The following is a 227468-nucleotide window of genomic DNA, read 5'->3' as shown; positions in this document are numbered from 1 at the left end:
GACCGCGACACCCAGGCTGCCTTGGTGGCGGCCCTGCACGGGCTTTCAGATGCAGGATTCGACGCGCCGGCGGCGCTCTTGGACCGCTACGCCGCGGCAATGCAGGACATCGCGGAGGCCGACGTCGAAAGTGTTCCCACGGATTCGGCCGAGGCCGCGATGCGGCACGTGGTCCTCGGGACACTCCTGATGGAACCCGTACTCCTGGCCATGCGCCGGCTGGCGCAGCAAAGCGCATCCTTCCAGCGGCTTGGCCGGGCGGGGTCCCCCGTGCCGCCCGGCGCGGAATAGCTTGCCGGGGCGAACCCCACTGGCAGGCAGGCTGGAGACGCCTAACTGCTCTGCGGGCGCATCACCGGCGTTCTAGATGATCGGGGAGCGCCGCTCGATCAGCACAGTATCCCGCCATTGACCCGCGCTGGGCCCGTAGCTCATGCGGGCGATGCGGCTACGTCTTCCGACGACGGCGAATCCGTTCGCGAGGTGGAGCTTAAGGCTTGCTGCGTTTTCGGGGAAGATGCTGGCCTGGATAGTCCAGATTCCGCACTGTTCGGTCGACGCTGCCAAGGCCTGAAGCAGTGCGGATCCGACTCCCCTGCCGCGGGCCTCCGCGGCGACATAGACAGAGTGTTCGACCACGCCGGCATACACGGGCCGCGCGGACACGGCAGAGACAGCCGCCCAGCCAAGAATCTCACCCTCGGGCGCCTCGGCGACCAGACGGTGGCCGGGCAGCCGGGAGTTGGTGAAGCGTTCCCAGTCCGGCACGTCTGCTTCAAAGGTGGCGTGTCCCGTGGCGATTCCTTCGCGGTAGATCCCCCGGACGGCCGGCCAGTCGTCCTCGCGCATGATGCGGACCGTGACCGCAGGCTGTTCTGGCGCGGTCACAGGGTTGCCAGGAGCCCGGCCGTCTCCTCGAGCGCCCCGGGCACCAGGGAGTAGTAGGCCCACGTGCCGCGCTTTTCACGGTGCAACAGCCCGGCTTCGACCAGGATCTTCAGGTGATGGGAGATCGTAGGCTGGCCCAGGTCCAGGGGCCCGGTGAGGTCACAGACGCATGCCTCCCCTGACTCGCCGGCTTTGACGATGGAGAGCAGCCGGAGCCGGTTCGGGTCGGCCAGCGCCTTGAAGACCAGCGCTTTCTGCTTGGCCTCCTCTGCGCCCAGGGCAGGCGTTCCTGACGGCGAGCAGCAGGTTCCGTCCATGGTCGGTTCGAGGATAGGCAGGGCGTTCATGTGTCTATTATGCCCTGATATTGATAATCATCAATATATGAGCCGCAGGCCTCGGGTCGGGAGCGTCCCCGGCGCAGACTCGGTTACGGCGGGCACTGGTCGGCCCGTCGCGTGCCGGCGCAGCTTATGAGCTGGCCGGTTCGGCACTGCGCGGGAGAACGACGTCGTCCGCGATGCGGGCCGCGGCCGGGAACAGCAGGAGGAGCAGGCCAAGTCCCACTGCGGCGCCGAACAGCTGAGCAATAATGAATGGTGGAACGGATCCCGGGGCGATGCCGGCGAAGGTGTCGCTGAAGATCCGCCCCACCGTCACTGCCGGGTTCGCGAACGACGTCGAGGACGTGAACCAGTACGCCGCGCCGATATACGCACCCACCGCAGGTGCAGCGAGGGCGCCGCGGGACGTGGCCGCAAGGGCGAAGATCAACAGGATGAGCCCAGCAGTGGCGACGACCTCACCGAGCAGATGCCCTGCGGTTGCGCGCTCCTTGGTGGAGACGGACGTGCCCATGTCAAACATGGCGTTCGCGAGAACGCTGCCACCGATAGCGCCGAGCGTCTGCGCCGCCGTGTAGACGCCCAGCTCCGGCAGGGTCAGGCCGGAGCCGCTGCGGCGGCCCAGGAGCCAGTCAACCAGGGACACCGCGGGGTTGAAGTGCGCGCCGCTTACCGGTCCGAACATCAGGATCAGCACCGTCAAACCCAGCACCGTGGCCGTGCTGTTCTGGAGCAGCTGCAGGCCGACGTCACCGGGGGAAAGCTGCTGGGCGGCGATTCCGGAGCCGACGACGATGGATACGAGCAGGCAGGTGCCGAGCAGTTCGGCCACGGCGCGGCGCCACAGCGGCGGCTGGTTTGAAGTCATGGCAACAGCTTGATCCAAAGAACTAACTCAGTCAAAATTGAATCAATGAATATTGAAGGAGTTGACTCGTTCCGAAGACGGGTAGCCAGGCACGCGGCCCTCGCTGATGCCGCGCGGCTGCGCATCGTCGACCTGCTCACCCTCGGGGATTTTTCCCCGACGGAACTGCAAGCAGAGCTGGGCATGCCGTCCAACCTCCTCTCCCACCACCTGCGGACACTCGAAGATGCCGGCCTGGCAACGCGCAGCCGCTCCGAAGCTGACCGGCGCCGCAGCTACATCCGCCTCGCCGCCGGCGCCCTGGACGGCCTCGTTCCCGGGGCGGAGCACGGTGCCCACCGCGTCCTGTTCGTCTGCACGCACAACAGCGCCCGGTCCCAACTGGCGGCCGCCCTCTGGCAGCAGGTCAGCAACATCCCGTCAACCTCTGCCGGAACCCACCCCGCGGACCGAATCGCCCGGGGAGCCATCGAGGTCGCCCGCCGTCATGGCCTGGACCTTGCGGACCTTCCCCCGCGCACCCTGAACCAGGTGGCAGGCGAGGGCGACTTCATCGTGACCGTCTGCGACAAGGCCCACGAGGAACTGCCCGGACTGGGTGGAATCCACTGGTCGGTGCCGGACCCGCTGCGCCCGGGCACCAAAGAAGCCTTCGACAAGGCGTTCAACGACATCTCCCGCCGCATCAATGACCTTGCACCCCGCGTAACCGCCGCCTAGGTCCGTCGCAGAAACCCGCCGAAAGCAAATATTGACATTCATCAATCTATAGCCCGATACTCTCTATATCGATCATCATCAATGTTCGGTTGAGAGCTTCAAACCGGGCGCAAGACTCCAGACTGTATCGCCCACTCACCTCATTGATTCCAGGAGAAACCCCGTGAGCACCGAAACCGCCAAGAAGCCGTCCGTCCTGTTCGTTTGCGTCCACAACGCCGGCCGTTCCCAGATGGCCGCAGCCTTCCTGACCACCCTCGGTGAGGGACGGATCGAGGTCCGTTCCGCCGGTTCGCAGCCCGCCGACAAGGTCAACCCGGCCGCGGTCGAGGCCATGGCCGAGCTCGGCATCGACATGTCCGCCGAGATCCCCAAGATCCTCACCACCGAGGCCGTGCAGGAATCCGACGTCGTGATCACGATGGGTTGCGGCGACGAGTGCCCCTACTTCCCGGGCAAGCGCTACGAGGACTGGGTCCTGGAGGATCCGGCAGGCCAGGGCGTGGAAGCCGTCCGCCCGATCCGCGACGAGATCAAGGGCCGCATCGAGGACCTGATCGAGTCCCTGGCCCCTGCCGCCAAGTAAGGGGCAGCACCACACGTCTGACAGATGACGGAAAGGGGGTGAGCTGAATGAACACCGGATGCTGCGGCGACGGATGCTGCGACGACGAGGATCAGGACTGCTGCTAACCCAACCCCGGCACCTGCCGGCCCACCCCGGCCGGCAGGGCCAACCGAAAACAACCGCAACACCACTACGGATGAAAGAGGACACCAATGGATTCAGCGAAGAACCTTCCAGTTGCCGTGATCGGCGCCGGTCCCGTGGGCCTGGCCGCCGCGGCCCACCTGATCGAACGCGGATTGGAGCCGCTGATCTTCGAAGCCGGCCCCTCCGCGGGTGCCGCCATCGAACAGTGGCGCCACATCCGGCTGTTTTCCCCGTGGCGGTTCAACATCGATGCCGCCGCCGTCCGCCTGCTCGAAGCCGCCGGCTGGGCGCCGCCGCGGCCCACGGCCCTGCCCTACGGCGGGGAACTCATCGACAACTACCTCGGCCCGCTGGCCGCGCTCCCGGCCATCAGCTCGCGGCTGCAGACCGGCGCCAGGGTCATCGCCGTGACCCGCGCCGGCATGGACAAGACCCACACCCGAAACCGCGAGGCCACCCCGTTCGTCGTCCGGGTCGAGCACGAGGACGGAGAAACCCGCGACCACACCATGGCCGGGGTCATAGACGCTTCTGGCACCTGGTCCACCCGCAACCCGCTGGGTACCTCCGGGCTCCCCGCCGTCGGCGAAGACACCGCCGCGGACCGGATTTCCTCTTCATTGCCGGACGTCACCGGCCGGGACCGCGCCTCGTTCGCCGGCCGCCGTGTCCTGGTCGTCGGTGCCGGCCACTCCGCCGCCAACACGCTGATCAGCCTCGCCGACCTGGCCAAGGACGAACCGAACACCCGGATCCTGTGGGCGGTCCGCGGCGCGTCCGCCGAGAAGGTCTACGGCGGTGGCGACGCCGACGGGCTGCCCGCCCGCGGCCAGCTCGGCGCCCGCCTGCGCCGCCTCGTCGAGGCAGGAACCATCGAACTGCACACCGGATTTGGCATTGGCTCGCTGAAATCCCTCGCCTCGGGAGTAAGCGTCGATTCCGTTGACGGCCGGACCCTGGAGGCCGACGTCGTGGTGCCCTGCACCGGCTTCCGCCCGGACCTGAACATCCTGCGCGAACTCCGGTTGAACCTTGACCCGGCCGTCGAAGCACCCGTGGAGCTCGGCCCGCTGATCGACCCGGAATTCCACTCCTGTGGCACTGTCCCCCCGCACGGCGCAGCACTGCTGGCACACCCGGACAAGGACTTCTACATCGTCGGCATGAAGTCCTACGGCCGGGCGCCGACCTTCCTGCTCGCCACCGGCTACGAACAGGTCCGCTCAGTCGTCGCCGCCCTGGCCGGTGACCGCGAGGCGGCCGACACAGTCCAGCTCGAACTCCCCGAAACCGGTGTCTGCTCCTCTGACGCCGGCACCAGCTGCGACGTCCCAGCACCCGCCACTGCGTCCGAATCCTCATGCTGCGCCGCTCCCGAGCCGGTGCTCGTGGGCTTCCCCACCGGGCTGTCCCACGGACGCTCCGGCGACAGCAACTGATCCGGATTTCCTTTCCGTGAATCACATCCTTGGAGCGCCGAGATGACTGAACCCCACGAAAACCGGTATAAAACCCGCCAGAGGCTGCAGGAGAACACCGAGCTGCTGCAGCGCATCAGCAACCGTCTGGCCGACAAGTTCGCGGGCATCTTCGCCGCCGAAACCGTCGAACGCTACGTCTTCGAGACGTACACGGCCATGGCCCGGACCGCGAAGATCACCACCCACCTTCCTGCCACCACCGAGCACTTCGCCAACGACCGGCTCACTGCGCTGGCCAAATCCAAGGGAGCCGTCGCCTCGGAGGTCCCCGAAGTCTTGTTTGTCTGCGTGCAGAACGCCGGCCGCTCCCAGATGGCCTCCGCGCTGTTGAACGTCGAGGCCAAGGGCCGGATCCGCGTCCGCTCCGCGGGCTCGATGCCGGCGGCGGAACTGGACCCCGGCGTCGTCGCGGCGATGTCCGAAATGGGCCTGGACCTGACCCGGGACTACCCCAAACCCCTCACCGATGATGTGGTCCGTGCCTCGGACGTCGTGATCACGATGGGCTGCGGCGACTCCTGCCCGATCTACCCCGGCAAACGCTACGAGGACTGGGAACTGGCAGACCCGGCCGGACTACCCGTTGCGGCAGTCCGGATCATCCGCGACGAAATTCACGAGCGGGTCAAGGCACTGGCCGCATCACTGCTCAGCAGCCCCAGCTCAGATAAGGAAGAATCCAACGCATGATCGATACCACGAAAACCCCCAGCGTCCTGTTCGTCTGCAGCAAGAACGGCGGAAAATCCCAGCTCGCCGCCGGACTCATGAACCAGCTTGCAGACGGGACCGTCACAGTGCACTCAGCCGGGACCAAGCCCGCCGAATCGCTGAACCCCCAGTCCGTGGAATCCCTGGCAGAACTCGGCATCGACATCACCGGCGAACACCCCAAACCCGTCACCGACGAAGTCCTGGACGGGGCCGACGTCGTTATCGTCCTGGGCAACGAAGCTAAGCTAGAGCCCCGCGAGGGCAAGCGGCTCGAGTTCTGGGATACGGACGAGCCCTCCGAACGCGGCATCGAAGGCATGGAACGCATGAACCTGGTCCGGGACGACATTAGGGCCCGCGTGCAGAAGCTGTATGCGGAGCTCACCGGGGACTAGGCATGCCCGCCCCGGCGTTATCCCGGACACTGGTCGCCGAGGGTGCACCGCGCGGCGGCCTTGCCGCGCTGTGCATCACCCAGACCACCGGATGGGGCGTGCTCTACTACGCGTTGATCGCGGCGGTCCGGCCCATCAGCCAGGACACCGGCTGGGACCCGGCCCAGGTGACGGGAGCCTTTTCCGCCGGCCTGCTGGTCTCCGCGGCGGCGGGGATCGCCGTCGGCAGGATCCTCGATCGGACCGGCCCGCGCATGCTGATGATCGGCGGATCCCTGCTCGGCATGCTTGCCCTGGTCGTGGCGGCGATGGCACCGAACCTGGCAGTGTTCATTGCGGCCTGGCTGCTGGCCGGTACCGCGCAGGCCGCCGTCCTGTACCAGCCAGCCTTCACAGTCATTAGCCGCTGGTACGGCCCGGCGAGGGTGCGGCCGTTGACGATCCTGACGCTTGTCGCCGGGTTCGCGTCCACCATCTTTGCCCCCGCCACCGCAGCCCTGACGTCCGCGTTCGGCTGGCGGGGCGCCTTCATCATCCTCGCCGGGATCATGGGACTCATCGCCGTGCCGCTGCACGCCCGCTACCTGAACCGGAACTGGGCCCCGGCCGCCCCCGGCACCCTTGCGACAGTCCACCGGGCCATGCCGCGTATCGTCCGGCGAAGCCCGGAATTCCTCGGGCTGCAGGCGCTGATGGTCCTGCTCTGCCTGGGGCTTTACACGGTGACGCTGAACATCATGCCGCTGCTCGCGGAGAAAGGCGCCGACTACGCCACGGCCGCGCTCGGTCTCGGTCTCGTGGGCGCCGGTCAGGTCGGTGGCCGGCTACTGTTCGCGGCCATCCCGGCCGGCGCCCGGCTGCAGGTCATCACCGGAACGGCGGCCTGCGCCGCCTTCCTGCTCGCTGCACTGCCGGGCCCGGTGCCGGCGCTGATCGCGGCGGGAATGCTCGCCGGCGCGGTCCGCGGTTGCCAGACCCTGCTGCAGGCCACCATCGTGGCTGACCGCTGGGGAACACAGAATCTTGGCACTTTGCAGGGACTGTTCGCGGCACCGCTCACAGCTGTTACGGCCGTCGCCCCGGCCGCGGGTCCGCTACTGGCGGCCTGGCTCGGCACCTACACGGGCATGGCGTACGCCATGGCCGCTGCAGCCGCCATGGCCGCCGTTCTCGCCGCCGCCGGAAGCGTTCGAAAGCTCAGGCCCTCCACGATCGGCTGAGAGATCCTCCGCCCCTGCGGCTGATCGACGCGGGACATAATGAAGGCACGTCGCCATGGATGCGGACCATTTGAGGGCCGCGGCCGGCTGAAGACCGAAGACTACGAAAGGCACATCGTGGACCCGACAAGGGAAGAGATCCTGGCCGGGTACAGCCGCGCCCGCCGCGACCTCGCCGCCTTGCTGCGGAGCGCAGCGCCCGCAGATCTCGACCGCAGGAGCGACGGCACACGCTGGACCAACGAGGAGCTGCTCTTCCACATGGTGTTCGGCTACATGGTGGTCCGCGCCCTGCTTCCCCTGGTCCACGTTGTCAGCCGGCTCCCCCGCCCGGTCGGCAGGGCTTTTGCTGGCGTCCTCAACTCGGCCACCGGCCCCTTTGATGTGGTGAATTACTGGGGTTCCCGGGCCGCCGCCCGCGTCTACAACCGGCGAAGGATGAGCCGGAAACTGGACAAGACCATCGCCGCGCTCTCCCGCCGGCTCGGTCGCGAAAGTTCCCGGTCCCTCGCCAGGTCGATGCCGTTCCCCGACAGGTGGGACCCTTTCTTCACTCCGCTAATGACACTCAACGATGTGTACGCCTATCCGACACTTCATTTCGACTTCCACGCCAAGCAGTTGAGTCTTCGGCACCCGGACGCACCGGTCGAGTCCTAACATTCAAGCCGAAATAGCATCGGGTTCAGCAGCGGCCGCCCTGTGCCAGCCAACTGCCCGACGTCGGACGGGCCGCCACCCGAAACACAGAGTGGCGGCCCCAGTTCCCTACACCGAGGCTGCCGCCGGGACCTTCAGGGGCTCGATCTTGCCAAGGACGAACAGATAGTTTGCGGCGCCGATCAGTGAAACGATTCCAATGACCGCGAGCGGCGCCACGAAGGACCCCGTCTGATCCACCAGGACGCCGATCAGGATCGGTGTGAAGATGCCGGCCAGGTTGGAGGCAAAGTTCTGGAGTCCGCCAATGGATCCCACGTGCCGGGAGCTCGGGGCAACATCGGCCGGCAGGGACCAGATGCCGGTGGCGGCGACGGTGAGGCTCGAATACGCCACTGAAAGAAGCGCCAGGGCCATCCACGCCTCCGGCACCACGGCAGCGAACATGATGACCGAACCGCCGATCAGGCCACCGGCGATGGCGGTCTTGCGGACCCGGGTCACCGAGACGCCGCGCTGTACCGCACGGTCGGCGACATAGCCGGCCAACCAGCCGAAAGCGACTGCACAGATGCCCGGAATGGCACCAAAGAACCCGAGCTTGAGCAGGTCGAACCCGCGCTCCTTCACGAGGTAGCTCGGAAAGAACGTGATGAAGAAGTAGATAGCGGCGTTCAGGCAAAAGAAGCCGAACATCATGCTGAGTATGGTGCGGTACTTGAAGAGTGACCGCCACGGCAGCTTCGCTGCGCCGGCGTCGTCGCTCGCCTCGCTTCGGGCACCACCCTCCTGGATGTAGGACACCTCGGCGGCGTTGGCAGCCGGGTGTTCCTCGGGGCTGCGGTACGTCTTCCACCACACGGCGGCCCAGACCAGACCGGCAATGCCGATGATGATGAAGACCGCGTGCCACGAGGTGAACGCCACGATCAAGGTAACGATGGGCAGGGCGATGACCGCACCCACACGGGAGCCCGAATCCCAGATGCTGGTAGCAAAGGCCCGCTCCCGGACCGGGAACCAAGTGGCCACAACTTTGGCCGCGGTGCTCGGCGCCGGGCTTTCACCGACACCCAACAGGAACCTGGCGGCGAAAAGCGACCAAAAGCTCGTCGACATGGCCGTGATCATGGTGAAGATGGACCACCAAACCGCCGCAAGCGAGAACGATTTCCGCGGCCCCACCTTGTCGACGTACCACCCGGCTGCCAGTTGGCAGAAGTCGTAGGCCCAGAAGAAGGCGGCGAAGATGAGTCCCTGCTGGGTTGCCGAGAGTTCGAAGTCCTTGCCCATGAACGGCAAGGCCACGCTGAGGCTGGACCGGTCCAGATAATTGATGCTCAGCCCAATGAACGCGAGCCAAATAATCATCCAGCGTTTGCGGGTCATGGTGCGGGGCATATTGGGGGATGACTTGGGGGCGAGCTTACTGCCGAGCGCAGTCATGCGGTCTCCTTTGACATAAACATGGCTTCGGGTGCCTGGGCACCGGGATGGTCAGGCGCCAAGAGTGCCAGCACCAGAATCATATAGGAATCGGCTTAATCATATAGAGGATGTGATCCACGACAAGTCCCTTTCCGGAAAATCTTTCAGACCGCCCCCTGACGCCCTGTGGCTTATGATTCCCACAGCGACTCCCACCACTCCACACAAAGAGGTAAACGCGTGCCCCCACGTCAATCGTCCGATGCATCCAGAGGCAAGGCGGCCGTGAGTGATGTCTACTCGGCCATGCGCGCCTCCATCCTCACGGGCGAAATTGAACCCGGCACGCGGATCAACATCGATGCCGTCGCCCGCAGCATGGGCGTCTCCCAGACTCCGGTCCGCGAAGTGCTTCAGCGACTGGAGGGCGACAACCTGGTGGTCTACACCCCAGGACGCGGCTACAGCACCACTCCCCTGCTGGACCTGGCCGAGTTGCGCTCCCTTTTTGAATTCCGACTCCTGGTCGAGCCATGGGCGGCGCGCTCTGCCGCCGTGGACCGCCTGGCCAACCCGGCCGGAGCCCTGGAAAAGGAGCTGTCGGCCTTCCGGGACCGGATGCAGAACAGCGGGGACCTTCGGCAGGACCTCGTGGCCCATGACACCCGCTTCCATGACACCATCCTCGCGGCGGCGGGGAACACGGTTGTGCGGCACGCCTTCGCGCAAACCCACTGCCACCTGCACACGTTCCGCCTCTACCCCGCAGACGTCGACGGCGCCATTACGGTAGCCGAGCACTCGGCCGTGCGGGAGGCCATCCGGACATGCCAGCCGGAACGTGCCGAGGAGGCCATGGCCGAGCACATCAGAAACTCCTTCACCCGGTTTGCCCAGGCTTTCAAGGACAACGCGGCCCTCTCTCCACTGGAGGACAGCGGACCCCCACGGCCGCACATCGTCGGCTGAAAAGAAGCCCCGGCCTGCTGGCCGGGGCTTCTTTACTCTCCGGAACACTTGATCTGGATCACCTTTCCTATATGATTACCGGAATTCATATAGGAATCGTGTCCACTCATTGAACTGATCAGAGAGAAGATATCCATGCCTTCCATCATCTCCATCCACACCCAGGACGTGCGCTTCCCCACGTCGCTGGAACTCGATGGCTCCGACGCGGTCAACGTTGACCCCGACTACTCCGCCGCCTATGTCGTCATCCGCACCGATGCGGGAGACGAAGGCCACGGCTTTGTGTTCAGCTGCGGACGCGGCAACGATATCCTCACGCATGCCATCGACGCCTACGCCCGCCTGCTCGTCGGCCGGGACATCGACGAACTCATCTACGACCTCGGCGGCGCCTCAAAGCGGCTCATCCACGATTCCCAGCTGCGCTGGCTCGGCCCGGAAAAGGGCGTCACGCAGATGGCCTGCGGTGCGCTCGTGAGTGCCCTCTGGGACATCCGCGCCCGGCGTGAAAACAAGCCGCTGTGGCTCCTCCTCAGCGAGATGCCTGCCGAGGAAATTGTCGACGTCGTCGATTTCACCCATATTCGCGACGCCCTGAGCCCGGAGCAGGCGCTGGACATCCTGCGGGCCGGCGAAGCCGGCAAGGCTGCCAGGATCGCGGCCCTCAAAGTGGAGGGATATCCCGCGTACACCACATCGCCCGGATGGCTCGGCTACAGCGACGAGAAACTGGTCAGGCTGAGCAAGAAGGCAGCCGCCGACGGCTTCTCCATGATCAAGCTGAAGGTGGGCGGTGACCTCAACGATGACCGCCGCCGCATGGCCCTGGCCCGGGCGGCCGTCGGCGACCTCCCGATCGCGATCGACGCCAACCAGCGGTGGGAAGTTTCCGAGGCCATCGAATGGGTCAACCAGCTGGCAGAGTTCAGCCCCTACTGGATCGAGGAGCCCACGAGCACGGACGACATCCTGGGCCATGCCGAGATCCGGAAGGGTGTTGCACCCGTGCGGGTCGCCACCGGCGAGGCGGTAGCGAGCCGCATCGTCTTCAAGCAGCTGCTGCAGGCCGGGGCCATCGACGTTCTCCAGCTGGATTCCACGCGGGTGGGTGGCGTGAACGAGAACATCGCCAACCTCCTGCTCGCCGCCCGCTTCGACGTGCCGGTCTGCCCGCACGCCGGCGGTGTCGGGCTGTGCGAGCTTGTCCAGCACTTCTCGTTCTTCGACTACGCGGCCATCAGCGGTACCCAGGACGGACGGATGATCGAGTACGTGGACCATCTTCACGAGCACTTCGCCGAGCCGGTCCGCATCATCAACGGCCGGTACGCCGCCCCGGAACTGCCGGGCACCGGCGCCGAAATGTTCAGCGCCTCCCGCTCCCGCTGGGAGTTCCCCGCCGGGGCAGGATGGGTGGAAGTGGGAAGCCGCGCCGCCGTCACGGGCGCGTCCCTGACCGAAGCCGGGGCGGTCCGATGACAACCACTCTTGAGGACCTCAATGCGCGTATCGATGCCGCCCAGGCCGCGTTCGAAAAGGGCCGCGCGGCCGATCCCCACACCCGGGCGTCTTGGCTGGAGGCAGCGGCCGCCGGCCTGGAGACTGACGCGGATTCGCTCGTGGAAATCGCCCACCAGGAAACGCATCTGGGCGACGCCCGGCTCCGGGGCGAATTGAAGCGCACCGTCTTCCAGCTCAGGCTCTTCGCGGCGGAAATCCGTCAGGGCGAGCACCTCGACGCCACCATCGACCACGCAGACCCGGACTGGGGCATGGGGCCGCGGCCTGACCTGCGCCGGCTCAACGTGCCGATCGGCGTCGTCGGGGTTTTCGGGGCGTCCAACTTCCCGTTCGCCTTCAGCGTGATGGGCGGCGACAGCGCCTCGGCCCTGGCCGCCGGCTGCGCCGTCGTGCACAAGGCACACGACGGACACCTGAACCTTGCGGTTCGCACGGCCGAGACCGTTATCGCCGCACTTGACGCCGCCGGGGCACCCTCCGGCCTGTTCTCGCTCGTCACCGGCCGGCCCGCGGCGGAGGCCCTGGTGGACCACCCCGCGGTCAAGGCGATCGGGTTTACGGGTTCGACGGCGGGCGGACGGGCCCTGTTCGACCGTGCCGCGGCCCGGCCCGAACCGATTCCGTTCTTCGGCGAACTGGGCGGCATCAATGCTGTTTTCGTGACCGAGGGCGCCTGGGCGGCCCGGCGAGAGGAAATCCTCAGCGGCTACGCCAGCTCCTTCACCATGGGAATGGGCCAGTTCTGCACCAAGCCGGGGCTGCTGTTTGTTCCCCGCGGACAGACCGACCTCGTCCGGCGGGTGCTCAGCGGCGCCCTGGCGGACTGCGCAGCAACCCAGTTGCTGAGCTCGCGGCTGCACGGCGGCTACAGGCAGTCTGTGGCCCACCTGCAGAGCAACGCAGGCGTCGAGGTCCTGGTGGAAGGAGACTTCGCCGAGACGCCGGCGCCGACCGTGCTTCACACGACGGCAGCTGCGGCGCGCAGCGATCCGTCGATCCTCCGGCAGGAAATGTTCGGACCGGCCAGCCTGGTGGTGGAGTACGGCGACGAGTCGGAACTCCCCGCCCTCGCGGAACTTCTTGAGGGACAGCTGACCACCACTGTCCAGGCGGAGCCCGGCGACGACGTCTCCGACCTCGCCGCGCGGTTGACGGACATCAGTGGCCGCGTGCTCTGGAACGGCTGGCCCACGGGGGTCACGGTCAGCTACGCCCAGCACCACGGCGGACCCTACCCCGCCACGACGTCCGCCACCACATCGGTGGGAACGGCCGCCATCCGCCGATTCCTCCGGCCCGTGGCTTACCAGTCGTTCCCGGAAGCGCGGCTGCCCGAACCGCTGCAGGACGCCAACGGCTGGAACGTGCCGCAGCGGGTGGATGGAGTGTGGCGGCGGCCCGTCATCACAGAGGGACTTCCCGGGAGCGAGGCTCAGCGATGAACGCACCCCTGAACATCGGCGGAGCATCTGTGCTCCCGGACGATGCAGCGCAAGCATTGCTGATCGGCCGTGTCTGGGACGTTGAAACCTCGGGACCCCGGGTGGTCGCGGTCCAGGAGGAGGGGGTGTTCGACCTTCACCAGCTGGCCGGTACGGTCTCTGAGCTCCTCGAACGTCCCGATCTTGTGGCGGACGTGCGTGCTGCGATGGATGCGGCGCGCTGGAAGACCGCCGACGTCGTCGAAGCATCCCTGGCGCAGGACCCAACGCGTCCGCACTTCCTGGCGCCAGTGGACCTCCAAGTCATTAAGGCCTGCGGCGTCACCTTCGTGGACAGCATGATCGAGCGCGTGATCGAGGAGCGTTGCGGCGGAGACGCCAGCAGGGCCACAGAGATGCGGGAACTGGTGGCCACCGCCCTCGGCGGCAGCATCGGCGCAATCCGCCCGGGCTCCCCGGCGGCGGCCGAGACCAAAAAAGTCCTGATCGCGGAGGGCCTCTGGTCGCAGTACCTGGAGGTGGGCATCGGACCGGACCCCGAGGTCTTCACGAAGGCCCCGGTCCTGTCCTCGGTGGGGCTCGGCGCGGGAGTCGGGATTCCGTCTTTTTCCGCATGGAACAACCCCGAGCCGGAACTGGTGCTCATCGTCACCTCGGCCGGTCAGGTTGTGGGCGCGACGCTTGGCAACGACGTGAACCTCCGGGATGTGGAGGGCAGGAGCGCCCTGTTGCTGGGAAAGGCGAAGGACAACAATGCATCCAGCGCTTTGGGCCCACTGATCCGGCTGTTCGATGACGGGTTCAGCCTGGAAACGCTGCGCCAGGAAGAGATCCTGCTGCGTGTCGAGGGCCAGGACGGCTATTCGCTGGAGGGCCGCAACTCGGTGGCCAGGATCAGCCGGCCGTTCGAAGAACTCGTGGCGGCGACTTTCGGGAAGCACCATCAGTACCCGGACGGGTTCGCGTTGTTCACAGGCACGCTGTTCGCCCCCAACCAGGACCGGGATGAGCCGGGGCAGGGGTTCACCCACCACATGGGAGACGTTGTGACGATCCGCAGCAGCCATCTCGGGGCCCTGATCAACCTCGTGGGCGCTGCGGAAGAGTTGCCGGAATGGTCCTTCGGGCTGCGGCAACTGTTCGGCTATCTGCAGTCCCAACAGCATGTTCAAGCCGTATCCCTCGGCGGCCGGTAGCACGTCCCGCCCGTCCGAAAGCCCAGGCTTGACCTGCTAGGAGGGGCCAGCGACGGCGGCCGCGCACCCGGCGCGCGGCCGCCGTCTTGAGAGAGGCGCAGTTATATGTAAGTATCTGCGTATGAATGCAGATAACAATGCCGGCAACCTTACCGCGGACAGCCAGTACGTTGAACTGGCTGTGGAGGTTTTCGCCATGCTGGCCGACGCCACCCGGGTCAGGCTGATCCTGGCCCTGCGCCACGGCGAGCTGCCCGTCAACGTGCTCGCCGAAAAGGCGGGGAAATCGGCGGCTGCGGTTTCCCAGCATCTGGCCAAGATGCGGCTGGCGCGCATGGTCGCCACCCGGCAGGAAGGCACCAAGGTCTACTACCGCCTGCAGGACGGGCACGCCTGGCAGCTTGTGGCCGACGCGATTCACCAGGCCGAACACACCCTCGGCACAGCTCCGCATCACACCATCGCTCCGCACAGCCTCAAGCGGGAGGCCGGCGCATGAACCAGCCGATGCATCCCCATCCCGGCCACGACGTCCACCGGCACACGCACGCTCACTCTGAACACGGCGCTGGCAAGGGCGACCTTCAAGCTCACGACGACGACCACCACCACGGCCCGCACGGGCATGTTCACGCGACCGGGTTCAAGGGGTGGCTGCAGGAGCTCTTCGTGCCGCACTCCCATGACTCGGCCGACTCGATCGACTCAGCCCTGGAAAGCAGCTCGCAGGGCATTTGCGCCGTCAAGGTATCCCTGCTCGGGCTGGGGGCCACGTCGCTGTTCCAGCTGGTCATCGTGCTCGTCAGCGGCTCCGTGGCATTGCTGGCGGACACGGTCCACAATTTTTCCGATGCCCTGACCGCCGTGCCGCTGTGGATCGCTTTTCTGCTCGGACGCCGCCGCGCGACCCGGACGTTTACCTACGGGTTCGGCCGTGCCGAGGACCTCGCAGGGCTGTTCATCGTGGCGATGATCGCACTCTCGGCCGTCGTGGCCGCCGTCGAATCCCTCCGCCGCTTCTTTGAACCCCAGCCGGTCCAGAACCTGGGCTGGGTGCTCGCCGCCGGGCTGGTGGGCTTTGCCGGCAACGAACTCGTCGCGATCTACAGGATCCGCGTGGGACGACGGATCGGCTCCGCCGCGCTCGTGGCCGATGGCATTCACGCCCGCACCGACGGGTTCACCTCACTGGCCGTCGTCGCCGGAGTCATCGGCATATGGCTCGGGTTCCCCCTCGCGGACCCGATCGTGGGCCTGCTCATCTCCGCAGCAATCGCCGTGCTGCTGTGGGGAACCATTCGGGACATCGGGCGCCGGCTCATGGACGGCGTCGACCCGAACCTGACGGACCGCCTGGCAGCAGTTGTCACCGCCCACGCCCCCGAGGGCGCAACGTCCCGGCTGCGCTGGTCCGGCCACCGGCTCCACGTCGAGGTCTCCATCCCCATGACCGCGATCACCGCTTTAGGGGAACTTGCCACTCTCCACGACGAAATCGACCACGCCACCCGCCACGCACTCCCGAACGTGGGATCCGTGACAATGGTGCCCACGTTCACCCAGTCAGGGCCGGTCTAAAGCCTGCACGTCCGGCCCTGCACCCCGGCCGCTCCGAATCACTTTCAGAGACCACGAACAGAAGTGACCGCGGCTTCCCGCGGCTTCGGCCCGTGATCGGGTGCTGATTGATCTGTCCGGCTGGGCGAATCCGCGAAGGGTGCCCGGCTGGAACATTTCAGCGTCGAGGCGATGGCACGGACTGTCGGCCCTGGGTCCGGCGGCGGCCGGCAACCTCCCCACTGTCAGCGAAATACCAGTCGGATGGACCGTTGACCGGCGACACTCACCGATATATCGTTAATTATCGCCGAAGGATCGGCGACCATCAGTGAGATTCAAGTGAAGTGGAAGGACGATGTTGTTATGAAAGGCAATCACGACGACAAATTAACGGACGGCGGACCCGCGCTGGGACGCTTCGGGCGCGGCAGGAGCTGTCGCGGACCCCACGGACACGGCGGATTCGGGCCGGGCCGCGGGTTTGGGCCGGGTTTCGGGCCAGGATTCGGACCGGGTTTCGGACCGGGATTCGGTCCCGGCGGTTCGCGGCGGGCCAACAGGGGCGATGTTCGCTCCGCGATTCTCTCCCTCTTGGCCGAATCACCGTCCAACGGCTACGGCCTGATCAAGACAATTGCCGACAAGACGTCGGGAGCCTGGCGTCCGAGCCCGGGCTCCGTCTACCCGACGCTCCAGCAGCTCGTTGATGAGGAGCTGATCGCGCCCGTGGGTGACGGACGGCGCACCGAGTTCACCCTCACCGACGCGGGCAAGGCTTACGTGGCCGATCACGCCGAGGAGCTGGGGAACGCGTGGAACACCGATCCCCAAGGATCCGGGCCGGCGTTTCACCAGAGCGTGGGAAAGCTCATGGGAGTCATCCACCAGTTCCGCTTCTCGGCGACCGAGGAACAACGCACTGCCGCCATGGAAGTAATCGATGACACCCGCCGCGCGCTCTACCGCATCCTCGCCGACTAACACCCCCGTTTACGGCCCCGAGTTCCATGCGTTGGCTTCGGGCGCGGCCCCCTGCCAATGGTGCCAATGGCCCCTCCCGCAAATGACCCGGCAACAATATAGTTAGAGCCACACCCCGCAGCGGGAAAAGAGCGATGATGCGCGGAATAGGCAGACGCCAATCTGGCGGGCGCGGAATAGGTCTGATCGGGACCGTGTATCTGGCCATCGGCGTCGTGGTCGCCGCCACCCACGGCTATCTAGTGGCCTGGAACATTCCCGGCAACATTGTGGAAGGCCTGGCGGCAATTATCCTCTGGCCCCTTGTAGCCATCTTCGGAGTGGATCTGCATACCCTGATCGCTTGATCCTGACAGGTTTCCCAGGGCCGCACGGTGGCCCCGGACCGCCGCAAATGGTGTCGGGTCATCGCCCCCACTTTCGGCACATCTGTCCCTACAATTAACTGTGGCCTCCATGGCATTCACGTCGCGGGGGCGACCAAATAAGGAGGATCATCATGGGCCTGGGTGACAAGATCCACAATGCCGCCGAGAAACTCCACGGCAAAGGCAAAGAGACGGCCGGCAAAGCCACCGGCGACGACAAGATGAAGGCAGAGGGCAAAAGCCATCACGTCAAAGCAGACCTGAAGCAGGCCGGCGAAAAAGTCAAGGACGCCTTCAAGAAACACTGAAAACAGGCCTCCGGAGGGCGGAGGTGCGATCCGTATCGCACCTCCGCCCCGGCCTTTTGACCACACAATCCAAGGACTTTCCCTAACGGAGCAGGTCGAGTGCCTCAAGGAGCCGCCCGACCGAGCCGCCGAGGTTCCACTCTTTGGCGAGACGCTCAAGATCGGCCCGGGAACCGCCGAGGACTGGGTGCAGTTGCGCGCCGGCCTCCTCGAGCGTCGGCAGTTCCAGGTCCCGCACGATCTTCACGACGGCGGGCGCGACCGCGAGGTAGTCCGCCGCCGCGGCGAGCTTCGACCGTACGGATGCGGAGAGCCCGCTTTCTGCGTCAGCGGCAGCCGCGAGCAGCCCGTCAAGCGTGCCGTACTCCCCGAGCAGCGACGCGGCGGTTTTCTCGCCGATGCCGGCGACGCCCGGCAACCCGTCGGAGCTGTCGCCGCGCAGGGTCGCGTAGTCGGCATACTGCCCGGGCAGCACGCGGTACTTGCCGACGACGACGGCGTCGGTCAGGACTTCGAGGTTCTTCATGCCGCGCGCGGTGTAGATCACCTGCACGTGGCGGGCGTCGTCGACGACCTGGAAGAGGTCGCGGTCGCCCGTCACCACGTCGACCGGAAGCTCGGCGTGGCTGGCGTAGGTGCCGATGACATCGTCGGCCTCATGCTCGACAGCCCCGACGACGGCGATGCCGGCGAGCCCGAGCACCCGGCGGATCATCGGAATCTGCGCCTCGAGCGCGTCCGGCACGATCTCCACATCGGGGGCGTCGGCCACCACCTCGGCAACTCGATGCGATTTGTAGCTCGGGATGAGGTCCACCCGCCACTGCGGACGCCAGTCGTCATCCCAGCACGCAATGAGGTGCGTCGCGCCGTAGTCGGTGGTCAGCCGCGCGATCATGTCGAGCAGCCCGCGGACGGCGTTCACCGGGGTGCCGTCGGCACGGCGGATGGTGTCGGGTACCCCGTAGAACGCGCGAAAGTACAGCGACGCGGTGTCGAGCAGCATCAGACGGTCGGTCATAACTGATCCTGACACGGAAACGTCGCGAATCAGGAACGGAGGCGCAGGCCGCGAAGCTTCTTCCCTGCCTTGCGGGCTTTCTTCTCCGTTTTCCGGGCAATGCGTTCTTCCATCTCCAGCAAACCCTGGAAGCCGAGGTCAGTGTCGGCGGTCAGGTCCGGGGTGGCCGCCAGTCTCCCCAGCAGGGCTGTTGCCATGACGCTGTCCTGATGGTCGCCGAGGACTGTCTGGAGCCGTCCAGCGGACTTCGTGAGTTTGACGGCGCGTTTGCCGTGGATTTCCGTGACCGATTCGCCCGCGTGGCGCAGGCGCTTGGCATCCTTTCGCACCTCGTGCAGCGCCGTGTCGCGGGAGGTCCGGCCGGCGGAGCGTTTGACGGCCCTCCGGGAACGCTCCACCCGCTCTGCTGCCCTGTTGACCAGCTTGGCCGTCACTTTGCGCGCCGGGCGGAAGGCGCGAGGCTTGGCAGGCGGGTGGTCCCGGAACTCCTCAAGGGAGCCAAGAAGACGGAAATAGCGAGCGGTCCCGAGGGTCTTCAGGACGTTTCTGTAACCTGCGTTGTGGGCTGCGACCAACTCCTGTTCGATCATCTGGTTCAAGGAGCCGGACCTCTGTTTTTCGGGGAGTTCCATGACGTGCCGGCGAAGCCGCTCCAGCATGACTTCGGCATCGCGCGCCGGACCCAGGATCTGGCCCAGCCACTTCAGTTCAGACTGGAGTTCCCGGACCGCTGAGCGGTTGAAGAGTTTGCGATAGGTGGCCAGGGCTGAGCGCGCCCGGCGGGTCGCGGACCGCATCTTGTGGACGGAATCCGGTGTCCCCAGCCGGACGCCGGGATCATTGGCGATGAAGTCTTCGATCCTTGCATCGAGATAGGCCGTCACGACGTCGACTGCCGGTCCTTTCTTCCGGGGTTTTCCGGCCCGGGGGCCGAGCCCGGCTGGCCACGCATCGCCAAAAGTGCGGGCAAGTTTGGAAGGAAAGACGGAGTGGCTCGCTCCCGTGGACGTCAGGGTTTCGGCGGCAGCGTCGAGGAACTCCCGGGGTCCGTGGACGAGTTCGAGCTCCCATTCACGCCAGTCCAGGGCCGGCCCTGGCGGCTGCAGGGCCTCGGCATGGACAACGTCGTCGGCGAAGTCGGCCAGGTGCTCACCGCCGGGTCCGTAGAGCCGGTAGGTGGTGCGTCGCGTACTCAGCCGGGCGACGGGCACCAGTTCATCGCCCCGGGTGAATACCTGCAGATGATCGGACAGTTCTTCCGGTACGGTCTCCGGCTGGCCCAAGGGTGCGTGGATTTCCTCCCGCTGGTCCGTGCCGGCGGGAAGCTTGAGGTGCCAGCCCTCATCCGTTCCCCCCGTGCGGCGCCGCAGGGTCAGGCGCCGTGCGGCGAGGGCCAGGGACCGGGTGTCGAAGTACACAGCCTCAAGATGATCCGTCGCCGGCTCCGCGACGTGGTCCACACCCTCGATTTCCCGCAGGTCTGGAAGCGCTGAGGAGGTTTCGGCGTCGTACTTTTGTTCCGTTTCAAGTTTTCCGGTGGTGTCCATGGCAGGCCCCCTCTACTGGCACCGCTGGAACATGGACTTGATCCTCGGGCGGGCGTGTCCGGCCGGTGCCTTGGCCTGTTGCGCCCAGCCCGATTCTAGGCCCGGGGGTTGCAGCCAGACCAGTCATCAGTGCAGGTCAGCTGAGCGGCCCCGTCCTGACAGGCGTAAGCTATCTATGCTTCCGCGCCCCACGCTTGGCCGCCCTCGGGCGTGATATCCGGGGCGGCCGGAGCCCCAGGACCGGACCGGTGAAGGAGCTGGCGTGGACACCCGGAAGCTGAAGTATTTTCTGGCCGTCGTTGACCACGACGGATTCAGCCGCGCCGCGGAGCACCTGCTCATCGCCCAGCCGTCACTCTCACAGACCATCGCGGGCCTGGAAAAGGACCTGGGGGTGCCGCTCTTTCACCGCATCGGCCGCCGTGCGGTGCTCAGCGAAGCGGGCAAGGAACTCGTCGGGCCGGCCCGGCTCGTCATGCGGGACCTCGATGCCGCGCAGTCCGCGGTGCAGGCGCTGCGGGGCGTGCGGAGCGGGCGGTTGGACATTGTCACCATGCCCTCCCCCGGCATCGAGCCGCTGACGTCGATGATCGCCGAGTACACCCGGGCGCATCCGTCGGTGCGGCTTAACGTCAGTGCCGCGTTCACGCCCGAGGAGGTCGTTGAGTCCGTCCGCAGCGGCAGCACCGAGATCGGCCTGGCCGGATCCCCAAACCCCGTCCGGGTCCCGGGCGTCCAGGTCCTGGAGCTGGAGCGCCAGCCGCTGATCCTCATCGTCAACCCGCAGGCGGACACGTTCGGCCCGGGGCCGGCGATTCAGAGTGAGGATCTGGGCGGGCACCGGCTGATCGCCAGCCAGCGCGGATCCCTGATGCGCTGGCTGGTCGATGATGCGCTGGCCCGCGGCGTCAACACTGAAATCGTGGTGGAGGTCGCGCACCGGACCTCGATCCTGCCGCTGGTCCTGGCCGGGGTGGGCCACGCCGTGATGCCCTCATCGTGGGCGCCGCTGGCGCACAAGTCAGGGTTGCGGACCCTGCTGATCGAACCGGTGTCCCATCTGGACGTCGCCATCCTGAGCCGGAAGGACGGCCTGACGCCCGCCGCCAAGGCCTTCCTGGCGGTCGCAGAGCTGCATGTGGCAGCGGCAGGAGGCCCGCAGGCCGTCGACCAATAGGTTGAGCCTATTTACCGTATCGAATCTTGGTCTTGGACGGCGGCTGGTGCCGGACCGTCTACTTGAAGAGGACAAGCAGTGTGACGCTGCTAACACACTCAACGAGGAGGTAGGCACATGAGCGCCACCCAGAAATTCAGCATCGCTTCTATCCCCGCCGACGGCGTGGGCAAGGAAGTCGTCTCCGCCGGCCGCCGCGTCCTGGATGCCCTTGCCGAGAATTCCGGCGGCAAGTTCGCCTTCGAGTGGACCGAGTTCCCGTGGGGCTGCGGCTACTACGAAAAGACCGGCCAGATGATGGACCCGAACGGCCTGGAAGTCCTCAAGGACTTTGACGCCATCTACTTCGGTGCCGTCGGCTGGGAGAACGTCCCGGACCACATCAGCCTCTGGGGCCTGCGCCTGAACATCACGCAGAACTTCGACCAGTGGGCCAACATCCGCCCGGTGAAGTTCCTGCCCGGCGTCCAGTCCCCGCTGCGCAAGGCCGATCACACCGAGCTCGACTGGATCGTGGTCCGCGAAAACAGCGAAGGCGAGTACGCCGGCCTGGGCGGACGGAACCTCAGCGGCCGCGGCCCCGGCAACGAGGTGGCCCTCCAGACCGCCCTCTTCACCGAAAAGGGCTGCGAGCGGATCATGCGCTTCGCCTTCGACCTCGCCCGGACCCGCACCGTGAAGAAGGTCTCCTCCGTCACCAAGTCCAACGCCCAGCAGTACGGCATGGTCCTCTGGGACGAAACCTTCCAGCGAGTGGCCCTGGACTACCCGGACGTGGCCACCGAAAGCGTCCTGGTCGACGCCATGAGCGCCAAGTTCATCCTGCACCCGGAAGAACTCTCCGTCGTCGTCGCCTCGAACCTGAACGCGGACATCCTCTCGGACCTCGGCTCGGCCCTGGCCGGGAGCCTCGGCCTGGCGGCCAGCGCTAACCTGAACCCGGAACGCCGCTTCCCGTCCATGTTCGAACCGGTCCACGGCTCCGCGCCGGATATCGCCGGCAAGGGTATCAGTAACCCGATCGGCGCGATCGCCAGCGCCGCCCTGATGCTGGACCACTTCGGCCTGCACGAGGAAGCCCGCCGCATCGAGGCCGCCATCGAACAGACCACGGCCGCCGGCCACCTGACACGCGACGTCGGCGGCGAAGCCAACACCGATGACGTCACCGACGCCATCATCAAGGCCCTCGCCCACACCCTGGCCGCCGTCTAGCCAGACCACGTTCGGGCGGGCGGCGCCGCGCACCGTCGCCGCCGCCCGCCCGGCCCAGCTCTTTCATTCTTCAAACACCACCGGCAATCACATTCCACAATGAGGTAGGAATCATGGGACCCATCACCACCCCGGGCGCGGCAACGCCGGCCCCCAAGACACGCTGGTACAGGCAGCTGTACTTCTGGGTATTGACCGGAATCGTCCTCGGCATTCTCGTGGGCTGGCTCGCGCCCGCCGCCGGCATCGCCCTGGAACCGATCGGCACCACGTTCGTCAACGCCATGAGGATGCTGATCGGTCCCATCGTGTTCCTGACCATCGTCGGCGGCATCGCCAGCGTCGCGGACCTGAAAAAGGTCGGCATGACCGGCCTGAAGGCCCTGACGTACTTTCAGATCGGCACCATCTTCGCCCTGCTCTTCGGCCTGGTCGCCATCAACATCTTCCGCCTCGGCGAGGGCGTCAACGCCGACGCCAGCGCCATCAAGACCACGGACTCCGCGGCCAAGCTCATCGAAACCGGCGCCCACCAGGAATGGTGGCAGTTCCTGACCCACATCATCCCGACCAGCATCGCCGCGCCCTTCGTGGAGGGCGACATCCTCCAGATCATCTTCATCGCCGTGATCTTCGGCATCGCCCTGAACGCCACGGGCAAAGTCGGGGCGCCCGTCCTGGACGGGGTCCAGCGCCTCACCGGGGTCATGTTCAAGATCCTGGGCTTCATCATGAAAGCCGCCCCGCTGGGCGCGTTCGGCGCGATGGCCTTCGCCGTCGGCAAGTACGGCGTCTCGTCCCTCTCCAGCATGGGCGGGCTGATCGCCCTGTTCTACGCCACGTCGATCCTGTTCGTCGTCGTGGTCCTCGGATCCGTCATGGCCTTCCTGAAGCTGAACATCTTCAAGATGATCCGCCACCTCAAGGAGGAGTACCTGCTCATCCTTGGCACCTCCACCGCCGAACCGGCGCTGCCGGGCCTGATGCGCAAGCTTGAGCACGCAGGGGTCAAGAAGGAAACCGTCGGGCTCGTCGTTCCCACCGGCTACAGCTTCAACCTCGACGGCGCCGCCATCTACCTTTCGCTGGCCGCCGTCTACATCGCCCAGGCCACCAACACCGAGCTGACCATCGGCCAGCAGCTGGGCCTGATCGCGGTCATGCTGCTCACCTCCAAGGGCGCGGCCGGCGTCGCCGGCGGCGGCTTCATCGCCCTGACCGCCACCCTGGCCACCATCGGCACCATCCCGGCCGCCGGCATCATGCTCATCTTCGGCATCGACAAGTTCATGTCCGAATGCCGGGCCCTGGTGAACTTCACCGGCAACGCCGTCGCCACACTGTTCATCGCCTGGTGGGACCGGACGCTGGACGCGGACCGTGTCCGCCGAGTCTTCAACGGCGAAGTGGTTGAGCCCCTGCCCAGCGAGGATCCGACACCCCTCGACGAGTTCACGGACATCGCTGCTGACCTGACCGCCCACGATCCCCGCACGGCCAGTCCCCAGCACGCAGAACCGGCCGATGACGCCCCCGCCTCCAGTGATGACCGGCGCCCTGCCTACTCGAAAAGCATCTGACATGTTCACCACAACCGCCCCGAAACGCGTGCGAGCCCTGATCGCACCCGACAAGTTCAAGGGCAGCCTCACGGCCGGTGAGGTGGCCGATGCCCTGGCAGCAGGACTCCGTTCCGCCTCTGGTTTCACCGGCGCGGCCGGGACGATCCACTGCGAACTGCTTCCACTGGCGGACGGAGGTGACGGCAGCGTCGACGCCGCCGTCGCCTCCGGCTTCACCCGGCGCAGCTACACCGTCTCAGGACCCACCGGCCAGCCCGTCCAGGCCAGCATCGCGTTCGACGGCGCCACCGCCGTCGTCGAGGTGGCCAACACCTGCGGCCTGGGACTCCTGCCCGGCGGAACACTGGATCCGCTGGGTGCCTCCAGCCGCGGCTTCGGCGAAGCTGTCCTGTTCGCCCTCAGCCTGAAACCGGCCAGGATCGTTCTGGCCCTGGGCGGCAGCGCCAGCACGGACGGCGGCATGGGAATGCTCACCGCCCTCGGGTACAGCTTCCGGGACGCCGACGGCCGCCAGCTCTACGGCAGCGGCGGGGCGCTGGCACAGATCCACAGCATCCAGCGGACCGCCCTCCCCGAACTTGCCGACACCGAGCTCGTCGTCGCCAGCGACGTCCACAACCCGCTGCTCGGCGCCCACGGCGCACCGGCGGTCTTCGGCCCCCAAAAAGGCGCCGGACCCGAGGAGATCGCCTCTCTCGACAAGGGCCTCGAACATTTCGTCACCGGGCTCACAGCGGCGGGAATCACCGAGGCGGACCGGCTCGCCCAGCACGACGGCGCCGGCAGCGCCGGAGGAATCGGCTACGCGTGCCTGCTGCTCGGGGCAAAGCAGGTCTCCGGCGCCGACTACTTCCTGGACCTGCTGGACTTCAATGCCCGCAAGGACACCTGTGACGTCGTCGTCACCGGCGAAGGCAGCCTCGACGAGCAGACCCTTGCCGGGAAGCTGCCGGCGGCCGTCGCCCGGCGGTCCGGATCCCGTCCGGTCATCGCCGTCGCCGGCCGCTCCCTCCTGCCCCAGGAACGGTGGTCCGAAATGGACCTGACCCGGGTCTACACTCTGGCCGACTACACGGACCAGGATTCCGCCAATGACCCCGGCCTTTCCGCCGCGCTGCTCCGCCGGATCGGAAAGGACATCGGCTCCAGCCTGCTCTAGGCCTGACACACTGCACCACGCAGAAACGCCCGCCCGGGGCTATCCCGGGCGGGCGTTTCTGGACTCTCCGAAGGGGCGGCAGCTAGCCGATCAGCGCCAGCACGGCCCCGGCCGCAACCACTCCGCCGGCTTCGGTGCGGACGTCAGTGACAGTGCCGTCCCGGTGCGCGGAGACCTGGGTTTCCATCTTCATCGCTTCAAGGACCACAACCGGGTCCCCGGCCGATACCTCGGCGCCCGGCTCGACGAGCCACTTCACCACGGTCCCGGCCATGTCGGCGCGCAGCTCGCCCGGGTCGGCAGCGGAAGCACCGCCGTCGGACGCCGCTTCCACGGACACACCTGCGGGCAGCGGACTGCCAGAGCGTGCCCAGCCGTCCAGCAAGTCGGCCGGAAGGCCGACGGCGAGGCGCCGTCCGTCCACGTCGACGGTGATAGTGCGGCGTTCGCCGTCGGGCGCTGTGGTGCTGTAGTCGGGATCGGCGGGGATGGAGGCACTGTCCGCGAAGTCGGTTTCGATCCAGCGGGTGTGGATGCCCAGCCCGTCCTCGGACGTGAAGTCCGGGGACTCCAGCACTGCCCGGTGGAACGGCAGCACGGTGGCCACCCCGGTGATGCGCATTTCGGCGAGGGCCCGGCGGGCCCGACGCAGGGCCTGCTGGCGGTCCGCGCCGGTGACAATCAGCTTCGCGAGCAGGGAATCGAACTGCGGCGGGACGAAGGAGCCGGAGCGGACGCCGGTGTCGAGCCGGATGCCAGGGCCGGTGGGGCCGGCGAACTCGCCGATGGTCCCGGGCGAGGGCAGGAAGCCGCGGCCCACGTCCTCGGCGTTGAGCCGGAATTCGAAGGCGTGCCCGCGCGGCGCCGGGTCCTCGGCCAGGCGCAGCGGCTCCCCCGCGGCGATCCGAAACTGTTCCTGGACGAGGTCGATCCCCGTGGTTTCCTCGGTGATGGGGTGCTCCACCTGGAGCCGGGTGTTGACCTCGAGGAATGCCACCGTGCCATCCGCCGCGACCAGGAATTCCACCGTGCCGGCGCCGGAGTAGCCGGCCTCCCGGCAGACGGCCTTGGCGGCGTCGTAAATCAGCTTGGTCTGCTCGTCGCTGAGGAACGGCGCGGGAGCCTCCTCCAGGAGCTTCTGGTGCCGGCGCTGCAGTGAGCAGTCGCGGGTTCCGACGACCACGACGTTGCCGTGTGTGTCCGCCAGGACCTGCGCCTCCACGTGGCGCGGACGGTCCAGGTAGCGCTCCACGAAGCACTCGCCCCGGCCGAAGGCGGCCACTGCTTCACGGACGGCGGAGTCGAAGGCTTCCTCGACCTCGTCGATGACCCTGACCACCTTCATGCCGCGGCCGCCACCGCCGAAAGCGGCCTTGATGGCGATCGGCAGGCCGTGCTGTTCGGCGAAGGCCCGGGCTTCGGCAGCCGTGTCGACAGGACCGTCGCTGCCGGCCACCAAGGGGGCGCCGGCCCGGACGGCCGCGTCGCGGGCCGTGATCTTGTTGCCGAGCAGCCGGATTGCGTCCGGCGTCGGACCGATCCAGGTCAGTCCGGCGTCGAGGACGGCCTGGGCAAAGTCGGCGTTCTCGGAGAGGAAGCCGTAGCCGGGGTGGACGGCGTCCGCTCCGGACTCGGCCGCCACGGCGAGGAGCTTGGGGATGTTCAGGTACGTGTCCGCGGGCGAGTTGCCGTCCAGGCTGAAGGCTTCATCGGCGGCGGAGACGTGCAGGGCGTCGGCGTCGATGTCGGCGTAGACGGCGACGGACGCCAACTGCGCGTCGTCGCAGGCCCGGGCTATGCGGACCGCGATTTCTCCACGGTTTGCGATCAGGACCTTGCGCATCAGTTACTCGCTTCTTCTTCGGTGGTGACGTGTTCAGTGGTGCCGTGTTCGGCGCTGCGCTCAGTGGCGCTGTGTTCGGCCCAGCGGAAGCGGATCTTGCCGCCGATGGGGACCTGCGCGGCGAGGTCCAGCTGGGAGTCGACCACCACGGCGATCACGGGGTAGCCGCCGGTGATGGGATGATCGGCCAGGAAGAGCACGGGCAGCCCCTCCGGCGGGACCTGCAGGGCGCCCGCCACGGTGCCTTCGCTGGGCAGTTCGCCCTGGCGGCTGCGCTGCAGCGGGGTCCCATCAAGGCGCATGCCGACCCGGTTGGACTGCGGCAGCACGGACCAGTCCTGGGCGGTGAACGAGTCCAGCGCCGCCTGATCGAACCAGTCGGCGCGGGGACCGGGGACGACGTCGAGGACGGTCACCCCAGTGCCCGGGTAGTCCGGCTGCAGTTCGGGAGCCCCGACGACGCCGGATTCGGCTTCCCCACCGGCGGCCAGCACCTGCCCGGCGGCCAGGGGCGCCGGACCGATCCCGGACATCGTGTCGGTCGAGCGGCTGCCCAGCACCAGGGCTGTGTCCACCCCACCGCGGACCGCGAGATAGCTGCGGAAGCCGCTCTGCGGCGCRCCAAGGCTGAGCGTTTCACCGTCGAGCAGCGCGAACGGGGCGGCCATCGGCACCGCGCGGTGCCACGTTTCACCATCGCTGTCCGGCGCCGACTCGATACTCAGTGCCGACGGTGCGCCAGTGACGGCGAGGACCTGGTCGGCCACGGCCTGGACCTTGAGCCCCCCGGCGACGGTCTCGATGCCGGCCGCGGCGGGGGCGTTGCCGACGAGGCGGTTGGCCCGGCGCAGCGAGGCCCGGTCCAGTGCACCGGCGGCGGAGACGCCCAGGGCAGAGTGGCCATGGCGGCCCAGATCCTGGATCAGGCTCTGCAGACCGGGCGAAACGATCCGGAGTCCGCGGGCGACGTCCCCGGCACCCGGTTCCGGCACGGTGCCGGCATGCTCAGCCGCAGGCGCCGCGGCTGACTCCGCGACTGGCTCCGCGACGAGCACCGCATCCCGGACCGGCCGGAACTGCACCCGGTGACCGGGGGCGGCCAGGGCGGGCTGGTCCCGGTCCAGGTCCCACATCCGGGCGTTGGTGCGCCCGATCAGCTGCCAGCCGCCCGGGGAACGGCGCGGGTACACGGCCGAATAGTTGCCGGCCAGCGCCACGGAACCTGCGGGCACGGCGGTGCGCGGCGAGCTGCGCCGGGGCACCTCCAGCTGCTGGTTCTCCCCCACCATGTATCCGAATCCGGGCGCAAAGCCGGCGAAGGCCACGGTCCAGATCTGGCCGGAGTGGGCGGCGATCACACCCTCCGTTCCGAGGCCGGTGAGCCGCCCGACCTCGGCGAGGTCCTCGCCGTCGTACACGGTGTCGATAACCACCAGTTCGCCGTCGAGCTGCACCGGTGCGGTGAGGTCGAGCTGCAGCAGCCGGGCGGCGATGCGCCGGGCCGAGGCCGGGGAATCGGCCCTGACCAGGACGGTCTCGGCCGCGGCCAGGACGTCCTGCTGGCCCGGCAACGGCTTCTCCAGCAGCAGCGCCTGCAGGGCAAGCACATCCTGCGTGCCGGAGAGCTCGGCCAGGACCGCGCGCGTTCCCACGGCCCGCACGGAGCGGACTCTGTGAACTGTTGCGTTCTCTACCTTCGGGGGTTCCCCTGCTGTCTCAATCACGAGTGCCTCACTCATTGTGCCGGTGCCGGTGGACAGATCCGCTGAATAGGATCCAAAGTGCTCAGGCGTGGGCATCCTGCAGGAGCCGCTCTTCTTCGTCGGTATGCGGGTTGCGCCCGATGGCCAGCCCGATCACCGTCACGATCGAGGCGACCGCGAGGTAGCCAGCGATCAGGAACCAGTTGCCGCTAGCGGCGAAGAGGGCGGTGAAGACCAACGGTGCGATGGCGCCGCCGACCACGCCGGCCAGGGTGTAAGCCAGCGAGCTGCCGGCGTAGCGCAGCCGGGCCGGGAACTGCTCGGTGATGTATGCGGCCTGCGGGCCGTACATGAAGGCGTGGAAGGCCAGCCCGATCACGATGCCGACGGTCAGCGTGACGACCGACTTGTCCTGGATCATGACGAAGAACAGCGGGATGTAAATGGCGGTTCCGACGGCGGCGATGCCGTATACGAGGCGGCGGTTGATGCGGTCCGTGAGGGCGCCCGCCGCGGGGATCAGGACCAGCTGGAAGGCGGAGCCGATCAGGATGGCGGTCAGTACGTTGCTGGTGCTCATGCCCAGTTGCTTGGTGGCGTAGACGGCCATGAAGACGGTAAGCAGGGAGTACAGCACGTCCGGGCTGATGCGGGACAGGGCGGCGGACACGAGGGCGCGCGGCTCCTTGGTGAAGACCTCCTTGATGGGGGCCTTGGGCTGTTCGCCGTGGGCCTGGATGGCCTTGAAGACGGGGGTTTCCTCAAGCTTCAGCCGGATCAGCAGGCCGAAGCCCACCAACAAGGCCGAGGCGAGGAAGGCCACACGCCAGCCCCAGGAGAGGAAGTCTTCGTTGCTGAGGGTCGCGGCGAGCACGGCCAGGACGCCGTTGGCCATCAGGTTGCCGGCGGGCGGGCCGATCTGCGCGGCGGAAGACCAGAAGCCGCGCCGCTTGGCGTCGCCGAATTCGCTCGAGAGCAGGACGGCACCGCCCCATTCGCCGCCGACGCCGATGCCCTGTGCCAGGCGCAGCAACACGAGGATGATGGGAGCGGCTATACCGATGGTGGCGTAGCCCGGGAGCACGCCGATCACCACCGTTGCGATGCCGATCAGCAGCAGGGTGGTCACGAGGACGTGCTTGCGGCCGATCTTGTCACCGAGCCGGCCGAAGATCACGCCGCCGATGGGACGGGCGAGGTAGCCTACCGCAAAGGTCGAGAAGGACAGCAGCAGCCCGACGTATTCGTCGTTGCCCGGGAAGAAGACCTTGGGGAACACCAAGGCCGAGGCCACGGAGTAGATCGCGAAGTCGTAGTACTCCAGCGAAGTGCCGGTGAGGCTCGCGACGTAGGCCTTGAGGGCGCCTGGCGGGATCCTCCTCTTGCCGGCGGCCGGGGTGGCCTGATGCGGTGCTGCAGTCATGGTTTTCCTCCAGGTGTGCGGGTGCTGCCTGTTGCTTGGGTGTGAGTGCGGGTGATCCCGGCGGAACCGGGGATGAAGCAGGTGTTGCTTCGGCTTAGACGAAGGCGGCGGTGGTGATGTCCGCGGCGTTGAGCGCTTCGCGGACAGCGGCGGCCATGGTGACGGCTCCCGGGGAGTCGCCGTGCACGCAGATGCTTTCGGCGCGGATTTTCAGGATGGAGCCGTCGATAGTGCGGACGGCGGAATCGGTGGCCATTCGGAGGACATGCTCAGTGACGAGAGCGGGGTCCTCCAGCACGGCTCCGGGGAGCGTACGGGATACCAGGGTGCCGTCCGGGTTGTAAGCGCGGTCGGCAAAGGCTTCGGTGACCGCGCGGAGGCCGGCGGCCTCGGCGAGGCGCAGCACTTCCGAGCCCGGCAGGCCCAGGATCGGCAGGTTAGGGTCAACGGACTTCACGGCGTCGACGACGGCCTGCGCCTGGGCGGTGTGCGAGACGATGGCGTTGTAGAGGCCGCCGTGCGGCTTCACGTACCTGACCGTGCCGCCCTCGACGGCGGCCAGCGCCTGCAGCGCACCGATCTGGTAGACGACGTCGTCCGCCAGTTCGATCGGGTCGATGTCGAGGAAACGGCGGCCAAACCCGGCGAGATCGCGGTAGCCGACGTGGGCGCCGATCACGACACCCGCAGCCACGGCCTCGCGGCAGGTCCGGCGGATGACGCTGGGATCCCCCGCGTGGAATCCGCAAGCCACGTTGGCGCTGGAGACCGAGCGGAACATCGCCGTGTCGTCGCCTAGGGTCCAGCGTCCGAAAGACTCGCCAACGTCGCTGTTCAGGTCGATGGTTGCCATTTGTGATCCTCGTCTCATGATAGCCCCCTACTAGGATGCATCAATTTCTCCGATTGTTCAACAATCCGACGATTTAAAGTAGGAACAATCGTGTAGATTCGGCACTATGACGACTTCCGAAGCAGCTGCCGGTCCCGCCCTGGCCGCGGCTGCGGCGCGGCTGCGGGTGGCCGTTCCTTCCGTGGCGGACCGGGTGGCAGCCGAACTGCGCCTGCAACTGGCGGAGGGCCTGCTCCTGCCGGGAGCCCGGCTCACGGAATCGACCATCGCCGAAGACCTGGGCGTTTCGCGCAACACGGTCCGCGAGGCGTTCGCCGAACTTGCGGCCGAGCGCCTGGTGGTCCGGCACCCGAACCGGGGTGTCTTTGTGGCCAGTCTGGAGGCGGGCGACATCCACGACGTCTACACGGTGCGCCGCGCTATTGAAGTCAGCGCGATCAGCGGCGGCGGCAGTCCGGAGCGGGTGGCCGCGGTCCGCGCGGCTGTGGAAGAGGGCAAAGCCGCGGCGGCCGCCAACGACGAGGAGGGCCTGGGCAACGCCAACCAGCATTTCCATGGCGCGATCGTTGCCCTGGCCGGAAGCCGGCGGCTGGACACGATCATGTCCCAGGTCCTGGCCGAGATGCGGCTGTTCTTCCACAAGGCCACCGTGGATGCGCATTTCTACCGGGGCTATCTGCCGGACAACGAGGAAATCTGCAGCGCCCTGGAGGCCGGGGACCTGGACCGCGCCGGGGAGCTGCTGCTGGCCTATTTGAACCGGTCAGAGGAGCGCCAGGCCGCCGTCCACGGCGAGTGAGCGCGCCGGACTTGGACGCTCGGCGACGCGCGTTCAGCCTGGCGACGCGCTAATTTCCTCGCGACGCCGGGATTCCCGTGTCGGGAGGAAATTTGCGCGTCGCAGGACATTCTGCGCGTCGAAAGATACCCGCGCAAAAACGAGCGACCCGGGTTGGCCTCCTGAAGGCCAACCCGGGTCGCAGCAGTCTGCGGTATCCCGCGCTAGTTTCCGGCCGGTACCGGGACCGGACGCTCCTCCGCCGGCCTCCCGGCGTCGGCATCCGCCGCGGGCGGGGTTTTCAGCTTGAGGCGCTGAATGATCGAGGCCCCGCCGCCCTTGCCGCTGCGGTTCTTGTTGAAGATGTCGAAGCCGACGGCGAGGAGCAGCACCAGGCCCTTGATGAGCTGCTGGTAGTCGGTGCCGAGGCCCAGGATCGACATGCCGTTGTTGAGGACACCCATGATGAGGCCACCGATCATGGCCCCTGCAACGGTTCCGATGCCGCCTGTGACTGCGGCGCCGCCGATGAACGCCGCCGCGATGGCGTCCAGTTCGAAGCCTGTGCCGCCGGCCGGCTGGGCGGAGTTGAGCCGGGCCGTGAACACGAGGCCGGCCAGTGCGGCAAGGACGCCCATGTTCACGAACAGCCGGAAGGTGACGGCCTTGGTCTTGATGCCGGACAGCTCAGCAGCGTGGAGATTGCCGCCGAGCGCGTAGGTGTGCCGGCCGAAGACGCTGTTGTTCATCAGGGCCGTGTAGACGATCACCAGGACCGCCAGCACGATCAGGACGATCGGGGTGCCCCGGTAGCTGGCGAGCAGGAAGGTGATGGTCAGCATGAGCAGGGCAATGAACGCGGTCTTGGTGGCGAACCAGGCCATTGGCTCGTTCTCGAGTTCGAACTTCTTGCGGATCCGGCGTTCCTTGACGGCCTGGATCACGAGCGCCAAGGTGGCGCCGACGCCAAGGATGACCGTCAGCCACTCCAGAACCGACGTGCCGCCGGAAATGTCCGGCAGGAAGCCGCCGCCCAGCGCCCGCAGTTCGCCCGGGAACGGCGTGATCTGCTGGTTCTTGAGAACGATCAGTGTCAGGCCGCGGAAAATCAGCATCCCGGCGAGGGTGACGATGAAGGCGGGAATGCCGACGTACGCGATCCAGTAGCCCTGCCAGGCACCCACCAGCGCGCCGACCAGCAGGCAGGCCGGGATGGCGAGCCACCAGTCCCATCCCCAGTGCACGATCATGACACCGGCGCAGGCGCCGATGAAGCCGGCGACCGAACCCACGGACAGGTCGATGTGGCCGGCGATGATCACCATCACCATGCCGATGGCCAGGATCAGGATGTAGCTGTTCTGGACCACCAGGTTGGTGACGTTCTGCGGCTGCAGCAGGATCCCGTCCGTCAGGATCTGGAACAGCAGGACGATCAGGATCAGGGCGACAAAGATGCCGACCTGGCGGAGGCGGCTTGCCAGGAAGCCCAGGGATTCTCGGAGGGCGGACATGTTCGCTATTCCTTCTCTTTGGTCATGTAGTGCATGAGGGTTTCCTGCGATGCTTCGGCGATCGGGACCTCGCCGGTGATGTGCCCGGCGGACAGGGCGTAGATCCTGTCGCAGATGCCCAGCAGTTCGGGAAGTTCGGAGGAGATCACAATGACCGCCTTTCCTTCCGCGGCCAGCTTCGCGATGATCGTGTAGATCTCAAACTTCGCGCCGACGTCGATCCCCCGGGTCGGTTCGTCGAGGATCAGCACGTCCGGGTCGGAGAACATCCACTTGCTCAACACGACCTTCTGCTGGTTGCCGCCGGACAACTTGCCCGTGATGGCGGCAACCGACGGAGCCTTGATATTCATGCTCTTCCGGTAGTCGTTGGCCACCACAGTTTCCTGGTTCTTGTCCACCCAGCCGCCCTTGACCAGCTTGCGCAGCGCGGCCATGGAAACGTTGCGTTTGATGTCCTCGATGAGGTTCAGGCCGTAGAGCTTGCGGTCCTCGGTGGCGTAGGCGATGCCGTGCTTGATTGCCTCCGAGACGGTGGAAGTGTTGATTTCCGTGCCGTGCTTGAACACTTTCCCCGACGTTGCGGTGCCGTAGCTGCGCCCGAAGACGCTCATGGCCAGCTCCGTCCTGCCGGCACCCATTAGTCCGGCAAGCCCCACGACTTCCCCCTTGCGGACGTTGAGGCTGGCGTTGTTGACCACCATCCGGCTGTAGTCCTGCGGGTGCCGGACGGACCAGTCCTCGATCCGCAGGACTTCCTCGCCAATCCGTGGTTCCCGGTCCGGATACAGGCTTTCCAGGTCCCGGCCCACCATTGCGCGGATAATGCGTTCCTGGGTGATCTCGCCGTCGCCCAGGCGGAGGGTTTCGATCGTCTTGCCGTCGCGGATGACTGTGACGGCGTCCGCAACTTTGCGGATTTCGTTGAGCTTGTGGCTGATGATGATGCTGGTGACACCCTGGCCCTTCAGGTGCAGGATCAGGTCCAGCAGGTGGCTCGAGTCCTCGTCGTTGAGGGCCGCCGTCGGTTCGTCGAGAATAAGGAGTTTGACCTCCTTCGAGAGTGCCTTTGCGATTTCCACGAGCTGCTGCTTGCCCACGCTGATGTGCTGGACGGGGGTGACCGGGTTTTCACTCAGGCCCACCCGGGCCAGGAGTTTCGCGGCTTCCAGGTTGGTCTTGCGCCAGTCCACCCAGCCGCGCTTGGCCTGTTCGTTGCCGAGGTAGATGTTCTCGGCGATCGACAGGTAAGGGCTCAGGGCCAGCTCCTGGTGAATGATCACGATTCCGCGCTTCTCGCTGTCGCTGATGCTGGAGAAGTTGCAGGGTTCGTTTTCGAAGAGAATGTCGCCGTCGAAGGAGCTGTGCGGGTAGACGCCGGACAGCACCTTCATCAGGGTGGATTTGCCGGCGCCGTTTTCACCGCAGATGGCATGGACTTCGCCGCGGTTCACCTGCAGGGTGACGTCCTGGAGGGCCTTCACGCCCGGGAAGGTCTTGGTGATTCCTCGCATTTGAAGAATGGGTGTGTTCATCGCCAATTCTCACTGACTGGTAGTACTTGGGACGTCCTGCGGCTGCAGGGGTCTACGGGAAGGGTGGCGGCCCGGACTCGACGCGGCCCGCCACCCTTCGAGGTGGCTACTTGACGTCGGCCGCGGTGTAGTAACCGGAGTCGATGAGTTCCTTCTTGTAGTTCTCATTCGTGATGATCACGGACTTGAGCAGGTACGCAGGGACTACCTTGACCTTGTTGTCATAGGTCTTGGTGTCGTTGACCTCGGGTTCCTGTCCCTTCAGGAGGGCGTCGACCATCTTCACGGCCTGGGCTCCGAGCTGGCGGGTGTCCTTGAAGATCGTGGAGTACTGCTCGCCGGCGGTGATGGACTTCACCGAACCCTTTTCGGCGTCCTGGCCGGTGACGATCGGCAGGCTTCCCTTGGCGTAGCCGCCGGTGCTGGTCAGGGCCGAGATGATGCCGATGGAGAGGCCGTCATACGGGGAGAGGACGCCGTCGAGCTTGGTGCCGGAGCTGTAGGCGGCCGTGAGGATGTCCTCCATGCGCTTCTGGGCCACGGGGGCCTGCCAGCGCAGGATGGCAGCCTGCTCAAACTTGGTCTGGCCGCTGGGCACCTTCAGGGTTCCGGCGTCCAGGTACGGCTTGAGGGTGTCCATGGCGCCGGTCCAGAAGAAGTTGGCGTTGTTGTCATCCGGGCTGCCGGCGAAGAGCTCCACATTGAACGGGCCCTTGCCTTCGACCTTGTTGCCGCTGGCGTCAACAAGGCCCAGGCCGGTCAGCAGCGAAGTGGCCTGCTGCACGCCCACCGTGTAGTTGTCGAAGGTGGTGTAGAAGTCGACGTTCGGAGTGCCGTTGATGAGCCGGTCGTAGGCGATGACCTTGACGTTCTGTTCTTTCGCCTTGGCGAGGACGTCGGTCAGCGTGGTGCCGTCGATGGCCGCGACGATCAGGGCTTTGGCGCCCTTGGTGAGCATGTTCTCGATCTGGGACACCTGCGTGGGGATGTCGTCATTGGCGTACTGCAGGTCAGCCTTGTACCCTAGCTTCGTCAAGGAGTCCGAGACGTTCTTGCCGTCGGCGATCCACCGTTCCGAAGTCTGCGTCGGCATCGAGATCCCGACGAGGGAACCGGCAGCATCGGCACTGGCGGCCGGGGCGGCCGTGCCGGGCCGGCTGCCGCACCCTGTGGCCCCTACGGTCACAGCGAGGACAACCGCAACGGCGCCCAGGAGTTTCCTGATCTTCACAATTTTCTCCTTCCGCGGACCCATAGTCCGCGAAGTTGCTCCTGATCGCAGTCCTGCACGTCATTGTGCCCCTGCGGGGCTTTAACATCGGGAGGATTGCGGAGGTCTGAATAGAACGGGGATTCAGCCGGTAAGGGAACCGCGGCCGATTGTTATCGCTAACAATATGATCAAAGATAGCTTCTCGAAACATGTGAGTCAACGCACATCCGACGATTTACCCCCTTCGACTGACGGCGTGAGATCTGGCCGTCAGTCGGCAAAGATGCGCCAGGTCGCGTCGTGTGAGGCTCCGGGTTCGAGCCGCACGAGGTCCGTGCCGGTGTTGAAGGCGTCCGGCGGGCAGGTCATGGGTTCCACGGCGAGCCCCAGCCGGTCGGGTATCGGCGGCTGCTTGTCGGCGGTGTGGACCTGCAGCCAGGCGCAGCTGCGATCCCAGGCCAGGCCGACGCCGGCCCCGCCCGGGTCCCGGAGCACAACGTGTGCCTGCCCACCGCCGTCGAACACAATGTCGGTGAAAGCGTGGTCGATCTGGGTCGCACCGATGACGCGGGCGGTGCGGAAGTCGTACTCGTGACCGTCAACGGGCCGGGTGGTGACCGGCAGCAACCGGTCGGGCGTCACCTCAAGGAACGTCCGCGCCGGGACCTCGAGGGTCCATTCGTCCAGCGGAGCCGGTCCTGCCAGCAGGTAGGGGTGCGGACAGACCCCGTAGGGCGCCGCGCGCTCCCCCACATTGGAAGCCGTGATTCTCGTGTGCAGGCCGCCGCCGTCAAGCCGGTAGCGCGCTGTGATCGACAGCGCGAAGGGGTAGCCGGGCACCGGCTCGATGGCGCAGGAGAGCTCCACGGCGGATTCCGTCCGGAACTCCATCTTCCAGTCAAGCTCCGGGGTAAAGCCGTGCAGGGCGCACTGCCGGCCGGGCTCATTGACGGGCACCAGGTAGTCCACGCCGTCGAAGGTGTACCTGCCGTCAGGAATCCGGTTCGGCCACGGCGCAACGACGACGCCGCGGAAGTCCGGGTTGGGCCCGCCCGCCGGGAACGGGACGATCAGGTCCCGTTCCCTGTGCCGCAGTTCCCGCACCGCCGCACCGCGGGCGGTGATGAGCGCGGAGTATTCCCCGTGCCGGAGCCCGAATTCGTCCCCGGTCACAGACCGCCGGCCAGTTTGTAGTAGGCGGCGTTCCAGGCCAGTTCCTTCTTGAATCCCCGGATGGTTGTGCCGTCGTCGATGGTCAGCAGTTCGGTTTGGGCGATCTCGGCGAAGTCCTCGAAGACGTCCATGCCGACGGCGGTGGAGAGGACGGTGTGGTGGGCGGCCCCGGCGGTCAGCCAGGCGGCCGCGGAGGTGGCGAAGTCCGGCTTGGGCGACCAGAGGGCGCGGGCCACCGGCAGGTTGGGCAGCGGCTCCTCGAGGTCCACGACGTCGACGGCGTTGGCCACGAGGCGGAAGCGGTCGCGCATATCGGACAGCGCCACCACGACGCCGGGGCCGGCGTCGGTGTCGAAGACCATGCGGACCGGGTCTTCCTTGCCGCCGATGCCGAGCGGGTGGATTTCCACGCGGGGCGTGGTGGCGGTCAGGGACGGGCAGACCTCGAGCATGTGGGCGCCCAGGATTTTCTCCTGGCCCGGGACCAGATGGTAGGTGTAGTCCTCCATGAGCGAGGCGCCGCCGGGGAGCCCGGCGCCCATGACCTTGGCGGCGCGGACCAGGATGGCGGTTTTCCAGTCGCCCTCGGCGCCGAAGCCGTAGCCGTCGGCCATGAGCCGCTGCACGGCCATGCCCGGCAGCTGGCGGAGTGCGCCGAGGTCTTCGAAAGAGGTGGTGAAGGCCGCGGAGCCGTTGGCCTCGAGGAAGCTGCGCAGGCCCAGTTCGATCCGGGCGCTGTAGCGCAGCGACTCGTGCCGGGCTCCGCCGGCCCGAAGTTCGGGGGCCACGTCGTAGAGCCGCTCGTATTCGGCGACGAGGGTGTCGACGTCGGATTCTTCCGCGCCGTGCACGGCGTCGGCGAGTTCGTTGACGGACCAGGTGTTGACCGAGACGCCGAAGCGCAGCTCGGCCTCGGTCTTGTCCCCTTCGGTGACGGCAACATTGCGCATGTTGTCGCCGAAGCGGGTCAGTTTGAGGGTCCGGACGGCGGCCCAGCCCGCCGAGGCGCGCTGCCAGGATCCGACCTGGCGGGAGACCTCGGGGTTGGACACGTGCCCCACCACGGTCTTGCGGGGAATGCCGAGGCGGGACTGGATGTAGCCGAACTCGCGGTCGCCGTGCGCGGCCTGGTTCAGGTTCATGAAGTCGAAGTCGATGTCCGCCCAGGGCAGTTCGGCGTTGGCCTGGGTGTGCAGGTGCAGCAGCGGTTTGCGGAGCAGGTCCAGGCCCTGGATCCACATCTTGGCCGGGCTGAAGGTGTGCATCCAGGCGGTCACGCCGATCACGGCGTCGTCGGAATTCGCTTCCAGGGCGGTGCGGCGGATGGCATCCGAGTCGGTGAGCACGGGCTTCCAGACGATTTTCACCGGGACATCGGCGGCGGCGTTCAGCGCGTCGGCGATCTCCTGCGACTGGGCGGCGACCTGCTTGAGGACGTCCTCGCCGTAGAGGTGCTGGCTGCCGGTGAGGAACCAGACCTCGTACTGCTCAAGGGACGTGTTGTTGGCGTTGGACATGTTTTCTCCTGACGAAGGCGAAGGGCGACCGCGGTTTCGCGGCCTGGCGGCTTGGGTTTTGGGCCTGGCGGCTTGGGTTTTGGGCCTAGCGGCCGTACACGTTCTGGTAGCGGGCGTAGAGCGAGTCGATCTGGGCCGGATCGATCGGCAGGGGCTCGCCGAGCTGGCGGGACACGTGGACCGTCTTGGCCACCTCCTCGCACATCACTGCGGCTTTCACGGCGGAGCGGGCATCCTTGCCCACCGTGAAGGGCCCGTGGTTCTGCATCAGCACGGCGGGAGAGGTGGACTGGACCAGAGTGTCCACGATGCCGCGGCCGATCGAGTCGTCCCCGATCAGCGCGAACGGGCCCACCGGGATCGTCCCGCCGAACTCATCCCCCATCATGGTCAGCACGCACGGGATCGCCTCGCCCCGCGCAGCCCAGGCCGTGGCGTAGGTCGAATGGGTGTGCACCACTCCCCCGACCTTCGGCATGTGCCGGTAAACGTAGGCGTGCGCCGCGGTGTCCGAGGACGGCGACAGGGCCGGGTTGCACCAGTCGACGGTCCCGCCGGCGGCGCCGTCTCCGGCGGGAACTGAGCTGACCGGGGTGCCGTGCAGGTCGGTAACCACCATGAGCTCAGGCGTCAGCTCGTCGTAGGAGACGCCCGAAGGCTTGATGACCATGAGCTCGTAACCGGGGATGCGGGCCGAGACGTTGCCGGCCGTCCACACCACCAGCCCGTAGCGGGTCAGCTCCGCGTGCAGTGTGCAGACTTCCTGCCGGATGCGGGCAATGGACTCCAGCAGCGCGCTCATGCCGGCACTCCTTCGGTGAGGAGGGTCTTGGCGACGAGGGGCCGGACGGCATTGCGCTGGATCGCCTTGAGCCGGTGCATGACCTCGTTCGCTCCCCTGCCAAAGTAGTCGTGCAGGGTCCGGTACTCCCGGAAGAGTTCCTCATAGGCCGCGACGTTCTCCGGGATCGGCGTGTAGACGGCGCCCGGCGCCGAGCCCATCGCGGCCGCAGCCACCCTGATGTTCGGGTACTTTCCGGCCGCGACGGCGGCGTGGATGGCCGAACCCAGGGCCGGCCCCTGCGCCGATCCGATGGTGGAGAGCTGCAGACCTGTGACATCGGCATAGATCTGCATGAGCAGCTCGTTCTTCAAGAGCCCGCCGGCGACGATGAACTCCTTCACCGGCACCCCTGAGTCACGGAAGGCGTCCACGATGGTCCGGGTGCCGAAAGCCGTGGCCTCCAGAAGCGCCCGGTAAACGTCCTCCGGGCGGGTGGCCAGCGTCTGGCCGACAACCAGGCCGGAGAGTTCGTGGTCCACCAGCACGGAACGGTTTCCCGAGTGCCAGTCGAGCGCGATCAGGCCGTGCTGCCCGATCGCCTGGCCGGACGCGAGTTCGGTGAGATATTCGTGGATACCCAGTCCGGCAGCTTCGGCGCCCTGATGGTATGCCGGCGGAACGCCGTTCCTGGTGAACCAGCCGAAGATGTCCCCCACCCCGCTCTGCCCGGCCTCGTAGCCCCAGAGGCCGTCCACGATCCCGCCGTCGACGACGCCGCACATGCCGGGCACTTCCCGCAGTTCATCGCCGTTCAGAACATGGCAGGTGGAGGTTCCCATGATGGCCACGAGCTGGCCCGGCTCCACCGCTTTGGCGGCCGGGGCGGTGACGTGCGCGTCCACATTGCCCACCGCGACGGCGATCCCCTCGGGCAGTCCGGTCCAGGCGGCGGCTTCGGCGGTCAGGCGGCCCGCGGCGTCGCCAAGGCGGCCGATGGTGTGCTGGAGTTTAGCGCTAACAAAATCGTTGAATTCCGGGTTCAGGGCGGCCAGGAACTCTTCGGACGGGTAGCGCCCGTCCTGGTAGATCCCCTTGTACCCGGCCGTGCAGGCGTTGCGGACATAGTTGCCGCAGAGCTGCCAGACGATCCAGTCGGCGGCTTCCACCCAGCGGTCCATCGCGGCGTAGCTCTCCGGGTCTTCCTCGAGCAGCTGCAGTCCTTTGGCGAATTCCCATTCGGAGGAGATCAGCCCGCCGTAGCGCGGCAGCCAGCTTTCGCCCCGTTCGGCGGCGAGGGCGTTGATGCGGTCCGCCTGCGGCTGCGCGGCGTGGTGCCGCCAGAGCTTCACATAGGCGTGCGGCCTGTCCGCAAAGCCCGGCAGTTCACTGAGCGGGGTGCCGTCGGCCTTGACCGGAACCATGGTGCAGGCCGTGAAGTCCGTCGCGATCCCCACGACGGCGGCCGGATCGATGCCGGCGTCGGCGATCGCCGCTGGCACAGCGTGGCGCAGGACCTCCCGGTAGTCATCGGGCACCTGGAGTGCCCATTCGCCCGGAAGCCGGATGCCGGCGACGCCCGCTGTGTCCTCCGGAAGCTCGCCGGTGACCACGGCATGCGGGTAGTCGAAAACTCCGCTGCCCAGTTCCTTGCCGTCCCGGACCCGGACGACGACGGCCCGCCCGGAAAGCGTGCCGTAGTCCACGCCAATGACAAATTTTTCGGTTCCGTCCACTGAGACGTCCATCAAATCCTCCAATAGGTTCCGCAACATTGCGACCCCCCTTATTGTTAGCGCTAACAAAGAAACTGTCAAGAAGTGCTGGCAGGCATTGCCGGAAACGGAGGGCTTCGGCCCTTAGGAGGGCAGGGGCCGCGGCGCGGTGCTGGCGCGCACCACGAGCTCAGGTTTGACCACCAGGGCGCCGCTGGCGGCATCGTCCTCGATCTGGGCGCGTATCAGGTCCATGCAGCGCTTTCCGAGTTCCTCGAAGTCCTGCCGCACGGTAGTCAGCGGCGGCATGAAGTAGGCGGATTCGGGCTGGTCGTCGAAGCCGACCAGGGAGACGTCTTCCGGCACGCGGATACCCTTTTCGCCGAACGCCCGCAGCAGTCCGAGCGCCATCTGGTCGTTGCTGACGAACACCGCGGTGGCGCTGCGCTGCTCTGCCAGCTGCTGCCCGATCCGGTACCCGCTGCCTGCACTCCAGTCCCCCTCGACCAGAAGTTCGTCGGAGAGGCCGGCTTCCGCCAGCTCCTCGCGCCACCCGTCAACCCGGGCTTTGCCGTCCACCCAGTCCAGCGGTCCGGAGACATGGCCGATCCGCTGGTGGCCCAGGCTGATCAGATGGGCGACGGCCAGCCGCGCCCCCAGCTTCTGGTCGACCATTGCGCCGCTCAGCCGCCCTTCCCCGGTTCCGCCGACGACGATCACCGGGAGATCCAGGTTCAGGTCCTCGAGCACCTGAAGTGTCCCGTCGTGCGGCACGATCACAATCATTCCGTCCGCGCCTTGGTCCGTCAGGTGGCGCACCGCATCGGAAATGGCCTTCGCCCCGGCCCCCTTGATCGCGGCAATGCTCACGAAATACCCTGCTTCCCGGGCGGCTTGCTGGACCCCTAGCAGGGTATTCGCAGGGCCGTATTGCCCGAGCTCGGAGGCGAGGACGCCGATGGTCTGGGTGCGCCGGGTCACCAGACTCCGGGCGGCCGTGTTGCGCCGGTAGCCGAGTTCGGCGATCGCTGCCTCGACCCGCGACCTTGTTGCCGTGCTGACGTTCGGGTGGTTGTTGATCACCCGCGACACAGTCTGATGGGAAACCTTGGCCAGCGCTGCGACGTCTTCGAGCCGCGGCTGCCGCCGGTCGTTGCTGTTCCCCATGCGAGGCCCCTTCCGCTCCGATGCGTCCACCGGCTTGAAATCAAACTATAGGAGGGCATTGGACGCCCGCTGGTGGCCCGCCCCCGGATCCTGTTAGCGCTAACGATAGACCATTTGGCCCCTGCCGGCCGCAGGGAAGGACGCCGGGAACAAGTATCGGCGCGGGGCGGAACCTTACCGGGCGGGCGCGGCGGGCACGGGCCCTGGCACGCAGCCGCACGACGCCCGGAGGACCAGGTCCACAGGGAAGGTCCTGTTCCGGGTGGGAGACACGCCGTCCGAGTCGATGAGCGCCTCGACGGCGGCCTCGGCCATCGCCTGCACGGGCTGTGCCACGGTGCTCAACGGTGGCCAGCTGTACTCCGCCTCGGCCGAGCCGTCGAAGGAGAAGACGGCCAGGTCCTCGGGAATCCGCAGGCCGGCCTCCTGCACTGCGCGCAGCAGGCCGACAGCCTGCAGGTCGGAGCTGACAAACACCGCGGTGGGCCGGTCCGCGGCGGCGAGCAGCCGCTGCCCGGCCCGGTAGCCGCCTTGGCGGTCGAAGTCGCAACGCACAATCGGCCCTTCCGGGAGCCCCGCCTCCGCGAGCCCCTGCTGCCAGCCGATCTCGCGCCCGTCCAGATCATTGCCGACGTTCATGCCCATGACCAGCGCGATCTTGCGGTGCCCGTGGCCCACAAGGTGTTCAACGGCGCGCCGGGAGCCTTCCTGCAGTTCCACGCCGACAGAGTTGAAGCCGGGCACCTCGCTGCTGTGGTTCAGCAGCACGGCAGGGATCTCCGAATGCTCAAGCTCTGTCAGGTCGGGTTCGAACAGCACGCTGGAGAGGAAGACGCCGTCCACGCGGCGGCTCGCGAGGTTCCGGACCTGGCGGCGTTCGTTGGCCGCTGATCCGCCCGAGTTGGCCAGCAGCAGCGCGTAGCCGCGCGCCGCTGCGGCTTCCTCCACGGCGTGGGCCAGGGCGGCGAAGAAGGGGTTGGTGGTATCCGCGACCACCATGCCGAGCATTTCACTCGAGCCCAGTTTCAGTGCCCTCGCCGCGGCGTTCGGCCGGTACCCGAGGGCGCTGATGGCCTCACGCACTTTCGCGGCCGTCGCCGGGGAGACCCGTTTGGGGCCATCGTTCACCACATAACTGACGACGGCGGTGCTGACACCTGCCAGCCGGGCCACGTCTTTGCGGGTGATCGTGGGCCTGGCGGGGGCTGGCGAATGTGGCACAGTGACCATGCTACCGCCGGAGTTCCCCGGCAAAGCCTTCCTCGTTGGGTCCCTGTGCGGGCAGCTTGGCCGGGGCGTCGCCGTGGTCCGGCACGGGCAACCGCTCACCGCCGCGGAGGGCGGATTCATGCGCCACGATGCCCGGGAGGGTGTAGCGGGCGGCTTCCCAGGCGTTGACGGGCGGGAGCGTTCCGGTGGCGACGGCTGTGGCGAAGTCGTCCACCAGGAAGTGGTGGCTTCCCTCGTGCCCGTTGTGAAGTCCGCGGAACTCGGCGGGGAGCCTGCCGGCGTCGTGCACGGGTGCCATGCCGGAGGTGAAGGCGTCCCGCAGGGCCGGGGCGACACCGGCCAGCGAAGGATCGTCGGCAGCGAGCGTGGCCCCGGTGGCCAGTTCCGCGCTGACGTCGGTCACGGACTCCTTGTCCTGCCACACACTGACCGTGGCCAGCTGTTCGAAGCTGGCGTCCGTGCCGAAGTACCGGAAGCGGCTTTCGCGCAGGTGGGAGGGGTAGCCGACGCGGCGCATCTCGTTGATGCGCATGGACCCGCCGGTTGAGAGTTCGAACAGCGCGGTGGCATTGGAGAAGTCGTTGCCGAACATGCTGACGTCCTTGTCGAACACGCCGTCGCCGCGCTCGTCGGAGACGCCAATGCAGCTGACGCTGACGGCATGGCCGCCGATTGCGCCCAGTACGCCGCCGGTGGAGTGGGTCGGATACAGCATGGGCGGGTAGCTGGCGGTGCGCTTCCAGTCCTCCCCGCCGCTGTACTGGTAGGCCTCGTAGAAGCCAAGGTCCATGTCATGGACGTAGTCGCCCTCGGCATAGAAAATGCGGCCAAATGCGCCTTCGGCCCTGCGCTTGCGGGCATACACCGTGGCGGGGTTGTAGTAGCTCGTCTCGCCCATCATGTAGGTCAGGCCCGTGTCGCGGACGGCGTCGATGATCTGGGCGATCTCGTCCTCACTGATGGCCATCGGTACTGCCGAGTAGACGTGCTTGCCCGCGCGGAGCGCCTGCAGCACCAGGGGCCCGTGCGTCCAGCGCTGGGTGAAGATCGCCACGGCGTCCAGGCCGCCGTCGAGCATGGCCTCGAAGCTGGGATAGGTCCCGGCCAGGCCCAGCCGCTCCCGGAGGGCCTCGGCCCGTTCCGGCAGGACGTCGGTGACGTGGACTTCTGAAATTGCGGGGTGGGCGTCGAAGAGTTTGGCGAAGGCGCCTGCGAATTGTCCGGCGCCAACGATGCCTAGTGAGAACGTCATGCACGCAAGTTTCACACCAGTTTCTACTCGAGTCAATAGCTGATGATGAGCGGAAGTTTCCAGCCCGGAAACATGGAAGAAACTGTTGCGCATTGGAAAGTTACTCGTGTAGATTTATCCCCAGTTGTAATCCACGTCACAGCATCCACGTAACTGCGGAGGAACCACCAATGACCACCACAACTGCCCGCGGAGCCGCCCCGGCCCGCAAGGCGACCGGCACGGGAACGGGCAACGCTGCCCCCCGCCGCCGGCGCCGACCCCGGAGCGACCTGAAGGTTGCCCTTCTCTTCATCGCCCCGGCCCTGCTCGGCTTCGTGGCGTTCTACCTTGTGCCGAGCATCCGCGGCGTCTACCTCAGCTTCACCGAGTACAGCGTCCTGGGGGATCCCACCTGGATCGGCACTAAAAACTACACCGCGATCTTCGCGGACGATCTGTTCTGGAACGCCATGGCCGTCACGGTCCAGTACGTGGCATTGAACATCGGCTTCCAGACGGTGATCGCGCTCGGACTGGCCCTGCTGATGCACAACGTCGCCAAGTCCACGCTTATCCGCGGCGCCCTGCTGCTGCCCTTCCTAGTGGCCAACGTGATCGTCGCGCTGCTGTGGTTCTGGATGCTCGACTACCAGCTGGGAATCGTCAACGAGGTCATCAACTGGCTGGGCCTGCCGCGCATCGCCTTCTTCGGCAGCGAGCAATGGGCCATCCCCACCATCRCCGGCGTCAACGTCTGGCGCCACATGGGATACACGGCCCTGCTGATCTTCGCCGGCCTGCAGTCCATCCCCAACCACGTGTACGAGGTCGCCTCGCTCGACGGCGCCTCCCCGACCCGGACCTTCTGGAGCATCACGATGCCGCTCCTGCGCCCCGTGCTGGTGCTGGTCCTGGTGGTCACCGTGATCGGCTCCTTCCAGGTCTTCGACACCGTGGCAGTGACCACGGGTGGCGGCCCGATCAATGCCTCCCGCGTCATCCAGATGTACATCTACCAGAAGGCCTTCGGTGAATCCGACTTCGGCTACGCCTCGGCCCTGTCCGTCATTCTCTTCGTCATTCTCGCTCTTGTGGCCTTCGTCCAGATGAAGTTCCTCAAGGGCAACGAATCGGATCTGGACTAAGGAACCCCAGCCATGACTACCTCCGCCCCTTCCCGCAAGAAACCCGCCGCCACCGTTCCCGCTCCCAGGAAGCCGGTTAACTGGCGCCGCGTCGGCGCCTGGACCCTCGTCGCCATCGCCGTCGTCGTGACGATCGCGCCGTTCCTCTGGATGCTCCGCACCGCACTGTCCAGCAACGCCTCCCTGGCCTCGAACGCCAGCAACCTGCTGCCGGCCGACTTCAGCCTCGGCGCCTTCAAGCGGGTCCTGGGGCTGCAGAGCCCCGAGGAAGCCATCGCCGAGGGCGGCTCCGGCGCCGCCATCAACTTCTGGCTGTACCTGCGGAACTCCGTCATCTTCGCCACCGTCACCACCGCCGGGCAGGTCTTCTTCAGCGCGATGGCCGCCTACGCCTTCTCCCGGCTCCGCTGGCCGGGCCGGAACGTGGTGTTCGGCCTGTTCCTGGCCACCATGATGGTCCCGCCGATCTTCACAGCCCTGCCCAACTTCCTGATGATCAAGAACCTCGGCCTGCTCAACACATTCGCCGGTCTGGCCCTGCCGTTCCTGTTCATGACCCCCTTCGCCATCTTCTTCCTGCGCCAGTTCTTCCTCTCCATGTCCCGCGAGGTGGAAGAGGCCGCCATGCTCGACGGCGCCAAGCACGTGCGGATCTTCTTCCAGATCGTGCTCCCGAACGCCGCGGCCCCGCTGGCCACCCTGGCGCTGCTAACCTTCATCGGCCAGTGGAACGAGTACTTCTGGCCGCTGCTGGTGGGCCAGGACGAAAGTGTCCGCGTCCTCACCGTGGGTCTGGGCGTCTTCAAGTCCCAGTCCCCGCAGGGCGCCCCCGACTGGTCCGGCCTGATGGCCGCAACACTGATCGCGGCCCTGCCCGTCCTCCTGCTCTTCATCGCCTTCGGCAAGCGGGTGGTCAACTCCATCGGCTTCTCCGGCATCAAGTAACCCCGACCCAACACGCACTGCCCCGTCAACAAGCGTTCCCCTCAAAGAAGCACTTCCATGAAAGGTCCACCATGAAGAAGACCCTCGGCGCCGTCGCTGCCGCCGCAGCCATCGCAATCTCCCTCTCCGCCTGCGGCGGGTCCGCCCCGGCCTCCACCGAGGCCAAGGGCGAAATCAACTACTGGCTGTGGGACGCCAACCAGCTCCCGGCCTACCAGCAGTGCGCGGACGATTTCACCAAGGCCAACCCGGACATCAAGGTCAAGATCACCCAGCGCGGCTGGGACGACTACTGGACCACGCTGACCAACGGCTTCGTCGCCGGCACTGCCCCCGACGTCTTCACCAACCACCTCTCGAAGTACCCCGAGTACGCCGCGAAGAAGCAGCTGCTCTCCCTTGACGACGCAGTGGCCAAGGACGGCATCAAGCTGGAGAGCTACACCAAGGGACTCCCCGAGCTCTGGGTGGGCCAGGACGGCAAGCGCTACGGACTGCCCAAGGACTGGGACACCGTGGGCCTCTTCTACAACACGGCCATGACGGACTCCGCGGGCCTGACCGCCGAGCAGATGGCCAACCTGGACTGGAACCCGCAGGACGGCGGCAGCTACGAGAAGGCAATCGCGCACCTGACCGTGGACAAGAACGGCGTGCGCGGCGACGCGGCAGGTTTCGACAAGAACAACGTGGCCGTCTACGGCCTCGGTCTCGCCGGCAGCGGCTCCGGGCAGGGCCAGACCGAGTGGAGCTTCCTCAGCGCCACCACCGGCTGGAGCGCCACGGACAAGAACCCCTGGGGCACCAAGTTCAACTACGACGACCCCAAGTTCCAGGAAACCATCGCCTGGTGGGCCGGACTCGTAGAAAAGGGCTACATGCCCAAGCTCGAAACCACCGTCGGCGCCAGCCTGGCGGACAACTTCGGCGCCGGCAAGGCTGCCATCAACACCACCGGTGACTGGCTGATCGGCCAGTACAAGAGCTACAAGGGCGTGAAGACCGCGTTCGCCCCCACCCCGAAGGGCCCCGAGGGCAAGCGCGCCAGCATGTTCAACGGCCTGGCCGACTCCGTCTGGGCCGGCAGCAAGAACCCGGCCGCCTCAGTCAAGTGGGTCGAATACCTCGCCTCCACCGCCTGCCAGGACGTCGTAGCCTCCAAGGGCGTCGTGTTCCCGGCTCTCACCAGCTCCTCCGAGAAGGCAGCCGAAGCATTCAAGGCCAAGGGCACCGACGTCTCCGCCTTCACCACCCACGTCAAGGAAGGAACCACGTTCCTGTTCCCGATCGCGGATAAGGCAGCCAAGGTGGACGGCATCATGAAGCCGGCCATGGACGCCGTCCTCTCCGGCAAGAAGCCTGCCAGCTCCCTCACCGAGGCCAACAACCAGGTCAACGCCCTCTTCAAGTAAGCCTCTGAAGCCATAGCCGCCAGTAACGGCGGCGCCCGGTGCGCGGGATCCCGAGCCGGATCCCGCGCACCAGCACCTGACTTCCGCACAACTGAAAGCGAATCCCATGCACCCCGTGCACCTGCGTTCTGCCGGCACCAGCCTCCTGCTGGCCTTCGACTCCGGCGAGGCCGAGATCGTCCACTGGGGCGCCGACCTCGGCGAACACCTCCCCGACCTGGCGGTCCTCCGCGGGCCCGTCCCCCACTCCGCCCTCGACATCCCCGTCACCGCCGGGCTGCTCCCGCAGGCCTCCTCCGGCTGGGCCGGACGGCCGGGCCTGCGCGGGCACCGGAACGCCGACGGCGGACCCGGCCAGGACTTCTCGCCGGCCCTGCGGGTGGTGTCCGCCCAGATGCAGGAGGGCGGGCACGGGGTACTGATCATCCACCGGGATTCCGAGGCCGGACTGGAAATCAGTTCCGAGCTCACCCTTCACCCCGGCGGCCTCCTGGAGCTGGCGCACACGCTGACCAACAGCGGCACGGCCGAGTACCAGCTCGAGGAACTGGCCGCGGTGCTGCCGGTGCCGCGGGACGCCACGGAACTGCTCGACCTCACCGGCCGCTGGTGCCGCGAAAACCACCCGCAGCGGCACGCCGTCCAGCAGGGAACCTGGGTCCGTACCGGCCGGCACGGCCGGACCGGCCACGATTCCTCGCTGCTGGTGGCTGCCGGGTCCGCCGGCTTCTCCAACCGCCGGGGCCAGGTCTGGGCCACGCATTTCGGCTGGAGCGGCAACCACGAGCAGTACCTCGACAGCCTCACCGACGGCCGGCGCATGCTCGGCGCCGCGGAGCTGCTCGGCTCCGGCGAAGTGGTGCTCCCCCCCGGCGGCAGCTACCGGACGCCGTCGCTCTTTGCCGCCTACTCCGGCCATGGCCTGGACGGCATCACCGAGGCCTTCTATGACTGGTTCCGTGCCCGGCCGCAGCACGTGGACACCACGTCCGGGCGGGTCCGCCCCGTGGTGCTCAACACGTGGGAGGCCGTGTACTTTGACCATCGCCTCGAACCCCTGCTGGAACTCGCCGAATCGGCCGCCGGGCTCGGCGTGGAACGCTTCGTCCTCGACGACGGCTGGTTCCGCGGCCGCCGCGACGACCACGCGGGCCTCGGCGACTGGTACGTAGACGAGGGCCTGTGGCCCAACGGCCTCACCCCGCTGATCGACGCCGTCACCGGCCACGGCATGGAATTCGGCCTGTGGGTGGAGCCGGAGATGGTCAACCTGGACTCCGACGTCGCCCGCGAACACCCGGACTGGATCGTGGGCCCGTCGGCGCTTTCGTACAAGGACGGCGGCCGGCTCGCGCACACCTGGCGCCACCAGCACGTCCTGGACCTCGCCAATCCGGAGGCCTGGCAGTACATCTACGACCGCCTCGACGCCCTGCTGCGCGAAAACACCATCGCCTACCTCAAGTGGGACCAGAACCGCGACCTCACCGAGCACGGCCGCGGCGGCCGCCCGTCCGTCCACGAACAGACGCTGGCCGCCTACCGCCTCTTCGACGCGCTCAAGGCAGCGCACCCGGACGTGGAGATCGAAAGCTGCTCCTCCGGCGGGGCCCGCGTGGACCTCGGCATCCTGCAGCGCACCGACCGCGTGTGGGCCTCGGACTGCAACGACGCCCTGGAACGCCAGACCATCCAGCGCTGGACCCAGGCGATTCTGCCTCCGGAACTCGTCGGAGCGCATATCGGCCCGACCACCTCGCACACCACGGCCCGCACCCACGACATCTCCTTCCGCGCCATCACCGCACTCTTTGGCCACTTCGGCATGGAGTGGGACATCCGCGCGGCCACGAGCGAGGAGCGCGCCACTCTGCGCCGCGTGATTGCGCTGTACAAGCGCCACCGCGCCCTGATCCACTCCGGCAAGCGGGTAAACGCGGACACCGCCGAGCCCACCCTGAGTGTCCACGGTGTGGTTGCCCACGACGCCGGCGAGGCCCTGTTCGCTGCCGTGTCCCTCGCATCCTCTCCGGCTGAGGTCCCCGGGCAGGCCTCGCTGCCGGGCCTTGACCCGAAGCGGACCTACCGTGTCCGGGCCGAACTGCCGACACCCCTCGACGGCGACTACGCGCACACCTTCTCTCAGATCCAGCCGCCGGCCTGGCTCGAAGACGGCGCCGTCGCGTCCGGCGCCTTCCTCCAGCACGTCGGCCTGCCCCTTCCGGTCCTGAACCCGGAGCACGCCCTGCTCCTGCACGTCCAGGCCCTCTGACCGCCCGGTCCCCACCCCTGAAGGAACCCCATGACCAGCATCATCAGCCGCAGCGACGCCCCGGCGTCGTTGTCCGCGGTCACCAGCACACGCCTCGCCGACGGGCGCGAGCTCCTGTATTTCGACGACACCACCCATCCCCGGCAGCGCCCCTCCAGGGACCGCCGCGAACTTCCCGAACGCGGCCCGTCCGGGGAAATCCGGTACGACGCGCTGACCGGGGACTGGGTGGCGGTCGCCGCGCACCGGCAACACCGGACGCACCTTCCGCCGGCGGACGAATGCCCGCTGTGCCCGAGCACAGACGCGCGGCCGTCGGAGATCCCGGCCGCGGATTACGACGTCGCCGTTTTTGAAAACCGCTTCCCGTCGCTCGGCCCGGATTTCGCCGCGGCCCCGGCAGCGCCGGGCTGGGGAAGCCGCGGGCTCGCCGGCGGCCGGTGCGAGGTCGTGGCCTTCACGCCCGAGCACACGGGAACGTTCGCCGCCCTCAGCACCCGGCGCGTGCGCACGGTGATCGACGCCTGGGCCCACCGGACCGAGGCACTGAGCGCCCTGCCCGGCGTGGCGCAGGTGTTCTGCTTCGAGAACCGCGGCCAGGACATCGGCGTGACACTGCACCACCCGCACGGCCAGATCTACGCCTACCCCTATGTCACGCCCCGGGCCGCCGTGATGGCCGCGGCCGCCGGCCGGTTCCATGAGGCAGCGGGCGGCACGGCCACCCTGACCGGAAGCATTGTGGCCAGCGAACGGACCGACGGCGCCCGGATGGTGGTGGAGGGCGAGTTCTTCAGCGCCTACGTGCCGTTCGCGGCGCGCTGGCCGCTGGAAATCCATCTCGTCCCGCACCGCCAGGTTCCTGACCTGGCGGCCTTGAACGGCGCCGAACGCGACGAGCTCGCCGTCCTGTACCCGGACCTGCTGGGCCGGCTGGACGCCCTGTACGGCAGCCCGACGCCGTATATCAGCGCCTGGCACCAGGCCCCCCTTGACCCGGTGCTGCGCCGGTCCGGCTACCTGCACCTGCAGCTCACCTCGCCCCGGCGGGCCGCGGACAAACTCAAGTTCCTCGCCGGCTCCGAGGCCGCCATGGGCGCCTTCATCAACGACACCACGCCCGAAGAGGTCGCCGCCCGGCTCCGGGACGCCAGGACGGGAGCGCGATGACCACCACCGACACCACAAGAACGGGCCCGGCGGACGCGCTGGCCGGCGCCTTCGCCGGCCTCTTCGGCCGGCACCCCGACGGCGTATGGCAGGCACCGGGACGGGTCAACCTGATCGGCGAGCACACGGACTACAACGAGGGACTCGTCCTGCCTTTCGCCATCAACCGCAGCACCACCGTGGCCGTGGCAGCCCGGGAGGACCGCGCCGTGCGCCTGGCTTCCGGGTTCCCGGGCGCTGAACCCGCAGAATTCGATCTCGACACGTTCACCCCGGACCAGGCTGCGGGCTGGTCCGCTTATCCGGCCGGCGTGGCCTGGGAGCTGGAACGCGCCGGGGTCACGGTGCCGGGCTTTGACCTGTTTGTGTCCTCCGATGTACCAGTTGGGGCCGGGCTGTCCTCCTCCGCAGCCCTGGAGTGCGCCGTCGCCCTGGCCCTGTCCGATCTCACCGGAGCCGGCCTGGGCCGCGCCGAATTGGCGGATATAGGGCGGCGTGCCGAGAACAACGTCGTCGGCGCACCCACCGGCATTATGGACCAGTCTGCCTCGATGCTCGGCACCAAGGATTGCGCCGTCTACCTGGACTGCCGTGACCTCAGCTCCCGCCCGGTACCGCTCGGCCTGGAGGAAGCCGGGCTTCTCTGCCTGGTCATCGACACCAAGGTCTCGCACGCCCACGCCAGCGGCGGGTATGCCGAGCGCCGGGCCTCCTGCGTCCGGGGCGCCCGGGCCATGGGCGTGGGCACCCTTCGCGACCTCGGCGCCGCCGATCTGCCCAGTGCCGAGCGGATCCTCGACGAGAAGACGTTCCGCCGGGTCCGGCACATCGTCACCGAGAACGCACGGGTCGCCCGGACCGCGGAACTGCTCGGGACCCTTGGGCCGCTGGCCATCGGGGAACTCCTGGACGCCAGCCACCGCTCCATGCGGGACGACTTCGAGATCTCCTGCCCGGAACTGAACCTGGCCGTTGACGCCGCCCGCACCAACGGGGCCATCGGGGCCCGGATGACCGGCGGCGGGTTCGGCGGCTCGGCCATCGCCCTGGTTCCGGTCAACGACGCCGATCGGGCCCGGTCCGCGGTCCTTGCCGGCTTCGCCGCCCGTGGGCTGCCGGCACCGGACGTCTTCGCCGTCCTGCCGGCAGAGGGGGCGCGGCGGCTGTGATCAGCCCGGCGGCCGGGTGGTCAACGTCCGTAGCCGGCGCGTGAGGATGTCCGCCCGTGCAGCGCGGCCGCGGCCCAGGCGGACATCAGCAGTGCCACCAACAGCAGCCCGGCGTCGCCCAGGTCCACGGACCCGAGCCAACTGGTCAGCGGGTCGCCAAGCCCGAACACCTGGTGAAGGGCACCGGCCAGGGTGATGACCGCAATGAAGAGGGCGGAAACAGCAGAAATGCCCGTAATAACGGCATTGAAGCCAAGTTTGCGCCGCGGATCCGTCAGGGCCGAACGGTACATCCGCATCATGGCCACGCCGTTGATGGTGTCGCACAGCGTCATGGCGGCCGCGAAGGCCAGCGGAAGGGCCAGCAGCGCGAGCGGGGAAACGCCGGCCAGGGAAGCCGCCGTCGCCATGACCAGCAGCCCGATGGTGGTGGCGGTATCGAAACCCAGCCCGAAGAGGAATCCGATCACGTAGATGTTCCTGGGATGTTGGACCCGGGCCAGCGGACGCGCGAGCAGCCGGGTCACGAAGCCCTTCGCGGCAAGGTCCTCGTGGGAGATCGCGGCACCATTGCGCGCACCGCGGTACACCTTGAGTGTCCGGAGGAAGGCGGAGCCGTTGAAGGCGCCCATGGCCAGCAGGAACAGCCCCGATATCCCGCTGCCGACCAGCCCCAGCAGCAGGTTCCCGGCAGTCCCCTCCACCATGAAATTCTCCACCAGCGAGGCTCCCGCCACCACGAGCACCCCGGCCAGGACCACCACGGAACTGTGGCCCAGGCTGAAGGCGAAGCCCACGCTGACTGGATCGCGGTGCTGGGCCGCGAACTTCCGGGTGGAGTTATCGATCGCGGCGAGGTGGTCCCAGTCGTAGCTGTGTTTCACCCCCGCCAGGTAGGCCGTCAGGACCAGTCCGATCCCCAGCGGCGGTCCGCCCCCGGCCGCACCGGCCACCAGGAGCACGACGGCGGCGGCGTGCAGTGCGGCCACCGCGCCGAAGGTCACCAGCAGCCGAGTCCTCAGCGGCAGGTGCGCCCGCCGGCGGTAGAGCCGGTACAGCGCCGTCATCTGCCCGATCGCGGCCATCAGTACTTCCTCAGATCCAGCGGATCCTGGCCGTACCAGCGTTTGCGTAGCAGGGCCGTGGCGGCTCCAGCAACGCGCTGGAGTTCCTCCGTGCTGTTGGAGAGCGATCTCAGCACCAGCCCGGCCGTTCCCAGCACGGCGGCCGTGAGCGAAATGCCGGTGTGGGCGCCGAACCCCGCCGTGATCTCGTGGAGTTCGTCGGCGAGGGCCTGGTCCACGCGCGGGTCCACCACGATCAGCGACCCCAGATGGCTGAAGCCCTCCATGAACGCCATACCGGTGACATCGCCCAGGGACGGGCGGAGGAGCACGTTGTCCAGGGCCAGCAGCCCGGCCGCGCCCCCGGACTCGACCCGTATCTCGGTCCGCAACCGCAGCTCCTCGTACCGGAACGAGTCGCCGTCCGGCGACCACCCCGGGGTGATAATTTCGGCCATGATCAGGCTCGACGACGGCCGCACCGTCACGCGGGTATTCTGTCGGTAGCTGGCCTCCCGGTAGGCGATCACCTGGTCCGGGGCGAACTCCAACCGCGCCCCCTCCCCAAGCCGCAGCCTCATCCGCTGCTCGGCGAAGGATCCAGGAGTCCGGTAGATCTTGGTGGCCGACTGCGTAGCGAGCAGCAACTCCGCCCCGTCCGCCACCTCCACATCAATCACATAAAGATCAGCCCCCAAATAGGCCCCACCCGGATTCACAATGACATAACAAACCTGCCCGGAGTCATCCAAGTAGTGCGGCCGCAAAACCCTCAAGGCCCCCCGATGGAACTGATGCGACGCCACAGACTTTCCCGCACGTTCAGTGACGACGAGTTCGAGCTCCCCCATCGGTTCCCGGACGCTCTGGTTGGCTCCGGCGGCTTCACCGGAGTTGGGGCCGTGCCCGTCTCCAACCGCTCCCAACTCTCGCAAGCTCGAGCCGGGGCCCTCGCGGTAGTGGGCCCCCCGCGGTGCCCACCACGCCGCGGCCCCAAAATCCGGCCTCGCCGCCTCAGCGATCAGCTCGCCAGGATTCAGCCCCAGTGCGCTCATGACGCCAGGTCGAGCATCAGGACGTCGCGCCGCACCCATTCGATGACGCGCTCCAGCCCTTCGTCGGTCTTGAGGTTCGTGAAGCAGAACGGCTTCTCGCCCCTGAATTCGCGCGAGTCCCGTTCCATGACGGAGAGGTCCGCGCCCACGTGCGGCGCGAGGTCGGTTTTGTTGATGATGAAGAGGTCGGACTTGATCATGCCCTGGCCGGCCTTGCGCGGGATTTTCTCGCCCTGGGCCACGTCGATGATGTAGATGGAGAAGTCCACCAGTTCGGGGCTGAAGGTGGCGGAGAGGTTGTCGCCGCCGGATTCCACAAAGATCACCTGCAGATCCGGGTGCCGCTTCTTCAGCTCCTCGATGGCCGCCGTGTTCATGGAGGTGTCCTCGCGGATGGCGGTGTGCGGGCAGCCGCCGGTTTCGACGCCGATGATCCGGTCCAGCGGGAGGATCCCGTTGGCGGCGAGGATCTTGGCGTCCTCGATCGTGTAGATGTCGTTGGTGATGGCCGCCATGGAGATGTCCCGGCTCATGTGGCGGGTGAGGCGCTCCACCAACTGGGTCTTGCCAGCACCCACCGGGCCGCCGATGCCGATCTTGATGGGCTCAGACATATTCTTCTCCAGACATATTTCTTGAAGCATTTTTCGTACAGGTCAGTTAGCTCATGAACATGCGGGCGCGCTGGCGTTCGTGCCGCATCTGCGAAATTTCGAGTCCGGGGCTGACGGCCCCAAAGTCGTCAGGCGTGAGGTGGCCCGCGCGCTCGGCCGCGGCCGCGACGTCGTCGGCCGCCTTCCGCAGGAGCCGCTGGCCGGCGTTCTGCCCCAGCGGAATTGCCCGCACCGCGTTCTGAGTCAACGACGTGACCGTGGCGAACAAGTACGCGCCCAAGGCCTCGCCCAGCGGGACAGCCAGGGATCGGGCGATCACAGCAAACGCCAACGGCTGGTGCCCGGCGGCACGGCCGGAAGTCACCAGTTCCCGGTACCCGGCCAGTGCAGGGGACGGAAAAATCTCGGCCCCGATCTCCAGCAACCGGTTCCCCATCTTGATGCTGGCCTCGCGCAGCTGCCGCGGCAGCAACTGGGCGGTCAGCAACGCATCCAGTTCACCAACAGCAACACCCTCATACAGGAACCGGATGGCCAGGGCGTCCGAGTAGGTGAGCTGCTGGGAAATGAACGCCGCTAGCCACACCCCAAAGCTCGCCTCACCCCGCACCAGCCCGCGCTCAATATAAGTCTCAAACCCGAGCGAGTGAGCAAACGCCCCGGTAGGCAGCGCCGAATCCGTCAGCTGCTGCAATGCCAACTGGTAGGACGCGGAGCTAGTGGCTGTGTTCGGCATGGCGGAAGGGGACGGGCATCACGCGCTCCTGGCGGTCGTAGGGCGCTCCGACGTGTTTGAGATAGTCCTCCACGGTGTGGTCGTACTGGCAGACCATCACCTCTGCCCCATAGTCCGAGGACGCGTCGAAGAACTGGGCCTGCAAGTGGCGGTTGCCCAGGGAATGCGCCACCACGCCCATCTCATGGATGGAGCGCGGGGCGATAACCAGGACATCTGTAGGCAGCACCGACACCACGATCATGTTGGTTCCGGCCACGTGCAGGATGTCGCCGTCGCGCAGGTCCCCGGAACCGGTGGGGAGGCGGATGCCGAGTTCCTTCCCGTGGTCGGTGGTGACGCGCTGGATGCGCTTGACCAGCTGGGCGCTGGGCAGCACCACTTTTTCCCGGTGAAGCCCTATATACGGGTCCGGGCCGGGAGGGAGGTCGTGGGTGTTGCCGAGGACCTTTTCAATGATCATGGTCGTCTCCTCTGGAAGCCTAGAAAAGGAAGTAGCGCTGCGCCATGGGCAGGACGTCCGACGGTTCGCACGTGACGTCCTCGCCGTCGACCGTCACCTGATACGTTTCCGGGTCCACCTCGATATCCGGGGTGGCGCCGTTGAACTTGAGGTCCGCCTTGGTGAGGCTGCGGATGCCGGACACCGGCCGGATGACTTTCTCCAGTCCGAGCTCCGCCGGAACCCCGGCGTCGATGGCGGCCTGGGAGAGGAAGGTGATAGAGGACTGCTGCAGCGCCTTGCCGTAGGCGGCGAACATCGGGCGCATGGTCCGCGGCTGCGGGGTGGGAATCGAGGCGTTGGCGTCCCCCATGAGGGCGTAGGCAATCTGGCCGCCCTTGAGCACCAGCTCCGGCTTCACCCCGAAGAATGCCGGGTCCCAGAGCACCAGGTCGGCAAACTTTCCGACCTCCACCGAACCGATCGAGTCGGCCATGCCCTGCGCGATGGCCGGGTTGATGGTGTACTTCGCCACGTAGCGCTTGATCCTGAAGTTGTCGCTCTCCGCCCCCAGACCCGCAGCGGCGCCGTGCACACCGGCTGCGGTGTCGCCTGAGCCGTCGGGGTCCTTGAGCACGCCGCGCTGTTTCTTCATCTTGTCGGCCACCTGCCAGGTGCGGATGATCACTTCGCCCACCCGGCCCATGGCCTGGGAGTCCGAGGACGTGATCGCGAAGATGCCCAGGTCCTGCAGGACGTCCTCGGCGGCGATAGTCTCGGCGCGGATGCGGGAGTCCGCGAACGCCACGTCCTCCGGGATGTCCGGGTTCAGGTGGTGGCAGACCAGGAGCATGTCCAGGTGCTCTTCGATCGTGTTCCGCGTGTACGGCAGGGTGGGATTGGTGGATGCCGGCAGGACGTTGGGCAGCCCCGCGATCTTGATGAGGTCCGGGGCGTGCCCGCCGCCGGCGCCCTCGGTGTGGAAGGTGTGGATCACGCGGCCGCCGATGGCCCGGATGGTGTCCTCCACGAAGCCGCACTCGTTCAGGGTGTCGGTGTGGAGGGCCACCTGGACGTCGTATTGATCTGCGACCTGTAGCGCGGTGTCGATGGAGGACGTGGTCGAACCCCAGTCCTCGTGGACTTTCAGCCCGATCGCGCCGGCGCGGATCTGCTCGGCCAGAGGCTCGACGGCGGACGCGTGCCCCTTGCCGAACAGGCCGATGTTGATCGGGAGCCCTTCGGCAGCCTGCAGCATCCGCTGGATGTGCCATTTTCCGGGCGTGACGGTGGTGGCCTTGGTGCCTTCGGCGGGACCGGTGCCACCGCCCACCATGGTGGTCACCCCGCTGCACAGGGCCGCGGGAACCTGGTCCGGGGAGATGAAATGGATGTGGGAGTCCACCCCGCCGGCCGTCAGGATTTTCCGCTCGCCGGCAATGATCTCGGTGCTCGCGCCAATCACGATGTCCACGCCGTCGGTGATCTGCGAGTTGCCGGCCTTGCCGATCCGGAAGATGTGGCCGTCCCGGATCGCGACGTCGGCCTTGTAGATGCCGGTGTAGTCCAGCACCACCACGTTGGTGATCACGGTGTCCGGGATGGTTCCCCCCTGGACGTCACCGTCCCGGGTCAACTGGCCGTTCTGGCCCATGCCGTCGCGGATCACCTTGCCGCCGCCGAACACCACTTCCTCGCCGTAGACGGTGAGGTCTTTCTCGATCTCAAGGAACAGATCGGTGTCGGCCAGGCGGATCGCGTCGCCGGTCGTCGGGCCGTAGAGGTCCGCGTATTGCCTGCGGGACAACTCGAAAGTCACGGTGCGTCACCTATCCGTTCGGAAACGTGGAGTTCGGAAACATGGAGTCCGGTCTTGTGGAGGGCGCCGTTGACAGCGTTGCTGAGGCCGTGCACTTCACGGCTGCCCGCGAGTTCAATCAGCCGGACAGTCCTGCTGTCCCCCGGTTCGAACCGTGCGGCGGTGCCGGCGGGAATGTCCAGGCGCCGGCCGTAGGCGGCTTGCCGGTCAAAATGCAGCGCCGGATTCGCTTCGGCAAAGTGATAGTGCGAGCCCACCTGGACGGGGCGGTCACCGGTGTTGGTCACGGCGACGGTCACCGCCTCGCGGCCGGCGTTGATCACCAGCGCCGTGGCGCTGAGAACGTATTCTCCCGGAATCATGAAAGCCCCCTAGCGGATGGGATCGTGGACGGTGACGAGCTTGGTGCCGTCCGGGAAGGTGGCCTCGACTTGGACGTCGTGGATCATTTCCGGTACGCCCTCCATCACGTCGTCGCGGCTAAGGAGGGTGGTTCCGTAACTCATGAGCTCCGCCACGGTCCGGCCGTCCCGGGCGCCCTCCATCAGTTCGTAGCTGATGACGGCGACGGCCTCGGGGAAGTTCAGTTTCAGTCCGCGGCCCTGGCGGCGGCGGGCGAGGTCCGCGGCGACCACGATCATGAGCTTTTCCTGTTCACGGGGCAAGAGGTGCATGACGGAATCCCTTCAAGAACCGGCCGGCTGGCGGACCGCAGATGCCGCGGTGTGACCAGACTAGGCCGGTGAGATTTCCTGCAGGTTTCCGGGGCTGCCGGCGCTCGAGCCCGCGCGCCCGCCTTCAGGGACCCGGAGCCTGCACTGCAAGGCCTATAACATGAACAAGCTTGGAGCGACTCTGAAGCAGCAGGTGCGAAGGACGCACTGTGAAAGACTTATGTCATGGCGGTGTCAGCAGCATTCGATAACGAGAGCCTCTCGGAAAAGGTCAGAAGGACCATCGTGGACCGCGTCGTCGACGGCACCTACCCTCCCGGCATGCGCCTCGTGGAACTCCAGCTCGCCAAGGAGTTCGGCGTCAGCCAGGCTCCAGTGCGCGAAGCCCTCCGGGAACTGTCCTCCACCAGGCTGGTCGAAAACATCCCCCGCCGCGGAACCTTCGTCAGGTCTGCTTCCCAGGATGACCTTGCGGAGGTTTATTTTGTCCGCCTGGCCTTGGAGGGAACGGCCGCCGCAGCTGCTTATCCGGCCCTGCACGCCGACCCGTCACCACTACGCCAAGCGCTGGCAGGCATGCGCGAAGCCGCTGCAGCGAACGATGCCCATGGCATCGCCAAATACAGCACAGCTTTTCACCGCGCCGTTGTTGTCGCCACCGGGAACCGGCTCATGGCGGAAATCTGGGATTCCCTGTACGTCGAGGCCCGGACCATGGCCACCGTCGTCCGTGGCCACGTGGACCTGCACGCCGCTGCCGAAGCCCATGTCCCGATCCTGGAAGCGTTCGAAAACGGTACGCCGGAACTCTGCACCAGGCTCGTCATCGAGCACCAGCACGAATACTCCGTCCTCCCCCAGGAGTAGACCCTCCCTAAGGGCTAACCCGGATCCAAAGACTGCCGGCGATGGATTCTTGAGCCTTCCCCTTGTGATGCCGATCACCCTCATGTATCGTCTTATTCATCAATTATCGATAATCGATCAAAGGAGATCACTTTGAAACTCGTAACTTTCCGCCACCAGGGCACCGAGCAGACCGGCGTCCTCAGCGACGACGCCTCGACCGTGACCGCCGTTCCCGGCTCGCAGGATCTGCTCGCACTCATCGACAACTGGGACGACGCCGCAGCGCAGATCGCCGCCGGCACCGGCCCGGCCGTCAACATCACCGACGTGGAACTGCTGGCCCCGATCCCGCTCCCCCGCCGCAACATCTTCTGCGTCGGACGCAACTACGTCGAACACGCCAAGGAATTCGCGAACTCCGGTTACGACGCCACGGCCAGCGCCAGCCACCAGCCGGAATACCCGGTCGTGTTCACCAAGGCCCCCTCCACCGTGATTGGCACCGGCGCCGACATCGACCCCCACACCGGTGTCACCTCCGAACTCGACTACGAAGCCGAGCTCGGGGTCATCATCTGCAAGGGCGGCCGCGGCATCAGCCAGGCCGATGCGCTGGACCACGTCTGGGGCTACACGATCATCAATGACGTCACCGCCCGCGACCTGCAGAAAGACCACAAGCAGTGGTTCCTCGGCAAAAGCCTGGATACCCACGCACCGATGGGCCCCTGGGCCGTCACCCGCGACGAGGTCGGCGACGGCCCGCTGGACCTGCTCTGCACCGTCAACGGCGAAACCCGGCAGAAGGCAACCACGGCCGACCTGATCTTCGACATCCCCACGATCATCGAAACCATCAGCGCCGGCATCACGCTCCAGCCCGGCGACATCATCGCCACCGGCACCCCGGTCGGCGTCGGCATCGGCTTCACCCCGCCGCGGTTCCTGACCACCGGAGACGTCGTCGAGATCAGCATCAGCAAGCTCGGCACCCTGAGCAACCGGGTCGGAGAAGGACGATGAGCACCGCAACCGTCGCCGCCGGCCTGACGGCCGTCGGCACGAAACAGCTCTTCGTCGAAACCACGGGCTCCGGCCCGGACATCGTCCTGGTCCACGGGCTCGGCGGCACCACCAGCTTCTACGAACCCCTTGTCGCCTCGCTGGCCGAACGGTTCCGGGTCACCCGCTATGACTTCAGCGGACACGGACGCTCACCCCGGGCCGGGGGACTCAACCTCGAATCCCTGACCGCCGAACTGGCCCTGGTCATCGAGTCCCAGACTGCCTCCGGACGGGCGCACCTCGTCGGGCACTCGATGGGGACCCTCATCGTCCAGCAGTTGGCATCGACGCGCCCGGACCTGGTCCGGGAAGTCGTCCTGCTCGGCCCGGTCCGCGAACAGGCCCAGGCCGCGAAGGACGCCACCCGTGCACGCGCCGTCCTCGTAAGGGAGAAGGGCATGGCTGCCGTAGCCGACACTGTCGCCAACGCCGCCACCGCCGACCACGCAGCGATCGGGAACCCGCTGGTCCGGCCCTTCGTCCGCGAGCTGCTCCTCGGCCAGGACCCGGAAGCGTACGCCCAGGCCTGCGAGGCCCTCGCCGCCGCGAGAAACCCGGACCTGACCACGATCCTGTCCAAGGTCCTGCTCCTCACCGGCAGCGAGGACAAAGTCAGCACCCCGGCCTCCAACGAGGCCATGGCAGCAGAGCTGGGCAGCGCCGAACTTCTGGTCGCCCCGGGAACCGGCCACTGGACAGTACCCGAGGCGCCGGACTTCGTCACCGCCGCCGTCCTCGACTTCCTCACCAGCACAACGCTCACGCCGTCGACAAAGAATACCTGCGCGTGCAGCAACGCCAGCCCCGGCTGCCAGTCCCGCCGCCAGCAGAACATCACCATGCAGATCCGCAAGGCCCCCTAACAACCGCGCCACCGCCTCCATCTCAAGATAAGGACAACGAAGTCATGTCGAAAACTCTCTTCACCAACGTCAACATCCTCGACAGCACCGGAGCCCAGCCCTTCCTGGGCGAAGTGCTGATCGTCGATGAGCGCATCACCGACGTCCGCGCCGGTTCAGGGAACCTGCCCCGCGAGGGCGTCAAGGTCATTGACGGCCGCGGCCAGACCCTGATGTCGGGCCTGTGCGACGCACACACCCACTTCACCTGGAACGACGGGGACCTCAACGGTCTGGAAACCATGCAGGTCGAAGAACACCTGCTCCACACCGTACAGTCCGCCAAAACCTACATCGACTACGGCTACACCATGTGCTTCGGCGCCGCCAGCGCCAAGAAGCGCCTCGACGTTGTCGTCCGCAACGCCATCAACGCCGGCGACATTCCCGGCCCCCGCTACCTGGCGAACGGCCAGGAAATCGCCACCACTGCCGGCGACCTCGTCCCCGGCATCACCCAGATCGCCGACGGCGTCGAGGAAATGCGCAAGGTCGTCCGCGAAACTATCGGCCTGGGCGTGGATCAGATCAAGCTCAGCATCTCCGGTGAGGAAATCACCGGCTCCAAGGCAGCCACTGACACCTACATCACCGAAGAGGAACTCCAGGTCGCGGTGGACGAGGCCCACCGCCGTCACGTCCGCGTCTGCACCCACGCCCGCAGCCGCGACTCGGTCATCATCTCCCTGAAGACCGGAGTGGACATGATCTACCATGCCTCATACATCGACGACGAAGGCATGGACATGCTCGAAGCCGCCAAGGACCGAGTCTTCGTCGCCCCGGCCATCAACTGGATCGTCGCCACCCTCAACGACGCCGCCGCGTTCGGCTACTCCCACGAAGCCGCCGAAAAAGCCGGCTACGCCCGCGAACTCGAAATCGCCTGCAAAGCCATCCAGGAAATGCGCCGCCGCGGCATCCGCGTCCTTCCCGGCGGAGACTACGGCTTCGCCTGGACACCCCGCGGCACCTACGCCCGCGACCTGGACCACTTCGTCAAGCTCTTCGGCTACACCGAAATGGAGGCCATCATCGCCGCCACCGCCCTCGGCGGGGAACTCTTCGAAAAGCCCAACGAGCTCGGCAAGGTCCTGCCCGGCTTCTACGCCGACCTCATCCTGGTCGACGGCAACCCGCTCGAGGACATCACGATTCTGCAGGACATCACCAAGATCACCGCCGTCATGAAAAACGGCGAATTCCACCGCGCACCGGCCGAACACAGCCCGGCAACCCCGGAAGCAGCACCAGACCTCGCACTGACCCACCTCTAACCCGCCACGGCCCCGGCTTCTGGCCGGGGCCGTGCTCAGTTCATTCCTTTCAAAAGACAATGACGCCATTTTGACCTGAAGGAACACCAAATGAAGCCCCTCGTCACCATCGGAATCACCGCCGGCATCCTCGCCGGACTCTGGACCCAGTTCAGCACCCTCTTCGGCCTCATCACCTGGGTCGGGTTCCTCTCCTGGGCATGCTTCTTCGCCGCCGGAGGCAAACCCGCCGGGCTCCTCAAGACCATCCCCGCCAACCTCTCCGGCATCCTGTGGGGCGCAGCCATCGTCTGGGGAGCGGCGAACCTCCCCATCCCGGGCGCGCTCGGCATCTCCGTCGCCATCGCCGCCTTCGGGATGTGCGTGCAGGCACGCTGGACCGTTCTGGGCTTCATCCCCGGAGCTTTCGCCGGATGTGCCGCGTACTTCGGCACAACCTTCGATGCGGCCGGGACCTGCATGGCCCTGATCGCCGGCGCCGGCCTCGGCTGGCTCTCCGAATACACCGCAAGCCTCCTCACCAACGCCGGCAAGAAGGCCCAGGCACCCGCGCCGCATACAGAAACCCAACCTGTCGGCTAAACGTCAAGAGCGGCCCTTCCATGGCATCCCTACATGTCAGGTGCCACCGGCCAGATTTACGACGCTGGTGGCACCCTGAGCCATCCATCAACTCCCGTAGGCCTCCACGAAAGAGGAACCGCGCCGTCCACAGCAGCACCGGTAGCCAAAGGAGGCACCATGACCATCGTCACCGAACAGCTCAGCACCATCGATCCCACTCATGTCCGGGACGTGATGTCCAAGGTGCCCACCAGCGTCACCGTCGTCGCCGGGCAGCCCGAACTCACCGGTGAACGAGCCGCCATGATCGTCGGATCATTCGTCTTCATTTCCCTGCACCCCTGTCTTGTCGGCTTCTTCGTCAGCCACGAATCCACGAGCTGGCCACAACTCAACAAAGCCACAGTGCTCGGCATCAGCATCCTGGCCTCAACCCAAAAACAGTTCTGCCGCAAACTCGGCAAAAAGGACGCAGACCGCTTCGACGACGAATTCTGGACCCGGGGCAATTTCGGCGCTCCGCTGGTCACAGGCGCTTTGGCATCCATGGAGTGCCAGCTCGAGAACGTCACGCCCGTCGGTGACCACGCCTTCGTCCTGGCACCCGTCCTCGGCCTCAGCGCGAGTAGCACGACAGACCCCCTTGTCTTCCAAAACCACGAATTCTCAGGCCTCCTCCCCCGCTGACGCCATCTGTGTGCGTATTGGTGTGGAGAACACGATGTCGCGCACGTGCCCCCTGATCTACGGGGCGGGACCGGCACCCGTCAACGGCTCCCGGTTGACCCCTACCCGGGCATCCGCCAGTGGGCCTGGAATTCCGGGTGGTCGGCGTACGGCAGGGCCAACGTATTCAGCGACAGTGTGGTCCATTCAATGACATCCGGAACCCATCCGGCGTCGGCGGAATCCTGGCTGACCAGCGCGGCCAGCACGGACTGGCGGGCGGATTCGATAATGCCGATGAGCAGGCGCTTGGCCTCGCACTCGCGAAGCAGGCGGCGTTCGTACCACTCGCCGGACACGGCCAGCGTGGGGTCGCCGAGCAGCTTCAGGGCGGCAGCTTCGTCTTCCTTTATCCGTGCGGTCAAAAACTCGACGATGTCCACTAACCGAGCCTATGCGCGGCGGCGCTCACGCGGCTACGCCTAGCGTTTCCCCATTTTCCGGGATCGCGGCACCGGGCGCGCTTGTTAGGGTGGATGAATGAAACGACGTCTCGCCGCCCTTGCCGCTGCCGCCTCGCTGGTCGCCCTGAGCGGCTGTGGCCAAGTGCAGGGCGCTGCCGAAAAAGCCGTCAACGACGGGGCATCCCAGGTTGCCGCGGCGGCCGGCACTGAAGTGAAGAAGCAGGCCTGCGCCCTGGTGGAGGACGGCCTGGTCAGCGTCAAGGACAAAGAACTGCTGGGCGGCCTTGTCGCCGGCGCGGAAACCGCGGGTGCACCCGCAGAGATCACCACCCTGCTGCGCCAGATCGCTGACTCCGGCGACCAGGTTCCGGCCGAACCCGTCAAGGCCCTTCAGGACGCCTGCGCCAAGTAACCCACGCTGGGAGCGGGCAGCGCCCTAGCGTTTCCCCTTTTTCCGGGATCCCTTGCCTCGGCCCTTGTCCGGGTTTGGTGCGTAACGCTGCGCCACCTTGGGCTTTTTGGCGGCTCCGGTGCCGCGCCGGTCCGGCTTGGGCTCCCGTTTGGGTTTCTCCTGCTGCGCCGAGGGCTGGCGGGAGCTCGCCGCGGTGCGTCCGCGGACAATCCCGATGAATTCCTCGATGACCTCGTCCGTGGTGTCGCTGGGCCAGGCCAGGGCGATCTCCGTTCCGGGCGCACCTGTGAGCTTCCGCGCCACGGTGTCCTTGACGTTGAAATGCCGGGCCACGGACATCGGCAGGATCACCAGCCCGGCACCGGATGCCACCACCTGCAGGGCCATCGCGGCGCCGCCGAGTTCCTGCGCGTCGAGGAAGGTCTCGGCAGACAAGTCCGCCAGGTCCACTTCCTCAAACAAAGAGATCTCATGCCCCTTGGGTGCCACCACCACTGGCTGTTCCTCGTAGAGCGGGATCACACTGAGGCCCTCGCGTTCCACCGGGAGCCGGACAAAGCTCAGATCCGCGGAACCGTCGCGGAGCACGGATAACTGCGCGCCGTCGTCGGACATAAAGGAGTGCAGCGGCACGTCCGGCATCCGCTCCTCCCAGCGCCGGATCCATTTTCCCGGTGTCACACCGGCGACGTACGCGAAGCGCAGCTCGCGCCCAACTGCAACGGCTGGGACGACGGCGGTTTCGTCGGGGGTCTGGGGTGCTTCTTCTGCTGCGGACACATGTTCACAGTACCGCCACCGCTGGCGCCGGGGTCCGCCCCGGTGTCGGCACCGTGCCGGAGTTGGTGCCGGATTGGTACTGGGTTTCGTGCTGAGCTGGTGCCCTGCGGGCATCCCGCCGGATACCCTTGAACTATGACCTCTGCAAACTCCCAGTCCATGAAGCCGGCCACCGTTGCCAAGAAGCTTGGCATCTACCTGCCGGCGACACCCCAGGAGTTCCAGGATTCGGCCATCACCCGCGCTGATTTCGTCGAGCTCCAGGCCAACCCGCCGGAGTGGCTGGCGGAACTGCGTCGTAACGGCCCGCACCCGCGGCCCGTTGTGGCGCAGAAGCTCAACGTCTCCATCAGCGGCCTGTCCCGCGGTGGTGTTGAGGAAGCGCTGACGACGGCGGAAATCACCGCACTGCTCCAGGCTCCCCCGGCATGGCTTGTCGCCGAACGCGCCACCCATGCCGCCGTCCGTGCCGAGGCCCAGCGGGTCAAGGACGAGTCCGCCAAGAAGGACGCCAAGAAAGCCCGCGCCAGGGCCGAATAGCCGCACGCACTTTCTTCCGGCCCCTATTTTCATCCCGCGGACCCAGGACTATGCTCGCGGAATGAGTCGGGACCGCCGGCCCGATCCCCCTCCGAGTCCCCATCCACCAGCCACCGGCGGATCATCGGGAAGGAAAAGGCCATGGCCTTCAAGATCGGATATTTTGTCGGGAGTCTCTCGAGCAGTTCCATCAACCGCACCTTGTCCAAGGCCCTGATCCGGCTTGCACCCGCGGAACTGGAGTTCACGGAGATCCCCATCAAAGACCTGCCGTTGTACAGCCCCGATTTTGATGCCGCTTTTCCGCCTGAGGGGCAGGCCCTCAAGGATGCCGTCGCAGCTTCCGACGGCATCCTGTTCGTCTCCCCTGAATACAACCGGTCCATCCCCGGAGCGCTAAAGAACGCCATCGACTGGGGATCCCGGCCCTGGGGCACCAACTCCTTCGCCCGCAAGCCCACCGGGATCATCGGCGCCTCCCCGGGCGGCATCGGGACCGCAGTGATGCAGTCCTCGTTCCGCAGCGTGCTGAGCTTCCTCGACGCGCCGCAGCTGAATGCGCCGGAGGCGTACATCCGCTTTGTTCCGGAGGTTTACGGCGAGGACGGCGAGGTCAAGGACGAAGCCACGGCCGGGCTGCTGCGGCACTACATGGAGGAATACGGCTCCTTTGTGGCGCGGGTCCTGGCCGCCAACGCGCCAGGCCATATCGGCGACGAGCACCCGGACAAGGACAAAGTGAGCCGTTAGGCCCCGCGCCTAACCCACGCGGACGTGGCTGGTCCGGTAACTAGTCCTGGTGCAGCTGCACGAAGTTCCCGCACCCGTCATCCATCACCACGCTGGTCCCGGCGGGGCCCTCGGATGGCTCCGCCTGGAACATCACGCCCTTGGCCGCCAGCCGGTCATATTCGGCGCGCACGTCCGGCACGCCAAAGACGATCGCTGGAATTCCGGCATCGTGCAGGCCGTTCATGTAGGCCGCGCCGATCGGGTTGTCACTGGGCTCCAGCAGCAGTCCGGCACCCCCGGCACCGTCCGGATCCTTGACGATGAACAGGTTGTGTTCCGGCATGGCCATCAGGGTCTCGAAGCCCAGCGTGCCGGTGTAGAACTCATGGGCCGAGGCTGGATCCTTGACGTGGATACTGCACATTTTCAGTCGCATGGCCCCTAGGCTACGCCGGGAGGATCCGTGACGGAACCGTGGCTGGGCCTTCGCGCCAGCCTTGGCGGCCTGTGCCGGCGGGCGGCATAGCCCCGGCCGGGCAGGGCATTGACGGCCCCGCCGCCAGGGATTCCAATGGAACTAGCGGAACAGCGCCCGCCCGGGACCGTTCCGGGGAGGTGTGCAATGACGCTTTCACTATCCGGTGCCCTCGCGGCCGGGCAGTTCCTCGCCCTCGCCATCCTGGTTGCCGGGGCGGCGTTCGCCGCGGTCTACTTCGCCCGCAAGCATCTGGCAGCCAAAGACGGACCCTCAGAAGGCGCAGACGGCGCGTTTTGGGACGTTTTCGCCGGACTCGCCGTCGTTGTGCCCGTCATAGTCCTTGCCTCCTCAACCTGGCCCTGGGCCGGTCTGGCGCTCGGGATGCTGGCCGCAGGGGCGGCCTGGGCGGCGCTGGCAGCGGCACCCCGGCTGCTGGCCCGGCAGGATGCCCGCCGGGCCAGCCGGGAGACCCAGCTCAAGAACGAGGCGGCGGCCGCACGGCACCGGAGCGCCCTCGCCCGGTGGCAGCGGTACGAACTGGATCCGGGGTTCTCGATTGACTACCCTGCGATGAGCGATCCCCGGCAGCCGGAAACGGCGGCCCTTATCCGGGCGATCAAGGCCGCCGAGCGCCTCGGCGGCCGCACGGATCGTGCATGCACGGATGCCGCCTACGCCCCGGCTGTGGAGCGCCTGGAAGATGCCCTGGCCGCCGCCGAACGCGCGGCCGGCGTGGGCACCGCCGGGTTCTCTGGTCCGGACCACGCGCACAGCTGATTCCCGGAATTGCCGATCCGGCAGTTCCCGGCAACCTCGGAAAGGTTCCATCATGACTGACATCACGATCATCGGCAGCGGCAACATGGCACGGGCAATCGGCACCCGGGCTGTCGCCGCCGGTCGTTCCGTCCAGGTTCTGGACCGGACTCCGGAGAATGCCGCCAAGCTCGCTGCTGAACTTGGCGGCAACACTAGCCCCGGCGCCCTGAGCGAGGTTCCCGAGGGCGACATCGTCATCCTGGCACTGTACTTCGGCCCGGCCAAGGAAGTTGCCACACACTTCGGCGATACGCTCAGCGGCAAGACCGTGGTGGACATCAGCAATCCCATCGACACCGAGACTTTCGATTCGCTCGTTGTCGCCCCGGGGACGTCGGCGGCCGAGGAAATCGCCGCACTGCTGCCGGGCGCACGGGTGGTGAAAGCCTTCAACACCACCTTCGCCGGCCCACTCGGCTCCGGTACGGCCGGAGGCCCACCGATGGATGTGTTCATCGCCTCGGACTCCGAACAGGCCCGCAACGAGGTCGCGGCCTTCGCCGAAGCCGCCGGGCTGCGTCCGCTCCAAGTGGGCGGACTACGCCACGCCCGTGAACTGGAGGGCTTCATGCTGCTGGTGATGGCGCTGCAGGCCAACCCCGCGTATCCAACCTTCAACTGGGGCACCGGCCTGAAAATCATCGACTAGCGGAAACTCAGCCGTTATGGAGTAGTCCGTTATGCCCGGTCAGGGGAACCCGTGCACCTCAGTGGTGGGGGAACTCTACAGACTCGTTCCCGGAGCTACCCGGGTTGCCGAACCAGGCTGGGGCGGTTCCGGCGAGACCCAGGACGCCAATAGCGATCGCCGCCACAACCGGGAGCGAGCGGATGTGGGCTGACACTAAGGGGCGTCTGGGGAGCCGGTCCCTGTCACGGAGCAGGGCGACGGCAACCAGCAGTGTGCCCAACTCCAGGACGCCGGCAGCAATGTCCGGCATACCGGCCGATTCAGGGGAGCCGGCGGCGGGTCCGAAAGGCAGTCCGACGGTCCGGGAGCACAACCACAGCGCCAGCGGAACAATCGAGACGGCCGCGACAGCCTTGAGCAGGGCACGGTGCCGCCTGCCTAGCGACAACAGGCCAAGGGCAAGCTGGGCTGCAGCGAGAATTGCGAAGAAGACACCGGCTGCGGCCCACTCGCCAAAATGCTCCGGTACGACTGCAGCGTGGATGGCGGCGCTGCCGACCAGCGCTGCAGCTAGAAACAGCCGTCGGTGGTCAATTCCCCTGCCGCGAGCAGTTCGCCGCCGGGTCCTGCTGACGTCCAATCGGCCGCCCCGAATCGCCACAACCCAGCCGACCAGGACGAGGTTGGTGACCAGGAGTATCCCGCTGCCGTAGCCCACAGCGCGCATCTGAAGCCCGAAAGACGCCTGCTGTTGCAGCGCGAGGCAGCTCCCCTCGGCGCAGGTATGGCTCATCGAATCAATCAGCTGCAGCTGATTTGACTGCAGCTGATAATCGTAGGCCGAGTTGAGCGTGATGAATGCGATGCCGGCGGCGGTTCCGGCCGCAACGATCAGCAGTGCCGTCAGAACCGTGCTCGACTTGCGCAGTTCCGGCCCGAATAGATGGAGCGCCAGCGTCATGGCGCCCAGCACTGCGAAGACGAAAACCGGCAGGACCAGGGTGGACTCACGCAGCCAGCTCGCGAATGGCTCCTCCGTGCGTTCAATGGCCCCTACGGCACCGCGCAGCGACATCATCCAGAAGCCGTCAGCGTAGGCCATCACAACAGACAGGGATACAACCGTCAGCCACGGAACAGCTGGCCGGCCCGGGATCGAGCCGCTGCGTTCGATCCCGGCGTTGGCGAGCTTTGTGTTCTCGATCATCTCCCGCAGCGTCATGGTCTGATCTCCCAGCCGAACATCATGGCGTGGTCCTCGTGCGCAAGGTTGTGGCAGTGCGCCACGTACGGCCCCACGAAGTCCCGGAATCCCCGGTAAAGGATCACCGACTCGTTCGGGTCGAGCGCCGCCAGGTCTTCTTTCGAGACGTCGTCGGGATGCCCGGTATCCGGCGTAACAGTCACGTCCTTGCCGTTGCGCATGACGGTTCGGTGTTCCTCCATGTGCAGGTGGAATGGATGCACCCAGCCGCCGCCGCCGTTGCGGACCTCCCAGAGGTTGAAGCTGTTCTTCTTTGGCGCGGCCAGCGGCGTCGCGCCGGCCTTGTTTCTCAGGCTCGTCGCCACCGTCGTCGGGTCGAAGGGTTTGCCGTTGATGAGCCACTCGGTCTCGCCGCCCAGGGCGCCCCGCTTCACCTCGAAGATCAGGCGGTTGTCCAACAGGTTCCGCCAGTTGCTCGGCAGCGGCGGAAGCGGACGCAGAGGAGTCAGAGCCGCCGGGATCCGGCTGTCGTCCGGCGCGCTGTCGCCGATCACGAACTTCAGCAGCGGCACTTTGTAGGCCGGATCGGGGAAGAAGCGGGAGGAGTTGGACCACATCCGCCCGTTGGGCATCTTCATGACGTTGGTGAGGTAGACGACGTCGCCCTTAGTGGTCGGCGTGCCGTCCTGGTACCTGGTGAAATCGACGATGACCTCGCGCCGCTTGGCCGGCCACAGTTCGAACGAGTCCCGCTTGATCGCGAACGGCAGGAGCCCACCGTCCGAGGCGATCTGGGTGAACTTCATGCACTGCTGGGCGTCGGGGATGCGGTACTGGCCCTGGAGCTCGTCGTCGACGTAGCCGAGCGACGCCGACGACTTGGGACCCTGCGTCGAGCTCATCAGCTTGAATTCGTAGATCCTCGAGACCGAGGCGTCCAGGAAGCGGAAGCGGTACTTGCGCCGCTTCACCTCCAGTACCGGGAAGGCCGTTCCGTTGACTGTGCAGATGTCGCCCACAAAACCGTGGTTGGGGAAGTGCTTGTAGAACGTCTTGCCCCACCACTCGGGGTGCTTGGCCGGGTTCTTGGCGTCCGGGAACTCACCCTGCACGTCATGGATGTCCTTGTGCACCGTGTCGCCGTCGTCAAGGCGGAAGTCGGAGAAGGCCAGCGGGATGTCGTACTTGACGTCGAAGGAACCGTCCGAGTTGTTTGTGCGGACGCCGGGAAGCCGGAGGCCCCGCCGCTCGTCCCCCATGTCCAGACCGTTCTTCGGGTCGTAGATGGGGTACAGGCCGACCAGGCCCTTGTAGACGTTCGAGCCGGTGTGATCCATCGTGTGATCGTGGAACCAGAAGAAGCTCTGCTTCTCCCGGTCGTCTCCACCGGCCGGCCAGTTCAGGTACAGGTTGTCGACGAACATCTGCGGCCTGAAGCCAGGGTGCTTCGGCCCGGACACCATCGAGTAGTGCGGGTTGCCGTCGCTCTCGGGCGCGGTGTGACCGTTGTGCAGGTGGGTCAGGAAGGACCAGTCCGGGGCGCCAAAATCCTGGCGGTCGAGGTTGAGCGGGTTCTCGTCCAGGTGGTTCTCGAAGCGGACGAGCGCCGGCCTGCCGTACTCGGCGTTGATCATCGGGCCGGGGAAGGTGCCGTTGAAGCCGTAGATCGTGCTCGGCGGCAATGTGCGTTTCGTGCCGGCCGCGTACGTCCTGCCGGATGAGTCGAACGACTCCGTCGGCTCTCCGTCCGAGTCGATCGGCAGCACTTGCGACGTGGTGAAGGAGTGGGTCCGAAGCTGCACGTCGATCTTGTAGACGATCGGGTCCGGATAGCCGATCTGGCTCGGCCAGATCTGATGCCGTTCGTTGCGCAGCGAGTTCTGCTGGCCCGGTCCGGGCCCCGGCGGCTTCGGCCAGGCGCTGTACACCGACTTCGGCACCGGGGCGAGCGCCTTCGGGATGGGCAGCCGGTCGCTGAACGGCGAGAGGATCAGCGGGCTCGTCGGGAACTTCTCAATGTAGAACAGGGTGTCACCGAGCGCTGCGGACGTGGCGGCGAACGCGCCGTCGGCCGTGAGCAGACCCCTCTGCGCGAGAAACGGCACCCCCAGGCCCTGCGCGGCAACCAGCGCGGCACCGGCACCCCCTGCCGCACCCAGCCTCAAAACGGTTCGACGGGACACCCGGCCTGCGTCGGCAGATTCCTCGCCCATCAGTCCGCGCCCCCTTCGCATGGGGCCGAAAGGCCGCCCTGCGCCCCGGGGCCGCCATCCCAGGCACGTCGTTCCCTAAGTTGAAGAGTGATCACGAGGAAACTCCCTACCCTGTGGGCTCAGCTTCGCTAGGCCCTCCGCCGCTGACCACATCACTATGCGTGGCAGACCTTTGGAAACACTGGGCTTTCCGGAGCGGGACTCCTCCCTTCAGCGGGCCTAAAGCTCGCTCCTTGCGCTTTCGCGGTTCCAACGCAGAAAGGTCCCCCTCCGGACAGCCCATCGGTAAGCGTGGTTGCTTTCCAATGGCTGCCGGACGGAGACCCTCCTGAAACCGTCGGCAGACTCAATGCCCGCGGGTCAGGACCTTACCCCTGAAGAACTCGGGGCGGATCTTGGCCATGACCAGCATGAGCACCACGCCCAGCAGGATGACGCCCATGCCGAGGATGAAGACCAGCCCCAGGCCGCCGATTGACGAACCTGATCCGTACGCGGGATCCATGGAGTCGTAGGCGGTCTTGAAGAACATGACCAGCAAGATGACGCCGCCCAGGAGAGGTGCGAGGAACTTGAAGAAGAACGCCCTCGCTCCGCTGAACGCCTCGGCGCGGAAGAACCAGACACAGGCCAACGCGGTGATGCCGTAGTAGAAGCAGATCATCATGCCCAGTGCCGTGATCGTGTCCCACAGCGCATTCTCCGACGTCGTCCGGGTAATGACATAGAACGCGGCGGCAGCCACTGCCGAGGCGATTGTGGCATAGCTCGGGGACTTGTACGTGGGGCTGATGTTGCCGAATTTCTGCGGCAGGGCCTTGTAGTGACCCATGGACAACAGTGTGCGCGCCGGGGAAACGAACGTGGACTGCAGGGACGCGGCGGAGCTGCTCAGGATGGCCAGGGACATCAGGATGGCGAAGGGGCCCATCACCGGCCCCGCAAGGACCGCGAAAATGCTGCCCTGGTTCTCCGGGTTGCCGGCACCGAGGCCGGTCTCGCCGACGCCGGCGAAGGACAGCGTGGCCAGGGCAACGGTCATGTAAATGATCACGATGACCAGCACCGTGAGTGTGGCGGCACGGCCCGGGGTCTTCTCCGGGTTCTTGGTCTCCTCGTTCATGGTCAGCGTGACGTCCCAGCCCCAGTAAATGAAGATGGACAGCGACACGCCGGCGGCGAAGGCGGAGAAGGATCCCACCGCGAAGGGGTTGAACCACTCCGGGGAGATGGCAGTGGCGTCGAAGGCGGTCCCGTTGGCGACGTGGCTGAACGCAGCCACGGAAAACCAACCGAGGACCAGCAACTGGAAGCCCACAAGCACGTACTGGACGGACTTGGTGGTTTCCATGCCGCGGTAGGAAATCCAGCACGCGAGGGCGATGAACACTAACGTGGTGGCGATGTTCAGCGGCAGGTTTGTGGTGAGGTCGGCGAGCTCGGGATTGCCTGTGAGCTGCGCCAGCATGAGGTAGAAGAAGTCCACTGCGACGGCGGCCAGGTTCGAGAGCACGATGATCGTCGCCGCAATGAGCCCCCACCCACCCATCCAGCCAATCCACGGGCCAAACGCCCGCGAGGCCCACGTGAACGAGGTGCCGGCGTCGGGCATGGCGTTGTTCAGTTCTCGGTAGCCGAACGCCACCAGCAGCATGGGGACAAAGCCCACCAGGAAGATCGCCGGCAGTTGCACGCCGACCTCGGCGACGGTGGGGCCCAGGGCCGCCGTGAGGGTGTATGCCGGGGCGATACAGGAAATGCCGATGACGACAGCGCCGATGAGCCCCACGGATCCGGCCTTCAGGCCCTTCTCGCTCAGTCCGTGTTGCTGTTCGCTGAGATGTCCTGTTTGCTGTCCTGTGTGCGATGGCTTGGACATCGCATGGTCTGCGCTCATTGTTGTGCCTCTCCTGGGGTGTCATTCGACGCTGAATGGTTGAGGTGCTTCAGTTCATAGTCACTGGGGACCACGATCATCGGCACCGGCAGGGCGCGCAGAATGCGGTTGGCCGTGCTGCCGAGGAAGATGGACCGGCCCTTGGCAAGCCGGCTGGATCCGATCAGCAGGACCTCGCCGTCTTCCCAGCCCAGGCGGTCCACCGCTTCTTCGATGCTGCGGCCCTGTGCGACGACGACTTCCGACTTCGCCTCTTCCCGGACCTCCTGCCCGCCGCCGGGCAGGGCGGCGGCCAGGTGCTTCGCCGCGTACTCCCGCGCCGCCTCCGCGGCGCCGGCCGCATCGCCGCCGTCGAGCGCCAGGAGCGACACCACCCGCAGCGGAACCTGCCGGTTCACGGCCATGCCGAGGGCAAAATCGAGCAGCTTCTCGGCGCCGGCCCGGGTTCCGAGCCCGCAGCTGATCCGGGTCAGGGCCTCCTGGCGGTGGTAGCCGTGCGGTGCCAGAGCCACCGGAACGGTCGAGGCGTGGAGCAGGGCGCTGGCCACCGACCCGATCGTGAACCGTTTGAAGATCCCGGTGCTGGTTGCGCCGATGATGAGCATGTCCGCGCCCAGTTCCTCGGCCGCCTCGATCAGCGCGTGCGCGTCCGAGTCGCCGGTGCGGATGTGGGCCTGCGCGGGGACACCGGATGGAACCAGCGCCAGGGCCTGGTCGAGCCACTCCTGGGCCCGCTCATTGAGCAGATTTTCGAAGCCAGCCTTCGGCGCGACGGCGTGCCCGGACTGCTGCACTTCGGGCACCACCAGCACAAGGTCCAGGCTCGCTCCACGCCCGAGCGCCAGGGAGACGGCCAGATTGACCGCATCATGGCCTCTGGCATTGGCTGAGTACCCCACTACGTAACGCATCTGGCCGCTCTCCTAACTAGATTGAACTGACTGTTGGGGTTTTCTACGATGCGACGGACGCGCGGTCCGCTGCTGCGACGATCCGGGCGGCCGTGATCTGCCCCATCCGTACGGCGCCGTCGACATGCTGGTAGCCCTCGGCCGCGAGATCGGAGCAAGACCAGTAGATGGGTCCGACCGGCTTCAGCTGGTCCTTCCCGTACCGGTGCAGCCCGCCGAGGTCGTAGCTGGCGGCGTAGGCTCCGCGGGTCCATTCCTCCGAGCCCCAGTCGGACTCGTAGTAGACCTCGGGATCCAGGGCCTTTTCGCCCAAGAAGGACGCAATCGATTCGAGGATGGCGCGGCGGCGGTCCGCGGCACTGAGCTCGAACATCGCGTCGGCCTTCTCGTCCGATACGAAGCCCACCAGCGTGCCGCGGGGGTCCTCGTGGTTCGTGTTGTCGTAAACCTCCTGCACAATGGCACCCGCGCCGAAGGCGGTCCCGGAGAGCCCGTCCTCGCGCCAGAACGGCGTGCTGTAGACGGCGTGGACCTTGATGACCAGGCCAAGGGACTGGTGCTGGTGCATCTGGTGCTGGCGGCGGGGCAGCGGCGGGTTGAAGGAAACCCGGGAGTAGAGGTTCGGCGGCACGGCCATGATGACGAAGCGGGCGTTCACGGTGGCGCGTTCGGAGACTGCGGTGACGCGGTATCCCCCGCTCGCGTCCTCGGCCCAGTTGATGGTGCGGACCGGGCTGTCGAGGACCACGTCCCCGCCCAGTTCGGCGGCCTGCAGCAGCGAAACCTGCTGCATCCCGCCGACAACCCGCTTGTCCAGGATGAAGTCCTCATCCGTGAGGTTGCTGAAGGACCCGGCGGAGGCAGCCATCAGGACGGCCTGCAGGGCGGAGAAGGCATGGGCAGGTTTGGTCAGCATGCCGCCGGCGATGAACAGGCCGATGTTGTTGCAGGCTTCCTCATCGGTTGAGTTCTGCCGCAGCCAGTGGTGGAAGGAAATGGTGTCCAGCTCGCGGGCCTTGGGATGTGCCCACGGCTCCTCGGCGCCGATCTCCGCGGCGAGGGAATCGAGCAGCGCCGTGAGCTTGTCCATTTCGGCGGCGGTGGTTTCGCCGACGGGGAACGTGTCACCGGTGTACAGGGTGCGCTTGCCGTCTCCGCCGATGTAAACGGACTCGCCGTCGCGGTAGCGGGAGTAGGTCTGCAATCCGAGCTCATCCAGGAGCCCCAGAAGTGCCGTCTGGTCCGGCGAGACCCACTGGCCGCCGATTTCGAGCATTGCCCCGTCAATCGTGTCGGTCCAGGTCCGGCCGCCCACGCGGTCCCGTGCCTCGAGCACTGCCACGCTCAGTCCGGCCTTCTTCAGTTCGCGGGCGGCGGTCAGCCCGGAGGGGCCGGCCCCTACGATGACGACGTCGCGGTCAAGATTCAGCATGATGTCCTCCCCGTGGCCGCTAGAGTGATGCCGACCACTAAATGAATGCCGTTCATTTAGAATGATAGACCTTTCCAACGCTTCAGGGAAGACCCACTGCCTGGTGAATTTCGCCCGTAAAGTTGGGGGCAGAATGGGCGAAGTCCCGGAACCGACAGCAGAGCTAGAAGAGAGGCCCGGAATGACGGCAGCAACCAGCGTCCCCGCCGATCCGCACAGCCCGGCAGACCAGCACGGCCCCGTCGCCAAGCCCCGCCGCCGCGTGGGCCGGCCCGCCGCAGCCGTGCTGGACCAGGACGGCATCACCGCGGCGGCCCTGCAGCTGATTGGCAAGAGCGGCTACGAAGGCTTCACTATGGCTGCCCTGGCCAGGACCCTCAACGTGGCCCCCTCGGCGCTGTACAACCACGTCTCCTCCAAACGGGACGTGCTGGTGCTCGTCCAGGACCACTTGACCTCTTTCGTGGACGTCGCCGCGTTCGAGGCCGGGCCCTGGGAGCAAGCGGTGAGGGACTGGGCCTGGAGCTACCGCGATGTCTTCTCCAAGCACACGCCGCTGATCCCGGTCATCGCCGTACTCCCCGTGACGGATGCACCCAAGACGCTGGCCATGTATGAGGCCGTCAGTGCCGGTTTTAGCCGCGCGGGTTTTCCCCAGGAGCGCATCATCCCGGCCATCGTGGCGTTCGAATCGTTTATCTTTGGCTCCGCCTACGACGTCACGGCACCGGGGGACATCTTCGATTCCGGGACCATGGCCGCCTCGACGCCGCATTTCACCTCTGCCGTCCAGCGTCTGGCCGAGGACAGCCATGACAAACCGGCCGACGTCGCCTTCAGCCTGGGACTTGAGGCACTTCTCGCCGGACTCGGGGCGCTGCGGGCGGCCTAGCGGTCCGTCGCCGGGCAGGCAGTTCGCCGGCAGGCAGATTTCCGCCGCGGGTTTCCCCACCTTCAACGGCACGACGCCGCCACATGCCTGCGGTTCGGTGCAACTCGCCGGCCCGAGCCTGCAAAGATGGGGATAGCCCGACGCCGGACTACAGCTGGACGCTAAACAAGGGAACCCCGGTCCGAAGACCGGGGTTCTTTCAATTGCGTGCGCGGGGGATTTGTACCCCTTCGCGGCGTGCCGTTGCAATGGCCGGGGAGGCCTGCGGTCAGCGGGCGAAGTACGCTCCGCTGGTCTGAGTGACGGTCGTATAGCCGAGCCGGGAGCCTGTGACACGGACGGTAATCCTTTTATCCCGGTCGGCCGTCCGGACCTTGTAGGTCGACTCTGTTGCGCCGTAGATCGGGACGCCGTTGCGCAGCCAGCGGTACTTGAAGGCAGTGCCCCAGGTCCAGGTGCCGGGCTTCGCGGTCACCACTGTCCCGGCCTTGACGGTGCCGGCGATCGTCGGCGTGGCCGAGCTCAGCGCCGCAGCAGCCACCTTCGCCGTAGTATCGGTCGTCTGGGTCTTCAGGATCCTGCCGCCCATCGTGGACGTGACCTTGACGGAGATTTTCTTGCCGAAGTCGCCGCCCACCAGTGTGTAGTCCCGGCCGGTGGCCCCGGCGATCGGGACGCCGTCGCGCACCCACTGGCGGGTCTCTGTCATTCCCGGGGCATAGCCGGACCAGGTGCCGGTGGAGACGGTGAGCTTCTCCCTCACTGTCGCGTTGCCCCGGATGGCCGGGGCTTTGGTCTGGGTCGGGTCCGGCGCGGTCACGGGCTTGGGCGCGGTGACCTTTGCCCAGGCGGTGGTGTATCCGGGAGCGGTGGCGGTCGCTATGAGCGTGACCGTCGTCCCAAGCTGGGTCATGTTGGGGGTGAACGTCGGGCCGGTGGCCGATACCTTCCCGTCCGGGGACTGCCAGTAGTAGATGACGGTCAGATTTTCGGCAGGTTCGGACCAGGTGCCGGCCGTCGCCGTCAACGCCGTGCCAATCACGGCGGTACCGGTCAGGACCGGCTTGGTGACGTTCGTCAGCGGCTTCAGCTCAACCTTCGGGGGCTCCGGGGGCGCCGGGATGACCGTGCCCGCGGCCGGGGGGACGGTCACTGAGTTGGAGCTGGCCTCGAGCCCGCCAGATTCGGTCACCAGCTCCAGGGTGTGGCCCTGGTCCTCGGCGGTGATCGTATAGGTCAGTCCGGTAGCGTCGGGAATCCAGATGCCGTCGCGCGTCCACTGGAAGCGGTGCTCATTCCAATCGCTGGTGTTCCGATCGGTGTGGTCAAACCAGCGAAGGTCGACAGCGGTGAGGACGTCCCCCACCTCGGTGCCGCCGGTGACCACAGCGCCGGGCCTCTCGGGGGTGAAGGTGCCGCGGCTGGCTGCGGAGGTCACGGTGACCGGATCGAGGCCGGCGGCGTAGCCGGTGACCCGGAGGCTGAGCAGCCCCGTCGGGCCCCACGTTGTCCTATCAAATCTTGGGGCGGTTGCACCAGGGATGGGCGAGCCGTCACGGAGCCACTGATACTGGAACTGGACGCCACTCGGGCCCCAGTCCCCCAGTTGGGCGACGACGACGGGCCAGTATTCACCCTCTTCTGCGCCCAGGGATTCGAAGCCAACATACCCCGCCCGGACCGTCGGAACGGCGCCGGCGGCGTCCGTGACCGGCGGCGTCTTGGTGGACTGGACGGTGGTTGCCTTGTACTCCGGAGCACGGCCCGTGGTCTTGACCCGGATGCCCTTTCCGAGGTCCGACCTGGTCAGCCGGTACGTGGTACCGGTGGCGCCCAGGATCGGTACGTCGTTGCGCAGCCACTGGTGCGTGAGCGTCGCATCGGAGGGGTCCCAGGCGCCGTCATAAACGGTGAGGGTGTTGCCGACCAGCAGGGCGCCCCCGATAATCGGCCGCGGGCCGGCAACCGGGCTGTTGACCATCACCGGCTCCTGGCTCCCGTCCGGCCCCGTGCAGAGCTTGACCGAATCAACGATCGGGCCGCAGGACGGCAGGAAGCCTGCGTGCGCCGGAACGGCGAAACCGGCCAGCGACAGGGCGGTAAGGGCCCCGGCGGCGCCGAGACGGATGGCCTTCTTGTTCAATTGTTCCCCCCAGGGTCAGCGGGCCGGTCCCCCCGGCCCTGTTGCTGATAGTAGTGCCCTGCCTGCTGTTTTCGGCGGTCACCGTGGGGGCGGACGACGTCGGCGGACAGATCAATGTCAGGACAAACCCTCACAGGGCGTCAGCCACACCCAGAGCCACGCCGCAACACAACCAATTCCATCATTACCGCCGCACCCCAGTGGTACCGCAACGGAACTCCGATCAAGGGTGCGACATCCCTGGGGTATCAGCCTGTCCCGGCCGATGCCGTGCTTAGCTTCAAGGCCGGCCCCGGCCTCATCCATCCGGCCGTACAGTCCGCGAAAATCGGCCCCGGCACGTTCCCCCTGGTGGCGACGCCCATCATCAAGGGCACACCCAAGCCCGGATCCACCCTGACCGTGCATGTCGGGGGCTGGCAGCCGACGCCCTCCGCCTTCGCCTACCAGTGGTACCGCTCCGGCGTCAGGATTCCGGGCGCTACTGCGAAGTCTTACAAGCTCACCGCCTCCGACGCAGGCAAGACCATCATGGGTAAGGCGACCGGTTCTAGGACCGGCTTCAAGACCACCGTCTTGGCTTCGGTGCGGGCACTCAGGTAACCGGACCGCGGCACGCAGACATGAAGAAGCCCTCCCGCGCAGGTGACAGCCGGTGCGGGAGGGCTTCGGTAGTGGGCGGCCTGTTCGACCGCGGCGCCGGCCAGGACAACCTCGGGGGCACATCGCGGCCCGTGACGGACTGGACCGGCTCGCCGTCAAGCCAGCGCTTGTGCGCAGTCATCGCACTTCTGGTCTTGAGCCAGCCCCGTAGTCGTGTCGCGTGGGCGAAACCTGACGTCGCGTGGGTTAGTCGCCTGGGGTTAAACGAAAGAACCCCGGTCCGAAGACCGGGGTTCTTTCGATTTGCGTGCGCGAGGGGGGATTTGAACCCCCACGCCCTTTCGGACACTGGCACCTGAAGCCAGCGCGTCTGCCGTTCCGCCACTCGCGCGCAACTTCTTCCACTCGGATAGGGCCGGTTTCCCGGACCGCCAACCTCGTAAAAGCAGCGAGATCAAGCATAACGGACAATTGCGCGAAAACACCAATCGAGCCGGACAGGTCCCGGATTGCGGTGTATTCCCGGCCAGTCATACCCGGTCGCCGGACGTCACGTCGGCGCCCGCCGGGCCAGCCGCGGAGGCGATGTCCGCGCACGTCAGGGCGCAGTCGGCGCATATTTCGACGTCGGCCCGGCGGCGTCCGTTGAGGCCATTCCCAGACACGCCCAGTAGTATCTGATGTAGGAGTGTCTGCTGAGCGCGGGCTCGCAAAAGTTGGAAACCGAGTTCCGGAACGAGCGCTGCTCTGCAGCCAACAGGAAAGGAGAAGGACCATGGGATTGCTGGACAAAGTCGAGCGCGGCATCGAAAAGGCCGTCCGCGGAGTCTTCTCCACCGGTTCTCGCGCCCAGGTTGAGCCTGTCGAGATCGCGAGCCGGCTCCGCACCGAGGTCGACAACAAGGCCATCACAATCGCCGCGGGACGCACCCTGGCCCCCAACGTTTTTGACGTCCTTCTTAGCAGCGACGACTTCCAGCGCGCCCAGGAATGGGGCACACCCCTCGCGGAAGAACTGTGCGACGTCGTCATTAACCATGTCCGCAGCCAGGGCTACACCCTTCAGGGGCCGGTCCGGATCAGTTTCCGCCGCGATGAAGAGCACCGCGCCGGGGATTTCGACATCTCCTCGCGGACCGAGAAATCCAACGCCCCTTCCGCCCCTGCGCAGCCGGGAGTTCACGGCAACTTACCGGCGGCCCCGACACGCCAGCCGGCACAGCTTCAACCCGTCCTGGACATCGACGGCCAGCGCTACTCGCTGAACGCGCCGTCGATCGTCCTCGGCCGGTCCTCGGAAGCAGACATCCTCATTGACGACACCGGTGTTTCGCGCCGCCATCTGGAAATCCGGACCGGGCCTGGTACGGCCCAGGCGATCGATCTCGGCTCCACGAACGGCAGCTACGTCGACGGCCAAAAGATCGTGGGCAGTTCGGAACTTGCTGACGGCGCCACGATCATGATGGGACGGACTAAAATCATCTTCCGCCTACTGCCCGCCAACACAGGCGGCCGCGCATGAGCGAACTGACCATCACGGCCCTGCGTTTCGGGTTCCTTATCCTCCTGTGGGTGCTGATCTTCAGCATTGTCTCTGCCATGCGCCGTGATCTGATGATCGGCCGCAAGGCGGCGGCCGGGGCCCCGACGGCACGCCAGGTACGCAAGAATCCGGCCCTCGCCGAGCCCCCGCCCGCCCCCGTCAAACAGCAGGCCCGCCAGCTGATCGTGACCGAGGGACCACTGAAGGGCACCACCATCCCCCTCGCGGCAAGCCCCATCCTCCTTGGCCGGGCACAGGAGGCCACCCTCGTCCTGGAGGACGACTACGCCTCGGGCCGCCACGCCCGCCTGTTCCCGCAGGGCAGCCGCTGGTTCATCGAGGACCTCGGCTCCACTAATGGCACCTATCTGGCAGACCAGCAGCTGACCCGGGCCCTCCCGGTGGAGCTGGGCGTCCCCGTGAGAATCGGCAAGACGGTCATTGAATTGAGGCCGTAGCCGTGGCTGCCCCGGATCGCCCCGCAGACAGGGCCGAAGGCAAAACAACGGCCCCGAAGCGGCCGCTCATCATGCGCTACGCCGCGCGTTCAGACGTCGGGCGCATACGCGCCAAGAATGACGACTCCGCCTACGTGGGCCGGCACCTCGCCGTCGTTGCCGACGGCATGGGTGGCCATGCCGGCGGCGACGTCGCCTCCGCCGCGACCGTCCTGGACATGATCCACCTGGACCATGATGACTACGACGGCGAGGCCGGCACCGTCCTCGCCGACGAAATCCAGACGGCAAACTCCCTGCTGTCCGAGCTGGTCCACATCAATCCCAAGCTCGCCGGGATGGGCACCACGGTCACAGCCCTGCTCCTGGCCGAAGGCAAGCTCCACTTCGCCCACATTGGCGACTCCCGGGCCTACCGGCTGCGCGACGGCGAGTTCGAACAGGTCAGCATCGACCACACCTTTGTCCAGCGGCTCATCGACGAGGGCCGCCTGCGCCCCGAAGAGGCCGAAACGCATCCACACAAAAACGTCCTCATGCGCGTGCTGGGGGACGTCGATGCCAGCCCGGAGTTGGATCTCGACACCCTGGCTGTCCAGGCCGGGGAACGCTGGTTGCTCTGCTCGGACGGCCTGAACTATGTAGCCGGCCACGTCGTTGAGCGCACGGTTCGGGAGACGAAGGATCTGAACGAATGCGCCGAACTGCTGATTGAACTGACGCTGGAGGCCGGCGCCCCGGACAACGTGACGGTGGTGGTGCTCGACATCGCCGAGCCGACTCGCGACGACGTCCGGACCGCCGCCGTCAACGTCGTACCCGCGTCGGCCGCAGGGACCTCGGCGACCGCCGCGGCAGCCGGACGGCTGACCGGCAGCACGATTGGTGCCACGACGTCCGCCGGTGAGTCCGCGAAGAAGGACCACTCCGGCAACGACGCCGGGGCCGCTGCCCGGGCTGTGGCCGGGGATGCGTCAGGCCCGCGGCCCGCCGACCCTGCCCCTGGAGCCCCGGCCGACGGCACGCCGGCCACTGCCGCGCAGAAGACTGCCGGGAGCAAGGAACCCGAGACCACCACCGACCCGCATCTGGGCGAACACCTCTCGGCCGAAGTCCTGCGTGAAGAACTCTCCATGCGCCCCCACGAACTCGTCGGGGCCGCCGCCGCAGCAGCGGAATCAGGGTCCATTCCGTCTATAGCCGGACGCACCGTGGCCCGGCGCGCGGCCACTGTACTCACGCACAAGTCGGAACAGGACCGCGAGGACACCGAGGACTTCAGGCCCACCGGACGGCCGCGCCGCTGGTTCACGGTGTCCATTGCCGCCGCGATCGTCGCGCTGCTCGCCGTGGGCCTGTGGCTTGGCTACGCCTGGACCCAGACGCGCTACTACATCGGCGAGCACGATCAGCATGTGGCCATCTTCAACGGCGTCTCCCAACGCCTCGGGCCCATCCAGCTTTCCACTCTCGAAGCGGTGACCGATATCAAGATGTCCGACCTTCCCGAATTTTCGCAGCAGCGGGTGCGTCAGACCGTGCCCGCCCGCGATCTCTACGACGCGCAGCGGATCGTCAAAAATCTGGAACGCACCGGCACCACCGCCCCGGCCGATGAATGCCTCACCCCGTCCCCCGCAGCGACGGCCGCCGGCGCCACCCCCGGCGCAACGGCCAAGCCAGGCTCCACGGCAACGCCAAATGCCACGGCCTCCCCTGGAACGGCCAAGCCGTCACCATCCGCCACCCCGACTACGAATTGCGAGGGGGCCAAATGACACCCATCGACCCCGTGCCCAGGCCACGACGCAACGTGGAGCTGGTCCTCCTGATCCTTGCCCTCGCCGTCGGGATTGGAGCCCAGGCCCTCGTGGGCGTGGACCGGCAAAAAGCGTTCGATACCGACTTCTGGTTCCAATCCAGCCTCCTGGCAGCCGCCGCCCTCGCCTTTCACGTGGTGTTGCGGATCCGCGCAAAATATGCCGACCCGGTAATACTTCCGCTCGTGGTGGCCCTCAACGGGCTGGGCCTTGCCATGATCCACCGGCTGGACAGGGTGGGCGAGGACACCGGCAACAACCAGCTGCGCTGGACGCTGGTGGCCATGGGGGTCGCGATCGCAGTCATTTGGTTCCTCAAGGACCACCGCATCCTGCGACGCTTCACCTACATTTCGCTGGCCATCAGCGCCGTGCTCCTCATCCTTCCGCTGGTTCCCGGCGTCTCGGCCGGAGAAATCCTGGGCGCGAGCGTCTGGATCAAGATCGGTTCCATGACGTTCCAGCCGGGTGAAATAGCCAAGATCACGCTGGCCATCTTCTTCGCTGGATATTTGTCGTCGAACCGGGACCTGATCCTGCTGGCTGGCCGCAAAATCGGCCCGGTGCAGTTCCCGCGGTTCAAGGACATGGGCCCTATGCTCACCGCCTGGCTCGTGAGCATCGGCGTGCTGATCTTCCAGCGCGACCTCGGCTCCTCGATCCTGTTCTTCGGCCTGTTCCTCGTCATGATCTACGTCGCCACGAGCCGCATCAGCTGGGTGATCATCGGCCTCGTGTTGATTATCGTGGGTGGCTTCATCGCAGCCCGCGTGTTCTCACACGTGGCCCTGCGGATTGACGGCTGGGTCAACGCCTTCACCGATGAGGTCTACGGCCGGCAGTTCGGCGGCAGCCTCCAAATTGTCGAGGGCCTGTTCGGCATGGCCAACGGCGGCCTGGTCGGCACCGGCCTCGGCCAGGGCCGACCCAACCTCGTCCCCTTCGCCAACAGCGACATGATCATCGCCTCATTCGGTGAGGAACTCGGGCTGATCGGCGTCTTCGCGATCGTCCTGATGTATCTGCTGCTGTTTACCCGCGGCTTCCGCGCCGCGCTGGGCACCCGCGACGCGTTCGGAAAGCTGCTCGCCACCGGGCTCTCCTTTGCGATCGCGCTGCAGTGCTTTGTGGTGATCGGCGGCGTCACGCGCCTGATCCCGCTGACCGGACTTACGACGCCGTTCCTCGCCGCTGGCGGGTCCTCCCTCCTGGCGAACTGGATCATTGTGGGCTTGCTGCTCATGATTTCCCACTCCGCCCGCGGTCCAGTGGACACGACGCCGCTGCCGCCCGGCCAGGAACCGGGCGTGAGCCGGAAACTGCCCGCAATGCCGTCCAAGCCGGCCCCGGACCACCCCCGAACCAGTCCCGACGCACCCACCGAGGCGGTGAAACAGCTATGAACCAGGCCATCCGCAATTCCTGGCTCGCCGCGATCGCAATGTTCGTGCTGGTCTTCGGTGCGCTCAGCTACGTGCAGGTGGTTGGCGCCGACGAGCTCAAAGCCAACGCCTGGAACAGGCGCGCCATCCTCCAGAACTACTGCAACGACCGCGGCGCGATCATTGTCGGCGGCAGCCCGGTGGCAGAGTCCGTTCCCGCCACCGAGAGCTGCAAGTTCCAGCGGACGTACTCCCAGCCCGAGCTCTACGCCGGCGTCACGGGGTACTTCTCCAAGAACTACGGGCTCACCGGACTGGAGAAGTCCATGAACGATGTGCTGGCCGGCAGCTCGGACCAGCAGTTCCTGGACCGGGTGGGCCAGTTGTTCCTCGGCAACCAGCCCAAGGGGGCGTCCGTGGAACTGACCCTGGACCCCAAGATCCAGAAGCTTGCCTATGACCTGATCCCGGACGGCCAGCGCGGGTCGATCGTGGTCACCAACCCGAAGACCGGCGCGATCCTGGCCATGGTTTCCAAACCGTCCTATGACCCCAACCTGATTGCCACCCAGGACGCGGCCGCCGAACAGGCCAATTACAACGAGCTGAACCAGATCCCCGGGATCAACCTCAACCAAAATGTCAGCGGACCCACGGGCGAGCTGCTGGCACCAGGTTCGGTGTTCAAGCTCATTGACACGGCGGCGGCGCTCAATTCGGGCAAGTACAACAAGGACAGCGTCCTGCCCAACCCGGCGGAAATGCCCTTCCCCGGCATCGACTACACGCTCCCCAACTACGCGGGAGGCAACTGCTATACCCGTAGCACGGCGTCGTTCGCGTTCGCACTGCAGCAGTCCTGCAACACGCCGTTCGCCAGCATCGCGCTGGATTTGAAGCAGCAGGCCATTGCGGACCAGGCGGAGAAGTTCGGCTTCGGACAGGACTTCGGTGACCAGCTAAAGCTGGACAGCGCCCCGAGCTTCTTCCCGACCGAGCCGCTGGACGACGCCGGCCTGGCGCAGTCCTCGATCGGCCAGCGGGACGTCCGGGCAACCCCGCTCCAGATCAACACGATGACAGCCGCGATCGCCAACGACGGGGTGCAGATGCAGCCGAACCTGATCAAGGCCGTGCGCGCCCCTGACCTGCGGGCGATCAACGAACCGAAACCCCAGGCCCTGCGCACCGCCACGACTCCGGAGATCGCACGGCAGATCAACGAGTGGATGGTCAGCGTCGTCGACGACGGCATCGCCAGCCGTGCGGCTGTGCCCGGTGTCCAGGTGGCCGGCAAGACCGGTACCGCCGAACTCGGCAACGGCCTGAACAACTCATGGTTTACCGGGTTTGCCCCGGCAAATGACCCGCAAGTGGCTGTCACCATCGTCATGGAAGGCGTAGACATCACCACAGGCGCAAACCTAACCAGTCCGAACGCGAAGAAGATTTTTGAGGCGGTGTTGAATAAGTGAGGCCTACTTCGGGAATCACCCTCGGCGGCAGATTCCAGCTGACCACGCGCATTGCGATCGGCGGCATGGGAGAAGTCTGGAAAGCCAAAGACCTGATCCTTGGCCGCATTGTCGCCATTAAGGTGCTCAAGGAGGAATACACCGGTGACCCCGGGTTCCTGCAGCGCTTCCGCGCCGAAGCACGCCATACCGCCCTGCTGAACCACGTGGGCATCGCCAACGTCTTCGATTACGGCGAGGAGGAGGGATCGGCCTACCTGGTCATGGAACTGGTTCCGGGCCAGCCGCTGAGCAGCATCATCGAGCACGAACAGGTGCTTTCCCCGGACCGCACCCTTTCGATGATCGCGCAGACAGCGCGTGCCCTGGCTGTTGCCCACGCGCAGGGCCTCGTGCACCGCGACGTCAAGCCGGGGAACCTGCTCATCACCCCGGACGGCCGCGTCAAGGTCACCGACTTCGGCATTGCGCGCCTGGCCGATCAGGTTCCGCTGACCCAGACCGGCCAGGTGATGGGCACGGCCCAGTACCTGGCACCGGAACAGGCCACGGGGCAGACTGCCACCGGGGCCTCGGACATCTACTCCCTTGGCGTGATCGGCTACGAGTGCCTCACGGGCCACCGGCCGTTCTCCGGGGAATCCCAGATCGCCATCGCGCTGGCCCAGGTCAACGACGCGCCGCCGCCGCTGCCTGACACGCTGCCCAGGCCGGTCCGCGCCCTGCTGATGTCCATGCTGGCCAAGGATCCGAAGAACCGCCCGGCGGACGCCATCAAGCTGTCCGAGGCAGCCGAGGCCATCCGCAACGGTGACATCTCCGCCGCACATGCAGCTGTGCCGGGCATGCTGCTTTTCGAGGCAGCCACCGGGCCCATCACGGCGCCCGTCGACGTCCCCACAGCGGCCACCAGCGTCATTGGCTCCAGCGCCGCGGAGGACAAGTCGACGTCCGCAACATCCGCGCTGCCCGTCGTTGGCGCTGCAGGTGCCGGCGCGGCGGCCGGCCTGGCAGCCGGTGCAGCCGCCGCCAGCGGCTACGGCGCCCGCAACGCGCTCAACCGCGCCGATGCCCTCGCGGCCGAGCGGAGCTGGGTGCAGGAAGAGGAAGCGGAAGATTACGACGAACCGGAGGAAGAGCCGAAGCGCCGCGGACGCAGCCCGTGGACCTGGCCGCTTATTGCGCTGATCCTGCTGGTGGTGTTCGCCCTGGTCGGTCTGGTCGTGAGCCAGGCCGGAAATCTGTTTCCCTCGCAGGCGCCGGCCAGCAACAATGTGACCTCCAGTTCTGCGAAGCCGAGCAGCGCCACCCCCTCGGCGTCGTCCGCGTCCGCGTCCGAGACCCCCACCCCCACGCCCAGCTCCGCGACACCGACCGAGTCCACCCCGGCAGCGGTCAACCTGATCCCGGATGCCTATTTGGGGAGGCCCTTCAACGATGTCCGCAACGAGCTGATCGGCCAGGGGCTGCAAGTCACCGGCGTCGAGGTGGTCAACGAGGCGACACCTGGCACCGTCACCAACATTGACCCTTCCGGTCCGGTCCAGCCCGGCACCACCATCACCGTCAGCTACTCCAAGGGACCGGAAATGGTTTCCGTCCCGTCCATCAAGGCAGGCTCAAGCGAGGCCAAGGTCCAGCAGGCCATCCAGGACGCCGGGCTGCGCTGGGCCAAGGGAGCCGACGTCAGTCCCACGAACAAGAACGAAGATCCCGGAACCTTCGTGAGCTCGGAGCCTCCTTCCGGGTCCAAGGTGCCCGCCGGCAGCGTTGTGACCTATCACCTCGCCGAAGCCACCGCCACAACACCTTCACCTACCAAGTCCGGACCCTAAAGAATCATGAGCAATACACCCCGCACTCCGTCGCACAGGGAGGAACGCCCGGCGAACACGCAGCGCGTCCTCAGCGGGCGCTATGAGCTGGGTGAGCTGATCGGCCGTGGCGGCATGGCGGATGTTTTCCGCGGCGTCGATACCCGGCTGGGACGTACAGTGGCCGTCAAGCTGCTTCGCCCTGACCTGGCCAGGGACCCCCAGTTCCAGGCCCGGTTCAAGCGCGAGGCCCAGGCTGTCGCGGCACTCAACCACCCTTCGATTGTGGCTGTCTTCGACACCGGGGACCACGCGGTCCCCGGTGACCACGACGACAGCGTCCGTGTGCCCTACATCGTGATGGAATTCGTTTCCGGCAAGACGATCCGCGATCTGGTGCGGGCCAAGGACGTCACCATCGATCAGGCGATCGACTTCACGCTGGGCGTGCTGTCCGCGCTCGATTACAGTCACAAGGCCGGAATCGTGCACCGCGACATCAAACCCGCCAACGTGATGTTTTGCCCGGATTCGAACAGCGTCAAGGTCATGGACTTCGGGATCGCCCGGGCCATGGCGGACTCCTCGGCCACCATGACGCAGACCCAGGCAGTCGTGGGGACCGCCCAGTACCTGTCCCCCGAACAGGCACGGGGCGAAACCGTCGATGCACGGAGCGATCTCTACTCCGCAGGATGCCTTCTCTATGAGATGCTGGCCGGCCGGCCGCCGTTCATCGGCGACAGCCCAGTCTCCGTGGCCTACCAGCACGTGCGTGAGATCCCGGAGCCCGCCAGCAGCCTCAACCCCGAGGTCTCCGCTGCGCTGGACAGCGTGTTGATGAAGGCCTTGCAAAAGAACCGCGCGGACCGGTTCCAGGACGCGGCCGCCTTCCGCCGTGCCCTGCGGGCCGCGCGCAGCGGCGTTCCGGTGGCAGCACCGGCCGCCAGTGAAGCCCCCACGGACCCCACCAACGCCGTTCCCCGGCATGACCCCCTGGCGCCTACGGCAGCGTTCACGCTGACCGGGGCCAAGTTCCTTGACGATTCCCCGGGCGGCCGGCTGCGGCCCGCTGAAGAAACGCCCGACGACGAGCAGTTGCTGCAGCCCGCAGACACCGAACTTTATGACACGGACGACACCGGCAGCCTGCCCCTGGTGCTGCCGGTCGAACGCGAGCACACGCCGCGCCAGAAGTCGCGCCGCCGCACGTGGATCGCGACCCTGGTGGTCCTCACGATGCTGGTATTGGCCGGGGGCGGTCTGTGGCTCTACAACCTCATGAACCAGGCCCCGCCGCAGGCAACCAAGGTTCTGGTTCCCACGGTGACGTCCCTGACGGAATCAGAGGCCCTGCAAAGGCTGTACAACGCCGGCTTCAAGCCACAGCTCCAACGGCTGCAGCACGAGAGCATCCCCAAGGGCGCAGCCATTGGCACGGTGCCGACGTCGGGAAGTTCCATGGACGCCAACTCGGACATCATCCTCAATATTTCCGAAGGCCCCAGCGCGGTCACCATCCCCACCGACCTCCCAGGCCGGACGGAGGCGGCGGCCCGCGATCTCCTGCACCAAAAGGGACTGACCGGGTCCCTCACCACCAAGATGTCCAACCACCCCACGGTCCCTGTCGGCATTGTCATCACCACCAACCCGGCCCCGGGACAAATTGTGGCCGTCGCGGACACCGTCGAAATCGTCGTCTCCACCGGGAAGGTTGCTGTGCCCCAGCTGATCGGGCTGCCGCTGGCGGAGGCGGAGGCGAAAATGACGGAGCAGGGTCTGAAGCTCAACGTCACCGAAGTGGAGAATTCCCAGGTGGCCCCGGGCAAGGTGACAGGCCAGGCCGATGCCGCGGATTCGCTCGTGGAACAGGGTAAGACCATCACCGTGACCGTGGCGAAGGCGCCAGCGCCGCCCCCCTCACCGACGCCCACGCCCACGCCAACGCCCACCAAAACCACGACAAAGGAGGGCGCGGTCCTGGACGGACTGTTCCCCTAGGCCGGGCGGGACAGCGGGTAAGGGCCAGCTACCGCCGAGCCGGCGCGTGCAGAGCTCGCGCATGCAGTGCGTGCAAGATCAGGGCAGGAGCATGCTGTACCTAAAGAGTCAGTGCTTGATAAGCGGGCTGAGTTCCGCTGCCCGCTCAGCGGCGCCGGCCATGCCCAGCGACTCGAGCCAGTTGCCCAGCATCTGGTAGCCGCCTTCGGTCAGGACAGATTCCGGGTGGAACTGGACACCGCACAGCGGGGCGGTGCGGTGCTGCAGGCCCATCACAACACCGGTGCCCGTTTCCGCGGTGATCTCCAGGACTTCCGGGATGCTCTCGCGGACGGCGGCCAGAGAGTGGTAGCGGGTGGCCGTGAGCGGGGAGGGCAGCCCGGCAAACACGCTGGTTCCGTGATGTTCGACGAGGGAAGTCTTGCCGTGCATCAGTTCGGGAGCGTGAGTTACGGTTCCGCCGTAGGCCTCCGCCAGCGCCTGGTGGCCCAGGCACACACCCAGCATGGGCTTGTCATGGCTGCCGCACCATTTGATCAGCTCAATGCAGACGCCGGCCCCGGCGGGATTCCCCGGTCCGGGAGAGATGAGGACACCGTCCCGTGCCTCGGCCATTTCGATCGCCTCGGCGAGCGTGACGTCGTCGTTGCGGACCACGGTGGTCTCGGCACCGAGTTCCTGGAGATAGCCGACCAGGGTGTAGACAAAGCTGTCGTAGTTGTCTACGACCAGGATCTTGGTTGTACTCATGGGTGCTTTGCTGAACCAATCGTTGAATCTGTTAACTGGGTGAATTGCGCCAGCCAAGGAAAAAGGAACTGAACCATCAATACCAGTGCTCCGGCCGCCAGCACCAGCGCAGTCGCAATCCTGAGCCACAAGGGACCGGGAAGGTGGCGGAAAAACCAGCCATAAATCCGTCAGCCTTCCCTGGCCKCGCGGGCCGCCTGGATAATTTCAGCCGGCGGCTCTGCGGAAACAGGTTGCCACCTTTCAAGCAGCGTGTAGGCCACAAAGCGTTCCTGGGAGCCAAACCGCGGATTGCAGCTCGTCGGGGTCAGATAGCTCTCCGTCGGCGCGGCGCCCGGCCGCGTCGGCACCGGCTCATCGGTCCGTGAGGGGAGGCCTGTCTGGCTGTTCCGGAACACGTAGACATAGTAGCCCTCGCGGGTCTGGACGTAGATCCAGTCCCCGGGCACTAAGGCGTCGACATGGTCCAGGACCGCGTCGTGAGCCTGCCGGTGTCCGGCCACGGCGAAGTTTCCCGCAGCCCCTGGCATGGCCGTGCCCTGATGGTGCCCGATGCCCATAGTGTCCAACACCGCCGTCGTGGTTGCCTGACCGATGGGGCGGTTGCGGGGTCCACGGTGTGGCCGGAACTACAGCTAGAATTGTGCGAGCAAAAAGAATTCAAACTTGACCAAGAGCGCGTTGGCCGGCGGGGGCTCCTGTCCTGCAGGATATAAAGCCACATTGCCGCTCTTGTTCCAGCCCGCCAAGGAGGATCAGTGCCCGAGTCGAAGCCGCGTAAAAGGACTGCCCGTGTGGCCCCGCAGACTTCTGCTGCGGAGGCCTACAAGCCCAATCCGGTCTGGTTCAAGCCGGTCATGTTTGGCCTGATGATCATTGGCCTGCTGTGGATCATCACGTTCTACATCACCGAGGGCGCCTTCCCGGTGCAGTCATGGGCGTCGTGGAACATTGTCGCCGGATTCGGAATCGCGATCATCGGCTTCCTAATGACCACGCGCTGGCGTTCCTGAACAGGCCCGCGCGGCGCACATCCCTGACGGGCCGGTACACACAGTGTGCCGGCCGTCGTCGTTAATCCCCGGCCCTAATTCCCGGCCCAGCGAAGGAACCCAGATGACTCCGGCAGTGAGCGGCTCAACCATAGGCGACGACGGACTGGCGCGGCCGGCGTGGGCATCCGTGGATCCCATGCTGCGCGAGTACTACGACAACGAGTGGGGCATGCCCGTCCGGGATGAGCAGGGCCTCTACGAACGAATCAGCCTCGAGGGGTTCCAGGCGGGGCTGTCCTGGGCCACGATTCTGCGCAAGCGGCCCGCCTTCCGCGCGGCATTCAAGGACTTCGACCCGGAACTGGTGGCCCTCTTCACGGACACCGATGTGGAGCGTCTCATGCTCGACGCCGGGATCGTCCGGAACCGGCTGAAGATCCAGGCAACCATCACCAATGCCCGGGCTACTCTGGCGTTGAGGGACGACGGCGGCCTGGTTGACTTCGTATGGGGGTTCCAGCCGGTGGCCACACCCCGGCCCAGCTCCCTCGACCAGGTCCCCACCACCTCGGCCGAGTCCATCGCGCTCTCGAAGGCGCTGCGCAAGAAGGGCTTCGCCTTCGTCGGGCCCACCACCATGTTCGCGCTCATGGAGGCTACCGGAATGGTGGACACCCATCTGCTGGACAGCCACCGGCGCGGAACTTCGGGCGTCTGGCCGCACTGACCAGTCGGGCGACACCCTGCCCCAACCTTATCCACAGCTGTGCACAAGTCTGGGGAAACTTATCCACACTGTTTATAAGTTCCCGGGCTAATGGCGCGTTTCGGCCCAGTTTAAAGGCCACTGCCGGGTCCAAGGCCGATGACGGGATCCCCGGGCGGACGCGAATTACAGCCTTGTAAGTTATTAACAGTGTGGATTGTCTGTGGACAAGTACGGCAGGCCCATCAGTCAGACCCCATCAGACCGTGGACGGCACTGCTGCACCCTTAGTGGGCATGGCCAGTCCCGAAATGAAGTCGCCTGGCCGGACAGGCAGGGCACCAGATGAGTTATCCACTTAATAACACCCCACTACCCACAAGTTATCCACAGCTGGGGATAACAGCCCGCGCCCCGGCCCCGCAACCCCTGCTGCGGGGCCATGAGCCGGGTTAGTTCCCACGGAAACTCAGACCATCAAGTTATTAACACTGTGAATAACCCTGTTGAAACACACCGCCGCTGTCCCCGGGTCCCTGCCTCCGCACCGGGCGGACTGTGGCGCTGTGTCGCTGTGTCGCGGCTCATCCGCCTGCGGCGGCGACACCTGGAGGCAGCGGACAGAGACAGCGCGGCAGTGGCCGCATCACAGAGAGCGCGATCGGCCCCGCGTCAGAGCTGGCGCGACCGGGAATGCCGCGTACAGATGCAGTGGAGAGCCGGTGACGGCGTGGCATGGCCTGGAGGGGGCCGGCGCCTGGAAACCGTCGCGGTGCAGGGAGGCACTGCAGGCAATGGTGCCGGCTGGCAGAAGCGTCGGGCCAGCGATCAAAGTTGTCCACTTACGCACAGGGCAACCCACAGAAGTTATCCACAGGTGTGGAGATCAGGCAGGACGCAGCGCCTCTGCGCCGGAAAATCGCCAGCTCAGGCGGTCAGATCCGGGTCGCCACGTTGAACTACACGCTTGTAAGTTATTAACAATGTGGATAACCCTTGTGGAAAACTTTCGAGGCCGCACCTCTGAATTCAGAGGTTGGGGCTCGGCCGGAGTTTGCGCACGGAAAGTCCCCACCTCTGGGCAGCGGGGAGGGGGACCGAAAGGACCGGAGGGCACTGCGGACAGCAAAACCGGGCCGCAACATGCGGCCGGGAACATGGGCTGGAGCGGGCTAGGCGCCGGCGCCGGCCATCCGGACGACGGACGCGACGATCACCAAGGCAAGGACCCCGCCAAGGCCGATGGCCTGCAGCAGGGTCTGCCGGGGGCCGCGCGGGGTATAGGCAATGACTGCGGCGCTCAGGGCGCCGGTGACGAGGCCGCCGAGATGGGCCTGCCACGCGATCTGGGGCACCATGAAACCGATGACCCCGTTGATGGCGATCAGGACCAAGAGTTGGCGGACTTCTCCGCCGCGTTGACGCTGGACCACCAGCAGCGCGCCGAACAGGCCGAAGATGGCGCCGGAGGCGCCCACGAGTCCCACGGGGCCGTTCACGGGATACACCGGGGTCAGCAGGAGAAAGCCGACGGATCCGCCGACGGCCGAGAGCAGGTAGATGGCCAGGAAGCGGGCGTGGCCCAGCAGCGGTTCAAGGATCTGGCCGAAAATCCACAGCGTATACATGTTCAGGACGATGTGGAGCAGGAATCCCTGCGAGTGCAGGAACGCCGAGGTGAGCAGCCGCCATGGTTCAACATCAGTCAGGGCGGGCGCGTAGGCAAGTTGCTGGTAGATCCCGTCGTTGGGAACCATCCACTGCAGGGCATAGACAAGGGCGCACAGCCCGATGATCACGAAAGTGACCACGGGTTTGCCGGCGGTCACGGCACCGCCGTAGACGGTCCTGACTGTCGGCGTCGTGCGTTTGGTTTCGTTGACACAGTCAACACATTGGAATCCGACGGCGGCCGCCCGCTGGCAGTCGGGGCACGCAGGGCGCCCGCACCGCTGGCAGCGCACATAGGCAGGCCTGACCGGGTGCCTGGGGCATACCGGGACCTCTGCGGACGGCTCTGCCGCCGGAACTCCGTAGCTCATGGTGTGGGGTTAGAGCTTTTCGATGTCAATGCTGTTGATGGTGACATCCTCGACGGGGCGGTCGCCCATGCCGGTGCGGACGCCTTCGATCGCGTCGACGACCTTCTTGGAATCCTCATCGGCGACTTCACCGAAGATGCTGTGCTTGCCCTGCAGCCAGCCGGTGGGGATGGTGGTGATGAAGAACTGCGAACCGTTGGTGCCGCGCCCCATCTGGACACCGGCGTTGGCCATGGCCAGCTTGTACGGCTCGTTGAAAGTCAGTTCCGGGTGGATTTCATCGTCGAACTTGTAGCCCGGTCCACCGGTGCCGCGGCCCAGGGGATCGCCGGCCTGGATCATGAAGTCCTTGATGATGCGGTGGAAGATGGTGCCGTTGTAGAGCGGCGTGCCGGTCTTGTCCTCGCCCGTTTCCGGGTGGGTCCAGGCCTTCTCACCGGTGGCCAGCCCGACGAAGTTGTCGACAGTCTTCGGCGCGTGGTTGCCATAGAGGTTGACGACGATGTCGCCGAGGCTCGTGTGGATAGTGGCTTTTGCGGTTGCGTTGGCAGTCATAGCGCCTATTCTTCCATGACGGCTCCGCCCCCATAGGGCCGCACAGTCAGTTCCGCGCTGGGTGAAATCCACTGGAAATCGGTCTGAAGAATAGCCGGTGCGTTCCTAGACACGTAGGCTAACAGCAGAACCGTCACATTAATCGGGAGGTAGTTGTGAAGAAAACGGATCGTATTGCCCGTGACCTGGAGCAGTCAGTCAGCACCGGAGTAGACAGCGCCAAGGATTGGGCGGCTCCGCGGGTTGAGGCTGCCGTGAACTGGGCTGTTCCCCGCCTGCAGTATGGGCTGGATACCGCCTCTCCCAAAATCCAGGAGGGGCTCAAGTCAGCGGCCCACAATCTGGCCGGTAGCGTTGCCACTGTCACCCCTCGCCTTCAGGATGGCCTGGCCCAGCTTGCACCGAAAATCCACGACGCCGCGGAAAGCGCGACCCCGCGCCTGCACGAGGCTGTGGACAAGGCCTCACCGGTGATCCTCAACGCACGCGACCGGGTGGTTGTCGAGTACCTTCCCAGGCTTTCGGACCAGATCGGACAGGCTTCCGTGGCCGTCCACCGCACGCTGGAAAACGCTCCGGCCCACGTGGACGCCGTCGCACAGAAGCTTGTTGATTCCGGCGTGGTCCACGGCGTCCAGGCACAGGCCCAGACTGCCAAGGGACATGCGAAGAATCACGCGAAGACTGCAGGAAAGAACATCAAGGCGGCCGCCACCGAAGTCAGCAAGACAGCCAATGCCAAGCTCGCCAAGCAGCAGAAGCCCAAGCACCGCGGCCTGCTGATTTTCGGCATCATCGCTGCCGCAGCTGCCGCCGGTGTCGCCGCCTGGAGGGCTTCCAGGCCGGTGGAGGACCCCTGGAAGGTGCCGACGCCGGTAACGCCTGCCCCGACGGCCGCTCCTGCCGGCGAAGCGCTGAAGGACACCGCCGACAAGGCCGGCTCCGCGGCTGTTGCGGCAGCGGACTCTGCGGCCGAGGCTTCCACCGAGGCATCCGGTTCCGTAGCTGCCGCGGCGGACAAAGCGACAGAAGCGGCCAAGGACGTTGCCGACGACACCGCGAAGACTGCCGCCAAGGTTGCCACCGATGCCAAGACGGCCGTCCGCAACATCGCGTCCAACCTGAACAACGGGGCAGACAAGCCGAATAAGTAGCTCCGGCTGTATTCTCCCAAGGAGGGATTCCGCTACGGCGGGATCCCTCCTTTTGTTTCACACGGCGTGTTTCCCGCGGCAGGGTTTGCTCGGACTGGGGAGGCGCGTCGCGGTCCGCCTTCAAACGGCAGGCTAGATGCTAAATTTGTGGTGATGTCACCCCATAGATCACCCCAGGATGCCTTGCTCATTGCTCCGCCACCGGCTGTATCTATTGTGATTCCGGCGTACAACGAGGAAAGCGTCATCCGGCAGTGTCTGATCGCCGCGGTATACCAGTCGGTGCCTGCCCACGAAATCATTGTGGTGGACAACCTGTCCAAGGACCGCACGGCAGAGATCGTGCGGCAGATGCAGCTGGAGTATCCGGAGAGTCCCATCATCCTGCTCAGCCAGGACCGCGATCAGGGGCTCATCCCCACACGCAATTTCGGTCTTGACCACGCCACCGGTGACATCCTGGGCCGGATCGACGCCGATTCCGTGCTGGAACCGGACTGGGTGGAGCAGGTGCAGAAAGCCTTCGCTGACGAGTCGGTGCACGCTGCGACCGGTCCGGTGGTCTATTACGACATGCCCATGCGCCGGTTTGGGCTCAAGGCAGACGACAAAATGCGTCAGCTAATGCTCAGGCTTGCTAAGCACCAGTATCACTTCCTCTTCGGCTCCAACATGGCACTGCGTCGCTCGGCTTGGGAAACCATCCGTGCAGAGGCGTGCCGCGACGAGCGGGACGAGATGCACGAGGACATCGATCTTTCGCTGCATCTGGCCGACCACGAACTCCGGATCCAGTACTGGCCGCAGATGATCTCGGGTATGTCGGCGCGGCGGCTGGAGGACTCGCCGCGGGATTACCGCTACTACGTGACGCGCTTTGACCGCACCTACAAGGCCCACAACGTCAAGAAGATGGCATTGAAGGCACCCATGGTGGTCTTCTTCTCGGTGTATTTCCCCGCGAAATTGCTCCGCGCCATTCACACGGTCAACGTGGCCCAGCCAGCCCGCCGCGGCGGCCAATAGGCCCGGCGAACAGGCGCGGCCGCTCAGAGCGGCCCCGCCGGCTCCTAGTCGGTGCCAAGCTCCGCCAGCCGCTCTGCGCCGGGGCCCTCCGCAGCGCGCCCCTCAGCAGCGCCCCGGGTGGAGCGTGAGCCGCGCTGCCCCAGGACCACGACGGCGAGCCCCACCAGGATCATCACCAGTCCGGCATAGGTCCCGGCCGGGAGCGTCTCGCCCAGGAACGCCGCAGCCAAAAGCGCCGCTCCCGGGATTTCCAGCAAAATGATCATGGACACCAGCAGCGGGCTCATGGTCGCCAGCAGATAGTTGAACGCGGTGTGCCCCACCAGCTGTGCGCACACGGTGATGGCGAGGATCCCCAGCCAGCCGGTGGCTTCGAACCCTGCCAGCGGCGCTCCGGCCACCAGCGCCATCCCCGCCACAATCGCGGCGCACATGCCGTAGCACAGGGTCGTGTAGACGCCGGTGCCCATGCTCTGCCGGGCCTTGCCTCCGGCGAGCGTGTAGACGCCCGCCAGGGCGCCGCCGGCCACGGCCAGGAGATCGCCCACGAGCGCCTCGGGCGAGGTGCCCATATCAAAGCCGGTAATCGTCACTACACCGCCGAAGGCGAGCCCCAGCCCTACCAGGACCGGCCAGCGGAACCGGACTCCCCGGAAGAGTTGGAAGATCGCGATCCAGCCTGACTGAAGGCACACCAGTGCCGTCGCCGCCGCGACCGACGTCAACTGCAGGGAGGTGATGAAGCATGCGAAGTGCAGGGCCAGGGCCACGGCAGCGGCGAGCGACCAGCGGAACTCGGCTCCGGTCACGTGGCTGAACTGACGGGGGTTGCGGACCACAACCGGACCGGCCATCACGACCGCTCCAATGGCGTTGCGCCAGAAAGCAATGGCGAGGGCACTAACCGACGTGGCGCCCAGTGTGGCTGCAATAAGCGGCCCGGACGACGCCACACCCAGCACCCCTACGGCTGCAAGTAAGAAGTTCACGCTCCAACACTAATGGGACGGACCGTGGTGGCCCTTTACAGCCGCTACTCCTTGACCGGTGCATACCGCGGTGCCAACCTTAAACCGCGGTCTCACATCTCGGTCTCGCCATCATCGAAGAAGGAGACCATCATGGCGTCAATGATCCGCAAGAGCCTGGACAATCCCGAAGAAACACGTCCTGTTGCCGAAGGCATGGGCAGGGTGGATCTCGTCAATCTGGACTCCGGCCCGGTTGGACGGGCCACTTTCCTCCCAGGCTGGAAATGGTCAGATCACGTCAAGCCGATCGCCAAAACGGACAGCTGCATGGCCAGCCATACCGGCTACACGATTTCCGGCCGCATCAAAGTCGTCATGGATGACGGCGAAGAACTCGAATTCGGGCCCGGCGACTTCGGCGTCATTCCGCCGGGTCACGACGCCTGGGTACTCGGCGACGAGCCCTACGTGTTTATCGACTGGCAGGGGATGGCGGACTACGCCAAGCCGAAGGAGTGAGTGAGGCACGGGCATGAAAAAAGCCCCGGGCCGCGTTTCCGCGGTCCGGGGCTCATTCTATGGTGGAGGCACGGGGACTCGAACCCCGAACCCCCTGCTTGCAAAGCAGGTGCGCTACCAATTGCGCCATGCCCCCATAAGAAGCAACCCGTCAATCATACCTTAGGTCCGGACAGCTGATTTCCAGCTTCCACTCCCAGGCTCCGGGCTAGTCAACCGTATCGGTTGAATTGCTCCAGATCACTTTCCGGGCTTCGGATTCCTGCACTTTCCTGTAGAGGAGGACGCCTGCGACCGTGGCTGCGATAACCAGCAACTTCTTCACATGCTCCCCGTTCCGGTTCAGTCATCGACGAACCTTCACTAACCTCTGCCAGAACCAGTACTGGTTCCGTGGGCGTACCAGGACTTGAACCTGGGACCTCTTCGTTATCAGCGAAGCGCTCTAACCGCCTGAGCTATACGCCCCGATGCCTCATCGGGCCGAGATATGACTGTACAGCACATCCCGGCCCGATCTCAAATCGAGGCCCTTTCCCGCGGGATTCCGCGGAAAAGTACGGGAATTAGTCGTCCGTGAGGGTCACGCCAATGCCGCCCACGAGCGTCGCCGCAATGTTGTACAGCACCGCCGAAAGCATCGACAGGGCTGTCAGCAGCACCACGTTGATCACGGCGATGATGGTCGCGAACGACGCCACCTGCCCCAGGGACGCCACCTTCTTCAATTCAAAGCCGCCACCCTCAGAACCGGCCAGGGTCCCGAGCAGGCTGTCCACCTGGTCAAAGATCCCGGTAAGGTCCAAAACGGTCCAGAGCACGATCGCCGCCACGACCGTGACGATTCCCAGCGCCACGGAGAGCAGGAAGGCCATTTTCAGCACGGACCAAGGGTCTACCTTGCTGACCAGCAGCCTGGCACGGCGCACCTTGGCCTTCGGAGCCGGCTTGATCAGCCCGGCGGTGCCCTGCCCGCCGGACTGGGCGGCCCGCTGGCCCGGGACTGCGGGGCGCTGGCCGGGGACCGTGGGGCGCTGGCCGGGTGCGGGGGGACGCTGTCCCGTTCCTGCGGCTGCGCCGGACACGCCCGGGCGCTGCTGCGGACGCGAGGGAGCGCCGCTTACGCGCGGCGCGGCGGTGGGCTGCCGCACTCCGCCAGGCACGCCGCTGCTCGGGTTGGGATATGAGTCCGAATTACTCACTCGTTACCTCCGGTGTTTTCTTCGTCCAGCTCGGCATTGCCTGATGACTCATCTGACTCCGGGGCCGGTACTGATTCTGCCGCTGCGGACTCCTCATGCAATCCGCCATCTTCAGCCAACGTTACGTCATCCGGCGTGGAAGCCCGATTTTCGGCGTCCCCGCCGGCATCCCCGCCTGCATATTCGCTGTCGTCTTGACCTTCGGTCGAATCGTCGCTTTCCAGCCCGCGTTCGGTGTTGCGTGCAACGGCGATGATGCGGTCGTTCTTGTCCGGCTTGGCAAAAATAACGCCCATGGTGTCGCGGCCCTTGGCGGGCACGCCGGTGACCGAGGAGCGGACCACCTTGCCGCCCTCCATGACCACCAGGACTTCATCCTCTTCCTGGACAATGAGGGCGCCGACAAGGTGCCCGCGCTCCTCCTGGTACTTGCCGACCTTGATGCCGAGCCCGCCGCGGCCCTGGAGCCGGTATTCCTCCACCGCGGTCCGCTTGGCGAAGCCGCCTTCGGTGACAATGAAGACGTACGATCCGTCCTGAACGACGTCGGCCGCCAGCAGTTCGTCGTCCTCCCGGAACTTCATGCCGGTCACGCCGGAGGTGGCGCGGCCCATCGGGCGCAGTGCATCGTCCGTCGCCGTGAACCGGACGGACTGGCCCTTGCGGGAGACCAACATGAGGTCATCGGTCTCGGAGACCAGCTGGGCCGAGACGAGCTCGTCGCCGTCGCGCAGGTTGATGGCGATCACGCCGGCGGACCGGTTGGTGTCGTAGTCCTCCAGCCGGGTTTTCTTGACCAGGCCGCGCTTGGTGGCGAGCACCAGGTACGGGGCGTGCTGGTAGTCCCGAAGGTCCAGCACCTGGGCGATGTGCTCATCCGGCTGGAAGGCCAGCAGGTTGGCCACGTGCTGGCCCTTGGCGTCACGTCCGGCTTCGGCGAGCTCGTAGGCCTTGGCCCGGTAGACGCGTCCGAGGTTGGTGAAGAAGAGCAGCCAGTGGTGCGTGGTGGTGACGAAGAAGTGCTCCACGACGTCGTCCCCGCGCAGCTGGGCGCCCTTGATGCCCTTGCCGCCGCGCTGCTGGGAGCGGTAGTTGTCGCTGCGGGTGCGCTTGACGTACCCGCCGCGGGTGATGGTGACCACCATCTCCTCTTCAGGGATCAGGTCCTCCATCGACATGTCGCCGTCGAAGCCCATCAGCACCTTGGTGCGGCGGTCATCGCCGTGCTTCGCCACGATTTCGGCCAGTTCCGTGCTGATGATCTCGCGCTGGCGCGCTTCAGAGGCCAGGATCGAGTTGTACTCGGCGATCAGGGCCTCAAGCTCGGCATGGCGGTCCTGGATCCTCTGGCGTTCCAGCGCCGCAAGCCGGCGCAGCTGCATGTCCAGGATGGCCCGGGCCTGCAGATCGTCGATGTCGAGCAGTTCCATCAGCCCGTCGCGTGCTGCCTCAGTGGTGTTGGAGGCGCGGATGAGGGCGATGACCTCGTCGAGCATGTCCAGCGCTTTGAGCAGGGCGCGGAGGATGTGCGCTTCTTCCTCGGCCTTGCGCAGGCGGTAGCGCGTGCGCCGGGCGATGACGTCCATCTGGTGGGTGACCCAGTGGCGGATGAACGCATCGAGGCTGAGCGTGCGCGGCACACCGTCAACGATGGCGAGCATGTTGGCGGCGAAGTTGTCCTGCAGCTGGGTGTGCTTGTAGAGGTTGTTCAGCACCACCTTGGCCACGGCGTCGCGCTTGAGCACAATCACCAGGCGCTGACCGGTGCGGCCCGAGGTCTCATCGCGGAGGTCGGCGATGCCGGAGATTTTGCCGTCCCTGACCAGTTCGGCGATCTTGATGGCCAGGTTGTCCGGGTTGGCCTGGTACGGCAGCTCGGTGACCACCAGGCACGTGCGGCCCTGGAGTTCCTCGACGCTGACCACCGCACGCATGGTGATGGAACCGCGGCCGGTGCGGTAGGCATCCTCGATGCCCTTGTGGCCGAGTATGGTGGCGCCGGTCGGGAAGTCCGGTCCCTTGATGCGCACCAGGAGCTCTTCGAGCAGTTCCTCCCGGCTGGCGGTCGGGTTCGCGAGGTACCACTGAACGCCGTCGGCGACTTCGCGGAGGTTGTGCGGCGGGATGTTGGTGGCCATGCCGACGGCGATGCCCGAGGAGCCATTGACCAACAGGTTCGGGAACCGGGCCGGCAGGATGGTCGGCTCCTGGTTCTTGCCGTCGTAGTTGTCCTGGAAGTCGACTGTTTCCTCGTCGATGTCCCGGACCATCTCCATGGCGAGCGGCGCCATCTTGGTTTCGGTGTACCGCGGGGCGGCCGCGCCGTCGTTGCCGGGCGAGCCGAAGTTACCCTGGCCGAGCGCCAGCGGGTATCGCATGGTCCAGTCCTGGATGAGGCGGACCAGGGCGTCGTAGATCGCGGTGTCGCCGTGCGGGTGGTACTGGCCCATGACCTCGCCCACCACGCGGGCGCACTTGTTGAAGGAGCGGTCCGGGCGGTAGCCGCCGTCGAACATCGCGTAGAGCACGCGGCGGTGGACGGGCTTGAGGCCGTCGCGGACGTCCGGCAGCGCGCGGCCCACGATCACGGCCATGGCGTAGTCGAGGTAGGAGCGCTGCATTTCGGTCTGCAGGTCCACCTGCTCGACCCGGTCAGTCAGTACGTCGCCGTCGAGGATGGCGCCTTCAAGGACGGGCTCGGAGCCGGCCGGCACCTCGGGTGTTTCGTCACTCATAGTCTATATTTTCCGTTTCAGGTATATATCAGTTCTGGAATATTAGGGGCCAGGAAGCCTCTAGATGTCCAGGAACCGAACGTCCTTGGCGTTCTGCTGAATGAAGTTTCGGCGGGATTCAACGTCCTCGCCCATGAGCGTGGAGAAGGTCTGGTCCGCCGCCAGGGCATCATCCATCGTCACCTGCAGCAGGGTCCGGTGGTCCGGGTCCATGGTGGTGTCCCACAGTTCCGTGTAGTCCATCTCGCCGAGGCCCTTGTAGCGCTGGATGCCGTTGTCCTTGGGAATGCGGCGGCCCGCGGCCTGGCCCGAGAGCAGCTTGGCGTCGCGTTCACGGTCGCTGTAGACGTAATCGTGCGGCGCATTGGACCACTTGATCCGGTACAGGGGCGGCTGCGCGAGGTAGACGTAGCCGTTTTCGATCAGCGGGCGCATGTATCGGAACAGCAGCGTCATCAGCAGCGTCGTGATGTGCTGGCCGTCGACGTCGGCATCGGCCATGAGCACGATCTTGTGGTATCGCAGCTTGGCGATGTCGAAGTCCTCGCCAATACCGGTGCCGAAGGCCGTGATCATGGACTGGACCTCGGCGTTGCCGAGCGCCTTGTCCAGCCGGGCCCGTTCGACGTTCAGGATCTTGCCGCGCAGCGGCAGGATGGCCTGGGTCTCCGGGTTGCGTCCGCGCTTGGCAGAACCGCCGGCCGAGTCACCCTCCACGATGTAGACCTCGCACCTCTCCGGGTTCTTCGAGGAGCAGTCGGACAGCTTACCGGGCATGCCGAAGGATTCCAGCGGGCTCTTGCGGCGGGCGTTGTCCCGGGCCTTCCGCGCGGCCATACGCGCCTGGGCTGCCGAGATGGCCTTGCGGATCACGTCCCGGGCGGGGCCGGGGTTGCGCTCGAGCCAGTCTCCCAGCCCGTCGGTGACCACGCGCTGGACGAAGCCCTTGACCTCGGAGTTGCCGAGCTTGGTTTTGGTCTGGCCCTCGAACTGCGGCTCGGCGAGCTTCACGGAAATGACTGCCGTCAGGCCCTCGCGGATGTCGTCCCCGGTGAGGTTGTCTTCCTTTTCCTTGATGATGTTCTTCTCCCGCGCATAGCGGTTGATGAGCGAGGTCATCGCGGCGCGGAAGCCCTCTTCGTGGGTGCCACCCTCGTGCGTGTTGATCGTGTTGGCGTAGGTGTGGACGCTCTCGGAGTACGCGTTGGTCCACTGCATCGCCATTTCCAGGGCGATGTGCCGTTCCGTGTCCTCGGTCTCGAAGGCGATGACGTCCTCGTGGACCACATCAACCTTCTTGCCGGAGTTCAGGTGCTTGACGTAGTCCAGCAGGCCGTCGTCGTACTGGTAGACCACGGTGTGGAATTCCGCCGGAACTTCGCCTTCGGTGGGGACGGTGTCCAGGTCCAGGTCGTCGTCCTCGGACGGTTCCTCCGGAGCGCGGCGCTCGTCGGTCAGCGTGATGCGCAGTCCCTTGTTGAGGAAAGCCATCTGCTGGAAGCGGGCACGCAGTGTTTCGAAGTCGAAGTAGGTGCTCTCGAAGATGGTGGCATCGGGGTAGAACGTCTGCGTGGTGCCGGTCTCGGCGGCCTCCTCGCCCTGGACCAGGCCGCCCTGCGGCTTGCCGCCGTCGGCGAAGGACATCCGCCAGACGTGTCCCTGGCGGCGGACCTCGGTGTCGACGCGGCTGGAGAGCGCGTTAACCACCGAAATGCCGACGCCGTGGAGGCCGCCGGAAACGGCGTAACCGCCGCCGCCGAACTTGCCGCCGGCGTGCAGGATCGTCATGACCACTTCCACGGTGGGCTTGTGCTCGGTGGGGTGCATGTCCACGGGGATGCCGCGGCCGTTGTCGACCACCCTGACCCCGCCGTCGGCCTGCAGCACGATTTCGATGTGCGTGCAGTAGCCGGCCAGGGCCTCGTCCACCGAGTTATCCACCACCTCGTAGACCAGGTGGTGCAAACCGCGGGGTCCGGTGGAGCCGATGTACATGCCGGGACGTTTCCGGACAGCTTCCAGGCCTTCAAGTACGGTGATGTCGCTGGCGCCGTATTCGCGCGATGTCGCGGTTCCCGACGCCGACGCCGCTGCCGCCGCCACTTGCACTACCGCTTCCGCTACGTCTTCCACTGCCGGGATCTCTGCATTGTCGTTAGCCACAGGCGCTTTCGACTCCTCTATGTTCGTTGAAGGCCGGCCGTTGCCTCTTCCGTGGAAAAGGCTCCTGCCAACAGGCACGTCACTGACGACGCCGGGTGTTCCGCTGACTTGCGATCCCGTCCGCCGCACGCTGAAATTGCGTCGGAAACGGACTCAGTCAACGCTTCACCGGCGCCCAGTTATCTCCACCGATTCTATCGTGTTATAGGAGCCAAACCCGCATTCCAGGGCGCCAAACGGTCGGGAAAGTGCCGCTGAGAGGCCGCTGGCTCCCCCTGCAAGGCTTTCGGGGTCTGGCCCTAGGGTGCCTATACGACTCCGGGTCGTTCGAGCGCCCTACACGCCGCTTGCGGATTTTTCAAGGGTTTTTGCAAGAAGTGCTTCACATCCGGAGGCGCGTGGGGTCCCGGGGCTATCCATATGTGTCGCGGGGTCCGCGGCCATTGACCGTCCGGAGGCCCTTGCGCCAGCTCGGGGCGGCGGGTCCAAGCACCTGGATGCTGGTGACGACGCCGTCGCCAAGCTCGGTGCGGAATTTTTCCAGCAGGCTGTTGCTCAGCAGCCGCAGCTGGGTCGCCCACGCCGTGGAATCGGTGCGCACATGCAAGGTGGTGTCGGTAAAACTCTCGGGGGTGCAGTGCGCTGAGATCTCCGGGCCCACCAGCACGGCCCACTGTGCCATGACAGAGCCGACCGCCACCGGCGAGCTCCAGCCGCGTTCGGCAACGAGGCGTCCCACAACCTTTCCCAGGCCCAGCGGATCCCGGCCGGTGCCATGGAACTGGGAGAACCCGCGGGTTCCCCGCGCGGCGCGGGCAGGTTTCTGGGCCCCGGCACCGGAGCGCGGGAGCGCCCGGCGGATTTCGCCCCGGGCCGCGGCGGCGTCGCGCATCCTGTTCAGTGCCGCCTGCGCGGCATCGATGTCGTCGGGATCCCGGCCCGGTTGCAGGCCGCCGTCGGTATCCTTATTCATCGATTTTCCTGCTCATCGATTCCTCCCGGGATGACCTTCACCCGCCGTCCGGTCAGTTCCGCCGGGATATCGTCCTCGACGGCGGCAGTGACCAGCACCTGCTCGGCGCCGGATACTATTGCCGCCAGTTTACGCCGCCGCTGGACGTCAAGTTCGGCAAAAACGTCGTCAAGGATCAGGATCGGGGGCGACCCGCCGGTGCGGGCATCGTCGAGCATGACGTAGTAGGAGGCCAGGCGCAGGGACAGGCACATGGACCAGGTTTCGCCGTGCGAGGCGTAGCCCTTGGCCGGAGCCGATCCAAGCACGAGCTCAAGCTCATCCCGGTGCGGTCCGACCAGCGAGATGCCCCGTTCCAGTTCTTTGCGGCGGGATGCGGCAAAGGCCTGGATGTAGCGGTCGGTGAGCTGCTCGACGGAGAGCAGGCGCAGATCCTCCGCCAGGAGGGAGGTGGCATCGGCGCCGGCCGCATCCGTTTCGGTTTCCGCGGCGGTGGCGCCGCCCGCAGGTCTGGTCCCAGAACTGGCCCCAGCGCCGTCGTCATCCAGGCTGTCCTGCAGCGTGGAACGGTACACCGCGGCGGCCTCCTTGGAGCCGTCGGTCAGTTGCGCATAGGCGTTTTTCAGGTGCGGTTGCAGGCGGTCCACCAGCTCGAGGCGCGCATGCAGCAGTTCGGCCCCGGCCCGGGCCATGTGCTGGTCCCAGACATCCAGCGTTGCCTCATGCCCGGAGCTGAACTTTCCGGTCCGGGCTGACTTGAGCAGTGCGTTGCGCTGCTTCAGGACCCGGTCGTAGTCACTCCTGGTCGCGGCGTGGCGCGGCATGAGGCTGACCAGAAGCTCGTCCAGGAACCGGCGGCGGCTGGAGGGATCGCCCTTGACCAGCGCCAGGTCTTCCGGAGCGAAGAGCACAGTCTGACAGATGCCAAGCAGGTCCCTGGCCCGGACCGGATTGCTCCGGTTGATCCGTCCGCGGTTGGCCCGCGCGGCGTTGATTTCCAGTTCCAGCACGGTCGACTGCTCACCGCGGACCAGCTTGGCCCGGATCATCGCCCGCTCGGCACCAAAGCGCAGCAGCGGTGCGTCCGTGCTGACCCGGTGCGAGTTGAGCGTGGCCAGATACCCGATAGCTTCCATCAGGTTGGTCTTGCCGATGCCGTTGGAGCCCACCAGGACGGTGACCCCCGGCTCAAGGCTTAGATCGACCTGGGCGTAGCTGCGGAAATCTGTGAGTGAGAGTTTTTCTAGGTACACGCGGGATTCAGGACTTCACAGGCTGGGTTGCTTGGCTGGGCAGGATTACTTGGCCGGCCGGGTCGCGTGGCCGCCGAACTGGTGGCGCAGGGCGGACACCATCTTCATGGCCGGCGAGTTGTCCTCGCGGGAGGAGAACCTGGCGAACAGCGCAGCCGTGATCGCCGGTGCCGGCACAGCGTTGGCAATTGCCTCCTCGACGGTCCAGCGGCCCTCGCCCGAATCCTCGACGTAGTCGGAGATCGATTCCAGTCCGGGGTCCTCGTCAAGGGCCTTGACCATGAGGTCCAGGAGCCAGGAGCGCACAACCGTCCCTTTTTGCCAGGCCCGGAAAGTCCCGGGGAGATCGGCGACGATCTCCTTGGCGGCCAGGAGTTCGTACCCCTCGGCGTAGGCCTGCATCAGGCCGTATTCGATCCCGTTGTGGACCATCTTGGCGTAGTGGCCGGCACCAACACCGCCGACGTGCACAAAGCTGTCGGCCCGCTCGCCTGCGGGACGGAGCGCGTCAAAGACGGGAAGGGCCCGTTCGATATCGGCGGCATCGCCGCCCGCCATGAGGCCGTAGCCGTTCTGGAGGCCCCAGACCCCGCCGGACACGCCGCAGTCCGCAAAGCGGATTCCCTTTTCGGCCAGCGTTGCACCGTGCTTCTGGTCTTCCGTGAACCGGGAGTTGCCGCCGTCGATCACGAGGTCACCGGCGTCGAGCTTGGTGCCCAGTTCGGTGATCACGGCGTCGGTGATCTCGCCCGAGGGGACCATGACCCAGATGAGGCGCGGCGCCGGGACGGCGGCGATGAGTTCGTCCAAGGTGGCGACGTCGGCAACGTCGGGGTTGCGGTCAAAACCGGTGACCTCGATCCCGCCGTTGCGCAGACGTTCGCGCATGTTGAAGCCCATTTTTCCAAGGCCGATTAGTCCGATGTGCACGGGATGAACTCTTTTCTGCGCTGGGGTGCTTCGTTGGGGAACGTCACCCAGGTCACTGGCAGTTGTGGCCGTTTTGTGGGGTCAAAACGGCGCACATCTGTCAGCTAGTTGGGCAGCCTCACGGGCATGACGAGGTAGCGGTAGTCACCCTGGTCCTCGCCCTCGGCGTCCTGCTGGGCTGTGATCATGGCCGGCTTGGGTGCGGTGGTGAAGGAGAACCGCACGAACTTGGTTTCGATGACGCTCAGGCCCTCGATCAGGTAGTGCGGGTTGAAGGCCACGGTGATGTCCTCGCCGGACAACTGGGCTTCGAGCTCTTCGGAGGCCTGGGCGTCCTCGCCGGTGCCGGCGTCCAGGTGCAGCTGGCCCTGGGTGAAGGCGAGCCGGACCGGGGTGTTGCGTTCGGCCACGAGCGAGACGCGGCGCACGGCTTCGACCAGTTCCTGGGTCTGCACGGTGGCGTGGATGGGTGTGGAGTCCGGGAACAACGAGCGGATTTTGGGGTAGTCGCCGTCCACCAGCAGCGAAGTGGTGGTCCTGCCGCCGCTTTCGAAACCGATCAGCCGGCTGTCGTCGTCGGCGAGGGCGATGTTGATGTCGCCGCTGCTGCCCAGCGTTTTTGCCACTTCGTTGAGGGTCTTGGCCTTGACCAGGGCGCTCGTGGAGATGCCGGGAGTCGCAGGCTTCCACGGAACTTCCCGCATGGCCAGGCGGTAACGGTCGGTGGCAAGGAGGGTGATGAGATCGTCCTCGATTTCCATCCGAACGCCGGTCAGGATCGGCAGGGTGTCGTCCTTGCTGGCCGCGATGATCACCTGGGACACCGCCTGGGCGAACGAATCGCCGGGAACGGTGCCGCTGATCGTGGGGAGGGCCGGCAGCGGCGGGTATTCGGCCTCGGGCATCGTGGCCAGGTGGAAGCTGCTTCGGCGACATGTGAGAGTCACCTTGTTGCCGTCGGTTTCGACCTCGACGGGGGCGGACGGCAGGCTGCGGCAGATGTCCGCGAGCAGGCGGCCCGATACCAGGATGGTGCCTTCGGTGCTGATGTCAGCAGGGATTTCGAGCCTCGCGGAGGTCTCGTAATCGAAGCTCGAGAGGCTGACGGTACCGGCTTCAGCCTTCAGGAGCAGGCCTGAAAGTACGGGAACGGGCGGCCGCGGAGACAACGACCGGGCGGTCCATGTCACGGCTTCTGCCAGGACGTCCCGTTCGACTCTGAACTTCACGGAAGGGTGCCGCCTTTCATTGCTGCTGTTGGTGCTGAATTCGCTACGACTGCTCAGGCTGCCGCGGACCTCGGCAGGGATGCCGAACTCCGTCAACAAGGGAATCGTCCGCCCTCCCCGGGCCTCATGGCCCGGTAGGGAACCACAAAAGATGTCCGGGACGGACGCACTGCTGACAGCTTAGCCCCAAGGTGAGCGTTTCTCCCATCCCTGGGTTACAAGAGTGTTGTTCGCGGGGCCGGTCTCCTGTGCCGGTCCGGAACGGGCCTGGGCACTGCTCGGGGGGCGGAAGGAGATTGTTGTTTGAGGGAAATTCATTTTCTTGGGATTAGCAGTGTTAATAACTGCTGTGGAAACTGTGGATAACTCGATCCTGCCGTGCGAATCCGCGGTTAAGCCCTGTTCATGGACTGTGGGCGGAGCAGGTTTTAAACAGGGTGTGGATGGGGACAAGTTTTTTGGCCGATTCGCCGATCCACAGGAGCCTTAAGGGTTTTAAGCCCATTAACCGCGGTTGTCCCCTTAAGTATCCACAGGGTTGTCCACAGGGCCCTGTTAATAAGGTAAGAGTGCGCCGGCCGAGGGCTCAGGAATTACGCTGCTGCTGCTTGATCCGGTTGGTCAGCTCGGTCACCTGGTTGTAGATGACCCGGCGCTCAGCCATGAGTTCGCGGATTTTGCGGTCGGCGTGGATCACGGTGGTGTGGTCGCGGCCGCCCAACTCCTGCCCGATCTTGGGCAGGGACATGTCCGTGAGCTCCCGGCACAGGTACATGGCAATCTGCCGTGCGGTCACCAGCGTGCGGGTGCGCGACTTGCTGCAGAGTTCCTCCATGCTGAGCTTGAAGTAGTCGGCCGTCTGCGTGAGGATCTGGGCCGAGGTGATTTCCTGGGCACCGTCGTCGGTGATGAGGTCCTTGAGCACCATTTCGGCCAGGGCCACATCCACCGGCTGCCGGTTCAGGCTGGCGAAGGCCGTGACGCGGATGAGGGCACCCTCAAGCTCGCGGATGTTGCTGGAAATCTTCGAGGCGATGTATTCGAGGGCATCATCCGGGGCGGAGAGGCCTTCGCTGAGCGCCTTCTTCCGGAGGATCGCGATGCGGGTCTCCAGTTCGGGCGGCTGGATGTCGGTCAGCAGGCCCCACTCGAAGCGCGACTTCATGCGGTCCTCGAAGCCGGCGAGCAGCTTCGGCGGCTGGTCCGAGGTGATGACCACCTGCTTGTTGTTGTTGTGCAGGGCGTTGAACGTGTGGAAGAACTCCTCCAGCGTCCTGTCCTTGCCGGCCAGGAACTGGATGTCGTCGATCAGCAGCACGTCCACGTTGCGGTACGTGGTCTTGAAGCTGGTGCCTTCGTCGTCGCGGATGGAGTTGATGAAGTCGTTGGTGAATTCCTCGGAATTGACGTAGCGGACCCGGATCCCGCTGTAGAGCCGGCGCGCATAGTGGCCGATCGCGTGAAGCAGGTGGGTTTTGCCGAGGCCGGAGTCGCCGTAGATGAACAGCGGGTTGTAGGCCTTCGCCGGCGCCTCCGCCACAGCCACGGCGGCTGCGTGGGCGAACCGGTTGGAGGAACCGATCACGAACGTGTCGAAGACGTACTTCGGGTTGAGGCGGCCGAATTCGTGCGAGGTGCTCGGCAGCATCGGCTGCGGCTTTAACTCCACGGTCGGGTCAGCGGCCAGGGAAAGTTCGACGGCGGGTTCGGGCTCTGTGTGCAGGGGCACCAGGTCAGTGTCGACGTCGATCGCGCAGCGGATTTCGTCGGAAAACACGCTGCGGAGGGCGTCGTCGAGGGCTTCCTTGACCTGGGTCTGCAGCACTTCGCGGGTGAGCTCGTTGGGGACGGCCACCAGAAGGGTGGAACCGATCAGGCCCTGGGCCTGGGCCAGGATGACGAAGCCGCGCTGCCGGGGAGAGACACGGTGGTCGTTCTCCAGGAGGCTCACAACCCGCCGCCAGGAACTTCCGACAGTGTTGGCTTGGTTGGCTTCGTCTACTGTCATCAATCAGTTCCTCAAACTTGCTGGCCTGCATTACGTGCATCCACGCGGTCCGGAGCTGTCCACCGGCCGGCTCAATCCACAGGGTTATGCACAGTCCGTGGATAAGGGGTTACTGAGACACTGTAGGGGATCAAAACGCTAGAAGATAGCTGGGTTCAGTCCTGTGGATAATTACACCGTTGTGGTTCTCAAAAGGGGCCTGTGACCGGGCTCATCCACAGGCTGACGGACGGGTTAGCCACAGCTGGGGAAAGGTTGAGAAGCAACCCCCGGTTTGACTCGGGAGGTCGGCAAGCCCTAACGTTGTGAAGTCCCATGTGTACGCTTTTCGCCTCATCTGAATCTTTCCCGACGCCCCGCGTCGTGCGAGTTACGAGGGAAGCGGCACATCCAAAACTTAGCGTCGGCCAGTTCTTCCCCTTGATCGGGTGGGCGCACCTTTGATCCACTGGAGTAACTAACGTGAGCAAGCGGACTTTTCAGCCGAATAACCGCCGTCGAGCCAAGAAGCACGGCTTCCGCCTTCGTATGCGTACCCGTGCCGGCCGTGCCATCCTGGCAGCCCGTCGTGGCAAGGGCCGCACCGAACTGTCGGCCTAAATAACTGACTCGTCGGTCTACATCCCTGTGCGAGTTGAACGGTGCTAGCCACCAGGAACCGTCTGCGGACATCAACCGATTTTTCAACAACTGTACGTTCCGGTGTCCGCAATGGACGCCGGAACGTAGTGTTATATACGGCAGCTCTCGCTGCCGATGAACCAAGCCGGATCGGATTCATCGTTTCCAAGAGTGTCGGGAACGCTGTTGTCAGGAACCTCGTTAAGAGGAGACTGAGAGAAGCCGGTGCATTGTCGTTGCAGAAATACGGCAGCGGGTTCGCCATCGTGGTCCGGGCACTGCCCGCTGCGGCGGGGGCCAGCTGGGACCAGCTGCTCGCCGACTATGACGCCGCTTTGGAGACGACCATGAAACGGCTGGGCAATCGCCTTCCAGAGGCTGCTTCACCAGGTTCTTACAAGACGACACAGGAAGGGACCCCGCGTGCGTAACTCAACTGCCGCCGTCGTCCCTCCTGCAAAATCCGCAGCAGCATGGTTGGGCCGGGCAGTCTGGAACTTGCCCCGCAATGTCCTCATTCTGTTGCTTCAGGCGTACCGCAAGGTGATCTCACCGCTGTACGGCCAGGTTTGCCGCTTCTTTCCCAGCTGCTCGGCCTATGCCCTTGAGGCGATTACGGTCCACGGCGCGGTGAAAGGAAGCTGGCTGGCGGCGAGGCGCCTGTCGCGCTGCCATCCCTGGAACGCCGGTGGCGTGGACCATGTCCCCGCCGGCAAATGCGAGTGGCCCGCAGACCGCACCCCCACAATTGTTGTGCTGAACAATCCGGACAAGTACCTGGCTGCTCAGACTGATGGAGAAGGCCGCTCTGCGGCCTAACGAATAGGGATATCGTATGGACTTCTTTGAAACAATCATGTTTCCGTTCAAGTGGCTGGTCTCAGCCATCATGGTGGTCTTCCACGATGGCCTGAGCGCCATCGGCATGCCCGCTGCCAGTGGCTGGACGTGGACCCTGTCCATCATCGGGCTGGTGCTGGTGATCCGTGCCGCCCTGATTCCCGTGTTCGTCAAGCAGATCAAGGCCCAGCGAGGCATGCAGCTGCTGCAGCCGGATCTGAAGAAGCTGCAGGACAAGTACAAGGGCAAGACCGACCAGCTGTCCCGCCAGGCCATGGCGCAGGAACAGATGGCCCTGTACAAGAAGCACGGCACCAACCCGTTCTCTGCCTGCTTGCCCATGCTGATCCAGATGCCCTTCTTCTTTGCCCTCTTCCAGGTCCTCTCCGGCATTACGGCCGCGGCCACCAGCGGGAAGAGCATCGGGGCGATGAGCCACGAACAGGTCGTGCAGTTCGATCAGTCGACCATTTTCGGTGCCCCGCTCTCCGCGACGCTGCTCCACGGCACCCCCGAGGGCGGCAACGTCGTTGCGGTGTGGGTCCTCTCCATCGTGATGATCCTGGCCATGACGGCCTCGCAGTTCATCACGCAGAAGCAGATCATGGCCAAGAACATGTCCGAAGAGGCCCTGGCGAGCCCGTTCATGCGCCAGCAGAAAATGATGCTCTACATCCTGCCGGTCGTCTTCGGTGTGGGTGGCATCAACTTCCCCATCGGCGTCCTGATCTACTGGACCACCACGAACCTTTGGACCATGGGGCAGCAGTTCTTCGTGATCCGCCGGATGCCTACGCCGGGTTCCCCCGCCGCCAAGGCTCTCGCCGAGCGCCGGGCAGCCAAGGGCCTGCCCGCACTGCCCCTCCTGGGCGGCAAGAAGGTCGACGCCGAGGCAGCCGAGGCCTCCGCCGCGGCCGCCGTGGAAGCCAAGACCCAGCGCGTCCAGCCGCAACGTAAGAACAGGAAGAGGAAGTAATGTCTGCCGAGAGCACCGAACACGCTATTTCCGCCGAGTTTGACGAGGACCGGGACGACGCCCAGGATGCGGCCCAGGACTCGTCGCAGGACGACGCCCAGGGAGCACAGGCCGGCACCGGCAAGAGTGTTTCCGCAAGCCGCCTCGAAGAAGAAGGCGACGTCGCTGCGGACTACCTTGAGGAGCTGCTGGACATCGCGGACATCGATGGCGACATCGACATCGAGGTCCGCAACGGTCGCACGTATATCTCGATCGTCGCCGAAGAAGAATCGGCCGGGCTGGAAAGCCTTGTGGGCCGTGACGGCGAAGTCCTTGAGGCGCTCCAGGAACTGACGCGGCTCGCCGTGCTCTCCGCGACGGAGAACCGGTCCCGCCTGGTCCTGGATATCAACGGGTACCGTGCGGAGCGTGCCGGCGACCTGCAGAAGATCGCTGAAGACGCCGTCGCCGCGGTCAAGGATTCCGGCGAGGCCGTTGCCCTGGCTCCGATGAGCGCCTACGAGCGCAAGATCGTGCACGACGCCGTCGCCGATTTGGGGCTCGTCAGCGAGTCCGAAGGCGAAGGCGCCGACCGGCACATCGTTGTCTCCGCAGACTGAACCGTTGACTAGCTTGATGGTTGAAATTACCGCCCATGAACTCAAGGCAGCAGAGTCCATCTTCGGTGACCGCCTGGAACTGGCGACGCGCTACGTCGAGCACCTGGCGACGTCCGGGACCGAACGGGGCCTGATCGGGCCCCGGGAAGTGCCCCGGCTGTGGAGCCGGCACGTGCTCAACTGCGCCGTCATCGAGAGCCAGATTGCCCACGGAAGCCATGTCGCCGACGTCGGCAGCGGCGCCGGCCTACCCGGCCTGTGCCTGGCCATCGCCCGGCCGGACCTGGAGCTGACGCTGATCGAACCGTTGGAGCGCCGCGTCATCTGGCTCCAGGAGGTGGTGGATGACCTTGGCCTCGAGAACGTCACGATCATGCGCACCCGCGCGGAACTCGCAGTGGGACTCGTGAACGCCGACGTCGTTACGGCCCGCGCGGTATCCGCGTTGTCCAATCTCGCCGGACTGACCATTCCGCTCCTGGCCGGCAAGGGCGAAGTCGTTGCCATTAAGGGACGCAGCGCCGGCGAAGAAATCGAAAAGGCGGCCAAGATTATTCGCAAGCTGGGCGGCACTAAGACGTCCGTGGTGGTGGTGGGCGAGGACCTGCTCGAGGAACCCACCACTGTTGTGCGAATCGTAGTGAACAAGCCTCAAAAGATTACCTAGCACCGGCCCCGGTGCCCGGGGAGTCTGAGGGGAAGAGGTTAGGCTAGTAACCGGCAGTAAAAGCCGAATGAGAGTGAGCGTGTCATAGTGAGCAGTAGCGAAGCTTCCACACAGCGGATCCCGCCGTTTGTGTCCCTGGGGTCCGCACGGGCGTTTACGGCTCCTGCAGTAGCTTTTGACTACTCCGGAAATCACACGGCTTCGGTTGCCAAGGCTGTCGGGATGGCCGGTGTTTCACGTGAAACCTCTCTTCCGCACACCGGGAACGTGCTGGACTCCATCGACGATTCCAGCCCCATCGCCCGGGAACTCGCGCATGAGAACAAGCGCCGCGAACGGCTGCTCGGCCGGCAACTGCCCAAACCGGAAAAAACCCGGGTCTTCACCGTTTCCAACCAGAAGGGCGGCGTCGGCAAAACGACGACGACCGTCAATATCGCCGCCGCGCTGGCGGCGGCAGGCCTGAAAGTGCTCGTGATCGACATCGATCCGCAGGGCAACGCCTCCACAGCCCTGGGAATCGAGCACCACGCCGACGTCGACAGCATCTACGATGTCCTGATTAACGATGTCCCGCTGAAGGACGTTGTGGCCCCGTGCCCCGACATCGATAACCTGATCTGTGCGCCCGCCACCATCCACCTTGCCGGCGCCGAGATTGAACTCGTCAGCCTGGTGGCCCGCGAGCAGCGGCTGCGCCGCGCCATCGATGTGTACTCCAAGGAGCGCGCCAAGAATGGCGAGGATCGGCTGGACTACATCTTCATTGACTGCCCGCCCAGCCTCGGACTGCTGACAGTCAATGCCTTCTGTGCGGCCAGCGAAGTCCTCATCCCGATCCAGTGCGAGTACTACGCCCTTGAAGGCCTCAGCCAGCTCCTGAAGAACATCGAGATGATTCAGAAGCACCTGAACGCCGATCTGGTTGTCTCCACAATTCTGCTGACCATGTATGACGGCCGCACCAATCTCGCTGCCCAAGTGGCAGCCGAGGTCCGGGAGCACTTCCCGAAGCAGGTGCTCGGTGCCGTGGTGCCGAGGTCGGTGCGTATTTCCGAAGCACCGAGCTACCAGCAAACTGTCATGACGTATGATCCCTCTTCCAGCGGCGCCCTGTCCTACCTGGAAGCCGCAGCGGAAATCGCGGAACGTTAGAATCTTTTCAAGAATTGCACTAGCCAGAGCCAGGTGAATCCCGGCTCTTCCACTGGAGGGATTTATCCATGAGCGATAAGCGACGCGGCCTCGGCCGTGGACTTGGCGCACTCATTCCAAGTTCCGCCGCGGCTAACGCCTCCGGAAACGGCGCTGCCCCATCCCGGCCCGTGGACCTCTTCTTTCCCGAAGCCCGAAAAAAGATTTCCGACGCCGACTCGGTCCCGGACGTCAACGCCGCCCAGGCCAAGGCGCCGGAGTCCGCCCCCGCCAAGACCGGGGATCCTGTTGATCTCACAGCTGCCGGCACTGATGCCAGCGCAGCTGCCGACGTCGACGCAGCTGCCGGCGCTGCCGGCTCTGGGTCCAAGAAAACTCCCGCCCGGAAGACGGCTCTGCCGAAGTCCTCGCCTGCTGCTGCCAAGCCGGCCGCGGCCGACGCCGGCGAGCAGTTGGCCTTCGAGTCCACCTCGGAGCAGGGCGATGAGCGATCGGTTGAGCTTGTAGAGGTGCCCGGTGTCAGGTTTGCCGAAATTCCGGTCACTGATATCCATCCCAACCGCAAACAGCCCCGCTCGGTCTTCGATGAGGACGACATGGCGGAGCTGGTGCACTCCGTACGGGAAATCGGCGTCCTCCAGCCAATTGTGGTCCGTACCTCAACCGAAGAGGGTGGCGAACCCTACGAGCTCGTCATGGGTGAACGGCGGTGGCGTGCAGTACAGGCCGCGGGCCTGGAAACTATCCCCGCGATTGTCCGTGACACCACCGATGACGACCTCCTTCGCGATGCGCTGCTGGAGAACCTGCACCGTAGCCAGCTGAATCCGCTTGAAGAGGCTGCGGCCTACCAGCAGCTCCTCGAGGACTTCGGAACTACCCACGAGCAGCTGGCGGACAGGATAGGCCGTTCGAGGCCCCAGGTGTCCAACACCCTGCGGCTGCTGAAGCTTCCCCCGCTGGTCCAGCGGCGGGTTGCCGCAAACGTTATCTCGGCAGGTCACGCCCGTGCGTTGCTGGCACTCCCGGACGCCGCGGCCATGGAACGACTGGCGCAGAAAATTGTGTCGGAGGGCATGTCGGTCCGGGCGACCGAAGAAGCCGTCACCTTGTACCAGAGCCCCGCCTCGCCGGCCAAGAACAACATCCCGCGCCCCGGAGCCCGCCACGAACGGCTGGACTACCTGGCGTCGTCGCTGTCTGACCGCCTTGATACCAACGTCAAGATTTCGCTCGGTGCCCGTAAGGGTCGCGTCAGCATTGAGTTCGCGAGCGTCGAGGACCTGAACCGCATCATGGACGTCCTGACGCCTGGAGCGTCCAGCTAGGTCGCCTCTCGCTGAGCGTTTCCCGGAGGGTCTGTTTCACGTGAAACAGACCCTCCTTTTTTGTCGATGCCGGTGCCCTTTGCAAATGCCGGCGCTGCTCGTGCCGGGGATTTCTGCCGGGTGGGATTCCACTATCCTTCGGCCGGGCCCGGGGCCGGGCCTGGCCCGGCCGCGGATTGAGGGCTCGGGTCGTGGGAGCGGTACGTCACCGTGTTTAGTGGCGGAGTCTTTGGGGCGGAGTCTTTGGGGCGCTTCACCGCGGGTAAGGCGGCATTCGCCCCTACCGCCGGAATAGTGAACTGGCCTGATGAATACTGTTGGTTCTCAGCGTAGGTGCACGCGGAATGCGCAGTGTACGGTCCAGACCTTGTGCCGGCGTCCGCGAAATGGGTAACACATCGCCGTACGGGGCGTGAGCGGGGAGGTATGCCGCGGGGCTCTTGGAGTCGCTGAACGGATCTCGTGCGTTCCTAATGACCCTGCAGAGTCCATGCCGCCGCGACCACGTCTCTCCGAAGCCGCCATTACCGTCCCTTTCTGTGCCCATAGGAGAACCTGTTCCGGAGCTGCGGATCAATGTTTCACGTGAAACAGGGCCAGCAAATCCATGCCACAGCACTCACCGAGCCCTCAGGCCTATCCCGTAGGCCAGGCAGTGGACGATGGACGATAGCCGATCAGAGCGGATGGGGCGTTAGTACCGGCTCGAAGACCGGACGTCCGTCGCCCCGGCGGTCAACATCGCCGGGGACTCGGCATTCCGACGGTGCGAGTTCAACGGGGCCGTGCGACTGCAATAGAGCTGGGAATCGGGGGTGGCCCTGGGCCGGGGGGTCGACCTCCTGGAGATGATCCACGAGATGTCCGCGGGCTGAATATCGAAGGTTGAGCCGCCCAAAGGAAGGTGTCCATCCCTGGTTGTTCAAACTCCCGGCCTCCGCGTCCGGCCCGGATGTTGGTGCGGGCAGTCGATCACATCGCTCCATCTTCGCCACCAGCAGCAGGCAGGAACAGCCTTCGAGGCATGGCCAGCTCCCGGGTCCGCCGTTAGCCCACGGTAAGAGCTGACGACTTTCGAGTTCGGCGGCAACGTACCTCGCTGCGCGAACTGTGGACGTGCAGCCTGTTGTGGCGGCCTTGAAAGCAGTGTCGGGTCCCGTTGCAGCGCTGCATGGGGGGCAATAGTCGAATGAATGCAGAGCGGGCTGGCGTGCCGCTGAAGTTCCGATCGGTCGGTTTATCGTGGGTTGGGGTCTTCCTGCTGTCGCGGGAATTCGAAAGAGTGCCTGTACCCTCTGATTCCGATGTCTAGTCGTTGAGGCGTCCTCTGGAAGGCAACCGCGGAGATTCGAATGTCACGCTTTGATCAGGCAATGTCGCTGCCACAAGTCCCTGAGCATGGGTTCCCCGGCGATGTGGCGTGGCCTATGTTTTCGACGCGCTCCGTCCACCGCCGACGGTCCCGGGACCCAGGGCCGAGCGGCACTGTTTCGTGAAGGCGGAGCGGCGGGATTGGCCTGTTGGGCTTGGGCTCCTTGGCGGCCTGTGGGCCGCAACGTGGGCCTCGATATGGAATTGATGTGGCGCCGACGCCGCAGGAGTACCCGACCTCGCAGCGATGCGACGGAGCACTCCTCTTGGGATGCTGGACAGAATTGCCTGGCATCACGGAGTTCCAAGCCCTCCGGGTCCCTACTCGCTGGCTTTACCGTATTCGACAGCATGCCCGTGATCCCATCCCCTCCTCCAGTAACCGTTCGGGCCGCGCATGTCAGCTTGCTGCGGCACCCCGGCACCCCGGCACGCCGGCACCCCGGGCGCCGTATTCCGGCACCGCGGCACCCCGGGACGCCGTATTCCGGCACCGCGGCACGCCGGCACCCCGGGACGCCGTATTCCGGCACCGCGGCACGCCGGCACCCCGGGACGCCGTATTCCGGCACCGCGGCACGCCGGCACCCCGGGACGCCGTATTCCGGCACCGCGGCACGCCGGCACCCCGGGCGCCGTACGCCGGCACCGCGGCACGCCGGCACCCCGGGACGCCGTATTCCGGCACCGCGGCACGCCGGCACCCCGGGCGCCGTACGCCGGCACCGTGGCACGCGGGTACCCGGCTCCCCCACCGAGTTCGCAGAGTATGCCGTGCCCGTCAGCCTGTCATTACGGACTATACGAGAGTGCAGCGACATTGATCCGTCACGGGACGCCAGCCACCCTCACTCCCGGCAGGCCTCGGGAGCCCCTGCTGCCAGGAGCCGCGGTGCGTGGGGCTCCCGATACGGAATGCCGGCGAATCGTATCCGGAGGATGCGTCAGTGTCCTGTCGATTCAGAATATTGGACGGTCTCGCCTGCAGCAGCGTCGGTCTGGGCGGGATCGCCCGAGGTGATGAGTCCGCCAGCTGCCACGGTCGGGGATGCGCCCCAGCGTCTTCACGTTCAGATGGACGAGTCCCCTGTGCTTGCGCGTTCGTAGCGGTTAGCCGTGAGCAGGGTAGACGAATCGGAACTTCAATCTGCGGATCACAATCCATGCGCCGTGGGACCCCGTACGCTGTAGGCTCCGGCCCACTCTTTGCGCCGGCACCCGACGAGGGTCGCGACCCGCCGGGGTTCCAGCGTAATGACCGTCGGCGTCCCGGATGGCCTGTTCACCTTCGGCACCTGAGCCAGTGAGTTGAGCGTTGGTCTGCGCCGGCTCATGCCGTTCGGAAGTCCGGCCACTCGCCCGTCCCAGGACTTCCCGACCCATGGACATGAGGCTCGGTCGGCCCGGGACTTTCCGACACATCGACGTGCGGCTCGGCCGGGACACGTTTGGCTCCGACGCAATACGAGCGGCCGGCCGCCACGCGGTCGACCATCAGGCAGCTTCCATGAGCCGTCCAAACGGCGGCGGGTGGGAGACGAGGACCTCCGAGTGACAAGTGCGTGAACGGATCGGCTCCACTAACCCCGGCGGTCCTCCTCGCTTTCAGGCCCCACGTGTCGACGACGTGCCGTCGCAGTAGACCCGGTCCGCGGCAGCCGGTCCGCGCAGGATGATAAGTCGACTTGGCCCCATGGCGAATTGCCGAAGCCTGGTGATCAGACGGGGAGCGGCGGCGCTCCCCTGGTGCTTCTCAACATTCGAGCACGCGCTGGACGCGCTGTCCTAAGTGGTGGGTGGTGCATGTGGGTGAATGGTCTGGTCGTTCGAAGTGACGTGGTTCGGCCAACAGCATTGGTTCCCTGCGAGGTGAGGGACACCCCTTTCAGGCGCTGCGGTGCGGCAGCTGAACGGTGTCAGGAGGAGCGCTCTCGGAGCCGTCCATGGCTACTGGTTCCGGCCAGTGCCCGGTGGATAGAACGGTGGATAGAGCAGTGGATATTGCTGTGGATAACTTTGTGGATTAGTTTCGGACTGAAGCTCCGTGGGAGCGGCTGAATGGGACACCAGCTGCGGTCGTACCGTATGCCGTGATGCTTTGATGGATGCTCGTGATCCGTTTCACGTGAAACATGATCACCCACGGCGGGAACGGGGCCGGAAGCATTGGTGAAGATGTATTAAATCTCCGCTCTAGGGTTAATTTTTCAGGGTACGTGGCTTCTTTTTCCGTCCGGGTCTCCAGGGCTTGAATGATTCTTCGCGGCAGAACCAGCGCACCGCGAGTAGCCGGTCAACAGGTCATGGCCTGAGAACCTAGCGACGCTTCTCGGAGCGTCAGTACGTGGGTGTGAATAATCTCTCAGGGCCTGTGGATAACTATGTGAATAACTTCTGTGGAGAACGCGGTGGATATCGCGGACGCGACGGTTCCTGCGGGCAAGTGCACGTGCTGGGCGCGCATGAATCGGGAGTGCTTTTGACCTCTATTTGTCGACACGGACAGCCGCTTAGATGGCGGATATTGTGACAGTGGGTCATCAAGGCGGTGTCGTCAGAGCAGTGTCGAAATGCTCAAGGACTCGGAGGGATCGAGGATCTCCTTCCGCGGGAGGCGGCAGTGACTACAGTCGGTAGCTCCAGGAGATCCGGAAGCGAAGGGGACGTTGGCTACCTGCCGACCGCCACAACAATACGACTAGTAGCGCACGGACACGAACCTGCGGTTCGGGAGAAAGCGCATTCCACCGGTCCCCCGCGTGAATAGTCTGCGGACAATCGGCGGGATCAGAACCACTGCATCACCGGTCCCTCTTCAGCAGACAAGGTGGTGCGGGTTGCCACTAGCCCGGGTAGTTGGAGCGTCGCCAAGGGCTTGAGGGGAGCTCTCGATGGAGCCTGACCGGAGATGGGCAGCCCGGTTCAGCAGGCGTTGGACGAGCTGCGACGAACGGACCGGAGACTGCAAAGTGACTTAGACGAGGCGGCGACGTACGGACCAATGTCTGAGCCTGCCCGTTGCTGGACCGCCGGGACGAATGGATCAGTGGCTGGGGCAAGACGGCGAATAAGCCGGAGTCTTCAAAGGCCGGCTCACGGGATCCGCCAAGAGCGGGAGCCGATTGCGGAGCCCGCACGGGGAGAAATATCGTCGCCGTACTCGGGGTGGCCAGCCACCGCCAGGGGCAGCGGGCCCCGTCCCTTGCCTCCGATAGGTCGTTAAGTTGTCCTCTAAGCGCCTGCCGTGGACTGAACGTGGAGACCTCTTGCCGTGGCCTACTGACGACCCAACCCGGAATTCGACCGCCGGGGTTCGGCGCGTGCCATAAATCAGACAACATGAGCCGTCGAGATATCAGTGTGCCTTGGAGATCCTGTTGGCCTTCTCCCCCGCCGGACCGCGTGCAGTCGAACCGCGATTGACCGTGTGGGCCGGCCCCAGCAGCACGCCCTCCGCCTGTCGAGCAGGCGCGGACACTCTCGGACAGTTGCCGTTCGGCTGCCATGCCGGGGAGTGATGGAGTCTATCCAACTCAGCCGATGACGGGAGCCTGCCCGGTTACGCTTTCCAAATCAGACCTGCCGATTGGCCGCGCGGCTGGTGGGAGCTGGAAGGGGCTCCATCCCCCGTCGGGAACCATATGGCCCTGGTGACGGCATCCCCTCGGATAGCGCGCAATCCGTTGCCATGTTTCACGTGAAACCTGGCGATGCTGGAGCTGGGCCAGGTCCCGTTGGGGCCTACGTGGGGATTGAGATGGAGCGTGGGACATGGACGGAATTGGGCCCGCAGTCAGCCGAACGATACTGCAGGGAGTGACAGGCTAGGCCCTATGCCGCGGCGCCCCTCCGCCTGTGTCGTTGCTGCCTCGCCGCGGTCGGTGCTCAAGGACGCTATGGATGACGACGCAGGCCGGGAGGGGCAACACTTATACGTCACTGTTGGGCCCCCTGGTGAACGGTAAAGGGGAAGTCAGCGTCGTATCCAAAGGAATATCCGAGAGTCCACTGTCGGATCGCCATTTTTCGGCCGTCGTCGATGCCCAGCGTAGGTTCGGTTTCACGTGAAACACCTTGACGGCGGCCTATTCGCCCGATTCCACGCTTGGGCAGCGCTCAGGTGGACGGGTCCGAGGCCTGCGTGTGATTGGCGGCCGCCAAGAATGACCGGGAACCAAACGTAGAGCTAGATGACGCCAGGGATTGGAACGGCTGCTCTCGTGAATTTCAGGGGTCGGCACGTCAGCGCCTACCAGACTGCTTTCGCCACTAGCTTGGCTCTCGGTTCTGTGGAGGAGCCGCGGGGGAAAATCACGTATCCTGGCAGTGGCGGAATAGCCTCCCCAGCGTCCAAACTTTGACCCGTTGCTGTGCAGGGCGGGATTCAGTCAAAATGCCCGCGCGGAATGCAGTCAGGACCCTTTGATGACGCCCCAACCTGCCACTCATAGGCCATTCAAGGCGCTGACTGTGTGAGTTGCGCAATAGGGCATCGCATCCCGCCAGCACCACTTCGCCTAAAGCCCGGCGATCTGGAACCCCCACCCGGATTCAATGTTTCACGTGAAACCGGCCGGGTGCGGCGCGCTAGCGACCCCTCGGGTCACCAAGTCACCATAAATGTCCGGCGACAGTGAAGGCTGCGGTTAGCCACGACTAGTACCATAGCCGCAGCGGCAAGAGGGAAGCCGGTTTCCCGGAAACTTCTCGTGGCCGCAGAACGGCTGGCATGGACCGCAGAAGCGCGCATGAGCGTTCTGATCCTCATGTTTCACGTGAAACATGGGCATTATGTGAACGCGACAACCGGTGCACCGGTAAACCGTCGCTACAGTACTTTTCGCGCATTGGAGCGCCCCCGACAGCAGGCGGAAGCGTCCCTTCCGGGGCGGGAATCGAGAAATACAGCGAGAGTGGCCAGCCGAGAGAAAATTGCATCAGCGGGCAACCCCTGAAACTTGCCTTATCAGTTCGAAAGACGTCGCCGTGACCCGGGCAGCCCCTACCACCCTCTGTCAGTCCCCCCTCCCCCTCTGTGAACCCTGGACCACAACAAAAAAAGTGGCCCCCGCCAGAAGGCGGGGGCCACTTTTAGTGTGCCTAGGACAGGACGTCCGCAAATTCCTTCTCAAAGAACTGCTTGGGCCGGGCACCGATAACGGTGCTCTTGACCTCGCCGCCCTGGAACAGGTAGACGGCCGGGATGGAGGTGATGCCGTACTCGGCTGCGATGGCCGGGTTGTCGTCAACATTCACCTTGACCACATCAACCTTCTCGCTGTATTCGACCGAAATCTCGTCAAGAATCGGTCCCAGCTTGCGGCAGGGGCCGCACCATTCGGCCCAGAAATCGACGATGACCGGCTTGTCGGAGGCCAGTACATCAGTGCTGAAGCTGGCGTCCGTTACGTCTTTTGCGTTGCTCATAACCTTTGTCTCTCTTCCGTTGGTTGCTGCGCGCCGTTTAGGCGTGGAAATCTGCGAGGTAGTGCTCTACGTCGAGGGCGGCCACACAACCGGAACCGGACGCGGTGATCGCCTGGCGGTATGTCGGATCGATCACGTCGCCGGCGGCGAAAACACCCTGGACGCTGGTCTTTGACGTGCGGCCGTCCACCGCGATGGTTCCCTCTGCGGTCAGTTCGAGCTTGCCCTTGACCAGATCGGTGCGAGGATCATTGCCGATTGCAACGAACACTCCGGTCACGGCCAGTTCGGATTCCGCGCCGTCAAGCAGGTTCTTCAACCGCAATCCGGTGACTTTGTCCTGACCCAAAACGTCCTCCACGCCGCTGTTCCACACGAAGTTGATCTTCTCGTGGGCCAAGGCGCGGTCGGCCATGATCTTTGAAGCGCGGAGAGTATCGCGGCGGTGCACAACGGTGACGGACTTGGCGAACTTGGTGAGGAACAGGGCCTCCTCCATGGCGGAGTCGCCGCCGCCGATTACTGCGATGTCCTGATCCTTGAAGAAGAAACCGTCGCAGGTTGCACACCAGCTGACACCGTGGCCTGAAAGCCGCTTCTCGTTCGGCAGGCCGAGCTCACGGTAGGCCGAGCCGGTGGAAAGAATGATGGACCGGGCCTTGAAGGTCTCCCCTGTGCCGATGGTGACGGTCTTGACGTCGCCGTCGAGGTCCATCTCGGTGACGTCTTCGAACTGGATCTCCGTGCCGAAGCGCGCGGCCTGCTTCTCGAAGTTCTCCATGAGGTCCGGGCCCATGATGCCGTCCGGGAACCCAGGGTAGTTCTCTACGTCCGTGGTGTTCATCAGTTCGCCGCCGGCCGTGACCGAGCCTGCCAGGAGCAGCGGCTTCAAGTTCGCGCGCGCCGTGTACACCGCTGCGGTGTAGCCCGCCGGGCCGGAGCCGACGATGATGACATCACGTACTTCGGAGGCAGTGTTTTCTGCGTTGCTCACTGAACGGTGAACCTCTTCCTTTGTCGAGCGCCCGCCTCGATGGCCGGCCACATGGCACAACTATTGCCGGGCATTGAATATTCCGGCCGAAATGGGCGTCACGAAGCAACACCATTACTCAGGGTACCGGTTTGCCGCGGCCGGGGCCGGAGGCGGCCCCGGATTACAGGGCCGCAACTACACAGGGCCCCTTACCGCCCAGGGCCCCTTATTGCCAAGGGTCGGCTACTGCCCAGGGTCCGCTACTGCCCAGGGTCCGCTACTGTACCTTGATCTCGGCAAGGCGCAGGCCGTACCCGTAGCGGGTCTTGGGAGCGGCCAGCTTGGGAAGCGTCTTGATGGACACGATCACGTATTGCGCCGTAACAGGTTCGGACAGAGGCATCGTGAGGTCCGGCGACGTAAAGCTGTTGCTGCCAATCTGCTTCGCGCCGTCCAGGGACGGGCTGTCATTGGTGAAGACGCTGATGCTGCCGCCCGAGGCGCCGAGCTGGCTCAGGGTGACGGAAGAGACTTTGGAGGGGTCCTTCAGCTTGACGACGAGCGGGACCTCGGAGGCAAGTCCGCCCCAGTCCTCCGTGGCGAATTCCATGTCGGACCAGAAGCTCGCGCCGTTCCCGTCAAACGTCTTGGCGAGGTCGGTGTCGTAATTTCCGGCGAAATCGAAGTTGCCGACTCGCGTCACGTCCTCGATGACGGGCGGCCCGGCGGCCGGTGCCTCGCTGGCGGTCGACGACGGTTGCCCCGTGGACTGTTCCGGCGTGCTGGACGACGCGGACGGTGCGGCGGTGGTCTGCGGGCTGCTCTTAAAGAGGCTGCCAAGGTTGGTGACCGCGAAGATGAGGCCCACCACCAATACGGCAGCCAGGAGCCCGCCCACCAGCCAGCGCATGGAGCGCGGTTCCCGGCTGGGCTCGTCTTCGTACTCGTACTCATCCTCGTCGATGGCGGCACGGGCGGAGGCGGGGAAGTTGCCCGGAGCCCGATCCGCAGTGTCGAAACCGGCTCCGGCCAGTCCGGCGGCCGCTGCGGCGCCGCCGTGGTGCTCGGCACCACGCTGGTCATCGCCGGTGTAGTCGTCGTCGGACCACAAGGAAACTTTAGGTGCAGCGGCGGTTGCCGGCTGCTGCGCTGCCGGGTCGGTCTGGCGGGACGCCGTGCCGCCCTGGGCGGGCTGCGGCGCCGTCGTATGTGCCGCGGTCTCTTGCGGTGCGGTTGTGGGGGCTTTGGGGGCCCTGGCGGCTGCTGCTGCAGCCCCGGCTGCCGCAGCAGCGCCAGTCGCGGCGGCGGGCGCCGACGTCGGCCGGGACGGTACTCCGGCGGGAGGTGCCGCGGGGGAAACCGGCGGGTGTCCGGCTGCGGCCTGGGTCTGCCCATAGTTGATGTACCCGGCGTCGACTTCCTCGTCGTCGTAGAGTCCGTCGTAGGTTTCGGGTTCGTGGGAGCGGGCCTGCCCAAAGATTTCGCTGCCCAGGGTGTCCGTGAAGAAAGGTTCCACGTACGGCGGGTGGGACGACACCACAAGATCCAGAAGGTCCGCGGCCGAGGTGTGGTTGGTGATCAGATACGTGGTGGAATCGCTGACGCCGAGGTCAAGGATCTGCACACTGCCGGGACGTTCGCCCGTGGCCACTTCACGGGCACTCTGGGCCACCTGATCGGCGTTGCCCGGGCCGGCGACAAGGATACTCACGGGACGGTTGAGCACCTGGTCCACACCGTCCAGCACCAGATCCTGGTCATGTGAGGTCAGTACGGTGGCAGTGACCTTGTAGCGGCCACCGAGTACTGATCCGACATCGATCGGGTGGGACACGGGCTCCTCCTAGACTGTCCGGGACCTGCCGACGTGGTCACTCTGAGAGCGACCGTGTGCCCTCCGGTAAGCCGGTTGACCGCTGGTCCGCAACTTCCCTTGTTAGTCTTCGATCCTAGCCGATGCTCTGTCCGGGCCGCGTGAGCACGGCGGTTCGAAACGGGGCCGGCTCATTTTTTCTTTTTCCGACTAAACGGGAAATAGGGGTTGTGACCGGCCGGGCCCTGGTAGGTCCGCCGGCCCGGCAAGGGAACATCGCCCCGGCCCAGACCGCCCTGCGCGGTGCTGGGGAGGTCCTCGGCCGGCAGATATCCGCCCTCCGGACCGGACGGACGCCCGTAAGGGAACGAGTCCTCTTCCCGGATGTCGGGGCCTGCTCGGAACGACTCGGCGTCGAACCCGCCGGAAATTCGCGGAATCAGGCCTGTATCCACCGAGGTGGTGGCCCGCTCCGGCGCCCTTCGCACCTCCGGTGCGCCACTTGCCTGCGGCTCGGGGGCGCGGCGCCGGAGCCGCCCCAGCAGCGGCTGCAGGAGATCCTGCAGCTCGGTCACCCGGAAGAGCTTCAGCAGCACGAAGTAGGCGGCCAGCATGACGGGACCGACGACGACGATCGTCACCAGAGCGGCGATCCGGTCGCTCCAGGCGTAGCCGTCCGGGTTGTAGCTGCCCAGCATCCACAGCGCCACGGCTCCGGCCAGAGCCGAACCCAGGGCCGCGTAGCCCATACGGATGTAGGAGCTTGCGATGCGGGGTCCGTCCAGGTGGCCCAGGAGCCGGCGCAGGAAGATCGCGCTGACGATCACGGAGAGGATATTGCCGCCGGTGTAGAGGATGGCGATGGCGAAGATGATCTGGTCGAACGGCAGGAACTGGATCGCGAACGCGGCCGCCACGTTGACCAGCGCCAGGACCAGCTGGATGAAGAACGGCGTCCGGGCGTCCTCGTTGGCGTAGAACACCCTCGACATCATGAAGTTGGCGCTCATGAACGGGGTGCTGAGGGCCAGGATGGTGAGGGTCTGGGCCAGCATGACGCCGTCCTGGCGCACGTTGCCGGAGAAGAACATGCCCAGCGGCCCGGCCAGCGCGAAGAGCGCCAGCGCGCCGAAGACGGTGGCCACGGCCATGGTCCGCAGCCCGTGGGAGAGCGCGCTGCGCAGCCCGGCCCGGTCGCCGTCCTGCGATGCCCGGGTCATCCGGTTGAACAGCACGGTGGCCAGGGACAGGGCAATGATGGAGTGCGGGAGCAGGTACAGCTGGCTGGCCACCTCCAGCACTGCGTTGCCCGGAATGGTGGCCGCCGCGGGGTCCCCCGCTTGTTGGAGGCGCGCCCGTTCCGCGCCCGGGATCGTGGCGATGCGCATGACGTAAAGGAATGCCAGCTGCCCCACGGCGGCCGTCGCCAGGGTCCAGACGCTCAGCTTTGCGGCATGGCCCAGCCCGACGCCGCGCCAGCCGAAGCGCGGCCGCAGCCCCAGCCGGAGCCTAAACACGGGAATGAGCAGGACGGCAGTCTGGGCGACGACGCCGATCGTGGAGAACCCGGCCACGAGAATGGTCTGGGCGGACCCCCAGTTGTCGATCGTGTGGGGATTGGCGGCATTGGCGCCCATGATGGCGATGAACATGCCCAGCCCGGCGATCGCCACGACGTTGTTGACGATCGGCGCCCACATCGCGGGCCCGAAGGCCCCGTGGGCGTTCAGGACCTGGGTCAGCAGGGCGTACAGGCCGTAGAAGAAAATCTGCGGAAGGCACCAGAACGCGAACGACACCGCGAGGGCCTTCTGTTGCGGCGAGTAGCCCTGGGTGGTCAGTTGAATGACCGTAGGCGCCAGCAGCGTGACCAGCAGTGTGAGCACCAGCAGTACCAGGACCGCCAGCGTCAGCAGCCGGCTGATGTAATCCGCACCCTTGTCCGGCGCCTTGCTGGCCTTGATGATCTGCGGTACCAGAACAGCATTGAACACCCCGCCCGCCACCAGCAGGAAGATCAGGTTGGGGAGGTTGTTGGCGTTGATGAACGTGTCATTGACGGAGGAGCCCAAGCCCAGGGCGGCCGCCAGCATCCAAGTCTTGGCGAAGCCCAGGAAACGCGAAACGAGGGTTCCGGCGGCCATGATGGCGCTGGAACGGGCTTCACCGGACTGGACAGCTTTGGAATCGGCGGGGCCGGAGGGTACGGGGGCGGGTTTGGCAGATGACATCGTCTTCATCGTCTCACCCGTGCGGGGCATTAGTCGCTATCGGTGGCCGGGACCGGCCGCTCCTGCGGCCCTTAGCGGTCTTCCGGGAGGACTTCCTTGGCCAGATCCGCGATGCGGCGCTCATTCGGGAAGGACAGCTTGCGGGCCAGCTCCTGGATAGGAACCCACGCGACGTCGACTGCTTCCTTGTCCGGATCGTTCTCGATGGTGAGTTCTCCGCCCGTGGCCCGCAACAAGTAGTGGTGCACGGTCTTATGGACGCGGTGCCCGCTAACGGTGAACCAGTAGTCGATGCTTCCCAGCGGTGCCAGGATCCGGCCTTCGATCCCGGTTTCCTCGGCGATCTCGCGGACGGCAGCTTCCTCGTTGCTTTCCTTGCCTTCCGGGTGCCCTTTCGGCAGGCACCACTCTAGACGGCCGCCGCGGTTGAGGCGCGCGATGATCGCTACCCGCAGGTCGGAGTCGGACATGTCCACCACGACGCCCCCGGCGGAGATTTCCTCCACGGTGGGCAGGGAAGCGTGGCCCGTGTGCTGGACAGGCGCGACATTGGCACCTATTGCCGACGGCAACGGTGCGTTTGTCCTCCTGCCGGGAGCGCTCGGTACGGGATGGGCCATGAGGTCCACTCTAACGACTCTTGCCCGCTGTTGATGACCTAAACATGGCCCTAAAGTGGACGGCCGGGAAAGTCGGCCCGCAGCAGTTCGTACGCAATCGTGACGAACCGGCCGGATCCTCGTGGGTTCCGGTGTGGTGCTGGCGCGGTTTTCTGACAAGCTTAAGTAACTATGGCGCACGCACATCACAAGACTGACTCCCACACCGTTTCTTTCCAGGTGGATCCGGTGGTTCTGGAGCTCGGGCAGCGCTTCGTCGACGCCGGCCACGAGCTGTCCCTCGTGGGCGGGCCCGTCCGTGACCTGTTTCTTGGCCGGATCTCGCCCGACCTCGACTTCACCACTGACGCCACGCCGGACCAGACCGTTGCCCTGATCAAGAAGTGGGCGGATAACTACTGGGAGATCGGGCGCGCCTTCGGCACCATCGGGATGCGCAAGGGCGAGTTCCAGATCGAAATCACCACGTACCGGGCCGACGCCTACGATCCGGAGTCCCGCAAGCCGATAGTGGCCTTCGGAACATCCCTCACGGATGACCTGCTGCGGCGGGACTTCACGATCAACGCCATGGCACTGCGGCTGCCCATGCTGGAGCTCGTCGATCCTTTCGGCGGCGTCCGCGACCTGCACGCCTCGATCCTCAACACGCCGGGACCGCCGGAAACGTCCTTCTCCGATGACCCCCTGCGCATGATGCGCGCGGCGAGGTTCGCGGCCCAACTGGGGGTGTCGGTGCACGCCGAAGTCCGCGAGGCGATGGTCCGGATGGCGGAACGGATCAGCATCATCTCGGCCGAACGTGTGCGCGATGAACTGATCAAGCTCATATGCGCCGCGCAGCCGCGGGCCGGCGTGGACCTGCTGGTCGATACCGGACTCGCGGACCTGGTGCTGCCTGAAGTCTCGGCCCTGCGACTCGAATCCGATGAACACCACCGCCACAAGGACGTATACCAGCACTCGCTCCAGGTCCTGGAACAGGCCGCCGCCCTGGAATCGAAGGCGGACGGCCCGGTTCCCGGCCCGGACTTTGTTTTGCGGTTCGCGGCGCTGATGCACGACGTCGGCAAGCCGGCCACGCGGCGCTTTGAACCGGGCGGTGCGGTGAGCTTCCGCCACCACGACATGGTGGGCGCCAAGCTGACCGCGAAACGCATGAAGGCGCTCCGCTTCGACAACGACACCATCAAGGCCGTGGCCAGGCTCGTGGAGCTGCACATGCGCTTCTACGGTTACGGTGAGGCCGGCTGGAGCGATTCCGCGGTCCGCCGCTACATCACCGACGCCGGGCCCCTCCTGGAGCGTCTGCACCGGCTCACCCGCTCCGACGTCACCACCCGGAACCAGCGCAAGGCGGACAGGCTGTCCTTCGCCTACGACGACCTCGAGGTCAGGATCGCGGCCCTGCGGGAGCAGGAATCCCTCGACGCCGTCCGCCCGGACCTTGACGGCGGCCAGATCATGGCCCTGCTCGGTCTCAAGCCCGGTCCCATGGTGGGCCGCGCCTACAAATTTCTGCTCGAAGAACGCATGGAGCACGGTCCGCTCGATCCCGCCGTCGCCGAATCCCGCTTGCGGGACTGGTGGGCGGCCCAGCCCGAGGCGGCGCCCGCCGGCGCCGAACTTTCCACCACTGAGGAGTCCTAAGTGACTGCACCATCCAACGGCCCCCGCCCCCAACTGTGGATCCTGCGGCACGGCGAAACAGAGTGGTCCAAGAGCGGGCAGTACACCGGGCTCACCGACATGCCCCTCACGGTCGAAGGCGAGCAGCAGGCCGTGGAGGCGCGCAGGGTGCTCGAGACTGTCGACTTCGACCTCGTGCTGACCTCGCCCCTGCGCCGCGCCCGCCGGACCGCCGAGCTCGCCGGCTACCCCGACGCCCAGCTGGAACCGCTGGCGGTGGAATGGGACTACGGCGACTATGAGGGCATCAGCTCAGACCTCATCCGCAAGGACAACCCGGAATACCTGATCTGGACGCACGGCGTGCCCAACGGTGAGGCGCTCGACGACGTCGCCGCCCGTGCGGACAAGATCGTGGCGCGGGTACTGGAATCGGGCCTGGACAATGTGCTGATCGTCGCGCACGGACATTTCTCCCGCATCCTGACCGCCCGGTGGCTTGGACTCGACCCCCGCGAGGGCCGGCATTTCGTGTTGGGGACGGCCAAAGTCTGCACGCTGGGATGGGATAAGAAGACACCGGCAATCGTGCGCTGGGGACTCTAAAACCGGTTTTTAAAACAAAGTCAAAGAAAGTTTATGAATTCGGTAGGCAACTGCCGCATTCATAGTGTATTTTTATTTCTGACCCCAGAGCGACTTGCCGGGGTCACGGCGCACGTCGCCCGGCCAGTCAGCCGGAGCCACGGCAGGACAGAAAAGGAGGTTGGGGAAATGATGATTACTTTGACTAGCGGATGGATGTACTGCACCACCGCCACCCCGGCCTCGTTCGCTGAGCCGCGCCCAAATGTCGGACTGACTGTTTCCTGACCGCTTTCCCGTCCCAGGTAATGCAAGCTGGGACGGGCGGCAGCCGGCTTCCTCAACGGAACGCCTGGTGACAGCAGCCTGAACACGCGGAACCACGCGGTTGCGCAGCCTCCCCATAGTTCGGAACCCAGCTTCTTGTTGGGGTTTCAGCGCTGCTGCGTCCTGGGGCCACTCTCCATCGAATAAATTCCCCGTATCCGGAATTCCGGCTTAATTTAGAGCCCTAGAATTTCGCGCCTAATTGTCGCGCCCGGAATCGGCTGTTCGAATTCATCGCACCTATGGCTTTATTTGCCGTGCCCAAAATATGCCGTCCGTTTCACCCGGCCATTCCCCACTAAGTCGCACCGAACCGGTCTGCAAATCCCCCACCAATGAAAGGGCCCCGTGGCTACCGCAACCACCGCTTCAACCCATCGCACCGCCGTACCCGCCGCCAAGACGCACCGATCCAGCCACCGAGGGGAGGTAAAAACCATGATGAACAAGCTCTATACGGTCCTGTTCAGGAAACTGGCGCACAGGGAGTCAACCCGCTTCAACGGCCAACTCCTGGACCAAAGACGAAACGAAACCTTCCTCGCCATGTATCAGGCCGGCCTGATTCGCTGAACCCCTGATCTGCTGACTGCCGGACACTTCCGCCACTGGTGCATGGACCAATCCCGTGCAGGCACGAAGCCCGTTACCGGCAGGACTGTTCGCAGCGAAGGAGAACCTGTGACTGACATCGGAACCGATCCCAGAGGAGCCCGTGCGGCGACGCGCGGGCTCCTTCTTTTAAGCCCCGTTCGTCTCCCCCGTTGCCGTGGGGCGGGCGATCCGACGTGCCAGGAACTCCGCAGCGCGGCGTGGGGCAACGGCCCCCGGTAAGCTCGAGGGCATGCAGGAGACAAAGCCGCCGGAGCGCAAACGGGTCCGATTGGTCATCCCGAGCCGCAGCGACCCTTTTCTCCGAAACTTCACGGAACTGGTAGGTGGTCCGTTGGGGCAGCGCTCGGCGCCCGGGATCGTTTCGCCAGGATTCTTCACGGTGGAGCGTGTTCTGGTGATCCTCACAGTCCTCGCCGCCCTGGCCGGGATTCTGCTCAAGAACTTCTGCCGCACCAACGGCTGGGAAACGCCCGGGCAGTTCTACGCCACGTGCTACTCGGACTTTCCGGAACTGTTCCGCAACCGCGGCCTCGGCGATGGCGCCTTCCCCTTCATCACCCAGGGAAGCCTCTTTGAGTACCCCGTGCTGATGGGGCTCATCGCGGGCGCCACGGCACTTCTGGTGCCCGGTGCCGGCACCGGAGACCCCCGTGTCCTTGGCTACTTCGACGTCAATGCCACCCTGATCGCCGCGGTCTGGATTATCACCGTGCTGGCCACGGCACGGACGGACCGGCGGCGGTCCTGGGACGCGGCGATGGTTGCCCTCGCCCCGGGCATCGTCCTCGCCGGCGTCATTAACTGGGACATGTGGGCCGTGTGCATGCTGGCTCTTGGGATGTACTTCTTTTCGCGAAACAAGCTGGTCCTCGCCGGAATCTTCATCGGCCTGGGCACGGCCACCAAGCTATACCCCCTGTTGATCCTCGGTGCCGTCCTGCTGCTGGCGCTCCGGAGCGGGCGCATCCGGGCGCTCCTGATCACCGCTGGTGCCGCAACCGCGGCCTGGCTGGCGGTCAATGTCCCGGCAGCCGCGGCAAATCCGGACGGCTGGAAGTACTTCTACCAGTTCACGCAGGAGCGGCCGGCGGGCTACAGCTCACCCTGGTTCGCCTACAACCTGGTGGCTGGCCGGCTGGGCTTGAACCCGCTTCAGGCCGAAGCCATCAACTCCCTCGCACTGGACCTGTTCCTCCTGGCCTGCATCCTGATTGCGGTCCTCGCACTGACAGCACCCCGGCGCCCGAGGATCGCGCAGTTGGTCTTCCTGATCGTGGCCGCATTCATCCTGACCAACAAGGTGTACTCGCCCCAGTTCGTGCTGTGGCTGATCCCCCTCATCGCCCTCGCCCGGCCCCGCTGGCGTGACTTCCTCATCTGGCAGGCCATCGAAGCACTGCACTGGGGCGCCGTCTGGATGTACCTCGGGCAGGCGACCAGCGGCGGTTCGACCCAGCACAACATCGATATGCCCTACTACGTCCTGGCAGTGGTGGCCCACATGCTCGCCACCGCCTACCTGATGGCGCGCGTCGCCTGGGACATCTGGGATCCGTCCCACGACGTGATCCGCGGGCACCGGATCGATGATCCGCATGGCGGCCCCTTCGACGGTGCCCCGGACTGGCTGCGGATTGATCTCCGCCGGCCTGCGGCGTCCGTAGTGCCGTGGCGGAAGAGTGCCGTGGCGGAAGGCCACCGCCCATGACTGACGTCGCCGTCGTCGGCTCCGGCCCCAACGGGCTGGCCGCGGCGGCGACCATGGCGCGGGCCGGACTCAAAGTCCACGTGTTCGAGGCGGCTGCCACCCCCGGCGGCGGACTCCGCACCGCCGAACTGATGGAACCGGGCCACTTCCACGACGTCTGTTCAGCCGTGCACCCCATGATTCTGGCCTCACCTTTCTTCCGCCGGTTCGAGCTGGCCCGGCGCGTGCCCCTGGAAGTGCCGGAGCTCTCGTACGGATCCCCGCTCGACGGCGGCCGTGCGGCGCTGGCCTACCGCTCCCTGGACCGCACTGTTGCGGAACTCGGGCGGGACGGCGCCGCCTACCGCCGGCTTATGGAGCCCCTGGTGCGGCGGGTGGAGGGAGTCGCAGACCTGACCCTGAACCAGCTGCTGCGGATTCCGGGAGATCCTCTGGCAGCCGCTGCATTCGGTCTCCGGGCGCTCGAACAGGGCTCGCCGCTGTGGAATGCGAGGTTCAGTCAGGACCTGGCTCCCGCACTGCTGAGCGGGGTCGCCGCGCATACCGTGGCGCCCCTGCCCTCGGTCACCTCGGCCGGCGCCGGCCTCATGCTGGGCGCCCTGGCGCATGCCGGCGGCTGGCCTGTTCCGCGCGGCGGATCGGCCGCGATTGCCCGGGCGCTGACCGCCGATATCGAAGCCCATGGCGGCGTGATCGAGACCGGGAGGCGGATCGCTTCACTCGCGGAGCTGCCGCCGGCCCGGGCCACCCTGCTGGATGTGGCGGCCCCCGCGCTGCTTCACCTGGCGGAGGGCAGGCTCCCGGCACGCTACCGGAGCGCCCTGGCGTCCTTCCGCTTCGGGAACGCGGTCTGCAAGGTCGACTTCATCCTCTCCGGACCGGTGCCGTGGGCGGCGGCCAGCCTCGCCGATGCCGGGACTGTGCACGTAGGCGGCACCAGGGCGGAAACCGCCGAAGCGGAGCGCCAGGTGGCATCGGGACGGCATCCGGACCGGCCCTACGTACTGGTCTCCCAGCCCTCGCGTTTCGATGCCGGCCGCGCCCCGGCCGGCCGGCACATCCTGTGGACCTATTGCCATGTTCCGGCCGGCTCTGCCGTGGATATGAGCGACGCGGTCATGGCGCAACTGGAGCGCTTCGCACCCGGCTTCCGGGACCTGGTGGTCCAGTTCAAGGTGACGACGGCCGCCGGGCTGGCGGCGTACGACGAGAACTACGTCGGCGGGGACTTCGGCGCCGGCCGCATGGACCTTTGGGGCATACTGCGGCGCCCGGTGCTGAGCCCCGTTCCATGGCGGACGCCGCTGCCCGGCGTGTACCTGTGTTCCTCGTCCACCCCGCCGGGTCCCGGCGTCACCGGGATGCCCGGCTTCCACGCCGCCAGGTATGCCCTCCAGGACATGTTCGGGCTCGGCGTACCTGACCTCGGGAACCGGGTCCCCTAACCCAACCGCGGGGCCCCGAAGCCCGTGTCCGCCGCCGCCGACGCGGCCGGCGTCGCCACCATGGAGGACAGCCGTCCGTCGCGCATGCTCGCCACGGCGTCAGTGATCGGGACGAAGTCGGTGTCGTGGGTGACCATGACGGTTGCCACGCTGAATTCGTCCGTGACCTGCCGCAGCAACCGGACGATCGCCTCGCTGCGGTGGTGGTCAAGAGCCGCCGTCGGCTCGTCCACGAGCAGCACGGCAGGATTTCCCATGAGTGCCCGGGCAATGTTGACACGCTGCCGCTGCCCGCCGGAGAGCTGGTGGGGCCGCTTGGCCAAGGCGTGGCCGAGACCCACGAGGTCCAGCAGACCGGCCGCGCGTTCCCCGGCCGCGCGGGCGGCCCCGCCGCGCAGACGCTGGGTGATCACCAGCTGCTCCATCGCCGTGAGGGAGGGCAGGAGGTTGGGCTGCTGGAAGATGATCCCGATCTTGTCCCGGCGCAGTGCGGTGCGCCCGGCGTCGGGGAGTCCGCCGGCGTCCTGGCCGTCGATCACCACCAGGCCGGCGGAGGGCCGGACGAGGGTGGCGGCGACGGCCAGCAGGGACGACTTTCCGGACCCCGACGGGCCGATGAGGGACACAAACTCCCCGGGGTGAACTTTGAGGCTCACGTCGTCCAGGGCTTTGAGGGTGCCGTCTCCGTCCGGGTACTCCAGGGTGACGTTGACAAGGTTCAGGGCAGCGTTGTTCAGGGCGGACTTGTTTACGATGGACTTGTTCAGTGCGGAATTCACGAGATATGCCTTTCGAAGAATATACGGGACCGGGCCAGGGGCCGGTCAGTTGCCGCCGAGGGCGATCAGCGGATCGACGCGCGCAACGCTGCGGACCGCGAGGGCTGCCCCGGCCAGGCCCAGGAGCACGATCCCGGCGATGGGCAGCAGCGTTGTCCAGGGCGTGATGAGGAACGGCGCCGCCTGGGACGCGAGGACCCCGCCGGCCACGCCGGCCAGCCCGCCTGCCGCGGCGCCGGCCAGCAGGACCACGGCTGCCTGCGCCATGGCGTCCCGGAGGATGTAGCGGGCGGACCCGCCGAGTGCCTTCAGAACGGCGATGTCCCGGGTGCGTTGGACCGTCCAGACCGTCAGGAAGGCGACAATCACGAGGGCCGAGATGCCATAGAGGAATGCCTGCATGAGCAGCAGCGAGCCGTTCTCGCTCTTGTAGGAGCCGAGGGCCTGGAAAGATCCGTCGACGGTGGTGCTGACGGTTCCCGCGGCTGCATTGGCGGCATCGGTATCCACCCCGGGTCCGGCCGTGGAGTCAAAGGTCACGGCCAGCACCGTCGCGGCGCCCGCGTCCGGCAGGTGTGCCAGCTTCTGCCAATCGGCCAACGTGGTCCACACGACTCCGGTGTGTGAATACCACTGCTCCGGAACCACGGCCGTCACAACGAGGCCGGTGCCGCCCACCGAGACGCGGCTGCCGGTGCTGAGCTCCAGGTCCTTCGCCAGTCCCGCTCCGACAGCGATGGTTCCCTCTGTCAGCGGGGCGGGGGCCAGTGGCGTGCCGGTCTCGGTGCCGAAGACCGCAACGCTTGCCGTGCGTGCCGGGACGCCTCCGTCGCCGAGGGCCTGGAAGCGGCTCTGGCTGATCCCTAAGGCATCGGCCCGGGCGACGCCGTCGCGTGCCGACCACTGCGACTGTTGGGCGCGCGAGACTTCGGATTCCGTGAACGAGGCCTTGGGCGTGCTCCCTGCCGGGGCGCCGAAGACCAGTTGGTCGGCCGGGAGGGCAGCAAGGGCCGACGTCGACTGGTTGCCGAGTCCGGCCGTCAGCCCGGAAAGCATGACGAGCAGGAGGGTGATGAGCGCGACGACCGCGCCCATCAGGGCGAACCGGCCCTTGGCAAAGCGGATATCGCGGATGGCGAGATACATGGTTGTCCTTTTTCGTGACGTTTGTGGCGTTGCTTCCAGCCTTCCCTCCGCCAGTCCCAGGGGCATCGGCCGCCCGGTTGGATCGCGGGCACCGCAAGGACTGCCCTGCGATCAACCAAAAGGTTGATTCCGCCGGTGGCGGGCCGATTTCCGCAGTTGCCCCTGCCCCGCCGGCACTACGCTGGAAGCATGGAGGGCAACGCCGGCAACACGGTCCACGAGGGCATTGGACACGAGGGCACACGACACGCCGGCACACCCCACGGGGCCACGGGGCACGCGGGCACGGAGCCCACCGGGGCGGCCGTCATTCTGCGCGTCCTTCGCGTGAGCCTTCACGTCGGCTTCGCGGTACTTCTCCTGGTGGCGCTGGTCCGGCTCGTGGCTGGCGGAATCACGGGTCAGGGCTGGGTCACCCTGCTGCTGGCCCTGCTGCTCGCCGCCTTCTACCTCGCTGGCACCGTTCTGGAGAAAAGGCATGCAGCCCACAGGACCCGGTTCGATCCGCGGCCCTACTCGGCCTGGTGGCTGGGCGGCGTCAGCGTCCTGTGGCTGCTGCTGATCTGGACCAGCGCCGACTTCGTCTGGCTGGCCTTCCCGCTGTTCTTCCTGGAGTTGCACGTGCTCCGGCGCCGGCTGGCGCTGCCCGCGATCGCACTCAGCACCCTTTTTGTCATTGGGGCGCTCTGGTTCCACAACGGCGGTATCGCACCGCCGGAGCTGCCCATGGTGCTCGGGCCCGCGTTCGGCGCAGCCTTCGCTGTGGTCACAGGGCTGGCCTACCGGGCGCTGTTCCTGGAGGCGGAAAACCAGCGGCTGGCGGCCGAAGAGCTCCGCCGCACCCGTGCCGAACTCGCCCGAACCCAGCACAATGCCGGCACCCTGGCCGAGCGCACCCGGCTGGCCCGCGAAATCCATGACACCCTCGCCCAGGGCCTGTCCAGCATTGTGCTGATGGGGCGCGCGGCCGAGAAAGCCCTGGACGACGGCGAACCCGCCGTGGCACGGGAAAGGCTCCGCATCGTCCGGGACACGGCCGCCGCGAATCTTGCAGAGGCCCGCAACTTCGTCCGGGCGCTCCAGTCCCCCGACCTCGAGGACGGCTCCCTCGTGGCCGGCCTCCTCCGGCTGTGTGAAAAGACCGAAGCGGAGACCGCCGCGCGCGGTACCGGGCTGCGCTGCCGCCTCGACGTCGAAGGCGTGCCCGTGGAACTCCCCGCGGCCCACCAGACCGCCCTGCTCCGGGCCGCACAGGCGAGCCTGGCCAACGTCCGGATTCACGCGCAGGCGAGCACCGCCGTCGTCACCCTTTCCTTCTTGGGCCCGGAAGTGGCCATGGACATCTACGACGACGGCACCGGGTTCGACCCCGCCGCCTTGCCGGCCCGTCCGGACGGTTCCGGTTATGGGCTGACGTCGCTGCGGGAACGTGTGGCCGCCCTCCACGGCCAGCTGGACATCGAGTCTGCCCCGGGTGAGGGGACCGTGGTGGCCATCCGGCTGCCACTGGGCGACGAGCCCGGCACCGCGCCCGGTTCCAATGCCGTGCCGGCGCAAGCCAGCGGGGACCGGCAATGAACAACATCCGGGTGTTCCTGGTGGACGACCACCCGGTGGTCCGGGCCGGGCTGCGGGCGATGCTGGGTGATCTGCAGGGCATCACAGTGGTGGCCGAGGCGGCCGACGGCGGCGCCGCCCTGGCCGGACTGGCCAAGCTCCATACCCTGGGCGAGCCTGCGGACGTGGTGCTCATGGACCTGCAGATGGGCGCGGGAATGGACGGCGTCACCGCGACCGGCCGGATCAAAGCGGGAGAGGCCGGGCAGCCGGCGCCTCCGGTGCTCATCCTCACCACCTTTGACTCCGACGCCGACATCCTCGCTGCCGTCGAGGCCGGCGCCAGCGGCTACATGCTCAAGGATGCCCCGCCGGAGCAGATCCGCCAGGCGGTGCTCTCCGCCGCGGCCGGCGGTACGGCGCTGGCACCCGAGGTCGCGGCCAGGCTGATGGGCCGGATCAGGAACCCGGAGCCGGCCCTGTCCGTCCGCGAGATCCAGTTGCTCGAACTGCTGGCCACCGGGATGGGAAACCGGGCGATCGCCAAGCAGCTGTTCATTTCCGAGGCCACGGTCAAGACCCATCTGGTGCATATCTACGGCAAGCTCGGCGTGGACAACCGCACTGCCGCGATCGCCGTTGCCGCACAGCGCAGGATCATCCGGCGGCCCTAGGCGTTCCGGGCACGGGAAGTCCGTGCCTGTGTCACGTGCCGCCGCTTTGTGACACGGGGGTTGTCACTGGTCCGGGGCATAATGTCGCAATGGGGAACTCATCAAAACTTGCACTGGCCCTTGTGGGTCTGGTTCTTGGCGCCTCGCTGGTCGCCTGCGGAGACGGCCGGGACGGCGCGGAAGGCGCCGCCCAGCAGCTCGCCAGCGCGGTGTCCGCGCTCGACGTCGGATCCGTCGCCTTCGAGGGGAAGGAGTCGGGCGCCGCCAACGACCAGCTCAAGGAAATTTTCCAGGGACTGGACCCGGACAAACCAGCCGTGCAGGCCGGCCAGCTGACCTTCGAGTCGGACACGGCCACGTTTCCGCTGAACTACACCTGGAAAGTCGGCGCGGAGGAATGGAAATACACCGTTTCCGCACAGCTGAAGAAATCCGGGGACAAGTGGCTCACGGTGTGGAAGCCGGCCATGCTGGTTCCCGACCTCGCTGACGGGGAGATCATCACCCGGGCCACCCAGACGCCGCAGAGGGCCTCCATCCTGGGCGCCGGCGGGGCCCCGCTGGTCACGTACCGGCCCGTTGTCAACGTTGGCATCGACAAGCCAGCGCTCGGCGGCGCGGACCCCTCCGACTCCGCCACCAAGCTTGCCCAACTGGTCGGCGTGGACCCGGCAGCCTACGCCCAGCAGGTCGCGGCGGCCGGTCCGGACGCCTTCGTCCCGGCCATCACCTTCCGCGAGGACGGTTCCCGGACCATCACCGACGAGCAGATCTCCGCCATCCCCGGCGGCCGCGCCGTCCCGGACAGCCTGCCGCTGGCACCCACCCGCACGTTTGCGCGGGCACTTCTGGGTACAGTCTCCGAGGCGAACGCGGAGCAAATCGAGAAGTCCGGCGGCGCGCTCAAGCCCGGGGACACCACCGGCGCCGGGGGCCTGCAGCAGCAGTACGACGCGCAGCTGCGCGGAACCGACGGGATCGTGATCCGGGCACAGAAAGCCGGACTCACCACCGCGGAAATCCAGGCGGCGTCTCCCGACCCGAGGCGGGTGCTGTTCGAGACCGGCATCAAACCCGGAACCCCGCTGAAAACCACCCTGGACCCGAAGCTGCAGCAACTCGCGGAAGACGTGCTCGGCAAGGTCGGCCCTGCGTCGGCCATCGTGGCGCTCCGGCCCTCCAGCGGCGCCGTCCTGGCCGCCGCGTCCGGGCCGGGCAGCAACGGCTACGACACCGCAATGCTGGGACAGTATGCCCCCGGATCGATCTTCAAGATGGTCGATTCCCTGGCCATGTTCCGCAACGGGATGACCCCCGATTCCAAGGTGGACTGCCCGGCGACCCTCACGGTGGACGGCCGCACCTTCAAGAACGCCGAGGGATACCCCGAGTCCTCCCTGGGCTCCGTGACGCTGCGCGACGCCTTTGCGCACTCCTGCAACACCGCCTTCATCAACGCCCGCGACACCGTCAGCCAGGCGCAACTCGAATCTGCCGCGACCTCGCTGGGCGTGGCAGTCGAAGCGCCCGCGCTCGGCGCCGCAGCGTTCCTCGGCTCCGTCCCCGGGGAAGCCGCAGGAACCGAACACGCCGCCTCCATGATCGGCCAAGGCAAAGTGCTCCTGTCCCCGCTGGCCGCCGCCATCATGGCCGGCTCGGTAGCCAAGGGAGCCCCGGTGGCCGCCCAGCTGGTCTTGAATCCGAATGAGGGCGTCACTTCACCGGGCGCCGAGAGCACGCCCACTGCCGGCACCGGAACAGGCACGGCGCCTGCCGCCCCGCCCTCCGGTGACGCGTCGGCGTCGGCGTCGGCCGCGGCACCGGCTACGGCGGCCGAAACGCCGGTAACGGCAGCGGAAGCCGCGGCGTTGGCTGACATGATGCGTGCCGTCGTGACCAGCGGGCATGCCGGGTTCCTGGCCGCCGTCCCGGGCGAGCCCGTCGGCGCGAAGACCGGAACGGCTGAGTTCGGCAACGACACCCCGCCCAAGACCCACGCCTGGATCGTGGCGGCGCACGGTGACCTCGCCGTCGCCGTCTTCGTGGAGGACGGCGGCCTTGGAGCCACCACGTCCGGACCGCTGCTCAAGGAGTTCCTCACCCGGGCCAGCTGAGACGCCGGACCGGAAAATGGCGGATGCTCCCCCGCGTTGTTGTGCGGGGGAGCATCCGTCGTTCGGGTGTCAATAGTGCGGGAGCGCCTCAGGCGGCGAAGCCGTCCGCAATGTCCAACACGGCGTCCAGTACGGCCAAGCCCTTTTGGGTGTCTTCCACGCTGGTGTTGCACGGCGGGACAACATGGATTCGGTTGAAGTTCGCGAACGGGAGCAGCCCGCGGGACTTGCAGGCCGCCACCAGCTGGTTCATTTCCGGGCTTGAGCCGCCGTACGGGGCCATGGGCTCGCGGGTCTTCCGGTCCTTGACGAGTTCGATCGCCCAGAAGACGCCCTTGCCGCGGACTTCACCAACGGAGCGGTGGCGCTCGGTGAATCCACGGAGGGCCGGTCCGATCACCGTCTCGCCGAGGGCTGCCGCGTGCTGGACGATCTGTTCGTTCTCCATCGCGTTGATGGTCGCCACGGCGGCAGCCGCCGCGAGCGGGTGGCCCGAATAGGTCAGGCCGCCGGGGTAGACACGCTTGCCGAACGTGGCTGCGATCTCCGGGCTGATTGCCACCCCGCCCATCGGAACATAGCCGGAATTCACGCCCTTGGCGAAGGTCAGCAGGTCCGGAACGACGTCGAAGTGCTCGACGGCGAACCAGGTTCCGGTGCGGCCGAAGCCGGACATGACTTCGTCGGCGATGAAGATGATGCCGTGCCGGGTGCAGAGCTCGCGGACGCCCTGCAAGTATCCCGGGGGCGGCACGTAGATCCCGGCCGTGCCCGGGATGCTTTCCAGGATGAGGGCGGCGATGGTGGAGGGGCCTTCGAAGCTGATCAGCTGTTCCAGGTGTTCGAGGGCGCGCTGGCTTTCCTCCTCCTCGGTGGTGGAGTGGAAGGCGGTGCGGTACAGGTACGGCGGGAAGAAGTGGACGGTGCCGGTGCTGGCGGTGTCGCTGGGCCAGCGCCGGGGGTCGCCGGTGACGTTGATGGCCAGCTGGGTGCCGCCGTGGTACGAACGGTAGGCGGAGAGCACCTTGTGGCGGCCCGTGTGCAGACGGGCCATGCGGATGGCGTGCTCGTTGGCGTCCGCCCCGCCGTTGGTGAAGAAGATCTTGTCCAGTCCGCCGGGCGTGCGCCCGGCAATCAGGCGTGCAGCTTCGGAGCGCGCGTCGTTGACGTAACTCGGGGCAATCGTGCACAGCTTGGTGGCCTGTGCTGCGATGGCGGATACGACGGCGGGGTGCTGGTGGCCGATATTGGTGTTGACCAGCTGCGAGGAGAAGTCCAGGTACTTGTTGCCGTCGCCGTCCCAGACGTGGGAGCCCTCGGCCGCGGAGATGACCATGGGGTCGATGAGGTCCTGGGCGGACCAGGAGTGGAAGACGTGCTTGCGGTCCAGTTCGTAGGCGCGGCGGGCGCCCTCGGCGGCCTCCTGCTGCGGGAGGGTTTCGTTTTCAAGGGTCGAGGTCATGACAGCTGCCTTTCGGATACGGGTGGCTTAGGCGTTCTGCGGGAAGCCGAGGTTGATGCCGCCGTGGCTTGGATCCAGCCAGCGGGAGGTGACGGCCTTGCCGCGGGTGAAGAAACCGACGCCCTCGGTGCCGTGGGCGTGGGTATCCCCGAACAGCGAGTTCTTCCAGCCGCCGAAGGAGTAGTAGGCCATGGGGACCGGAACGGGGACGTTGATGCCCACCATGCCCACCTCCACTTCGTTCTCGAAGCGCCGCGCCGCGCCGCCGTCGTTGGTGAAGATGGCGGTGCCGTTGCCGTATGGGTTGCCGTTGATCATCTCGAGCGCCTCGTCGTAGCTGTCAACGCGGAGCACGGACAGGACCGGTCCAAAGATCTCGTCCTGATAGATGGACATGTCCGGAGTCACCTTGTCGAAAAGCGTGGGTCCGACGAAGAAGCCGTCACCTTCCGCGTCGGCGGCGATGTTGCGGCCGTCGACGACGAGTTGGGCACCGGCAGCTTCGCCGGCATCAATGTAGCCGGCAACCTTGTCCCGGTGCTGGGCCGTCACCAGCGGGCCCATGTCGCAGCCGCGCAGCCCGTCGCCGGTGCGCAGGGAAGCCGCACGCTGGGCAATCTTGTCCACCAGTTCATCGGCGATTTCGCCCACCGCGAGCAGGGCAGAGATGGCCATGCAACGTTCGCCCGCCGATCCGAATCCGGCATTGATGGCGGCGTCGGCGGCCAGGTCCAGATCGGCGTCGGGCAGCACGATCATGTGGTTCTTGGCTCCGCCAAGGGCCTGGACGCGCTTTCCGTTGGCCGTCGCGGTCTGATAGACGTACTTGGCGATCGGGGTGGAGCCGACGAAGGAGACGGCTTTGATGTCCGGGTGGTTGAGCAAGGCGTCGACGGCCACCTTGTCGCCGTGCAGGACGTTGAACACGCCGTCCGGCAGGCCGGCTTCTTTCCAGAGTTCGGCCATCCAGTTCACCGCCGTGGGGTCCTTTTCGCTGGGCTTGACGACGACCGTGTTGCCGGCGGCGATGGCAAGCGGGAAGAACCACATCGGCACCATGGCCGGGAAGTTGAACGGGCTGATGACTGCGACCGGACCCAGGGCCTGGCGGATGGAGTGGACGTCCACGTTGGTGGACGCGTTCTCGGTGTAGCTGCCTTTGAGCAGATGGGGGATGCCGCAGGCGAACTCGACGACTTCCTGGCCCCGGGTGACTTCCCCGAGGGCATCGTCCAGGACTTTTCCGTGCTCGGAGGTGATGATGGCGGCGAGTTCGCCTTTGCGGGAGTTGAGCAGTTCGCGAAAGGCGAAGAGGATCTGGGTGCGGCGGGCAATCGAGGTGTCGCGCCATGCGGGGAATGCGGCCTTGGCCGCGGCAATGGCGGCGTGGCTCTCGTCCCGGCTCGCGAGCGAAACCTGGCCGGTGACCTTGCCCGTGGCCGGGTTGGTCACCGGGGCCGTGCGCGCGCCGGCGGGAACGTAGCTGCCGTTGATCCAGTGCTCGATGATGTTCAAGGTTTCTCCTCATGCGGTATTCGGGGTGCGTTGAGTCCAGTGTCCCTACCGGGAGACGGCACCATAAGTGCCAGTGTGTAAGGAGAATCACAGCTTGGTTTACACTGTGTAAATGTTGCCCACCGTCGGCTCGATCCTTGACCTTCCCGTTCTCCGCGAGGCCGCGCCGCTCCTGCTCGGCGGCGCCGGGGCCCTCGACAACCCCGTGCGCTGGGTCCACGTGAGCGAATTGCTCGACATTTCCGGGCTGCTGTCTGGCGGGGAGCTGGTGCTTACCACCGGACTGGAGCTGGAAAAGGAACCCGGGCTTACGGCGTCGTTCATCAGGTCCCTGGAGCAGGCGGCGGCGTCCGGCCTGATTGTTGAACTCGTCGGCGACAGGAAGCCCAGTTTGGATGCGCTGCGCGCGGCCGCGCTGGCCACGGCCATGCCCGTGATCGTGGTGGAGCGCCGCGTGCGGTTCGTGCAGGTCACCGAAATCGTGCACCGGATCATCGTCGCCGAACAGCTGGAGCGGGTGGAACGCGCCCGCGACGTCCACGAGGCCTTCACGGTGCTGAGCCTGGAAAGCGCAGGGACCGGGCAGGTGGTGGACCAGGCAGCCGCCATGATCGGCGCCCCGGTGGTCCTGGAGGACCTCTCGCACCTCGTCCTCGCGTACTCGGCCGGGCAGCTGCGGACCATCGAACTGCTGGAGGACTGGGAGCGGCGGTCCAGGACCACGCCGGCGCCGCCCGGGACGGGCCGCACCGGGCCCGAGGCCTGGCTGCAGACGCCGGTTGGCGTGCGCGGGAACGTCTGGGGGCGGCTGGTGGTGCCGGTCCCCCTCGACGACGACGACGCGGCGGCCATGGTGCTGGAACGCGCGGCCCAGACCCTGGCGATCAACCGGCTCGCCGAACGGGACCGGCGGGAGCTGAGCCACCAGGCGCAGGCGGGGCTTCTCAACGCCCTCCGTCAGCCCCGCGGGCTGGGCGAGGACGAGGCGCAGGCCCGCGCCGCGGCGCTGGGACTCAGGCGGTCGCCGCACTACCTGCCAATTGTGTTCCGGAGCGGCGGAGCAGCCTATGGTCCCTCAGCAGGGGCAGGGGCAGGGGCAGGGGCAGGGGCAGGGGCAGGGGCAGCGGGAGCCGGAATCGATCCACTCGCTGGGCAACAGGAGGAACGTGCCCTGCTGGAGCAGCTCGCCCGGGCCCTCAAAACCGTGTCAGGCAGCGCTTTGACCGCGAGCATCCGGTCCGGATCGGTCGGCATGATCCTGGCCGTTCCTGCGAAGCAATTGGAGGACCCGACCCTCCAGCGTCTCGCCGATGCCCTCGCGGGCAGCGACACGCCACCCGGCCCACCCGTCCGCGGAGCCCGGCCCGGCAGAGGTCTGCCCGGCGGAGGCTGGGCCGGCAATCCGGCGGAGGCGACATGGAGCATCGGCGTGGGGCACCTGAGGGGTTCCTTGCTCGAAGCGGCGGCGGGCATTGACGAAGCCGCCCACGTCGCCGAAACCGCGGCGACGCTGCGGGGTGATCGGAAGCCGTTCTACCGGGCGACGGACGTCCGGCTTCGGGGGCTGCTGGCCCTGCTGCGCAAGGATCCGCGGGTGCAGCAGTTCGCGGAGTCAGAACTGGAGGGTGTCCTGCAGGCCGACGCCCGGGACGGCGGCGGGCAGCTGGAACTGCTGGGCCGCTACCTCGAGTCCGGCGGCAACAAAGCGGCTCTGGCCCGCACCGGCTATCTCAGCCGCCCGACACTGTACGCGCGGCTGGCCCGCCTTGAAGAGCTCCTCGGCGTGGACCTCGACGACGCGGAGTCCCGGACGTCGCTGCACGTCGCCCTACTCCTGCACCGGCTCCGGGGCCTGTGACCGCGCGGATCCGCGCAGAATGCGAGCATTGACGAATGGCGAAGCCCTTTACCTTGACCCAGCTGCGGTATTTCGCGGTGGTGGCCGAGCTCGAAAACATGACTGCGTCGGCCGAAAGGCTGCTCGTGACCCAGTCCACCCTGTCCACCGCCATGGCCCAGCTTGAAGCAAGTTTGTCGACGCAGCTGTTTGTCCGGCTCAGGACGCGCGGCCTGCGCCTGACGCCGTCCGGCCGGCAGCTGGCCCAGGACATCAAGGTGCTGCTGGAGCATGCGGACTCGCTGTACGAGTCAGCCCGCGGGCTTGCGACAAGCCTGGTCGGAGAGCTCAAAGTGGGCGTGTTTTCGCCCCTGGCGCCCTTCAGGCTTCCCGCAATCCTGCAGACCTTCGAAGTTCAGCATCCGGGAGTCGAGGTCTCCTTCCTGGAAGCCGATCTGGCGAGCCTGCAGACGGCCCTCCTCGAAGGGCAGTGCGATGTCGCGCTGATGTACGGTCTCGGCCTGGGCCGGGGCTTCACACACACGGTGCTCGAGCGCGTGCCCCCTCATGTGCTGGTCCATGCTGAACACCCCGCGGCGTCCCGGCCCGAGCGAAGCATCGCACTGAAGGATCTCGACGGCGAACCCGCGGTGGTGCTGGATCTGCCGCACAGCCGGGAATACTACGAGCAGCTGTACGCGATCGCGGGGGTGCTTCCCAATGTCCGGCACCGCTTTGCCGGGTATGAGACGGTGCGCTCGTTTGTGGCGAAGGGCCACGGCTACGCCATGCTGAACCAGCGGCTCCACAGCGACATGACGTATTCCGGCGGCAGGGTGGTTGCCCTGACCCTGACGGATGACTTCCCGCCAATCGAGGTGATGCTGGTCCGGCCCGAGGGAGTGCAACCCACCCGCCGGGCACTGGCCTTTGAGGAGACCTGCATCCGGCTCTACGGTGCCGCCCGGCACTAGCCCGGCGGATTCCCCGTGCCCACCGACTGTGACTGCGAAAATCCGCAGCGATTGGCATCGATGAAATCGATTGATTTGGCCAAAACAATCAATTGGACAGATGTGAACCGGATCACACAAAGTTGGTCCAGTGCGGTGGTGCCGGCGGGAGTCCAACGGCAAATCCCGCGCAATGACGGCCCTTGGCCGAGTCCCGAAGCGCGACAACCATGTTGATCAAAGGAGATTCAATGGTTCCGATTCACGCCCCAGGTGTCCGACTTATGTCCGGACCGTGGCTTGCCGGCAACACAGCGGCAACATCAGCAGATTTCATTTCCCGGGCCCGTAACACGGCAGGGAACTTCGGAAACACGGCGCCTCTAGCGTGGCTGTCATGACGATCAACGACATCAAGGACCAGCCGGTGTCCGCTTCCCAGACCACACCGTCCGCCCCGGCCCTGGACAAGGACGCTCCGCGGTCCGGACCTCTCGGCATCACCAAGATGCAGAAGCGGGTCCTCGCAGGCGGCAGCATCGGGCAGTTCATCGAATTCTACGATTTCACGCTCTACGGCCTCACCGCCGTCATCTTCTCCCAACTGTTTTTCCCCGGCAGCAACCCGGTCACGGCCATGCTTGCCACGTTCGCCACCTTCGGCGTCGCCTTCGTGGTCCGTCCCATCGGCGGCCTGTTCTTCGGCGCGCTCGGCGACCGGATCGGCCGCCGCCGGGTCCTGACCATCACGCTCGTCGCCATCGGCGGGGCCACCGCCTTGATGGGGCTGCTGCCGACCTACGGCCAGATCGGCGCCTGGGCACCGGTGTTGCTGGTCCTCTGCCGGCTGATCCAGGGCTTCTCCGCCGGCGGCGAATCCGTGGGAGCACCCTCGTTTGTCTTCGAGCACGCCCCGGTCAGCCGCCGCGGGTTCTGGCTCAACATCACCATCGCCGCCACTGCGCTGCCCTCTGTCGTCGCCGGTTCGATGATCCTCATCCTGAGCCAGTCAATGCCCAACGAGGCCTTCATGGCGTGGGGCTGGCGCCTGCCGTTCCTGCTGGCACTGCCGCTCGCCCTGTTCGGCGTCTGGATCCGCAGCCGGACGGTGGAAAGCGATGCGTTCAATGAGGCCAAGGCTGCCCGGACCAAGGAATTCAGCCCGGTCCGCGAAGCCTTCCGCGAAAACCGGCTCCGTATGGTCCAGGTCATCTTCGTCATGGGCCTGACCGCAATGGGCTTCTACTTCCTCTCGGCCTATTTCGTCTCCTATGTCCAGACCACGGGCCACCTGAGCCGTGAACAGTCCCTCCTGGTCAACGCCGCCGCTCTCGCGCTCTACGCCGTCCTGCTTCCTTTCGGTGGCCGGCTGGGCGACCGCTTCGGCCGCAAACCGATGCTCATTGCCGGTTCAGCCGCGCTGGCCCTGCTTTCAGTGCCGAGCTTCATGCTGGTGACCAGCGGAAGCCTCCCTCTTGCCCTCCTGGGCCAGTCCCTCTTCGTGGTGGCGCTCTGCATCTACGGCGGAGGCTGCTACACCTTCTTCGTTGAAATCTTCACCACCCGCACCCGCTTCACGTCGGCGGCAATCAGCTACAACGGCGCCTACGCGCTCTTCGGCGGCACAGCACCGTTCATCGGGACCGCCCTGGTCGGCGGCACCGGAGTGCCTCACGCGCCCGGCTTCTACATGGCCGCGGCCGCCGCCGTCGTGCTCCTGCTGGTGCTCTTCACCAAGGTTCCCGAGACGCGCGGCCGCATGGGCTAAGCCCGCCGCCCCACCCTCTCCACCGCAACCTACAAAGGATTTCCCATGACTTCAGCAGCTTTCCTCGAAGACTTCCACCACGTGGCCACCATCGGCGCCACCCCCGACAACGGCGTCGACCGCCAGGCGGCAACCCCGGAGGATGCGCAGACACGCCACTGGTTCGCCGGGTGGGTGCGTGACGCCGGATGGGAACTCCGGGTGGACGGGATCGGCAACATGTTCGGGCTGCTGGAGTGGACGCCGGGGGCGCCCTATGTGCTGATCGGATCCCACCTGGACAGCCAGCCGCTCGGGGGCCGGTTCGACGGCGCGTACGGTGTCGTCGCCGCCCTGCACGCGGCCCGGCGTCTGGACGCCGAGGTTGCGGAGGGCGGGCCCGCGCCGCGGTTCAACCTGGCCGTAGTGAACTGGTTCAACGAGGAGGGCGGCCGGTTCGCGCCGAGCATCATGGGAAGTTCGGTGTTTGCGGGACTCCTGCAGCGGGAACAGATGCTGGATGTGGCGGACCTGCAAGGCGTCACAGTCCGTGAGGCGCTGGATGGCATCGGGTACCTCGGCACCTCTGACGGGCCCGAGGCCGCCGGCTACGCCGAGATCCACATCGAGCAGGGCAGGATCCTGGAACGCGAGGGCATCTCCATCGGCCTGGTGGACAGCAGCTGGTACACCCAGAAACTGGACATCGAAGTGCTCGGCGAACAGTCGCACACCGGAGCGACGGCCATGGCCGACCGGCACGACGCCCTGGTGGCAGCCTCCAAGATCATTCTTATGGTGCACGACGTCACGGCTGAGTTCGCCGAGGAGGCCCTCGTCTCATCCGTGGGCCAGCTGACCCTCGAACCGAACTCGCCCATTGTGGTGGCCCGTAGGGTCCACCTCGTCGCCGACCTCCGCTCCGGCGATCCGGACATCGTCAAGGCGGCCCGCGCCAAACTCATCGAGGACATCGATGCGCTGGCACGCGAGCACGACATCAAAGTCAATGTGAAGGACTTCGACATCCGGCCGATCCGCCGCTTCCCCGAAGGCGGGATCGAACTCGCGGACAAGGTGGCTGCAGACCTGGGCCTTTCCGCGCGGCGGATCCAGACCATGGCCGGCCACGATTCCGTTGCCATGAACACAGTGGCGCCGTCGGTCATGCTCTTCATCCCCAGCGTGGACGGCGTCTCGCACTGCGAACGGGAGTTCAGCACCGACGAGGACATGGTTGCCGGCGTGGACATGCTCACTGGGGTGGCCCGGGACCTGGTTGCCGGCGCCCTGGCCGAAGCCTCCTCCGAGCCGGCAGCGGCCTTGGCATGACCGAGCTGCACTACCTCGACGCCGGCACGGCCCTGCGGCTTTTCCGCTCCCGGGAGCTCTCGCCGGTGGAGCTCATGGAAGCGGTGATCACCAGGACCGAGGCCGTCAACGGCGGCATCAACGCCCTGACGGAGACCCTGTTCGAAGAGGCGCTCCCGGCAGCACGGCAGGCCGCTGCCCGGTATGCGCGGGGCAGGGACCTCACACCCCTGCTGGGGCTGCCGGTGGCCGCCAAGGAAAAGCACGGGCTCCGGGGACGCACCCTTTCGCAGGGGCTCGTAGCCCGCAAGGGGGAGCTCGCGCACGCGGACCATCCCGTCATCGACCGAATCCGGCGTGCCGGCGGCATCATCCATGCCCGCACCACCACGCCCGAATACAGCTGCGCCACCGTCACCCACAGTCCCCTGTGGGGAGTCACGCGCAATCCCTGGAACCGGCAGTATTCCCCGGGCGGCTCCTCCGGCGGTTCCGGGGCGGCACTGGCCGCCGGGCTGGCGCCGCTGGCCACCGCCTCCGACATCGCGGGTTCAACCCGCCTGCCGGCGTCGTTCACCGGGACCGTCGGCTACAAGGCGCCCTACGGAAGGATTCCCGGCCTGGCCCCGCTCTCCGCGGACCACTACCGCGGCGACGGCCCGATGGCACGGACCGTGGCGGACGCAGCCTTGCTGGCGAACGTCATGGCGGGCCGTCATCCGGGCGACCACACCTCCCTCGCCGGGAGTCCGGCGTTGTCCTGCCCGCCGGGTGCTGACACCGCCTCGGCAGTGGCCGGCATGCGCATCGCTCTCTGCATCCGGCTGGGGAACTATCCCGTCGCCGCGGATGTTGAGGCCAATACGCGCGGCGTGGCAACGGCCCTGCGTGATGCCGGCGCCGTGGTGGAAGAGATCGAGCTGCCCTGGACCACCGAGGACATCAGCCGGACAATGTTCACACATTTCGGCTACCTCCTCGGTCCGGCCATGGAGGACGAGACCTCGGAGTCTCCCGAGCTGCTGGCCCCGTACACACGGCGGTTCATGGCGGACGCCCGGAAAGCCGCCGCGGAAAACCGGTTCGTCGACGGCATCCGGGCGGAAACCAGAATCCAGGCCGAGCTTGCCGCGGCGATGTCCGGCTTCGACGCCCTTCTCTGCCCGGCCTCGGCCGTGGCCGCCCTGGACGCGGACGGCATGTACCTTGACGGGATCGACGCCGGGGGCGAGCGGCTCGGGCACTACTGGCAGGGGCACATGACGGCGCCCTTCAACATCAGCAACCGCTGCCCCGTCCTGGCCGTGCCGAGCGGCATGGCCGACTGCGGCATCCCCACGGGTGTGCAGATCGTGGGCCATCCATTCGAGGACGCCACAGTCTTCACGGTGGGTGCCGCCGTGGAGGCGGTGCGGCCCTGGGCAGGACGCCGTCCGGAGCTCCTGGTGAACAGCTAGGCGCCCGGGCCCCGGCCGGTCCGTCCGTCCATGGGAAGATTGAACGCGTGGCTCATATTGACGTTTCCGGCATCGACTACTTCCTCTCCGACGGCACCCAGCTGCTCAACGGCGTGACGTTCAAGGTCCCCGACGGCACCAAGACGGCGCTGATCGGGCCCAACGGAACCGGCAAGACCACGCTGTTCCGGATCATTTCCGGCGACCTCGTTGCGGATGAAGGCGTGATCGGCCGCTCCGGCAACATGGGGATCATGCGCCAGTTCGTGGGCCAGGTCCGGGATGAGTCCACCGTCCGCGACCTCCTGGTCTCCGCCGCCCCGCCCGCCCTGGCCGCCGCCGCGCGCACCGTCGACGAGGCAGAACTCGCCATGCTGGAGCACGACGACGAGCCCACCCAGATGGCCTATGCCCAGGCCATCGTGGACTGGGGAGACGCCGGCGGCTACGACGTCGAGACCGTCTGGGACGAGGTCTGCATGGCCGCCCTCGGCCTGCCGTTTGACCGGGCGCAGCACCGCCCGGCGTCGAGCCTCTCCGGCGGCGAGCAGAAGCGGCTGGTGCTCGAGGCTCTCTTCGCCGGCCCGGACGAACTGCTGCTCCTGGACGAGCCGGACAACTACCTCGACGTCCCGGGCAAGCGCTGGCTCGAGGCCAAGCTGAACGAGTCGAAGAAGACCGTGTTCTTCATCAGCCACGACCGTGAACTGCTCAACAACGCCGCCGGCCGCATCGTCACGCTGGAACCGGGCATCAACGGCGCCGGGGCCTGGATCCACGGCGGCGGTTTCGGTTCCTACGTGGATGCCCGGGCCGACCGGAACGCGCGCTTCGAGGAGCTGCGCAAGCGTTGGGACGAGGAGCACGTAAAGCTCAAGGAACTCGTCAACATGTACAAGAACAAGGCCGCTTTCCGTTCCGACATGGCCAACCGCTATCACGCGGCCCAGACCCGGCTCGCGAAGTTCCTCGAGGCCGGTCCGCCCGAGGCCCTGCCGATCGAGCAGAATGTGCAGATGCGGCTCAAGGGCGGGCGCACCGCCAAGCGCGCCGTCGTGGCGGAGAAACTGGAACTGACGGGCCTGATGAAGCCGTTCTCCACCGAGATCTGGTTCGGCGACCGGGTGGGCGTCCTTGGTTCCAACGGTTCGGGCAAGAGCCACTTCCTGCGCCTGCTCGCCACCGGCGGCACGGATCCGGAACGGGAGCACCTGCCGGTGTCCGACGTCGAGATCGCGGAGGTGCCGCATGAGGGCACCGTGAAACTCGGCGCCCGGATCCGGCCCGGCTTCTTCGCCCAGACCCACGTCCGGCCCGACCTGCTGGGCAAGACCCTGCTCGAAATCCTGCACCGGGGCGACGAGCACCGCTCCGGCATGGGCCGCGAAGCCGCCGCCGGGGCGCTGGACGGCTACGGGCTGGCAGCGCAGTCCGAGCAGAAGTACGAGTCCCTCTCCGGCGGCCAGCAGGCGCGGTTCCAGATCCTGTTGCTGCAGCTCTCCGGCGCCACGCTGCTGCTGCTTGACGAACCCACGGACAACCTCGACCTGCACTCGGCCGAGGCCCTGGAACGGGCGATCGACCACTTCGAAGGCACCGTCCTGGCAGTCACCCACGACCGCTGGTTCGCCCGCACTTTCGACCGCTTCCTGGTCTTCGGCTCCGACGGCAGGGTCTACGAGTCCGCCGAACCGGTCTGGGACGAAAAGCGCGTCGAGCGCGCCCGCTAAGCCAACAAGCAACGCGGCGTCACTTAACGCCCATCCCCGAGGGGTTTCTGGGGCGCCAAGTGACCCCGCGTTTGCTCTTTGGGTCGCGCAACAAATGATTAAATGATCACAAACCGTTAGCATTTGATCATGAACACTGATGAGCGGCACCGCCTGATCGGCGGACTGCTTCGCAACCGCGAGCAGGTGACGGTGGACGACCTGATGGCCGCCTGCGGCGCCTCCGGTGCCACCATCCGGCGCGACCTCGACATCCTGGCCCTGCACGGCGTGCTGCGGAGGGTCCACGGCGGAGCCAAGAGCCTGGTTTTCGGCGGTGAAAACCCCCAATACGGGCAGCGCGAGCTGGAGGACCACACCGCCAAGGTGAGGATCGCCGCCGGTGTGGCGGCCATGCTCCAGGACCGGAGTCACGTCTGGCTGGACAGCGGCACCACCGCTACGGAGATCGCCCGCCAGTTGCGCCAGCGCGAGATGACGATCATGCCGATGTCGTTGCGAGCCGTCACCGCGCTGTCCCTGGACGATGTGCCTGCCGGCCGCCGCCCCGAGCTCCTGATGCCGGGCGGCAGCCTCGTTCCCGGTGAACTGTCTTTCCGCGGGCCCATGACGGAATCCAACATCCGCTCGCTGCGCTTCGACGCCGCCGTGGTCACGCCCTGCGCCCTGAACCTCAAGGACGGGCTGTTGGCCCACGATCTCGACGACGCCGCCGTCAAGCGCGCTGGCCTGGAATCCGCGGCCCGGGTGATCGTCGCCTGCGCCGGATCCAAATGGAACGCCAGCGCCGTCGCCCTCGTCGCATCCCTGGACGCCGTCGATGCCGTCGTGACCGACCGGCAGCTCAGCCTGGAAGAACTTGACCAACTCTCACAACGCTCGGTGGAAGCAGTGATCGTATGACCAGTACCGCAACCGTCCCGCAACTGAAGGCTGCCACCGGGGCGACTTTCCTTGTCTTCGGGATCAACGGATTAGTCTTCGCCAGTTGGGCTGCCCGCATCCCCGCGGTGACAGAGATCCTGCACATCACCGCGGGCCAGATGGGAACGCTGCTGCTGTGCCTGGCGGTCGGCTCGCTGATCGCCCTGCCCACGGCCGGGTTTGTCGTCGGCCGGATCGGCACCGCCAACACCGTCCGGAGCGCCGGACTTGTGGCCGCGGCGGCCGGCGTCGGCGTCGCGCTGTCCCTGATGGCGGCCTCCGTCCCGGGGACGGCGATTGCCCTGTTCTTCTTCGGGATCGGCGTCGGGCTCTGGGATGTTTCGCAGAACATTGAAGGTGCCGACGTCGAGCACCGGCTCGGGCGCACCATCATGCCGCAGTTCCACGCGGCCTTCAGCGGCGGCGCATTCATCGGGGCCCTGATCGGCGCCGGCCTGTCCACCCTGGGGGTCGGGCTCCCGGAGCATCTGCTGGTCATAGCCGCCGTCGTCGCCGTCCTGACCACGGTGGCCCCGCGGTACTTCCTGCCCCATCTGCCCGCCGCGGCGCCCGCCGCGGGGGACCCGGACCACGGCAAGGGCGGGTCGGCCTGGCGGGACGGGCGCACGCTGCTGATCGGCGTCGTCGTTCTCGGCGCCACCCTGACTGAAGGCGCCGGCAATGACTGGATTGCCAAGGCCGCGGTTGACGGCCTGGGCGCTGAACAATCCACGGGGGCGCTGCTGTTCGCCGCCTTTGTGCTGGCAATGACCGCCATGCGCTTCTTCGGCGGCCGCGCGATCGACGTCTACGGCCGCGTGGCTGTGCTGCGCGCCAGCATGGCCGCGGCAGCCGCGGGCCTCTGCCTCTTCGTGTTCGCCGGCACCATCTGGCTGGCCGCTGCCGGCGCCGTGCTCTGGGGCGTGGGCGCCGCCCTCGCATTTCCGATCGGGATGTCCGCCGCGGCGGATGACCCCCGGAAGGCGGCCGCCCGGGTGTCCGTCGTGTCCACGCTGGGCTACATTGCCTTCCTCGCCGGGCCGCCGCTGCTGGGCTACCTGGGCGATGTCACCGGTATCAGGGCCGCCCTGCTGGCGATCGGGATTCCGATTCTGGTGGCCCTGGTGCTCGCCGGCGCCGCGAAGCCCTTGCGCGCGAGGTAGGTGCCCGCCGCGCCCTTGCCTCCGGCGGGCCGTCCGGCAGTATGGTGGTCAAATGCGAACCATGCTGAGGAAGGCCCCCGGCCGCCTGTCGAAATTCGACCTCAAACTGGTGCGCGCCGTCTCCAATCTGCCGGGCGGAGGCCATGACGAGTTCTTCCGCCGTCTCTCCGCCGCCGCCAACAAAGGCAAACTCTGGTTCGGCGTCGCCGGAGCCATGGCCCTGGTGCCCGGAAGGACGCGCCGGGCAGCCTTGCATGGGCTCTTGGCCCAAGGCGTGGCCTCGGCAGTCACGAACGTGGTGTTCAAGACCCTCCTGCCCCGGACGCGGCCCCTGCCCGAACACCTTCCGGTCTTCCGCTTCGTCAATCCGCAGCCGACGAGTTCGTCGATGCCCTCGGGCCATTCGGCCTCCGCGGTGGCCTTCGCGCTCGGAGTCGGCATGGTCCGGCCGGCACTCGGTGCGGCGCTGGCCCCCGTCGCGGCCGGGGTGGCCTACTCCCGGGTCCACACCGGGGCCCACTGGCCCTCGGATGTGCTGTTCGGTTCCGCGATCGGCGCCGGCGCGGCCATGGTGACGCGGAAGTGGTGGCCCGTCCGGCCGCCCTTCCCGGAAACCCGCCGTGGCGCCGTCCGGGCCGCGGAACTCCCGGACGGACAGGGTCTCTGCATCGCCGTCAACACCCTCGGCGGGTCCTATGCCGACGAGACCGTTGACGCCCTGCAAAAAACATTCCCCAAAGCGTATATAAAGAAAATTGGGCATGATGAGGCCGTTGACGCGGGCATCGCCGAGGTCGCGACGCGGCCGGGCATTGCGGCCCTGGGCGTCTGGGGCGGCGACGGAACCGTGGGCGCCGCGGCGGCCGCCGCCGTCGAACGCTCCCTCCCGCTGCTGGTGCTCCCCGGCGGAACGCTCAACCACTTTGCCCGCGACGCCGGGACGCCCACGCTGGGGGCGGCGGTGCAGGCGGCCTCGCACGGCGAGGCCGCAGTGGCCGACATCGGCCACGTGAGTGTCGAACGCGGGCTCCCCGACAGCCCGGAGCACCTCGAACTGATCATGCTCAACACGGCCAGCATCGGTCTCTACCCGAACCTGGTCCGCCGGCGCGAACAGCTCCAGCCGGCTCTGGGAAAACCCCTGGCCGGAGTGGTGGCCATGTTCCGGACCTTCGCGGCCGGTACCCCCACCACCCTGATCGTCAACGGGGTGCGGCACCGGCTGTGGATCCTGTATATCGGCCGCGGCCGCTACTACCCCAGCGACCACGCGCCGCTGGTGCGCCCCGTGCTGGCGGACGGGGTCCTGGACCTGCGGATGATTACTGCCGATGAGCCGTTTGCCCGGCTGCGGCTGCTCTGGGCCGTGCTCACGGGCACCGTGGCCACTTCCGGGATCACCCACCTCAGCGAAACGGACCGGATCACGGTGGAACCCGGGAACGGGCCCATGGTCCTCGCCGTCGACGGGGAGGTCATGCCAGGAGTGCGGAGCGTGGAGTTCACGGTCCGCCGCGACGCCCTGACCTACTACTCGCCCCTCGACTGAGCCTGTCATCCTCCCGGACTACCCTGATTGGCCCCTGAATCATCCCTGAGACCGGCGAAATACGCCGCCGGCCTCGGTAGCGTGGTGTGCAGACGGGCCCGTGACTGCGGAGCCCCGGATAATCTCCCGCTACGCAAAGGAAAGCTTCCATGATCGAAGCACGAGGCCTGACCAAGGTTTACGGCGACAAGACCGCCGTCGCCGGCGTCAACTTCACCGTCGAAGCCGGCCGGGTCACCGGCTTCCTGGGTCCGAACGGGGCCGGAAAATCCACCACCATGCGCATGATCATGGGACTGGACCGGCCGACGTCGGGCTCAGTGACCGTCAACGGGTCGCCGCTGACCGGGCACGCCGCGCCGCTGCGCGATGTCGGTGCGCTGCTCGACGCCAAGGCCGTCCACACGAGCCGCTCCGCCTACAACCACCTGCTGGCCATGGCCGCGACCCACAGCATCCCCAAGAAGCGGGTCCACGAAGTCATTGAGATGACCGGGCTGGCCGAGGTGGCCCGCAAGAAGGTCGGCGGCTTCTCACTGGGCATGGGCCAGCGGCTGGGCATCGCCGCCGCGCTCCTGGGCGACCCGCAGACCGTCATCCTGGACGAGCCCGTCAACGGTCTCGACCCGGAAGGGGTGGTGTGGGTCCGGAACCTGGTGAAGTATCTGGCCTCCGAGGGCCGCACGGTCTTCCTCTCCAGCCACCTCATGAGTGAAATGGCCGTCACGGCGGACCACCTGATCGTGATTGGCCGCGGGAGGATCATTGCGGACGCCCCGATCCAGGAAATCATCACCGGCAAGGGCCAGGGCCGCACGCGGGTCCGCACAGACCAGCCGGACCGGCTCATGCAGTTGCTGGCCGGAACCGGCGTCTCCGTGGAGGCCCAGGAGCGTGAGCTCCTCGAAGTCACAGGCCTGGACCCGCGGCAGATCGCCACCGCAGCGCTGGAGAACCACGTCATGATCTACGAACTCACCCCGCTGCAGGCCAGCCTCGAGGAGGCCTATATGGAGCTGACCAAGGATGAGGTCGAATACCACTCGCTGATCACCACGGGCGCTGTTCCCGTCGAAGCCGGAGGCAACTAAGCCATGAGCTCCACAACCGTTGAATCCACGCCATCGCCCCGCGGCGCCGAATCCCGCGCGCAGCGGTCCGGAAACGGCAGCAGTTCCGGCCCCGGCCCCAGCTTCCTGCGGGTCCTCAACTCCGAATTCATCAAGTTCCGCACCCTGCTCTCCACGCTGATCCTGCTCGGCTCCACAGTGGTCGTCATGGTCGGGTTCGGGGCGCTTTCGGCCTGGGGGACGGGCCAGTTCTCCGAGGCGGCGGCCCAGGACCCGGAGGTGGCGGCCAGGCTCGCGGCGCAGGGCGGCGACATCGCCGTCAGCGTGCCGACTTCCGGCATCGCGTTTGCCCAGCTGATCCTGGGCTCCCTCGGTGTGCTGCTGATGAGCTCCGAGTTCACCACGGGCATGGCCCGGTCCACGTTCGCGGCAGTGCCCAAACGGATTCCGGCGTTCGCGGCCAAGCTCGTGGTGGTAGTGCTGACCTCCTTCGTCATCACCGCCGCCTCCACCCTGGTGGCCGGGTTGGTGTCGGTGCCGATCCTGGATAACTACGGCCTCGGCCTGGACCTGGGCAGCTCGCAGTCGGTCAAGCTGCTCGTTGTCAACAGCATCTATGTGGCGGCGGTCGCGGCGATCGGCATGGCGCTGGGCACCCTGATCCGCAACTCGGCGGGCGGCATCATGAGCCTGGTCGGCCTGTTCTTCGTGGCGCCCATCGCCTTCCAGCTCATTCCGGGCGACTTCTTCGTGGAGGCCCGCAAGTACCTGCCCGGCAACACCGTGGATCCCCTGACCGCCGTGGAGCACGTCCCGGACACGCTCGAGGCCTGGCAGGCCGGCCTGGTGCTGGGCGCCTGGGTTGTGGTCCCGGTGCTCCTGGCCGCCATCCTGCTCAAGAAGCGGGACGTCTAAGCCGGGCGCACAGGCCCAGCGTCTAGGCTCAGAGCATGATCGATGCAGTACCTGTGAGGGACGCGTCGGCCGGACCGGCCGACGCGTCCCTCGCCGAACTCACCGCCCGCCGCCGCGGCCGGCTCCGGCGCTACTTGCTGGCCAATCCGCGAGTCATGGATGTCCTGGTGGTGCTCTGCTACCTGGTCCTGGTCACGCCGACGGCCATCGAGTCGATCCTGCATGGCGACTGGCCGGTGGCCGTCCTGCTCGCCGCGGCCGCGCCCGTCCTGCTGTTCCGGCGGGCCTATCCCGTGCGGGTGGCGGCCGCCGTGGCGGCACTGGAGCTGGCCGTCACCTTCCTGCATCCGTGGGGATCCAATGTCTCCGCCGGGCTCTGGTTTTCGCTGTACGCCGTCGCCGTCGTCCGCACGCGGCGGTTCGCCCTTGCAACACTTGCCCTGACCACCGCCCCGCTCCTGCTCCTGTACTTCCTGCTGGCCGTTGGTCCGCTGGACGGGCGGCTCCCGGACATGGCGGTCCGCACGCCGGAGAATTTCCAGCTGCTCACGGGCATCGCGGCGGGCATCGGCATCACGCTCTCCAACGTGATCGCCACGGGGATCGGGATCTCGGTGCGGCAGCGGCGCGAGCACGAGTACGAGATCGCCGCATGGGCCGCCCGCGCCCAGCAGCTCGGTTCGGTCACGGAACGGAACCGGATCGCGCGCGAAATGCACGACGTCGTGGCGCACTCGCTGACGGTCATGATCAGCCTTTCGGACGGCGCCGCCGTCGTGGTCAAGAAGGATCCGGCGCGCGCCGCCGGCGTCCTGGCCGAACTCTCCCGGACGGGACGCACCGCGCTGGCCGACATGCGCCGGGTGCTCGGCGTGCTGCGCGAGGACGCCGCCGCAGGGCACGCCCCGCGCGAGCCGCTGGTGGCCGGAGGCAGCCTGGCCACACTGCTTGAGGGTTTCCGCACCGCGGGACTGCCGCTGCACTACACGCACACCGGCCCGTCCCTGCCCTCCGATGCGGCGTTCCAGCTGACCGTGTACAGGATTGTGCAGGAGTCGCTGACCAATGTGCTGCGCTACGGCCGTGCGCTCAGCCGCGTGGACGTCAGCATTGTCCGCAACGGTTCACGCGTCACCATCGAAGTGGTCGACGACGGCAGGGGCACCGTTGACCCCGGCAGTGCCGGGGCCGCCGCGCAGGCGAAGCCCGACTCACTGGATACCTTCGGCACCGGGCATGGAATCGCCGGGATGCGGGAGCGGGCCAGGATTTACGCAGGCACTGTACACGCCGGGCGCACTGGTGAGCGCGGCTGGCGCGTGCACACGGAACTGAACTGCAATGGCGAGAATGCCACGGATACAGGGGGGAACAATGCTCGACAAAGGACCGGTACGCGTTCTGCTGGTGGATGACCAGCCGCTGCTTCGGATGGGCTTCCGGCTCATCCTGGAGGGCGAAGATGATTTGTGCATCGTGGGCGAGGCATCCAATGGTGCCGAAGCGGTCAGCCACGTCCGGGAGCTCGCGCCCGACGTCGTCCTGATGGACGTGCGGATGCCGGTGCTGGACGGGATCGAGGCCACCCGGGCCATCGCGGCCTCGGATTCGGACGCCAAGATCATCATCCTGACCACCTTTGACCTCGATGAATACGCCTTTGCCGGGCTGCGGGCCGGGGCCTCGGCCTTTCTGCTCAAGGACGTGGCGCCGGCGGAACTGATCAGCGCGGTGCGGGTGGTGGCCAGCGGCGACGCAGTGGTGGCCCCGCGCGTTACGCAGCGGCTGCTGGAGACCTACGTCCGCGGCGCCGGAGCCGGCATGGATCATGCCGGGGCGGACGGCGGCGGACAGCGCGCCGGGGCGGAGGACGGCGGCGGACAGCGCGCCGCCAGCCCGGCACGCCCGGCGAGGGATCCGTTGCTGGCGGACCTGACGCCCCGCGAAAACGAGATGCTCGGGGCGATGGCGGAGGGGCTCTCCAACGCCGAAATCGCGCACAGGTACTTCCTGTCCGAGGCCACCGTCAAGACGCACGTGCGCCGGATCCTGACCAAGCTCCACCTCCGCGACCGTGTCCAGGCCGTCGTGTACGCGTACGAGACCGGCCTCGTGGTGCCGAGCAACGCGGACTACTGACGGGAACGGCCCGCCGGCCGTGGGAGCCGGCTACCGGCGGGTAGGCCTGAAGCAGTGGTTTCAGGCACATTGCCGAGTTGTCTATGAGGCAACTTTAGTTGCGCTGAAGCCCTCCCTGTTGGGGGATGGCCCGGTCTCGCGGGCCGTCATTTGTGGGACTGCACAAGACGGGGCCTGTGCCGCGCGGTCTAGTGTGAAACGACATTGTGGTCCGCCGCACAGCAGGGATTCGATTCCGTGCCGGCAAAGAGCGGGCCTGAACCCCCACAAAGGACGGCGCTTCCATGCCCGCTGACCAGCAGCTCTCAAAATCCCTGAAACCCAGGCATCTGTCCATGATCGCCATCGCCGGCGTGATCGGCGCCGGACTGTTTGTCGGTTCCGGTGCGGCGATCCAGCAGGCCGGCCCGGGCATCCTGGTTGCCTACGCCGCGGCGGGACTCGTCGTCATCCTCGTCATGAGAATGCTGGGCGAGATGGCTGCGGCCAACCCGGAAACCGGCTCATTCTCCACCTACGCGGACAAGGCCCTGGGCCGCTGGGCCGGGTTCAGCATCGGCTGGCTCTACGCATGGTTCTGGATCATTGTCCTCGGCATCGAGGCCACGGCCGGGGCTGCGATCATGCACCGCTGGGTCCCCGGCATTGACCAGTGGGTGTGGGCGCTTGCCCTGATGATACTGCTGACGCTGACCAACCTCGGGTCCGTGAAGTCGTACGGCGAGTTCGAGTTCTGGTTCGCTTCCATCAAGGTGGCGGCAATCGTGCTCTTCCTGCTCTTTGGCGCCGCCGCGATCCTCGGCCTCATCCCCGGCGTTCCGGCACCCGGTCTGGACAACCTGATCGGCAACGGAGGGTTCATGCCCAACGGTCCCGGCGCCGTCCTGGCCGGCATCCTCGTTGTCGTGTTCTCCTTCTTCGGCGCGGAGATTGCCACCATCGCCGCCGGTGAATCCGAAAACCCTGTCGACGCCGTCAAGAAGGCCGTGAAGTCCACCGTCTGGCGCATCCTCGTCTTCTACATCGGCTCCATCGCCATTGTGGTCACCCTGCTGCCCTGGAACTCCGCCTCCGTCGCCAAGAGCCCCTACGTTGCGGTCATCGAGCTGTTCGGCATCCCCGGCGCCGGAACCATCATGGACATTGTGGTGCTGACCTCTGTGCTCTCCTGCCTGAACTCGGGCCTCTACACCGCCAGCCGCATGCTGTTCTCGCTCTCCCGCCGCGGCGATGCCCCCAAGTCATGGATGCGGATTTCCAAGCGCGGCGTGCCTTCTTCCGCGGTACTGGCCTCCACGGTGGTCGGCTTCATCACCGTCGGCCTGAACTACATCGCCCCGGACACCGTCTTCCTGTTCCTGGTCAACACTTCCGGCGCTATCGCCCTGTTCGTGTGGCTCGTGATCGCCGCCTCCCAGCTGATCCTGCGCCGCCGCATGGGCGCCGCCGCCAAGGATCTCCAGCTGAAAATGTGGCTCTTCCCGTACCTGACCTGGGTGTCGATCGTCAGCATCGTGGCCCTGCTGATCGGCATGGTGATCCTGGAATCCACGCGGGAATCACTCCTGCTCTCGCTGGCTCTCGCCGCCGTCGTGGTGGGGATCGGGGTCTTCCGCTACCGCAGGAACGGCTCCAAGGCCACCGTTCCCGCAGCAGGTGTCGCCGAGGCTCCTGCCGGGAGCGCCGAAGCTGCTGAGGCTCAGGCTGAAGCTGCCGAGGACGCCACTGTGGCTCGTGCCGAGGACGCCACGGTGGGCGCCCGACCGGGGGCATAGCTTCCAGGACTCGCTCGGCGACCCCGGACCACCGGACATGCCCTCCCCCGGCGCCAACCAGCGGACATAGTGGCATTATGTCCATGCCTTGGCCCGAGGGGAGGGCATGCCCATGCCTGCCGCGGGGACATGTCCATTCCCCTGGCGGAGGGGAGGGCATGTCCGGCGGTACCGAGAAGGGACATGTCCGTTCTTGGCCGTGGTCAGAGAGCCTTTTCTGAGGTCTGAAATCCGGACATGCCCTCCCTCTGCTCCCACGAGTGGACATAGCGCCACCATGTCCACTGCTCGGCGCGAGGGGAGGGCATGCCCATGCCTGCCGCGGGGACATGTCCATTCCCCGGCCCGAAAGGAGGGCATGTCCAGCCGCGGCACAGCCGTTTCACAGGAAGGGACTAGCCAGCCCATAGCGCTGCCGGGTTCGATGGGGTTATGACAAATAGGCCCCAGCCCCCGCACGAGCCGCACCCCAACCATGACCGCGGCCTGGAATTCGATCTCTCCACCCTCATGAGCCGCCGATCCCTGGGCATGTTCCTCGGCGCGGGCACGGCTGCCGCCCTGGCGGCCTGCACCCCTGGCGGCACCAGCGGCAGTTCGACGTCGGCCCCGGCCGCAGCGACTTCGGCGGCAGCAGCGCCCGCGACAGCAACGACGTCGGCCGCGGCAGCGGCGTCCGCCTCGTCATCGGCCACTCCGGCCCTGACCCGTGCGATCGCCGAATGCGGCATTGAAATCCCGCAGGAAACCGCCGGCCCCTACCCCGGTGACGGATCCAACGGGCCCAACGTCCTCGAGGCTTCCGGCGTGGTCCGCCAGGACATGACGTCCAGCTTCGGGACCTCCACCAGCACGGCCGAGGGCATTCCGCTGACCGTCACGCTGACCCTGCTGGACAACGCCAACGGCTGCACCCCGCTGGCCGGCGCCGCCGTTTACGCCTGGCACTGTGACCGCGAGGGCAGATACTCCATGTACGATTCCGGGCTCCAGAACGAGAACTACCTCCGCGGCGTCCAGGAGGCCGACGCCAACGGGCAGGTCACGTTCACGACCATCTACCCCGGCGCCTACAGCGGCCGTTGGCCGCACATCCACTTCGAAGTGTTCGAGTCCATGAACAAGGCGACGGCGGCCGGCCAGGTTCTGGCGGTGTCGCAGATCGCGCTGACCGAGGCAGCCTGCAAGGAGGTCTACGCGTCGGCCGGCTACGAATCCAGTGCACAGAATTTCCCCCGCACCACGCTGAAATCCGACAACGTCTTCGGCAACGACGGCGGTATATACCAGCTGGCCACGATGAGCGGCTCGGTAGCCGCGGGCTACGCCGCCGGCCTCAACGTCACCGTCTAGGCAAGGCGGCGCCCGGCACGCCCGGGGCCCTGTGCGTGCCGGGCTAGACTCGGAGCCATGCCAACACCGAGCACTGCCGTAGAGCACATCCAGGACCTCGGCGCGTACGTCAGCGCGTCGCCGTCGAGTTTCCACGCCGTCCACGAAGCCGCGCGCCGGCTGGAGGCGGCGGGCTTCACGGGCCTGGAAGAACTGCAGGCCTGGCCGGAGCCGCAAGCCGCCGCTGCCAGCAAGTTCTATGTGATCCGCGACGGCGCCCTCATCGCCTGGGTGGTGCCGTCAGGCGCCGGACCGACCACGGGCTTCAACATCCTCGGCGCCCACACGGACTCGCCGTCCTTCAAACTCAAGCCGAAACCCACTACGGGCAAGTTCGGCTGGCTGCAGGCCGGCGTTGAGGTCTACGGCGGGCCCCTCCTGAACTCCTGGCTGGACCGCGAACTCCAGCTCGCCGGCCGGCTCGTCATGCGCGACGGCAGACAGCACCTCACGGCCACAGGCCCGCTACTGCGCTTCCCCCAGCTCGCCATCCACCTTGACCGGGCCGTAAATGAAGGCCTCGCCCTGGACAAGCAGCAGCACATGAACCCGGTCTTTGGCCTGGGCGATCCCGCCGGCGAGGACCTGCTCGGGCTCCTCGCGGACAGGGTCAGCGATGCTGCGGTGGATCCGGCGCAGATCGGCGGGTACGACGTCGTCATTGCGGACACCCAGGCCCCGGCGGTGTTCGGCGCGCGGGGTGAATTCTTCGCCTCCGGCCGGCTCGACAACCTCTCAGCGACCCATGCCGGACTCACGGCGTTGATCGCGCACGCCGCCACGCCGCTGCCAAACGGTGCGCCGATCGCCGTGCTGGCCGCCTTCGACCATGAGGAAATCGGATCAGCGTCCCGATCCGGCGCGTGCGGGCCCCTCCTCGAAGACGTCCTCGTGCGGATATCCGACGGACTCGGAGCCTCGGCGAGCCAGCGGCGGCAGGCGTTCGCGGCGTCGTTCTGCGTTTCGGCGGACGCCGGCCATGCCGTGCACCCGAACTATCCGGAGCGGCACGATCCCGCCAACCGGCCGGTCCTCAACGGCGGGCCGCTGCTAAAGATCAATGCCAACCAGCGCTACGCGACCGACGCCGCCGGGGCCGCCCTCTGGGCGCGGCTGTGCACGGACGCCGGGATTCCGTACCAGGAATTCGTCTCCAATAACGTGATGCCGTGCGGCTCGACGATCGGTCCGCTGACGGCCACCCGGCTGGGAATCCGGACGGTCGACGTCGGCGTGCCCCTGCTGTCGATGCACTCGGCGCGCGAGCTCTGCGGAGTCCAGGACCCGCACTGGCTGGCCACGGTCACCCGGACGTTTTTCCGGACGGCGGTGTAACCGCAGGTCAATGAGGGGTTGAAGCGCCATGGCCGGCCCTAGACGGCCCTGAAAGGGCCTAGCGGCCCTAGACGGTCAGCCCGACCACAAGGTTGAGTGTGGCGGCCAGGATGATGGTCCCGAAAATATATGACAACAGGCTGTGCTTGAGCGCCTCGGCCCGCACACCATGGTTTTCCAGGGCGGTGTCGGAGACCTGGTACGTCATTCCCAGGCTCGTGGCGAGGTAGGCGAAATCCGTGTACTGCGGGGGGCCGGCCTGGTTGAAGTTGATCCCGCCAACCGCCGCCCCCGCATGGGCGTCGGTGCTGTAGTAAAGCTCGGCATAGCGCAGCGTAAACAGGGTCTGGACCAGCAGCCAGGACAGCGCCACCGAGGACAGCACCAAAAGCCCGCCGCCGAAGCGCGCCCAGGTGTCGGTGCTGTGCGAATCGATAACGACGGCGGCCACCGCGACGAGGCTCGCCGCATTCGTGGCCAGGATCAGCAGGTCGGTGACGCTGCGGGACGGGTCCTCCGCCGTGGCATGGGCCATGGTTTCGATGGGGTCCAGCCGGCCGATCACCAGCCAGACCCAGATCACGTAGCATGCCGCGGCGCAGGACCAGCCGACCGCCGGGGCCTCCACCCAGTACCCTGCCAGCCCGGTGACCGTCGCAGCGAGCACGCCGACCAGCATCATGACCGCAAAGCGCAGCCGGCTGCGGCGGATCGGTGGGGGCACGGCGGTGGCATCGGTGTCGGTGTCCATTTTCAGATCATGGCACAGAGCGCACGCCGGCTCCCCGACCGCCGGCCGTGCGGCGGTTTTCCACATGAGCGCCCTGCCCGGTTCCGCCCCCGGCAAGCCCGGGCTAGCGTGGCTCCATCAGGAATCGCCGAAACCAGCCCCAATGCACTAAGATATTGAAGTCTGTGCTGCGCCCTGCCACCGTTCCGGCGGCCGGGCATTGCATGACACCGCAAATGAACCTCCTGTTACGGAAATGCCGTAACCGCTTAGCCCAAAGGAGGTGGGTTCACATATGCGTCCTTACGAATTGATGGTAATCATCGACCCCGAGGTCGAAGAGCGTGCCGTTGAGCCGTCGCTTCAGAAGTTCCTGAACGTCATCACCAACGATGGTGGAACCATCGAAAAGGTTGACATCTGGGGCCGTCGTCGCCTGGCTTACGAAATCCAGAAGAAGTCCGAAGGTATCTACGCCGTGGTGAACTTCACCTCTGAGCCGGCTACCGCCAAGGAACTTGACCGCCAGCTGAGTCTCAACGAGACCATCATGCGCACCAAGATCACCCGCCCCGAAGAGCAGAAAGTTGTTGCTGAGTAATTCAGCAGCCAACCTTCAATCTTCATCCCCGCAGGAACGCACAAGGAGGCAGTAGATGGCAGGCGAAACCACTATCACGGTTGTCGGTAACCTCACCAATGACCCCGAACTCAGGTTCACACCGTCCGGTTCGGCCGTAGCGAATTTCACCATCGCGTCTACTCCCCGCACCTTCGACCGGCAGTCCAATGAGTGGAAGGACGGGGAAACCCTGTTCCTCCGCGCGTCGGTCTGGCGCGAAGCAGCCGAAAACGTCGCCGAATCCCTGACCAAGGGCATGCGCGTGATCGTCTCCGGCCGCCTGAAGAGCCGTTCCTACGAAACAAAAGAAGGCGAGAAGCGCACCGTTATCGAGCTTGAGGTCGATGAAATCGGCCCGAGCCTGCGCTACGCCAATGCCAAGGTCAACCGCACCCAGCGCTCCGGCGGTCAGGGTGGACAGGGTGGCTTCGGCGGCGGCAACAGCGGCGGTGGCTTCGGTGGCGGCCAGGGTGCAAACCAGGGCGGCAACACCGGTGGAACATGGGGCGGCAACCAGCCCGCCGCGCAGGAAGACCCGTGGGCCACGCCCGGGGTCAGCAATGCCGGTGGCGGCTGGGGCAACGGCCCGGATTCCGAACCTCCCTTCTAAACAACATCTAAGGTCCGGCAACGAAAACCGCCTGGACGCCGCAAGGCGGCCGGGTGCAGACCGCGCCGGATCACCACCATCCCGTGGATCAATATCCACGGGCTCCATCGAATAGGAGCTCCACGATGGCTAAGGCTGAACTCCGTAAGCCCAAACCAAAGTCCAACCCCTTGAAGGCCGCTGACATCACTGTCATCGACTACAAGGACGTAGCATTGCTGCGCAAGTTCATCTCCGACCGCGGAAAGATCCGCGCCCGTCGCGTCACTGGCGTCACGGTGCAGGAACAGCGCAAGATCGCCCAGGCAATCAAGAACGCCCGCGAAGTTGCTCTGCTGCCTTACTCCGGCGCTGGCCGCGGCTAAGGAAGGGATTAACTAACATGGCAAAGCTCATTCTGACCCACGAAGTAACCGGTCTCGGTGCTGCTGGCGATGTTGTCGAGGTCAAGGACGGTTACGCACGTAACTACCTGCTGCCCCGCAACTTCGCCCTGACCTGGTCCAAGGGTGGCGAGAAGCAGGTTGAGTCCATCAAGGCTGCCCGCGTTGCCCGCGAGCACGCTTCCCTGGAAGACGCTCAGAAGCAGGCCGCTGCACTCTCCGCCAAGCCGGTCAAGCTGATCGTCAAGGCCGGCGCAACCGGTCGCCTGTTCGGCACCGTCAAGCAGGGCGACGTCGCCGACGCTGTTGAGGCCGCTGGCCTGGGCCGCATCGACAAGCGCAAGGTTGAACTGCCGGCACACATCAAGTCGACCGGTTCCTACCAGGCAAACGTCCGTCTGCACGACGACGTTTCCGCTGTGATCGAACTCGACGTAATCGCAGGCAAGTAGCCCTCACCGGCTGCAGTCCTGAACTGCGGGAAGGCCCCCGCCTCCGGTTCCCTCTGAGGGACCGAAGGCGGGGGCCTTCTGCTTTAAAAAACTAGGCGTGGTGCAGCATCGTGCTGACATGCCGGTAGCCGAGCCGGATCAGTTCCGCCAGCACGGCCTCGTCGACGTCGTCGAGCTTGTTGACGTACAGGCAGCCGGCGCCGACCTTGTGCTTGCCCAGCCTGCCGAGCAGTTCGGCGGCCTCCGGTCCGTACGTGAGGCCGTAGAGCGACAGGCTGGATTTCCTGGGGGAGAATCCGACCGCCGCGGCGTCGCCCTCCCGGCCGCTCGCGTACTTGTAGTGGTAGCGGCCGAACCCCACAATTGTCGGACCCCACATCTGCGCCGGTTCCCCCGTGATTCCGGACATCAGCGCCAGCAGGCGGAACCCGTCGCCGCGCCGGACCGGATGCTCGACGGCGGCCAGGAACTCCTCCACCGAGGCGCCGGTGGCCTGCGTTTTGTTTTCAGCCATGAGGGCAGTCTGGCAGAGCGCGGCACTCCTGTCAGGCAAGGCGTGTGTCCGGGAATAAATCCAGGCATCCGCCGCTTCTAGAGGTAGATGCAAACGCATGTAACAGCGTTGCTACCAGGATTCAACTTAGGAGCACTCCGTGGAAACCCGCCGTATTACCGTTATCTCCGCCGGACTCGGCGTCCCCTCCTCGAGCCGCCTGCTGGCGGACCAGCTGGCGGCGTCGGCTGAACGGCAGCTCGCCGCGGCCGGCTACGCCGTGGACATCGACGTCGTGGAGCTGCGGGACCTGGCCGTGGACATCGCCAACAACTTCGTGACCGGCTACGCGGCTCCGCGGCTGGCCGAAGTGATCGCCGGCGTCGAGGCCTCCGACGGCGTGATCGCCGTCAGCCCCGTGTTCAGCGCCTCCTACAGCGGGCTTTTCAAGTCCTTCATCGACGTGCTCGATCCCAAGGCGCTGGAAGGCAAGGCCGTTCTGCTCGGGGCCACCGCCGGCACGGACCGGCACCAGATGGTGCTGGACTTCGCGATGCGGCCGCTCTTCACCTACCTGCGCACCCGGATCGCCGCCACCGCGGTCTTCGCCGGACCGCAGGACTGGGGAAACAACGACGACGACGGCGGCTCACCGCTCTCGGTGCGCGTGGACCGGGCGGCGGAGGAGTTTGTCGGCCTGCTGCAGGACTCAGGGCCGCAGCAGAAGCCGGCCGCGCTGGAATCCCTGCCGTTTGAGCAGCTTCTCGCCGGGATCACCGGCCAGCGGTAGGCTCTGCACACCGGGCCGCCCGAACCTTTTCGGCGGCCCGCTCGTTGTCCGGGACATGAAGTGTCCCGTGGATTCTATTGACCTGATCATGAGTGAACGCAGCGGCGTGGAGATCGACTACTGCCCCAAATGCCGGGGAGTGTGGCTGGACCGGGGGGAGCTGGACAAGATCATCGACCGTGCGGCGGAGTCCCTGGGCCCGGCAGCAGCCGTCCCCGCCGCGCCGCTGCCGCCGACTGCGCTCCCGCCTGCTGCCTTCCCCCCTACGGCGCCTGGCCACATTCCGCCTCCGCTGTACAACTTCGACCCGCGCCGGGATGACCGGCGCCCGGATGACCGCCGCTATGACGACCGCAGGTACGATGAGCGCCGCGACCGTCCGCGCCCAGATCAGTCGCGCCCAGATCAGTCGCGGTATGAGCAGCCGCGTTACGACGACCGCCGCCGTCCCAAGAAAAAGGAAAGCTGGCTGGGGGACCTGTTCGACTTCTAGGCGAGGAAAACTACCTGCCAGCGCGGAATCTACCGGGTAGGGCCAGCGGGATGGATGAACGGGGCCAGGGCCCTATGGCGCTCAGTCGCCCAGCAACGCAATAAATTCCCTGGCCTGCTTCATGGAAATATCCGAGTGGCGGGTCAGGGCTGTCGCTGCGGCCTCGGTATCGCCGCTCTTGGCCAGGGTGCGGATCCTCCCGTAGATCTCATCATTGAGCATGTTGCTGCTCACCTCGCGCGTGACATCACCCTTGCTGGCGATCGCGCGGTAGCGGTACGCGAACCGCTGCGGCACGTCGTCCTCGTCCGGAACGTCCTCCGGCGCGGGCTCCGGGGCGCGGAACGGCTGGGGGTGCGCCGCCAGCGCCGCGACGGCGTCGCGCGACGCCCGCAGGCCCTCGCCTGTGGCCTCGAGGTACACCTTGATGGCGGCCATCGCCTGCCCCTGCGCGATCAGAGCGTATAGCCGCCGGTGCTGCTCCTGGGTGAGCCTGGCGGCCGCCGCACGCGCCAGCTCCGCCGAGCCGGGGTCCTGCTGTGGCATGGGTGCCGGCCTGGAGCGTTCGCCGCGGCGGCTCCAGGCGCGGACCGCGATCAGCACGCCGGCGGCCACGAGCACCAGGATCAGTACGGGAATGAGCAGGGAGTCCATGTGCTACAGCCGTTCTACGTAATTCTTTGCGGTCTTGAAGTCCGAGTGGGTCGACTGCCGCAGGAGCCGGGCGGCCTTCGTCTTCTGGCCGTCGCGGGCCAGTGACTGGAGTTGCAGGAGGAGTTGGGGACTCAGGTGTCCGACGGCGAGCAGGGCGTCCTCGTGGCCGTGGCGGCTCCGCGAGGGGGCGGAGCCGATCTTGGCCAGCAGGGCGGAGCGGGCGTTGTCGGCCTGCTGCGTCTGCTGCTGGGAGTTCTGGCTGGGGCGCGTGGTGGCTTCAACCCGGGCGCGGGCAGCCTCGGCAGCCTGGACCTGTGCCGCGTAGTGGGCCAGGGACTTTACCGCCAGTTCCCGCTGATAGCGCTCGGCGTCGGAGATGCCGAAATTCCGCGGCTTCAGGGCTGTGGTCACCGCCCACAGCACCGCCGCCAGAATGAGGGCAGGCAACATGACTATCAGTACATCGCCCATGTTTAGAGCTTATGCCAGATTGCGGTTATCCACAGCATGTTCCGCACCGCGCGTACAGTGCGCCGCGGCTGGCGTCAATTCGGTGCGGCGGCATGAGTCCGGTCACAAAATGTGCACATTGGGCGGCAAATGTGGCCTCCGGCGCCGCAGTCTATCCCCAGCTGCAAGGTGCAGGCTGTGGATGAAGCTTGGCGAAAAATGTTTTGTGTCCACAAGATGAATCCAATGTTTCCGCAGGTCAAGTACGGATTTCGGGCTTAAATTTCTTTCTATCCACAGCTCTACCCACAGACTGTGCACAAGCATCTGGCACTAGTACACAGGTTATCCACAGGGGAGCGGGGCTGCCGGGTTGGTGCCTGACCGATCGGCGGATAACGTTGCAGGATATCGGGCCTGGGAAGCGGAAATCCTGCGGTAGCCAGGTGATGTCAACCGGGGCCCAGCCCCCGGATCCCGGTGGCACACAAGCCGCACCAACGCTGTGGATAACGGCGGTGTCGGATCGGCGCGAACTGTCGGAGCTGACTGATAAGAATTGAGCGGCCGGCATGTGCCGGGCTTTGCCGCTGGGCATCACAGCATCACAGCATCGGGCATCACAGCAGTTGGGCATCACGGCTGTTGGGCATCAAGGCACAGGGCATTAAGGCGCAGGGCATTAAGGCACTGGGCACACGCGCTGCGGCGAACGGATATCCGCCACGGCACACAATGAAGGACGGCAGTTTTGTCAGTTACGCATCTGGACTCAGTCGAGGGTACGCGGGGAGGCGAGGGCAGCCGCAAGCCCCCGCAGGACATCCCCGCGGAGCAGTCAGTCCTGGGCGGCATGATGCTGTCCAAGGACGCCATCGCCGACGTCGTCGAGATCCTGCGTGGCCAGGACTTCTACCGTCCGGCCCACGAAACCATTTACGAGGCCATCATCGACCTCTACGGCCGGGGCGAACCGGCTGACGCCGTGACGGTCTCGGACGAGCTGACCAAGCGCGGCGAAATCAACAGGATCGGCGGCCCCGCCTACCTGCACGAACTCATCCAGACCGTCCCCACGGCCGCGAACGCCGGTTATTACGCCGAAATCGTGGGCGAACGCGCGGTCCTGCGCCGCCTCGTCAATGCCGGCACCAAGATTGTCCAGCTCGGCTACGGACAGGACGGCGAGGTCGAAGACCTGGTCAACCAGGCCCAGGCCGAGGTCTACGCCGTCGCCGAACGCCGGACCGCCGAGGACTATGTGGTCCTCAAGGACGTCATGGAATCCACCGTTGACGAGATCGAGGCCTCGGGCCACCGGGGCGAGGGCATGGTGGGCGTCCCCACCGGCTTCTATGAGCTCGACGAACTGACCCACGGCCTGCATCCGGGCCAGATGATCGTTATCGCCGCCCGCCCGGCAGTCGGCAAATCCACGTTCGCGCTGGACTTCGCCCGCTCGGCAGCCATCAAGAACAACCTCGCAACCGTCATGTTTTCCCTCGAAATGGGCCGCAACGAGATCGCCATGCGCCTGCTGTCCGCCGAGGCAACCATTGGTCTCCAGGACCTCCGCAAGGGCACCATCAAAGACGAGCAGTGGTCCAAGATCGCCACCACCATGGGCCGCATGAACGATGCCCCGCTGTTCATCGATGACAGCCCCAACATGTCGCTGATGGAAATCCGGGCCAAATGCCGGCGCCTGAAGCAGCAGCATGATCTCAAGCTCGTGATCCTGGACTACCTGCAGCTCATGAGCTCGGGCAAGAAGGTGGAATCCCGCCAGCAGGAAGTCTCCGAGTTCTCCCGCGCCCTCAAGCTCCTGGCCAAGGAACTCCAGGTGCCGGTGATCGCGCTGTCGCAGCTGAACCGTGGCTCCGAGCAGCGCCAGGACAAGCGGCCCATGGTCTCGGACCTGCGCGAATCCGGCTCAATCGAGCAGGATGCCGACATGGTGATCCTGCTGCACCGCGAAGACGTCTATGACAAGGAGTCCCCCCGCGCCGGCGAGGCGGACATCCTGATCGCCAAGCACCGTAACGGCCCCACAAAGGACATTGTGGTGGCCTTCCAGGGCCACTACTCGCGGTTTGCCAACATGGCGGCCGACGCCGGCGGTGGCGGCGGCTTCTAGCCGGCCCTAGGCCCCGCCTGCCGCGAGCAGGTGGTTGGGCAGCCGGTTTCCCGGCGCCCGGCCGCGGATTTCCAGCAGTTCGCGGGCATGGGCGTGGAGCCGGACGTCTTCCCCGGACACCGGTACCCACTGCGGAATCGGGACCGAGGTGCCGGTCTCGTCGCGGGCGACCATGACTGTCAGGCAGTAGGTGGTGAGGTTCAGCTCGCGCCCCTTGGGATCTCCGGACCGGACATGGACAGCGATGTGCATGCCCTTGGTGCCGGTGTAGACCAGCCGGGCCTCGACCTCCACGACGTGGCCGATCAGCAGCGGCCGGTAGAACCGCACGCCGCCGGAGAACACGGCCACGGTATCCTTCCCGCAGTAGCGGGACGCGCAGACGTAAGCGGCCTCGTCGATCCACTTCATGACGATGCCGCCGTGGACCTTGCCGCCCCAGTTCACGTCCGTGGGCGCCGCCATGAACCGCAGCACCACCCGCTCGGCCGTGCCGGCGTCGGTATATTCCTGTCCGCTCATGGCCTGGACGATGTCCTCGCGGACCTTGATCCGGGCCAGAGCGTCGTCCCGCTGCTCGATTTCTTCCGGCGTCACGGGTTCAAACTGAGGCACCGGGATGGGCTTGCCGTCTGCGCCCACTGCCACGAAGATCACGATGCACTGGCTGCGCATGGTGGCAGCTCCGCCCTTGGGGTCCCCTGAGGACACCACGGTGCGGATATGCATCGAAGAGCGCCCGGTGTACACGATCGTGGCCTCGACCTCCACCATGTCGCCGCTGTTGACCGGGTCCGCGAAGTGGATGTTTCCCACGTAGGCCGTCACGCAGTACGACTTTGCCCAGCCGACGGCGGCGGCATAGGCCGCCTTGTCCACCCACTCGAGCACGGTGCCGGCGTCGACCGAGCCACTGTGGCCGACATCGGTGGGGGCCGCCAGGAAGCGCAGGGTCACGGAATTGGGCGCGTTCTCGCTCATGCTGCGAGTTTACTGAAAGGCCCGGCAGGAGCCGCCGGCAGGCGACACAATCGCTGTCCGGGACGCCATAACCGGGACAGTGTCAGGCGGTGGCACGAACGACGGCGGGCAGTCACCAAGGGTGACTGCCCGCCGTCGTTCGCTGATTGCCTTTGGCGAAGCCTTAGGCGAGGACGCTGAGCTTCGAGTTGCTGCGGCCGAAGAGGGCCCGGTCAGCGGAGAGCTTGCCCGCGCCGACAAGGGCCACGGCCAGGGCGGCGGCGGCCAGGATCAGGACCAGCTCGTAGCCGCCGGTGGCGACAAAGACGCCGGCGGAGGCGTGGACCAGGAACAGGGCGCCGAGCATGTCCAGCGCAAGGAGGGCGGCGAAGACCCGGGTGAGGACGCCCAGGATCAGTGCGACCCCGCCGACGAGTTCGAGGGTGGCGACGAAGGGGGCCACCGCCTGGGCTGCCGGGACGCCCATCTGGGAGAAAGCCGCCTGGGTGCCGGCGATGGTGAATTCGTTGAACTTCTGCCAGCCGTGGGCGGCGAACAGGAAGCCCGTGATGACGCGCAGGATGGTCCGGGCGGAGGTGGTCAGTGCGGGCTGGTTCATTACGTGCCTTTTCTAGAGTCTGGGTGCTGCGGCGGGCGGGCCGCAGCAGCGCAAAAGTTGTATGTTCAACTCTTATGGTTCCGTCATTTACTTGAAATGTCAACCAAATGACGTTCTGTGGCTATTCTTGTGCCCGGCTAGGGTTAAGCCGTGCATCCTTCCCCGCCGCTGTCCACGACCCTGCCGCCGGCTACAGGGCACCGGCGGGAAATCCTGCGCCTGGCCGTGCCGGCCTTCGGCGCGCTGATCGCCGAGCCGTTGTTCCTGCTCGCGGATTCGGCAATTGTGGGCCAGCTCGGCGTGGCCGAGCTGGCCGGCGTGGGGCTGGCATCGGCGGTCCTTCACACGGCAGTTGGACTCATGGTGTTCCTGGCATACTCCACGACGCCGGCCGTGGCGCGGGCCATCGGCAACGGCCAGCTGGCGAAAGCCCTCGCCGTTGGACGCGACGGCGTCTGGCTGGCGCTCCTGCTGGGATTCGTCCTGGCGGCCGCCGGGTTCCTGGCCGCCGGGCCGCTCCTGGACCTGATGGGCGCCCGCGGTGAGGTGCATGGGTTTGCCGTGGACTACCTGCGCGGGTCCATGCCGGGCCTCGTGGCGATGCTGCTCATCTTCGCGGGCACCGGGGTGCTGCGCGGACTCCAGGACACCCGGACCCCGCTGATCGTCGCCGCCGCCGGTTTCACACTGAACATCGCGCTGAACCTGGTCCTCGTCTACGGGATGGGCTGGTCCGTGACCGGCTCGGCCGTGGGCACGAGCATCGCGCAGTGGGCCATGGCAACCGTCTATGTGCTGATCGTCCGGCGCAACGCCCGCAACAACGGGGTGTCCCTGCGGCCGGACTGGCGCGGCATCCGGGCCCTGACCAGGGTGGGCTCCTGGCTGATGCTGCGCACGCTCAGCCTTCGCATCGCGATTCTCGCCACGGTGGTGGTGGTCACCGCCCAGGGTCCCGTCAATCTCGCCGCGCACCAACTGGCCATGACCATCTTCACGTTCTTCGCCTTCGCGCTGGACGCCCTCGCGATCGCCGCCCAGGCCCTGATCGGCAAGGAACTCGGTGCGGCCCGGCCGGTGGCGGCACGCGCGCTGACGCGCACCATGACGCGGTGGGGGCTCGGCTTCGGCGCACTGACCGGGATCCTCCTGGCTGCCGCGGCGCCATGGGCAGGCGCCCTCTTCACGTCCGACGCCGACGTCCGGGCGGCGCTGACCCTCGCCCTTTGGGTGCTCGCCGCCGGGCAGCCGCTGGCCGGTTACGTCTTTGTCCTCGACGGCGTCCTCATCGGCGCGGGCGACGCCCGCTATCTGGCGATCGCCGGCGTCGTCAATCTCGCGGCCTACCTGCCGCTGCTGCTGGCCGTCGGGTATTCCGGCGCCGGCGCCGGCGCGGGATTGCTCTGGCTGTGGGCCGCCTTCTCCCTGGGCTACATGGCGGCGCGGGCGCTGACGCTCGGCCTCCGGGCCCGGACGGAGAAGTGGATGGTCCTCGGCGCGCGCTGAGTGCGCTGAGCAGGAACCGCGGGCGGGCGCACTGAGCCGGCCCGGCCAGCAGACGCGCGGGCAGTGGCGGCTTCGCACTAAACTGGACGGGTGACTCTTCCCGCAGCGCCTGACGCGACCCCTGCCATCCGCGCCGCGGCCGACCTCTGGAAGCCCGTGCTTCTCAGGGCGGCCGTTGCGCTCGTGTTTGGTGCCGTGACCGTGTTCTGGGCCGCGCCGTCCGAGGCCGGCATGGGCTGGGCCGGCGGCCTCTACCTGCTGGCCACCGGTGTGGTCATGATCTGGGGCCTGCCCAAGACCGGGTTCCGCCCCCGGGAAGGCGCCGGCAGGATCCTCTCCGCCGGCGGAGCAGCCCTGGCTGGAGCCGGCGCGGCCGTGGCCCTGATCCCCGCCCCACTCGTCTTCGGAACGATCGCGGCCCTTGGCCTGGGCGTGGCCGGCGCCGCGGAACTGTCCGCGGGCATTCTCGCCCGCGGCCGGTCCGTACTGGCCCGCGACTGGATCGCCTCCGGCGTGATCGGGCTGGGCACCGCGATCGCGCTGCCGTTCTTCATCGGCCTCGGCCCGCACGCACTCCTCGGCGTTGCGGGCGGCGGGGCCATCATCAGCGGCGTCCTGTGGATGCTGTCCGGCCTGACCCTGCGGCATGATGCTCGGGGCGATTCCGCGGAGGCCGTAAACTAGTACCGACAGGTTCTACCCGGCGTAGAACAATTGCGGTAACAAGACAGCCACGCTTCCCCGCGCGGGCTGCAGGAGGAAGACACCTTGGCACAGCAGAAACCCGGAGCGCCCCGCAGCCTGCGGACCTCGGTCAAGGGGCCGCTCATGTTCTCCGCGTTCTGGGCCGTGGTGATGTTCTTTGGCGTCCTGATCTTCGCCTCGGGCGGCAGCGCCCGCTCACCCCGGTTCGACCTCGCGTTCATCGGCGCCGGGATCGCCTTCATTGTGATCCTGGTGGTGGCCGCCATGCTCGCGATGAGCCACAAGGACAACCCCGAGGACCTGGGCAAGGGCTCCGGCGTCAACCTCAGTTCCAAGCACCCGTCCTCCGGCCACGGCGGCCCGTCAGCGCGGCCCCGCCCCGAGGCCGGCCCCGGCGATTCCCGTGACGGTGGCCCGCAGGCCTAACACCGCAGGCCTCACAGCGCAGTTTTTAACAGAAGGCCGCGGCCCGCGGCCGCCGCCGTCAGGACGCGGCTTTCCGGGCCCGGTACGCGGCCACGTGGGCGCGGTTGGCACAGTTGCCCGTGTCGCAGTAGCGCTTCGAGCGGTTGCGGCTCAGATCCAGCACGACGGCGTCGCAGTCGTCCGCGGCGCACACCAGCAGGCGGTCCATTTCCTTGCTGCGGATCACGTCAACGATCGCCATGGCCGCCTCCGTACTCATCCGGTCGGCCAGCGGAGCCTCCGGGGTGGTGGCGTGCAAGTGCCAGTCCCACGGAACATGCTTGACCAGCTGGGGCAGCGCCCGGGCCTCCCGGAGCAACCGGTTCACGGTCTCCGCGGCAGTGGCCTCGTCCGCCAGCCAGAGCTCGGCGAGCTCGCCGCGCAGGTGCCGCACGCTTGCCAGCTCGGCCTCGTCCCGGGTCCGGGAACCGGTGAAGCCCTCGGCCTCCAGGAAGTCGTCCAGATCCTTGGCGGTGGCCAGATGTTCCTCACCGTTGGCCGCGGTGTTGATGAGGTTGACCACAGAACGCAGGGCAACTTCCGTGTCAGGGGCAAAAACCATCTTGACTCCTTACCTTGTCCGGGCGTAATGTCATGAGCATAACCCTATTTTACTCCTGACAGGAGATTGCCGTGTCTGCCCCCCAACGCCCCGTCGCCGCCCCGGTACGAGACCTTGCCGCCCAGCGGCCTGCCTCCGAACCGGGCAGCGCCGCGCAGGGCGCGAGCCAGGGTGCCACACAGGCTGCCAATCGGGCCGGAGCGGCATCAGGCTTCATGGCCTCCGGCCTGGGCGTCGCCCTGTTTTCGTCCGCCGTCTTCGGGCTCTCCGGATCATTCGCCAAGGCGCTCCTGGAAACGGGCTGGACACCCGGCGCGGCCGTCACGGCCCGGCTCACGGGCGCGGCCCTGATTCTGGCCATCCCCGCCATTCCCGCCCTGCGCGGGCGGTGGCACCAGCTCCGGGACAACTGGCTGACCGTCGTGCTGTTTGGATTCATCGGCGTCGCGGCCTGCCAACTGTTTTACTTCAACGCCGTGTCCCGGCTCTCGGTCGGCGTCGCCCTGCTGCTGGAGTACCTTGCGCCGGTCCTGATCGTGCTCTGGCTGTGGGCCGTCAGCCGGAAACGGCCGCGGCCACTGACCATTGCCGGCACGCTCCTGTCCCTCGGCGGGCTGGTCCTGGTCCTGGACCTCACGGGAGCCGTGAAGGTCGACTTCATCGGCGTGCTGTGGGGGATCGCGGCCGCCGTCTGCCTCGCCATCTACTTCTTCATCACCGCCAAGGAAAACGACACCCTCCCGCCCATCGTCCTGGCCTCCGGCGGGCTCATGGTGGGCGCCATTGTCATGTGGCTGACCGCGGCAACCGGGCTGTTGCCGATGGCCTTCAGCACCGCCGACACCCGCCTGGGACCCTGGGTCACCCCGTGGTGGGTGGCGCTGGGCGGCCTCGTCGTCCTGGCCACGGTGGTGGCGTACGTGTCCGGAATTGTCGCCGCGCGGGCGCTCGGATCGAAAGTCGCGTCCTTTGTCTCGCTCACCGAGGTGCTGTTCGCCGTCATCTGGGCGTGGCTGCTGCTGGGCGAACTGCCCGGACCCATCCAGCTCCTGGGCGGGCTCCTGATCGTCGGGGGCGTGGTCCTGGTCCGGCTGGACGAGCTCCGGGCACCGGCCGGCACCGGTGCGGCAGCACTGGATCACGCGAACGACTGCGAGCCCGTGCCGTAAGCCACCACCAGCGTTACCTCTCAGGTGCCTGCCGGGTGCCAGCATTCACGCCGGGGTCCTCGTTCCCGGGCGCGAAGGCACCTAGCATGGAGATATGTGCCGAAACATCCGGACCCTCCACAATTTTGAGCCCCACGCGACCACCGCCGAGGTGGAGGCCGCAGCGCTGCAATACGTGCGCAAGATCAGTGGCAGCACGAAGCCGTCCAAGGCCAACGAAGAGGCCTTCAACCGGGCTGTGCATGAGGTTGCCCACGCGACGCAGCACCTGCTCGACTCCCTCGTGACCCACGCCCCGGCAAAGGACCGCGGGGAGGAAGCCGCCAAGGCCAAAGCCCGGGCTGCCGTCCGCTACGGCGCGGCCTGAGGCAGTGGCGCCAGGGGCGGGGCCTGCTTAGCGGCCGAAGCTGCGCAGCCGCAGCGAGTTGGCTACCACCAGCACCGAACTGGCGGCCATTGCGGCGCCGGCGATCATCGGGTTGAGCAGGCCCAGGGCTGCCACCGGAATGCCCACGGCGTTGTAGAAGAACGCCCAGAAAAGGTTCGTCTTGATGGTGCCCAGCGTCCGGCGGGAGAGCTCGATCGCCTGCGCCACCTGCCCGAGGTCGTTGCCCATCACCGTCAGATCGGCGGCCTCGATGGCGACGTCGGTGCCGGAGCCCATAGCGATGCCCAGGTCCGCCTGAGCCAGCGCCGCGGCGTCGTTGACGCCGTCCCCGGCCATCGCCACAGTGGCGCCCGCCGCTTGCAGCTTCCGCACGGCGTCGACCTTGCCCTCGGGGAGTACACCCGCGAAGACGTCGTCCGGGCTGATCCCGACGGCGGCCGCCACCTGCGCGGCCACGGCGGCGTTGTCACCGGTCAGCAGGATCGGCCGGAGCCCGAGTTCCCGGAGCCGGGCGACCGCGGCTGCGGAGCCGGGCTTGAGGGTGTCCCGCAGGCGGATGATGCCGGCGGTTTCGCCGTCAACGGCAACCCAGATGGCTGTGGCGCCCGAGTCTTCGGCAGCGCCCAGCGCCTCCCGCTGCGCCGGGGCCGGGGCGATGCCGAGCTCCAGCAGCCAGCCGGTGCGCCCCGCGGTTACCCGCCGTCCGTCTACGGTGCCCTGGACGCCGCCGCCGGGCGCGGAACGGAAGCCGGCGACGGCGGGGTGGCCGGCGCCGTCGTTGTTCAAGCCCTCCGCGGCCAGAGCCGCAGCGGCGATGGCCCGGGCGATCGGGTGCTCGGAGGCGTTTTCCACTGCCCCCGCGAGGCGCAGGACCTCGGCTTCGCTGTGCGGTCCGAAGCTGTGGATGCCGTCCACGGCGAGCCGGCCGGTGGTGACGGTTCCGGTCTTGTCCAGCAGGATCGTGTCCACCGTCCGGGTGTCCTCGAGGACCTGCGGCCCCTTGATCAGGATGCCGAGCTGGGCGCCGCGGCCGGTTCCCGTGAGCAGCCCCACCGGTGTGGCCAGCCCCAGGGCGCAGGGGCAGGCGATGACCAGCACAGCGACGGCGGCGGTGAAGGCGGCCCGGACCTCGTCGGGGCCCATGGCCGGTGCGGCCGCCATCAGCCAGGCCCCGAAGGTGAGGGCGGCGATGGCCAGGACGACCGGTACGAAGACGGCGCTGATGCGGTCTGCGAGCCGGGCGATGGGTGCTTTTCCGGTCTGCGCCGCAGAGACGAGGCGCCCCATTTGGGCCAGTGTGGTTTCGGACCCGACGCGGGTGGCGCGGACCAGCAGCCGGCCGGAGGTGTTGATGGTGGCCCCGGTGACTTGGCTGTCCGGGCCAACTTCCACCGGTACGGATTCGCCGGTCACAAGGGAGGCGTCCACGGCCGAGGAGCCGTCGATGACCACGCCGTCGGTGGCGATCTTCTCGCCGGGGCGGACCACCATCACATCTCCGACGGCCAGCTGGTCGGCCGGGATCTTGTGCTCGGTGCCGTGGCGCAGGATCGTCGCGACCTTTGCCCCCAGGTCCAGCAGGGCCCTGAGGGCGTCGCCGGCCTTCCGTTTGGCATTGGCCTCGAGGTAGCGGCCAAGGAGCAGGAACGTGGTGACCACGGATGCGACCTCGAAATACAGGCCGCCGGAGCCCATGCCCTCCGCTGCCGGGTGTGCGGTCATGCGCGGGTCGGCTAGGAGCTGGCCGGCCGAGAACGCGTAGGCAGCAATCACGCCGATTGATACCAGGGTGTCCATGGTCGAGGCCAGGTGCCGGGCGTTGGCTGCCGCGGCGCGGTGAAACGGCCACGCCGCCCAGGTGACCACCGGCAGGGCAAGGACGGCGGCTGTCCAGCCCCAGTTCGGGAACTGCAGCGCCGGGATCATCGAGATCGCGAACACCGGCACGGTGAGCGCGGCTGCCGCGGCGAGCCGCGGGCGGAGTGAGGGTGCGGCTGAGCCAGTCGGAACCCCGGTGGTGGCCGGGAGTTCTGCGGGCTCAACCGGTGTGCCCGGGTACTTGGGGGACCGGATCGTGGCCTTGTAGCCAGCGGCCGCGACCGTGGCGGTGATTTGGTCGTCGGTAATGTCCGCCGGGACGCTGACACGGGCGGACTCGAGGGGCAGGTTGACGCTGGCCTCGACGCCGTCGAGCTTTCCGAGCCTGCGCTCGACCCGGTTGACGCAGGAGGCGCAGGTCATGCCCTCGATATCGAGATCAATGACCCGGCTTCCGGCCTGGTCCAACAACTGCTCGCTGCTCACGGCGCCCTTCTTTCCCGTCGATGCCCTGTCTGCCGTTGGCCTGCGTCTGCCGGCGCGAACGTCACTCAGGCTTCGCTGGCGACCATGAGGTAGCCGGCCTCGGCGACGGCCTCGCCGATCTCGGAGGACGACAGTGTCTCGCTGGAGGTGATCGTGACGGTGGAGATGCCCCCGGCCTTGAGATCGACGTCGACCTTTTCGACGCCGGAGAGCGCCTCAAGTTCTTCGCTGACGGAGGACACGCAGTGGCCGCAGGTCATGCCGGAAACGTTGACGGTAGTGGAAACGGTGGCCATGGCGTGCTCCTTGTCGCTGGGCAGGTGGTGGTTCCCCGGCCCGGTGGTGTGGTGGGTGGTGCAGGTCCTAGCGCAGGAGGCGTCCGATTGCATCGGTGGCTTCCTTGACTTTGAAATCGATGGCCTCGGCCCGAAGCTCCGGATCCGGCTCGGCGGCGGCGCCGACAACGCAGTGCCCGATGTGCTCCTCGACGAGCCCCAGGCTCACCGCGTGCAGGGCCTTGGTGACGGCGGCGACCTGGGTGAGGATGTCGATGCAGTACTTGTCCTCGTCAACCATCCGGGCGATGCCGCGGACCTGCCCTTCGATCCGCCTGAGCCGGCGAAGGTAGGCATCCTTGTTGGCCGTGTAGCCGTGCTGCTCGTGGGGCGCTGTGTCCAAGCTCAACGGGTCCAAGCTCGACGGGTCCGGGCGCGCCGTGCCGGGGACTTCTGACTCGCTCATGCCCCCAACATATACCCCCTAGGGGTATGTTTCAAGCCTGCGTGCAGGCTTGCGCGGAATCTGGAACGTTGCGCAAATTAAAGAGCTCCGGAGTGCGTTATTGGGGGATACGCACTCCGGAGCAGCTATAGGGTAGGCGGTTCGTCCGGCCTACACATCGAGCTTACTTGGCGGTAGTGGGATAACACCAGCACTCCGAATAAGTACTTTCGCTTTATTTTCTACCCGCCGGAACGATGAGGATCGGACGTTCCTGATGGTGGCTCAGCCATGCCGCCACAGAGCCGTTGAGCGCCGCGGAAATGCGGTGGCCGATGCCGCGTTCGGGGGTCCCCACCACAATCATGCGCGCGTTGGCGTCCGCGGCCAGCCTGCCAATCGCCCGGGCGGGGTCCCCGGCCAGGGTGCGCAGTGTCCAGTCGATCCCCAGGCCTGCGCAGTGTGCCTCAATGGCCGAACGCAACTCCTGGGTGGTCTCCCGGATCCGGGCGTCGTCCGCGTCCGGATGCAGCGACAGGCGGTGCGCGGACCGCGCCGGATCCCACTCCACGAGGTAGCTTGCCTCATCCACGTAGGCGCAGATCATGGGCGCGGCCAGGGTCTTCGCAAGGGATGCCGCCAGCTGCAGCACCTCGGGATGCTGCCCCGGAACCACGCCCACCACGAGGGGCGCCGGGCCGTCGGCGGAGTCGTCAGACATACTTCATTCTGGCGCCGGGGTGCCGCCCTGAATAGGGGCTTACTTCCCGTTCCCGCAGCTCGGGACGGCGCTGACGCAGTTTGCCGGGGAATCCCTTGAACAGCCCGGGGACGGGGCCTACGGTTGAAGAACACAGGAGGAGGTGGCCGCCGTGGAGATCTACATGTGGTGGTTGGATCTGGATTTGGCGAGCAAAGAATGGCTTCGGGAAAATCTCCGGACCGTCGAACTGCCCGAGGCCGTGCAGCGGGGGATAGCCGCCGCCGGCGGCCCCAGTCCCGCTGAATCGTCCGCCGGCGGCGCCGCAGTTTTGACGGCTGCGGACTGGGACTTCATCGAGACGCAGTCGGAGTTCGTCGACTGACACGCGCCACGGTACCCCCGTCGGCGCCGGGAGAAAACCATTGCGGCCTTCCGGCGGGGATGGTTGCATGGGACGCATGGCTACTGCAGAGAGTTATGTCCTGGCGATCGGGACCAAGAAGGGCCTTTGGCTGGCGACCAGCCCGGACCGGAGGCACTGGTCCTTGTCCGGGCCGCATTTTCTGATGAGTGAGGTGCCCAGCATCGGCATCGATACCCGCGATGGCAGGACCCGGATCCTGGTGGGGGTCCGCTCCGAGCACTGGGGTCCCACGGTTTTTCACTCCGATGACCTGGGCGGAACTTGGAGCGAACCCGAAAACGGCGCCATCACGTTCCCCGACGGCACCGAGGCCGCCTTGGAACGGATCTGGCAGATCCACCCGGACGCCGACTCCCGCCCGGGCGTCGTGTGGGCAGGATGTGAACCGATCTCCGTCTGGAAATCGACCGACGGCGGCGAGCATTTCGAGCTCAACCGCGGCCTCTGGGACCATCCGCACCGCAGCGAATGGGGCGCAGGTTATGGCGGCGCCGCGGCGCACTCGATCGTCGTTGACCCCACGGGCGAGAAAGTCCACGTTGCCATGAGCACGGGAGGGGTCTACCGCTCGCTCGACGGCGGCACCTCCTGGGAGCCGCGCAACAAGGGGATTTCCGCCTACTTCATGCCAGACCCCAACCCGGAATTCGGCCAGTGCGTCCACAAGATCGCGGCCGACGCCGCCGTCGACGGCCGGCTGTACGCGCAAAACCACCACGGCGTGTACCGCAGCGACGACGACGCCGAATCGTGGGAGTCGATCGCCGAGGGGCTGCCGGCGGACTTCGGTTTTGTGATGCTGACGCATCCGCGCCGGGCCGGTACGGCCTGGGTGATCCCGCTGAAGGCTGACGGCGAACGGATTCCGCCGGACGGGAAGTTGGCCGTGCACCGGACGGATGACGCCGGCGCCAGCTGGAAACGGCTCGACGCCGGGCTCCCGGATGCCGAGTACAACGCAGTGCTGCGCGATGCTGCCAGCGTGGACGGCGCGGAGCCCACGGGCGTCTACTTCGGGACGCGGGGTGGCAGTGTCTACGCCAGCGCCGACGAGGGCGAACACTTCACCGAAATCGCCTCGCACCTGCCGGACGTGCTGTGCGTGCGGGCGGCCGTGGTTTCCGCGGCTTTGGTGCCGGCGCAGCCGTGAGGGGACGAACAAGCGCATGAACGGCGCCATGGTCGACGGCGACTCCATGCCGGCCGAGTCCGCGATCAGTGTGGTCCTGCCCAGCGTGCTCCAGCCGCTCGCTGGCGGGCAGTCCATCCTGACTACGCCCGCGGAGGCGGCGGTGACGGTGGAGCGGTTGCTGGATGCGGTGACCGGGGACTATCCGGCGTTGTCGCGGCGGTTGCGGGACGAGACCGGAGCTGTCCGCCGTTACGTGAATATATACGTCAACGGGAATGAAATCCGGCGGCTGCAGGGCCTGGTGACTGCCGTGGCACCAGGCCAGGAAGTCCTCATCATCCAGTCAGTGGCGGGAGGCTGAGCCTCAGGCGACCCGCCAGACGGTGCATTCGTCCGCGTTGATGGCCTTGCGCATGCCCGATTGGCGGTCCATGATCCAGACGACGCCGATTCCGGGGGCCGTTTCCTGGACGCTGCCGCGGCGGATCACGACGTCGTCGTAGTTCGGGCCCACGCTCAGGCGGGCCTCGATCTCATCGCCGCGGTGCAGCTGGTCGAGGGTGCGGATACGGGTTACATGGGCTTTGGCTTCCTTCAACATGGCGGGGCCTCCTGACTGGAGCTGGTGCCTGCTCTTGCCGGCACTTCCAGTGTCCTGCGCCAATGTTGCGTCCGCGTTTCAGCACGGTAAGGGGCCGGTTAGTTTTCGACGGCGCGGCGGTTACCGGCCCTCTTTTTCGCCGGCCCCCTTAGTTTGCCGGCCGCCGCACTGCCGGCGGGCGCGCTCAGGGGAGTTGTCGTTCCCCCGGGCGCTGGACCCGGAACCACCGGTATCCGTAGCGGTCCAGCGGAAGCTCGAAGGCGCCGTCGTCGGAGAGCGGGATGTCCTCGCCGCCGAGCAGGTCCCGGAGCACGGCCCCGGCGTACGACCGCACCTCGCCGCCCGTCGCGTCCGGACCCGCTGGCCCGCTTTCCTCGCCCTCCTGCGGCGATGCCGCCGCCATCGCGCCCGTCACGGACACCGACTCCGCGCCGAAGTTGTGGGCGACAATCACCGTGGAACCGTCCCACGTGCAGCGCTGCAGCAGCACCGCCGGCGAGCCCTGCTTGATGAGTTCGAACCTGCCCCAGCCGAGCTCGGGACATTCCCGGTAGCGCTGGATCAGCGTCGCGACGAAGTTCCACAGCGAATCGGGATCCCGTTTCGCGGCCGCGGCGTTGATATGTGCCGGGCCGAAGGGTCCCTCCACCGGCTGGGCCACGAGGTCCCCGGACGGGGCGGTCGAGAAGCCGCCGTTCGTGGTGTTGTCCCACTGCATGGGGGAGCGGACGGCCGAGCGGCCCTTCGCCCGCAGGTCCTCGCCCATCCCGATCTCTTCGCCGTAGAAGAGCACCGGGGTGCCCGGCAGCGAGAACATCAGGGAGTAGACCATGCGGATCCTGGCCGGGTCGCCGCCGAGCATGGTGGGCAGCCGCCGCCGCAGTCCGCGGCCGTACATCTGCATGTCGGGATCTGGGCCGAAGGCTGCGAAGACCTCGTCGCGTTCGGCATCGCTGAGTTTGTCCAGCGTGAGTTCATCGTGGTTCCGGACGAACATGGCCCATTGGTTGTCAGGATTGATTTTCGGACGGCTGCTCAGCGTCCGGGCCAGCGGCCGGGCGTCCTGCCGGGCCAGTGACAGGTACATGTTCTGCATCGAGAGAAAATCAAACTGCATGTTCAGCTCGTTGCCGGCCGGGCCGCCGAAGTACTTCAGCTGTTCCTTGTACGGGAGATTGACCTCGCCGAGCAGCACGGCACTGCCCTGGCGGCGGTTGAGGAAGCTGCGCAGGGCGCTCAGGTATTGGTGCGGATCGATTCTCGCGGCCTCGTCCTTGGGCTCGCCGAGCAACTCCAGAAAGAAGGGCACCGCATCCAGCCGGAAGCCGTCCAGGCCCAGCTGCAGCCAGAATCCCATGGACTTCGCGATCTCGTCCCGCACCTTGGAATTCATCACGTTCAAGTCCGGCTGGTGTTTGGCGAACATGTGCAGATACCACTCACCGGTGGCCTTGTCCTGGGTCCAGATGGAGGTCTCCTCGCCGGGAAACACCACCTGGTCCGAGGTGTCCGGCGGCGTGTCCTTCCGCCAGACGTAGTAGTCGCGGTACGGGTTGTCCACGGACTTCCGGGCCTGGACGAACCACGGGTGCCGGTCGGAGGTGTGGTTGATGACAAAGTCCGCGATCACCCGGATGCCGCGATCGTTGGCGGTGCGGATGAATTCCACCAGGTCCCCCGGGCTCCCCAGCCGGGGGTCCACGCCGTACATGTCGGTGACATCGTAGCCGTCGTCCCGGTCCGGGGAGGGGTAGAAGGGCATGAGCCAGATGCAGGTAATTCCGAGCGCGGCAAGATAGTCAACGCGCTGGATCAGCCCGCCGAAGTCTCCGGTGCCGTCGCCGTCGCCGTCGAAGAAAGTCTCCGGGTCCAGGCAGTAGATCACCGCGTTTTTCCACCAGAGGTCAGAGGTTTCGGCGATTCTCACAGCGCACCGTCCGGTCCGGTCAGGGCTTGTCCGGCCGGGCGGAGCTGGGGGAGGACGTGTTCGGCGAAGACGTCGATAAACGGAGCCTGCTCCTGGCCCACGAAGTGCAGGTACAGCTCGTCGAATCCGAGGTCCAGATAGGACGCGAGCCATTGGGCGTGCTGCCCGGCATCGGCGGAAACGTTGACGGCCGCCCGCACCTGGTCCTCCTGGACACCGGCGCTGACGCCGTCGAAATGGGCCGCCGTGGGCAGGTCCCAGGGAATCGGCGGCGCAAAGACGTTGGTGCGCCACTGGTCCATAGCGATCGCGACGGCCTCGGCCTCTGTCGGTGCCCAGGACAGGTGGACCTGGAGGGCAGCGTTCCCGCGGCCACCGGCGTCCCGGTAGGCCGCCAGCATGTCCTTCAGCTTTTCCGGCGGCTGGTTCACGGTGACGAGTCCGTCCGCCCAGGCCGCCGCCCGGCGCGCTGTTTTCACGCTCACGGCCGGGGCAATGAGCGGCGGCTTGGTCTCCGGGACGTCCCAGATCCGGGCTTGCTCCACCGTGACGAGGCCGTGGTGCGTGACCACGTCGCCGGCGTGGAGCCGGCGGATGATGTCGACGCACTCCTCCAGCCGGCGCTGCCGCGTCTCCTTCTGCGGCCAGTGCTCGCCGGTGACGTGCTCGTTCATGTACTCACCGCTGCCCGGCGCCATCCAGAAGCGGCCGGGAAACATGTCCGCCAAGGTGGCCGAGGCGTGCGCGATGATCGCCGGGTGGTAGCGCTGCCCGGGCGCCGTCACCACCCCGAAACGCAGCCCGGTGGTGGCCAGCGCGGCCCCGAGCCAGGACCAGGCGAAGCCGGAGTGGCCCTGCCGGGCGGACCACGGCTCAATATGGTCCGAGCACATCGCGGCATCGAAGCCGGCCTGCTCGGCCAGCTGCACGTCCTTGAGGAGGCGGCCGGGGCTGATCTGTTCATGCGAGGCGTGGAACCCAATGGTAGCCATCACCCATGTCTACCGTGGGGGCGGGGCCGTGTCGAGGAAACCCTCGTTGGGGAAAGCCCTGCGGCGGGGCTGGCGGTGCCGGGTCCGCGGCGCAAGAATGGGCGCTATGCGACTGCCGTTGATGCCACCCATTGCGCCCATGCTGGCCAAAGCACTCCCTGCCCTGCCGGTGCCGGACACTGGAAAGGGCTGGCTCTTTGAACCGAAGTGGGACGGGTTCCGCTCCATCATCTTCCGCGACGGCGACGAGGTGGAGATCGGCAGCCGGAACGGCAAGCCGATGACGCGCTACTTCCCCGAGCTCGTCGAGGCGCTGAAGACGGAGCTGCCGGAACGCTGCGTGGTGGACGGCGAGATCATCCTGGTGGCGGCCTCGGGGGACCGGCTCGACTTCGATGCGCTCCAGCAGCGCATCCATCCGGCCGCCAGCCGGGTGAAGCTGCTCGCGGGACAGACCCCGGCGCGTTTCGTGGCGTTCGACCTGCTCGCCCTCGGCGACGAGGACCTCACCGGAAAACCCTTCGCCGAGCGCCGGCGGGAGCTCGAACGCGCACTCGCGGCCAGCGCGGCCCCGGTCCACCTGACGGCCGCGACTTCCGACCGGGACACGGCGCAGCGCTGGTTCCGGCAGTTCGAGGGCGCCGGACTTGACGGCATCGTGGCCAAGACGCTGGAGGGCACCTACCAGCCGGACAAGCGCGCGATGGTCAAGGTCAAGCATGAGCGGACGGCGGACTGCGTGCTCGCCGGATACCGCGTGCACACCTCCGGTCCGGACCGGATCGGCTCGCTGTTGCTGGGGCTCTACGACGACGCCGGGGTGCTGGCGAATGTCGGCGTGGTGGGCGCCTTCCCGATGGCACGGCGCCAGGAGCTGTTTGCCGAGCTGCAGGAGCTGGTCACCGGTTTCGAGGACCACCCCTGGGCCTGGGCCCGGCAGGAGGAGGGGGCGCGGACCCCGCGGAATGCCCAGGGAAGCCGGTGGAGCGGCGGCAAGGACCTGTCCTTCACCCCGCTCCGGCCCGAGCGCGTGGTGGAAGTGAAGTACGACCACATGGAGGGCGAACGGTTCCGACACACTGCCCAGTTCGTGCGCTGGCGTCCGGACCGGGATCCGCACTCCTGCACCTATGACCAGCTGGAGGAGCCGGTGAAGTTCGATCTCGCCGCGGTGCTGGGCGCCGTACGCTAAGGCCCAAACCTAACCTGAGACGACGCAATAGCGCCTTTAACGACGCGGCCCGCCCCCAAAGGGACGGGCCGCCGTCGTGCGGTGCGGAACTGCCGGCCGAGCGCCGGGCGGGAACCTAGTGCTGCTGGCCGAGCTCCCGGGTGGGGACCTTGAACGTCTCCTTGGCCGTCAGTGCCGCGACGGTGGCGATCAGGCAGATGATGCCGGTGAAGATGCTGATCTGGACCCAGCCGCCGGACTGGATGCCGCCCATGGCCGCGACGATCGCCGGGGCGAAACCGGCCATCAGGAAGCCAAGCTGCGTACCGATCGCGAGGCCGGAGAAGCGGACGTTGGTGGTGAACATCTCGGCGTAGAAGGAGGGCCAGACCGCGTTGGCCGCAGCGTAGCCGAACGAGAAGAACCCGATTGCCGCGAGGAACATCAGAGGGACACTGCCGGATTCGAGGCTCAGCAGGAAGACCGGGGTCAGGACCGCGCTGGACAGTGCGCCATAGATGAAGACCGGTTTGCGGCCGATCTTGTCCGCGAGCATGCCGAACAGCGGCTGGGTGCCCAGGGCCATGAAGTTGGCGCCCACCACGAGCCAGAGGGTGGTGGTGCCGTCCACGCCGGCGACGTTCTTGGCGTAGCTGATGGCCAGGGTGCCGAAGACGGTGGACACGGCGGCGATGAAGGCGCAGGCGATGACGCGGAGGACATCGCGCCAGTGGTCCTTGAGGAGGTCGGCCACCGGGAGCTTGGAGATCTGCTTGGTCTTCTGGGCTTCCTCGAACGCCGGGGGCTCGTGCAGGGTGCGGCGGATGAAGAACGCGATCAGCACAACCACGGCGCTGAGCCAGAACGGGATGCGCCAGCCGATGGTGTATTTGATCTCATCGGGCAGGGCCAGTACGGGGATGAACACGAGGGCGGCGAGGATCTGGCCGCCCTGGGTTCCGGTCAGGGTCCAGGAGGTGAAGAACGAGCGGCGGTTGTCCGGGGCGTGCTCGAGCGTCATGGAGGAGGCGCCGGCCTGCTCGCCGGCTGCGGACAGGCCCTGGCAGAGCCGTGCCAGCACCAGAAGTGCCGGGGCCCACCAGCCGACCGTGTCGAAGTCCGGGAGACAGCCGATAACGAAAGTGGCGGCACCCATCAGCAGCAGCGTGAACATGAGGACCTTCCGGCGTCCAATCCTGTCGCCGAAGTGGCCGAGGATGACCGCGCCGACCGGACGGGCCACGTAGGCGAAGCCGAAGGTCGCGAAGGACATGATGGCCGCATTGGTGTCCGCATCGGGGAAGAAAACGTGCGGGAAGATCAGTGCCGCTGCGGAACCGAAGATGAAGAAGTCGTAATACTCGACGGCGCTGCCCAGGAAGCTGGCAAGGGCCGCCTTCTTCGGCGTCCCTCCTGTGACGGTACCCGGCGTCGTGGACGGGACAGTGTGGCTCATGGTGTTCCTTTGGTGTGACGACGTTGTCGCGGATGGATCAGGAAGGTCTCGACTGCCGCTTGCTTAAGTGTGGTGCAGCCGGAGGTCCGTGGAAAGACCAGGATTAGTAGCCACATGGTGGAAGCTACTTTTGCGATATAGCAATCATGACTGTGAGCACAGTCACTTGTCAAGAAAAATAATCACCATCTAGAAATAGCTCTCACTATGTGGGAATATCAGTACATGAGTGTGAATCAAGCCACAGATACGCCCGCCGCTTCCGGGTATCCCGGGGAAGCCCCTGCAAAGCCGGCCAAAGCCGCCAGGGAGGACTCGAGGACGGACATGGTGGGCAAGGCGCTGGGCCTGCTGGTCCTCCTGGGCGACGAGCCGCGCGGCGCCAGTGCCGCGGACATTTCCCGCCGGGCGGATCTGCCGTTCAGCACCACCTACCGCCTGCTCGGGTCCCTGACGCGGGACGGCTTCGTGGACTATGAGCCGGACGGCCGCCGCTACCACCTGGGGCTGCGGGTGTTCCAGCTCGGCCAGCGCGTTTCCAACCATCACGGCTTCGCGGGCACGGCCCTGCCCATCCTGCGGCGGGTCACCGAGGAAACGGGCGAGGCGACCATCCTCTCCGTGCGCGACGGCCTCCACCACCTGACGGTGAACAAGGTGGACGGCCCGCAGACCTTCCGGGTCACGAGCGACCCCGGGCATCTCGGGGCCCTGCACACCACCTCGGTGGGCAAGGCGCTGGTGGCGTTCGCCGATGACGCCACCCGCGTCCAGCTCGTCGACGAGCTGCCCCTGGAACCACTGACGGCGCTCTCCATCACCGACCGCGAGGCTTTCCGGGCGGAAATCGAGCAGGTCCGGCGCCAGGGCTACGCGACCATGGACGAGGAAAACGAGCTCGGCATGCGCGCCGTCGCCGTCCCGGTCTTCAACGCCCAGGGGCACGCCTTCGCCTCCCTTGCCACGGCAGTTCCGGTGTTCCGCCTCAGCATGGAGTCCCTGGTGGCCCTTGTGCCGTTGCTTCAGGCGGCGGCCGCCGAGCTGTCGGCCCGGCTGCCCCAGCGGTGACGGCCCGACGCCGGAGCCACCGCCGTAATAATAAGTTCGTCATTCGAACAACAGTGCAACATGTGAACAAAGTCTGTAATGTAATCCCTGTCACCCGGGCCGCCGGAGATGCCGCAAGCGTCCCAGCCCGCCGAGTGCCGTTGTCAAAGGAGCTAACCGGATGAGCAATCGAGCAGAGTCCTTCCTCGTGGGCCTCGTGGGAGACGGCGTCATGCCCTCCCTCACGCCCTACATGCACGAACGCGAAGGCGACGTGCAGGGCCTCCGGTACCTCTACCGCCCCATCGACCTCACCGAACTCGGCCTGCCCGGCCAGGCCGTGGGGGGGCTGCTCGCCGGCGCCCGGAGCCTCGGGTTCAACGGATTGAACATCACGCACCCCTGCAAGCAGCTCGTGCTCGACTACCTCGACGAAGTCTCCGCAGACGCCCGGCGCCTCGGCGCCGTCAACACCGTGGTCATCCGCGAGGGCCGCTTCATTGGCTACAACACCGACTTTTCCGGCTTCGCGGCGGCGCTGGCCTCCGGGCTCCCCGGCGCCACCCTGGACCGCGTGGTGCAGCTGGGCGCCGGCGGCGCCGGTTCCGCCGTCGCCTACGCCTTGCTCACCGCGGGAGTCCGCGAACTGGACCTCGTGGACACCGACGCGGCGCGCTGCGCCGCCCGGGCGGCCGAGCTCGCCGGATTCTTCCCGGACCGGACCGTCACTGCCCGGACGACGGCGGAGCTCCCGCAGCTCATGCCGCAGGCCGACGGCCTGGTGCACTGCACCCCCGTGGGCATGGCCGCCCACCCGGGCGTTCCGCTGGACATGTCCCTCGTGGAGTCCCGGCACTGGGTGGCCGACATCGTGTACCGGCCGATCGAAACCGAGCTTGTCCGCGAGGCGCGCGCCAAGGGCTGCGACGTGCTCGACGGCGGCCGGATGGCCGTGGGCCAGGCGGCGGACGCCTTCCGGATCTTCACCGGGCGCCAGGCCGATGCCGACCGCATGCGCTCCCACTTCCTGGAACTTGTGGCCGCGGAAGAAGTGGCCGCCTGATGCGCACCGGAATCGCCACCGTCTGCCTCGCCGGCACCCTGCGGGAAAAAATGCAGGCCTGCGCCGTGGCCGGCTTCGACGGGATCGAAATCTTCGAACAGGACCTCGTGACGTCCCCGCTGAGCCCGGAGGACGTCCGGAAACTGGCCGCCGACCTCGGCCTGAACCTGGACCTCTACCAGCCCTTCCGCGACTTCGACAGTGTTCCCGAGGACTTGCTCGCCGCCAACCTTCGCCGCGCGGATGCCAAGTTCAGGCTCATGTCCCGCCTGGGCATGGACACCATGCTGCTCTGTTCCAACGTCGGCACGGCCACGATCGACGACGACGATCTCCGGGCAACCCAGCTCTCCCGGCTCGCGCACCTCGCGGGTGAACACGGCGTCAAGGTCGCCTATGAGGCCCTCGCCTGGGGCAAGTACGTCAACGACTACGAGCACGCCCACCGGCTGGTCGACATGGTGGACCACCCCAACCTGGGCACCTGCCTGGACTCCTTCCACATCCTCTCCCGGGACTGGGACACCGCGCCGATCGAGGCCTTCAACCCGGAGAAGATCTTCTTCGTGCAGGTCGCCGATGCCCCCAAGCTGTCCATGGACGTGCTGTCCTGGAGCCGGCACTACCGGGTGTTTCCGGGTGAGGGCCAGTTCGAGCTCGCCAAGTTCATGGGCCACGTGGTCCGCGCCGGCTACACCGGGCCGGTGTCGCTGGAGGTGTTCAACGACGTCTTCCGCCAGTCCGACGTCGAACGCACCGCCGTCGATGCCATGCGGTCGCTGATCTGGCTCGAAGAGCAAAGCGCCGCCTGGCTAGAGGCAAACCCGGCCCCCGCCGAAGGCGAGGAGGCCAGCAAGGCGGCCGGCCCCGCGGCCCGGCGCCGCTACCCCATGGAGCTCGCCACGCTGCCCCGGGTGGCCGAGCCGGCCGGCTTCAACTTCGCCGAGGTCCGCGCAGGGGACACCGCCGGCCTGGAAACCCTGCTCGGCCAGCTGGGGTTTGCGTTTAACGGGCGGCATCGGACCAAGGACGTGCAATTGTGGACCATGGGCCACGCCCGCGTGATCATCAATGAAGAACCGGCCACCGCCGCCGGTGCTGCCCTCCAGCAGGCTCCCGCCGCCGCTGCCATTTCCGCTGCCATTTCTGCCGTGGGCTTTGACGTCGACTCTCCCGTCATCGCCGCCGCCCGCGCCCAGCAGCTCAAGGCTCCCGCGGTGCCGCGCAAGAGCCAGGCCAATGAGGAAGTCTTCCAGGGCTTCGCCGCGCCGGACTCCACCGAAATCTTCCTCTGCCAGGGCAGCCCGGACGGCACCGCCGCGTGGACCCGGGAATTCGGCGACGGACCGGGCGTCCCCGCGGAGGATCGGGCCGGCAACCCGGGCGCCGTGATCGACCACGTCAACCTCGCCCAGCCGTGGCAGCACTTCGACGAGGCCGTGCTCTTCTACACCAGCGCGCTTGCGCTGGAGCCGCAGCCGTTCGCCGAGGTGGCCAGCCCCACCGGGCTGGTCCGGTCCCAGGTGATGCTCACGCAGGACCGGGGCGTCCGCCTGGTGCTGAACCTGGCGCCGCTGCTGCAGCAGGAGGGCCCCACCGGCGCGTCGGAACCCGGCGCGTCCGGGACCGGCCACCGCCGCACCTACCAGGAGCACGTGGCGTTCGCCGTGGATGACCTCGTGGCCACTGCCCGGGCGGCACGGGACCGCGGACTGGACTTCCTGCGGATCCCGGCGAACTACTACGAGGACCTCGATGCCCGGTTCGAGCTGGAGCCGGAATTCCTGGCCACGCTCCGCGAGCTCAACCTGCTCTATGACCGCGATGCCGACGGCGAATTCCTGCATTTCTACACGGCCACGGTGGGCAGCGTGTTCTTCGAAATGGTGGAACGCCGCGGCGCCTACGACGGCTACGGCGCCCCGAACGCCCCGGTGCGGCACGCCGTCCAGTACGACCATCTGCACCACCTGACCCGCACTTCCTGACCCCATCCGAACAACAAACACACCAAGGAAAGGAGGCTGCTGTGCCTGAAGAAATCAACCTCGACATCTACAATGCCGACCCGATCACCGAGGACGTGTCCGACGAAGCCACGGAGGCCGCACCAAAGACGTATGCGCCGCTCGACGCCGCCGCTGAGTCGCAGGCGGACCTCAGCGCCGAGATGAAGGCGATCGGCGAGGCCTACGCGCAGGCCCTCAAAAACGGAGCCCCGGCCGAAACCCAGCCGCGGCTCGACTACGCGCCGTACCGCAGCAGCGTCCTGCGCCACCCCACCAAGGACCTGCACCACGCGGACCCGGAAACCATCGAACTCTACTCGCCGGCGTTCGGGCACATGGACGTCCACGCGCTGGAAGCGGACCTGACCATCGCGCACAACGGCGAGCCGCTGGGCGAACGCATCGTGGTCTCCGGCCGCGTGCTCGACGGCGACGGCCGCCCCGTGGCCGGCCAGCTTGTGGAGATTTGGCAGGCGAACTCCGCCGGCCGCTACATCCACAAGCGGGACCAGCACCCGGCACCGCTGGACCCCAACTTCACCGGCGTCGGCCGCTGCATCACGGGCGCCGACGGCTCCTACAGCTTCACCACCATCAAGCCCGGCGCCTACCCGTGGAAGAACCACCTCAATGCCTGGCGCCCGGCCCACATCCACTTCTCCCTGTTCGGGCAGGAGTTCACCCAGCGGATCGTCACCCAGATGTACTTCCCCGGTGACCAGCTGTTCCCGCTGGACCCGATCTACCAGTCGATCGTGGACCAGGACGCCCGCGACCGGCTCGTGGCCACCTACAACCACGAGCAGACCAAACCCGAATGGGCTCTGGCCTACAACTGGGACATTGTCCTGACCGGGTCCAAGCGGACCTGGACCGAAAACCAGGCATTGGGCGCAGGAGGCGACGAGAATGAATAGGAGCGCCATGAGTAAACTCACCCCGACGCCGGGCCAGACTGTGGGGCCGTTCTACGGCTACGCCCTGCCCTACACCAAGGACCGCGAGCTCCTGGCCCCCGGCTCCCCGGGCTCCATCCGGCTCCAGGGCACCGTCTATGACGGCGCCGGGCACCCGATCCCGGACGCGATCCTGGAGATCTGGCAGGCCGACGCGGACGGCAACGTTCCGCACCGCACGGGCTCCCTGGTCCGCGACGGCTACACCTTCACCGGCTTCGGCCGCAGCGCCGTGGGCAACACCGGCGTCTTCACCTTCACCACGGTGAATCCCGGCCCCACCGAGGAGGGCGCGGCGCCGTTCATCGCCGTCGCCGTCTTTGCCCGGGGCCTGATGAACCGCCTGTTCACCCGCGTCTACCTGCCGGAGGACGAGGAAGCCCTGGCCAAGGATCCGCTGCTCAGCTCGCTCGAGCCGGACCGCCGCCGGTCCCTGATCGCGCGCCGGGATCCCGACGGCGGACTGACCTGGGACATCCGCCTCCAGGGCGAGGGCGAGACGGTGTTCCTGGATTTCAGCGACGCCGAGGGTGCCTCGAAGTGACCTTCTTCGAGACCGACGGCGACGTTGGCCTGCATGGCGACTTTGGCCTGCTGAATCCCGTGTCGGCGTCGCCGCTTGTGGCGGCGCTGACCGGGGACCGTGCAGTGCTCGCCGCCATCCTGACCGTGGAGGAAGCCTGGGCGACGGTCCTGGACGAGGCGGGCCTCGCCCCGGCCGGGTCCGCCGCAGTGGTGGCCGCCGCCGCGGACGTGCAGCGGTACGACGTCGCTGGCATCGCTGTCCGCGCCCAGGGCGGCGGCAACCCCGTCATCCCGCTGCTCGCCGACCTCCGGGAACAGGTCAGGAACCTGGACACCGGCGGTATTGGCGCGGTACAGGCCGTTCACACCTCGCTGACCAGCCAGGACGTGCTCGACTCGGCACTGATGGTGCTGGCTGCCGGGGCCGTGCGCGAGCTGAAGGCCGAGCTCAAGGCGGCCACGTCCGCCCTCGCGGTGCTTGCCGAAGCCCATGCGGCCACGCTTTGTGTTGCCCGCAGCCTGACCCAGCACTCGCTGCCCTACAGCTTCGGGCTGCGGGCCGCGCAGTGGTTCAACGGGCTCGCTGCCGCGGCCAGCCGGCTCGAGGCCCTCGACCTGCCGGTCCAGACCGGCGGCGCCGCCGGGACCCTCGCCGCAGGCACGGTGCTGACTGAAGGCACTGTGCTGACTGACGGCGTGTTGACCGCCGGGCGGCTGTCCCCGTTTGACCTCGCCGACCGGCTCGCCGCCCGCCTGGGTCTCGCCACGGTTCCTGCCCCCTGGCACACCAACCGGTTGGCCGTGACCGGGCTCGGCGACGCGCTGGCGGCCGTGACGGACGCGGCCGGAAAGATGGCCGCCGACATCCTGTTCCTGAGCCGGCCGGAAGTGGCCGAGCTCGCCGAACCGCGCGCCGCCGGACGGGGCGTGTCCTCGGCCATGCCGCAAAAGCAGAACCCCGTGCTCTCCGTGCTGATCCGCAGCGCCGCCCTGCAGGCTCCGGCCCTGGCCGCACAGCTGCACCTCGCGGCCGCCAATTTCAACGACGAACGCCCCGACGGCGCCTGGCACAGCGAATGGGTGGCCCTGCGCCAGCTGCTGCGTCTGGCCCTCGGCGCCGCGGCGCAGATGCGCGAATTGGCCGAAGGGCTGCAGGTCTTCCCCGCAGCGATGCGCCGCAACCTGGACCTCGCCGGCCCGCTGCTGCTCTCTGAAGCCGTCAACGCCGCCGTCGCGCCGCTTTTGGACGTGCGCAGCGCCGAGACGGGATCGGGCCGGACCGGGAAGCAGCGCCTGCAGGCCGTCGTGGACGAAACGCTCCGGGCCCCGGCCGCGGAGCAGGCGGCCACCTACCGGACACTGCTCCGCGCGGCCGTCCCGGAATATCTGCTCACCGACGCCCGGCTTGAGGAGCTTTTGGACCCGGCCAACTACCTCGGCCAGGCCGTTGAGATCTCCCGCCGCATCCTCGCGGCGTACCCGGAATACGCCACCGCCCACGCCGCCGCCCCGGCCGGCGCCACCGCCCACCAACTCCAGAACGGAGCCTCCCGTGGCTAGACCCACCGTCAAAGCAGTCCTGCTCTCGCCCCAGCGTCCGCTCGGCGACAAGCCCCTCCTCGTCGTGGGCCCCTCGCTCGGGACGTCCTCGCTGCTCTGGAGCCAGGCCGGCACCATACTGGGCGCCGACGTCGACGTCGTCGCCTGGGATCTGCCCGGCCACGGCGTCTCGCCCGCGGCGCAGGAGAACTTCACGGTCGCCGACCTGGCCGACGCCGTGATCGGACTGGTCGATTCGATCGCCCCTGGCGCGCGCTTCCACTATGCCGGCGTGTCCCTCGGCGGGGCCACCGGCCTGCAACTGGCCATCAAGCACGGCGACCGGCTCAAGAGCCTGTCCGTGCAGTGCTCCGGCGCGAAGCTCGGCACGCCAGAGGGCTGGCTGGAGCGAGCCGAAACCGTCCGCACGCAGGGAACCCCGGTGATGATCCAAGGGTCCGCGGAGCGCTGGTTCGCCCCGGGGTTCATGGAGAGCCAGCCCGAACTCAGCAGCCGGCTCCTGCACACCCTCCGGGACGCCGACCGCTTCAGCTACGCCTTCTGCTGTGAGGCCCTGGCCGGCTTCGACGTGCGGGACCAGCTCGGCACCATCCGCGTCCCCACGCAGGTGGTTGCCGGTGCCATGGACGCCGTCGCCCCGCCGTCCATGGCCGAGGAAGTCGCCGCGGGCATCACCTCCGGCGGCGGCACGGCCACGGCCGTCAGCCTGGAGGGCGTGGCACACCTGGCGCCCTTCGAGGCGCCGGGCCACATCGCCGAGCTGCTGAAGGGCCTCATCGCCTGGACCGAGACCCAGGGAGCGGGCGCATGACCGGCTCCGAACGCAACGGGCCCGAACGCAATGGTGTGGTCCAGCCCGGCGCGACCAGCCAGGAAATCTACGACGGCGGCATGAAAGTCCGCCGCGAGGTGCTTGGCGCCGCGCACGTGGACCGCGCCAACGCCAACAAGGATTCCTTCACCGAGGACTTCCAGGACATGATCACCCGGATCGCCTGGGGCGGCATCTGGACCCGGCCCGGGATCAGCCGCCAGATGCGCTCAGCCGTCACCCTTACCGCCATGGTGGCACACGGGCACTGGGAAGAACTGGCCATGCACATCCGCGCGGCCATCACCAACGGCCTGAGCCGGGACGAGATCAAGGAAATCCTGCTCCAGACCGCCATCTACTGCGGGGTCCCCTCCGCCAACACCGCCTTCAAGACCGCCCAGCAGGTGTTCCAATCGATGGACAACACAGCCATGGGCGAGGCAGAAATGGACAAGAACCCATGAATCAGGCTTTTTTGTACGACGCCGTGAGGACCCCGTTCGGGAAGTTCGGTTCCGGCCTGGCCGGGGTCCGGCCGGACGATCTCGCTGCGCACGTGATCCGGGAAGCGGTGAAACGCGCCCCCGCGCTGGACGTGGAGCGGATCGATGAGGTGGTGTTCGGCAACGCCAACGGCGCCGGGGAGGAAAACCGCAACATCGCCCGGATGGGCACCCTGCTGGCCGGGCTGCCGGTCTCGGTCCCGGGCACCACGGTCAACCGGCTCTGCGGCTCCTCGCTGGACGCGACGATCATCGCCTCCCGGCAGATCAACACCGGCGATGCCGAGCTGATGCTGGTCGGTGGCGCCGAATCGATGTCCCGCGCCCCCTGGGTGCTGCCCAAGACCGAGAAGCCGTACCCGGCCGGGGACCTCACCCTGGCCTCCACCACGCTGGGCTGGCGGCTGGTGAACCAGGCCATGCCGACGGACTGGACCATTTCCCTGGGCGAGGCCACCGAACGGCTGGCCGGGAAGTACGGCGTGGGCCGCCAGGCGCAGGACGAATTCGCCGCCAGCTCGCACAACCTGGCCGCCGCGGCGTGGGACGAGGGCTTCTACGACACCCTCGTCGCCCCGGTCCCGGGCACGGACCTGGTCCGCGACGAGGGCATCCGGGCCGGGTCCTCGGCCCAGAAGCTCGCCGGGCTCAAGACCGTCTTCCGCACCGAGAACGGCACCGTCACCGCCGGGAACGCCTCCCCGCTCTCCGACGGCGCCTCCGCGGCGTGGCTGGGCTCCGAGGCTGCTGCCGGGATCCTGGGGATGGAGCCGCTGGCCCGGATCGCCGGGCGCGGCGCGCACGCGAACGATCCCCAGTACTTCGGCTACGCCCCCGTGGAGGCCGCGAACAAGGCCCTCGCCAAGGCCGGCATCGGCTGGGACCAGGTCGGCGCCGTCGAACTGAACGAGGCCTTCGCCGCGCAGTCCCTGGCCTGCATCAACGCCTGGGGCATCGACCCCGGAATCGTGAACCGGCACGGCGGCGCGATCGCGATGGGCCACCCGCTCGGCGCCTCCGGCGGCCGGATCCTCGGCACCCTGGCCCGGTCCCTGCAGGCCTCCGGGCAGCGCTGGGGCGTCGCCGCGATCTGCATCGGCGTCGGCCAGGGCCTCGCCGTCGTGCTCGAAAACGTAACTTCTGGCGTGAAGGGTTAAGCGAGATGCTGAATTTTATTGACACGGTCGGTGAGGCCGTCGCCGGCATCAAGGACGGCTCCACCGTGATGATCGGGGGCTTCGGCAACGCCGGCCAGCCCTTCGAACTGATCGACGCGCTGCTGGACGGCGGCGCCACCGACCTTACCGTGGTGAACAACAACGCCGGCCAGGGCGACCAGGGCCTTGCCCTGCTCATCAAGGAAGGCCGGGTGAAGAAAGTGATCTGCTCTTTCCCGCGGCAGTCCGACTCCTGGCACTTCGACGCCAAATACCGTGCCGGCGAGATCGAACTCGAGCTCGTCCCGCAGGGGAACCTCGCTGAGCGGATCCGTGCCGCCGGCGCCGGGATCGGCGGCTTCTTCACGCCCACCGGCTATGGCACCATGCTCGCCGAGGGCAAGGAAACCCGCTACCTGGACGGCAAGTGGCAGGTGTTCGAGACCCCCATCCACGCCGACGTCGCCCTCATCAAGGCCCTCACGGCGGACGGCAGGGGCAATCTCGTCTACCGCAAGACCGCACGGAACTTCGGTCCCATCATGGCCGCCGCCGCGAAACACACCATCGTCCAGGTCTCCGGGATCGTGCCCACCGGCGGCCTGGACCCGGAAGTCATCGTGACCCCCGGAATCTACGTCAACAGCATCGTCCGTATTGATTCCAGCGGAGCTGCAGCCGCAGGCAAGACAGAAAGCGTGGCCTGAGATGAGCATCCCCGCCAATGACCAGCCGGGTGTCCGGACCGGCATCCAGGCATCCGACAAGCCGCTGGGCCGCGACGACCTCGCCCGCCTCGTGGCCCGCGACATCCAGCCCGGATCCTTCGTGAACCTCGGCATCGGCCAGCCCACCCTGGTCTCCAACTATCTCGAGCCGGAGCAGAACATCACGCTCCACACCGAAAACGGCATGCTCGGCATGGGCCCGGAAGCCACCGGAGACCAGATCGACGGCGACCTCATCAACGCCGGCAAGATCCCCGTGACGGAGCTTCCCGGGGCGTCCTACTTCCACCATGCGGACTCCTTCGCGATCATGCGCGGCGGGCACCTGGACATCTGCGTGCTCGGCGCCTTCCAGGTCTCGGCCACCGGGGACCTCGCCAACTGGCACACCGGCGCCCCGGACGCGATCCCCGCCGTCGGCGGCGCCATGGACCTCGCCACCGGCGCCAAGGACGTCTTCGTCATGATGACGCTGCTGACCCGCGACGGCGCGTCCAAACTCGTCGAGGCGTGCACCTACCCGCTCACCGGGATCGGCTGCGTGACCCGCGTCTACACCGACAAGGCCGTCTTCCTCACCGGACCCGACGGCGTCCAGGTGCGCGAGACGTTCGGCTGCACGCTCGAGGAACTTCAGGCCATGGTCCCGGTACCCCTCCGGGCGGCGGACCCAAGCTGACAGTCCTGCGGCCGGATAACCTGCGCCCCGCTAAAGTGATGCGGGACCGAGAGGCGAGAAATGATTGAGCCAGCCAAGAGCGGCGGCGCGCCCGCGGCCAGCGACCAGTACGTGCAGTCGCTGGCGCGCGGGCTCGCCGTGATCCGTGCCTTTGACACGGAGCACCCCAAGATGACCCTGACCGAGGTGGCGGCCCGGACCGAACTGACCCGGGCCACGGCCAGGCGGTTCCTGCACACGCTCGCGGAGTTGGGCTATGTCCGCACGGACGGCAAGATCTTCGCCCTGACCGCCAAGGTACTTCAGCTCGGCTACGCCTACCTGTCCGGGCTGTCCCTGCCGCAGCTGGCCCAGCCGCACCTGGAGGAGCTCTCGCTCGAACTGGGGGAGTCGACGTCGGCCGCGGTGCTCGAGGGCACCGACATCGCCTACATCGCCCGGGTGTCCACCCGGCGGATCATGACGGTCGGCATTACGGTGGGCACCCGTTTCCCGGCCTACGCGACGTCCATGGGCAGGGTGCTGCTCGCGGCCCTGCCGCCGGCGAAGCTGGAAGACTATCTCGCGGCCACAGAGATCCGGCCCCTCACGCCGGGAGCCATCGGAACGCGGGCTGCCCTTCTGGCGGAGCTGGATACGGTCCGCGCCCAGGGCTGGTGCCTGCTGGACCAGGAACTGGAGCTGGGGCTGATGTCCATTGCGGCGCCGGTCCATGACGGGCCCAAGGTGGTAGCGGCGATCAACGTCTCGCTGCAGGCCCAGACGGTGTCCACGCAGGCCGACCCCGAGGCCTACCTCAAGGCCGTGCGCGAGGCGACGGTAGCCACGGCGGAAGTCATCTCCGAGGACCTGACCTCGGGACGGTGAAACACTGTCCTGACGTGACGCCCGGGAAGGGGACCGTCAGGGAGCGGGGTCTGGGATGGGTTCGGTGGAAACCGTGATCTTGACGCCCCCGGGCTCGTCACTGATTTTCAGGTGAAAGTTCCTGCCCACCACCAGGGCATGGATGTCGTCGCTGTCTCCGGGCGCTACCTGCTCGGCCAGCCGCGTGAGCGCCAGTGCCATGGCCCGGCCCCAGTCGTGAGGATCCATACTGGATGATTCAGCCGTTGCTGAATACTTCTCTGGTTCAGTCATCTGCCCCCGCTTTCGGCGTCCGGAGCGCAGCCTCCGGAACATCACGAAGCCCAGTCTAGTGAGGTGGCGGAGCGCGCGTCCACGATTTGCGCCGGCCCTGCGGAGGTTACGCGGGCACTGCGGCTAGGATTTCAGTTCGGGTACTCTTTCGCCCCATTGCCCTAAGGACGCCATGACAGAGAACAACACCGCGACTCCGGAGACCCCGGACAACGCAGCGTCCCGGCGCGCCGCCGTGGTTATCAACCCCATGAAATCTCCCGGTAAAAGCTTCCGTGCCTCGTTCTTCCGCCTGTGCGAGACCCAGGGCTGGGCCGAGCCGCTGTGGCTGGAGACCACGAAGGAGGACACCGGGATTGGCCAGGCCCGCGAGGCGCTGGATGCCGGAGTCGACGTCGTGATCGCGGCGGGCGGGGACGGAACGGTCCGCTGCGTGGCGGAGGTCCTCGCCGGCACCGGAACGCCGATGGGACTGGTCCCCCTGGGGACCGGCAACCTGCTGGCCCGCAACCTCGGCGTCGACATCACCGACCCCGTGGCCGCCAGCTACGACGTCCTCAGCGGCGCGGATACCAAGGTAGACGTGGTCAAGGCCAGGCTGGACCATGCCGAGAAGGAGCACATCTTCCTTGTCATGGCCGGTCTCGGCTATGACGCCGCCATCATGGCCAACACCGTGGACGAACTCAAGGACCGCGTGGGCTGGCTCGCCTATGTCGAGGCTGGCATCCGGCACCTGCCGGGCAAGCCGATCAGGGCGAAGATCAGCATTGACGGCCAGCATGCCGTGCGGCGCCGGATCCGCAGCGTCATGGTGGGCAACTGCGGCAAGATCATGGGGGGCGTGGAGATCTTCCCCGATGCCAAGGTCGACGACGGCATCCTGGACGTCGTGATTTTGGCCCCTCATGGCCGGTTCGGCTGGCTGGATGTGCTGTCCGGCGTCTTCGGCCGGAAGAACGCCAAGAACACGTCGGTCGAATACTTCGCCGGAAAGTCAGCCGAAATCGAACTCGCCCACGAGCAGGAATTCCAGCTCGACGGTGACCCCCTCGGCAAGGCCAAACACCTCAACGTCACTGTGGAGCACGACGCTCTCACCATCCGGATGACGGGCATCTGACCCGGGCTGGCCGCTTCCCGGGCTGGCTAGCGCGCCGCCGGCCGGTGTGCCAGGATCTCAGCGAGTTCGGCCAGCCGGTGCGCGCGGGCGGATTCGGCAGGCGTGAACGGCTCGCCGGGCCGGGAAAACGTGATGGGCCCATGCCACGCTGTAGGGATTTTCAGGACCGTCCCGTCCCCGCCCGTCCGGGGTGGCACCTCGGCGTTGCCAGCCGCCGGTCCGGGGATGATCCGTGCCCGCAGCAGTTCCGCGACGGCCAGCGGCAGCTCCTCCGGACTGGCGGCGATCCGGGCAGCCAGGCTCAGCGCGCCGGTTTGCCCGTCGGCCATGGCCAGGGCGGTGGTCGGCCAGACGTGCGGATCCGCTCCGCCGCCCGCCCGCAGCGCCCGGAGCAGCTCGGCTTCGCGGACATCACCCGGTGCCGAGAGCACGAACTCGTCCAGCACACCGCCGGCCACGGGGTGAACATGAATGCTGAGGATGTTCGTGTTCAACCCGGCCAGGGCCTGCGTCAGTTTCTGCAGCGACCCGGGTTTGTCTTTCAGGACGGTCCGCGCCCGCCAAAGGGCAGGCGCGGCGACGAGCCGTTTGCGGTGGCGCAGGGCCGGGGCATGCAGCCAGCCCCTGAGCATCCGGGCCGCCGAGGGCTCGGCGACCCAGATCACCAGGATGGTCGCGGTCATGGTCAGGACCAGGACCTTGGCAACATAAGGCAGGTGGGTTTCCACCACCGCCGCGTGCACCAGCAATTCGATCGGAAGCATCACGGCCACATTGGCCAGCGTCAGCCGCGCCTTGGTCGGTTCGGGCATCTGGCCGCACACTTCGCAGCTCAACTCGGAGGTGGCAGGGGACTGGGCTTTGCCATGGGCTTTGCGCGTCATACACCTATGATTCCGGCCAGCTGTTTCGGCCCGGTTGCCGCCGGGTGACGGTTTCGGACCGGACGGGCAGGAGGGAGGCTCGCAGCAACGCGCCCTAGGGGCTGCGTTAGAGCAAGTGGCGGTGCGCATAGAGGTCGCGGAGCAGGGCGACCTCTGCCAAGTGGTGGATCATCTCGCGGTTGATGTGCAGGACCAGTGCCGCCATGGGGGCCTCGGCGAACGGACCTTCGGACGGACCGCAGGCTGCCCCCAAACCGGCCTCATTGAGGCTCTTCACGCCCTGGATCCACCGGGCGTAATACTCGTCCACTTGGGCCAGTGCCAGGGCCGCCGTGCCTGGGTAGGCGAAATTCTGGTAATCCACGGCAGGACCGCCAAAGTGTGATGCTGTCCGCGCGCCCAGCACGCCGACCAGAATATGGCACAGGCGCCAGGCAATGGTCGTCACCGGAGCAGGAACGGGCTCCGGGTAGCTGAAATCAATGGTGAAATCACCCGTACCCGGCGCGGTCGGGGGCGTTGATGCGTCCTTGCGCCGGACACTCCAGCCCGGAACCGGCTCCCAAAAATACTCGTCGTCAGTCAACCCGTCCAGCCTCGGGCGGGCCTGATTGGCAAAATGCCAGTCCAGTTGATCCACTAGCTCGTGGTTCCAGCTAACATCCGGCACGATGTTCCTCCTCGGCATCCAGGCCCGAGCGGCGGGGGTGTCTACATCAAAGTACTCCGGACCTCCCGCCCGCCATAGGGCGAGTCCTAAGCCTGACGGCGGGCTGCGACGCCGGCAGGGACAGCCGACGTGTTCCCGTCCGGGTGCTCCCCGGCCCCGGTGCGGCCGCCGTCGGATTCCGGACCGGCCAACGTGGCCAGCAAGTCGCGGATCTCGGCCAGCAGCGCAGTGTCGGCCGGGATCGGTTCTTCCTCGGGCTCAGCGGCGCTGAGTCGGTTCTTGACCATCCGGTTGATCCGGTTCATCGGGGCCACGAAGATGAAGTACACCACCGCAGCAGTGATGAGGAAGGTCAGGAAGGCGGTCACCACGGCGCCGATGTTCACGAAGGTCTTGTCGTTGCCCGGCCAAACGTGGAAGCCCAGACCCTGGGTCTCGACGCCGCCGGCGGCAGCGAGGATCGGGTTGACGATGTTGGAAGTGAAGGCGCTGACCAGGGCGGTGAAGGCCGTGCCGACCACGACGGCGATGGACAGTTCGATCACGTTGCCGCGCAGGATGAAATCCTTGAATCCTTTGAGCATGGGGAACCTCCGGTGTGCGTTGCTGGCTTGATTCAACCGATAGACGCTACCACTTCGCTGGGCGCCCAGCAGATCCCGATCAACGGATTCCGATGCCGCCGCCGCACCGTTCCGGCGTAAACTCCGTGGTGGATGCCAACGCCGCCGTCGTAATACTCCGACTGCAACGAGAGGCGCCCGACCCGTGAGAGCCTGCCCATGAAGAACACGCCCATGAAAGCATTTCGCTGTGCGCCTGAGGCTGTAAGGCCTGCGCTGTGAAGCTGTTCTCCGAGATGTTCACCATCGCCCCGGCCAACAAGGACCACCAGGTCGCCCTCCGCTGCGCCGTGGGGGTCTTTGTTCCGCTGATCACGCTGGTGCTGCTTGACCGCCTGGATCTGGCAATCTTCGCTTCCTTCGGCGCCTTCACCGGGATTTACGGCCGGAATGAGCCGCATGCCAGGCGGCTGACTCTTCAGGTGCGGGGCGGTGGGCTGATGCTCCTGGTGATGTTCCTGGCCGCCCTCACAGCGCGTGTGGACGCTCTTGCCGGGCTTTCCGCGGCAGGCACCGCCTGGGTCCTGGTCGGGACTACCACGGTGATCGCCTGGGGCTGCTCCCTGGTTGTCGCGTGGTGGCGCCTGCGTCCCGCGGGTTCGCTGTTCCATATCTTTGCGTTCGCGGCCATCGCGTCGATCCCCAACCAGCCGCCGCTGTGGCAGTGCATGCTCGTGGCGGTACTCACGGTCGCTTTCTCCCTGCTGCTCGGCCAGTCCTCGCGGGTGGCGCGGAGCCACCGGACCCCGTGGGTGAATCCGAGGCCTGCGGCCCTTACACCGCAGGAGAAACGCGTCGCCTGGCACGAAAGCGTGGGCTACCTCGTGGCGGCAGGCGTGGCGGGAACGCTGGGTACCCTGGCCGGGGAATGGCTTGGAATTGGCCACAATTACTGGGCGATGGTGGCCGCCGTCGTTCCGCTCGTGGGCCATACCACCCGGCACCGCGTGAGCCGTGGCCTGCAACGGATCGCGGGCACTGCCTTGGGGTTGGTGCTGCTCGCCGGAATCCTGCTCCTGCAGCCGACGCCCTGGCAGACGGTGCTGGTGATTGCCGCGTGCCAGTTCGGCGCCGAGATGTTCATCGCGCGGCAGTACATGCTGGCGCAGGTTTTCGTCACGCCGCTGGCGCTGATCTCCACGCTTCTCGTGGCACCCGTGCCGCCCGGCATCCTGCTCCGCGACAGAATCGTGGAGACCGTCATCGGTGCCGCCGTCGGCATCGCCGTCGTGCTGGCGCCCGGCGCGTGGCGCGGCCTCAGGGGCCGCCGCGGGGCGAGGACCCCCGGGCGCGTCTCCTAGGAGTGCCCGACGCCGGCGCCGGTGCGGGACACTGCCGGCACGGTCTGCGGGACGAAGGCGAGGGCGAGGACCGCCAGGAGTGCGGCGGCGGCGAAAACGTAGAAGCCCCACGGGTAGGCGATGCCGGCGGCGACCAGCGCGCCGGTGACGGCGGGGCCCAAAATGGCTCCCAGCCTGCCCACGCCGGCGGCGAAGCCCAGCGCGGTGCCGCGGAGCCGGACCGGGAAGAGCTGGCTGACCCAGGCATAGACCAGGACCTGGGAGCTAAAGACGAACACGCCGGTGACAAAGACGGCGGCATAGAGCACGACTTCGTTCTGGATCTGGATGCTGAGCGCGGCGAGGAACACGGCGGAGAGGCCAAACCAGAGCAGGACGATCCTCTTGGTGCCGTGCCGGTCCGCCAGGACCCCGGCGATCAGGAGGCCCACCACAGCGCCCACGTTCAGGACCAGGAGCAGGGCGAGGCCGGCGTTCAGGCTGTAGCCGGCGGAGGCCATGAGCTGCGGCAGCCAGGTGTTCAGGCCGTAGACCAGCAGCAGCCCCATGAAGGACGCCACGGCCACGCCGGCGGCGATCCGCGGGTAGGGCTTGCGGCCAAGGTCCCGGAAGCTGGCGCGTTCCTCCACCGGGGCGGCCACAGCGCTGTCCGGGGTAAGCGCCGGGTTGACGGCCGGGGACGTGGCGGCCGGGGACTTTGCGGCTGCGGGGATGTGGTGGACCGGCGGCAGGGTCTCCGGAAGCTTGAACCACAGGAAGGGGACCAGGGCAAAGCCTGCCAGGCCACCCACCACGAACATGGTCCGCCAGCTTGGAATGACCATGATGGCCAGGAACGCCGTGGCCACGGCGCCGACGTGATATCCCGTCATGGTCCGGGTGGTGGACTTTCCAGCCGTCCCGGCAGGCGCGTAGTCGTTCATGTAGGCCAGTGCGGCGGGCAGGCAGGCGCCCAGGCCAAGGCCGGCGAGCAGCCGGAACGCGCTGAACCATGCCACGTTCGGTGCGAAGACGACCGCAATCGTAAAGATGGAAAACCACGTCACGCAGGCCACCAGCAGGTTTCGCCGGCCGAGGCGGTCCGAGAGCGGCGCGATGAAGAGCGCGCCGAGCCCCACGCCCACCAGGGAGATGGTCGCCGCGAACGTCGCCCCGACTGCGTCGAAGCCAAGTTCCTGCGACTTAATCAGGGTCGGGATGACCGTGCCAAGCACCACCAGATCAAAGCCGTCCAGCACCATGGCCAGCCAGCAGAGCCACACGGGCCACCGTGATTTGTTTCCCAATGACGACATTGACATTGCTACCTCAGCGCTAGTATTTACGTGATTCCGCGTGCCCGGCGGTGTAGGTCGGACTCTTCCTATTGTGAGAGTTCTATCACCCGGGAGTGTTGCGTGGGACACTAAAAACCGTTCAATGGAAGGAGGGGCGTGGCCAATTCAAACTCCGGCGATTCGGTGGTGGACCGGATCCTGCGGCTGATTGCCGCCTTCCCGGAGGGTGTCACGGCTTTGCAGCTCTCGGAGCTGGCCGCGCGGGCGGAACTCCCGCTGACCACCGCGCACAGGCTCGTCCGGCAGCTGGCCGGGCACGGCCTGCTTGAAGTCGCTCCCGGTGGCTCAGTCAGCCTGGGCCTGCGGCTCTGGGAGCTCGCTAACCGCAGTTCCCCCACGCTTGAACTCCGCCAGGCCGCCCTGCCGCTCATGGAGGACATCCAGCAGGTGCTCAACCAAAACGTGAACCTCGCCGTGCTGGACGGCCAGGAAGTGCTCTTTGTGGAGCGGCTGTCCCGCCGCGGCTCGGTCGCCAACCGTGCGCAGGTGGCCGGCCGGATGCCCGTGCACGTGTCCTCCGCCGGGCTGGTGCTCATGGCCAACCAGCCCCGCAACGTCCAGGCCGAGTACCTCGAAGGGTTTAGCGATCCGACCGGCCGGCTGGCCCTGGCGGACCTCCGCGCCCTCCTGGGCGAAGCGGCCCATCAGGGCTATGCGCAGCTGGCCGGCGTCGTCGACCCGGACACGTGGGGGATCGCCGTGCCCGTACTGGACCGCAGGAGGCTCGCCGTGGCGGCCCTCGGCGTCGTCGTTCCCCTTCGCGAGGTGCGCCTGCAGGCGCTCGTTCCCGCCCTGCAGACCGCGGCCCGCGGGATCGGGCGGCGGCTCGGCGAGTCCCGCGAGAGCCTCTCATTCCATTCAGCGGAATTGATGTAACGCCCATCACGCCTTGGGGAGCACACTGTTAGCCGGAAGACCAAAACGGCCCCCGGTCCCTGACCGCCCCAACCCCGCAACGAAGCGAGATGAACATGGCACAGCGAAAAGTCATCAACACCCAGGTAGCGATCATGGGTGCCGGCCCGGCCGGGCTCATGCTGTCCCACCTGCTGGCCAAGGCCGGCATTGAATCCACCGTCCTCGAGATCCGCACCCACCAGGAGATTTCCGAGACGGTGCGGGCCGGCATCCTGGAGCACGGCTCGGTCAACATGCTCGTCGACAGCGGCGTCTCCGACCGGGTGCTGCGCGACGGCGACCGGCATGACGGAATCGAACTGCGCTTCAACGGCGAAAGCCACCGGATCGACTTCCAGGACCTGGTTGGGGAATCGGTGTGGCTCTACCCGCAGACGGACGTGTTCCTGGACCTCTCCGCACGCCGGAAGGCCGACGGTGGGGACGTCCGGTACGCCGTCACGGACACCACCATTCATGACATCGAAGCCAAGCCCAAGGTCTGGTTTACGGATGCTGACGGCGTCGAGTACGAACTCCAGGCCGATTTCATCGCCGGTGCCGACGGTTCGCGCAGCCACTGCCGCTTCCAGATTCCGGAGGCGCAGCGCAAGTGGTACTTCCACGAATACCCCTTCGCCTGGTTCGGCATCCTGGCCGAGGCGCCGCGCAGCTCCGACGAGCTGATCTACGCCAACTCGGAAAACGGCTTCGCCCTGATCAGCCAGCGCACCGAGTCGGTCCAGCGGATGTACTTCCAGTGCGACCCCAACGAGGACGTCAACAACTGGGATGACGACCGCATCTGGGACGCCTTCCGCAGCCGCGTCAACGGCAACGGCTTCGAGGTCAAGGAAGGACCGGTGATCGACAAGACGGTCCTGAAGTTCCGCAGCTTTGTCCACGCCCCCATGCGGCACGGCAACCTGTTCCTCGCCGGCGACGCCGCGCACACCGTGCCGCCCACTGGGGCCAAGGGCCTGAACCTGGCGCTGAACGATGTCAAGGTCCTGTTTGAGGGCTTCGACAGCTTCTACTCCACCGGCTCCACCGTGCTCCTGGACGCCTACAGCGACCGCGCCCTGAACCGGGTGTGGAAGGCCCAGCAGTTCTCATACTGGATGACCTCCATGCTGCACACCTCCGCCGACGCCGACGACTTCTCCCGCGCCCGCCAGCTCGGCGAACTTCATTCCGTGGTGTCCTCCCGCCACGGCCGCGCCTACCTCGCGGAGGCCTACACCGGCTGGCCCGGAGCCCGCTAGGGCTCCGGCAGAAGCCCTGGTCTGAAGACAGATTTCCGTCGACACGTGCCGGGGCCAGGGCTAGCCTTTAACCGTCCCAGCATGGCCCGACAAGGATGACGGAGAGGTGTCCGATCATGGGAACCGCAGAGAATGTTGAACTGGTCCGGCGAGGGTACACGGCGTTCAACGCAGGGGATATGGCTACCCTCAGCGACATGTTCGCGGAGGACGCTGTCTGGTACGTTCCCGGAAGCGGCGTGCTTTCCGGAACCAAACAGGGCAGGGACGCGATCCTGGCGTACTTCGGCGAGTTGGGAGCGCGCACCCACGGTAACTTCCAAGCGGACCTCGAGGACATCGTGGGCGGGGAAAACCACACCGTCGCGATCCAGCAAACCCGCGGGGAGAACAACGGCAAGACCCTGGACCTGGCCACCGTCATCACGTTTGTGGTCCGCGACGGAAAGATCACCGAAGGGCGGGAATTCTTCGAGGACACGGCCAAGGCAGACGAATTCTGGACGTGACCGAACCGGCGCCGCCTGATCCCGGCCGGCAGGCGGTTTCCGTCATCGGCGGCGGCATCGCCGGGCTGGCCCTGGCAGCCCGCCTCGATCCCGCACGGTTCGACGTCACCGTCCACGAGCAACGCGACGGACTCCCGACCGTCGGAACTTCCCTTGCGGTGTGGCCCGCGGCCCAGCGGGCCCTTGGCCGCCTGGGAATCCTGGACGCGGTCCGGGAGGCCAGCCCGGTGATCGAGGGCATGAGTGTCCGTGCGGCTTCCGGCAAGCCATGGACAGCGGCACAGGCGCCAGGACTGATCGGCGTTTCCCGGGTTGACCTCATCCGGCTGCTGGACGCCGCCGTTCCGGTCAGCGTGGGCCGGGCATCCGGCCGCATCGACATCGTCCGGCCCGGCCCCGCCGGCCTTGTGGTGGGCTCCGACGGCGTCCACAGCTCGGTCCGCCGCAGCTGCTGGGGCGCCCGCTCCGGGGCGCGGCCCACACCGTATCTCGCGGTCCGCGGCGTGGTTCCCGGGCGGCTGTGGTGCGGGCACACGGGCGAATACTGGGGCCGCGGGCAGCTGTTCGGGATTGGTCCCGCGGCGGCCGGGACCAACTGGTACGCGGCGTTCCGCTCCGGGGCACGTCCCGGGAGCCTGGATGTCGCCGCCGCCCTGGCAGAAACACGCGCCCGCTACGCAGGCTACTCACCGGGGATCCTCGAGGTCCTGGCCGCGGCAGTACCGCAGACATCCCTGGTGCAGCGGGTCTGGACGACGCCGCCGCTTTGCAGCTACGTCCGCCGAAGGGTAGCCCTCGTCGGCGATGCCGCCCACGCGATGACCCCGAATCTTGGCCGGGGGGCCTGTGAAGCGCTGGTCGATGCCGTGACCCTTGCGGAGCTTCTCAACACCCGGCCCGTGGACGAGGCACTGAGGGCCTATAACCGGGCGCGCCTCCTGCGCACGCAGGCGCTGCGGGCGGCGTCGTCGGGGGTGATGCGGCTGGCCCTGGCCGAACGTGGTCAGCCTGTACGGGACGCGCTGCTGGGCTTGGCTAGTCCTGGTCCAGGGTCTCGGTCAGGTGGTGCGTCGGAATCCGGTCCCGGTCATAGGTGATTTCGGTGTAGCCGTGCGGCTCGGGCTTCCCCGACGGGCTCAGGTTCACGAAGACGATCTCATCAATGGTGAGGATGCTCCGGCGCGTGATCATGTTCCGGACTTCGGCCCGCATGGTCAGCGATGTCCGGCCGAAGCGGGTCGCGGTCAGGCCCATTTCGATCAGGTCGCCCTGGACGGCGGAGCTGACGAAGTTGATTTCGGAGATGTACTTGGTGACGGCCCGGCCGTTGCCCAGCTGCAGGATGGCGTAAATGGCCGCCTCTTCGTCGATCCACTTCAGCAGGCTCCCGCCGAACAGGGTGCCGTTGGCGTTGAGGTCCTCGGGCCGCACCCATTTGCGGGTGCGGAAAGTGATGTCGGCCGATTCCATAGTGCGAGGTTAGCCGACTCCGTGACGGGCGGCGTTGTGTGACGGCCTCAGGCCATGGCGGTGTGCGCGGCGCTGTGCGAATCGATCGGCTTCGCGTAGCAGTACGAGTGCACCACGCCGACATACGGCCCGAAGTTCGGCACGGACACAAAGCCCGAGTTCTCGTAGAACTGCCGCCCGTCGGTTTGCACCGAGCCGGCTTCCGCCGTCAGCGTGGTGATCCCCAGGGCGTGGGCGTGGGCTTCGAGGGCCGCGAGGATGGAGCTCGCCACCCCTGAGCCGCGGGTGTAGGGCAGCACATAGAGGCGCTTGATTTCGGCGGTCTGGGCGTCCAGCATGCGAAGGCCGCCGCAGCCGACCGGCTGGCCTGAGGCTTTGTCGTGCGCCACCAGGAACACCGCCGTGTCCGCTTCCGACGGCGGCGGCCCGGGCTCGTGGTCGGGCCGGCCGAAGCGGGCCTCGAGTTCTGCCTGCTGGGCGGCCCTCAGGTCCGCGCCGACGGGGTTCGCCCAGGTGACCTGACGGATGTTGAGCCGCGGATTGGTCTGCATGACTGCCTCGATTCGCCGAAGTGTTATGCAGTCTAAGGCTAGGCGCCGGCGGTTTCGGCCGTGTTTCCTGCCGGTAAGGTTCGGGAGAACTGTGGATGGAGGGCCTGCGGTTGCTGCCTACGGCTCGACTTCCCGGCGGACCTGGCGGCGGCCACAGCTTAGCGCCGCACCAGTGTCCGCAGGAGTTTCAGCGCCACGGAGATTGAGGCGATATCGACCTGCCCCGGTTTGGTCACTTCCGCGAAGGTGTCCTTGATCCGTGCGAGCTGCTCCTGGTGCCCGCGTTCCCACTCTACGATGCGCTCCACGGTATCGGATGTGCCGGCGTCTGCGGCGCCAAGGCCCTGGGTGGTTTCCATCACCGAGACGGTCATGTCCGCCACTGCGGAATAGACATCATCGCGCAGGGCGGCCCGCGCGAGGGCCTCCCAGCGGCTCTGCCGCGGCAGGTCGGTGATGCTGAGCAGGAGGTTCGCGGCGCCGATCCGCTGGAAAACCGCCCAATACAGATCGGCGATGGTGGCGATCGGTTCGCGCACTTGTTCGGAGATCAGGGAGATGTCCAGCAGCCCGAAACTCTCCAGCAGGTCGGAGGCACGCAGGCCCAGCTCACGGGGCATCCCCACGGCGTCCCAGTGCGCGAGCCTTCCTTGCACACGATCCAGGTCCGAGCCGCGGAGGTAGTCCACGGTGCAGGTCCGCAGTAGTTCCATGGTGGGCATGATCCGACCCAAGGCCGCGTCCACGGGCTGGTCGCGATGGTCGTGCGTCACGTACCACCGCGTGGCCCGGTCGAGGACCCTGCGCATGTGCAGGGTCGCTTCGGCGACGTGTTCGTTGGGATATCCGGCGGGGAGTGCCGCCAGCCGGTTGACGATCCACGGCAGGTCGTAGGCTTCCCGCGCCACCACAAAGGCCTTGGCAACACTGGGGGCCGTCGCCGTGGTTTCCTCGATGGCGCGGAAGGCGAACGTGATTCCGCCGAGGTTGATCATGTCGTTGGCCACTACTGTGCACACGATCTGTCGGCGCAGCGGATGGTCCTCCAGTTCTGCTTCAAAGCGTTCGGACAGCTGGCGCGGGAAATAGCCGCGGAGGACGCGCCGGAACCATGGGTCGTCGGCAAGGTCGCTGGCGTTGAGCTCGGCTGCCAGTTCGATCTTGGCGTAGGCGGCCAGCACCGACAGTTCCGGCGCGGTCAGGGCCTCACCTGACTTCAGCCGTGCCCGGAGCTGTTTGCTGCTTGGCAGGCCCTCCAGCCTGCGGTCGAGGTCGGTGGCGTTCTCGAGCCAGTCCATGGTCCGCTCGAAGCCCGGGCTCCACTCCAGTCCCAGGTGCCGGTCGTTGAAGAGCAAGACGTTCTGGTCCACGTTATTGGCCAGAACAAGGCGGGCCACCTCGTCCGTGAGGGAATGCAGGAAATCGGCGCGTTCCGCCGTCGGCATCTTTCCCGCCGCGATCATCCGGTCCACGAAGATCTTGATGTTGACCTCATGATCCGAGCAGTCAACTCCGGCTGAGTTGTCGATCGCATCGGTATTGAGCTGGACGCCGGACAGGGCGGCCTCAATCCGCCCGAGCTGCGTGATTCCCAGGTTCCCGCCCTCGACGACGATCTTTGCCCGCACCTCATTGCCGTTGACCCTGATGGGGTCGTTCGCTTTGTCGCCAACCTCGGCGTTGCCCTCTGACGATGCCTTGATGTAGGTTCCGATGCCGCCGTTGTACAGCAGGTCCACGGGCGCCCGGAGGATGGCCTGAAGCAGCGCGTGGGGTGGCAGGGACACGGTGCCAGGGTCCAGGCCGAGAGAGCTCCGGACCTGTTCGGTGATGCTGATGGCCTTCGCCCGGCGGGAGTGGACACCACCGCCCGCGCTGATCAGGGTTGGATCGTAATCCGCCCAGGATGAGCGGGGGAGGGCAAAGAGCCGCCTCCGCTCCTCGAACGAGGACTCCGCCTCCGGCGTCGGGTCAAGGAAGATGTGCCTGTGATCGAATGCAGCCACGAGCCGGATGTGGCGGGACAGAAGCATTCCGTTTCCGAAGACGTCGCCGCTCATATCGCCGATGCCGGCAACTGTGAAGTCCTCTTCCTGGCAGTCCATCCCGAGTTCGCGGAAATGGTGTTTCACCGATTCCCAGGCCCCGCGTGCCGTGATGCCCATCTGCTTATGGTCATAGCCCACGGTCCCGCCGGAAGCGAAGGCATCGCCCAGCCAGAAGCCGTACTCCTCGGCCACCGCGTTCGCAGCGTCGGAAAATGACGCTGTTCCCTTGTCCGCCGCCACCACAAGGTAGTAGTCGTCGACGTCGTGCCGCACCACGCGCGCCGGAGGCACCACTGTTTCGCCGTGTGCGGTGGTGACCAGGTTGTCGGTCACGTCCAGCAGCCCGCGGACGAAGATCCGGTAGCATTCCAGGCCCTCCGTCAGCCAGGCGTCGCGGTCCAAGGACGGGTCAGGCAACTGTTTGGGATAAAAACCGCCCTTGGCGCCGGTGGGCACGATCACCGAGTTCTTCACGTTCTGCGCCTTGACCAGGCCAAGGACTTCGGTGCGGAAATCCTCGCTTCGGTCCGACCAGCGCAGCCCGCCGCGGGCCAGTTCCCCGAAGCGCAGGTGGACGCCTTCCACGCGGGGTGCGTACACCCAAATTTCATACTTGGGACGGGGAAATGGCGCACTCGCAATAGCGGAGGGGCTCAGTTTGAAGCTCAGGTGGGGCCTGTTCTGGTAGTAGTTGGTGCGGAGCGTGGATTCCACCAGGTTCATGAAGGTGCGCAGCAGCCGGTCGGCGTCGAGGACGGGAATTTCCTCGATCGCGGCCAGCAATTCCTTCCGGGCTGCCTCGGTGTCTCCCAACCGGCCTGGGGCCCGAAGATCGGGGTCAAACTTGGCCCGGAACAGTGCCAGAAGCCCGTGGGTTGCCCGGACGTTGGCCAGCAGCGTATCGGCCATGAAACCGTATGAAGTCATGGTGCCCAGTTGCTGCAGGTACTTGGCATAGCTGCGCAGGACCGCCGCCTCGCGCCATGGAATGCCTTCGCGAAGGACAAGGCCGTCAAAGCGGTCCGATTCCGAGTCCCCGCGCATGGCGGCTCCGAAGGCGTCCCCCAGCAGGGCGCTGGTCCGGGCGGGATCCACGCCGGCCGGATACCGGACGCCAAGGTCATAGAGGAACAAAGGCCAGTCGTTCCCGCGCACCACATCGAAGGGCCGTTGGTTCAGCACCTCGAGTCCGAGGTTATGGAAGAACGGCAGGATGCGCGTCAAGCTATAAGCGGTGGTCAGGTAGAGCCGGATCCGTGCGTCTTCGGCCAGGTTCGCGGACGCGGCAGTGCGCACATAAACGGACAGTTGCGGATCGTTCAGCGGTCGTCCACCGGCGCCGTCGAGATCGAACTGCTCGAACTGCAGGATATCTTCGACGGCATCCTCGACTTCGAAATCAGCCTTGTAGCTGGCCGGGAAGGCGGCGGACCAAAGAGCCGACAACCGGCTCGCCTCCCCGGCCGGCAACCTGTTACGGAGCGCCTCGTCCAGGCCCTCGGCCCAGGTCCGCGTTGCGCTGATAATGCTCCGCTCCACTGCAGCGGGATCGACGTCGGGCATCCCGCCGGCAGGCAGCAGTATCCGGAAGAACACGCGGGCCATTGGGGATTCGCTCAGCCGGACTTCGAATTCGAGCGAGGAGGAGCCGAACGCCTGTTTGAGCTCGTGTTCGATCCGGAGGCGGACGGCCGTGCTGTACCTGTGCCGGGGGAGGAACACCAGGGCGGTCATGAAGCGGCCGTAGCTGTCAGCGCGCAGGAACACCCGTGTCTGGTGGTGTGCCTGCAGGAGCAGGATCTCGCGGGCAAGCCCGGAAAGTTCGTCGAGGTCCCGGTGGAACAGCTCGTCCAAGGGGAAGGATTCGAGGACGGCGAGAAGCTGTTTGCCGGGATGGGACGCCTCGGTGAAGCCGAAGCGCTCCTGGACGGCGCGCACTTTGTCCCGGATGACCGGGATGCGCCGCACAGACCGGCCCGTGGCGCCCGGGGCGAAGAGGCCCACAAACCGGACTTCTCCCGTGGCCGTGCCGGCGCTGCCGAAGGTCCGGACGAGGATTTCATCCAGGTAAGCCGGGCGCGGGACGGACGATCTCAGATCCGAAATGGAGAGCGTGAGAACCTGCGGATGCGGCAGCCCCGTAACGGGCTGGCGGGCCTCCGGCCGCCCGTCCCTGAGCAGGCCCAGCCCCGTGCCGGGACGCACCGTCACTACATCCGTGCCCTCCGTCGTCGGGTATTCATATTCGCCGTATCCCAAAAACGTGAAGTTGCCGCGGTCCAGCCAGTCCAGGAGCTCACCGAGCTGCTCCGGAGTAGGAACCGTGCCAGCGGGCAGCCGGTCCAGGGAGCTGATGGCGCGGGCGAGACTGGCGTGGATGGCGGGGGCGTCATCAGCAACCAACTGGACGTCCGCCAGGACACGCCGCACGTTGTCCGTGAGCTCCTCGGTGGCACGCGACCCCGGCAGGCGGCCTATTTCCGCCGCGATCCAGGTTTCGGACGACCAATCCGGCGGGTACTGGGCGGAGCCGGGCGCCGCCGTGCCGGGCGGCGCTGTGCCGATGATTCGGCCCGTCGATCCGGTCTGCGGGGACCCGGGCTGTACTTCCAACAAGCGGTCCGTTTGTGGTTCCCGCCGCACCAGGAAATTGGGATGCACCAGCAACCGGATGGACTCGTTGCGGCGGGTCAGCTCCGCAGTGAGCGAATGGAGCAAGTGCGGTAAGGCGTCGGCAACGACCAGCAGGACGCTGGCTTCGCCTTCGTTCAGGATGCCGACGGCCGCCGTGCCTGCCGGGCGGCTCTCCGCCAGTTCCGCATGGTGCCGGGCCCGCTGCTCCAGGTTTTCGGGACTGTAGCCTTGAAGGTCCTCGGGCGCCGTGTGCTCGTAGTACGCCGCGAGGAACTGTTTATCGAAGCCGGGGAAAACGCTTCCGGGCGCATGCCCCGGGTGTACCGATTTGCCTGACATGATTCTGCGCCTCCACGGCGCGGGATCAACCGCATGCCGCGGCCGACCATCCTGTCCCCACGCCTCATTTCATCATCGCCGCGTTGAGGTGAGCAGTCCAGTCCCGGCAAGCCGGTTTCGCCCGCCGGTGACTGGCCGGCCCGCTACGCCGGACGGCCGGTGGGGTCCTCCGCCGTCGGATCCGCCAGCGCCAGGCCGCCGACAGGGCTGTCGTCCCAGTGGATGAGCTCCCAGCCGCCATCGGGATCGCCTTCCAGCGCCACGATTCCGGTGTTGTCCAGCACGTGCTTGATGGCAAAGTCCGGTTCGATGTTGCCTGCCCGCAGGCCGGCCCACACCCGGATGGCTGCGCCGTGGCTGACCACGGCCACGGATCCTGAACCGCCCCCGCCGTTGGTCCGTGCCGCTATTGTGGCGATCGCGGCGTCGTAGCGCTCGAAGAAGTCCCGGCCGCTGGGGCCGGCAGGCATCCGGCGGTCCAGGTCGCCGTCCGTCCAGGAAAAAATGGTGCCGATGTACCGCTTGTGTGATTCGTGGTCCGTCAGCTTCTCCAGCGCCCCGGCTTCGATCTCGTGAATGCCCTGCAGCACCTCGGTTTCCAGCCCGTGCACCCGGGCAAGCGGTGCGGCCGTGATCTGCGTCCGGATCAGGGTGGACGCGTAGAGGGCATGGATCCGCTCGTTCGCCAGGGCGCGCGACAAGGCCTCAGCCTGCCGCTCCCCGAGCTCGGTCAGCCCGGGCCCCGGGTGGGCGGTGTCCAGCTGGCCGAGGACGTTCCCGGGCGTCTGTCCATGCCGGATGAGCAGGAGCCTCACTTGAGGTGGTCCACCAGCTGGTCCGCGATGCCCGTGTACTTGCCCGGGGTCAGGGCCAGCAGCCGGGCTTCGGCGTCGGCGGACAGGCCGAGCCCCTGGACGAATTCCTGCATCCGGGCAGCATCCACGCGCTGTCCGCGGGTCAGGTCCTTGAGCCGCTCGTACGGATTCTCCATGCCTTCGACGCCGGCGATGGCCTCGGCGCGCATGACCATCTGGATGGCCTCGCCGAGGACTTCCCAGTTTGTGTCCAGGTCAGCGGCCAGCACGTTCTCGGCAACTTTGAGCCGGTCCAGGCCCTTGGCGACGTTCGAGATGGCGAGCAGCGAGTGGCCGAACGCCACCCCGATGTTGCGCTGCGAGGAGGAGTCGGTGAGGTCGCGCTGCCAGCGGGAGGTGACCAGGGTGGAGCCCAGCACGTCCAGCAGGCCGGAGGAGATCTCAAGGTTGGCCTCGGCGTTTTCGAAACGGATCGGGTTCACCTTGTGCGGCATGGTCGAGGAGCCGGTGGCGCCTGCCACCGGGATCTGCACGAAGTAGCCGATCGAGATGTAGCTCCAGATGTCGGTGCAGACGTTGTGCAGGATGCGGTTGAACCGCGCGACGTCGGCATAGAGTTCGGCCTGCCAGTCGTGACTTTCGATCTGGGTGGTGAGCGGGTTCCAGGCCAGGCCGAGGCCTTCGACGAAGCTCTTGGAGACATGCTCCCAGTCGGCGCCCGGGACGGAGGCAACGTGGGCGGCGTAGGTGCCGGTGGCGCCGTTGATCTTGCCGAGGTATTCGGTCCGGGCAATCCGGTCCAGTTGCCGGTTGAGCCGGTGCGCAATCACAGCCAGTTCCTTGCCCAGCGTGGTGGGCGTGGCGGGCTGGCCGTGGGTGCGGGAGAGCATCGGCACGGCGCGGTTGTCCTCGGCCATGGCGCTGATCTGGGCAACGAGGGCGCGGGCCGCGGGCAGCCACACGTCCTCCACGGCCCCCTTGACGCCCAGGGCGTAGGAGAGGTTGTTGATGTCCTCGGACGTGCAGCCGAAGTGCACCATGGCGGTCAGGTGATCGATCCCGATGCCGGGCAGGCGGCGGCCGATGTAGTATTCGACGGCCTTGACGTCGTGCACCGTCACCGCCTCGATCTCGGCCAGTTCGGTGACGGATCCGGCGTCGAACTCCGTGACGATCGCGCGCAGTTGCTGCTGCTGTTCCGCAGTGAGCGGGCCGGCCCCGGGCAGGACGCTGTTGCCGGTCAGGTGGATCAGCCACTCGACCTCCACAGCCACGCGGTCGCGGTTCAGGGCCGCTTCGGAAAGGTAGTCCACCAGCGGCGCGACGGCGGACTGGTAGCGGCCATCCAGCGGGCCGAGCGCGATCTGGTGGTCGGACGCGGCGAGGGCCAGGCGTCCGGACGGCGTGCGGGTATCAGCTGTGGCGGCAGTTTCAGGCATGTGCCGATTCTTTCACGAAGTGCCGCCGGCCCTTAAGCGCGCCCGTCGTTATGACTTTGCCGCGTGACTTTGCCCGGCCGGTACCAGCCGGCCGTCCGGGGCGTTGTCCACATAGCCGGGCGGCGCACTTCAGCCGGCCCTGGCCGCCCGTTAGCGTCGGTTCATGAGTAGTTGGATGTCGCAGAGCAGTCATCTCAGGGCAGCGGGATGACTCAGGGCAGTGGGATGACGCCGACCAGTGGGATGGCGCCCGGACCGGCGGGCAGCGTGGCTGTTTTTGGCGTGACGGCCGCCGATGCCCTCGAGTGCGCGTCACGCAGCTATGAAGTCCAGCAGCTCGCTGGGCGCGTAGCGAGGTGCGCCGATGAGGCGGACGCGGTACTCGCCGCGCTCGCCCGGCTTGAGCTACAGACGTGGCAGTCACCGGCCGGCCGCGCCTATCGGCTTGCCTTGTCCCTGCACGCGGCGGCGCTGCGCAGGGGCCGGGACTCCCTGCTCGATGCTGTTGCTGTGGTGCTCCGGCACGCCCGGAACGTGGCGCAGCCTGCGGACCGGATAGGCCCCTGATGGCCGAGGCGACTCCGGCAGGCTCCGGAGGCACCCCCGGGGTTTCAGCGCCGCCGGCAGACGGCAGTCTGAGAATCCGGGGTGGCATCGGCGGGGTGAGCTTCCAGTTTGAGGAGTTGCTGGCCGGTGCCGCGGCACTGGACGGGCTGGTCCGGCAGCTGCAATCGGTTGAAATGGAAGCCGACGCCGCCCGGCGCGCCCTTTTCCCCTATCAATCCGACTCCTACTCCAGCGGCAGCAACGCCATCATCGCCGTGGGGGAGGCTGGCCGGGACGTCGGCCGCGTCCGGTCACAACTTCAGCGCATTGGCGACGACGTCCGCGCCAGCCACCGCGAGTACGAATACGCCGAAGCCCGGAATGCCCTGCTGCTGCGGATGGGGCTTCACGGCTCCGAGTACGGCGCAGCGCCGGAGCCGTTCGCCCTACCGGGGGTGCGCAGCATCGCCGAAGACTGGATCGCCATGGCGCCCCGGAATCTTGCCGCGCTCCTTGGCCTTCCCGGGCCCCTGGCTGCCGTCGCCGGAGCCCTGAGTGGGCCCACTGACATCCGTCGCCTGGTCCGGGACGTTTCGGACGCGCCGGGGCTCATGTTCCTCAAGCCCAGGCCCGTCAACATCGTGGGCCGGGAGACGTTTTCGGCCGACGTCGACCTCTCACCGGCCGGGCTGTTGCGGCGGGCCGGAGCGGTGGGGGAGCAGGGTGGCCGGATCGAGGTGATAGAGGTCGACGGCGGGACCCGCAAAGCGTGGGTGGTGGTCATCCCGGGAACCCAGCAGGGCGGCCTGCCGGAAGGCACCAACCCCTTTGACCCCGCCGGCATCGCCGAGGCCCTGGGCTACGACTCGGCATCGACGGCGGGCGCTGTCCGGCAGGCCTTGCAGCAGGCCGGAGCCGAGGCCGGCGATCAGCTCGTGGCTGTCGGCTACAGCCAGGGTGGGATCCACGCGATGAACCTCAGCAAGGACCGGGCCGTCCTGGCCGAGTACGATCTCAAATTCGTGCTGACGGCGGGCTCGCCCGTTGGCGGCATCAGCCCGGCGCCGGGGATCCGCAGCCTGCACCTGGAACACGAGCAGGACTGGGTGCCGGGAGCAGACGGACTGGCCAACCCGGACACCAGGGACAGGGTGACCGTGACCCTCACCAACCCGCTGGCCGTGCCGCCGCTGCAGGACTTCGGCCTGGGTCCGGGGCACCGGCTGGGGAATTACGCGGACGGGGCCGCGCTCGTCTCGGCGAGCCGGGACAACACGCTGCAGGACTCCACGGCTGCGCTGGCCGCAGTAGTAGGGACCGGCGGGGCGGCGACGGTCACCCGGTTCTCGCTCCGGCGCGAGGCCCGGCCGGCACCGCGGGGAACGCCGGCGGCGCCGGGCCCTCCCACGGCTTCGGGGCCGCGGAACGGCCCGGGAGCCCCTAGCGATCGAGGGCGGGAAGGAAGCTGGCCACGAGGGACACCGCGCTGATGATGATGGCTGCGAACACGGCAGTCCAGAAGAACGAGTCGATGGTGAAGTGCACAACGGTGTAGCTGCTGATCCAGGACGTCAGGTAGAGCATCGCTGCGTTGATGACCACCGTGAACAGGCCCAGGGTGAGGATGGTGATCGGCAGCGACAGAAGGCTGACGATCGGCTTGACGAATGCATTAACCAGGCCGAAGATCAGGCCGATAAACAGGTATCCCAGGATGACGTTGATGGTGCCGTCGCCCTGGGTGGAAATATCCAGCCCGGTGAGGATCCAGCAGGCGATTGCCAGGGCCAGCCCGTTGATGATGACTCGTACGATGAATGAGCGCATGGCCCCATGCTGTCATACGCCCGGCGGCAGCGGCAGGGACCATATTCCCCCTGGCGGCAACGAGCATCCCCCAACAGCGGCAGCGACCCGAAGTAGGCTAGTTGGCATGACTTCATCAGAGAACCCGGCCGGGGGCATCAAGCCCCGTCCGGTGGTAGACCTCCTCCCCCGCTACGCGGCCGGAAAACCGCCCGCCCCCGTGGAAGGCCTGGTCAGCTACAAGCTGTCCTCCAATGAAAACCCGTTGCCCCCGATCCCTGCAGTGCAGCAGGCCATCGCGGCGCAGACCGACTTCAACCGCTACCCCGATCCGCTCAGCAGCAAGCTGCGCGAATCGCTCGCCCGCTTCCTGGATGTTCCCGCCGAGGACATCGTCACGGGCGCCGGCAGCCTGGGCGCCCTGAACCAGCTGCTGACCACCTTCGCCGGCCAGAACGACGACGGCAAGGCCGACGAAGTCATCTACGCCTGGCGCTCGTTTGAGGCCTACCCGATCTGCGTTGGACTGGCGGGCGCCGAGAGCGTCCGGATCCCGCTGACGGCCGACGGGCGGCACGACCTGGACGCCATGGCTGCCGCAGTGACCGCGCGGACCAGGATGATCCTGCTGTGCACGCCCAACAACCCGACCGGACCCATCTTGACCACGGAGGAAACGGAGCGCTTCATCAATGCCGTTCCGGCCGACGTCGTGGTGGTCATCGACGAGGCCTACCAGGAATTCGTGCGCGCCGGCGACGCTGTGGACGGCATCGCCATGTACCGCAAGTACCCCAACGTCGTCGTCCTGCGGACGTTCTCGAAGGCGCACGGCCTCGCCGGTCTCCGCGTGGGCTACAGCGTCTCCCGCCCCGACCTGACGCAGCACCTGCGGGTCGCCGCCACACCCTTCGCGGTGTCCCAAATCGCGGAAACGGCTGCCGTCACGTCGATCGAGCACTTCGCTGACGTTGTAGAAAGGGTACAAAGCCTGGTGGACGAACGGGACCGGGTCACGGCCGGACTGCGGGAGCTCGGATGGTTCGTTCCGGAGGCCCAAGGCAACTTC

Annotated in this window: 207 protein-coding genes, 3 tRNA genes and 1 pseudogene (2 of these 211 cut by a window edge); 122 read left to right on the top strand and 89 right to left on the bottom strand. The window is 66.7% G+C overall.

The features are described 5' to 3' along the window. On the top strand, nucleotides 1-291 hold the 3' end of the coding sequence (locus tag AC1DR1_RS02635; RefSeq protein WP_229993579.1) for a MerR family transcriptional regulator. It extends 348 nt beyond the left edge of the window; only the last 291 of its 639 coding nucleotides appear in the window; its start codon lies off the left edge, out of view; it ends in the stop codon at nucleotides 289-291. Between the two features lie 72 nt (nucleotides 292-363). Here AC1DR1_RS02635 and AC1DR1_RS02630 read toward each other — a convergent pair whose 3' ends face one another. The 3 genes from AC1DR1_RS02630 to AC1DR1_RS02620 all read right to left on the bottom strand — a co-directional run bounded on the left by AC1DR1_RS02630 (nucleotide 364) and on the right by AC1DR1_RS02620 (nucleotide 2100). Then, nucleotides 364-849: a GNAT family N-acetyltransferase gene (locus AC1DR1_RS02630; RefSeq protein ID WP_364747068.1), complete on the bottom strand. Its 486-nt coding sequence runs from the start codon at nucleotides 847-849 to the stop codon at nucleotides 364-366. A 35-nt stretch (nucleotides 850-884) separates the two neighbouring features. Next, nucleotides 885-1235, bottom strand: coding sequence for an ArsR/SmtB family transcription factor (locus AC1DR1_RS02625; protein ID WP_229993578.1), 351 nt, complete (start codon nucleotides 1233-1235; stop codon nucleotides 885-887). Between the two features lie 124 nt (nucleotides 1236-1359). Continuing rightward, complete coding sequence (locus AC1DR1_RS02620; RefSeq protein WP_229993577.1) at nucleotides 1360-2100, bottom strand: aquaporin; 741 nt, start codon at nucleotides 2098-2100, stop codon at nucleotides 1360-1362. A gap of 45 nt (nucleotides 2101-2145) precedes the next feature. On the opposite strand from AC1DR1_RS02620, the gene AC1DR1_RS02615 reads away from it, so the two are divergent. The 7 genes from AC1DR1_RS02615 (at nucleotide 2146) to AC1DR1_RS02585 (ending at nucleotide 8005) form a co-directional block, all read left to right on the top strand. Next, on the top strand, nucleotides 2146-2820 hold the full coding sequence (locus AC1DR1_RS02615; protein WP_476992135.1) for an arsenate reductase/protein-tyrosine-phosphatase family protein: 675 nt from the start codon (nucleotides 2146-2148) through the stop codon (nucleotides 2818-2820). Nucleotides 2821-2983: 163 nt separating this feature from the next. Further along, on the top strand, nucleotides 2984-3406 hold the full coding sequence (locus tag AC1DR1_RS02610) for an arsenate reductase ArsC (protein ID WP_229993575.1): 423 nt from the start codon (nucleotides 2984-2986) through the stop codon (nucleotides 3404-3406). A gap of 194 nt (nucleotides 3407-3600) precedes the next feature. Then, complete coding sequence (locus AC1DR1_RS02605) at nucleotides 3601-4974, top strand: FAD-dependent oxidoreductase (RefSeq protein ID WP_476992134.1); 1374 nt, start codon at nucleotides 3601-3603, stop codon at nucleotides 4972-4974. A gap of 42 nt (nucleotides 4975-5016) precedes the next feature. Next, entirely contained in the window at nucleotides 5017-5706 is a 690-nt protein-coding gene (locus AC1DR1_RS02600; protein WP_229993573.1) for an arsenate reductase ArsC, read from the top strand. Further along, the gene (locus tag AC1DR1_RS02595) at nucleotides 5703-6125 is read left to right on the top strand and encodes an arsenate-mycothiol transferase ArsC (RefSeq protein WP_229993572.1); all 423 of its coding nucleotides are present in this window, start codon (nucleotides 5703-5705) and stop codon (nucleotides 6123-6125) included. Before AC1DR1_RS02600 ends, AC1DR1_RS02595 begins: the two co-directional genes overlap by 4 nt. Nucleotides 6126-6127: 2 nt before the next feature. Next, on the top strand, nucleotides 6128-7345 hold the full coding sequence (locus AC1DR1_RS02590; protein ID WP_476992133.1) for an MFS transporter: 1218 nt from the start codon (nucleotides 6128-6130) through the stop codon (nucleotides 7343-7345). A 117-nt stretch (nucleotides 7346-7462) separates the two neighbouring features. After that, nucleotides 7463-8005, top strand: a complete 543-nt coding sequence (locus AC1DR1_RS02585) for a DinB family protein (protein WP_476992132.1) — start codon at nucleotides 7463-7465, stop codon at nucleotides 8003-8005. A gap of 108 nt (nucleotides 8006-8113) precedes the next feature. Here AC1DR1_RS02585 and AC1DR1_RS02580 read toward each other — a convergent pair whose 3' ends face one another. After that, nucleotides 8114-9451, bottom strand: coding sequence for an MFS transporter (locus AC1DR1_RS02580; protein WP_476992131.1), 1338 nt, complete (start codon nucleotides 9449-9451; stop codon nucleotides 8114-8116). A 267-nt stretch (nucleotides 9452-9718) separates the two neighbouring features. Between AC1DR1_RS02580 and AC1DR1_RS02575 the strand changes: the two genes are divergently transcribed. The 9 genes from AC1DR1_RS02575 to AC1DR1_RS02535 all read left to right on the top strand — a co-directional run bounded on the left by AC1DR1_RS02575 (nucleotide 9719) and on the right by AC1DR1_RS02535 (nucleotide 17781). After that, entirely contained in the window at nucleotides 9719-10402 is a 684-nt protein-coding gene (locus AC1DR1_RS02575) for a GntR family transcriptional regulator (RefSeq protein WP_364746763.1), read from the top strand. A gap of 135 nt (nucleotides 10403-10537) precedes the next feature. After that, the gene (locus AC1DR1_RS02570; protein WP_364746762.1) at nucleotides 10538-11884 is read left to right on the top strand and encodes an enolase C-terminal domain-like protein; all 1347 of its coding nucleotides are present in this window, start codon (nucleotides 10538-10540) and stop codon (nucleotides 11882-11884) included. Continuing rightward, nucleotides 11881-13368: an aldehyde dehydrogenase (NADP(+)) gene (locus AC1DR1_RS02565; protein WP_364746760.1), complete on the top strand. Its 1488-nt coding sequence runs from the start codon at nucleotides 11881-11883 to the stop codon at nucleotides 13366-13368. Before AC1DR1_RS02570 ends, AC1DR1_RS02565 begins: the two co-directional genes overlap by 4 nt. Further along, complete coding sequence (locus AC1DR1_RS02560; RefSeq protein WP_364746758.1) at nucleotides 13365-14564, top strand: fumarylacetoacetate hydrolase family protein; 1200 nt, start codon at nucleotides 13365-13367, stop codon at nucleotides 14562-14564. Before AC1DR1_RS02565 ends, AC1DR1_RS02560 begins: the two co-directional genes overlap by 4 nt. Before the next feature lie 121 nt (nucleotides 14565-14685). Next, on the top strand, nucleotides 14686-15063 hold the full coding sequence (locus tag AC1DR1_RS02555; RefSeq protein WP_364746756.1) for an ArsR/SmtB family transcription factor: 378 nt from the start codon (nucleotides 14686-14688) through the stop codon (nucleotides 15061-15063). After that, on the top strand, nucleotides 15060-16142 hold the full coding sequence (locus tag AC1DR1_RS02550) for a cation diffusion facilitator family transporter (RefSeq protein WP_364746754.1): 1083 nt from the start codon (nucleotides 15060-15062) through the stop codon (nucleotides 16140-16142). Before AC1DR1_RS02555 ends, AC1DR1_RS02550 begins: the two co-directional genes overlap by 4 nt. A 345-nt stretch (nucleotides 16143-16487) precedes the next feature. After that, nucleotides 16488-17105 (top strand): PadR family transcriptional regulator, encoded by a 618-nt coding sequence (locus AC1DR1_RS02545; protein WP_229993563.1) that lies wholly within the window; start codon nucleotides 16488-16490, stop codon nucleotides 17103-17105. Between the two features lie 194 nt (nucleotides 17106-17299). Next, nucleotides 17300-17452: a hypothetical protein gene (locus AC1DR1_RS02540; protein ID WP_229993562.1), complete on the top strand. Its 153-nt coding sequence runs from the start codon at nucleotides 17300-17302 to the stop codon at nucleotides 17450-17452. A gap of 152 nt (nucleotides 17453-17604) precedes the next feature. Next, a complete protein-coding gene (locus AC1DR1_RS02535) occupies nucleotides 17605-17781 on the top strand; it encodes a CsbD family protein (RefSeq protein ID WP_229993561.1) in 177 nt (58 codons plus the stop codon). An 82-nt stretch (nucleotides 17782-17863) separates the two neighbouring features. On the opposite strand, the gene AC1DR1_RS02530 is transcribed toward AC1DR1_RS02535, so the two are convergent. Both AC1DR1_RS02530 and AC1DR1_RS02525 read right to left on the bottom strand, forming a co-directional pair. Continuing rightward, nucleotides 17864-18802, bottom strand: coding sequence for a 5'-3' exonuclease (locus tag AC1DR1_RS02530; RefSeq protein WP_229993560.1), 939 nt, complete (start codon nucleotides 18800-18802; stop codon nucleotides 17864-17866). A gap of 29 nt (nucleotides 18803-18831) precedes the next feature. Next, nucleotides 18832-20349, bottom strand: a complete 1518-nt coding sequence (locus tag AC1DR1_RS02525; RefSeq protein ID WP_229993559.1) for a CYTH and CHAD domain-containing protein — start codon at nucleotides 20347-20349, stop codon at nucleotides 18832-18834. Nucleotides 20350-20611: 262 nt separating this feature from the next. Between AC1DR1_RS02525 and AC1DR1_RS02520 the strand changes: the two genes are divergently transcribed. The 4 genes from AC1DR1_RS02520 (at nucleotide 20612) to AC1DR1_RS02505 (ending at nucleotide 25483) form a co-directional block, all read left to right on the top strand. Continuing rightward, nucleotides 20612-21526, top strand: coding sequence for a LysR family transcriptional regulator (locus tag AC1DR1_RS02520; protein ID WP_229993558.1), 915 nt, complete (start codon nucleotides 20612-20614; stop codon nucleotides 21524-21526). A 117-nt stretch (nucleotides 21527-21643) separates the two neighbouring features. Next, complete coding sequence (locus AC1DR1_RS02515) at nucleotides 21644-22741, top strand: tartrate dehydrogenase (RefSeq protein ID WP_229993557.1); 1098 nt, start codon at nucleotides 21644-21646, stop codon at nucleotides 22739-22741. Between the two features lie 113 nt (nucleotides 22742-22854). Beyond that, nucleotides 22855-24321, top strand: a complete 1467-nt coding sequence (gene dctA / locus AC1DR1_RS02510; RefSeq protein ID WP_229993556.1) for a C4-dicarboxylate transporter DctA — start codon at nucleotides 22855-22857, stop codon at nucleotides 24319-24321. Between the two features lies 1 nt (nucleotide 24322). Continuing rightward, nucleotides 24323-25483, top strand: a complete 1161-nt coding sequence (locus AC1DR1_RS02505) for a glycerate kinase (protein WP_476965999.1) — start codon at nucleotides 24323-24325, stop codon at nucleotides 25481-25483. A gap of 82 nt (nucleotides 25484-25565) precedes the next feature. Here AC1DR1_RS02505 and AC1DR1_RS02500 read toward each other — a convergent pair whose 3' ends face one another. The 4 genes from AC1DR1_RS02500 to AC1DR1_RS02485 all read right to left on the bottom strand — a co-directional run bounded on the left by AC1DR1_RS02500 (nucleotide 25566) and on the right by AC1DR1_RS02485 (nucleotide 31305). Continuing rightward, nucleotides 25566-27326, bottom strand: coding sequence for an acetyl/propionyl/methylcrotonyl-CoA carboxylase subunit alpha (locus tag AC1DR1_RS02500; RefSeq protein ID WP_476965998.1), 1761 nt, complete (start codon nucleotides 27324-27326; stop codon nucleotides 25566-25568). Further along, on the bottom strand, nucleotides 27326-29047 hold the full coding sequence (locus tag AC1DR1_RS02495; protein ID WP_476966097.1) for a 5-oxoprolinase subunit B/C family protein: 1722 nt from the start codon (nucleotides 29045-29047) through the stop codon (nucleotides 27326-27328). The genes AC1DR1_RS02500 and AC1DR1_RS02495 overlap by 1 nt, the downstream gene beginning before the upstream one ends. Nucleotides 29048-29111: 64 nt before the next feature. Further along, a complete protein-coding gene (locus AC1DR1_RS02490) occupies nucleotides 29112-30452 on the bottom strand; it encodes an MFS transporter (protein ID WP_229993553.1) in 1341 nt (446 codons plus the stop codon). Nucleotides 30453-30546: 94 nt separating this feature from the next. Beyond that, the gene (locus tag AC1DR1_RS02485) at nucleotides 30547-31305 is read right to left on the bottom strand and encodes a LamB/YcsF family protein (RefSeq protein WP_476965997.1); all 759 of its coding nucleotides are present in this window, start codon (nucleotides 31303-31305) and stop codon (nucleotides 30547-30549) included. 106 nt (nucleotides 31306-31411) lie between these two features. Between AC1DR1_RS02485 and AC1DR1_RS02480 the strand changes: the two genes are divergently transcribed. Next, entirely contained in the window at nucleotides 31412-32104 is a 693-nt protein-coding gene (locus AC1DR1_RS02480) for a GntR family transcriptional regulator (protein WP_229993551.1), read from the top strand. 203 nt (nucleotides 32105-32307) lie between these two features. On the opposite strand, the gene mmsB is transcribed toward AC1DR1_RS02480, so the two are convergent. From mmsB to AC1DR1_RS02430, 10 genes are all read right to left on the bottom strand, one after another. After that, nucleotides 32308-33597, bottom strand: a complete 1290-nt coding sequence (gene mmsB / locus AC1DR1_RS02475; protein ID WP_229993550.1) for a multiple monosaccharide ABC transporter permease — start codon at nucleotides 33595-33597, stop codon at nucleotides 32308-32310. 5 nt (nucleotides 33598-33602) lie between these two features. Beyond that, nucleotides 33603-35132, bottom strand: a complete 1530-nt coding sequence (gene mmsA, locus AC1DR1_RS02470) for a multiple monosaccharide ABC transporter ATP-binding protein (protein ID WP_364746707.1) — start codon at nucleotides 35130-35132, stop codon at nucleotides 33603-33605. 106 nt (nucleotides 35133-35238) lie between these two features. Next, the gene (gene chvE, locus AC1DR1_RS02465) at nucleotides 35239-36363 is read right to left on the bottom strand and encodes a multiple monosaccharide ABC transporter substrate-binding protein (protein ID WP_364746705.1); all 1125 of its coding nucleotides are present in this window, start codon (nucleotides 36361-36363) and stop codon (nucleotides 35239-35241) included. Between the two features lie 252 nt (nucleotides 36364-36615). Continuing rightward, a complete protein-coding gene (locus tag AC1DR1_RS02460) occupies nucleotides 36616-37518 on the bottom strand; it encodes an aldose 1-epimerase family protein (protein WP_476965996.1) in 903 nt (300 codons plus the stop codon). After that, complete coding sequence (gene araA / locus AC1DR1_RS02455; RefSeq protein WP_229993546.1) at nucleotides 37515-39035, bottom strand: L-arabinose isomerase; 1521 nt, start codon at nucleotides 39033-39035, stop codon at nucleotides 37515-37517. Before araA ends, AC1DR1_RS02460 begins: the two co-directional genes overlap by 4 nt. Nucleotides 39036-39120: 85 nt before the next feature. Next, the gene (locus AC1DR1_RS02450; protein WP_476992130.1) at nucleotides 39121-39837 is read right to left on the bottom strand and encodes an L-ribulose-5-phosphate 4-epimerase; all 717 of its coding nucleotides are present in this window, start codon (nucleotides 39835-39837) and stop codon (nucleotides 39121-39123) included. Further along, a complete protein-coding gene (araB, locus tag AC1DR1_RS02445) occupies nucleotides 39834-41564 on the bottom strand; it encodes a ribulokinase (RefSeq protein WP_476992129.1) in 1731 nt (576 codons plus the stop codon). The genes AC1DR1_RS02450 and araB overlap by 4 nt, the downstream gene beginning before the upstream one ends. Before the next feature lie 111 nt (nucleotides 41565-41675). Continuing rightward, nucleotides 41676-42698 carry a LacI family DNA-binding transcriptional regulator gene (locus AC1DR1_RS02440; protein WP_476992128.1) on the bottom strand — a complete coding sequence of 341 codons (1023 nt, stop codon included), beginning with the start codon at nucleotides 42696-42698 and terminating at the stop codon, nucleotides 41676-41678. Between the two features lie 174 nt (nucleotides 42699-42872). Continuing rightward, the gene (locus AC1DR1_RS02435; RefSeq protein ID WP_364746696.1) at nucleotides 42873-43928 is read right to left on the bottom strand and encodes a LacI family DNA-binding transcriptional regulator; all 1056 of its coding nucleotides are present in this window, start codon (nucleotides 43926-43928) and stop codon (nucleotides 42873-42875) included. 1 nt (nucleotide 43929) lies between these two features. Further along, entirely contained in the window at nucleotides 43930-45180 is a 1251-nt protein-coding gene (locus tag AC1DR1_RS02430; protein WP_476992127.1) for a Gfo/Idh/MocA family protein, read from the bottom strand. Between the two features lie 170 nt (nucleotides 45181-45350). Between AC1DR1_RS02430 and AC1DR1_RS02425 the strand changes: the two genes are divergently transcribed. From AC1DR1_RS02425 to galK, 6 genes are all read left to right on the top strand, one after another. Beyond that, on the top strand, nucleotides 45351-46307 hold the full coding sequence (locus AC1DR1_RS02425; RefSeq protein WP_476992126.1) for a carbohydrate ABC transporter permease: 957 nt from the start codon (nucleotides 45351-45353) through the stop codon (nucleotides 46305-46307). A gap of 12 nt (nucleotides 46308-46319) precedes the next feature. Continuing rightward, nucleotides 46320-47252, top strand: a complete 933-nt coding sequence (locus tag AC1DR1_RS02420; RefSeq protein ID WP_364746693.1) for a carbohydrate ABC transporter permease — start codon at nucleotides 46320-46322, stop codon at nucleotides 47250-47252. Between the two features lie 71 nt (nucleotides 47253-47323). Further along, entirely contained in the window at nucleotides 47324-48664 is a 1341-nt protein-coding gene (locus AC1DR1_RS02415) for an ABC transporter substrate-binding protein (RefSeq protein WP_229994252.1), read from the top strand. Nucleotides 48665-48770: 106 nt separating this feature from the next. Then, a complete protein-coding gene (locus AC1DR1_RS02410; protein WP_476965995.1) occupies nucleotides 48771-50936 on the top strand; it encodes an alpha-galactosidase in 2166 nt (721 codons plus the stop codon). A gap of 69 nt (nucleotides 50937-51005) precedes the next feature. Then, entirely contained in the window at nucleotides 51006-52106 is a 1101-nt protein-coding gene (gene galT, locus AC1DR1_RS02405) for a galactose-1-phosphate uridylyltransferase (protein WP_364747065.1), read from the top strand. Beyond that, a complete protein-coding gene (gene galK, locus AC1DR1_RS02400; RefSeq protein ID WP_364746688.1) occupies nucleotides 52103-53275 on the top strand; it encodes a galactokinase in 1173 nt (390 codons plus the stop codon). Before galT ends, galK begins: the two co-directional genes overlap by 4 nt. 20 nt (nucleotides 53276-53295) lie before the next feature. On the opposite strand, the gene AC1DR1_RS02395 is transcribed toward galK, so the two are convergent. The 8 genes from AC1DR1_RS02395 to AC1DR1_RS02360 all read right to left on the bottom strand — a co-directional run bounded on the left by AC1DR1_RS02395 (nucleotide 53296) and on the right by AC1DR1_RS02360 (nucleotide 59679). Next, complete coding sequence (locus AC1DR1_RS02395; RefSeq protein WP_229994285.1) at nucleotides 53296-54342, bottom strand: HoxN/HupN/NixA family nickel/cobalt transporter; 1047 nt, start codon at nucleotides 54340-54342, stop codon at nucleotides 53296-53298. Between the two features lie 17 nt (nucleotides 54343-54359). Next, nucleotides 54360-55190, bottom strand: coding sequence for an urease accessory protein UreD (locus tag AC1DR1_RS02390; RefSeq protein WP_290369372.1), 831 nt, complete (start codon nucleotides 55188-55190; stop codon nucleotides 54360-54362). A 200-nt stretch (nucleotides 55191-55390) separates the two neighbouring features. Continuing rightward, a complete protein-coding gene (ureG, locus tag AC1DR1_RS02385; RefSeq protein WP_476965991.1) occupies nucleotides 55391-56008 on the bottom strand; it encodes an urease accessory protein UreG in 618 nt (205 codons plus the stop codon). A 46-nt stretch (nucleotides 56009-56054) separates the two neighbouring features. After that, the gene (locus AC1DR1_RS02380) at nucleotides 56055-56744 is read right to left on the bottom strand and encodes an urease accessory protein UreF (protein WP_476965990.1); all 690 of its coding nucleotides are present in this window, start codon (nucleotides 56742-56744) and stop codon (nucleotides 56055-56057) included. Next, the gene (gene ureE / locus AC1DR1_RS02375) at nucleotides 56725-57207 is read right to left on the bottom strand and encodes an urease accessory protein UreE (RefSeq protein WP_476965989.1); all 483 of its coding nucleotides are present in this window, start codon (nucleotides 57205-57207) and stop codon (nucleotides 56725-56727) included. The genes AC1DR1_RS02380 and ureE overlap by 20 nt, the downstream gene beginning before the upstream one ends. Nucleotides 57208-57226: 19 nt before the next feature. Then, complete coding sequence (gene ureC, locus AC1DR1_RS02370) at nucleotides 57227-59005, bottom strand: urease subunit alpha (protein WP_476965988.1); 1779 nt, start codon at nucleotides 59003-59005, stop codon at nucleotides 57227-57229. Then, nucleotides 59002-59367 carry an urease subunit beta gene (locus AC1DR1_RS02365; RefSeq protein WP_229994260.1) on the bottom strand — a complete coding sequence of 122 codons (366 nt, stop codon included), beginning with the start codon at nucleotides 59365-59367 and terminating at the stop codon, nucleotides 59002-59004. Before AC1DR1_RS02365 ends, ureC begins: the two co-directional genes overlap by 4 nt. Before the next feature lie 9 nt (nucleotides 59368-59376). Then, nucleotides 59377-59679, bottom strand: coding sequence for an urease subunit gamma (locus tag AC1DR1_RS02360; RefSeq protein ID WP_229994261.1), 303 nt, complete (start codon nucleotides 59677-59679; stop codon nucleotides 59377-59379). Nucleotides 59680-59904: 225 nt separating this feature from the next. On the opposite strand from AC1DR1_RS02360, the gene AC1DR1_RS02355 reads away from it, so the two are divergent. The 6 genes from AC1DR1_RS02355 (at nucleotide 59905) to AC1DR1_RS02330 (ending at nucleotide 65023) form a co-directional block, all read left to right on the top strand. Beyond that, a complete protein-coding gene (locus AC1DR1_RS02355; RefSeq protein WP_476965987.1) occupies nucleotides 59905-60546 on the top strand; it encodes a GntR family transcriptional regulator in 642 nt (213 codons plus the stop codon). Nucleotides 60547-60678: 132 nt separating this feature from the next. Then, nucleotides 60679-61551, top strand: a complete 873-nt coding sequence (locus AC1DR1_RS02350) for a fumarylacetoacetate hydrolase family protein (RefSeq protein ID WP_476992125.1) — start codon at nucleotides 60679-60681, stop codon at nucleotides 61549-61551. Beyond that, entirely contained in the window at nucleotides 61548-62456 is a 909-nt protein-coding gene (locus tag AC1DR1_RS02345; RefSeq protein ID WP_476965985.1) for an alpha/beta fold hydrolase, read from the top strand. The genes AC1DR1_RS02350 and AC1DR1_RS02345 overlap by 4 nt, the downstream gene beginning before the upstream one ends. 44 nt (nucleotides 62457-62500) lie before the next feature. Then, the gene (locus AC1DR1_RS02340; protein WP_476965984.1) at nucleotides 62501-63772 is read left to right on the top strand and encodes a metal-dependent hydrolase family protein; all 1272 of its coding nucleotides are present in this window, start codon (nucleotides 62501-62503) and stop codon (nucleotides 63770-63772) included. Nucleotides 63773-63862: 90 nt separating this feature from the next. After that, on the top strand, nucleotides 63863-64354 hold the full coding sequence (locus AC1DR1_RS02335; RefSeq protein WP_229994266.1) for a DUF1097 domain-containing protein: 492 nt from the start codon (nucleotides 63863-63865) through the stop codon (nucleotides 64352-64354). Between the two features lie 159 nt (nucleotides 64355-64513). Then, a complete protein-coding gene (locus AC1DR1_RS02330) occupies nucleotides 64514-65023 on the top strand; it encodes a flavin reductase family protein (RefSeq protein WP_364746679.1) in 510 nt (169 codons plus the stop codon). Nucleotides 65024-65124: 101 nt separating this feature from the next. On the opposite strand, the gene AC1DR1_RS02325 is transcribed toward AC1DR1_RS02330, so the two are convergent. Further along, the gene (locus AC1DR1_RS02325; protein WP_229994268.1) at nucleotides 65125-65445 is read right to left on the bottom strand and encodes a DUF6221 family protein; all 321 of its coding nucleotides are present in this window, start codon (nucleotides 65443-65445) and stop codon (nucleotides 65125-65127) included. A 97-nt stretch (nucleotides 65446-65542) separates the two neighbouring features. Between AC1DR1_RS02325 and AC1DR1_RS02320 the strand changes: the two genes are divergently transcribed. After that, a complete protein-coding gene (locus tag AC1DR1_RS02320; RefSeq protein WP_364746676.1) occupies nucleotides 65543-65878 on the top strand; it encodes a hypothetical protein in 336 nt (111 codons plus the stop codon). 24 nt (nucleotides 65879-65902) lie between these two features. Here the strand turns inward: AC1DR1_RS02320 and AC1DR1_RS02315 are convergent, their stop codons facing one another. Continuing rightward, nucleotides 65903-66658, bottom strand: a complete 756-nt coding sequence (locus AC1DR1_RS02315; RefSeq protein ID WP_229994270.1) for a LysR family substrate-binding domain-containing protein — start codon at nucleotides 66656-66658, stop codon at nucleotides 65903-65905. 135 nt (nucleotides 66659-66793) lie between these two features. Between AC1DR1_RS02315 and AC1DR1_RS02310 the strand changes: the two genes are divergently transcribed. Continuing rightward, nucleotides 66794-67198, top strand: coding sequence for a DUF5997 family protein (locus AC1DR1_RS02310; protein ID WP_476992124.1), 405 nt, complete (start codon nucleotides 66794-66796; stop codon nucleotides 67196-67198). A 141-nt stretch (nucleotides 67199-67339) separates the two neighbouring features. Further along, nucleotides 67340-67948 (top strand): NADPH-dependent FMN reductase, encoded by a 609-nt coding sequence (locus AC1DR1_RS02305; protein ID WP_229994272.1) that lies wholly within the window; start codon nucleotides 67340-67342, stop codon nucleotides 67946-67948. 40 nt (nucleotides 67949-67988) lie between these two features. On the opposite strand, the gene AC1DR1_RS02300 is transcribed toward AC1DR1_RS02305, so the two are convergent. Next, the gene (locus tag AC1DR1_RS02300; protein ID WP_229994273.1) at nucleotides 67989-68366 is read right to left on the bottom strand and encodes a VOC family protein; all 378 of its coding nucleotides are present in this window, start codon (nucleotides 68364-68366) and stop codon (nucleotides 67989-67991) included. 186 nt (nucleotides 68367-68552) lie between these two features. On the opposite strand from AC1DR1_RS02300, the gene AC1DR1_RS02295 reads away from it, so the two are divergent. Further along, nucleotides 68553-69185 (top strand): hypothetical protein, encoded by a 633-nt coding sequence (locus AC1DR1_RS02295; protein ID WP_229994274.1) that lies wholly within the window; start codon nucleotides 68553-68555, stop codon nucleotides 69183-69185. 52 nt (nucleotides 69186-69237) lie between these two features. Continuing rightward, nucleotides 69238-69876: an NADPH-dependent F420 reductase gene (locus tag AC1DR1_RS02290; protein ID WP_229994275.1), complete on the top strand. Its 639-nt coding sequence runs from the start codon at nucleotides 69238-69240 to the stop codon at nucleotides 69874-69876. A gap of 58 nt (nucleotides 69877-69934) precedes the next feature. Here AC1DR1_RS02290 and AC1DR1_RS02285 read toward each other — a convergent pair whose 3' ends face one another. The 5 genes from AC1DR1_RS02285 to AC1DR1_RS02265 form a co-directional block, all read right to left on the bottom strand. Beyond that, nucleotides 69935-71080 (bottom strand): hypothetical protein, encoded by a 1146-nt coding sequence (locus tag AC1DR1_RS02285; RefSeq protein ID WP_229994276.1) that lies wholly within the window; start codon nucleotides 71078-71080, stop codon nucleotides 69935-69937. Next, complete coding sequence (locus AC1DR1_RS02280) at nucleotides 71077-73275, bottom strand: multicopper oxidase family protein (protein ID WP_229994277.1); 2199 nt, start codon at nucleotides 73273-73275, stop codon at nucleotides 71077-71079. The genes AC1DR1_RS02285 and AC1DR1_RS02280 overlap by 4 nt, the downstream gene beginning before the upstream one ends. A 346-nt stretch (nucleotides 73276-73621) precedes the next feature. Then, the gene (locus AC1DR1_RS02275) at nucleotides 73622-75154 is read right to left on the bottom strand and encodes an APC family permease (protein WP_229994286.1); all 1533 of its coding nucleotides are present in this window, start codon (nucleotides 75152-75154) and stop codon (nucleotides 73622-73624) included. Between the two features lie 14 nt (nucleotides 75155-75168). Further along, nucleotides 75169-76083 carry a universal stress protein gene (locus tag AC1DR1_RS02270; protein ID WP_476992123.1) on the bottom strand — a complete coding sequence of 305 codons (915 nt, stop codon included), beginning with the start codon at nucleotides 76081-76083 and terminating at the stop codon, nucleotides 75169-75171. A 43-nt stretch (nucleotides 76084-76126) separates the two neighbouring features. Further along, nucleotides 76127-77515, bottom strand: a complete 1389-nt coding sequence (locus AC1DR1_RS02265) for a flavin monoamine oxidase family protein (protein ID WP_364746663.1) — start codon at nucleotides 77513-77515, stop codon at nucleotides 76127-76129. 181 nt (nucleotides 77516-77696) lie between these two features. On the opposite strand from AC1DR1_RS02265, the gene AC1DR1_RS02260 reads away from it, so the two are divergent. Beyond that, nucleotides 77697-78407: a TetR/AcrR family transcriptional regulator gene (locus AC1DR1_RS02260; protein WP_476992122.1), complete on the top strand. Its 711-nt coding sequence runs from the start codon at nucleotides 77697-77699 to the stop codon at nucleotides 78405-78407. Nucleotides 78408-78675: 268 nt separating this feature from the next. Here AC1DR1_RS02260 and AC1DR1_RS02255 read toward each other — a convergent pair whose 3' ends face one another. Continuing rightward, nucleotides 78676-80550: a hypothetical protein gene (locus AC1DR1_RS02255; protein WP_476992121.1), complete on the bottom strand. Its 1875-nt coding sequence runs from the start codon at nucleotides 80548-80550 to the stop codon at nucleotides 78676-78678. A 114-nt stretch (nucleotides 80551-80664) separates the two neighbouring features. Here AC1DR1_RS02255 and AC1DR1_RS02250 point away from each other — a divergent pair, with 114 nt between their 5' ends. Beyond that, a complete protein-coding gene (locus AC1DR1_RS02250) occupies nucleotides 80665-81153 on the top strand; it encodes a hypothetical protein (RefSeq protein WP_229994282.1) in 489 nt (162 codons plus the stop codon). Nucleotides 81154-81461: 308 nt separating this feature from the next. On the opposite strand, the gene AC1DR1_RS02245 is transcribed toward AC1DR1_RS02250, so the two are convergent. Then, nucleotides 81462-81544 (bottom strand) — tRNA-Leu (locus tag AC1DR1_RS02245). Nucleotides 81545-81928: 384 nt separating this feature from the next. Here AC1DR1_RS02245 and AC1DR1_RS02240 point away from each other — a divergent pair. The 7 genes from AC1DR1_RS02240 to pknB are packed head-to-tail and all read left to right on the top strand — an operon-like array spanning nucleotide 81929 to nucleotide 91652. Then, on the top strand, nucleotides 81929-82678 hold the full coding sequence (locus tag AC1DR1_RS02240) for an FhaA domain-containing protein (protein ID WP_476992120.1): 750 nt from the start codon (nucleotides 81929-81931) through the stop codon (nucleotides 82676-82678). Further along, nucleotides 82675-83157 carry an FHA domain-containing protein FhaB/FipA gene (locus AC1DR1_RS02235; protein WP_091560792.1) on the top strand — a complete coding sequence of 161 codons (483 nt, stop codon included), beginning with the start codon at nucleotides 82675-82677 and terminating at the stop codon, nucleotides 83155-83157. The genes AC1DR1_RS02240 and AC1DR1_RS02235 overlap by 4 nt, the downstream gene beginning before the upstream one ends. A 2-nt stretch (nucleotides 83158-83159) precedes the next feature. Next, the gene (locus AC1DR1_RS02230; protein WP_364746654.1) at nucleotides 83160-84935 is read left to right on the top strand and encodes a PP2C family protein-serine/threonine phosphatase; all 1776 of its coding nucleotides are present in this window, start codon (nucleotides 83160-83162) and stop codon (nucleotides 84933-84935) included. Continuing rightward, nucleotides 84932-86380 carry an FtsW/RodA/SpoVE family cell cycle protein gene (locus AC1DR1_RS02225; protein WP_229996075.1) on the top strand — a complete coding sequence of 483 codons (1449 nt, stop codon included), beginning with the start codon at nucleotides 84932-84934 and terminating at the stop codon, nucleotides 86378-86380. Before AC1DR1_RS02230 ends, AC1DR1_RS02225 begins: the two co-directional genes overlap by 4 nt. Beyond that, a complete protein-coding gene (locus AC1DR1_RS02220) occupies nucleotides 86377-87834 on the top strand; it encodes a peptidoglycan D,D-transpeptidase FtsI family protein (RefSeq protein WP_229996076.1) in 1458 nt (485 codons plus the stop codon). Before AC1DR1_RS02225 ends, AC1DR1_RS02220 begins: the two co-directional genes overlap by 4 nt. Further along, nucleotides 87831-89669: a protein kinase domain-containing protein gene (locus tag AC1DR1_RS02215; RefSeq protein WP_364746651.1), complete on the top strand. Its 1839-nt coding sequence runs from the start codon at nucleotides 87831-87833 to the stop codon at nucleotides 89667-89669. The genes AC1DR1_RS02220 and AC1DR1_RS02215 overlap by 4 nt, the downstream gene beginning before the upstream one ends. Nucleotides 89670-89675: 6 nt before the next feature. Beyond that, the gene (gene pknB / locus AC1DR1_RS02210) at nucleotides 89676-91652 is read left to right on the top strand and encodes a Stk1 family PASTA domain-containing Ser/Thr kinase (protein ID WP_229993505.1); all 1977 of its coding nucleotides are present in this window, start codon (nucleotides 89676-89678) and stop codon (nucleotides 91650-91652) included. Nucleotides 91653-91760: 108 nt separating this feature from the next. Here the strand turns inward: pknB and AC1DR1_RS02205 are convergent, their stop codons facing one another. Continuing rightward, nucleotides 91761-92402 carry an anthranilate synthase component II gene (locus AC1DR1_RS02205; RefSeq protein WP_364746649.1) on the bottom strand — a complete coding sequence of 214 codons (642 nt, stop codon included), beginning with the start codon at nucleotides 92400-92402 and terminating at the stop codon, nucleotides 91761-91763. 170 nt (nucleotides 92403-92572) lie between these two features. Next, nucleotides 92573-93025, bottom strand: a pseudogene (locus AC1DR1_RS02200) (sortase domain-containing protein); the annotation flags it as partial. Nucleotides 93026-93160: 135 nt separating this feature from the next. Between AC1DR1_RS02200 and AC1DR1_RS02195 the strand changes: the two are divergent. After that, the gene (locus AC1DR1_RS02195) at nucleotides 93161-93415 is read left to right on the top strand and encodes a cell division protein CrgA (RefSeq protein WP_091560774.1); all 255 of its coding nucleotides are present in this window, start codon (nucleotides 93161-93163) and stop codon (nucleotides 93413-93415) included. A gap of 103 nt (nucleotides 93416-93518) precedes the next feature. After that, complete coding sequence (locus AC1DR1_RS02190; RefSeq protein ID WP_290369353.1) at nucleotides 93519-94124, top strand: DNA-3-methyladenine glycosylase I; 606 nt, start codon at nucleotides 93519-93521, stop codon at nucleotides 94122-94124. 1151 nt (nucleotides 94125-95275) lie between these two features. On the opposite strand, the gene AC1DR1_RS02185 is transcribed toward AC1DR1_RS02190, so the two are convergent. Together AC1DR1_RS02185 and AC1DR1_RS02180 are read right to left on the bottom strand one after the other, a co-directional pair. After that, nucleotides 95276-96145: a rhomboid family intramembrane serine protease gene (locus tag AC1DR1_RS02185; protein WP_476992119.1), complete on the bottom strand. Its 870-nt coding sequence runs from the start codon at nucleotides 96143-96145 to the stop codon at nucleotides 95276-95278. A 9-nt stretch (nucleotides 96146-96154) separates the two neighbouring features. Next, on the bottom strand, nucleotides 96155-96700 hold the full coding sequence (locus tag AC1DR1_RS02180) for a peptidylprolyl isomerase (protein ID WP_229993508.1): 546 nt from the start codon (nucleotides 96698-96700) through the stop codon (nucleotides 96155-96157). A 155-nt stretch (nucleotides 96701-96855) separates the two neighbouring features. On the opposite strand from AC1DR1_RS02180, the gene AC1DR1_RS02175 reads away from it, so the two are divergent. Together AC1DR1_RS02175 and AC1DR1_RS02170 are read left to right on the top strand one after the other, a co-directional pair. Beyond that, entirely contained in the window at nucleotides 96856-97854 is a 999-nt protein-coding gene (locus AC1DR1_RS02175; RefSeq protein WP_229993509.1) for a hypothetical protein, read from the top strand. 153 nt (nucleotides 97855-98007) lie between these two features. After that, entirely contained in the window at nucleotides 98008-98880 is an 873-nt protein-coding gene (locus AC1DR1_RS02170; protein WP_229993510.1) for a glycosyltransferase family 2 protein, read from the top strand. 44 nt (nucleotides 98881-98924) lie between these two features. Here the strand turns inward: AC1DR1_RS02170 and AC1DR1_RS02165 are convergent, their stop codons facing one another. Continuing rightward, nucleotides 98925-99869 (bottom strand): DMT family transporter, encoded by a 945-nt coding sequence (locus AC1DR1_RS02165; RefSeq protein WP_229993511.1) that lies wholly within the window; start codon nucleotides 99867-99869, stop codon nucleotides 98925-98927. Between the two features lie 132 nt (nucleotides 99870-100001). Here AC1DR1_RS02165 and AC1DR1_RS02160 point away from each other — a divergent pair, with 132 nt between their 5' ends. Next, nucleotides 100002-100370, top strand: a complete 369-nt coding sequence (locus AC1DR1_RS02160) for a cupin domain-containing protein (protein WP_229993512.1) — start codon at nucleotides 100002-100004, stop codon at nucleotides 100368-100370. Nucleotides 100371-100430: 60 nt separating this feature from the next. Here the strand turns inward: AC1DR1_RS02160 and AC1DR1_RS02155 are convergent. The 11 genes from AC1DR1_RS02155 to dnaA form a co-directional block, all read right to left on the bottom strand. Next, a tRNA-Ala gene (locus AC1DR1_RS02155) sits at nucleotides 100431-100506 on the bottom strand. Nucleotides 100507-100578: 72 nt separating this feature from the next. Next, a complete protein-coding gene (locus tag AC1DR1_RS02150) occupies nucleotides 100579-100695 on the bottom strand; it encodes a DLW-39 family protein (RefSeq protein WP_216699097.1) in 117 nt (38 codons plus the stop codon). A gap of 69 nt (nucleotides 100696-100764) precedes the next feature. After that, nucleotides 100765-100838: transfer RNA gene (locus tag AC1DR1_RS02145), tRNA-Ile, on the bottom strand. Nucleotides 100839-100936: 98 nt separating this feature from the next. Continuing rightward, nucleotides 100937-101572 (bottom strand): DUF3566 domain-containing protein, encoded by a 636-nt coding sequence (locus AC1DR1_RS02140; protein ID WP_229993513.1) that lies wholly within the window; start codon nucleotides 101570-101572, stop codon nucleotides 100937-100939. Beyond that, nucleotides 101569-104307: a DNA gyrase subunit A gene (gene gyrA / locus AC1DR1_RS02135; protein ID WP_476992118.1), complete on the bottom strand. Its 2739-nt coding sequence runs from the start codon at nucleotides 104305-104307 to the stop codon at nucleotides 101569-101571. The genes AC1DR1_RS02140 and gyrA overlap by 4 nt, the downstream gene beginning before the upstream one ends. 60 nt (nucleotides 104308-104367) lie before the next feature. Continuing rightward, entirely contained in the window at nucleotides 104368-106470 is a 2103-nt protein-coding gene (gyrB, locus tag AC1DR1_RS02130) for a DNA topoisomerase (ATP-hydrolyzing) subunit B (protein WP_476992117.1), read from the bottom strand. A 412-nt stretch (nucleotides 106471-106882) separates the two neighbouring features. Beyond that, complete coding sequence (locus tag AC1DR1_RS02125; protein WP_229993515.1) at nucleotides 106883-107443, bottom strand: DciA family protein; 561 nt, start codon at nucleotides 107441-107443, stop codon at nucleotides 106883-106885. Then, nucleotides 107440-108696 carry a DNA replication/repair protein RecF gene (gene recF, locus AC1DR1_RS02120; protein ID WP_476992116.1) on the bottom strand — a complete coding sequence of 419 codons (1257 nt, stop codon included), beginning with the start codon at nucleotides 108694-108696 and terminating at the stop codon, nucleotides 107440-107442. Before recF ends, AC1DR1_RS02125 begins: the two co-directional genes overlap by 4 nt. 45 nt (nucleotides 108697-108741) lie before the next feature. After that, on the bottom strand, nucleotides 108742-109626 hold the full coding sequence (gnd, locus tag AC1DR1_RS02115) for a phosphogluconate dehydrogenase (NAD(+)-dependent, decarboxylating) (RefSeq protein WP_229993517.1): 885 nt from the start codon (nucleotides 109624-109626) through the stop codon (nucleotides 108742-108744). Nucleotides 109627-109730: 104 nt separating this feature from the next. Further along, the gene (gene dnaN / locus AC1DR1_RS02110; RefSeq protein WP_090582070.1) at nucleotides 109731-110855 is read right to left on the bottom strand and encodes a DNA polymerase III subunit beta; all 1125 of its coding nucleotides are present in this window, start codon (nucleotides 110853-110855) and stop codon (nucleotides 109731-109733) included. 586 nt (nucleotides 110856-111441) lie between these two features. Continuing rightward, on the bottom strand, nucleotides 111442-112863 hold the full coding sequence (dnaA, locus tag AC1DR1_RS02105; protein ID WP_018775671.1) for a chromosomal replication initiator protein DnaA: 1422 nt from the start codon (nucleotides 112861-112863) through the stop codon (nucleotides 111442-111444). Between the two features lie 462 nt (nucleotides 112864-113325). Here dnaA and rpmH point away from each other — a divergent pair, with 462 nt between their 5' ends. The 8 genes from rpmH to AC1DR1_RS02065 all read left to right on the top strand — a co-directional run bounded on the left by rpmH (nucleotide 113326) and on the right by AC1DR1_RS02065 (nucleotide 119052). After that, a complete protein-coding gene (gene rpmH / locus AC1DR1_RS02100) occupies nucleotides 113326-113463 on the top strand; it encodes a 50S ribosomal protein L34 (protein WP_003800212.1) in 138 nt (45 codons plus the stop codon). A gap of 41 nt (nucleotides 113464-113504) precedes the next feature. Beyond that, the gene (gene rnpA, locus AC1DR1_RS02095; protein WP_364746640.1) at nucleotides 113505-113915 is read left to right on the top strand and encodes a ribonuclease P protein component; all 411 of its coding nucleotides are present in this window, start codon (nucleotides 113505-113507) and stop codon (nucleotides 113913-113915) included. Beyond that, complete coding sequence (yidD, locus tag AC1DR1_RS02090) at nucleotides 113908-114303, top strand: membrane protein insertion efficiency factor YidD (RefSeq protein ID WP_229993519.1); 396 nt, start codon at nucleotides 113908-113910, stop codon at nucleotides 114301-114303. Before rnpA ends, yidD begins: the two co-directional genes overlap by 8 nt. A 16-nt stretch (nucleotides 114304-114319) precedes the next feature. Next, nucleotides 114320-115300, top strand: coding sequence for a membrane protein insertase YidC (gene yidC / locus AC1DR1_RS02085; RefSeq protein ID WP_229993520.1), 981 nt, complete (start codon nucleotides 114320-114322; stop codon nucleotides 115298-115300). Further along, the gene (locus AC1DR1_RS02080) at nucleotides 115300-115902 is read left to right on the top strand and encodes a Jag family protein (protein WP_229993521.1); all 603 of its coding nucleotides are present in this window, start codon (nucleotides 115300-115302) and stop codon (nucleotides 115900-115902) included. Before yidC ends, AC1DR1_RS02080 begins: the two co-directional genes overlap by 1 nt. Nucleotides 115903-115918: 16 nt before the next feature. Then, the gene (gene rsmG, locus AC1DR1_RS02075; protein ID WP_229993522.1) at nucleotides 115919-116569 is read left to right on the top strand and encodes a 16S rRNA (guanine(527)-N(7))-methyltransferase RsmG; all 651 of its coding nucleotides are present in this window, start codon (nucleotides 115919-115921) and stop codon (nucleotides 116567-116569) included. Nucleotides 116570-116656: 87 nt separating this feature from the next. Beyond that, nucleotides 116657-117724, top strand: a complete 1068-nt coding sequence (locus AC1DR1_RS02070; protein ID WP_229993523.1) for a ParA family protein — start codon at nucleotides 116657-116659, stop codon at nucleotides 117722-117724. Nucleotides 117725-117792: 68 nt separating this feature from the next. Continuing rightward, nucleotides 117793-119052, top strand: a complete 1260-nt coding sequence (locus AC1DR1_RS02065; protein ID WP_229993524.1) for a ParB/RepB/Spo0J family partition protein — start codon at nucleotides 117793-117795, stop codon at nucleotides 119050-119052. 6471 nt (nucleotides 119053-125523) lie between these two features. Here the strand turns inward: AC1DR1_RS02065 and trxA are convergent. The 5 genes from trxA to AC1DR1_RS02040 form a co-directional block, all read right to left on the bottom strand. Beyond that, nucleotides 125524-125850, bottom strand: a complete 327-nt coding sequence (gene trxA, locus AC1DR1_RS02060; RefSeq protein WP_091248528.1) for a thioredoxin — start codon at nucleotides 125848-125850, stop codon at nucleotides 125524-125526. A gap of 37 nt (nucleotides 125851-125887) precedes the next feature. Then, nucleotides 125888-126844 carry a thioredoxin-disulfide reductase gene (trxB, locus tag AC1DR1_RS02055; protein ID WP_229993525.1) on the bottom strand — a complete coding sequence of 319 codons (957 nt, stop codon included), beginning with the start codon at nucleotides 126842-126844 and terminating at the stop codon, nucleotides 125888-125890. Nucleotides 126845-127103: 259 nt separating this feature from the next. Then, nucleotides 127104-128660, bottom strand: coding sequence for an ABC transporter substrate-binding protein (locus AC1DR1_RS02050; RefSeq protein WP_476992115.1), 1557 nt, complete (start codon nucleotides 128658-128660; stop codon nucleotides 127104-127106). 170 nt (nucleotides 128661-128830) lie between these two features. Then, nucleotides 128831-130879, bottom strand: a complete 2049-nt coding sequence (gene murJ, locus AC1DR1_RS02045) for a murein biosynthesis integral membrane protein MurJ (RefSeq protein WP_229993527.1) — start codon at nucleotides 130877-130879, stop codon at nucleotides 128831-128833. A gap of 62 nt (nucleotides 130880-130941) precedes the next feature. After that, nucleotides 130942-131490: an NUDIX hydrolase gene (locus AC1DR1_RS02040; protein ID WP_229993528.1), complete on the bottom strand. Its 549-nt coding sequence runs from the start codon at nucleotides 131488-131490 to the stop codon at nucleotides 130942-130944. Between the two features lie 171 nt (nucleotides 131491-131661). Between AC1DR1_RS02040 and AC1DR1_RS02035 the strand changes: the two genes are divergently transcribed. The 5 genes from AC1DR1_RS02035 to AC1DR1_RS02015 all read left to right on the top strand — a co-directional run bounded on the left by AC1DR1_RS02035 (nucleotide 131662) and on the right by AC1DR1_RS02015 (nucleotide 137799). Continuing rightward, nucleotides 131662-133140 carry a CCA tRNA nucleotidyltransferase gene (locus AC1DR1_RS02035; RefSeq protein ID WP_476992114.1) on the top strand — a complete coding sequence of 493 codons (1479 nt, stop codon included), beginning with the start codon at nucleotides 131662-131664 and terminating at the stop codon, nucleotides 133138-133140. Next, nucleotides 133141-133725, top strand: a complete 585-nt coding sequence (locus AC1DR1_RS02030; RefSeq protein ID WP_091560715.1) for a histidine phosphatase family protein — start codon at nucleotides 133141-133143, stop codon at nucleotides 133723-133725. A gap of 654 nt (nucleotides 133726-134379) precedes the next feature. Next, nucleotides 134380-134604: a hypothetical protein gene (locus AC1DR1_RS02025; RefSeq protein ID WP_229993530.1), complete on the top strand. Its 225-nt coding sequence runs from the start codon at nucleotides 134380-134382 to the stop codon at nucleotides 134602-134604. Between the two features lie 271 nt (nucleotides 134605-134875). Further along, on the top strand, nucleotides 134876-136354 hold the full coding sequence (locus tag AC1DR1_RS02020; RefSeq protein ID WP_229993531.1) for a glycosyltransferase family 87 protein: 1479 nt from the start codon (nucleotides 134876-134878) through the stop codon (nucleotides 136352-136354). Next, on the top strand, nucleotides 136351-137799 hold the full coding sequence (locus AC1DR1_RS02015) for a phytoene desaturase family protein (RefSeq protein WP_229993532.1): 1449 nt from the start codon (nucleotides 136351-136353) through the stop codon (nucleotides 137797-137799). Before AC1DR1_RS02020 ends, AC1DR1_RS02015 begins: the two co-directional genes overlap by 4 nt. Here AC1DR1_RS02015 and AC1DR1_RS02010 read toward each other — a convergent pair. Further along, the gene (locus AC1DR1_RS02010) at nucleotides 137796-138578 is read right to left on the bottom strand and encodes an ABC transporter ATP-binding protein (RefSeq protein WP_229993533.1); all 783 of its coding nucleotides are present in this window, start codon (nucleotides 138576-138578) and stop codon (nucleotides 137796-137798) included. The two genes, AC1DR1_RS02015 and AC1DR1_RS02010, sit on opposite strands and share 4 nt — an antisense overlap. A gap of 45 nt (nucleotides 138579-138623) precedes the next feature. Beyond that, a complete protein-coding gene (locus tag AC1DR1_RS02005; RefSeq protein ID WP_229993534.1) occupies nucleotides 138624-139724 on the bottom strand; it encodes an ABC transporter permease in 1101 nt (366 codons plus the stop codon). A 189-nt stretch (nucleotides 139725-139913) separates the two neighbouring features. Here AC1DR1_RS02005 and AC1DR1_RS02000 point away from each other — a divergent pair, with 189 nt between their 5' ends. The 3 genes from AC1DR1_RS02000 (at nucleotide 139914) to AC1DR1_RS01990 (ending at nucleotide 144069) form a co-directional block, all read left to right on the top strand. Then, on the top strand, nucleotides 139914-141302 hold the full coding sequence (locus AC1DR1_RS02000) for a sensor histidine kinase (protein ID WP_229993535.1): 1389 nt from the start codon (nucleotides 139914-139916) through the stop codon (nucleotides 141300-141302). Next, complete coding sequence (locus AC1DR1_RS01995; RefSeq protein WP_229993536.1) at nucleotides 141299-141955, top strand: response regulator; 657 nt, start codon at nucleotides 141299-141301, stop codon at nucleotides 141953-141955. Before AC1DR1_RS02000 ends, AC1DR1_RS01995 begins: the two co-directional genes overlap by 4 nt. A gap of 89 nt (nucleotides 141956-142044) precedes the next feature. Further along, nucleotides 142045-144069 carry a penicillin-binding transpeptidase domain-containing protein gene (locus AC1DR1_RS01990; RefSeq protein WP_229993537.1) on the top strand — a complete coding sequence of 675 codons (2025 nt, stop codon included), beginning with the start codon at nucleotides 142045-142047 and terminating at the stop codon, nucleotides 144067-144069. Nucleotides 144070-144157: 88 nt separating this feature from the next. Here AC1DR1_RS01990 and AC1DR1_RS01985 read toward each other — a convergent pair whose 3' ends face one another. Both AC1DR1_RS01985 and AC1DR1_RS01980 read right to left on the bottom strand, forming a co-directional pair. Further along, nucleotides 144158-145531, bottom strand: a complete 1374-nt coding sequence (locus AC1DR1_RS01985; RefSeq protein ID WP_229993538.1) for an aspartate aminotransferase family protein — start codon at nucleotides 145529-145531, stop codon at nucleotides 144158-144160. 27 nt (nucleotides 145532-145558) lie between these two features. Then, the gene (locus AC1DR1_RS01980; RefSeq protein ID WP_229993539.1) at nucleotides 145559-147046 is read right to left on the bottom strand and encodes a CoA-acylating methylmalonate-semialdehyde dehydrogenase; all 1488 of its coding nucleotides are present in this window, start codon (nucleotides 147044-147046) and stop codon (nucleotides 145559-145561) included. Nucleotides 147047-147158: 112 nt separating this feature from the next. Between AC1DR1_RS01980 and AC1DR1_RS01975 the strand changes: the two genes are divergently transcribed. The 16 genes from AC1DR1_RS01975 to AC1DR1_RS01900 all read left to right on the top strand — a co-directional run bounded on the left by AC1DR1_RS01975 (nucleotide 147159) and on the right by AC1DR1_RS01900 (nucleotide 168343). After that, the gene (locus AC1DR1_RS01975) at nucleotides 147159-148904 is read left to right on the top strand and encodes a PucR family transcriptional regulator (RefSeq protein ID WP_476992113.1); all 1746 of its coding nucleotides are present in this window, start codon (nucleotides 147159-147161) and stop codon (nucleotides 148902-148904) included. A gap of 35 nt (nucleotides 148905-148939) precedes the next feature. Then, a complete protein-coding gene (locus AC1DR1_RS01970) occupies nucleotides 148940-149857 on the top strand; it encodes a LysR substrate-binding domain-containing protein (RefSeq protein ID WP_476992112.1) in 918 nt (305 codons plus the stop codon). Nucleotides 149858-150233: 376 nt separating this feature from the next. Continuing rightward, nucleotides 150234-151604, top strand: a complete 1371-nt coding sequence (locus AC1DR1_RS01965) for an MFS transporter (RefSeq protein ID WP_229991874.1) — start codon at nucleotides 150234-150236, stop codon at nucleotides 151602-151604. Between the two features lie 45 nt (nucleotides 151605-151649). After that, entirely contained in the window at nucleotides 151650-152915 is a 1266-nt protein-coding gene (locus AC1DR1_RS01960; RefSeq protein ID WP_229991875.1) for a M20 family metallo-hydrolase, read from the top strand. Then, the gene (locus AC1DR1_RS01955) at nucleotides 152912-154351 is read left to right on the top strand and encodes an amidase (protein WP_229991876.1); all 1440 of its coding nucleotides are present in this window, start codon (nucleotides 152912-152914) and stop codon (nucleotides 154349-154351) included. Before AC1DR1_RS01960 ends, AC1DR1_RS01955 begins: the two co-directional genes overlap by 4 nt. Nucleotides 154352-154398: 47 nt before the next feature. Then, the gene (locus AC1DR1_RS01950) at nucleotides 154399-156081 is read left to right on the top strand and encodes an ABC-F family ATP-binding cassette domain-containing protein (RefSeq protein WP_229991877.1); all 1683 of its coding nucleotides are present in this window, start codon (nucleotides 154399-154401) and stop codon (nucleotides 156079-156081) included. Between the two features lie 129 nt (nucleotides 156082-156210). Continuing rightward, nucleotides 156211-156984, top strand: coding sequence for a DeoR/GlpR family DNA-binding transcription regulator (locus AC1DR1_RS01945; RefSeq protein ID WP_229991878.1), 774 nt, complete (start codon nucleotides 156211-156213; stop codon nucleotides 156982-156984). Next, nucleotides 156981-158168 (top strand): MFS transporter, encoded by a 1188-nt coding sequence (locus AC1DR1_RS01940; protein WP_229991879.1) that lies wholly within the window; start codon nucleotides 156981-156983, stop codon nucleotides 158166-158168. The genes AC1DR1_RS01945 and AC1DR1_RS01940 overlap by 4 nt, the downstream gene beginning before the upstream one ends. Before the next feature lie 52 nt (nucleotides 158169-158220). Beyond that, entirely contained in the window at nucleotides 158221-159717 is a 1497-nt protein-coding gene (locus tag AC1DR1_RS01935) for a bifunctional phosphatase PAP2/diacylglycerol kinase family protein (protein ID WP_364746618.1), read from the top strand. 149 nt (nucleotides 159718-159866) lie between these two features. After that, nucleotides 159867-160808, top strand: a complete 942-nt coding sequence (locus AC1DR1_RS01930) for an ABC transporter ATP-binding protein (RefSeq protein ID WP_229991881.1) — start codon at nucleotides 159867-159869, stop codon at nucleotides 160806-160808. Nucleotides 160809-160811: 3 nt separating this feature from the next. Then, nucleotides 160812-161702 (top strand): ABC transporter permease, encoded by an 891-nt coding sequence (locus AC1DR1_RS01925; RefSeq protein WP_229991882.1) that lies wholly within the window; start codon nucleotides 160812-160814, stop codon nucleotides 161700-161702. Between the two features lie 35 nt (nucleotides 161703-161737). Further along, complete coding sequence (locus AC1DR1_RS01920; RefSeq protein WP_229991883.1) at nucleotides 161738-163117, top strand: sensor histidine kinase; 1380 nt, start codon at nucleotides 161738-161740, stop codon at nucleotides 163115-163117. Next, nucleotides 163077-163841, top strand: coding sequence for a response regulator (locus AC1DR1_RS01915; protein WP_229991884.1), 765 nt, complete (start codon nucleotides 163077-163079; stop codon nucleotides 163839-163841). The genes AC1DR1_RS01920 and AC1DR1_RS01915 overlap by 41 nt, the downstream gene beginning before the upstream one ends. A gap of 284 nt (nucleotides 163842-164125) precedes the next feature. Then, complete coding sequence (locus AC1DR1_RS01910; protein ID WP_229991885.1) at nucleotides 164126-165616, top strand: amino acid permease; 1491 nt, start codon at nucleotides 164126-164128, stop codon at nucleotides 165614-165616. A 432-nt stretch (nucleotides 165617-166048) separates the two neighbouring features. Next, complete coding sequence (locus AC1DR1_RS01905) at nucleotides 166049-166969, top strand: intradiol ring-cleavage dioxygenase (RefSeq protein WP_229991886.1); 921 nt, start codon at nucleotides 166049-166051, stop codon at nucleotides 166967-166969. A 57-nt stretch (nucleotides 166970-167026) separates the two neighbouring features. Further along, nucleotides 167027-168343 carry a M18 family aminopeptidase gene (locus tag AC1DR1_RS01900; protein ID WP_229991887.1) on the top strand — a complete coding sequence of 439 codons (1317 nt, stop codon included), beginning with the start codon at nucleotides 167027-167029 and terminating at the stop codon, nucleotides 168341-168343. A 67-nt stretch (nucleotides 168344-168410) separates the two neighbouring features. Here the strand turns inward: AC1DR1_RS01900 and AC1DR1_RS01895 are convergent, their stop codons facing one another. Next, a complete protein-coding gene (locus AC1DR1_RS01895) occupies nucleotides 168411-169094 on the bottom strand; it encodes a DUF1345 domain-containing protein (protein ID WP_229991888.1) in 684 nt (227 codons plus the stop codon). A gap of 274 nt (nucleotides 169095-169368) precedes the next feature. On the opposite strand from AC1DR1_RS01895, the gene rpsF reads away from it, so the two are divergent. The 4 genes from rpsF to rplI all read left to right on the top strand — a co-directional run bounded on the left by rpsF (nucleotide 169369) and on the right by rplI (nucleotide 171140). Beyond that, nucleotides 169369-169674, top strand: a complete 306-nt coding sequence (rpsF, locus tag AC1DR1_RS01890) for a 30S ribosomal protein S6 (RefSeq protein ID WP_090582123.1) — start codon at nucleotides 169369-169371, stop codon at nucleotides 169672-169674. A gap of 55 nt (nucleotides 169675-169729) precedes the next feature. Beyond that, entirely contained in the window at nucleotides 169730-170305 is a 576-nt protein-coding gene (locus AC1DR1_RS01885; RefSeq protein ID WP_229991889.1) for a single-stranded DNA-binding protein, read from the top strand. A 125-nt stretch (nucleotides 170306-170430) separates the two neighbouring features. Beyond that, entirely contained in the window at nucleotides 170431-170670 is a 240-nt protein-coding gene (rpsR, locus tag AC1DR1_RS01880) for a 30S ribosomal protein S18 (protein ID WP_003800144.1), read from the top strand. 17 nt (nucleotides 170671-170687) lie between these two features. Continuing rightward, nucleotides 170688-171140 (top strand): 50S ribosomal protein L9, encoded by a 453-nt coding sequence (rplI, locus tag AC1DR1_RS01875; RefSeq protein WP_229991890.1) that lies wholly within the window; start codon nucleotides 170688-170690, stop codon nucleotides 171138-171140. Nucleotides 171141-171231: 91 nt separating this feature from the next. On the opposite strand, the gene AC1DR1_RS01870 is transcribed toward rplI, so the two are convergent. Next, on the bottom strand, nucleotides 171232-171654 hold the full coding sequence (locus AC1DR1_RS01870; protein ID WP_229991891.1) for a DUF1801 domain-containing protein: 423 nt from the start codon (nucleotides 171652-171654) through the stop codon (nucleotides 171232-171234). A 139-nt stretch (nucleotides 171655-171793) separates the two neighbouring features. Between AC1DR1_RS01870 and AC1DR1_RS01865 the strand changes: the two genes are divergently transcribed. Beyond that, nucleotides 171794-172423, top strand: coding sequence for an FMN reductase (locus tag AC1DR1_RS01865; RefSeq protein ID WP_229991892.1), 630 nt, complete (start codon nucleotides 171794-171796; stop codon nucleotides 172421-172423). Between the two features lie 67 nt (nucleotides 172424-172490). Further along, nucleotides 172491-172916, top strand: a complete 426-nt coding sequence (locus AC1DR1_RS01860; RefSeq protein WP_229991893.1) for a TFIIB-type zinc ribbon-containing protein — start codon at nucleotides 172491-172493, stop codon at nucleotides 172914-172916. An 81-nt stretch (nucleotides 172917-172997) separates the two neighbouring features. On the opposite strand, the gene AC1DR1_RS01855 is transcribed toward AC1DR1_RS01860, so the two are convergent. Then, nucleotides 172998-173570, bottom strand: a complete 573-nt coding sequence (locus tag AC1DR1_RS01855) for a hypothetical protein (protein ID WP_229991894.1) — start codon at nucleotides 173568-173570, stop codon at nucleotides 172998-173000. Nucleotides 173571-173573: 3 nt separating this feature from the next. Beyond that, entirely contained in the window at nucleotides 173574-174041 is a 468-nt protein-coding gene (locus tag AC1DR1_RS01850; RefSeq protein WP_229991895.1) for a hypothetical protein, read from the bottom strand. 730 nt (nucleotides 174042-174771) lie between these two features. Between AC1DR1_RS01850 and dnaB the strand changes: the two genes are divergently transcribed. Beyond that, the gene (gene dnaB / locus AC1DR1_RS01845; protein WP_091560661.1) at nucleotides 174772-176157 is read left to right on the top strand and encodes a replicative DNA helicase; all 1386 of its coding nucleotides are present in this window, start codon (nucleotides 174772-174774) and stop codon (nucleotides 176155-176157) included. Between the two features lie 6 nt (nucleotides 176158-176163). Here the strand turns inward: dnaB and AC1DR1_RS01840 are convergent, their stop codons facing one another. Together AC1DR1_RS01840 and AC1DR1_RS01835 are read right to left on the bottom strand one after the other, a co-directional pair. Further along, nucleotides 176164-177138 carry an acyl-CoA thioesterase gene (locus AC1DR1_RS01840; RefSeq protein ID WP_229991896.1) on the bottom strand — a complete coding sequence of 325 codons (975 nt, stop codon included), beginning with the start codon at nucleotides 177136-177138 and terminating at the stop codon, nucleotides 176164-176166. 163 nt (nucleotides 177139-177301) lie between these two features. Continuing rightward, nucleotides 177302-177736 (bottom strand): DoxX family protein, encoded by a 435-nt coding sequence (locus tag AC1DR1_RS01835; protein ID WP_229991897.1) that lies wholly within the window; start codon nucleotides 177734-177736, stop codon nucleotides 177302-177304. A 150-nt stretch (nucleotides 177737-177886) separates the two neighbouring features. On the opposite strand from AC1DR1_RS01835, the gene AC1DR1_RS01830 reads away from it, so the two are divergent. The 3 genes from AC1DR1_RS01830 (at nucleotide 177887) to AC1DR1_RS01820 (ending at nucleotide 180373) form a co-directional block, all read left to right on the top strand. After that, nucleotides 177887-179242 (top strand): MATE family efflux transporter, encoded by a 1356-nt coding sequence (locus tag AC1DR1_RS01830; protein WP_476992111.1) that lies wholly within the window; start codon nucleotides 177887-177889, stop codon nucleotides 179240-179242. 90 nt (nucleotides 179243-179332) lie between these two features. Continuing rightward, the gene (locus AC1DR1_RS01825) at nucleotides 179333-179926 is read left to right on the top strand and encodes a hypothetical protein (RefSeq protein ID WP_476992110.1); all 594 of its coding nucleotides are present in this window, start codon (nucleotides 179333-179335) and stop codon (nucleotides 179924-179926) included. 84 nt (nucleotides 179927-180010) lie between these two features. Next, nucleotides 180011-180373: a hypothetical protein gene (locus AC1DR1_RS01820; RefSeq protein WP_476992109.1), complete on the top strand. Its 363-nt coding sequence runs from the start codon at nucleotides 180011-180013 to the stop codon at nucleotides 180371-180373. A gap of 58 nt (nucleotides 180374-180431) precedes the next feature. On the opposite strand, the gene AC1DR1_RS01815 is transcribed toward AC1DR1_RS01820, so the two are convergent. Next, nucleotides 180432-180974 carry a CGNR zinc finger domain-containing protein gene (locus AC1DR1_RS01815; RefSeq protein WP_476992108.1) on the bottom strand — a complete coding sequence of 181 codons (543 nt, stop codon included), beginning with the start codon at nucleotides 180972-180974 and terminating at the stop codon, nucleotides 180432-180434. 215 nt (nucleotides 180975-181189) lie between these two features. Between AC1DR1_RS01815 and AC1DR1_RS01810 the strand changes: the two genes are divergently transcribed. Beyond that, the gene (locus tag AC1DR1_RS01810) at nucleotides 181190-182143 is read left to right on the top strand and encodes an EamA family transporter (protein WP_229991990.1); all 954 of its coding nucleotides are present in this window, start codon (nucleotides 181190-181192) and stop codon (nucleotides 182141-182143) included. Between the two features lie 94 nt (nucleotides 182144-182237). Next, nucleotides 182238-182510 carry a DUF2277 domain-containing protein gene (locus tag AC1DR1_RS01805; RefSeq protein WP_229991902.1) on the top strand — a complete coding sequence of 91 codons (273 nt, stop codon included), beginning with the start codon at nucleotides 182238-182240 and terminating at the stop codon, nucleotides 182508-182510. Between the two features lie 27 nt (nucleotides 182511-182537). Here AC1DR1_RS01805 and AC1DR1_RS01800 read toward each other — a convergent pair whose 3' ends face one another. From AC1DR1_RS01800 to AC1DR1_RS01785, 4 genes are all read right to left on the bottom strand, one after another. Then, entirely contained in the window at nucleotides 182538-184772 is a 2235-nt protein-coding gene (locus tag AC1DR1_RS01800; RefSeq protein WP_476992166.1) for a heavy metal translocating P-type ATPase, read from the bottom strand. Between the two features lie 128 nt (nucleotides 184773-184900). Then, nucleotides 184901-185131: a cation transporter gene (locus tag AC1DR1_RS01795; RefSeq protein WP_229991991.1), complete on the bottom strand. Its 231-nt coding sequence runs from the start codon at nucleotides 185129-185131 to the stop codon at nucleotides 184901-184903. Between the two features lie 67 nt (nucleotides 185132-185198). Beyond that, nucleotides 185199-185576, bottom strand: a complete 378-nt coding sequence (locus AC1DR1_RS01790) for a metal-sensitive transcriptional regulator (RefSeq protein WP_476992107.1) — start codon at nucleotides 185574-185576, stop codon at nucleotides 185199-185201. Nucleotides 185577-185790: 214 nt separating this feature from the next. Beyond that, on the bottom strand, nucleotides 185791-186276 hold the full coding sequence (locus AC1DR1_RS01785) for a universal stress protein (RefSeq protein WP_229991905.1): 486 nt from the start codon (nucleotides 186274-186276) through the stop codon (nucleotides 185791-185793). Between the two features lie 151 nt (nucleotides 186277-186427). Between AC1DR1_RS01785 and AC1DR1_RS01780 the strand changes: the two genes are divergently transcribed. The 3 genes from AC1DR1_RS01780 to AC1DR1_RS01770 all read left to right on the top strand — a co-directional run bounded on the left by AC1DR1_RS01780 (nucleotide 186428) and on the right by AC1DR1_RS01770 (nucleotide 188175). Continuing rightward, complete coding sequence (locus AC1DR1_RS01780) at nucleotides 186428-186640, top strand: hypothetical protein (RefSeq protein WP_229991906.1); 213 nt, start codon at nucleotides 186428-186430, stop codon at nucleotides 186638-186640. Nucleotides 186641-186707: 67 nt separating this feature from the next. Next, complete coding sequence (locus tag AC1DR1_RS01775; protein ID WP_229991907.1) at nucleotides 186708-187832, top strand: WD40/YVTN/BNR-like repeat-containing protein; 1125 nt, start codon at nucleotides 186708-186710, stop codon at nucleotides 187830-187832. Nucleotides 187833-187848: 16 nt separating this feature from the next. Beyond that, nucleotides 187849-188175, top strand: coding sequence for a MoaD/ThiS family protein (locus AC1DR1_RS01770; protein WP_229991908.1), 327 nt, complete (start codon nucleotides 187849-187851; stop codon nucleotides 188173-188175). A gap of 3 nt (nucleotides 188176-188178) precedes the next feature. Here the strand turns inward: AC1DR1_RS01770 and AC1DR1_RS01765 are convergent, their stop codons facing one another. The 3 genes from AC1DR1_RS01765 to AC1DR1_RS01755 form a co-directional block, all read right to left on the bottom strand. Beyond that, entirely contained in the window at nucleotides 188179-188415 is a 237-nt protein-coding gene (locus AC1DR1_RS01765; protein WP_229991909.1) for a hypothetical protein, read from the bottom strand. 184 nt (nucleotides 188416-188599) lie between these two features. Next, complete coding sequence (locus AC1DR1_RS01760) at nucleotides 188600-190342, bottom strand: alpha-amylase family protein (protein ID WP_229991910.1); 1743 nt, start codon at nucleotides 190340-190342, stop codon at nucleotides 188600-188602. Next, nucleotides 190339-191334: a TIGR03885 family FMN-dependent LLM class oxidoreductase gene (locus tag AC1DR1_RS01755; RefSeq protein WP_364746603.1), complete on the bottom strand. Its 996-nt coding sequence runs from the start codon at nucleotides 191332-191334 to the stop codon at nucleotides 190339-190341. Before AC1DR1_RS01755 ends, AC1DR1_RS01760 begins: the two co-directional genes overlap by 4 nt. A gap of 106 nt (nucleotides 191335-191440) precedes the next feature. Here AC1DR1_RS01755 and AC1DR1_RS01750 point away from each other — a divergent pair, with 106 nt between their 5' ends. Then, nucleotides 191441-192526: an ATP-dependent DNA ligase gene (locus AC1DR1_RS01750; protein ID WP_229991912.1), complete on the top strand. Its 1086-nt coding sequence runs from the start codon at nucleotides 191441-191443 to the stop codon at nucleotides 192524-192526. A 115-nt stretch (nucleotides 192527-192641) separates the two neighbouring features. Here the strand turns inward: AC1DR1_RS01750 and AC1DR1_RS01745 are convergent, their stop codons facing one another. Next, nucleotides 192642-193961, bottom strand: a complete 1320-nt coding sequence (locus tag AC1DR1_RS01745; RefSeq protein ID WP_229991913.1) for an MFS transporter — start codon at nucleotides 193959-193961, stop codon at nucleotides 192642-192644. Nucleotides 193962-194186: 225 nt separating this feature from the next. Here AC1DR1_RS01745 and AC1DR1_RS01740 point away from each other — a divergent pair, with 225 nt between their 5' ends. The 12 genes from AC1DR1_RS01740 to AC1DR1_RS01685 all read left to right on the top strand — a co-directional run bounded on the left by AC1DR1_RS01740 (nucleotide 194187) and on the right by AC1DR1_RS01685 (nucleotide 205869). Next, complete coding sequence (locus AC1DR1_RS01740; RefSeq protein ID WP_229991914.1) at nucleotides 194187-195029, top strand: IclR family transcriptional regulator; 843 nt, start codon at nucleotides 194187-194189, stop codon at nucleotides 195027-195029. A gap of 160 nt (nucleotides 195030-195189) precedes the next feature. Then, on the top strand, nucleotides 195190-196071 hold the full coding sequence (locus AC1DR1_RS01735) for a shikimate dehydrogenase (protein WP_476992106.1): 882 nt from the start codon (nucleotides 195190-195192) through the stop codon (nucleotides 196069-196071). Further along, nucleotides 196071-198059 (top strand): sugar phosphate isomerase/epimerase and 4-hydroxyphenylpyruvate domain-containing protein, encoded by a 1989-nt coding sequence (locus tag AC1DR1_RS01730; protein ID WP_364746598.1) that lies wholly within the window; start codon nucleotides 196071-196073, stop codon nucleotides 198057-198059. The genes AC1DR1_RS01735 and AC1DR1_RS01730 overlap by 1 nt, the downstream gene beginning before the upstream one ends. Before the next feature lie 41 nt (nucleotides 198060-198100). Continuing rightward, nucleotides 198101-198997, top strand: coding sequence for a protocatechuate 3,4-dioxygenase subunit beta (gene pcaH / locus AC1DR1_RS01725; protein WP_414645511.1), 897 nt, complete (start codon nucleotides 198101-198103; stop codon nucleotides 198995-198997). A 7-nt stretch (nucleotides 198998-199004) separates the two neighbouring features. Further along, complete coding sequence (gene pcaG / locus AC1DR1_RS01720; protein ID WP_223982391.1) at nucleotides 199005-199580, top strand: protocatechuate 3,4-dioxygenase subunit alpha; 576 nt, start codon at nucleotides 199005-199007, stop codon at nucleotides 199578-199580. Continuing rightward, nucleotides 199577-201121: a lyase family protein gene (locus tag AC1DR1_RS01715; protein ID WP_229991917.1), complete on the top strand. Its 1545-nt coding sequence runs from the start codon at nucleotides 199577-199579 to the stop codon at nucleotides 201119-201121. Before pcaG ends, AC1DR1_RS01715 begins: the two co-directional genes overlap by 4 nt. Further along, nucleotides 201114-201932: an alpha/beta fold hydrolase gene (locus tag AC1DR1_RS01710; protein WP_229991918.1), complete on the top strand. Its 819-nt coding sequence runs from the start codon at nucleotides 201114-201116 to the stop codon at nucleotides 201930-201932. Before AC1DR1_RS01715 ends, AC1DR1_RS01710 begins: the two co-directional genes overlap by 8 nt. After that, complete coding sequence (pcaC, locus tag AC1DR1_RS01705) at nucleotides 201929-202399, top strand: 4-carboxymuconolactone decarboxylase (protein WP_229991919.1); 471 nt, start codon at nucleotides 201929-201931, stop codon at nucleotides 202397-202399. Before AC1DR1_RS01710 ends, pcaC begins: the two co-directional genes overlap by 4 nt. Next, on the top strand, nucleotides 202396-203595 hold the full coding sequence (locus AC1DR1_RS01700; protein ID WP_476992105.1) for a thiolase family protein: 1200 nt from the start codon (nucleotides 202396-202398) through the stop codon (nucleotides 203593-203595). Before pcaC ends, AC1DR1_RS01700 begins: the two co-directional genes overlap by 4 nt. Before the next feature lie 5 nt (nucleotides 203596-203600). Continuing rightward, the gene (locus tag AC1DR1_RS01695) at nucleotides 203601-204302 is read left to right on the top strand and encodes a 3-oxoacid CoA-transferase subunit A (RefSeq protein ID WP_476992104.1); all 702 of its coding nucleotides are present in this window, start codon (nucleotides 203601-203603) and stop codon (nucleotides 204300-204302) included. Nucleotide 204303: 1 nt separating this feature from the next. Continuing rightward, entirely contained in the window at nucleotides 204304-205002 is a 699-nt protein-coding gene (locus AC1DR1_RS01690) for a 3-oxoacid CoA-transferase subunit B (RefSeq protein WP_476992103.1), read from the top strand. Between the two features lie 60 nt (nucleotides 205003-205062). Then, a complete protein-coding gene (locus tag AC1DR1_RS01685; RefSeq protein ID WP_476992102.1) occupies nucleotides 205063-205869 on the top strand; it encodes an IclR family transcriptional regulator domain-containing protein in 807 nt (268 codons plus the stop codon). A 36-nt stretch (nucleotides 205870-205905) separates the two neighbouring features. On the opposite strand, the gene AC1DR1_RS01680 is transcribed toward AC1DR1_RS01685, so the two are convergent. Further along, complete coding sequence (locus AC1DR1_RS01680; RefSeq protein WP_229991924.1) at nucleotides 205906-206142, bottom strand: hypothetical protein; 237 nt, start codon at nucleotides 206140-206142, stop codon at nucleotides 205906-205908. Nucleotides 206143-206314: 172 nt separating this feature from the next. Here AC1DR1_RS01680 and AC1DR1_RS01675 point away from each other — a divergent pair, with 172 nt between their 5' ends. Further along, nucleotides 206315-207265, top strand: a complete 951-nt coding sequence (locus AC1DR1_RS01675) for a diacylglycerol/lipid kinase family protein (RefSeq protein WP_364746576.1) — start codon at nucleotides 206315-206317, stop codon at nucleotides 207263-207265. A gap of 26 nt (nucleotides 207266-207291) precedes the next feature. On the opposite strand, the gene AC1DR1_RS01670 is transcribed toward AC1DR1_RS01675, so the two are convergent. The 3 genes from AC1DR1_RS01670 to mscL all read right to left on the bottom strand — a co-directional run bounded on the left by AC1DR1_RS01670 (nucleotide 207292) and on the right by mscL (nucleotide 209403). After that, nucleotides 207292-208149 carry an ACT domain-containing protein gene (locus AC1DR1_RS01670; protein WP_229991926.1) on the bottom strand — a complete coding sequence of 286 codons (858 nt, stop codon included), beginning with the start codon at nucleotides 208147-208149 and terminating at the stop codon, nucleotides 207292-207294. A gap of 106 nt (nucleotides 208150-208255) precedes the next feature. Continuing rightward, the gene (locus AC1DR1_RS01665; RefSeq protein ID WP_364746574.1) at nucleotides 208256-208819 is read right to left on the bottom strand and encodes a DinB family protein; all 564 of its coding nucleotides are present in this window, start codon (nucleotides 208817-208819) and stop codon (nucleotides 208256-208258) included. An 86-nt stretch (nucleotides 208820-208905) separates the two neighbouring features. Beyond that, on the bottom strand, nucleotides 208906-209403 hold the full coding sequence (gene mscL / locus AC1DR1_RS01660; protein WP_229991928.1) for a large conductance mechanosensitive channel protein MscL: 498 nt from the start codon (nucleotides 209401-209403) through the stop codon (nucleotides 208906-208908). A 257-nt stretch (nucleotides 209404-209660) separates the two neighbouring features. Here mscL and AC1DR1_RS01655 point away from each other — a divergent pair, with 257 nt between their 5' ends. Next, nucleotides 209661-210743 carry an FUSC family protein gene (locus tag AC1DR1_RS01655; protein ID WP_229991929.1) on the top strand — a complete coding sequence of 361 codons (1083 nt, stop codon included), beginning with the start codon at nucleotides 209661-209663 and terminating at the stop codon, nucleotides 210741-210743. On the opposite strand, the gene AC1DR1_RS01650 is transcribed toward AC1DR1_RS01655, so the two are convergent. Further along, complete coding sequence (locus tag AC1DR1_RS01650) at nucleotides 210740-212044, bottom strand: MFS transporter (RefSeq protein ID WP_476992101.1); 1305 nt, start codon at nucleotides 212042-212044, stop codon at nucleotides 210740-210742. The genes AC1DR1_RS01655 and AC1DR1_RS01650 overlap by 4 nt on opposite strands. 132 nt (nucleotides 212045-212176) lie before the next feature. Here AC1DR1_RS01650 and AC1DR1_RS01645 point away from each other — a divergent pair, with 132 nt between their 5' ends. The 4 genes from AC1DR1_RS01645 (at nucleotide 212177) to AC1DR1_RS01630 (ending at nucleotide 215848) form a co-directional block, all read left to right on the top strand. Beyond that, nucleotides 212177-212956, top strand: a complete 780-nt coding sequence (locus AC1DR1_RS01645) for an IclR family transcriptional regulator (RefSeq protein ID WP_229991931.1) — start codon at nucleotides 212177-212179, stop codon at nucleotides 212954-212956. A gap of 95 nt (nucleotides 212957-213051) precedes the next feature. Continuing rightward, the gene (locus AC1DR1_RS01640; RefSeq protein ID WP_229991932.1) at nucleotides 213052-214242 is read left to right on the top strand and encodes a 4-hydroxybenzoate 3-monooxygenase; all 1191 of its coding nucleotides are present in this window, start codon (nucleotides 213052-213054) and stop codon (nucleotides 214240-214242) included. 116 nt (nucleotides 214243-214358) lie between these two features. Next, nucleotides 214359-214751, top strand: a complete 393-nt coding sequence (locus AC1DR1_RS01635) for a nuclear transport factor 2 family protein (RefSeq protein ID WP_229991933.1) — start codon at nucleotides 214359-214361, stop codon at nucleotides 214749-214751. Further along, nucleotides 214748-215848: an FAD-dependent monooxygenase gene (locus AC1DR1_RS01630; RefSeq protein WP_476992100.1), complete on the top strand. Its 1101-nt coding sequence runs from the start codon at nucleotides 214748-214750 to the stop codon at nucleotides 215846-215848. Before AC1DR1_RS01635 ends, AC1DR1_RS01630 begins: the two co-directional genes overlap by 4 nt. Here AC1DR1_RS01630 and AC1DR1_RS01625 read toward each other — a convergent pair. The 5 genes from AC1DR1_RS01625 to purB form a co-directional block, all read right to left on the bottom strand. Next, complete coding sequence (locus AC1DR1_RS01625) at nucleotides 215787-216221, bottom strand: acyl-CoA thioesterase (RefSeq protein ID WP_079555099.1); 435 nt, start codon at nucleotides 216219-216221, stop codon at nucleotides 215787-215789. The two genes, AC1DR1_RS01630 and AC1DR1_RS01625, sit on opposite strands and share 62 nt — an antisense overlap. 47 nt (nucleotides 216222-216268) lie before the next feature. Continuing rightward, the gene (locus AC1DR1_RS01620) at nucleotides 216269-216772 is read right to left on the bottom strand and encodes a GNAT family N-acetyltransferase (RefSeq protein ID WP_229991934.1); all 504 of its coding nucleotides are present in this window, start codon (nucleotides 216770-216772) and stop codon (nucleotides 216269-216271) included. Between the two features lie 158 nt (nucleotides 216773-216930). Beyond that, the gene (locus AC1DR1_RS01615; protein ID WP_476992099.1) at nucleotides 216931-221793 is read right to left on the bottom strand and encodes an NAD-glutamate dehydrogenase; all 4863 of its coding nucleotides are present in this window, start codon (nucleotides 221791-221793) and stop codon (nucleotides 216931-216933) included. Nucleotides 221794-221936: 143 nt separating this feature from the next. Further along, nucleotides 221937-222608 (bottom strand): histidine phosphatase family protein, encoded by a 672-nt coding sequence (locus tag AC1DR1_RS01610; protein ID WP_229991936.1) that lies wholly within the window; start codon nucleotides 222606-222608, stop codon nucleotides 221937-221939. Then, nucleotides 222605-224047, bottom strand: a complete 1443-nt coding sequence (gene purB / locus AC1DR1_RS01605) for an adenylosuccinate lyase (protein ID WP_229991937.1) — start codon at nucleotides 224045-224047, stop codon at nucleotides 222605-222607. The genes AC1DR1_RS01610 and purB overlap by 4 nt, the downstream gene beginning before the upstream one ends. Nucleotides 224048-224272: 225 nt before the next feature. On the opposite strand from purB, the gene AC1DR1_RS01600 reads away from it, so the two are divergent. Together AC1DR1_RS01600 and AC1DR1_RS01595 are read left to right on the top strand one after the other, a co-directional pair. Next, the gene (locus AC1DR1_RS01600) at nucleotides 224273-224614 is read left to right on the top strand and encodes a hypothetical protein (protein WP_229991938.1); all 342 of its coding nucleotides are present in this window, start codon (nucleotides 224273-224275) and stop codon (nucleotides 224612-224614) included. Nucleotides 224615-224709: 95 nt separating this feature from the next. Next, nucleotides 224710-226083 (top strand): PE-PPE domain-containing protein, encoded by a 1374-nt coding sequence (locus AC1DR1_RS01595; RefSeq protein ID WP_229991939.1) that lies wholly within the window; start codon nucleotides 224710-224712, stop codon nucleotides 226081-226083. Here AC1DR1_RS01595 and AC1DR1_RS01590 read toward each other — a convergent pair. Beyond that, the gene (locus AC1DR1_RS01590; RefSeq protein ID WP_229991940.1) at nucleotides 226034-226420 is read right to left on the bottom strand and encodes a phage holin family protein; all 387 of its coding nucleotides are present in this window, start codon (nucleotides 226418-226420) and stop codon (nucleotides 226034-226036) included. The genes AC1DR1_RS01595 and AC1DR1_RS01590 overlap by 50 nt on opposite strands. A 106-nt stretch (nucleotides 226421-226526) precedes the next feature. On the opposite strand from AC1DR1_RS01590, the gene AC1DR1_RS01585 reads away from it, so the two are divergent. Next, a protein-coding gene (locus AC1DR1_RS01585) for a histidinol-phosphate transaminase (protein WP_229991941.1) crosses the window boundary here: on the top strand, nucleotides 226527-227468 show its 5' portion. The gene runs 177 nt beyond the window's last position; only the first 942 of its 1119 coding nucleotides appear in the window; it begins with the start codon at nucleotides 226527-226529; its stop codon lies off the right edge, out of view.

Source organism: Arthrobacter sp. P4_F10 (assembly GCF_056401435.1).
This window is presented reverse-complemented; position numbering and strand designations above follow the sequence as displayed.

Bases quoted from the DNA above. Each gene is read 5' to 3' on its own strand.
- AC1DR1_RS02630 (WP_364747068.1), bottom strand. From the start codon at position 849: ATGCGCGAGGACGACTGGCCGGCCGTCCGGGGGATCTACCGCGAAGGA.
- AC1DR1_RS02625 (WP_229993578.1), bottom strand. From the start codon at position 1,235: ATGAACGCCCTGCCTATCCTCGAACCGACCATGGACGGAACCTGCTGC.
- AC1DR1_RS02620 (WP_229993577.1), bottom strand. From the start codon at position 2,100: ATGACTTCAAACCAGCCGCCGCTGTGGCGCCGCGCCGTGGCCGAACTG.
- AC1DR1_RS02615 (WP_476992135.1), top strand. From the start codon at position 2,146: ATGAATATTGAAGGAGTTGACTCGTTCCGAAGACGGGTAGCCAGGCAC.
- AC1DR1_RS02605 (WP_476992134.1), top strand. From the start codon at position 3,601: ATGGATTCAGCGAAGAACCTTCCAGTTGCCGTGATCGGCGCCGGTCCC.
- AC1DR1_RS02600 (WP_229993573.1), top strand. From the start codon at position 5,017: ATGACTGAACCCCACGAAAACCGGTATAAAACCCGCCAGAGGCTGCAG.
- AC1DR1_RS02595 (WP_229993572.1), top strand. From the start codon at position 5,703: ATGATCGATACCACGAAAACCCCCAGCGTCCTGTTCGTCTGCAGCAAG.
- AC1DR1_RS02590 (WP_476992133.1), top strand. From the start codon at position 6,128: ATGCCCGCCCCGGCGTTATCCCGGACACTGGTCGCCGAGGGTGCACCG.
- AC1DR1_RS02580 (WP_476992131.1), bottom strand. From the start codon at position 9,451: ATGACTGCGCTCGGCAGTAAGCTCGCCCCCAAGTCATCCCCCAATATG.
- AC1DR1_RS02570 (WP_364746762.1), top strand. From the start codon at position 10,538: ATGCCTTCCATCATCTCCATCCACACCCAGGACGTGCGCTTCCCCACG.
- AC1DR1_RS02565 (WP_364746760.1), top strand. From the start codon at position 11,881: ATGACAACCACTCTTGAGGACCTCAATGCGCGTATCGATGCCGCCCAG.
- AC1DR1_RS02560 (WP_364746758.1), top strand. From the start codon at position 13,365: ATGAACGCACCCCTGAACATCGGCGGAGCATCTGTGCTCCCGGACGAT.
- AC1DR1_RS02555 (WP_364746756.1), top strand. From the start codon at position 14,686: ATGAATGCAGATAACAATGCCGGCAACCTTACCGCGGACAGCCAGTAC.
- AC1DR1_RS02550 (WP_364746754.1), top strand. From the start codon at position 15,060: ATGAACCAGCCGATGCATCCCCATCCCGGCCACGACGTCCACCGGCAC.
- AC1DR1_RS02545 (WP_229993563.1), top strand. From the start codon at position 16,488: ATGAAAGGCAATCACGACGACAAATTAACGGACGGCGGACCCGCGCTG.
- AC1DR1_RS02535 (WP_229993561.1), top strand. From the start codon at position 17,605: ATGGGCCTGGGTGACAAGATCCACAATGCCGCCGAGAAACTCCACGGC.
- AC1DR1_RS02530 (WP_229993560.1), bottom strand. From the start codon at position 18,802: ATGACCGACCGTCTGATGCTGCTCGACACCGCGTCGCTGTACTTTCGC.
- AC1DR1_RS02525 (WP_229993559.1), bottom strand. From the start codon at position 20,349: ATGGACACCACCGGAAAACTTGAAACGGAACAAAAGTACGACGCCGAA.
- AC1DR1_RS02515 (WP_229993557.1), top strand. From the start codon at position 21,644: ATGAGCGCCACCCAGAAATTCAGCATCGCTTCTATCCCCGCCGACGGC.
- dctA (WP_229993556.1), top strand. From the start codon at position 22,855: ATGGGACCCATCACCACCCCGGGCGCGGCAACGCCGGCCCCCAAGACA.
- AC1DR1_RS02505 (WP_476965999.1), top strand. From the start codon at position 24,323: ATGTTCACCACAACCGCCCCGAAACGCGTGCGAGCCCTGATCGCACCC.
- AC1DR1_RS02500 (WP_476965998.1), bottom strand. From the start codon at position 27,326: ATGCGCAAGGTCCTGATCGCAAACCGTGGAGAAATCGCGGTCCGCATA.
- AC1DR1_RS02490 (WP_229993553.1), bottom strand. From the start codon at position 30,452: ATGACTGCAGCACCGCATCAGGCCACCCCGGCCGCCGGCAAGAGGAGG.
- AC1DR1_RS02485 (WP_476965997.1), bottom strand. From the start codon at position 31,305: ATGGCAACCATCGACCTGAACAGCGACGTTGGCGAGTCTTTCGGACGC.
- AC1DR1_RS02480 (WP_229993551.1), top strand. From the start codon at position 31,412: ATGACGACTTCCGAAGCAGCTGCCGGTCCCGCCCTGGCCGCGGCTGCG.
- mmsB (WP_229993550.1), bottom strand. From the start codon at position 33,597: ATGTCCGCCCTCCGAGAATCCCTGGGCTTCCTGGCAAGCCGCCTCCGC.
- mmsA (WP_364746707.1), bottom strand. From the start codon at position 35,132: ATGAACACACCCATTCTTCAAATGCGAGGAATCACCAAGACCTTCCCG.
- araA (WP_229993546.1), bottom strand. From the start codon at position 39,035: ATGTCCAACGCCAACAACACGTCCCTTGAGCAGTACGAGGTCTGGTTC.
- AC1DR1_RS02450 (WP_476992130.1), bottom strand. From the start codon at position 39,837: ATGAGCGCGCTGCTGGAGTCCATTGCCCGCATCCGGCAGGAAGTCTGC.
- araB (WP_476992129.1), bottom strand. From the start codon at position 41,564: ATGGACGTCTCAGTGGACGGAACCGAAAAATTTGTCATTGGCGTGGAC.
- AC1DR1_RS02440 (WP_476992128.1), bottom strand. From the start codon at position 42,698: ATGGGGAACAGCAACGACCGGCGGCAGCCGCGGCTCGAAGACGTCGCA.
- AC1DR1_RS02435 (WP_364746696.1), bottom strand. From the start codon at position 43,928: ATGGTCACTGTGCCACATTCGCCAGCCCCCGCCAGGCCCACGATCACC.
- AC1DR1_RS02430 (WP_476992127.1), bottom strand. From the start codon at position 45,180: ATGACGTTCTCACTAGGCATCGTTGGCGCCGGACAATTCGCAGGCGCC.
- AC1DR1_RS02420 (WP_364746693.1), top strand. From the start codon at position 46,320: ATGACTACCTCCGCCCCTTCCCGCAAGAAACCCGCCGCCACCGTTCCC.
- AC1DR1_RS02415 (WP_229994252.1), top strand. From the start codon at position 47,324: ATGAAGAAGACCCTCGGCGCCGTCGCTGCCGCCGCAGCCATCGCAATC.
- AC1DR1_RS02410 (WP_476965995.1), top strand. From the start codon at position 48,771: ATGCACCCCGTGCACCTGCGTTCTGCCGGCACCAGCCTCCTGCTGGCC.
- galK (WP_364746688.1), top strand. From the start codon at position 52,103: ATGACCACCACCGACACCACAAGAACGGGCCCGGCGGACGCGCTGGCC.
- AC1DR1_RS02395 (WP_229994285.1), bottom strand. From the start codon at position 54,342: ATGACGGCGCTGTACCGGCTCTACCGCCGGCGGGCGCACCTGCCGCTG.
- AC1DR1_RS02390 (WP_290369372.1), bottom strand. From the start codon at position 55,190: ATGGGGGAGCTCGAACTCGTCGTCACTGAACGTGCGGGAAAGTCTGTG.
- ureG (WP_476965991.1), bottom strand. From the start codon at position 56,008: ATGTCTGAGCCCATCAAGATCGGCATCGGCGGCCCGGTGGGTGCTGGC.
- AC1DR1_RS02380 (WP_476965990.1), bottom strand. From the start codon at position 56,744: ATGCCGAACACAGCCACTAGCTCCGCGTCCTACCAGTTGGCATTGCAG.
- ureE (WP_476965989.1), bottom strand. From the start codon at position 57,207: ATGATCATTGAAAAGGTCCTCGGCAACACCCACGACCTCCCTCCCGGC.
- AC1DR1_RS02365 (WP_229994260.1), bottom strand. From the start codon at position 59,367: ATGATTCCGGGAGAATACGTTCTCAGCGCCACGGCGCTGGTGATCAAC.
- AC1DR1_RS02360 (WP_229994261.1), bottom strand. From the start codon at position 59,679: ATGCACCTCTTGCCCCGTGAACAGGAAAAGCTCATGATCGTGGTCGCC.
- AC1DR1_RS02355 (WP_476965987.1), top strand. From the start codon at position 59,905: ATGGCGGTGTCAGCAGCATTCGATAACGAGAGCCTCTCGGAAAAGGTC.
- AC1DR1_RS02345 (WP_476965985.1), top strand. From the start codon at position 61,548: ATGAGCACCGCAACCGTCGCCGCCGGCCTGACGGCCGTCGGCACGAAA.
- AC1DR1_RS02340 (WP_476965984.1), top strand. From the start codon at position 62,501: ATGTCGAAAACTCTCTTCACCAACGTCAACATCCTCGACAGCACCGGA.
- AC1DR1_RS02335 (WP_229994266.1), top strand. From the start codon at position 63,863: ATGAAGCCCCTCGTCACCATCGGAATCACCGCCGGCATCCTCGCCGGA.
- AC1DR1_RS02330 (WP_364746679.1), top strand. From the start codon at position 64,514: ATGACCATCGTCACCGAACAGCTCAGCACCATCGATCCCACTCATGTC.
- AC1DR1_RS02320 (WP_364746676.1), top strand. From the start codon at position 65,543: ATGAAACGACGTCTCGCCGCCCTTGCCGCTGCCGCCTCGCTGGTCGCC.
- AC1DR1_RS02310 (WP_476992124.1), top strand. From the start codon at position 66,794: ATGACCTCTGCAAACTCCCAGTCCATGAAGCCGGCCACCGTTGCCAAG.
- AC1DR1_RS02305 (WP_229994272.1), top strand. From the start codon at position 67,340: ATGGCCTTCAAGATCGGATATTTTGTCGGGAGTCTCTCGAGCAGTTCC.
- AC1DR1_RS02300 (WP_229994273.1), bottom strand. From the start codon at position 68,366: ATGCGACTGAAAATGTGCAGTATCCACGTCAAGGATCCAGCCTCGGCC.
- AC1DR1_RS02295 (WP_229994274.1), top strand. From the start codon at position 68,553: ATGACGCTTTCACTATCCGGTGCCCTCGCGGCCGGGCAGTTCCTCGCC.
- AC1DR1_RS02290 (WP_229994275.1), top strand. From the start codon at position 69,238: ATGACTGACATCACGATCATCGGCAGCGGCAACATGGCACGGGCAATC.
- AC1DR1_RS02285 (WP_229994276.1), bottom strand. From the start codon at position 71,080: ATGACGCTGCGGGAGATGATCGAGAACACAAAGCTCGCCAACGCCGGG.
- AC1DR1_RS02280 (WP_229994277.1), bottom strand. From the start codon at position 73,275: ATGGGCGAGGAATCTGCCGACGCAGGCCGGGTGTCCCGTCGAACCGTT.
- AC1DR1_RS02275 (WP_229994286.1), bottom strand. From the start codon at position 75,154: ATGTCCAAGCCATCGCACACAGGACAGCAAACAGGACATCTCAGCGAA.
- AC1DR1_RS02270 (WP_476992123.1), bottom strand. From the start codon at position 76,083: ATGCGTTACGTAGTGGGGTACTCAGCCAATGCCAGAGGCCATGATGCG.
- AC1DR1_RS02265 (WP_364746663.1), bottom strand. From the start codon at position 77,515: ATGCTGAATCTTGACCGCGACGTCGTCATCGTAGGGGCCGGCCCCTCC.
- AC1DR1_RS02260 (WP_476992122.1), top strand. From the start codon at position 77,697: ATGACGGCAGCAACCAGCGTCCCCGCCGATCCGCACAGCCCGGCAGAC.
- AC1DR1_RS02250 (WP_229994282.1), top strand. From the start codon at position 80,665: ATGTCAGGACAAACCCTCACAGGGCGTCAGCCACACCCAGAGCCACGC.
- AC1DR1_RS02240 (WP_476992120.1), top strand. From the start codon at position 81,929: ATGGGATTGCTGGACAAAGTCGAGCGCGGCATCGAAAAGGCCGTCCGC.
- AC1DR1_RS02235 (WP_091560792.1), top strand. From the start codon at position 82,675: ATGAGCGAACTGACCATCACGGCCCTGCGTTTCGGGTTCCTTATCCTC.
- AC1DR1_RS02225 (WP_229996075.1), top strand. From the start codon at position 84,932: ATGACACCCATCGACCCCGTGCCCAGGCCACGACGCAACGTGGAGCTG.
- AC1DR1_RS02220 (WP_229996076.1), top strand. From the start codon at position 86,377: ATGAACCAGGCCATCCGCAATTCCTGGCTCGCCGCGATCGCAATGTTC.
- pknB (WP_229993505.1), top strand. From the start codon at position 89,676: ATGAGCAATACACCCCGCACTCCGTCGCACAGGGAGGAACGCCCGGCG.
- AC1DR1_RS02205 (WP_364746649.1), bottom strand. From the start codon at position 92,402: ATGAGTACAACCAAGATCCTGGTCGTAGACAACTACGACAGCTTTGTC.
- AC1DR1_RS02190 (WP_290369353.1), top strand. From the start codon at position 93,519: ATGACTCCGGCAGTGAGCGGCTCAACCATAGGCGACGACGGACTGGCG.
- AC1DR1_RS02185 (WP_476992119.1), bottom strand. From the start codon at position 96,145: ATGAGCTACGGAGTTCCGGCGGCAGAGCCGTCCGCAGAGGTCCCGGTA.
- AC1DR1_RS02180 (WP_229993508.1), bottom strand. From the start codon at position 96,700: ATGACTGCCAACGCAACCGCAAAAGCCACTATCCACACGAGCCTCGGC.
- AC1DR1_RS02170 (WP_229993510.1), top strand. From the start codon at position 98,008: ATGTCACCCCATAGATCACCCCAGGATGCCTTGCTCATTGCTCCGCCA.
- AC1DR1_RS02160 (WP_229993512.1), top strand. From the start codon at position 100,002: ATGGCGTCAATGATCCGCAAGAGCCTGGACAATCCCGAAGAAACACGT.
- gyrA (WP_476992118.1), bottom strand. From the start codon at position 104,307: ATGAGTGACGAAACACCCGAGGTGCCGGCCGGCTCCGAGCCCGTCCTT.
- AC1DR1_RS02125 (WP_229993515.1), bottom strand. From the start codon at position 107,443: ATGAATAAGGATACCGACGGCGGCCTGCAACCGGGCCGGGATCCCGAC.
- dnaA (WP_018775671.1), bottom strand. From the start codon at position 112,863: ATGACAGTAGACGAAGCCAACCAAGCCAACACTGTCGGAAGTTCCTGG.
- yidC (WP_229993520.1), top strand. From the start codon at position 114,320: ATGGACTTCTTTGAAACAATCATGTTTCCGTTCAAGTGGCTGGTCTCA.
- AC1DR1_RS02080 (WP_229993521.1), top strand. From the start codon at position 115,300: ATGTCTGCCGAGAGCACCGAACACGCTATTTCCGCCGAGTTTGACGAG.
- rsmG (WP_229993522.1), top strand. From the start codon at position 115,919: ATGGTTGAAATTACCGCCCATGAACTCAAGGCAGCAGAGTCCATCTTC.
- AC1DR1_RS02065 (WP_229993524.1), top strand. From the start codon at position 117,793: ATGAGCGATAAGCGACGCGGCCTCGGCCGTGGACTTGGCGCACTCATT.
- trxA (WP_091248528.1), bottom strand. From the start codon at position 125,850: ATGAGCAACGCAAAAGACGTAACGGACGCCAGCTTCAGCACTGATGTA.
- murJ (WP_229993527.1), bottom strand. From the start codon at position 130,879: ATGAAGACGATGTCATCTGCCAAACCCGCCCCCGTACCCTCCGGCCCC.
- AC1DR1_RS02040 (WP_229993528.1), bottom strand. From the start codon at position 131,490: ATGGCCCATCCCGTACCGAGCGCTCCCGGCAGGAGGACAAACGCACCG.
- AC1DR1_RS02035 (WP_476992114.1), top strand. From the start codon at position 131,662: ATGGCGCACGCACATCACAAGACTGACTCCCACACCGTTTCTTTCCAG.
- AC1DR1_RS02020 (WP_229993531.1), top strand. From the start codon at position 134,876: ATGCAGGAGACAAAGCCGCCGGAGCGCAAACGGGTCCGATTGGTCATC.
- AC1DR1_RS02015 (WP_229993532.1), top strand. From the start codon at position 136,351: ATGACTGACGTCGCCGTCGTCGGCTCCGGCCCCAACGGGCTGGCCGCG.
- AC1DR1_RS02005 (WP_229993534.1), bottom strand. From the start codon at position 139,724: ATGTATCTCGCCATCCGCGATATCCGCTTTGCCAAGGGCCGGTTCGCC.
- AC1DR1_RS02000 (WP_229993535.1), top strand. From the start codon at position 139,914: ATGGAGGGCAACGCCGGCAACACGGTCCACGAGGGCATTGGACACGAG.
- AC1DR1_RS01995 (WP_229993536.1), top strand. From the start codon at position 141,299: ATGAACAACATCCGGGTGTTCCTGGTGGACGACCACCCGGTGGTCCGG.
- AC1DR1_RS01990 (WP_229993537.1), top strand. From the start codon at position 142,045: ATGGGGAACTCATCAAAACTTGCACTGGCCCTTGTGGGTCTGGTTCTT.
- AC1DR1_RS01985 (WP_229993538.1), bottom strand. From the start codon at position 145,531: ATGACCTCGACCCTTGAAAACGAAACCCTCCCGCAGCAGGAGGCCGCC.
- AC1DR1_RS01975 (WP_476992113.1), top strand. From the start codon at position 147,159: ATGTTGCCCACCGTCGGCTCGATCCTTGACCTTCCCGTTCTCCGCGAG.
- AC1DR1_RS01970 (WP_476992112.1), top strand. From the start codon at position 148,940: ATGGCGAAGCCCTTTACCTTGACCCAGCTGCGGTATTTCGCGGTGGTG.
- AC1DR1_RS01965 (WP_229991874.1), top strand. From the start codon at position 150,234: ATGACGATCAACGACATCAAGGACCAGCCGGTGTCCGCTTCCCAGACC.
- AC1DR1_RS01960 (WP_229991875.1), top strand. From the start codon at position 151,650: ATGACTTCAGCAGCTTTCCTCGAAGACTTCCACCACGTGGCCACCATC.
- AC1DR1_RS01955 (WP_229991876.1), top strand. From the start codon at position 152,912: ATGACCGAGCTGCACTACCTCGACGCCGGCACGGCCCTGCGGCTTTTC.
- AC1DR1_RS01945 (WP_229991878.1), top strand. From the start codon at position 156,211: ATGAACACTGATGAGCGGCACCGCCTGATCGGCGGACTGCTTCGCAAC.
- AC1DR1_RS01940 (WP_229991879.1), top strand. From the start codon at position 156,981: ATGACCAGTACCGCAACCGTCCCGCAACTGAAGGCTGCCACCGGGGCG.
- AC1DR1_RS01935 (WP_364746618.1), top strand. From the start codon at position 158,221: ATGCGAACCATGCTGAGGAAGGCCCCCGGCCGCCTGTCGAAATTCGAC.
- AC1DR1_RS01930 (WP_229991881.1), top strand. From the start codon at position 159,867: ATGATCGAAGCACGAGGCCTGACCAAGGTTTACGGCGACAAGACCGCC.
- AC1DR1_RS01925 (WP_229991882.1), top strand. From the start codon at position 160,812: ATGAGCTCCACAACCGTTGAATCCACGCCATCGCCCCGCGGCGCCGAA.
- AC1DR1_RS01920 (WP_229991883.1), top strand. From the start codon at position 161,738: ATGATCGATGCAGTACCTGTGAGGGACGCGTCGGCCGGACCGGCCGAC.
- AC1DR1_RS01915 (WP_229991884.1), top strand. From the start codon at position 163,077: ATGCTCGACAAAGGACCGGTACGCGTTCTGCTGGTGGATGACCAGCCG.
- AC1DR1_RS01910 (WP_229991885.1), top strand. From the start codon at position 164,126: ATGCCCGCTGACCAGCAGCTCTCAAAATCCCTGAAACCCAGGCATCTG.
- AC1DR1_RS01905 (WP_229991886.1), top strand. From the start codon at position 166,049: ATGACAAATAGGCCCCAGCCCCCGCACGAGCCGCACCCCAACCATGAC.
- AC1DR1_RS01900 (WP_229991887.1), top strand. From the start codon at position 167,027: ATGCCAACACCGAGCACTGCCGTAGAGCACATCCAGGACCTCGGCGCG.
- AC1DR1_RS01895 (WP_229991888.1), bottom strand. From the start codon at position 169,094: ATGGACACCGACACCGATGCCACCGCCGTGCCCCCACCGATCCGCCGC.
- rpsF (WP_090582123.1), top strand. From the start codon at position 169,369: ATGCGTCCTTACGAATTGATGGTAATCATCGACCCCGAGGTCGAAGAG.
- AC1DR1_RS01885 (WP_229991889.1), top strand. From the start codon at position 169,730: ATGGCAGGCGAAACCACTATCACGGTTGTCGGTAACCTCACCAATGAC.
- rpsR (WP_003800144.1), top strand. From the start codon at position 170,431: ATGGCTAAGGCTGAACTCCGTAAGCCCAAACCAAAGTCCAACCCCTTG.
- rplI (WP_229991890.1), top strand. From the start codon at position 170,688: ATGGCAAAGCTCATTCTGACCCACGAAGTAACCGGTCTCGGTGCTGCT.
- AC1DR1_RS01870 (WP_229991891.1), bottom strand. From the start codon at position 171,654: ATGGCTGAAAACAAAACGCAGGCCACCGGCGCCTCGGTGGAGGAGTTC.
- AC1DR1_RS01855 (WP_229991894.1), bottom strand. From the start codon at position 173,570: ATGGACTCCCTGCTCATTCCCGTACTGATCCTGGTGCTCGTGGCCGCC.
- AC1DR1_RS01850 (WP_229991895.1), bottom strand. From the start codon at position 174,041: ATGGGCGATGTACTGATAGTCATGTTGCCTGCCCTCATTCTGGCGGCG.
- AC1DR1_RS01840 (WP_229991896.1), bottom strand. From the start codon at position 177,138: ATGAGCGAGAACGCGCCCAATTCCGTGACCCTGCGCTTCCTGGCGGCC.
- AC1DR1_RS01835 (WP_229991897.1), bottom strand. From the start codon at position 177,736: ATGAACCAGCCCGCACTGACCACCTCCGCCCGGACCATCCTGCGCGTC.
- AC1DR1_RS01815 (WP_476992108.1), bottom strand. From the start codon at position 180,974: ATGGTTTTTGCCCCTGACACGGAAGTTGCCCTGCGTTCTGTGGTCAAC.
- AC1DR1_RS01810 (WP_229991990.1), top strand. From the start codon at position 181,190: ATGGCCTCCGGCCTGGGCGTCGCCCTGTTTTCGTCCGCCGTCTTCGGG.
- AC1DR1_RS01805 (WP_229991902.1), top strand. From the start codon at position 182,238: ATGTGCCGAAACATCCGGACCCTCCACAATTTTGAGCCCCACGCGACC.
- AC1DR1_RS01800 (WP_476992166.1), bottom strand. From the start codon at position 184,772: ATGACCTGCGCCTCCTGCGTCAACCGGGTCGAGCGCAGGCTCGGAAAG.
- AC1DR1_RS01795 (WP_229991991.1), bottom strand. From the start codon at position 185,131: ATGGCCACCGTTTCCACTACCGTCAACGTTTCCGGCATGACCTGCGGC.
- AC1DR1_RS01790 (WP_476992107.1), bottom strand. From the start codon at position 185,576: ATGAGCGAGTCAGAAGTCCCCGGCACGGCGCGCCCGGACCCGTCGAGC.
- AC1DR1_RS01785 (WP_229991905.1), bottom strand. From the start codon at position 186,276: ATGTCTGACGACTCCGCCGACGGCCCGGCGCCCCTCGTGGTGGGCGTG.
- AC1DR1_RS01775 (WP_229991907.1), top strand. From the start codon at position 186,708: ATGGGACGCATGGCTACTGCAGAGAGTTATGTCCTGGCGATCGGGACC.
- AC1DR1_RS01770 (WP_229991908.1), top strand. From the start codon at position 187,849: ATGAACGGCGCCATGGTCGACGGCGACTCCATGCCGGCCGAGTCCGCG.
- AC1DR1_RS01765 (WP_229991909.1), bottom strand. From the start codon at position 188,415: ATGTTGAAGGAAGCCAAAGCCCATGTAACCCGTATCCGCACCCTCGAC.
- AC1DR1_RS01755 (WP_364746603.1), bottom strand. From the start codon at position 191,334: ATGGCTACCATTGGGTTCCACGCCTCGCATGAACAGATCAGCCCCGGC.
- AC1DR1_RS01750 (WP_229991912.1), top strand. From the start codon at position 191,441: ATGCGACTGCCGTTGATGCCACCCATTGCGCCCATGCTGGCCAAAGCA.
- AC1DR1_RS01745 (WP_229991913.1), bottom strand. From the start codon at position 193,961: ATGAGCCACACTGTCCCGTCCACGACGCCGGGTACCGTCACAGGAGGG.
- AC1DR1_RS01740 (WP_229991914.1), top strand. From the start codon at position 194,187: ATGAGTGTGAATCAAGCCACAGATACGCCCGCCGCTTCCGGGTATCCC.
- AC1DR1_RS01735 (WP_476992106.1), top strand. From the start codon at position 195,190: ATGAGCAATCGAGCAGAGTCCTTCCTCGTGGGCCTCGTGGGAGACGGC.
- AC1DR1_RS01730 (WP_364746598.1), top strand. From the start codon at position 196,071: ATGCGCACCGGAATCGCCACCGTCTGCCTCGCCGGCACCCTGCGGGAA.
- pcaG (WP_223982391.1), top strand. From the start codon at position 199,005: ATGAGTAAACTCACCCCGACGCCGGGCCAGACTGTGGGGCCGTTCTAC.
- pcaC (WP_229991919.1), top strand. From the start codon at position 201,929: ATGACCGGCTCCGAACGCAACGGGCCCGAACGCAATGGTGTGGTCCAG.
- AC1DR1_RS01700 (WP_476992105.1), top strand. From the start codon at position 202,396: ATGAATCAGGCTTTTTTGTACGACGCCGTGAGGACCCCGTTCGGGAAG.
- AC1DR1_RS01695 (WP_476992104.1), top strand. From the start codon at position 203,601: ATGCTGAATTTTATTGACACGGTCGGTGAGGCCGTCGCCGGCATCAAG.
- AC1DR1_RS01690 (WP_476992103.1), top strand. From the start codon at position 204,304: ATGAGCATCCCCGCCAATGACCAGCCGGGTGTCCGGACCGGCATCCAG.
- AC1DR1_RS01685 (WP_476992102.1), top strand. From the start codon at position 205,063: ATGATTGAGCCAGCCAAGAGCGGCGGCGCGCCCGCGGCCAGCGACCAG.
- AC1DR1_RS01680 (WP_229991924.1), bottom strand. From the start codon at position 206,142: ATGACTGAACCAGAGAAGTATTCAGCAACGGCTGAATCATCCAGTATG.
- AC1DR1_RS01675 (WP_364746576.1), top strand. From the start codon at position 206,315: ATGACAGAGAACAACACCGCGACTCCGGAGACCCCGGACAACGCAGCG.
- AC1DR1_RS01670 (WP_229991926.1), bottom strand. From the start codon at position 208,149: ATGACGCGCAAAGCCCATGGCAAAGCCCAGTCCCCTGCCACCTCCGAG.
- mscL (WP_229991928.1), bottom strand. From the start codon at position 209,403: ATGCTCAAAGGATTCAAGGATTTCATCCTGCGCGGCAACGTGATCGAA.
- AC1DR1_RS01650 (WP_476992101.1), bottom strand. From the start codon at position 212,044: ATGTCAATGTCGTCATTGGGAAACAAATCACGGTGGCCCGTGTGGCTC.
- AC1DR1_RS01640 (WP_229991932.1), top strand. From the start codon at position 213,052: ATGGCACAGCGAAAAGTCATCAACACCCAGGTAGCGATCATGGGTGCC.
- AC1DR1_RS01635 (WP_229991933.1), top strand. From the start codon at position 214,359: ATGGGAACCGCAGAGAATGTTGAACTGGTCCGGCGAGGGTACACGGCG.
- AC1DR1_RS01625 (WP_079555099.1), bottom strand. From the start codon at position 216,221: ATGGAATCGGCCGACATCACTTTCCGCACCCGCAAATGGGTGCGGCCC.
- AC1DR1_RS01620 (WP_229991934.1), bottom strand. From the start codon at position 216,772: ATGCAGACCAATCCGCGGCTCAACATCCGTCAGGTCACCTGGGCGAAC.
- AC1DR1_RS01615 (WP_476992099.1), bottom strand. From the start codon at position 221,793: ATGTCAGGCAAATCGGTACACCCGGGGCATGCGCCCGGAAGCGTTTTC.
- purB (WP_229991937.1), bottom strand. From the start codon at position 224,047: ATGCCTGAAACTGCCGCCACAGCTGATACCCGCACGCCGTCCGGACGC.
- AC1DR1_RS01600 (WP_229991938.1), top strand. From the start codon at position 224,273: ATGACGCCGACCAGTGGGATGGCGCCCGGACCGGCGGGCAGCGTGGCT.
- AC1DR1_RS01590 (WP_229991940.1), bottom strand. From the start codon at position 226,420: ATGCGCTCATTCATCGTACGAGTCATCATCAACGGGCTGGCCCTGGCA.